Here is a 230686-nt window from a genome sequence, read left to right as displayed (position 1 = left end):
CAGTAGAGCTTGTCGAGCGTCACCGAGCGGCGGAAGTTGCCGCCTCCCGGGCTGCCCGCGTTGTGGTAGACCATGTACCACTGGCCCTTGAACTCGATGATCGCCGGGTGGTTGGTGGTCGAGGAGACCTGGTCGAGCACCACTCCCCGGTGTGTCCACGGTCCCAGCGGGTTGCTCGCGGTGGCGTAGCGGATGCACGCGTAGCCGGGCGCGGAGCAGGCCGAGTCGTTGGCGGAGTAGGCGAGGTAGTAGGTGCCGTTGCGCTTGAACATCCAGGGCGCCTCCCAGAAGTTCGACACGCCGCTCGGCGTGACCACGCCGCCGTCGAGGTTGATCATGTCGGGCTTGAGCTTGGCGGCGCGCAGGCCGTAGTAGGAGCCCCAGTAGATGTAGGCCTGGCCGTCGTCGTCGGTGAAGACGGTCGGGTCGATGTTGAGCGGCGAGGAGTTGGGGGTGCTGTCGCTGATCAGCGGGCCGCCCTTGGCGTCGTGGAAGGGGCCGAGCGGGCTGTCGCCGACCGCCACGCCGATGTCCATCCAGCCGGCGCCGTTGCCGTTGACGGGGGCGTACCAGTAGTACTTGCCGTTGCGCGGCTCGACCTCGCCCGCCCACGCGTCGGCGCCCGCCCAGGGGAAGTCTGAAAGTTTCAGCTTCGCGCCCTGGTCCGTCCACGTCGTCGCGTCGCCGGAAGTGAAGACGTGCCAGTCCCGCATGACGAAGTTCGTGCCGCCGGCGGGCGCCTCGTCGTGCCCCGTGTAGAGGTACATCGTGTCGCCGACCACCAGCGCGGCCGGATCGGCGGTATAGATGGAGGTGGTGATCGGCGCGGCGGCGGGCGCCGGGGCTGCGGAGATGATGACCAGACCGGCGGCGGCCGCCACGGCCATGGTCATGGATTTCAGACGTCTCATGTCAGGGCACTCCTCGTCTGAGCTAGCGATTGCTTGGTTAGCGCTAACATTTTCAATCCCGGATCTGTGCGGTCGTCGGGGCGTTGTCGAGTGTTAGCGATACCACCAAGGTCGTCAAGGCCCAATGTTTACCGCGATGGTCTTGCGGCTAATCGATAGGTTGCTATCGTTTCTTGTCAGGGTATTTCGTGAAGACCGGTCATCCTGGGGGATGTATGAGCGACATCTCAACACTGCCTCTTTACATGCGGCGGACGGAGTTCAATCCCGCCACCGAGCTGGCGGAGCTGCGGGAGAAGGAGGGGATCACCCGCGTCACCACGTCGTTCGGCATCGACGCCTGGCTGGTGACCCGCTACGCCGACACGCGTGCGGTGCTGGGCGACGCCGAGCGGTTCAGCAACGCCCGCCAGACCGTCTTCCAGCCGCCCGGCGCGACGGAGGAGGAGCTCAAGGTGCTCCGCGCCGGCAACCTGCTCTCCTTCGACCCGCCCGAGCACAGCCGGCTGCGCCGGTTCCTGACGCCGGAGTTCACCATCCGCCGGATGCGGCGGCTGGAGCCGCGGATCAAGGACATCGTCGAGGAGCACCTCGACGCCATGGAACAAGCCGGCTCACCTGTCGACCTGGTGTCATCGTTCGCCCTGCCGATCCCGTCACTGGTGATCTGCGAACTGCTCGGCGTGCCGTACGCCCACCGCGCCGACTTCCAGCGCAGGACCGGCCGGCTGCTCGACGTGTCGCTGCCCATGGACGAGCGCCTCAAGCTGCAGCAGGAGTCGCGCGCGTACATGACCGAGCTGGTCGAGGGCATCCAGGCCGACCCCGGCGAGGAACTGCTGGGCATGCTCGTACGCGAGCACGGCGACGACCTGACCACGAACGAGCTGATCGGCATCGGCAACCTCCTGCTGATCGCCGGGCACGAGACCACCTCCAACATGCTCGGCCTGGGCACGCTGGCCCTGCTCCGGCAGCCGGACCAGCTGGACCTGCTCAAGAAGGAGCCCGAGCGGATCGAGGCCACCGTGGAGGAGCTGATGCGCTGGCTCAGCATTCTCCATGCCAGCATCGGCAGGGTGTGCACCACGGAGACCGAGGTGGCCGGTCAGACGATCCAACCCGGCGACCTGGTGATGTGCTCGCTGCCCCTCGCCAACCGCGACCCCGCCTTCATGGACCAGGCCGACGAGCTGGACATCACCCGCGGCGCGCCCGGCCACCTCGCCTTCGGCCACGGCGTGCACCACTGCCTGGGCGCGCCGCTGGCCCGGATGGAGATGCGGATCGCCTTCCAGGCTCTCTTCCAGCGCTTCCCCGGACTGCGTACCGTCGCGCCCATCGCGGACTTCCGCTCCTTCCACGTCGTGTACGGGCTGGCCTCGCTCGAGGTGGCCTGGTAACGCTGCCGTGGAGTGACCGCGTGGATGCTGCTAGCGTTCGGCGTGTGCCAGAGCAGCGACGTCGTGCGGACGCACTGCGTAATTCCGACAGGATCGTCAGGGCGGCGATCACCGCCCTGCACGAGTCGGGCACGGCCGTCCCGCTGGAGGAGATCGCCCGCCGCGCCGGAGTCGGCATCGCCACCGTCTACCGGCGCTTCGGCGACCGCGACGGCGTGATCCTGGCCTGCTTCGAGACCTACTTCGCCGAGGAGATCGAGCCGGTCCTCCAGGCCGCCCGCGTGGCCGCCGATCCCCGGCAGGGGCTGGCCGACGCGCTGACGGCCGTGGTCGACACCCTGTCCGGCCACCGGGCGCTCCTGTCGGCCGCGAAGGAGGCCGGGGCGTTCACGATCGGCATCGCCGAGCGGTTCATGGGGCCGCTCGGCGACGTGCTGGCCGCCGCGCGGGAGCGCGGGCTGGTCCGTGACGACCTGCTGGTCCGCGACCTGGCGGCGATCGTGGTGATGGCGCTGGCGACGACCCTCCACTACGGGGCCGACTCCGACGACCGCGCCGACCGGCGGCGCTACCTGGCGCTCCTCCTCGACGGCACCCGCCCCTCGGCCGTGCCGCTCCCCCGGCCGTCCGCTGTCGACCTCTTCGCCCGCGAGGCGACGGACCACTGCCCGCGCCGCCACCACCGCTGACGCAAGGGCCTGGCTGTGCGGTCAGGTGCTCGCGCGGATCGTCAGGCGAGGGACCAGCAGGGTCGCCGGTGGCACCGGGCGGCCCGCGAGCTTGTCCATCAGCAGCCCGACGGCCTCCCTGCCGACCTCCTCTGCCGGGATCAGCACCGAGGTGAGCCGGGCGGGCTCGGCCACGTCGTCCGGGCAGATCGCCACCACCGCGAGATCCTGCGGCACCTTGCGGCCCAGCTGCCGCAGCGAGCTCAGCACGTGGTTGACGGCCGCCTCGTTGTGCACGACCAGTCCCGACAGACCGGGCCGAGCCGCAAGCAGCCCGCTCACGGTGGCGTGGACCTCCTCGAAGCTCTCCTCGCACGGCAGGGCCGTACCGTCGAGCCCGTGCTCGGCCAGGGCGGCGGTGAAGCCTTCGAGCGTACGGCGGGCGAAGCCGGTCCCCCGCTCGTAGACCACCGCCGGCGCGCCGAGCAGGACCACCTCGTGGTGCCCGCGCTCGGCCAGGTGCGCTACACACAGCGCCCCGGCGGCGGCGAAGTCGAGGTCGACGCAGGTCACCCCGGCGGCGTCGGCGGGGAAGCCGATCAGCACGCTGGGCTCGGCGAGCCGGCGCAGCAGCGGGACTCTGGGGTCGTCGAGCTCGACGTCCATCAGCACCAGGCCGTCGACCAGCGCGCTGGCCGCGGCCCGGCGCAGCCCGTCGAGGCCCTCGTCGGCGGTCATGAGCAGCACGTCGTGGTCGAAGTGGCGGGCGGCGGTGACCACCGAGGTGGCGAAGCGCATCAGCACCGGCACGTGCATGCCGGCTCGCAGGGGCAGCACCAGCGCGATCACGTTGGCCCGCTTGCTGGCCAGCGCCCTGGCGCCGGCGTTGGGGTGGTAGCCGAGCGTCCGCACGCTGTCGAGCACCCGCCGCCGGGTGTCGGCCGAGATCGCCCGCTTTCCGCTGAGCACATAGGAGACCGTGCTCACCGCCACACCCGCGTGCCGCGCCACCTCGACGATGGTGACCGCCCGGCCGGTCGCGTGCCCGTCCTCAGCGCGCGCGTCCGCCGCTCCCCCGTCCACCGGGTGGCCGTCCGTTATGTGGCGTTCCGTCATGTGGTGGTCCGTCCGGTGCCGGCGTGGTCTCGGTCCGGGCGGCTTCGGCCCGTTCGTCCTCGGTCGGCGTGTACGGCGCCGGGCGATCGGGGGGCGGCCCGACCCGTGCCGGTCAGTTCCAGCCTGCCCAGCGTGATGCCCACGTTCTCGAACACGACATAAAGATCGTGCACCCCCGAGGCTTCCGCAAGCTCGCCCGAGGACGCCGCCGGAGCGTAGCGCCCGGCCGGGGGCACGGGGATCGCGCCCAGTGTGGGGCCGTGGAGGAGGTCGTCCAGCCGGAGCGTGACGACCCCGCCTTCGGTGCTCGCCGCCTCGATCAGGCACGACGCGGCCCCGGTGAGCTCGACGTCGCGGAACAGGATCCACGCCCCCTCGGCCTCGGAGCGCACCGCGTCGCCCGAGACCTTGGCCGCGTCGACGAAGGCGACCGCGTCGTAGGCGTCGTGGTCCGCCGCGGCCAGGGCGCCGCGCCGGGGCGGGATGGTCTCGCCCTCGACGTGGAAGGCCGCGCTCAGCCGCAGGTCGGTCGCGCTGCGGCCGACCATGAGCTGGTGCGGCGCGTCCTCGACGGCGAAGGCGCCGCGCGTCACGTCCCAGAAGGCCAGATCCCGTACGGGGAAGGTGAGCGTGACGGCCCGGCTCTCACCGGGCGCCAGCCGTACCCGCTCGAAGCCCCGCAACCGGCGCAGCGGCTGCTTGACCCGGGAACGCCGCTGGTGGGTGTAGAACTGCACGACCTCGGTGCCGGCCCGCGAGCCGGTGTTGGTGACCGTGACCGTGGCGGCGATGGTCTCCCCGTCGACCGCGACGGTGAGGCCGGAGTAGTCGAACACGGTGTAGCTGAGGCCGTGGCCGAAGGGGTACAGCGGAGTGCTCCGGTAATAGAGATAGGTGGCATCCGTGGCGATGATGTCGTAGTCGAGCAGGTCGGGCAGCTCGCTGGCCGAGCGGTACCAGGTCTGGGTGAGCCGCCCTTGCGGGTCGGCGTCGCCGAACAGCACGTCGGCCAGCGCGTGGCCGTACTCCTGGCCGCCGTGCGAGGACCACAGCACCGCGGGCACGTCCGGGTCCGACCAGGTGACGGGGTAGCCGCTGGTGATCACCATGACCGTGCGCGGGTTGGCCGCCCGCACCGCCCGGACGACGGCGTCCTGGGCGGGGGCCAGGGCCAGGTCCGTGCGGTCCTCGGTCTCGCGGCCGTTGACCAGCGGATGGTCGCCCACCACCACGACCGCCACGTCCGCGGTGGCCGCCAGCGCGGCCGCCGCCGCGGCGCCGCTCTCGACGACCTCCACCGTCAGCCACGTGGCGGCGTCGGCGTCGTCCACCAGCCGGAAGACCCCGTCGGGGGACAGGCCGATGTAGCGGCCCGTGGAGATGTGGCGCAGGACGACGGCGCCGCGAGTGCGCTGTTCCAGCCGGAAGGTCTGGCGTACCTCCCAGCCGTTCGGGCCGGGCTGGTCGTTGACCAGGACGCCGTCGTCGTCCACGGACAGGAAGCGGCCGGTCGCGACCGCGCGGAAGGCGAAGGCCCCGCCACCCCAGTCGAACAGGTCGAACCGGCCCCCCGGCGTCCCGATGCCCAGGGCCCCGCCGTCGAGCCCGGCCACCACCGGGCCCGCGTCGGCGGTCAGCGTGACGCGGTCGACGGCCTCGCAGAAGACCGTCTCGCAGCGCTCGGCCAGACCGGCGCGGGCGGTCACCTCGTACGGCAGCGTGCCGCTGTACCAGTCCTCCAGCAGGGTGTCGCCGAGCTGGCCGAGCACCGCGATCCGGCGGCAGGCGGCCGGCGCCAGGGGCAGCAGGCCGTCGTTCTTCAGCAGCACGATCGAGCGGGCGGCCGCCTCGCGGGCCAGCGCCTGGTGCTCGGGGCAGTTGACGACCGCCTCGGTGATGTCGTCGTACGGCGTGGCGGGGTCGAACTCGCCGAGCCGGAAGCGGATCGACAGCGTGTGGCGTACGGCGGTGTCGAGGTCGGCCTCGGTCAGCAGGCCGCGCTCCAGCGCCTCGCGCAGGTGGCCGAGGGTCGCTTCGGCCCGGTCGTCGTCCTGGGTGAAGCTGTCGAGCCCGGCCCGTACGGCGTGCGCGTACGCCTCGGCGGGGTCGTCGTAGTAGCCCTGCAGCCCGGTGAGGTTGCCGGGGGCGTAGGCGTCGCTGACCACGAGCAGGTCGTCCGGCGCCCAGGCCCGCAGCACCTCCCCGATCAGCGGGCTGAGGTGCGCGGGGCGGCCGTTGACCAGGTTGTAGGAGGGCATGACCGCGACGGCGGCGCCGCTCTCCAGGGCGGGCCGGTAGGCGGGCAGCTCGTACTCGTGCAGGACCCGAGGCGGCAGGTTGCTGGAGGTGACGCAGCGGTAGGTCTCGTTGTTGTAGCCGAGGAAGTGCTTGAGGGTGGGCGCGGTCCGCATCACGGGAGCGCTCCCACGAAGCCCGCGCGCGTAGGCCGTGGCCATGACGCCGGTCAGCAACGGATCTTCGGAGTAGCCCTCCTCGTTGCGGCCCCAGCGCGGATCGCGCAGCAGGTTGACCACGGGGGCCCACACGTTGCGCCCGGCGCCCGAGGGGTCCTTGTGGTGGAAGGCCAGGACCTCCTCGCCCGCCGCCTCCCCCACTCTGCGGACCAGCTCCGGGTCCCAGGTCGAGGCCAGCCCCACGGCCTGCGGGAACACCGTCGCCGGACCCAGCCAGGCCAGGCCGTGCAGGGCCTCGGTGCCGGTACGGAAGGCGCCCACGCCGAGCCGCTCAACCGGCGCCTGATACTGGTGCAGCAGCGCGAGCTTCTCGGTCACGGTCAGCCGGGCCTGCAGATCGGCGATCCGCTCGGCGAGGGGAAGGTCCGGGTCGCGGAACGGTTCGTTCATGGGGCCACCTTCTGAAAGCGTCGAAACGCTTCGACTAGCGGGGGGAGCGCACTTCGGGTCTCTGTCGAAGCGCTTCGATAGCCGGTCCAGAAAAACCCCGCCCGTTACACGAGTGTTTCGAACGGAGTTCTTCTGAAGGGTGCACGCGTGTGCGAGCGGGGTCAAGAGATTCGCGGCAATCTTCCTGAATCGATGGAGTCGAGCACCCGGGCGGCTCCGCCGAGCGCGGCCGCGTCGTAGCCGAGGGACGAGATCACCACCTGGCAGCCGCCGGCCTCCGGCGCGATGGTGCGCTCGCGCACCTCGGCCTCCACGGCGGGCAGCAGCCAGGGCGCCAGCGGCACGTAGTAGCCCCCGAGGATCACCACCTGGGGGTTGAGCAGGTTGGCCAGGATGGCCACCCCGCGGCCGAGGTCGCGGCCCACGCCGCGGAGCAGGCCCAGAGTATGCGCGTCGCCCGCGCGGGCCCGCCGGACGACCTCCTCGATCTCCAGCTCCACCTCGACCGGCGAGGGCGAGACGTGCTCCAGGACCGCGCCGATGCCGGCCACCGCTTCCAGGCAGCCGGTCCGGCCGCACCGGCACTCCGGCCCCAGCGGGTCGATCTGGATGTGGCCGATCTCGCCGCTGTAGCCGCGCCCGCCCCGGCGCAGCCGCCCGTCAAGGATCACGCCGGCGCCCACGCCCATCTCACCGGTGAGGTAGACCAGGTCGGTGACCGCCCCGTGAGGGCCGAACCGGTGCTCGGCCAGGGCGCCGAGGTTGGCGTCGTTGTCGGCCTGGATGGGGAAGCCGGGGTCGCGCAGCGCCTTGGCGAGGTCGCCGCTGACGTCGGTGTCGAGCCAGCCCAGGTTGGGCGCGACCCGTACGACGCCCTGCCCGTCGACCAGGCCCGGCACGGCCACGGTCAGGCCGAGGATCTGCTTGTCCTCCTTGGCCATGCGGTTGACCACCCGCCTGACGATCGCGGCGACGGCGGCCACCGAGCCGGGGAAGGCGCGCCGCCAGGACAGCAGCCGCTCCCCCGCCAGGTCGACAGCGACGGCCGTCACGTAGTCGACGTTGATCTCCAGCCCGATCGCCGCGTACGGCGAGCCGTCCAGCACCAGCATCGTGGCCGGCCTCCCCACGCGGTTCTCGGTCAGGCCGGTCTCCCGGACGAGCCGCCTGTCGATCAGGTCGGCGACCAGGCTCGACACGGTCGCCTTGTTCAGGCCCGTGGAGGCCGCGATGTCGGCCCGCGAGCACGGCGCGTGCTCGCGGACGAAACGCAGCACGACGGCGAGGTTGGTGGCCCGCACGTCGGCGAAGTCGGCCGGCTGCGGGTCGGTCGATGAGGTGATCAAAGTCTGTCCCGTCCGTCAGGCCGTCGCGGGTGGTCATGCCGCCGTACCAGTGTGCGCCGTCCCCCGGTGTCCCCGTGCCGTCGCCGAGAGCCGTGCGGGCCCCCGGGAACGGCGGGCAGGGAGCCGTCAGCGAATCTCATCTCACTCCCGACATCAATCTGTGACCGGTGCCACACCTTGTGGTCAGCATCGCCTCGGGTTTAGTTTGTTTGGTCATTAGACGAACTAATTCTAGCCCGTAGACCTCCCCTTCCGACACCCCCTCACCCTGCTCCGACCAACGAAGGGAGCCGTCGTGACACCGTCGATGACTCGCCGTGGATTTCTCGGCCTGGCCGGTCTGACCACCCTCGCCGCCTGCTCCGCCCCGACCGGGACCCGGCCCGGCTCGAGCGGCGCGACCGCGGCCGCCGCGGACAAGCTGACCCAGCTCACGCCGGCGTACGTCGAGTTCGCCGGCGTCAAGCCCGACCTGGCCGGCACGGTCTCCAACCTGCCGGGCGTGCCGGGCATCGCCGGCGGCTTCACCACCTACCCGGCCACCCCCACCGCGGCCCTCACCCAGAAGGCCGGCAAGGGCGGCACCTACAAGGCGATGACCCCGCTGTGGGGCCCGCCGCCGCCCGGACTGCCGGGCAACACCTACTTCCAGGCGGTCAACGCCGACATTGGCGCGACGGTCGAGTTCCAGATCGCCGACGGCAACACCTACGCCGACAAGGCGATCGCCCGGCTGGCCTCCGGCGACCTGCCCGACATCTTCGCCCTCCCGAGCTGGGAGATCGACAAGATGGCGGACTTCAACACCGCCGTGGACAAGGCGTTCGAGGACCTCACGCCGTACCTGCAGGGCGACAAGGTGAAGCCGTACCCGCTGCTGGCCAACCTGCCGACCGCCGCGTGGGAGTGGTCGGTGTGGAACGGCAAGCTGATGGCGATCCCCTACCCCACCGAGCCCTTCCCGTTCTGCCTGCTCTACCGCAAGGACCTGTTCGACAAGAACGGCTGGAACCAGAAGCCCAAGACCGCCGACGAGCTCTACCAGCTCGGCAAGACGATCACCGACGCGAAGGCCAAGCGCTGGGCGTTCGGCGACATCCACGAGATGGCCTGGCCCATCTTCGGCGTCCCGCAGGAATGGCGCTACGCCGGCGGCAAGCTGACGCACAAGTACGAGACGCCGGAGTTCGAGGAGATGCTGGCGTGGATGCGCAGGCTCTTCACCGAGGGGCTCATCCATCCGAGCGTCGCCGGCAGCAAGGGCGCCAACGAGAAGGACCTGATCGGCGCGGGCCAGATCGCCATCTACCGGGACGGCATCGGCGCCTGGAAGGAACTGCTCCAGCAGCACACCGGCAAGAACCCCGACTTCGCGCTGGGTGTCTTCCCGCTGTTCGCACATGACGGCGGCACGCCGATCATGTATCACAACAACGCGGCGGGCATGTTCACCTTCATCAAGAAGGGGCTGCCGAAGGAGAAGATGGAGGAGATCCTGTCCATCCTCAACTGGTGCGCCGCCCCGTACGGGACCAAGGAGTACGAGCTCTCCAACTTCGGGGTCAAGGGCAAGCACTTCACCCTAGACGCCAAGGGCATCCCGCAGAGCACCGACCTGGGCCGCAAGGAGGTCGCCTACACCTACGGCTTCCTGGGCGGCCGGCCCCTCTACGTGGACTGGCCCTTCCCCGAGGCGGCCAAGGCCAACATCGACTGGCAGAACGCCTCCTTCAAGTACATCGAGAAGACGCCGTTCGACGGGATCAGGATCCAGCGGCCGTCGAAGTACTCGGGCCTGCAGGTGCCCACCGAGGACAAGTTCACCGACATCATGCGCGGCCGCCGCCCGGTCAGCGACGCCAAGCAGATCGCGGCGGAGTGGCGGCGCGACGGCGGCGACGAGGCACGCGAGTTCTACATGAAGGTCCTTCGGGACAATGGCCGCGCCTGACCACATCGCGGGCGAGCGGGCCACGGACGCCGGGCCGGCGGGAGACCTGCCCTCTCCCGCCGGCTCGGGCATCACCCAGACCCGGGTCCGGATCAAGCAGGGCTCGCTGCGGGCCCGGTTCCGGCGCGACTGGCAGCTGCTGCTCATGACCGTGCCGGCGATCGGGCTGCTGCTCCTGTTCCACTACGTACCGCTGCTCGGCAACGTGATCGCCTTCCAGGACTACTCCCCCTACGTCGGCGTCAAGGACAGCCCGTGGGTGGGGATGTCGAACTTCCAGTGGCTGATGTTCGACCAGAGCTTCTGGGACGCGACGCTCAACACGCTGTCGATCACCACGTTCCAGCTGATCTTCTACTTCCCGCTGCCGATCCTGCTGGCCATCCTGCTCGACAGCGTCGTACGGCCCCGCCTGCGGCTGTTCATCCAGGGCATCGTGTACATGCCGCACTTCTTCTCCTGGGTCCTGGTCGTCACCCTGTTCCAGCAGATGTTCGGCGGCGCGGGACTGCTCGCGCAGATCCTGCGCGACCACGGCTTCGCGGGCGTGGACATCATGACAAATCCGGACACGTTTATTCTGCTGGTCACCGCCGAGACGGTCTGGAAGGACGCCGGCTGGGGGACGATCATCTTCCTCGCGGCGCTGGCCGCCATCAACCCGCACCTCTACGAGGCCGCCGCCGTGGACGGCGCCTCCCGGTGGCGGCGGCTGTGGCACATCACGCTGCCCGGCCTGCGCCCGGTGTTCGTGCTGCTGCTGATCCTGCGGCTGGGCGACGCGCTCAACGTCGGCTTCGAGCAGTTCTTCCTGCAGCGCGACGCCGTCGGCCGTGACGCCGCCGAGGTGCTCGACACGTTCATGTACTGGCGCACGCTGCTGACCGGCGAGTGGAGCTACGGCGCCGCGGCGGGCCTGGTCAAGGGCGTGGCCGGGCTGATCCTGATCCTCATAGCCAACAAGGTCGCCCACCGTTTCGGCGAGCAGGGAATCTACAAACGATCATGACTATGCCTGTCTGGGCCGAGCGGCCCACCCGGTTCGGCGCGAGCGTCAAGGGGCTGGTGCTGGCCCTCATCGTGGCGGCCGTGCTGTTCCCGATCTACATGGTCGTGCTGACCAGCCTGTCCACGCAGGAGGCGGTGTCGAAGGCGGGTGGCCTGGTCACCGTGCCGGGCGAGCTGTCCTTCGCCGCCTACGAGCAGCTGTTCGCGGGCGGGGTGGTGATCCGGTCGATCGGGGTCAGCCTCGGGGTGACCGTGGTCGGGACCCTGCTCAGCCTCACGGTCACGGTCCTGGCGGCCTACGGGCTGTCGCGGCCCGGCTCGCTGCTGCACCGGCCGATGCTGTTCCTCGTGCTGCTGACCTTCCTGTTCGGGCCGGGCATGATCCCGAGCTACCTGCTGGTCAGCTCGCTGGGGCTGATCGACTCGTACTGGGCGCTGATCCTGCCGACCGCCGTCACCGCCTTCAACCTGGTCGTCATGCGGGCCTTCTTCATGAACATCCCGGAGGAGGTCACCGACAGCGCGCGGATCGACGGGGCGAGCGAGTTCCGCATCCTGTGGCGGATCGTGCTGCCCATGTCCAAGGGCGTCACGGCGGTGATCGGGCTGTTCTACGCGGTCGGCTACTGGAACGCCTTCTTCAACGCCACCCTCTATCTCAACGACAGCACCAAGTGGCCGCTGCAGGTGGTGCTGCGGCAGTTCGTGCTTCAGGGGCAGTCGATGTTCGTCGGGCAGACGGGCGACACCGCGGTCGGCGGGCACGCGCTGCCGCCGAGCCTGGCGATCCAGATGGCCATCGTGACGCTGGCGCTGATCCCGGTGCTGGTGATCTACCCGTTCGTGCAGAAGCACTTCACGAAGGGCGTCATCATCGGCGCCGTCAAGGGCTGACCGAGAGAGGGCCTCGTGCGGGCCCTCTCTCTCCGCGTTGTCAGGCGGGCGTGCAGGTGACCGTGGCGGGCGGGTCGTTGCTGCTCGTCCAGTTGCCCGTGAAGCCGAACGTGGTGCTCGCGCCCGGATCCAGCGCGCCGTTGTAGCTGACGTTGGTGACCTTGACGGCGGCGCCGGTCTGGGTGTGGGCGCCGTTCCAGAGCTGGGTGATGGTCTGGCCGTTGGGGAAGGTCCAGCCGACCGTCCACCCGGTGATGGCGACGGTGCCGGAGTTCTTCACCGTCACCCCGGCCTGGAAGCCGCCCTGCCACTGGCCGGTGGACGCGTAGGTCGCCGCGCACGCCTTGCCCGGCACCGGGGTGGGCGTGGGTGTGGGGGTCGGGGTCGGGGTGGGCGTCGGAGTCGGAGTCGGAGTCGGCGTGGGCGTGGGCGTCGGGTTGGGGCCGGTACGGTCGCCGTAGATGATGCCGCGGCCGTTGGTGCCGAGGTAGACGCGGCCGTACACGCGGGGGTCACCGGTGAGCGCCTCGCCCATGTTGGCGTACTGGTGCCGGTCGTCGTTGATCCGCACCCACGAGGCGCCCGCGTCGTCGGAGCGGAACAACCCGTGCACGCCGTCGATCTGGCCGACCAGGTAGATCGCCATGTACGAGCCGCCGGGGGCCGCCTTGCCGAAGCCGACGTTCTCGGCCGCGGTGACGTTGCCGAGCTTGGTGAAGGTGGCGCCGGAGTCGGTCGAGCGCCACAGGCCGTAGGTGCCAGCGGGGTCGTACTTGCCGGTCGACGGGGCGCCGCCGACGAGCCAGATGTGGCCCTCCTTGCCGGGTACGACCTTGAACCTGACGGTGGCGGTGCCGGTGGGCAGCCCGGTGGCGGCGGACTGGGTGAAGGTGGCGCCCGCGTTGGTGCTGACGTAGAACTTGCCGCCGGAGTAGCCGTAGAACTTGTTCGGATTGACCCGGTCGGAGCGTACCTGCGCCTGGGCCGGGATGCCCGAGGCGGCGGTCCACGAGCTGCCCGAGTCGGTCGAGCGGCTCACCGCCCCGCCGGTCGGCGACCACACCGTGGTGCCGGCGTTGGCCGAGATCGCGACGCTGCCGCCCTGGGTGACCCCGCCCGGCTCGCTGCTGGCCTGCCACCAGTTGGCGCCGCCGTTGGAGGAGAACCCGATGCGGGTCACCCCGGCCGTGTCGTTGTCGCCGGCGCGGACCATGTTCGACGGGCTGAGCTCGGCGTAGTCCATGCTCCTGGTGGTGACGAGGTTGGGCTGGGTGTACATCATCGGCGGCACGGCGTCGAGGTTGCTGTGCACGAAGCCGCCGATGTCGCCGACCGCCGAGAGCAGGGGCGCCCCGGTCGGCGGGCTGATCAGGTCGAGGACCGCGGTCTCCTCCAGCCCTTCGATGAACGGCTTGATGGTGATCTTGCCGCCGGCGGCGTCCCACTGCTTGAGGTTGGAGGTGCCGTAGATGGTGGCGCCGGTGCCGTACAGCAGCCGGTTGGAGTCGAACGGGTCGATCTCCATCGCCTCGGTCATCCAGCCGAGCTTGGGCGTGATCTCAGGGGGCTGCGGGTTGCCCATGGCCAGCCACGGATGGGAGGAGACGTCCTGGGTGTAGCGGAAGGTCCGGTCGGGGTAGCCGTTCCAGTCCCAGATCCGCGTCCAGGTGGCGCCGCTGTCGGTGCTGCGGAACATGATGTTGTCCGGCCACCACGACACCTGGCTGGCGACCATGATCGTGCTCGGGTTCTGGCGGTCGATGGTCATGCCGCTGAAGCCGTAGTAGCGGTCGGCGTCGGGCGTCGGGGTGATCTCGGTCCAGGTGCCGGTGGCGGTGGCGTAGCGCCACACCTCGCCGTCCTCGCCCACGTACGGCCCGCCGGTGTTGCCGGTGGCCAGGTAGAGGTAGCCGTTGACGGGGTCGAGCACGCCCTTGTGCGGGATGTAGCCGGTCGGCTGGCCGGCCACCCGGCTCCAGGTGGCGCCGCCGTCGGTGGAGCGGTAGACGTTGTTGTCCTTGTCCGCCACCCCGGCGTAGATCGTCTTGGTGGCGGTGCCGGCCGAGCCGGTGCGCGGGTCGAAGGTGATCCAGGGGATGCCCTGGGTCATCGTGTTGTAGTTGTTCTGGGTGTCGTTGGGGTCCTGGGCGAAGTTGCCGACGTTCGGGAAGCTCGTGACCTTGGCCCAGGTGACGCCGTAGTCGGTGCTCTTCCACAGGCCGTTCTTGTTGGCGGTGCCGTAGAAGAGGATGTTGTTCTTGTTCGGGTCGATGACCAGGCGCTCGCCCATGCCGCGGCCCGGCATGTTGCCGAAGCCCTTGAACGGCAGCTCGGTGGCGGCCCAGGTGTTGCCCCGGTCGGTGGAGCGCAGGATGGCGCCGTTGTTGGCGTCCCAGTCGTTGGTGTACATGCCGGTGGCGACGTAGACCCGGTTCGGGTCGACGGGGTCGGTGGCGACGCTGACGCCGCCGACCCAGCTCCACTTGTCCCAGCCGATGCCGTCGAGCAGCGGCGTCCACTTGGTCTTGTCCCAGCGGTAGACGCCGCCGATGTCGGTCCGGGCGTAGATGAGGTCCTTCTCCTTCTGGTTGAAGACGATGCCGGGGACGAAGCCGCCGCCGCCGATCTTCACTCCCTTGAAGGCGTACGGATCCGCGGCGACGGCGCCGACCGGCGCCATCCGCACCACCACCATCGCCACGACGACGACGGCCACCGCGAGCAGGCTGAACAACCTTCTTCGCATGAGCGGTTTCCCTCTCCGGGGCCAAGCGCCCCACAGCAGCAGATGACCGCCATGCACGACCGGGTACAGGACCCTGCCGTCGCCGCTCCAGCGCACATGGTCGCGAGGTCCCCGAACCCTCACTCAGAGGCTCACACAGCCTCCGAGTGAGGTCAATAGTTTGGTTATTAACCAAACTTACTTGGTGAGGGTCAGGTCCTTGATCCGCAGGTCGCCCTTGAAGACCAGGTAGAGGTCCCGGACCCCGCCGGCGGCGGACAGCGTCGCCGACGCGGGGGCGTACTGGTAGATCCCGCCGGTGGTCGGGACCGCGACGGTGGCCAGCAGCGCGCCCGACGGGGAGCCCGTGCGGACCTCGAAGGAGCCGCCCGCCACCGAGGACACGCCCGCGGTGATGCCGGTGAGCCCGCCGCGCAGATCCGCGTCGGCGAACTTCAGCCAGTCGCCCGTGGCCGCCCCGACCGCCTCACCGCTCGCCTTCGAGGTGTCGACCAGGTCCACGCCGGAGTAGTCGTCGAAGTCGATCGCCCGGGTGCTCCTGGTCAGGTCGCGGGGCGGGATCCGCTCGCCGCTCACCTGGAGGGTCGCGCGCTGCCTGATGGCCGAGGAGGAGCCGCCGACCAGGACGTCGTGGGTGGCCGTCTCCACGGTCCACTTGCCGCGGGTGACGTCCCACAGGGCCAGGTCGGCCTTCTTGACGGTCAGCTTCACCGTACGGCTCTCGCCGGGGCGCAGCGTGAGGCGGGTGAAGCCGCGCAGCTGCTTGACCGGCTGGGTGACGCGCGAGCTCCGCTGGTGGGTGTAGAGCTGGACGACCTCGTCACCGGCCCGCGACCCGGTGTTGGTGACCTTGACGGTGACGTCGTAGGAGTCGCCGCGCGGGGTCACCTTCAGGCCCTGGTAGCCGAAGGCGGTGTAGCTGAGGCCGTGGCCGAAGGCGTAGCGCGGGTCGCCCCGGTGATAGAGGTAGGTCATCCCGGTCTTGGTGAGGTCGTAGTCCAGGATGTCCGGCAGGTCGTCGGAGCGGTACCAGGTCTGGGTCAGCCGGCCCGCCGGGTTGCGGTCGCCGAAGAGCACGTCGGCCACGGCGTGCCCGGTCTCGGCGCCCGCGTGGGTGGTCCAGAGCAGGGCCGGGGTGTCCACGTTCATGGTGGTCGGGTAGCTGTCCTCCAGGACGACCACGGTGTTGGGGTTGGCCGCCCGCACGGCCTTGATCAGCTCCTGCTGGCCCTGGCCGAGCGCGAGACTGGAGCGGTCGTGGTTCTCGCGGCCGTAGACGAACGGGTTGCTGCCGACCACGACCACCGCCGCGTCGGCGCCCTTGGCCGCCGCCGCCGCGGTCTTGGCGCCGCTCTGGACGACCTCCCTGGCGAAGTGCGCCGCAGCGGCCTTCGTCCCGGTGCCGAGTGTGCCGTCCGCGCCGACGGTCACGTAGTGCTCGGGGAAGGGCCACCAGCCCTCGTTGACCTCGTAGCCGACGTACTGGATCAGGTACGTGCCGTCCGCCTGAGCCTCCAGCCGGAACTGCTGCTGGACGAACCAGCCGCCCGGGACGTCGGAGTTGGTGACGTACGGCCCGAAGTTGCCGGTGAGCAGCTTGCCGTTGCCCACGTTGCGCAGGGTCGAGACGTCGCCGGTCCAGTCGGTCTGGTCCCAGGTCGAGGCGCCGCCGGGCGCGGTGTCGGAGACGACGACGCTCTGGCCCGTGGTGCCGGTCGCGGTGACGTACTTGCCGCTGGCCAGGTCCTTGAGCGCGATCCGGTCCAGCGCGTCGGCGCCGGTCACGGCCGCCCGCGCGCCGAGCCGCTCCTTGATGCCGGCCAGCGGGGTCACCTTGTACGGCATCGTGCCGCCGTACCAGTCGCTGAAGAGGGTGTCCTGCAGCGGCCCGAGCACCGCGACCTTCTTCAGCCCTGGCGAGAGCGGCAGCGTCTTGCCGGAGTTCTCCAGCAGGACCATGGCCTCGCCCGCGGTCTGCCGGTTGAGCCGCTGGTTCGCCGCCGAGTTGATCACGTCCTTGGTGATCTTCGCGTACGGTCCGCCGTCGGGGTCGAGCTGGCCGAGCCGGATCCTGATCGACAGCACGTGCCGCACGGCCCGGTCGATGTCGGCCTCGGTGATCAGCCCTTGGGAGAGGGCGGACTTGATGTTCGCGGTCATGAGGGAGGGATCGTCGTTGTTGACCGTGAAGCTGTCCAGGCCCGCCTTGAGCGTCGCGGCGACGGCCTCGGGCTTGGTGTCGTAGTAGTGCTCGTACTCCTGCAGCGCGTCCGGCGCCCAGGCGTCGCTCACGTTGTAGAGGTCCTTGGTCGTCCACGAGCGGACGACCGTGTCGAGGTCGGGGTTGACGGTGTTCGGCCGTCCGTTCACCAGGTTGTAGGAGGCCATCACGCCGGTGGCGGCGTCGTTGGAGATGGCCGGCTTGAACGCGGCCTCGTCGTACTCGTGCTTGATCCTCGGCCGCAGGTTGGAGGAGGTCAGGCCGCGCAGGTACTCGTTGTTGTTGGCCAGGTAGTGCTTGAGCACCGGCGCGGTCTTGAGGTAGACGGGATCGTTGCCGGACAGGCCCTTGCCGTAGGCGGTGGAGATGGCGCCGGTCAGCAGCGGGTCCTCCGAGTAGCCCTCCTCGTTGCGGCCCCAGCGCGGGTCGCGCAGCAGGTTGACCACCGGCGCCCACACCTGGGTGCCCCACAGGACCGGGTCGATGGCGTTGTAGCCGCGCACTTCGTCGCCCACGGCCGAGCCGACCCGCTTGATCAGCTCCGGGTCCCAGGTGCTGGCCAGGCCGACGGCCTGCGGGAAGACGGTGCCGCTGGCCAGCTTCTGGGTCCAGGCGTCGTTGTGGTCGTTGGACCAGGCGACGCCGTGCAGCGCCTCGGTCCCGGCCTTGAAGTACGGCAGGCCGAGCCTGGGGATCGCCGGCTGCGACTGGTGCAGCAGCGAGATCTTCTCGTCGAGGGTGAGCCGGCCCAGGAGGTCGCCGACGCGCTGGTCGAGCGGCACGGCCGGGTCCTGGTACGGCAGGGTCGCCGCGGCATGGACGGGCACGGCGTTGACGGGCGCCACGCCCATGGTGACCGCCAATAAGGCGGCCGCTAGGAATCGCTTCATCGAAGCTCCTACTTGATGGCGCCGACCGTGATGCCCCTGGTCAGCGTCCGCTGGAAGATGAGGAAGAACGCGACGGCCGGGACGATGCCGAGCAGCGCCGAGGCACTGGACATGGTGGCGTCCATGTACTTCTCGCCCTGCAGCACGCCGAGCGCGACCGGCACCGTCTGGGTGTCGTTGGAGACCAGGAAGATGAGCGGAAGGAAGAACTCGTTCCAGGTCCAGATGAAGAAGAAGATCACCAGGACCGACAGCGTGGGCCTGCTGATCGGGACGACGATCCGCCACAGCGCCAGGAAGCGCCCCGCGCCGTCCATCCGCGCCGCCTCGAGGATCTCCTTCGGGAACTGGCCGAGCACGGCGCTGAGCAGGTAGGTGCCGAAGGCGGCCTGGATGACGGTGAACACGATGATCACCGACAGCTTGGAGTCGTACAGGCCGGCCGCCTTGGCCAGGTAGTAGAGCGGGTAGGCCAGCGCCTCCTGCGGCAGCGTGTTGGCCACCAGGAACAGCACGAGGATCCACAGCCGACCGCGTACCCGGCCGATGCCGAGGGCGTAGGCGTTGAGCACCGACAGCAGCACGGCGAGCACGGCGACGGAGCCGCTGATCACCAGGCTGTTGAGGAGCTTCTCGCCGAAGTCGACCCGGGTCCAGAACGCGATGATCCCGTCCAGGTTCAGGCCCTGCGGCGGGCTCAGCGGGCTGCCCGCCGAATACTCGGCGGGCGTCTTGAAGGCGTTGAAGGTGACGATGACGAACGGGAACAGCATGACGGCGGCGAGCACCGTCAGCGCGGCCAGGATCGGGTAGCGTCTCACGGCTTCCGCTCCTGGAGGAACAGGAAGGCCGAGGTCACCACGACGATGATCAGCGCCAGCACGGTGGCGATGGCCGAGCCGTAGCCGATGTTGGCCTTCTGGAAGAAGTTGAGGTAGGAGAAGTACGAGGGCACCATCGTGGCGTTGCCCGGCCCTCCCCTGGTGAGCACGAAGATCGGCCCGAACACCTTGAGCGCGGCGATCGTGCACGTCAGCAGCACGACGAAGATCTCGGGACGGATCTGCGGGATCGTGATGTGCCAGAACCTGCGCCACCACGAGGCCCCGTCGATCTCCGCCGCCTCGTGCAGGGCCGGGTCGGCCCGCTGCAGCCCGGCCATGAAGATGACGACCGGGTAGCCGAGCTGGAACCACACCATCACCGCCATCACGGTGGCCAGCGCGTAGTCGGGATCGCCGAGCCAGTTGACCTTCAGCCCGAAGATCTGGTTGACCGCGCCGTAGGTCGGGTGCAGCATCCAGCCCCACACCACCCCGGCCACCGCGACGGGCAGCACCTGCGGCAGGTAGTAGGCCGCCCGCAGGGCCGAGGCCGTGCGGGGGCCGAACCTCTTGCCGATGTAGTCGAACAGCGCGGCGGCCAGCACCAGCCCGATCACCGTCGGGATGATCGCCATCGCGACGATCAACCCGACGTTGTTGCGGAAGGACGTCCAGAAGCGCTCGTCCGCGAACAGCCGGACGTAGTTCTGCGTACCGATCCAGGTGGGTGTGCCCACCCCCGACCAGCGGGTGAAGCTCGTCGCGACATTCATCACGAACGGCACGACGATGACCGCGGTGAACAGCACCGCGCTGGGGATCAGGTACGGCCAGTACCCGCGTTCTCCTCTAGTTGCCAAGGTCGGCGAGGTTCTCGTTGTACGGCTGGGCGATCTCGTCGAGCACCTTCGCCGGGGGCTTGCTGCCGTTGATGAGGTTCTGGACGCCGGCCACGAGGACGTCGTAGTAGCCGGGAGCCGGCCAGTCGGGGTAGAAGGCCAGCTGGTCCTGCGAGGTGAGCTTGTTGAAGTTGTCGATGAGCTCCTTGCTCTTGGGGTCGGTGATGGCGGCCGGGTCGGCCGCGACGGGGACGCCGCCGGAGTTGCCGAGCAGGTTCTGGATCTCCTTGCTCATCGTGATGTCGATGAAGTCGTAGGCCAGGTCCTTGTTCTTGGACTTCTCGGGGACGACCCAGATGTTGCCGCTGGAGCCGGGGGCGAGCTGGTTGCCGGGCCACAGGAACGAGCCCCACTCGAACTTCTTGATCTCCGTCTGGAACCGGCCGTACCACCAGCTGCCGGACACCATGATCGGGAACTTGCCGCCGATGAACGCGGTGGCCATGTCCTCGGCCTTGATCCCGGCCGAGTCCTTGGCGATGTAGCCCTTCTTCACCCAGTCGGCCATCGTGTCGGCGGCGTAGGTGAGCTCGGGGCCGTGGAAGTCGACCTTGCCCTTGTAGAGCTCGTAGGAGTCGACCCACGCCCGGTTGGCCTTGCTCAGCGCGAGCAGGTAGAAGATCTGCTGGGCGGGGTATTCGGCCCCGGCGGTGGAGATGGGCGTGACGCCGGCCTTGGCGAACTTGTCCAGCGCCGCGGTGAACTCCTCGAACGTGGTCGGCACCGTGACGCCGTTCTTCTCGAACAGCTTCTTGTTGTAGTAGACCATCACGTACTCGCCGTAGTTCGGCACGCCGAACCACTTGCCCGAGCCCATGATGCCCCGGTCGTCATACTTGGCGGTGGTCTGCAGGCTGGCCGACAGCAGTTTGTCCCAGCCGCGCTTGGTCGCCTGCTCCGACAGGTCCGTCAGCAGGCCCTGCTTGGACAGCAGCCCGGCGGTGGCGTTGCCCTTGTTGTACTCCATGACGTCGGGCGCCTCGTCGGAGTTGAGCACCATGCTGGCCGTCTTCTGGATCTGCTCGAAGCCCTTCTCCTCGAACTTCACCGTCACGCCCGGGTGGGTCGACTCGAACTTCTTGATCGCCGCCGCCCAGGCCTTGCCCATCGCGCCTTCGGCGCTCTCGTAGTGCCACAGTTTGAGCACGCGCGGCTGGCCGCTCGCGGCGGGCTGCTGCCCGTCCGAGCCGGAGCCGCAGGCGGTCAGGGTCAATGCCGCGACGGCGAGCGCCGCCGCGGCACTTCTCAGCTTGATCATGGTGTCTCCTGGGAGGTGATGACCGCCCGGACCGGGGCGCCCGCCACCGGGGCGAACTCGACCCCGGCGACCCGCTTCGGACCGGTGACGGTGACGTGCAGGGTGTCGCCGTCGCGGGTGGCCTCGACGACGGTCTCGCCGTCGAGATCGTGGACCGTGCTACGGCTGTCGCCGCCCCCGAAGGCGACAAGGGTGATCTCCGAGGGGACGTCCACGGTGTCCCCGGGCGTGGTGACCGGGATGAGCGCGCCGTACCGGACGAACAGCGGGATCTGCTCCAGCGGCGCCGAGACGGCGCGGTAGCGCCCGCCCTCCAGCAACTCCCCCGTCCAGTAGTCGACCCACCGGCCCTCGGGCAGGTACACCTGCCGGGTGCCATCGGGCGTGATCATGGGCGCGACCAGCAGGTCGCGGCCGAGCAGATACTCCAGGTCGGCCCGCCAGGCGACGGGGTCGCCCGGATGGTCGACGCACAGCGCGCGCATCATCGGCGCGCCGGTCCGCGCGGCGTCCACGGCCGCCGAGTAGAGGTAGGGCATGAGCCGGTACCTCAGCCGCAGCGCGGCCACCGCCTCGGCCTCCACCTCGGGGAACTCCCACGGCTCGCGGCTGGTGGTGCCGTGCAGCCGCAGCAGCGGGGACAGCGCGCCGAACTGGGTCCAGCGGACGTAGAGGTCGTCGGCCGGGCGGCCGGTGAAGCCGCCCGCGTCGTGGCTCCAGAACGGCACGCCCGACAGGCCGTGGGCCAGGCCGCCGCGCAGCGTGCTGCCCATCGCCGGGTAGCTGGTGAAGGTGTCGCCGCTCCACTGGGCCGAGTGCCGCTGGCCGCCCAGGAACGACGAGCGGGCCCAGACCAGGCCGTGCCCGTTGACCTCGCGGGTCACCTCGGCGACGGCGTCGTTGAACAGCAGCGTGTAGACGTTGTGCAGGTCGGTGCCGGTCATGCCGTTGAAGGCCGTCGCGTCGTGCGGCACGCCTTCGGCGAAGTCGGTCTTGAACGCCTGCGCGCCCTGCTGGAGCAGGGGGCGGAGCAGGTTTTTGAACCATGAGACGGCGGCCGGGTTGGTGAAGTCGACGATGCCGCAGGCCGGGTAGGACCCGTGCCAGCAGTCGGCGACGTACGCCTCCCCATCCTGATTTTTCAGGAAATATCCGGCTTCGGCGGCTTGGGGGAAAGCTGGGCTCAGGTGGGAGATGTAGGGGTTCATCCAGAGGCAGACCTTGAAGCCCATCTCGTCGAGCTCGGCGAGCATCCCGGCCGGGTCGGGGAAGCGGGCCTCGTCCCAGCGCAGGTCCGACCAGTGGCCGTCGGTCTGCCAGTAGGTGTCCAGGTGCAGTACGTCGCACGGGATGCCGCGCTCGCGGATCGTCCGGGCCCGCGTCATGACCCGCTCCTGGCTGTCCACGAAGAAGCCCGAGGAGATCCAGGTGCCGAACGCCCACTTCGGCGGCAGCGCCGGACGGCAGGTCAGCCGGTCGTAGCGGTCGAGGATCTCCGGTGGCGTCGGCCCGGCGACCACGTAGTAGTCGATCAGGTCGTCGGGGACGACGATCTGCACGACGCTGTGCGTGGACTGGCAGACGTCGAACTCCGTCGGCGCCCCGCTGTCGACGACGATGCCGTATCCCCTGCTCGACTGGTAGAACGGCACGTTCTTGTAGGCGCGCTGCGACTCGGCGCCGAAGGCGTCGAAGTTCCACATGACGGGCCGCTGGCCGCGCTTGTCGAGCGGGGTGAACGACTCCCCGAACCCGGTGAACGCCTCGTCGGCGGGCGCGGCGAAGCTCTCGTGGTAGGCCACCGTGACGCCGTCGGCGTGGGAGCGCCCGAACGGCAGCGTACGCAGCCGCCCGCTGATGTCGGTGTGCCCCCGGTCCTGCTCCACCAGCATGGCGCCCGCCGCGTCGGTGAACCGCAGCCGCCACGGGTCCAGGGTGATCTCCGCGCGCAACGAGCCCGCGTCGATGGTCAGCCCGCCGGGCCGGGTCTCCACCCGGGCTCCCGCGTACGTGCCCGGTGTCACCAGGGAGGTCGCCCGGGCCGAGCGGGCGCGGGCGTCCACGTCCTGGCCGAGCCGGACCCGGATCACCCCTTCGCCCGCCACCCGCACCTGTACGACCAGGCTCTCCTCCGCCGAGGTGATGCCCTTCAGGGTCACTCCGGAGTCGTCCACGGCCACCGGCTCGGCGGCGGTCAACGCGGACAGGCCCTGTTCACCCCGTGTGCGGACCGGCAGCTCCGGCGGGTCGGCGACAAAGTACTCGTGCGCGACCAGGGGCGGGCGGTAGGGCATGAAGGCTCCTTCGGCTGACCGGCACGGGCTCGCGCGTTAGTTTTCCGTTCCAACGAACAAACGTCAACGGTCGCCGATTAGTTTAGATGCCAGCCAAACAAAAGAAGAGAGGACCCTGCGCGGAGCGGCAGGTGTTCTTGGCAGTGGCTCGCGACAAGCTCTTGGCAAGCCAACAGCGGCGACGCCGAAACGCGTCAGGCCGCTCTGGGATGGCCGACCGAGCAGACACCGGCCTGCAGCAACCGGGCCTCGATCTTCTCCTGCACCGAGACCGGACGATCGACCCGATGGCCCACCCGGCGCTTGGCCGCGCGGGGATCTCCGCCCGGACGCGAGCCGCCCGACGCCTGCATGGGCTCGATCTCCAGCGCCTTATCCCCGCGCTCGAACTGGCAGCGGTCTCCTCGGCCCATCGAGTCACCGCTGCCCGGAGCAGCGAGCTACAACGTGCTGATGATCTGGCGGAGAGTCGTCCGGGACTCGGCCGCGGACTGCGCGTGGACACCGAGCTGGTTCAGCAGATGCCGGTACGGGCGAACGTCGGATTCCTTGCTCAGATATTGCGCGCTAGCGAGTTGCTCAAGATAGACAACATCATCCAGTTCTGCCTGGGCGAACCGAAGGAGGGTGATGGGGCCGACACCTCCGACGCGGCTGCCAGAGCTGAAGGGAAGAACCTGAAGGGTGACGTGACGCAACACGGCCATCTCCAGGAGATGTTCGAGCTGGGCGCGCATCGTCGTGCTGCCGCCGACCTGACGGCGCAGCGCCGCCTCGTCCATCACCACCCAAAGCTTGCGCGACGTGGGTGACATCAGGATCTGCTGGCGGCGCATCCGTACCGCGACCCGGCGCTCGATCTGCTCGGCAGAGGCGTTCTCGTAGCCGTCTGCGATGACCGCGCGGGCGTAATCCTCGGTCTGCAGCAGGCCGGGGACGAACTGGACCCCGTAGGTGCGGATGATGGCCGCGTCCTGCTCCAGCCCAAGGTAAGCCTCGAACCAGTCGGGGAGTACATCTCGGTAGTCCTGCCACCAGCCGGGCGCGTTGGCCTGCTTGGCCATGATGAGTACGGTCTGGCGTTCGGCCTCGTCCACGCCGTACAGGGTGAGCAGGTCAGCCACATCACGCAACTTGAAACTGGTCCGCCCGCACTCCAAGCGGCTGATCTTGGAATGTGAACTCCGGATGACATATCCGGCGGCTTCGCGAGTGATCTCCCGTGACTCGCGCAACTGTCGCAGGTACGCGCCGACTAACATCCGTAACGCTGTCGGCCCAGACTGACGCAAATCCCCGTCGGAGATTCGCGGCAAGTCGCCTGTACCGCGAACAGTCGGCATGCATGCTCCCAAATCGGTGAATTTCCCCGGTCTGACCGTCGATCATCCTGCCACGGCAGCTGGCTCAAACACCATATTCCACTTGATCTCCCGCCGCCTCTTCCCTTCGAGCGCCGCGCCTGGCACTGGGCTATGGAAACTTCCCATGTGCGAGCGAGTCAACTCGTCTCGAAAGCTTCTGACCAGCGGAAATTCCCGGTATCGGGAATTCCCGCCGCATATGACGGCACGACTTCTGACCGTTCTGCCCCCAGGCTCCAGTTCACCAAGAAAATCACGCATGGTGACTAAGCCGATACGGCAATACTTTCGACGCGATACCCTTCACGCGCTACACCAAAGAACCTGACCTCAGTGATACTGATTTACCCTGTCCGCGGCGCATCCTCGCTGGACTCCCAAGATCGATGCAGATCTCCAGGGCGGCATCTGCGGTTTCAGGGCTTTCGGCCGACTCCGCAGTAGCCAGCCAGTTCGGCGGGTTCACCCCAGGGGGTGGCCTCGACCCGCCACCGTGACATCGAGACCAGGCCGGGTTCTACCATTTGCAGGCCGTCGAAGAAGCGGCTGATGTCGGCGCGGGTACGGGGGGTCATCGAGTCGGCCTTCTTGTTCCATTCCTGCTGGGCCTCGGCCTGGGCGGTCGTCTCGCCGTCGAAATCGAGGGTGGCGTGGGTGATCGCCAGGTAGCTGCCCGGGGGCACGGCGTCCAGCAGCCGCATCACGCTCTGGTGCACCTGGGCGAAGTCCGGGACGAGATGCAAGATGCCCAGCAGCATGATCGCGACTGGCTCGTCGAAGTTCAGCGTCTGCGCGGCCCGTTCCAAGATTTTGTCCGGGTCGCGCAGGTCGGCGTCGATGTAGTCGCAGACCCCCTCTTCGGAGCTTTTCAGCAACGCCTCGGCGTGCAGCAGGACCAGCGGATCGTTGTCGACGTAGACGATGCGGCACTCTGGGGCGACCCGCTGGGCGACCTCGTGGGTGTTGTCCATCGTTGGCAGGCCGGTTCCGATGTCCAGGAACTGGCGGACGCCTTCGCCGGTGAGGAACCGTACGGCCCGGCCGAGGAAGGCTCGGTCAGTGCGGGCGATGTCGACGATCCCGGGGAAGGTCTTCTTGTACTGGTCGGCGGCCTCGCGGTCGACGGGGTAGAAATCTTTGCCCCCGAGGAGATAGTTCCACACCCGCGCCGAATGCGGTCTCGTGGTGTCGATCTTGGCTAAGAGCTCCTGGCCCGAGGTGTCGGTCATGGAAATCTCCTGCGTCGTCTTGTCCGTATTTGTCAGGCCTTAACGTAGTCGCCCAAGGCGCTCCTGAACGTGACTGTGGCAGCGTGTCCCGCGCTTTTGACCATGGCGCTCCACGACCTGCGCGTCTCGGAGCCAGAGGAATACGGCCCCGCGTTTTATGTCGTGGTGGACCCGGCCATCAGGACCGACATTCTCCTGGCGCTCAACAGGTCACGCTCCGTACGCGCGGGTCAGAGTCTCCGGATGCAGGTGATCGCCGGGCAGGGGTCGGGGCCGGAGGCGAGCCCGTACAAAGTGGACGTCGAGCTCGTCACCGAGTAATCGGCGGGCCGCCGACACTCGAACTCGATGCTGACGTGCCCGACCACCTTCCCCCACGCCTTCTTGGCCTTGCAGGACACCTTCTTCAGTCCCCCGACGATGGAGTTCTCCGTGCCGAAGACCGTCTTGCGGCGCTTCGTCTTGGGAGCGGTCAGGCAGCTCGCGAGCGCGTACTGGGGACCGACCTCCTTGGCGTCCTCACCCGGCCCGACGCATAAGTAGGAGCCCTGCCACTTGTAGGCGTAGGACCAGATCTTGCGCGTACACGCCTTCTTCGTCCTGGTGAACTTCCTGATCCTGCCGGGGCCGTGGCCGTCGTAACAGGCCCGCTCCTCGACGGATACGACGGGCTCGTCCTCGATGAGCGTGCAGTCGCCGACGCGTAGGATCCCGCCACCCTTGCCGACGTCCCCCGGGTGCGGGGCGCGGCGGTTGCGCAGGCAGACCGTACGCGGCGGCTCCAGACCGGTCGGGGTGTCCAGCATCCCGTCGGTGTCCTTCGGGCACTCCACCGGCCCGTTGCCCTGGTAGACGAGCTTGGTGATCTGGGCCCCGGCCGTCGCGAGTGCGCAATCGGCCAGCGCGGGAACCTGGCTGTCCGGCTTGGGCATCTGGACATCAAGGCAGAGCCCGGCCGCCCAGGCAGTCGACTGGGTGGGAGAAGGGGGCGGATTCGGCGGGAGCGAGGTCGCGCAGCTCGCGGCGGAGGGCTGGGGCGTGTCCTTCGGCGGGGTGTCTGCGTCGCAAGACGAGACGGTCACCATGACCGCCACCAGGGCCGCCACCGTCCATAACTTGCTGCTCACGTCCTGCCACCCCCGCGAGATAGCCCCGTCGGAGAGACGGCCGCGCGGTCACCTGGTGGCGAGAGCTACCACCCCACCGACACGGCACGGCGCTGATGGTCGCGACGACGCTGCGCCGCCTTCACGGCCTCCCGCCACCGACCGAGTTCGACATCGGCCGATTGGATCCGTTCGTACGACTCGCAGAGCGGATCGATCGTGCGGCCACCCTTGACGAGTCGGACCTGGCCTGGATGCGCGCCCGCCTGGCCGATTTGAGGGCGCGCTACGCAGCGCTACCCGAGGGCCTGCCGGAGACCGTCGTGCATGGGGACGCATGGATCGGCAACGTGGTGAGCACGGACGACGGCGGCGTTGTGCTGCTCGACCTGGAACGCTGCTCGGTCGGCCCGCCCGAATGGGACCTGACCTCCACGGCTGTCAAGGCTTTCACCTTGGCCGGCATCACCGCCGAGGACTATGGCACCTTCGTCCGGGTATACGAGCACGACGTCACCTCGTGGGCCGGGTTCGAGACGCTGCGGGACGTCCGCGAGTTCCGTATGACCTGTATGGCGGCCCAGGTCGCCGCCGAGAATCCCGCTCGGCACGACGAAGTAATGCTGAGGTTGGCGTGTCTGCGTGGCGAGCATGGACCAAGGCTTTGGTCCTGGACAGCCGTACCGTAGCGTTGCATGGTTTCCACGATCGGCGCGGGCCCGAATGGCCAGGTATCTCTTTCACGCCTGTGATAGGACTTCGATCATCAGATCGTGCGCGAGGCAGCCATCAGCACGGAGGCCCGCCACGTGCCTGATTGGATACGGGACACCGGGGCTTCTCCAGTTACGATGCTCGGCCGCCCCGAAGGGCGACCGCCACCCCTTCTGGCCGCGACGCTTGATGTCGTCCCAGTTGTTGCGATGCTCGGCCGCCCCGAAGGACGACCGCCACCCGGTGACCACGCCGAACCCGTCGTTGCCGTCCGGTTGCGATGCTCGGCCGCCCCGAAGGACGACCGCCACCGGGCGAGCTACGCGTGTGCGCCCTCAACATCAAGTTGCGATGCTCGGCCACCCGGAAGGGTGACCGCCACTCCGAGGGTGATGACGCCGAGGTGCTGGGCACCTGGCAGTTGCGATGCTCGGCCGCCCCGAAGGGCGACCGACACTTACTGATTCCGCCGGTCGCGTACATTCTCGGGTGGTTGCGATGCTCGGCCACCCCAAAGGGCGACCGCCGCTCGTCGGTGGCGCGTTTACCGCGTTGTCCACTTGGTTGCGATGCTCGGCCGCCCCGAAGGGCGACCGCTACGGCCTCTGATCGGGCAATACGCCTCTCAAGACCAGAAACCACTCACGAACGATTCACCTATCAAGCAACATACAGGGCCATATCTCCCTCGGAACACCCGGCGCGTCGCATGAGCACTACAGGTTCCGAAGCACACAACCAGAAAAGCCCATCAGCAGTATCACCAACCCACATCCCCCTTGCACAGAGGACCTGGCCACAGTACGAGCCTGGAACGCATGATCGCCACCACCCCAAGGACGGAAAGCGCTCCAGACCCAGCAACATCACCCGGCCATCGTCAGCGCCGACCCGCGTATCGCCGCAAAGCACGCTTCAAAAACAAGTCCGGCTACCGAGCCCTCCGAGCGGCGAGATTCTCACACAACCGCCCCGGCCGGACCCGGCCAGGACGGTGGGTGTGGCCGACCGGTCAGCCGATGGCGTAGGCGCGGGTGATCGTCTGGGTCAGTCCGATGCCCGCCGTGTCGGTCACCACCGCGCGGAGTGAGACGAAGCCGGCCGTACCCGGGTTCGGCACCATGGCGGACCAGCCCGAGCCGGTGCGGACGACCGGGATCTTGCGCCAGTTCGCGCCGTCGTCGACGGACATCTCCAGCCCGACCGACTTCGCCTTCACCGGCGCGGACCCGGCGTTGCGCTCGATCCGAATGGGCAGGCGGGTCACGCTGCCTGGCTTGGCGCGGTTCGATGCGTCCAGGCCCTCGGGGTTGTACCGGACCGCGGTCAGAGGCAGCGGCTGCTCCGTGGCCGTGGTCGCGGACGGGAACGTCCACACGGACTCCACGCCGGTGGACAGCGCCGAGTGCGGGACCTGCCTGCGCATCGACGCGGTCAGCGTGTAGGAGCCGCGCCCCGAGGGAAGGTCGGCGCGCAACTGGCACTTTTCCTGCTCGTAGACCCAGCAGCCGGCGAGGTCGGCCTTGGCCAGCACCTGCCCGTCCTTGGCGAGGGTGGCGACGCCGGTGGCGGCGGTGTCCGACCCCGTCCTGCCCGCGCCCCCGTCGGAGAACAGCCCCACTCCGGAGAAGGTCAGCTTGTCGCCGGTACGGCTGCCGCCCGGCAGCAGGAACGCCGGCCCGGTGACCGCGCTGTTCCAGACCTCGCTGGTCTGACCGCGCTTCATGAGCTTGCCGCCGTCGAACACCAGCGAGGTGCCGACCTCAAGCCCGCTCTCGTAGGTCAGCCCGGGCGTGCGGTAGTGGATGAGCGTGCCGGGCAAGGCGATATCGTCGACCAGCGGCCTCAGGGCCGAGCCGGGGAAATCAGCCATGAGCAGTCCGGACATCGGCATGCCCGTGGCCGCCACTCCCGCGGCCCGGTAGGTCGCGGTGACCTTCGCCAGATCCTTCTGCCGGAAGTTGTGGACAGGATCCTCGGGGAGGCCGTCGGTGCGGTGGTCGACGATCTGGTAGACGTACGGGCTGGGAGACGCGTCCTTGCTGAGCCACATGGTCTCCACACCGTAGGTCAGACCTGCCTGGCGGCTGGGAACGACGAAGAGGTTGTCGTTGACGTCGCCATTTGTCGACCACCAGGAGTTCCATGCGCCGTGGGTCACCCCGAGGGCGTAACCGCGCTGACGTTCGGCGCTCGGATCGTCAAGCGTGATCTTGGCCGCCTTGCCCTGGCGCGCGTCCACCGTCAGCTTCTGGTCGCCGCCGTCGATCTTCAGCGCGGGGTCGGCGATCGTCATGACCCACTTCCCGTCGATCTTCTCCGTGATCTCGGTGTAGACGCTCCAGTCGCCCTCGGGCAGTCGTACCTTGGCCACACCGTCACGGAAGGCCGGCTGGTGGAGGGCTCCGGTCTTCGCGTCATAGATCTGGCTCTGCATGGGGTTGATGGGCTGGCCCTGCTTGCCGACGACGGTGAGCGTGACGTCGTAGGACTCGGGCTCGACGTAGGCGCCGGCCAGCGTGCGGATCACCGTCTCGCCCGACCTGGCGGTGACCGTTCCCGGGTAGTCGCCCGGCGCCTTGCCACCGGCGTCGATGGTGAGCGTGACCGAGGCCTCGCCCTTGGCCGGGACCGTGACCTGGTCGGCCGGCAGCTTCAGCACCTCGCCCTGAGCCGACAGGTCGAGGGCGACCGGAGCGTCACTCGCGTTGGCGTACGTGATCGTTTTGGTCGTCACTCGCTCGCCGGCGGCGTTCCAGGGGAAGGCCGCCCAGACGTTGCCCTGCGCGACCGTGACCTGCTGCTTCAGCGCGCGTTCCAGGTCGATCAGCCCGGCTCCCTGCTGATAGAGCGTCGCGCCTTGAGCGGGCGCGGCGCTGCCGATCAGCGCGGCCTTGAGCTGCGCGCCCGTCCACTCCGGGTGGCGCTGAGCCAGGATGGCCGCCGCTCCCGCCACGTGCGGGGTGGCCATCGAGGTGCCGCTGAGCGGCCGGTGGAGGCCGTCGGCGGTGCCCGCCGCGGCCGCGGCGACGATGTTCACGCCCGGCGCGGTCACGTCGGGTTTGATCGCGTGGTCGCTCACTCGCGGCCCCGGGCTGGAGAATTCGGCCAGGCGACTCTTTTTGTCCACCGCGCCCACGGTCAGCGCCGCTTCAGCGCTACCGGGGCTGATCACCCTGCCCCTGGCGCCGTCATTTCCCGCCGCCGCGACGAACAGCGTGCCGGTCCGCTCAGAAAGCGTGTTGACCGCCTGCTCCAGTGGGTCCAGATCGAGAGCGTCCACGTCGCCGAAGCTCATGTTGACGACTTTGGCCTTGATCTCGACGGCCGCCCACTCCATGCCAGCGAGGATGGCCGAATCGGTCGGGCCCGCGGGACCGCCCACCTTCCCGATGGCCAGCGTCGCCTCCGGCGCCACGCCCCGATACTTCTGATCCCTTCCCGCCACGATCGAGGCGACATGAGTGCCGTGGCCGAGGGAGTCGCGGATGTCGGGTTCGTCGCTGAAGTTGCGCTCCTGCTGTACCGCGTCCTTCAGGTCCGGATGGTCGGGGTCGTAGCCGGAGTCGAGGACCGCGACGGTGACGCCCTTGCCCGTCATGCCCTGCTGCCACGCCTGCGGGGCGCCGATCTGCTTGACGCTCTCGTCCAGCGAGAACGACCTGCGGCCGTCCAGCCACAGCTTGGTACGACCCGCCGTCAGGGCGCGGGCGCCACCGCCTGTCAGATCCTTCCAGGTCTGGGCGACGTTCGCCTTCGGCACGCGCGCCGCGCTCATCCCGAGGCTGGATAACTGCCGGACCCGCTGGGCGCCCTGCGGTGCGACGGCCTGCCCGGCGGTCCCTTGAGAGATCACGGGGATGTCGGGGGTGTCGGCGTCGCCGTACTTCCAGGCCAGGAGCTGGGTGACGTCGAACAGCCGCCGGTCCAGCACGCCCTGGGCGATCAGCGGCGTGGCGTCGGCGGGTATCACGTACAGGTGGCCTCCGAGCACCTGGCTCGTGAAGTCCGTCCGCCTGCCGGGACCGGGCTCCACACGGTGCCCCGGCCCGGTGACCACGACCCGGTCACCGGTGATCAGGGTCACCCCGTTCTCCTGCTGAGGCGGGGCCTGCCGGGCCCACGCCGGCGTGACGCCGATTGCTCCCGCCGCGAGAGCGGCGATGAGCGACTTGCCTAAATTCACGGTCTACCTCATAGACGTAGGTTGATGATCTTCTCCTCTACTATTCACCGAAAGGCGTATTCGTCTTCCCGATCACGAAATTCCGTGCCGTCTGGGGGGAAGCACAGCGAGACGCCCGGCAAGGGGCCTTCCCTGCCGAGCGTCTTTCTATGTCTGAGCGTTGAGCTCAGTGGCGATGGCGGCGGCGACGGCGCGCAAGCGCCGCTCCATTGCTACCGCTGGACAGATCCGGAGGCGCAGGAACCGGCGGGCGGATCATGCCGAAGAAGCACAGAATAGACATAATGTTCTCCGTGGGATTCTGGTGTCAGCGGGGACGGGTGCTGCCCCCGCTCTCCACGGTAGAACAACGCGCGCGCCCCCAGACTGCCCCGCCAGAGGGCTTGTGACCTGGATTTTCATCTCCCGCACCCATGCCGAGGCTCAGGTCGCGGTGCTGCCCCCCGCGCTTTACGCCGCGGATGGGTCGCTGTGGCGTTCCGACTCCGCTGGGAAAGACTACGCCGGGTCAGAGAGCGGTGCTCTCCCGGACGATGAGGCGGTGGGGGACGACGATCTCCGACGGCGTGGGCGCCGAGCCGTTGATCGAGTCGATGAGGACGCCCACCGCCAGCCGGGCGATCTCCGCCTTGTCCGGGGCGACCGTGGTGAGGCTGGGCGTGCTGTACTCGCCCTCTTCGATGTCGTCGATGCCGACCACCGCGACGTCCTCCGGAATGCGGCGCCCGGCCCTGTTCAGGGCACGCATCGCGCCGAGGGCGAGCAGGTCGTTGTAGCAGAACACGGCGTCGGGCGGGTCGGGCAGCGCGAGCAGACGCTCCATCGCCTCCAGGCCCAGACGCCGGTGGAAGCGCGGGGTGGGGACGATGAGCCGCTCGTCGACGTCCAGCCCCATCCGGGCGTGCGCCTGCCGGTAGCCGGAGGTGCGCAGCTGCGCGGTCTCGCCGGTCGCGTACGGCTGGTCGCCGATGGCGGCGACGCGGCGGCGGCCATGCTCCAGCAGGTGCCCGGTGGCCGTACGGGCGGCGGCGACGTTGTCGATGGCGACGTGGTGGAAGCTGCCGTTGAAGATGTGCTCGCCGAGCAGCACGATCGGGACCCGGTTGCCCCGGCCGCGCAGCTCCTCGGCGGAGATGGCCAGCGGGCTCAGCAGCAGGCCGTCGAACATGCTGGCCCTTGAGTCACGGGCCAGCAGCTCACGCTCCCGCTCGGCGTCGCCGTCGGTCTGGTCGACCATCACCACGTAGCCGTGCGCCCTGGCCGCGGTGATCACCTCGCGCACCAGCTCGGCGAAGTAGGGGACGTCCAGCTCGGGGACGACCAGGCCGATCATCCCGGTACGGCCCTGCTTGAGGTTGCGGGCGATCAGGTTGGGCCGGTAACCCACCTCGTCCAGCACGACCTGCACCCGGGCCCGCAGCTCGTCGGAGACCGGCGCGTAGCCGTTGACCACGTTGGACACCGTGCGGATCGAGACGTTCGCCCGCTTGGCGACGTCACGCAACGTTGGACGGGCCATGTTCCTCCTCTGCGGTTGCTGCGATCATAACTCACTCTTGCATCGTTGCAGAGGAGTATGCATGATGTCTGCATCGTTGCAGAGCGTTTCTCCGCAAGCCGCGCCGTACCCCGTCCGAGGAGTAGAGATGTCCACACCCGCCATGGCCCGCCGCGGCTTCCTCAAGGGAGCGCTCGGAATCGGCGCGCTGGCCGCGGCCGGCGCCTGCGCTCCCGGCGGCGGCACCAGCGCGGCGCCGAGCAAGCTGGCCAAGCCCACCGTCTCGGCGTCCACGTCCGCCAAGGGCGAGATCACGATCTGGAACCGGTCCGGTGACCTGTTCAAGGTGTTCGACGCGGCGATCGGCAAGTTCCGGGAGGCCCATCCCGGGGTCAAGGTGAACCACCTGGCCGTCGACATCGACGCCAAGCTGGCCAACACCCTGATCAGCGGCACCGACGTGCCGGACGGCAGCTTCTGGGACGACGCCAAGATCGGCGGCCAGTCCGAGCACCTGTACGACCTGACCGACCTGATCGCCCCCTACCGCGACAAGGTCGCCCCGTACAAGCTGTCCGTCAACACCGTCGGCGGCAAGATCTTCGGCGTGCCGTGGGATCTGGACCCCGGCCTGCTCTGGTACCGCGAGGACATCCTGCAGGACGCCGGCGTCGACCCGGCCGGGATCGGCACCTACGACGACCTGCTGACCGCGGCCCGGACGATCAAGGAGAAGGACCCGAAGACCAAGCCCATCCACCTGGACAAGAACCCCTTCCTCGGCCAGCTCTGGCTGGAGATGCTGGCCAACCAGCAGGGCACGAGCCTCGCCGACGCGCAGGGCAGGCTCCGGCTGGAGTCGGCCGAGTACCGGCGGACCCTGACCTGGATCCAGGACGCGGTCAAGGGCGACCTGGTCACCCACGCGCCCTACCTGGAAGCGGCCGACATCAACACCCTCGACAGCGGGCAGCAGGTGTTCGTCCCGTGGGCGATCTGGTGGTCGTTCGCGCCGCAGCAGCTGCTCAAGGCCACCAAGGGCAAGTGGCGGGCCGCGCCCCTGCCCGCGTGGACGCCCGGCGGCGCCCGCAGCGGCGCCATGGGCGGCAGCAGCTTCATCATCCCCGCCAAGGCGAAGAACCCGGAGCTGGCCTGGCTCCTGTATGAGTTCCTGTGCTTCACCGAGCCCGGCTGCACCGCCGTCTACGGCCCCAACAGCATCTACCCCGGTGGGCTGTCCACCTCCGTACCCTCCTTCACCCCGGCGCTGAAGCCGGACAAGCCGCTGTTCAAGCCGATCGACGCGCTCGGCGGCCAGGACCTGTGGAAGGTCGCCGTCGAGGCCGCCGCCACCATCCCGGCCGCCGCGCCGATCCCCGTGTGGTGGGCCCAGTCCGTGGACTATCTCGGTGACAACACCCAGCGCCTGATCGAGGGGAAGATGTCCCCCGACGACGTGATCGCCGAGTCGGCCAAGAAGATCCAGCGCAACCTGATCGACCGGGCCTGATGTCGAGTCTCACCGCCACGACGGCAGGGCGGGCCGCCACCGGCTCGCGGCGCCTGCCCCGGCTCTCGCCGTACCTGTTCATCGCGCCGTTCTTCGCGGTCTTCGCGGCCTTCGGCGTCTACCCGCTGGTCTACGCGCTGCGCCTCAGCTTCACCCGCTGGCGCGGCGCGGGCGAGGCCACCTGGGTCGGCGTGGGCAACTACGTCTACCTGCTGACCAACCCCGACTTCTGGGCCTCGCTCGGCAACAGCGCGGTGATGTGGCTGCTGATCGTGCCGGTCCAGGTCATCGCCGGACTGGGCGCGGCGGTACTGCTGGCCAACGCGCGGCTGCGGCTGCGCGGGCTGTTCAGGGTCGCCTTCATCGCGCCCTTCGTGACACCGCTGGTGGCCATGGCGCAGGTGTGGATCGTGGTGTTCGACGAGGACTACGGGCTGGTCAACCACGTGCTCGGGCTGGTGGGCCTGCCCGCCGTCAGCTGGCTGACCTCCACCGCGTGGGCCAAGCCGACGCTCGCGCTGCTGTTCCTGTGGAAGACCACCGGCTTCGCGATCATCATCCTGCTCGCCGGGCTGCAGGCCGTACCGGGTGCCGTGTACGAGGCCGCCTCGATCGACGGCGCCTCGCGATGGCGGCAGTTCTGGTCGCTGACCGTGCCGCTCGTCCGGCGCAGCATCGCCTTCCTGGTGGTCGTGCAGACGCTGGCGGTCTTCCAGATGTTCGCCGAGCCGTACGTGGTCACCGAGGGCGGCCCCTACGGCTCCACCACCACGGCCGGCCTCTACCTCTATGACCACATCTCGGCATCCGACCTGGGCACCGGTGCCGCCAACTCCTTCTTGCTGGTGCTGCTGGTGTTCGGCCTCTCGCTGGGCGCGGTCCGGCTGCTGCGCCCGAAAGACGAGGTGTCGTCAACTACCACCGGCTGAACCCGGTGGTTTGCTCTCACGGTCCCATCTGGCTGAAAGGAGGCCGGTAGCGTGTGGCTGGTTGACAGCAGCCCAGCCCGCAGCGCCGCGTGCGGCGATGTTGCGGGCCGCGATGTGGTCGGCGTGCCCAGCGAGGCCACACCTTTTGCAGACGAACCGGCCCCGCGCCGGCCGGTTCGCCCTGGCCACGCACCCGCACTCCGGACACGCCTGCGAGGTATGCGCGGGGTCGACCAGCAAAAACGCGACTCCGGCGCGGGCGGCCTTGTAGCGGGTGAAGGTGATCTGCTGGGCGAAGGCCCAGCTGTGCAGGGTGCGCCGCTGGAACCGATGAGCCCTTACCCGGCCGCGGATGCCCTGGAGGTCTTCCAGGGCGACACCACGGCCGGTGCGTTCGGCTTCACGCACCACAAACGTCGAGATTTGGTGGTTGAGGTCGGTCATCATCCGGTGCTCACGACCGGACAGACGGCGCAGCACCCGCCGCGCCGCAGCCGTGCCCTTCTTCTGCAGCCGCCGGCGTTGCCGGTGCCGCCGTTCCCGCAGGGTGCGGACATGGCCGTTGCCACCGACCGGCCCCGACAGGGCGGGGCCGGGCAGCACCGCGCCATCGGAGGTGACCGCCAGGTTCGCCACCCCTTGATCCACCCCGATGAAGCCATGGACGGGCTCGCGTATCGCCGGTTGGGGCAGGGTGAGGGTGACCTGCAGCAGCCAGACGCCACGGCGGCAGATCAGGTCGGCCTCCCCCACCGGCAGCGTGTCCACGGCTTTGAGGTCTTCTGGTCGGCCGGTGTAGGGGATGGTGACGCGGCCGGTAGGGGTCCACAGCGACACGGTGCGGGCGTCTCGGTTGAAGCTCATCAGCCGGGCGTCGTAGGGGACGGCGCCATGCGGGCGGAAGATGTGAGCGCGCTTCTTGCTGGCACGCCGGTTGGCGTAGGCGCCGGCGACCCGGGCGATCGCCCGCACGGCCGCTTGCGCGCCCAGCCCGGCCACCTGCCCGCGCACCTCGTAATAGGCCAGCCGATGCAACTCCACCACCGCGAAGACACGGTGCTGCCAAGCCAACCGGGAGACGACGGTGGCCGCCTGATTGCACAACAGCACCGCCGCCGCCAGCGCCTCGGCCTGGGCCGAAGCGGGAGTGAGCCGCAGCTGCACGACCGAGGGCAGGCCGTGCCGCTTGGCGACGGAGCGGCGGATCGCCATCGCACACCTCCTGTCACAGCTGCCTCACCCACCGCACATGTTGCCGAGCGTTACCGAGTCTTTCCATTCTATTTTCGAAAGGAGGAGTGGCGCTTCGGCCCCGAGGAACCGGGTCCCCGCGCCACCATTCAGATGAAGCAGGCCAGGCCCGGTCCGGTGCAGTACGTGGTGCTCGCGCTGCTCGCCGTCGCGTTCCTGTACCCGATCTGGTGGGCGCTCAGCTCCTCGCTCAAACCCGCCGCCGAGATCATCACCAGCCCGCTGTCGGTGGGCGGCCCGACGCTGGACAACTATCGGGCGATGTTCGCCGACGTGCCGATCGGCACCGGCTTCGTGAACACCGCGCTGGTCCTGGCGGTCAAGGGCGCGATGACGATGGTGTTCTGCCCGCTGGCCGGCTACGCCTTCGCCAAGTACACCTTCCCCGGCAAGAACGCGCTGTTCGGGGTGGTGATGCTCACGCTGATGCTGCCGACCCTGGTGCTGATCATCCCGCTGCTGCTGGAGATGAGCTCGCTGGGCTGGGTCAACACCTACCAGGCGCTGATCCTGCCGGGCAGCGTCGACGCCTTCAGCATCTTCTGGATGCGCCAGGTCATCGCCGCCATCCCGGACGAACTACTCGACGCCGGGCGGGTGGACGGCGCGAGCGAGTTCGGGGTCTTCGCCCGGGTCGTCATCCCGGTGATCCGGCCCGGCCTGGCCGCGCTGGCCGTGCTGACCACCATGAACATCTACAACGACTTCGTCTGGCCGGTCGTCGCCGTCAACGACACCGCGCACCAGACGGTCCAGGTGGTGCTGTCGACCCTGGCGCAGAACGTCACCGGCAACCGCGTCGGCGCCGACTTCGCCACCGTCTGGGGTGAGCTGCTCGCCGCCGGCAGCATCGCCATGCTGCCACTGCTGGTGATCTTCATCCTGCTGCAGCGCCACTTCATCAGCGGCATCCTCGCCGGCAGCGTCAAGGGCTGACCGGGCACACCTTCTCATGATCGGAGCACCCTTCCAATGACGCCGCGTGCGGAATACCCGCGCCCCCACTTCGACCGGTCGCACTCCTGGTCGAGCCTGAACGGCGACTGGGACTTCCGGGCCGACGCCGACCAAGGCTGGGACCGGACCATCACCGTGCCGTTCGCCTGGGAGACCCCGGCCTCCGGCATCGAGGCCCACTGGCTGCCGGTCGCCTGGTACCGCCGCCGGATCACCGTCCCCGCCGGCTGGGCGGGGCAGCGGATCGTCCTGCACTTCGGGGCCGTGCACCACGAGGCCACCGTCTGGGTCAACGACACCGAGGTGGCCCGCCACGTGGGCGGCTACACGCCGTTCGAGGCGGACATCACCGACGCGCTGCGCGAGGGCGAGCAGGAGATCCTGGTACGGGTCTTCTCCCCCGCCGACAAGCGGGAGATCGCGCACGGCAAGCAGCGCAGCATCCCGCGCGACGACTTCGACGGCGTGTGCTTCACCCCTTCGTCGGGCATCTGGCAGAGCGTCTGGCTGGAAGCGCGGCCCGCCACCCACGTGGCCGCGCTGAAGCTGCGGCCGACCGAGGGGCTGGACGGCATCGAGGTCGAGGCCCGCGTCGAGGGCCCGGCTCCGGCGACACTCCGGCTGACCGTGCGCGACCACGGAACGACGGTGGACGTGGCGATCTCCGATGGTGTCGCGCGGGGTGTGCTGCCGATCGCCGAGCCGCGCCTGTGGTCGCCCGAGGACCCGCATCTGTACCACGTGGACGCCGAACTGGTCTCGGCCGACGGCACCGACCGGGTCACCGGCTACACCGGGCTGCGCCGGATCGAGGTGTCCGGCGAGGACCTGTACCTCAACGGCCACCGCCTGTTCGTACGCGGCGTCCTCGACCAGGGCTACTGGCCGCGTACCGGCATCACCGCGCCCGACGACGCCGCGCTGCGCCGCGACCTCGAGCTGGCCGCCGCCGCGGGCTACAACCTGGTGCGCAAGCATCTCAAGCTGGAGGATCCGCGCTTCGTTCGCCATGCCGACACGCTCGGCATGCTGATCTGGGCGGAACCCGCCGCCACCGGCCGGTTCTCGGCGGAGTCGGTCGCCGCCTTCGAGGCGCAGATCGCCCCGATGGCCGAGCGCGACGGCAACTCCCCCGCGATCGTCATCTGGGGCCTGTACAACGAGGAGTGGGGCCTGGACTGGGACATTCCCGGCGACCCGGCCAAGCAGGAGGCCGCGGCCCGCGCGTACGACCTGCTCAAGGCCCTCGACCCGACCCGGCCCGCGGTCGACAACTCCGGCTGGGCGCACGTGAAGACGGACCTGCTCGACTGGCACTACTACGACGAATCGGCCGCCTCCTGGGGCAGGACGATCGCCGCGCTGCTGAACGGCGACCAGGACGACTTCCCCGTGCCGCTCGGCCCCGACTACGTGGTCCGCAAGAAGCTGGCCGGGACGCCGACGCAGCCGCTGCGCGGCCTGCCCAACCTGAACAGCGAGTACGGCACCGGCTTCACCAGCGTGCAGCGGGGCTGGCAGTTGCGCTGGCAGACCCAGGAGATGCGGCGCCACGACCGGCTGGCCGGCTACGTCTACACCGAGCTGTACGACATCGAGCACGAGTCGGCCGGGCTGCTGGACTTCGAGCGCCGCGCCAAGGACCTGGCCGGAGTGGACCCTGCGCACGTCAACGCCATGACGACGCTCGTCCTGGACGTGGTTCCCGTCGCCCCCGGCCGCGACCTGCTCAGCGAGACCGGGCGGGTCGCGGTCCCGGTCCGGATCTCCCATCACGGCACGGACTCCGTCAGCGGTCACCTGCACACCGCCTGGTCGGCCGTCTTCGGCCCCGCGCCCACGCGACCGGGGACGGCCGGGGAGCGCGCCGAGGCCAAACCGTTCCTGCTCGGCGCAGCCACCGAGGTCCACGCCGAGCTGCCCGACGGCTGGACCAGCGGCCGCCTGCACATCGCCCTGGTGTCCGACGGCACCGTTCTGGCCCGCTCCGCCGTGGACGTGGACACCCGCACCGCGCCGGTCATCGGCGACGACCCCCAGGCCCGCCCCTGAACGTCCCGCATGGCCGCCGCGTTGATCATCGCGGCGTGTGGGCCTCCGCGCAGGAGACCCGCGACCGGGCGAGCGAAGCGTACGAGCGCATCTCCCGCGTGGTCACCAACCTGCGGCGCGTGCACACGCTCTGGACCGTCACGTCCGGGCTTGTCCGGATGTCGGCGCTCGTCGTACGCGGCGCGCTCATCACCATGACGACCAGGCTGCTCACGCCGATGACCTCCCCCGCTGCGGCAAGGGAGGTCATCGTCATGCCTTCGTGGAGCGAGGATCCGCGCACATCAGCACGATCCGGACCGTCGCACCAGCGCCACGGCACGACCCTGCAGATCGCCGACAAGCTGCGCAAGAACCACGAGCAGCTCGGGTTCGGCCACATCACCCTCCTGGAGGGCGGTATGGACGCGACGGGCCAGGTCATGGAACTGCTCCGGTAGGCCTCGATCGGGAATGCCGGTATGACTGGCATAAGCCGACCAGTCAAATTGCTTATTTCACCCCGCAGCTGCCGTCATTAGCGTGATTCGTGACCAGCGAAAAACGGCAAGCTAGGGAGAAAGCGTGTCTGTGGCAAAGTTCATCCTGGTTCCGGCGGCGGCCGCTCTTGTCATCATGACAGCCGATGCGGCGACGGCCATCGCTCATCCGTCGAACGTCACCATGGCCGCCCAAGGCAAGGCCGAGAGCGCGGGGGTGAAACGCAAGTCGTTCAAGTGCGCCTCGCCCAAGGGCGAGAAGCTCAACATCTCCTGGGATCCGGGAAACGTCTCCGTCACCGTCTACTTCAATAATCACTGCAAGCAGAAGCGCAACCTCAAGCTCGACTTCAAGCAGGCCACCGATGTGTGCTTCACCGTCAATCCGAAGACCAAGGGAAAGAAGAAGGTCTACACCACTGGAGCGGTGCTCCGGTCAATAACCTCCCCGTCGGAGTGCTGACCCGGTTCGCTTGAGATGCTCGTCCGGCCCAACGGCTACCTCGCCTGGGCGAGTGACAAGCCCGGCAACGGCGACCTGGTCCGTGCCTGACCGAGTGGTGCGGCCCGGCCGGTATCGGCTTATAGAAGGCGGTTGAATGCCGGCCGGGCGGGTGGCGGTGCGCACCCGGTACCTCGATGATGCGCTGCTGAAGGCCACTGACGGATTCGCGACCAGACTTGGATCTATAGCGTGGGAACTCGCCATGACAGCGTCGAGCGGATGGGATCGGTCATGCTCATAGGGCGGGTGGAGGAGCAGGTGGCCATCGATCGGCTGCTCGTGGACGCCCGCTCCGGCAGGAGCGGGGTGCTGGTGGTGCGTGGCGAGGCCGGGATCGGCAAGTCGGCGCTGCTCGACTACGCCGCCGAGGCGGCCGATGACGAGATCCGCGTGCTGCGCGGAGCGGGTTTCGAGCCGGAGATGGAACTGCCCTTCGCCGGCTTGCACCTCCTCCTGCGTGGCGCGCTCGACGGCATCGGCCGGCTGCCCGACGGGCAGGCGGGGGCGCTGCGGGGCGCGCTCGGTATGGGGCGCGCATCGGGCGGGGATCGGTTTCTGGCCGGGCTGGCGGTGCTCACCCTGCTGGCCGATCTCGCGGAGCGGCGTCCGCTGCTGTGCCTGGTGGATGACGCGCAGTGGCTCGATCACGCGTCGGCGGAGGCGTTGCTGTTCGCCGCCCGTCGCCTGGAGGCGGAAGGCGTCGTGATCATCTTCGCCGCCCGCGAGGACGAGCAGGTGTTTCCCGCCGTCGGCGTGCCGGACTTGCACCTGTCGGGGCTCGACGCGGGGTGCGCCGCCGAACTGCTGACCAAGCACGCCGGCGACCTGGCCCCGCAGGCATGTGCGCACCTGCTCGAAGAGGCGCAGGGCAACCCTCTGGCCCTGCTGGAGCTCCCGACGCTCCTCACCCAGGCGCAACGCGCCGGCGAGTCACCCATCCGGGCCATCGGCATCGGATCCGGTCCCGCGCCCGGCCGCGTTCATCAGGCCTTCCGTGACCGCATCACGCGGCTGCCGGAGGGCGTTCAGACCGCGCTGCTGGTGGCCGCCGCGGACGACACCGGCGACCTCGACGTCGTGCTGGGAGCGGTAGGCAAACTCGGCGCCGGCCTGGCAGACGTCGACGCCGCCGAGGCCGCGGGCCTGATCCACGTCGGTGACGGCCGCATCCGCTTCCGGCATCCGCTCGTACGTGCCGCCGCCTACCACGTCGCTTCCTTGGTACCGCGGCTGGCGGTCCACCGCGCCCTGGCGCAGACCTTGGCCGGACGTACCGGCGACGTGGATCGCTGGGCCTGGCACCTGTCCGAGGCGGCGACAGGGCCCGACGAGGAGACCGCCGCGGCGCTGGAACGCAGCGCGGAGCATGCCCGTACCAGAGGAGGGCACGCGGCGGTGGCGGCGGCCTTCAGTCGCGCGGCCCAGCTGAGCCCCGACCCGCGCGACCGAGGCCGTCGTCTCTCCGCGGCCGCGGCGGCGGCCGCGGAGGCCGGGCTGTACGCACGTGCGGCCGACCTCGCCGACCGGGCGGCATCAGATGTGACCGACCCGATGATGCTGGCGTTTCTCGCCCGGACTCGCGCGATGGTCGCGATGGCGCACGGTCACGCGCAGACCGCCCACACGCTGCTCGCCCAGGCGGCTGAGACCGTCATCGAGCAGGCCGAGGACGTGGCCATCACGCTGTACTTCGAAGCACTCACCCCCGCCTGGATCGGCAGCGACTACACCGCTCTCACTCAGACGGCGGCACGCGTATCCCAATTGCGCCTCCCCACCGCGGGCCGGCTGCGGCCGTTGACGCGAGTGCTCGCGGGAATGGGCGGCCTGGCCGCCGAGGACCCACCGACGGGCCTGGCGTGGCTGCGTGACCTGATCGAAGGCTTACGCGACAGCTCCGAGCCGGTGGAACTCCAGGAACGCGCCCAGCTCGCCATCTGGGACCTGGTGATCGGCGACGACCTGGTCGCCTACGAAAGGGCCGCGAGCATCGAGCGGGAATGTCGCGCCCAGGGCGCGATCGGACTCCTGCCGCTGGCGCTCGTCCTCGTGGCCCGCTCCCAGATGTTCCTCGGGCTGCACCGTGACGCCCTGGCCAGCGCCAAGGAAGGACTGCGCATCGCGCGTGACACCGACCAGGGGCACTACGCGGCTCTGCTGACCGGAGTCATGACCTACCTGGCCGCGATCGAAGGCGACGAAGAACGCTGCCGGGCGCTGGCGGAAGAGATCGCCGGCGTTCGCGACGCCGCCACGGGAGGCATGCGATGCGTCTCACTCAACCTGCTCGATCTCGCCTTGGGGCGGCCGGAGGCGGCTCTGCACAGGGCCGAGGAGTTCGGCGCCTTCGGGCCCGCCGCCCGTACCGTGATGGTCATGCACCGTATGCCGGACCTGGTCGAGGCGGCGGTGCGGGCCGGTCGGAACGACTTCGCGAAGGTGGCCTCTGAACGGGTGCAGATGTGGGCCGCGCAGACCCCCGTGCCCTGGGCCGGCGCGGTGGCACTGCGCTGCCGGGCACTGCTGGCCCCGGACGAGGAGGCCGAGCGGCACTACGAACAGGCGCTTCGGCTGCACCTGCGGGGCGGCCGTTTGTTCGAGCGGGCCCGTACGGAACTGCTCTACGGCGAGTGGCTGCGGCGGCTGCGGCGGCGCGCGGACGCCTGCCATCAGTTGCGGTCCGCCATGGAGATCTTCGAACGGCTCGGCTCGCGTCCGTGGGCCGACCGCGCTCGCGCGGAGCTGCGCGCCGCAGGGGAACGCCAGATCATGGGGGGACATGTTCCCCCCGGAGCGCTGGACCGGCTCACGCCCCAGGAACTGCAGATCATCCGAATGGCGGCCAGGGGCATGAGTAACAGGGACATCGCCGCACAACTCTTCCTCAGTCCGCGGACCATCGGCTATCACCTGTACAAGGCGTACCCGAAGCTCGGAGTGGCGTCCCGGGCCGAGCTGGCCACGCTCGATCTCGGAGAAGGCGGACGACTTCTCGATTGAGCGCGCCTGCCGTACGCCGGGTTGGGGTGCCGTCCTGGCCTGCCCCTGATAGGCGTCACTTCACCGCGCCCCCGGTGATCCCGGAGATGATTTTGCGCTGCGCCACGGCGAAGACGACCAGCAGCGGCAGGCTCATCAGGATGATGTAGGCGAAGATCAGGTGCCAGTTGTTGAGGTAGAGCCCGGCGTTGGCCACCTGGAACAGGTTCAGGGGCAGCGTGTCCATCCGTCCGCCGATGACGAAGAACGCGTAGAAGACGTCGTTCCACACGTACAGGCAGATGAGGATCGTGGCGGTGGCCAGCACCGGGCGCAGCATCGGCAGGATGACCGAGACGAAGACCCGCACGGGGCCCGCGCCGTCCATGCGCGCGGCCTCCTCGATCGACAGCGGCACCGTACGGACGAAGCCGGTGACGAAGAAGACGACGGTCGACAGGTAGATGCCGACGTAGACGCCGATCATGCCGGTGAGGGTGCCGGCCAGGCCGAGCTGGCGCAGCAGCAGCACGATCGTCACCACGGCGGGCGGCAGCACGATGCCACTGATGGCCAGCGCGTACAGGACGGCGTTGAGCCGGGTGGCCCGGCGGGCCAGGATCCACGCCGCCATCGAGCCGAACGTCAGGACCAGGGCGACGGCCGGGACCACGATCAGTACGCTGCCGAGGAACGCGGCCGGGATGTCGCCCTGGGTCCACACCTGCGCGAGGTTGCCCCACAGGAGCCAGCGCGACGGGAGCGACAGGTCCGGCGAGAGCGCCTCGGACTGTGACTTGGCCGCCGTCGAGACGATCAGCCACAGCGGCACGCCCATCACGGTGACAACGAGCGCGACGACGGCGAAGGGACGCAGCCGCGCCGCGAGGCCGCTCGCGCGGGGCGGCCGGACCCGGCGGCCGCGGACGCCGTAAGCGGGGATGGTCATGGGCGGACACTCCCGCCCGTACGAACGGTCACAGGATCTCCTCCCGCTTGCGCAGAATCCGGATGACGGGGAAGGCCAGCAGCCCGACCAGCAGGAACAGCACCAGGCTCATGGTCGTGGCCTGCGCGAACAGGCCCTGGCCGAAGGTGCGGTAGATGAAGATGTTGAGGATCTCGGTGCTGCGCGCCGGCCCGCCCCCGGTGGTGGCCTGGACGATGTCGAAGCCGTTCATCGAGCCGAGCAGCGCGGTGGCGACGTTGAAGGTCACCGCCGGCGCCAGCAGCGGGAAGCGGATCGACCAGAACGCCTGCCAGGGCGAGGCGCCGTCCATCCTGGCGGCCTCGGTGACGTCCTCCGGCACGGTCTTCAGCCCGGCCAGGTAGATGAGCATGGAAAGCCCCATCCACTTCCAGGCGTGGATGACCGAGACCACGACCAGCGTCCAGGTGGTGTCGCCGAGCCAGGCGACGCTCACCGGGTGGCCGAGCAGGCCGCCGAGCAGGCCGTTCAGGCTGCCGTTGGGTTTCAGCAGCGCCTGGAAGACGTAGCCGACCGCCAGCGCCGACATCAGCACCGGGATGAGGAAGAACAGCCGGGCGACCCGGTTCAGCCAGGTGTCGCGCTCCAGCAGCACGGCCAGGCCGAACCCGAACAGGTTCTGGAACAGCGCCACCAGGACGGCGTAACTCACCGTGATGCGCAGCGCGCTGAACAGTGTGCCGTCCGACAGCAGGTCGGTGAGGTTGTCCAGCCCCACGGGGCGGATCTCGCTCTTGAAGCTGGACCAGTCGGTGAAGGCGTAGATGAAGTTGAACAGGGTCGGCAGGAAGAAGAAGACGAACAGGATCGCGAAGGCCGGGATCAGGAACCACATCGGATGCGTGTGGCGCGCGCTGGTAGCGGACATGTGGTCAGAACCCGGACGCGCCAGCCGCCTTCGCGAGCTGGGCGAACTGCTTCTGGGTCGCGGCGGCCACCTGCTCGGGCGTCAGGCTGCCGGTGATCATGTCGGCCAGGTTGAGGTACAGGTCGGGGTTGGCCACCGCGAGCGCCTGCATCGAGCCGACCGCGTCGCCGAGCGACTTGTGCACGTCGAGCAGCGCCTGCGGCACGCCCGCCGGGCTCGGCACGTCGGCGCGCAGCGAGACGGTCTTCCGGTCGGCGACGAAGCCCTGGTAGCCGGGGCCCATCCAGTACGACAGCAGCTGGCGGGCCGCCGCCTCGCGCTTGGCGTCGCCGGTCCTGAAGGCCACCAGCGCGTTGCTCTGGTCGGGGATGAAGGTGCCTATGTTGCCGGACGGCGAGATCGGGAAGAAGCCGATCTTCTTGTCCAGCGTCGCGGTGTCGGCCTTGGCCTGGAGCTGACCGAAGAAGGAGTTCACCTGGACGGCCATCGCCGCCTTGCCCGACAGCAGCGCCGCGCCCTGGTCCTCGAACTTCGCCGTCTTGATGTCGGAGTTGAACAGGCCCTCGCCGATCAGCGCCTTGTACTTCTTGATCGCGTCCAGGATGGTCTTGTCGGAGAAGGTCTCCTTGCCGGTGTTGACCCGGTCCCACAAGCCGTCGCGGGCGGCGTCGGCGAGCTGCACCTGTACCCACCACTGGGTGGCCCACTTGTCGCCGGCCATCTCGAAGAACGGGGTGACGCCCTTGGCCTTGAGCTTGCGGGCCGTCTCCACCATCTCGTCGAAGTTCTTGGGCGTCGCGGTGATGCCGTTGGCGGCGAAGACCTCCTTGTTGTAGTAGACGCCTTCGACGGCCGGGCTGGTGATGAGGGCGGCGTAGCGGGTCTTGTCCAGCAGGCCGGTGATGTCGCGTAGTTCGGGCGTCATCGAGGCGATCCAGGGGGCGCCGTCCAGCGGCTGGAGGTTGGTCCTGGCGTTCAGTGCGGTGAGCATGGAGGCGGTCGGCTGCCAGAAGGCCAGGTCGGGCTTGTCGCCGGTGGCCACCTTGGTCTGTACGCCCTGTTCGTACGGGTCCGGGATGGTGACCACGTCGACCTTGGCGCCGGTGGCCTGGGTGAAGGCGTCGGTCACGGCCTTGGGCACGGTGTTGCTGTTCTGGGCGGCCCAGATGGTGAGCGTGGTGCCGTCGAGCCGGCCGGTGGGCGCGGCCCAGGCGGCGGGCTGCCCGCTCCCGGCCGGGGTGGCGGCGGGTCCGGAGGCCGGGTCGCTGCACGCGGTGAGGGTCAGGAGCGCGGTGGCGGCCGCGGCCGTGATCGCGGTGAGTTTCACGGTGTGTTTCCTTTTGGTCCGTGGGGGGTCAGAGGGTGCGGAGCTTCAGGATTCGGGCGGTCGGTCCGGTAACGGTGCTGGTCACGGACAGCTCGGCGGTCTGCGGGTCCCACGAGTGGCCCCATCCTGCCTTATCGCCCGGGTAGACGGTCTCGATCTGGACGGCCCGCCCGGCCAGGTGGGGCAGCGACAGGACCGAGGTCTCGGCGGCGCCGGGGCGGCGCCACAGCCCGAGATGGGTGGTGTCCCCGGCGCGCAGGCCGAGGGCGAGCCAGTGATCGGCCCAGCCGGGCAGGCCGAGCGGCCAGCACGGGATCGCGCGCACCAGGTCGGCGCGCAGGTCGCGGTGCGCGCGTACGCCCACCCGCACCAGGTCCAGCTGGCCGGCGCTCATGGCGGGCAGGTTGCCCGACAGGTAGAGCCGCCCCAGCACGCCGGTGCACATGGCGAAGACGAGTTCCTCGTCGGTCATCTCCGGCTGCGGGTACGCCCAGTTGGCGGCCTGTTCCGGCAGCATGGACAGCGGCGCGGCCACGGCGATCGGCGGGTAGCGCAGGAAGTCCTGCTGATCGCTGGTCGACTGCAGGTTCAGCCGGGACAGCAGCGCGTAGTCCATGCGCATCGCGCCCGACGCGCAGTTCTCCAGGACGAGCCCGGGGTGCCGGTCCAGGACGCCGTCCAGCCAGGCGAGGTGGGCCCGGTTGCAGGCCAGCAGCCCGGCGCCGGCGCTGTCGGCGTCCAGGTCGGTGCCGGCGCCCGGGTTGATGTTGTAGTCGAGCTTGAAGTAGCCGACGCCGAGCTCTTCCACCAGCCGGTCCACCACCTGGTCCAGGTGCCCGGTGGCCGCGGGGTGGCGCAGGTCCAGGTGGTAGCGGCCGTGCTCGGCCACGCGCCGGCCGCCGCGCTGCAGGAACGCCTCGGGCGGCAGCTTGTCGGCCATCGGGCTGCGTACGCCGATCACCTCCGGCTCCAGCCACAGCCCCGGCGTCATCCCCCGGTCCCTGATGTGGCCGAGGACCTCCTGGATGCCGCCGGGGAAGCGGGTCCGGGAGGGCTCCCACGCGCCGACGCTGTCCCACCAGGCGCCGTCGTCGTCGTACCAGCCCGCGTCGACGCAGAAGATCTCCGCCCCGGCCGCGGCGGCGGCGTCCACCAGCGGCAGCAGCTTGGCCGTCGTCGGGTCGCCCATCAGGGTGTTCATGTAGTCGTTGAACACCACGGGCAGCGCGGACCTATCGGGGTGCGGGCGCAGCAGCGCGCGGCGGTGCGCGGTCAGCGCGGCCACCGCGCCCTCGAGCCCGTCGTCCGAGACGGCGACCGAGACCGGCACCGTGGTGAAGGACTCCCCCGCGGCCAGGGTCTGGCTCCACTGGTGGTCGGCGTCGGTGGGGCCGGTGGCCACCACGTACACGCCGTCCAGCCGCTCACCGGTCTCCCACCCCCAGGCGCCGTTGTGCTCGATCTGCCACAGCCAGGTCTGGCCGGTGCGCCGGTCGGCCAGCCCGCCCATCGGCACGTACCGCCCGCTGGACCAGGTGCCGGTGCTGCTCAGCGCGTACCGGCCGCGCCCGTGCTGGCCGTGCGCGGCCAGGCCGAGGTCGGCGATGTGCTCGCCGAGCGGCCGCCTGCTCCACCTGCTCTCGCCCAGCCACTCGCTGTCGGCGGACAGGACGTCCACCTCGCTCACCGGGCGGCCGAGGAACCCGCCGGCGAAGGAGGACACGGCGAGCAGGAGCACCGGGTCCGTGCCCTGGTTGGTCACCCGTACCTGGGCCTGGCAGGCGGCCACGCCGTCGAAGGAGCGCAGCGTCAGCTCGGCCGCCAGCCCGGACACCTCGTCGCGCAGCGCGACGCGCAGCGTGTGCCAGTCGCCGTCGCGGCTCTGCTCGGCGCCCGCGTACCGCAACCGGGAGCCGACCGCCGTCTCCGACAGCCGCTGCGAGGCCTTGGCCCGGCCCTCGCCGGGGATCAGGACCTCGACCAGCGGCTGCGACAGACGGGACGGCGCGGCGCCGGGCGGTCCCAGCCTCTGGAGGGCCACCGGCCGGTCCGGGTGGATCTCCACCACCGCCGCCAGGGCGCCATGCCCCCAGCGCAGGGTCTCGACCACGTCGGCAGGCTTCACGTAACTCTCCTTCGGTTGTGCGGTGGTTGTGAGACAGGCGTCAGCCGAGGGCGGCGGCGATCTGGATCCGGTCGACGTCGGGGCCGTACGCGGCGGCGTTGCCGAACTCGATCGTGTTGGCGCCGACCCTGAGGTCGGCGGTCATCACGGTGGTACGGAAGTTCGACCAGCCCAGCGTGTTGCGGAAGTAGACCCGGGTGGCCGCGCCGCCGTTGACGCGGATGTCGGCGTAGCGGTCCACGATGTTGGTGTTGTAGTTGGACGCGCCCTCACCCAGCTCGCCGTTGGCGTAGGTGATCACCACGCGGTAGCGGCCGGCGGCCGGGGCGTTGACGCCGGTGAAGCGCAGGATGTTGGCGGCGCCCTTGCCGATGTAGCCGACGTACGAGCCGCCAGATGCGGCGCCGTTGGCGCCGACCACGGCCGTGCCGCCCAGGACGTTGGCGCCGCTCTCGGCCTCATAGGCGGTGACGGTGCCGGTGGTGGCGGTCACGTCCAGGTAGTCGAGGTTGACGGCGTCGCGGTCGTCGGTGGTGAAGGCGTGCACGCCGACCCGGTTGACGCCGGCCTGGAGGAACACCTTGGTCGTCACGGTGTTCCAGGTGTTCCAGTCGGCGGTTCCCGGCAGCGTGAGGTCGGTTAACGCGGTGCCGTTGAGCACCAGGCGGGCGGCCCGGTTCTGCGGCGCGCCGGTGTACGGGCCCGCCGAGTAACGCAGGCCCAGGTTGTAGTAGCCGTCATTGGGCGCGCTCACCACGAACGTGGTCGCGGCCGTGTCGCTGGCGCCGTACCCCTCGGAGAAGGAGGTGCCGGAGTAGCCGGTGTTGGGGCCGTAGGTGACGCGGGCGGTGCCGCCGAGCGCCGCGTACTCGGCCTGGTAGCGGGTGGCCGGGCCCGCGGGCGTCAGGTCGGTGTTCGGGGTGACGATGACCTGGTACGCGGCGGCGCCGTTCAGTCCGGTGAGCGGGACGGTGATCTGGCCGCCCGAGACGGTGTAGTCGCCCTCGTGGATCAGGGCCGGGCCCGGGGAGGCGTTGAGGCCGGTGCTGTTCACCCCCCACACCGTCACGTGGACCGAGCTACCGAGGTACGGGGCCGAGGCGATGCCCTTGACCACGACGTCGGCGGCATAGGTGTCGCTGACGTTGAGCGAGCCGCCGAAGATCACCCGGGCCTGCTTCCTGGCCGGGTCCAGGGCGGCCAGCCCCTGCAGGGAGCCGTTCCTGGTGGGCGGGGTGACGGTGACCGTGTGGCCGGTCAGCTCGCCGTACCACTTGTAGAGCCACCACCCGCCGGTGGCCTGGCTGTTCCTGGTCACCAGGTCGTTGAGCGCGCCGGCCGTGGTCCAGAAAGCCAGGCAGGCGTCGACTTTGCTGTTCTCGAACCGGGTCACGTACTGGACCAGGTTGCCGGGCACGCCCAGGTCGCCGGAGTAGCGGGCGTACTCGTTGATCACGATGGGCCGGGGGCTGATGCCGAGGCTCGTCTCGATGGCCCGGTAGTCGGCGTGGTGGTCGTACCAGCTGGTAAAGAAGTCGTTGCCGAGCTCGTGCCAGGTGAAGACGTCGGGCAGCACGTTATTGGCCTTGGCGTAGGTGAGGAACGCGCGGTGGTCGGCCGAGCGGTAGGAGGCGAAGTTGGGGCCCGCGATCCGGGCGCCCGGGTCGATCGAGCGGATCTTCTGGTAGACGCGCTTCCAGGCGTCGAGCAGGCCGTTGAGGTTGCCCTGGTACCAGATCTGGTCGGGCTCGTTGAAGGGCACGTACACGTACGACGTCCGGTACGGGTCCGCGACGATCTTGCGGGTCATCGTGTCGACCTTGGCCAGGTAGTCGTCGATGCCGAGGTTCTCGTACGGCCATTGGCGGTAGACGTCCTGCATGTAGACCTGGATGTCACGGCCGCCGGTGCGCTTGAACATGGGGGCGATCTGGAGGGCGTCGCCGTTGGGATGCTGGCGGCCGTCGGGCGCCTTCTGCGCGGTGACCTGGGGCTTGAGGGCCGCCAGCATGGTGTCGGTGGGGATTCCGTCGTTGCCCAGGCCGTACAGGAAGCCGGTTGCGCCGTACTTCAGCGGGCCCGTGTCCGAGGCGAGGTCGACGACGAGGGCAGGGGACGCGGCCTGCGCGGGGGCGGCGGCGCAGAGCAGGGCCGAGACGAGCGCGGAGACGACGGTCGTGACACCCAGGAGCCGGAACGAAGTCAACGGGAGTACCTCCTGCCGGGAGAGGAGCGGCCATGTGACCGGTCACATGGAGTGTGAGCGGTCACACGGCAGGAGCGAAAGGGCCCTTTGCCGGATTGTTACGTGCTGATTTCAGCCGTGGCGCGGAGGGGCGGTCGACTCGCGCACGATGAGGCGGGGTGAGGTCAGCTCGGTCTCGGGCTGTGGCTGGCCGGTCAGCTCGGCCACCGCCGCCAGGAAGCACGCCCGCCCCAGCCCGACGAAGTCCATCCGTACGGTGGTCAGCGCGGGGATCCAGAAGGCCGAGCCGGGAATGTCGTCGAACCCGACGATGCTCACGTCACCGGGCACGTCCCTGCCCGCGTCGTAGAGGGCGCGGCGCACGCCCTGGGCGATGTCGTCGTTGCCGCACAGCACCGCCGTGACGTCCGGATCACCGGCCAGCCGCTGCCCGGCCAGATAGGCGGCCCGGATGTCCCAGCCGGAGCCGACCACCTCGGGGATCTCGGCCCCCGCCCGCGACAAGGCGTCGCGCCAACCGGCCTGCCTGCCGCTGGAGCGCCCCTCGGACGGGATCGCCACATGGTGCACGGTCCGGTGGCCCAGAGCCAGCAGGTGCTCGGTGGCATCGGCGGCGGCACCCCGCTCGTCCAGCGCGATCGTGACCCGGCCCGTGTCGGGCGCCACCGGCTCGGTCGCGGCGATCGCCGGTATGTCCGCCGGCAACGCCTCCAGCACCGCCGTACCCGCCGGGTCGAACGCGATGACGACCAGGCCGCCCGCGCTCGGGTCGCTCACGTAGTCGACGGTCTGCTTGATCTCGGCGGGCGAATCCGACTCCACGACCCTGACCCCCACGGCCAGGCCCTCGGTCCGCGCCGCCTCCTCGATACCCTGCAGTGTGGACGCGTAGCCGTACAGCATGGTGTTGGACGTCACCACGGTGATGCCCGGAGCGCGCCCCAGGCCAAGCGCCCGCGCGGCCCGGTTGGGCCGGAACCCCAGCGTCTCGATGGCCGCGCGCACCGCCGCCCTGGTGTCGGGGCGCACCCGCGGCGAGTCGTTGAGCACACGCGAGACGGTCTGGTAGGAGACGCCCGCCGCGGCCGCGACGTCGCGAATGCTGGGCACGGCCCCTCTGCGGGCGCCGGAGCGCGGCTCGCGCCGAGGGCTCGGACTCACGATCACATCGTAAGGCTCCGCCCCGGCTCGCCTGCCCGCTGGGAGCCGTCGTCGGGTGGTGTGGCGGCCGGACGGGTGATAAATACCCCTATGTACCGGACAATGTTGGGATGCGGCAGCGCCGACCGGCAGTCCGGAGCGCATCATGGGGGCAGACTCGCCGTGCTCGGCATCGGCAGAGGAAGGAACGCGCATGGAGGTGGTGTCGGTAGGCACCGTGACCGACGGCACGCTGGAAGTGGTGCTGCGCGGCGACATCGACTTCACGAACGCGGCCTGGGTGCGGAGCACGGTCTCCGCCGCCGTACTCGACCAGCGCCCTTCCGTGGTGTGGATCGAGATGGGCGAGGTGGCCTTCATCGACTCCTCCGGGATCGGCGTGCTCGTGGACGCGATGAAGGCGTCCGCCGAGGTCGAGGCGGCCTTCAGCGTGCGGCACCCCACGTCTCGAGTCTTCGACCAGCTGCGCATCACGGGGCTGCTGTCCGCGTTCGGTCTGGCCTGAGGAGGGCCGGGCTGAAGAGGGCTGGGCTGAAGAGGGCTGGGCTGAAGAGGGCAGGGCTGAAGAGGGCAGGGCTGAAGAGGGCAGGGCTGATGAGGGCTGGGCTCCGCCGTGGTCTCCGCTCCGCGGCCCCGCCCTGTCCTGCCCGCGCCGGTCGGGGCGGACGAGCCGATGAGTGAACCCGCCGAAACCCTGGAGACGCGGTACGACTTCGACTTCGGCACGCTCGTCCTGCTGCGCCGGTTGGTGGAGCGGTACGCCGCGCGGCACGGTCTCACCGGGCGAGACCTGTACCGGTTCGTGGTAGCGGTCAACGAGATCACCACCAACGCGGTGCGCCACGGCGGCGAGCGCGGGCGACTCAGCCTGTGGCAGACCGGCGGCCGACTCTACTGCCGGGTCACCGACAACGGCCCGGGACTGGCGCGGCCGGACTCACAGGGCCACCACGCCGTACCGGCCGACAGCAGCAGCGGCCGAGGCCTTTGGCTGGCCCGGCAGTGCGTCAGCCGGCTGACCATTGAGAGCGACGCCAACGGCACCATCGTCACTCTGGAGGCCGCCGCCTCGCAGCCGGACCGTCCCTGAGCTAGATCCTTTAGTCGCTCGGTTGCCGAAAGTGGCATTCCCTCCGGATGCCGAGACGGAACGGAAGGCGAACCTGGTGGTCGTCTGGCCCTGTCAGGCCCGGAGGGAGGATGCCGGTGTTCGAGCTCGCGGCCGAAATTGATCAGTTCAATGTCATAGCTTGACGCTACGATCTTCCACATGCTGGACCAAGAGTCGGGAAATGCCCACTCCTTTCAGGTTGACCTGCGAGGACTTGTTGATCTCCTGTCGCACCACCTTTATTCCAGTCCACGCGTCTACCTGAGAGAGCTGCTGCAGAACGCGGTCGACGCGGTGACAGCGCGGCAGCGGATGGACCCGACGGCATCCACCGCCATCCGGATCACTTTGAACGACGCGGGGCTGCGGATCGATGATCCGGGTATCGGTTTGACGGAGGCGGACGTCCATCGTTTCCTCGCGACCATCGGCCGGTCATCGAAGCGCGATGACCTGGAAGGGGCTCGCCGCGAGTTCCTTGGCCAGTTCGGTATCGGCCTCCTGGCCTGCTTCACCGTCGCCGAGCGGATCCAGGTGATCAGCCGTTCTGCCACCGTCCCGGATGCGCCGGGCATTGAGTGGCTGGCCGCGTCCGATGGGACGTACTCGGTCCGGCGGCTTGCGCCGCATGAGCACGCCGTTCCCGGAACGACCGTTTCCCTGACGCCACGAGCGGGAGCCGAACGGTGGTTCGCCCCGGACGTGGTCACCGACCTTGCCCGCGACTTCGGTTCGCTGCTGCCATACGAGGTGACGATCGACACGAGTGGGCGGACGATCCGCACCACGGACAGCCCGCCGGTGTGGGACCGCTCCTACGATTCGGCCGCCGCACGCCGGGTCGCGCTGATCGAGTACGGCGAGCGCGCGCTCGGCTTCACCGCGCTCGACGTCGTCGAGCTCGACGTGGAGCTGGCCGGGATCAGGGGCGCCGCCTACGTGTTGCCGCAGCCGGCGAATCCGGCCGACAGCGGCCGCCACCGCGTCTACCTGAAGGGCATGCTGCTCAACGACGCGACCACCGGCCTGCTCCCTGACTGGGCGTTCTTCGTCCGCTGCGTGATCGATACGGACACGCTGCGCCCGACCGCATCGCGTGAGGGTCTGTACGAGGACGAGACGCTGGTCGCGGTCCGCGAGGCGCTAGGTGTCCGGCTGCGGGACTGGCTCACCGGGCTGGCCGCGCAGGAGCCGCAGCGCCTGGCCGCCTTCCTCGCTGTGCACAGCCTCGGGGTGAAGGCGATGGCCAGGCATGACGCCGAGCTGTTCCGGATCATGCTGCCGTATCTCACGTTGGAGACGACCGACGGTCAAGTCACGTTTGCCGAGGTCGCCAGGAAACACCCCGTGGTTCGGATCACGCCCACCGTTGAGGAGTTCCGGCAGATCGCGCCGATCGCGGCCGCCCACGGCGTGGCGGTCGTCAACGGGGGTTACACCTACGACAGCGAGCTGGTCGCGCTGCTCCCTGATGTCATGCCGGGAGTGGTGGTCGAGGAGCTCGGTTCGGACGTGGTCACCGCCGCGCTCGACCCGGTTGACAGCGCGAATGAGCTGGCCATGGCCGGGTTCATGGCGATGGCGCGCTCCACGCTTGACCCGCTGGGCTGCGATGTGATCCTTCGCGCGTTCTTTCCGGCATCGGTGTCCGCTCTGCATCTGGACTCCCGCGAGGCACGCAACGAACGAACCCGCGCGGAGGTCGCCGCCGACGCGGATGACCTGTGGGCCGAGATCCTGGGGGCGCTCAAGTCCGCTGAGCCTCGCGCGCAACTCGTACTCAACCACCGCAGCCCGGTGGTCCGCCGGCTTGCGACGATCAGCGATCCCGCACTCCTCGTCACCGCCGTCGAGGCGCTGTACGGCCAGGCGCTGCTGATGACGCATCGGCCCCTGCGGTCGGTCGACACCGCACTGCTCAACCGCGCCTTCGACGAGCTGCTCGGCTGGGCCTCCCAGAACGTGACCGAATCCACTGAAGAGGATGGCAAAGCATGAACGTCGCCGAGATCCGCGACGCCCTGCGTCAGACCTACGCGCTGCCGAGCGGACGCCAGAAAGCCGAACGCCTGGAACTGCTCGCCACCGCGGCCAAGGCGGTCGAGGACCGGTCGCTGGAAGCCGAGGTGCTGCTCACTCTCATCCAGGCCTACGAAGACGGCGCCGAACGTGACCGCATGCCGGTCGCGTTCGGACGGCTCCTGCAGATTCACGACGACTTCCCAGCCGAGGTGGGCACGTTCAGCCATAACATCCACTGGGAGCTCAAGTGGATGAGCTACTACCTCGTCCTCAACCCGGCCGTGCCGCTGGCGACCATCCACCGCTGGCTCGACGAGCTGCAGAACCGCTATCGGCAGCGCGGATACAGCCCGCGCCCGGTGCTCAGCCTGCGTTCGCTGCTGGCGCAGCACCTCGGCGACGACGAGACGGCAGCGGCGGCGATGGAGTCGTCGATCTCCGCTCCACGCGACCAGATGGCCGACTGCGAAGCCTGCGAGGGCAACGACTGGGGCACGTGGCGCGTCATGGCGGGTGATGACGCGGGGGCGTTGGACCACTGGGCGCCGCTGATCGACGGCGAGTGGTCATGTGCGGAGGAGCCGCACAGGGTCCTGGCCAAGGCACTGCTTCCCCTGCTGCGCACCGGGCGAACCGAGGACGCTCGCAGCGCCTTCCTCAGGGGATACTCGCTGGTCCGCCACGATGTCAGCCTGCGCGAGTCGGTCGGCTACCACATCGAGTTCTGCGCCCTGACCGGCAACGAGGCGCGTGGCCTGGAGATCCTGAACGAGCACGCGTCCTGGCTCATGAATCAGCACGAGGACGTCTCGCAGCGGGTCGGCTTCGTGAGCGGTGTCGTCGTACTGCTCCGCCGCCTGGCCATGCTGGGCCACGGTGGCATCCGGATCGGCGAGCTGACTCTTGAGACGACTCTCGCCAGGTTGGAACAGGAGATCAGCGAGCTGTGCGCCCGCTATGACGCGCGCAACGGCAGCAGCGTCTTCAGCGAGCGCGTCGCCAAGCGCCTCGCCCAGGAGCCGTTGGCGGATCGGCTGCCGCTCGGCGTCCCGGCGACGCTGCCGCAGCCGGCCGGTCGTGCCGTACCGGTCCCGCCGAAGGGCACCGATTCGAGCCTCGACGGCCTGGTCGCAGAGGCGCGGCGCCTGTCGGAGACTCGCCATCCCCACGCCGACAGAGCGTGGGAACGCGTCGCGGCCAGTGAACTGCCGCTGCCCGAGATCGTTGTCGCGGAGGTCGAGTACGCCAAAGTGCTCTCCCTGCTGGACTCGGACCCCGGCGCGGCCTACGACGCGCTGCTGGCTGTCGCCGAGAGCTTCGACCGGCTCGCCGACACTGCCAAGGCTCTGGAGGCCCGCGCCGCCGCGGCCCTGGCGCGCTTCCAGACCAGGGATCAGACCGGAGGCGAGGCATTGGCGGAAAGCGTCATGGCGCAGGCGGAAAGCGCGTACGCGGCCGGAAAGCTCACCTCGCGCGAATACCTGAGCGTGCGAAGAGCCGGTCCCCTCATGGCAATGGCGGCGCTGGGGCAGCAGGAGAACCCGGCCGAGGCCGAGCTCAAGGCCACCCATGCGCTGCTGGAGGCCGAACTCGCCGTGGCGGTGAAACTCGCGGTGACCGAGCGCATGGCCATGTATCACGACCTGCTGGCCCGGATCTCCTTCCCGCTCGGTGATGAGGACGGCGCGCGTGCCCATCTGCAGGCCGCCGTGGCGGGTTATCTCGAAGCCGGGCAGCCGTGGCGCGCCGCGAATCCCGCCTCCCTGCTCAGCGAGCACGCCCTCGGGAGCGACGATCCGAAGGCGGCCGAGGAGTTCGCGTCGAAGGCGATCACGTACGGCGCCGATCTCGTCCCGCACGACCAGACCGCCCAGCTGAGCTCCCTGCTCGTCGAGGCCATCTCGAGACAGCCCGGCCGTGAACACGACCTGGTCGGAGCGGCACTGACCGCGGCCGCCCGCTGGAATGGCCTGTCCGAACCCGACACCCTGCACAACACGTTCACGGCGGCGCGCGCCTATCACCGTCTCGAGAGGCATGCCGAAGCAGTGGCACTGTTCGAGGACGTGATCCCGAGGGTGGAGATCCCTTACGACGCACCGGTCATCGCGATGACCCGCGGACAATACGCCGCATCACTGGGCGAGCTGGGCCGCCACCGCGAGGCTGCTGAGCAGTTTCTCCAAGGTGCGGAGCTGGTCCAGAATGATTCGGACCAACGAGCCATGCATGCCGAACTGGCCTGGTCCGCCGCCCAAGCTCTGCAGTATTCCGGACAGACCGCAGAAGCGCTGGCCGCCTATCAGCGGGCGGCCGCGCTCTGGACCGAACTCGGCGAACTCACCCCGCGCGTACGCTGTCTTCGGTCGGCGGCCTGGTTGCTGCGCTATATGGGCGAGCCTGATTCCGAGGAGCACCAGGATGCGGAGCGGCCCGGCGTCGCCGAGATGCGTGCGGTCCTCGCCGAACTGGTAGGGCTGGCCGAGCACAGCCCGTCCGAGGAGGTGCTGGCGGAGCTCGCAGAGACGCAGAGGCAACTCGAGCAGATGATCACGGACAGCTTCGACGAGTACGACGACGTCGACTAGCGCGCGGGCACTGGCACGCCCTCACCGACCGCCATGATGATGCCCCGACGCCGTCGCCCGGGATCATCGGCAGCTCCCGCTTGACCAGTACAGCTCGACCGCGACGTCGAACTGGTCGCCGTGCCGTTCTCCTTCGTCGACGCCATTCACCCCGGCATCCAGTGGGTCTACGCTGTACGCACGGGCAACGGGCAGCTGCTTGCTCATGGTTTTGGAAGATCTCGACCCCTGCCTGTTTCCGAAACCCGTTCCGCACCCGCTGACCGCGCACCACGGTGAGCACTCGCCGTAAGGGAAACCCAGATGCCCCTCACGCTCCCGCAGTTCACCATCAAACCGCATCCTCACCTGCGTCCTGATGCCGAGCGGCAGCAGATTCTGGCCGCGCCCGGCTTCGGCCGGTACATGACAGATCACATGGTCACCATCAAGTGGACCGGCGAGGCGGGCTGGCATGACGCCGCACTGGGCCCATACGCCCCGCTGACCATCGAACCGGCCGCCACAGGGCTGCACTACGGCCAGTCGATCTTCGAAGGGCTCAAGGCGTACCGGCAGCCGGACGGTACGGTCGCGCTGTTCCGGCCCGAGGCCAACGCGCACCGCTTCCAGGCGAGCGCCCGCCGGATGGCCATGCCGGAGTTACCCGTCGAGCTGTTCATGAAGGCATGTGAGCTGCTCGTGAGTCAGGATCGGTGCTGGGTTCCCGACGCCGATGACCATTCTCTGTATCTGCGGCCGCTGATGTTCGCCACCGAGAGCACGCTCAGCGTCCGGCCCTCGGCCGAGTACCTGTTCCTGCTCATCGCCTCCCCGGCCGGGTCGTTCTTCCCCGACGGCATCAGACCCCTGTCGGTGTGGATCGCCGAGGACTATGTACGGGCCGCCCCGGGTGGCACCGGCGCCGCCAAGTTCGCCGGGAACTACGCCGCCGCGTTCCTCGCCCAGAACGACGCCGCCGAGCACGGCTGCGACCAGGTGGTCTGGCTCGATGCGGTCGAGCGGCGCTGGATCGAGGAAGTGGGCGCCATGAACCTCTTCTTCGTACGCGGCCACGGCCCTGCCGCCGAGATCACCACCCCCGCCCTCACCGGCTCACTCCTGCCCGGGATCACCCGCGACTGCGTCCTCACCCTCGCCCGCGACCTCGGCCACCCCGTCAGCGAGAGCCGCATCAGCCTGGAGGAGTGGCAGACGGGCGCGGCGGACGGCTCGATCACCGAGGTCTTCGGCTGCGGCACCGCCGCTGTCATCACCCCCGTCGGCCGGGCCCGCACCCGCACCACCGCCTGGCAGATGGCAGACGGCCGGCCCGGACCCCTCACCCTCCGGTTGCGCGAGAAGCTCATGGCCGTACAGACCGGCCGTGCCCCCGACCCGCACGGCTGGGTGCACCATCCGCGCACGACAGCGCACTGACCTGCGCGAAGGACGCCATTCCCTGGGGTGGGCTCCCATGTGCACGGCTCTGTCGCCGTCGGAGAGTGCCGTCCGGAGACGCGGTACGGCTTCGACTTCGGCACGCTCGTGCTGCTGCGCCGGTTGGTGGAGCGGTACGCCGCGCGACACGGTCTCACCGGGCCGGACCTGTACCGGTTCGTGGTGGCGGTCAACGAGATCACCACCAACGCGGTGCGCCACGGCGGCGAGCGCGGGCGGCTCAGCCTGTGGCAGGCCCGGCAGTGGGTCAACCGGCTGACCATCGAGAGCGATGCCAACGGCACCACCGTCACCCTGGAGGCCACGCCCCCGCAGCCGGACCATCCCTGAGCAAGATCCTTAGCGATGCACAGCGTCATCTTCGATACGTTGAAAAATATCCGCGTCGGTCTCACGCTGCCACTCGGGAAGGTCCTCCCAATCGGCCACATAGGACGGCTTCGGAGTTTCAATGTGCTTATGGATTTGAGCGATCCAGCACAGGGCCACGAAGCGGCCTCTCTGTTCGCGGGTCAGCTTTGCGGTGCTGCCAGCACTAACCTCGACGAAGGTCCGCACTTGGATGTAGACAGCGGCAGCGGCTTGGCGTTCCCACTCGGGCGTCTCCTCCCACGGAGCGACGTAGGAAGACTTGGGCTCGCCTGGGTAGTGCTTGTTCACCCCAGCGATCCATGCTTCGCGGAAGGCGCGGCCCTGCTCGTCCGTCGCAGTCTGCATCATGGTCCTCTCAGTGTTGGGCGGGGGCCGACAGACGGGTGATGCGATCGTTCAACTGGACCACCCGCTTGTCGGCGAGAAGGGGTTGGAGCTGCTTTTGGATGCCGTGAAGCTTGCGGCCGACGTATCCGGCGGATTGCGTCTGCTCGGCCACGTCCACGGCGCGCCCCGCGTGATGCAGGAATTGATCCATGTTGCGGCGTTGAATGCCGAGGGCTGCCAGGTCGGTGAGGAGGCTGCCACGGCGCCGAAGCGAGGTGGCCTGGTTGAGTGCCGCGAGGAGTGATGCCTCGGCGAGGTCTGTCTGGCCGAGAGTGAGGTAGCAGGTACCGCGTTCCTCAGCCATGCGGGAGCCGTCGAAGCGGAGCCAACCTCCAGGGCTGACGGGACCTGCGAGGTCGATAACCTGGTCGGCGGTGTCGAGGGCGCGTTCACAGCCTGCTCGGTCGCCGTCTCTGGCAAATGCCTCGGCCTGTACGGCGGCGACCCAGTGCCGTGTGGACAGTTGGCTGTCGCCCTGCTCGGCGATGCGGGCAGCCGCCGAGAGCACCGCGGTGGCCTCGGGGTATTCATGGTCGTACATGTTGACGAACGCCTGGCGAGTGAGGGCGCAAGCCCAACGGTCGTAGCAGCGAGCTTCGCGGCCGGCGGTCACGGCCATGGTGTAGCAGTAGGTGGCGTCGGTGTAGCGGTTGCTGTCGAAGCAGATCTCTCCCGCAAGCTGGAAAAGGTCACAGGCCAAGACGCACAGTTGCCGGCGGGCTCGCGCTGAACGGGCCTGGTCCAGCTGCTTGATGAGAAGCTTGAGCTGGTCATGGACCAGCGGGTAGACCAGGCGCTTCGACTTGGACAAGGCGAAGACCTGCCAGAGGTGGCTGCTGAGCAACGCGTGCTGTTCTAGGTCATCGGCTTCGTCGGATTGGCCAGCCCAATCCTGGATGTCGGCGTTGGCCGGCGGGGGAAGCACCATGAGCGTGCCCGCGATGCTCAGCAGGCGGAGGAGTTCGCGACGGTACATGTCGTCAGCTTCACCCCTCTGTTGGGGTTCAGTCACGACCTGGCCGATGACGACCGGTGTCGAGGTGGAGGCGAGAGAGCGCTTCTCGGGTTCTTCACAAAGAACCAGGAGATGATCCAACTCGTCCGCGGTGACCTTCAGAAGATCGCAGATCTTGGGCCGGATGTACGGGCAGGGCTCGGTCTTCCCCAGCTCCCACCGTCCCGCGGTGGTCCGGTCGATCCCAAGCTGATCAGCGAAGTATTCCTGGCTGTAGCCGAGCGCCTTCCTTCGATCGGCGAGGCGTCTGCGTTTGCCCGCCACAGCGCACCTCCGCCCACGTGTGGTCCCGTCAAGGGCAGCGTACGGGACGTGCCCGCTCAGCGGCTGCGATGCCGCATAGGTGCCGCATGGATGCGTCACTGATGCCGTGGCCTGCGCCGTTGCCGCGCGGTTGGCTAAGAGCGCTCGCCGGGACTTCGATCGGAGGAGATCAAGTGCTCATCGCACACCCCGAAAGCAATCGCCTGCCCGCAGACCTGTTCCCGGGATCGCCAGGCATCATCGACGTGGAAGCGGCTGAACGAGCCGCCGCTGCCCCTCCTCGCGGCCATCGGCGTGAGCGGTGACAGCGAGGCCGCCGATCGGACACCGGCCCGGATGGCGGCAGGGCTGGCGGAACTGCTCGGCTGCCAGGCGTGGGAGTTCATTACTTTCCCCGATCGGGAAGGGCAGCACGAGCTGGTGCTGGCCCGTGATGCGCTGTTCACCTCGCTGTGTGCGCACCATCTGCTTCCGTTCTCGGGGGTAGCGCACGTGGGGGTGCTTCCCGCCACAGGGAACGCCGGATGAACGGGGGGGCGACGGTGATCCGGCCAGACGAGACGAGCAAGACGTCGCCCGCCCTGCTGGCCGGGGTCGCGGGATCACGCTGCGCAACTCGCGCCGTGCGCTCCTCATCGGCGGCGACGACGGAGATCAGAGCGCAGGTGGGGAGCGGGAGTGTCTCGACTGCCTCGGAAGCGGCCGGGCCGAAAGGAGCGGGAGATGAATCCGATCATGCTGGCGGCGGCATCTGGCTTTCCGCAGAGCCAGGAGGAGAGTGAGCTGCTCGTGCGGTTGCGCGACGCGCTCACGAGGCTCGGCGTCAATGCCGACCTGCGGGACAACAACAGCGCGCTTCTGGTGCGCAAGCCTGAGCCGGGGCTGCCGGTATGGGTGTTCATCGGGTACGGCGGCGCGTACTTCTCCTGGCAGAGCGCTGAGAAGCGGCATCCGGTCGATGACGTGGAGGGTGCGGCGAACGTCTTGGCGGAGTACATCGCCAAGTAACAGGCGGGCGCGGCGGAGCGGTGAGTCCCCGTTCGGAGGGGACAGGGCAGGTCCTTCCCCGTCTCGTCGCGCCTCATCGTCCGGCAGGTGGTCGAGCCCACACCCCTGGAAGGGTCGCCCCCGTCCCTCCGCGACTGCCTGCCGGGCCTTCTCCTGCTTGTCCGCGCGTGGCCGAGATGGACAAGGACGCCCGCGGCCACGACGCACGGTACGTTCCTCGGCGACCATCTGCCCGTACAATTTGGGGTGGCTTCCCGTCCCACCGCATAGTGCTGGACGCCGTCGATCTCGATGACTACCCGTCGCCGGCCCCGGAGCATGCCCAGGCGCAGGTTCAGGTAGAGACGATGTGCCTGTAGCAGATGTTCAATACCTCGAGACTCAGATAATCGTCGTTGTCCCGGCGTAGCCCGAGGCTCCGGGTGAGACTGGCCACTTGGGGGAAGGCATCCAGGGGGTCGGGACCCAGCGCAATAGTGGCGGCCGACAGCGCGTTGCGCTTGCGGTGCAGGTCATCTACCTGTGTCTGCGTACCAGCTATGCCGATCTGGCGGCCGTACTCGTCGGACAGGGCCCGCAGCCGGTGCACAAGGAGCTCGATCTCCGCTTCTGGTGGCCGGGCGTCGATGGCGGCCAAGGCGGCCTCTGTGAGGGGAGTGCGCAGGTCGGCGGTGGACAGGCCGATGGCGATGAACATCCGCAGCATCCTGGGCACCTGCTCTGGTCCGGGGTGGTGGACGATGTCGCGGATCTGCGGTGCCCGGGTGAGAAGTTCCCGCATGTCCGCGTACGGCAGTCGGACGGCGCCTTGACGCGCAGGACGGGACGGGCGGATCCGGATGGGCGTCCACACCGAGTCCATCCAGGCGTCGTCGGTCTCGATGCCGGTGACCGCCTCGGCTAGGGTGAAGGCCGCGGCCTTCCACGATGCGCGCCAGTCCCCGTCATCGATCCCCAGGGACCTGCTCCATCGGCGGGCGTCGTCGAGTCCCTCCTGGTCGTCATGCATGTCGGCGGGGTCGAAGGCCACGGTGATCGCCGAACCGGTGGTGTAGGAGAGGTTCGCGTCCGTGCCGGCGCACCAGGTCAGGTTGAGCCCCTCACCGGAGCCGCAGGCGTCGAGCAGGACGTCATCGTGTGCGCCGATGGTGCTGTCCGGTTCCAGCACGATGATCCATTCTCCTTGCCTGCGCAGCAGGACCACCGGTTCTGGCTGCCCGGCCAACCGGAGCGCCAGTTGGTCGGCGAGACTGGTGACCTGGCCTTGGGCTGCGTCGGTGGGCTCGCCGTTGAAGGCCCGAACGACGTCCTCGGGTTCGGCGCCGCGAACCCACGTAACGCAGATGTCCTCGTCCAGCAATTCCCACACGTCATCCGCAGCCACGGCGGCATCGATGTCCACCTCATCATCTCCCGCATGTGTGATGAGAAGGCCCGCGAGGCTCAGTAACCCGGCCGTCTCGGGAACGTGATCAGCCCGGCGGGCCCTCCCTGGGCTCCTCACCGTAGTACAGCGACCGGTAGGCGTCGGTGGAGTCCCACAGCGTGCTGATCGGCAGGACCAGCCGCGGTAGTCCCGGCCACTCGAAGATCGTCATGTGGAAGCGGCGGTTGGGCTCGGACATCTCCAGGACGTCACCCGCCGCCGCGGCCCGCTCGACCTCGGCCTGCTCGCGCTCGGCCGCCGCCGGCCCGGCGTCGGTGAGGCCATCCGTACCGAGATCAGGAATCTCGTGGTTCACGACGACGCCGAGGGTCTGGCGTCGCGGTTGCCGAAGCTCACCGACGCCGAGCGAGCCACCGTCGCCGCGGGATCCACATCGAACCGCACACCGGCGTCAGCCCTTGACAGCGCCGGCGCTCAACCCCTGGATGAGGAAGCGCTGGACGTACGCGAAGAGCACGACGACGGGCGCGACGGCGATCAGGCCCCCGGCGGCGAGAGCGCCGAAGTCGCTGCCGAACTCGCCCAGCAGGTAGCTCAGCCCAACGGGCACGGTGAACCGGTCCTGCGAGCTGATGAACATGATGGCGAACAGGAAGTTGTTCCACGCGCTGATGAACGCGAAGGATCCGACGGCGACGATCCCGGGCTTCAGCAGCGGCAGGACGACCGCGCAGAACGCGCGGATCCGGCCGCACCCGTCCACCTGAGCCGCCTCCTCCAGGGAGACCGGCACATTTCTGATGAAGCCCGCCATGAGAACGAGGGAGAGCGGCAGGTGGAAGACGGTGTCGGCGATGATCAGGCTCCACAGGCTGTTCGTCAGATAGAGCCCGTTGAAGATCTGGAAGAGCGGGATGAGCATCATGGCGCCCGGGATGAACTGCGTGCACAGCATGATGACCAGGAAGACGTTCTTGCCGCGGAAGGTGAGGCGGGCGAGCGCGTATCCGCCGAGCATGCCGATCACCGTCGACACGACGAGGCTGGCGACCGCGACGGCGATGCTGTTGCGGAAGTAGACGCCGAAGCCCGAGCCCTCCCAGACCCTGCTGAAGTTCTCCAGGGTGATGGGCCACGGTACGAGGGCCGTGGAACCCGCCGGCCGGAAGGCGAACAGCACCATCCAGTACAACGGGACGAGCGTGAAAAGCAGGAACAACGTCAGCGGCAGCCACAGCATCAGGCGGTCGCCCATCGAGCGCCGTCGCTTGCGGGCCGCGTGCGCGCCGGTCGCGTCCCGCCGGGTCGGTGGTTCCGCCGGGACTCGCCCGACGTCGTCGCGGGTGGCGAGGCTCACTTGCCCTCCTTGGGATCGCCGGAGCTGATGCGGAGGCTCACTTGCCCTCCTTGGAATCGCCGGAGCTGATGCGCAGGTAGACCATGGACGCGAAGGTCAGCAGCAGGAACGCCGTGACGGTGAGCGCGGAGCCGTAGCCGAAGTCCTGGTCGTGGATGGCGGTCTGGGCCACGTAGAGCGGCAGTGTGGTCGTCGAGCCCGCCGGGCCGCCGGCGGTCATCGTGTACAGCAGGTCGACGTTGTTGAACTCCCACACCGCCCGCAGCAGCGTGGCGATGACCACGGCCCTGCGGATGTGCGGCCAGGTCACCGCCGAGAAGCGGCGCAGCGGCCCGGCGCCGTCGACGTTCGCCGCCTCGTACAGCTCCAGCGGCACCGACTGCAGGTCGGCGAGGATGAGGATGGCGAAGAACGGGATGCCCTTCCACAGCTCGGCGATGACCAAGGCCCAGAAGGTCGTGCCGGGCTCCGACAGCAGGGAGGTCCCGTACTCGCCGATGCCCATGGACGCCAGGTAGTGCCCGATCCCGGTGGTGGGGTTGTAGAGCAGGATCCAGATCGTCGTGGTGAGGATGCCCGACACCGCCCACGGGCTGAAGGCCAGGGCGCGGGCCAGCCCGCGGCCCACGAAGGTGCGGTTCAGCACCAGCGCCAGCGCCAGGCCGAACACGAACTGCAGCCCCACCTCCACGAACACCCACTGGGCGGTGAAGCGCAGGCTCCGCCAGAACACCTCGTCGGCCAGCAGGGCCCGGTAGTTGTCCAGGCCGGCGAACCCGTCGTCGAGGGGCCGGGTGAGGTTGTGGTGGCGCAGGCTCTCCCAGAAGACGCTGAGCACGGGATAGAGCAGGAAGACCAGCACCAGCACGACGGCCGGCGCGATCAGCAGGTACGCGTGCCCGGCCCGGGACCCGGTGGGGCGGCGCGCCGCGGACGGGCGGCGCAGCGGTTCGGCGGTCGTGGAGCTCATCCGTGCTCCTTGTCGTACTTGCGCTTGGCCGTGGTCAGGGCCCCGGCCGCGGCGGTGAGGAAGTCACGGGGCGTCAGGCTGCCCTGCAGCACCTTCTGCCACTCCGGAAGCAGGTCCGTGACGGTGATGGAGGTGAATTCCGGCAGGTAGTAGGGCTGTTCCAGGGTCACGACGCCGGGCTTGGCGGCGGCCTCCAGCGCGGCCTTCATGGCGGCGTTCTCGGTCACCCACTTCTCTTTCGCGACCGTCTTGTTGCCCGGGAGGTATCCGGACTTCTGGGCCCAGAAGCTGTTGCCCTCGGGCTCCATCGTGTAGGCGAGGAACTTCCAGGCCTCCTCCTGGTGCTCGCTCTTCTGGAACATCGCGAACCCGGTCGTCATCCAGCCGGTCAGCACCTGGTTGTCCGGACCGGGGAAGGGCGCGACGGCGCCGACCTTCTCGGCTCCCAGGGCGGCGACGTGGTTGGGGTAGGAGCCGATGCTGTGGCTCAACATGGCCGCGCCGCCGTTGCCGAACTGGGCCACCATGGTCTTGAAGTCGGCGGTCAGGTCACTGCGCGCGGTCTGCTTGCCGAACAGGGCAACGTACTTCTCGCAGGCGGCGATGACCGCGGGGTCGTCCAGCGTGGAGGACCCGTCCGCGCGGAAGAACGTGCTCACGCCCGCGCGTGGATAGACCATCTGCACGAGCTGGCCGAAGAAGCCGTTGCCGCCGCGCAGCGTGTAGCCGAAGCGGCCGGAGGAGGCGTCGGTGAGGCGGCTCGCGGCCGCGTCGAAGTCCGCCCAGGTGGCCGGCGGCTTCAGCCCGGCCTCCTGGAACCAGTCGGCGCGATAGTAGATCACGTCGGCGAGGCTGGTCGTGGGCGTCAGGTAGAGCTTGCCGTCGGGGGCGGCGGCCCGGGAGGACTTGAGCATCTGCTCGGAGATCTGCTGTTCGAGGCCGGCCTTCTTCAGGCGATCGTCCAGGGGAGCGAGCGCGTTCTGGGCCACCAGGGCCGCGAGGTCGGACGCCTTCGGGGTGAGCAGGTCGGGTGTGGAGCGTGTGGCGATCGCGGTGTTGATCTTCTGCATGTACTGGTCAGTGGGCAGGCCCAGGTAGTTGATGCGGATGCCGGGGTTCTTGGCCTCGAACATCGAGATCAGCTTCTTGAGGTTGGCCGTGCGCTCCGGGCGGGTGTCGGTGTCCCACAACTGCAGCGTGACGGCGCCGCCACTGCCGCCGCCTGAGTCGCCGCAGGCGCTCACCGCGGATGCCAGGCCCATGGCGACGCCGGCCTGTGCCGCCGTCCGGATGAAGCCGCGCCGGGACAGGGCGTGCCGGCCGAGGACCTCGGCCGGATGCTGCTGACGAGTCATGGGTCTTTCCTCTCGTTCACCAAGAACTGCGCTCCGCTGTGCGGTTGCCATACGGTACATGAGATATGAGATTTAGGGTATGGTCGGTTCTATACAATGGGCCATGTGCCCCACGATCACCGGACGGCGAGACGGAGCGCCGGTTACGGTGGTCGACGACAAGTGAAGGAGTGCGGGTGAGTGAGACAGCGTTGGGCGCGATCAAAGCGTCTTCCAGGACGGCTCTCGTCCTCGAAGCGCTGCGTCGCGGCATTCTGAGCGGCGAGCTGCCGGCCGGGCGGGCCCTCGTGGAGGTGGAGCTCGCCAGCCGTTTCGGTGTCTCCAAGACTCCGGTACGCGAGGCGCTCAAGACGCTCAGCGGCGCCGGCCTGGTCACCATCAGCGAATACACCGGGGTGACGGTCCGCAAGGTCGACGAGCGCCTCACGCGCAGCGTGTTCGACGCCCGGTGCCTGATCGAGCCGGCCGCGGTGCGGCGAAGCGTCGAGGCGGGACTGCGCGACGGCGGCCGGCTCGCCCGCGAGGCCCTGCGCAAGTCGGACGAGGCCACGGACGAGGTGACCCGCAGCCTCGCCAATCGCGACTTCCACCGCGCCCTCTACGCCGACTGCGACAACGAGGTGCTGGTCGGCGTGCTCGACCAGCTGCGCGACCAGACGGCCCTCATCTCCGTCAACGTCTGGTCCCAGCGTCCCTCCTGGGAGGACGAGGCGCAGGAGCACCGGCAGATTCTCGAGGCGGCACTGAACGGGCAGGCCGACGAGGCGGCCCGGCTCGTGTTGCAGCACATCAGCGTGTTCCAGGAGCGGGCGCTCCAGCAGATCAAGGAGGCCGGCAATGAGGTTCGGTGAGCTCTCCCGGGCCCTGCGCGACGTCGTCGCGATCCCGGTCACGCCCTACGCCGACGGCGTCCCCGACCTCGCGCTGTACCGTTCGCTGCTGCGCCGCCTGGTCGACGCGGGCGTCAACGTGATCACCCCGAACGGCAACACCGGCGAGTTCTACGCCCTGAGCGCCGAGGAGCGGCTTCAGCTGATCACGGCCGCCGCGGAGGCCGTGCGGGGAGAGGCGCACCTCCTGGCCGGGATCGGCCTCGACGTCGCCACCGCCGTCGAGGAGGCCCGCCACGCGGCGGCGCACGGCATCCGGATGGTCATGGTGCACCAGCCGGTGCACCCGCACGTGTCGGCCCAGGGCTGGCTCGACTACCACAGGGAGATCGCCGACGCGGTGCCGGACCTGGCCCTTGTCCTCTACCTGCGCAACGCCTGGGTGGACGGCCGGCTGCTGGCGCGGCTGGGCGACCTGTGCCCCAACGTGATCGCCCTGAAGTACGCCGTCACGGACGTGAACCGCTTCGCGCAGCTACGCGCGGAGACAGGCCCCGACCGGTTCGTCTGGATCGCCGGGCTGGCCGAACCGTACGCGCTGTCCTACGCCGTCCACGGGGCCGAGGGCTTCACCTCCGGGCTGGTGAACGTCAACCCCGCCTTCTCACTCCGGCTCAGGGACGCCCTGCGCGAGGAGCGCTATCCGGCGGCGGAGCGGATGCTCCACGACATCTCGCGGTTCGAGCACCTGCGCGCGGTCGACGGCGGAGCCAACAACGTCAGCGTCGTCAAGGAGGCGATGCACCAGCTCGGCCTGTGCGACCGCGCGGTCCGGGCGCCGAGCACCGTCCTCGGCGAATCCGAACGGCAGGAGGTCGCGCGGATCCTCACCGAGTGGGCGAAGGCCGACGACCTCGGGCCCCTGCCCGTGGCGGCGTCATGAGGATCAGCGGTCTCCGCTCGTTCGTGCAGCGCGTCGGCGAGCGTCCCCGGGTGCTGGTGCGCGTCGACACCGATGAGGGCGTCAGCGGCTGGGGCGAGGCCTACAACCATGGTCCCGACCTGGCGCTCGGCCCCCTGCTCGACTACCTCGGGGGGCAGATCAAGGGTGCGGACCCGCGGCGCGTGGAATACGTGTCCCAGCTCCTCCTCCGCACCGCCAGGTTCCCGCAGGGGGCGCTCGGGCTGGCGGCGATCGCCGCCATCGACCACGCGCTGTGGGACATCACCGCCAAGGCGCTCGGCGTACCCGTCTACCAGGTGCTCGGTGGCGCCGTACGGGACCGGGTGCGCGTCTACTGCGGGCTCTACTCCGCGCCCGACCCCGACGAGTGCCGCCGCCAGGCCACCGAGCTGCATCGGCGCCACGGATTCACCGCCTTCAAGCTGAGCCCGTTCCGTACGGACCTGCACGCCAGACGCTGGGGCCTCGTCGTCGCCGAGACGGCGGAATGGGCTCAGGAGATCAGGCGGTGCTGCCCGGAGGAGTTCGACTTCGCCTTCGACGCGCACGCCAAGATCTTCGAGCCCTACCAGGCGGTTCAGCTCGGCAACGCCCTGGAGCCGATGGACCCGCTCTTCCTGGAGGAGCCGCTCCGCCCGGAGCACTTCGCCTCCTGGGGCTACCTGCGCCAGCAGTTGCGGGTGCCCCTGGCCACCGGGGAGAGCCTGTACTCCCCCCACGAGTTCCTGAACCTGCTCACCCACGGGGGCGCCGACATCGTCCAGCCGGACATCTGCGTGGTGGGCGGCATGTCCCAGATGCGGCGCATCGCGACCCTCGCCGAGACCTTCAACACCATGGTGGCGCCCCACAACCCGATGGGGCCGCTGGCCACCGCGCACAACGTGCACTTCGCCGCGGCCTGCAGCAACTTCTCGATCCTGGAGTACAAGCCGGAGACGACGAGGTGGTGCCCGGACCCGTACGTGCCGGTCGACGGGCACCTGGAGCTGCGGCCCGACCGGCCCGGCTGGGGCATCACCATCGACGAGGACGCCCTGGCGGAGGACGACTACGTGCACTGGGAACGCCGGGTTCCCGTCCGGCCGGACGGGTCCCTCGCGTTCTGCTGACACCGCGAGACCCTGGCAGGTGCGGGGGCGGCAAATCGCAGGGGCGTCTCCGAGCCCGGAGAAGTCGCAGGCCAAGATCCCGGACGCCTGTGCCTTTAGGAAACGCGCCCGTGTCTGGTCGCCGCGCCGAGGCGCGGGATCGATTCCGGCCCAGGCCCAGCCAGCTCGTCGCGGTGGCCGCCCGTCTGCGCAGCCGCCAGTGTTCGGGCACCTATCCTTGCTTGCATGGGTGATGTACTGAAGGGGCGAGGTTGCTCGTGGGAGTTCGAGGACGGGGGGCTGCGCATTACGCCTGAGCCGGGTAAGGCGTCGAAACTGAGCATGGAGCTCGGTGAGCGGTTCGTGCCGTACCACGCGTTGGCCGATGTCATGCTGGAGCCTGGTGCACGCGGCAGGGTGGTGTTGCGGGTGGTTCCCCGGGAGGGAGCCGATCCGGTCATGTCCGCGGCAATGGGGCAGCTCCAGGAGTCGCTCGATCCGTACCGGCTGGTGCTGCCCGCCGCCACGAAGACGCTGGCCGACCAGTATGCCGACGAGATGCGCGCGGCCCTGTCCGAGCGCGGTCCGTCTGAGCGGTTCCTGATCGCCGGTCCTTCGGTGCCGCGTAGTTTCAAGGCATGGGACGGTGAGGCCGCCTTCGACGGGCAGGCTGTCACCTTCACCTGGTTCTCGTCCGGAGCTTCCCCGGCCAAGTACACGGCAGGTGACCGGCGTTACCCGATCACCGAGATCGAGGGCGTCGAGTGGCATGCGCTGGAGGACGCTCGCGGGTCGTTGCGGCTGCGCATCCGTGGGCACCAGGCCCTCTCCAACCCCAACAACGATCCCGCCTCCGTGGTGTTCGGCATTGGCTGGGGAGCCACGCATCACTCCCTGCCATTCGCCGCCGCCGTGCTGGCCGCCGTACAAGCTCGCATGATCGAACAGGTCGCCGCGGAAGGCTGAGCTGCCGCAAGAACGGCCCGATCGGCCCAGTCCGGATTCGGCCATCCGACCTGCCGCCGCAGCACCGCCACCTCATGACGCAACACCATGATCTCTGCGTCCTTCGACGCCTGGCCGCGGCCCAGCAACATCAGCCAGCCGAACACTCGAAGCGTGATCAGCAGGCGAATAGGCGCAAGACGCCAGTGAAAGGGTCAGCACGCAGGCGCCGAGGAGGCGCTGGCGGGCCGGGCGCTTCTGGGTTCGAGTCGGTGTTATGCCACAAGCTTCAGCCGCACTCTTGGCAGCTCGGCAAACTTCTTTGCGAGATCGCAAAACCTAGCCCGCGCCGTCACCGTGACCCGATTCGCCGTGCGGAAGGCCGGCAGGCGACTCCTGGCCGAAACGGCGGATGACGGCCTCGGCGTCCCTTGGTGCGTGGGTGATGATGTGCAGGTCCCAGCGGCTCAGGGTGTCGGCGTCGATCTCCCGTTCGATCGCGCCCCACAACCGGTCCAGGCTCTGCGTCGGGTCCAGGCCACCGCGCCCAGCCCCGAAGATCGGCAGGGCGATGGAGCGCAGCGGTGGCCCGAAGAGTGCGCGTTCGTGCTCAGCCAGGCGGAAGATGTTGCGTACTGCCTGCGTCATGGCCTCGACCGAGAACTCGTACTGGTTCCCGTCGGCGCATGGCGTGGCCACCGCCGCGTGATAGACGCGGCGGACTCCCGACCGGCGCATGCGACCCGCCTCCGTCACGGCGACGCTGCCGGGTGCAACCGGGAGCCCGAGACGGCCGTTGACCCGCAGCCATTGGGTGAGCTCCCGTCGGATGACGTCGTCCACGATCTCACCGGCCTCGTTGACCTCGGCGCACGCCCGCCGCAACGCGGCCGACAGGGAGTTCCGGAAGATCTTGGACGCCTCCAGGTAGACGTTCTCCGAAGAGACGACGATGTCGACCCCGTTGATCAGCTCCACGGGCATGAAGTCCAGGGTGACCGGCCCCAGCGCCAGTGTCGCGGGGTGCTGGAGACGGGGCGAGCGCGGCGTGCCGGCGGTCGCGGCGGCCAGGCAGAGCCGCAGTATCGCCTCGGCGGTCTCGTTGATGATGAGCTGCTCGTGGTGCTTGCGGAATCGCTCGACGCTGACGCCGTAGACGGCAGCGGCGCTCTTCCTGCGCTCGCCGATCGGCCAGTCGCGGGTGCCGGATGCCAGCCCGAAGGTGTACTCGGCCGCGCCGGTGAGATTGCCACCGCCCAGCTCGGCGACCGCCCGGCCGACGAGCTCTTCTATGGCCGCGGGACGATAGGGCTCGGCCGACGTCTGTCCCTCTGGGGCCCCGCCCATGGTGCCACAGAGCATCGCCGCGGTGTCGAGGGCGTTCAGCCTGGTCTCCCGCAGTCGGGTGAGGCCTCTTTCCCGCAGTGACCTGAGGTCGGCGATGAGCTGATCGTGGGGCGGCGGCTGCATGGATCCAGTGTGGGCGCAATGTGGTCGCACATGGGCTGATTTCAGGTCGATGGTTCTGTTTCTCGCATGAGGACGGGAGCGCTGGTGTTCAATGTGAAACTCACCAGCGCGCTCCCATCTGCGCAACCGGCATGGGTGCCGCTTCATCACGTCATGACAGTGATCGCGACAGGGGAAGGTTTATGTCCGTCGAGATATCCGCGCTCGCAGTGGCGGTGCCGGAGACTGAGGCACCGCTCAGCCAGACGGCCCCCGACCGGGCGGCCGGTCTCGGATCAAGCGTGACACCGGCACCAGAGACCCCTTAACCCCACTTATGGCAATCTACGCATTTTTCCGGATATATCAATCAATGACCGATTACAGCTTCAACGCTGGCCGGATACGGCCAGAAACAGCGTCATTTCGCCTATCGTCGGCATTAGCGAATTGTGGCGTAGTAGCGTCTCCTTGTCCGCATGCGGTGAGGGCATAAGGGGGCGCCACGATGACGGCGGGCCCATGGGACGAGTTCGATCCCGAAGATGGAGCCGATGCCCACGCGCGCATCGATGAGCTCCGCGGACTGTCCGAGCACGGATGCCCCGAGGAGCGGCGCTTCGAGGTGTTCGCCGAGCTCGGGCTCCTGTTGGGGTGGCGGTACGGAGCGGTCGGCGACGAAGCCGACCTTGACGAGGCCATCGCGTCGCTGCGCACGGTCGGGGACGCCCCCGCCCCGCCGGACGCCGAACCTGCCTGGATCGACGTGGAGATCGCCCGGCTCCTCGTCGTCCGCGCGGATGCCGCCGGGAGCCTCGGCGACGTCGAGGCCGCGCTCGCGCATGCGGAAACCGCTCTGGCCGCACTCGTGCCACCGGCGGATGGCCCCGATCCGGACTTCGCGCTGCTGTTCCACGTCCTCGGTGCCGCTCACGCGCAGCGGGCGTGGCTGGCGCCCGGCGGCGCGGAGGAGGACTTGCGTCTGGCGGCCGGCGCGTTCCGCCGCTCGCTCGCCCTCCTGCCCTCCTCCCATCCCAGTGCGGGCGAGGTGACCGCCCGGCTCGGGGTCGTGCTCGCCGCCGCGCTCCGGCGCAAGATGGACCAACTCGTCGACGCCGTCTGGCGGCGCCAGGAGGGATGGACGGAGCTGGGCGGACGCGCGGCCGACGCCCTGCGCACGCTGGAGGCCGGGTGGTCGGCCCTGCCGGCCGACGCCCCCTATCGGCCGATCGTCCGGTACTGGCTGGGCATCATGCGCGCGATCTGCTTCACCACGTTCGGTGGCGGCGCCGAGGACCGGGAGATGGCTCTGGCCGACCTCGAGGCGTACCTCGAACTGCCCGGCCGCGACGACGACATGGCGGACACCTGCCACGTCTTCATCGCGTTCCTGCACCTGACCGGCCTGGCCCCCGACGTGTTCAGGACGAACGGGAAGGCGCCGTCCCTGGACAACTTCGCCCGACTCCTGGCGACGGGACGCACGGCCACGCCCGAGGCCGCGCAGCTCGCGCTCGATCACCTGGACCAGCTCGCCGGGTCGGCGTACGGCAGTCTGCTGCCCTCGCTGCGGTTGGCGGCAGAGGCGGGGTTGCAGGGTTCAGACCAGGCCGGGGACAGGCTGCGGTCGGTGCTCACCGATCTCGGGAAGCTCCCTGAGGAGGCCGCGGACGACGAGTTCCGTAGGTTCGCCGGCCTGCTCGGCGAGGTTCAGGCGCTGCGGGAGGGGCCCGCGGACCTCGGCAAGGTGGCCGAGTCGTTCACCCGGTTTGTCGAGGAACTCGGCGACGCCCACCCCATGCGACCCGTTTTCCAAGCCATGCTCGGCCAGTGGCTCGACATGACGGCCGGAAGGCCTGACGGGCCGAGACCGGCCTCGCGCGAAGAGCGCGACGCCGCTTTCGAGCTGTTGGAGCGCGTTCTGCGGGAGCTGCCCGACGACCACCCGGAGCGGGCGTCCAGTCTTGTCCGGTTGGCGAACACGCTGATGCGGGGCCTGGAGGACAGCTACTCCCCTGATCGCCTGGCGATCGTGCGCGGCCTGCTCGTCGACGCGATCACGCGTCCCGCCGCCGACCGGGAGACTGAGGCGATCCACCATTTCCTTCTCGTCCTCGTGGACTGTTGCCTGGGATTCGGCGGGATCGACGCCGTGCCCGGGCTGAAGGAGCTGATCGAAAGGCTCCAGCGGGCCATCGCGCTCGCCCCGCCGGACCACCGGATCCGGACCTTGAGCCCGGCGCTGCTGGCGATCGTCTTCGCGCAGCGGTTCAGGTTGGGAGGGGATCTGGAGCACCTGGACGCGGCGGCCTACTACGCCGGCACCGTGTCGCAGGCGATGGAGTCCGGCGACGTGCCCGGGGGTGAGGCGGCTGTCCTGATGGATTGGCTGCTCGCCGTCATGCCGCTGGTGAGAGACGACTCCCTTCATGACGCCGACCGGCTGGGCGAGATCACCGGGGGCATCCGGGAGCGGCTCGAGCGGATGCCGGAGGGGGATCGGCTGCGCCGCCTGATCGAAACGGATCTGCAGGCGCTGGAGCTCGCGCAGAACCTCACGGGCGCCGACGGTCCTAACCTGCGCGCGCTCCGATCCGATCCGCGACGCTTCACGGACACGGTCGACGCCCTGGTGGCGAAGGCCAGTAGGACGAGCCGGGACAGCTCCTACTACCCCGTCGAGATGGGCGTCGCCGGCCACGCGAAGGTGGGCAGCGGCTTCCTCCTGCGCGACGTGCGGATACTCGACGAAGGGCTCGCTATGGTGAGTGACGCCTATCGGGCCGCCCACCGGCTTCGTCCCCTCCAGCCCTGGCTGCTGACCATGCTCGGGGGCGGCCTGATGATGCGGTACGAGATCACCCGCGACCGCGCCGACCTGAGCAACGCCATCGGCAGGATGGAGGAGGCGCGACGGGCCGGCGAGGACGAGCCGCCCAGCAGGATCATGGCGCTGAACCTGAGCCAGCTCGCCGCCGCCTATCACTCCCGGAGCGACAGGCGCCTGGGCGACCAGCGCCGCGTCGGCGAGGCGGCCCTGGCCTCCCTGCGGACCAGCGCATGGGGCGTGATGCTGCAGACCAGCACCGAGCGGGCCTTCGACGCCGCCATCCGTGCCAGAGGAGAGGCCGCGGAGATGGCGTTGTGGTGCGTCGCCGCTGGGCTCGTCGAGACGGCGGTAGAGGCGCTCGAATGGGGCAGGGCCATGGTCCTCCATGCCGCGACCACGGAGATGGGGCTCCCCGATCTGCTGCGCGACGGCGAGCACGAGCTGCTGGCCGCGGAGTGGGAGGCGACGTCGCAGGACGACGGCCTCGCGCCCTGGGACGTCCCCGACGAGGCCGAGGGGATGCCTGGCCGGTACGCGCGGCTCTTGGAGGGCCTGCCCGACATCCGCCCGCCGAGCGACCTGCGGCAGCGCGTCATGGCGGCCATCGAGGGGACGGAGACGGAGCGCAGGGTGTTCAACGCCGCGAGCGTTGAGGAGATCGCCGCGGAACTGCGCGAAGCGGGAGCCGCGGCGCTGGTGTATCTGGTCTCCCATCCCGGCTGGCACGGCGGGGTCGCCCTCGTGGTCCACGCCGACGGGCACGTCAGCCGGGTCGAGCTGCCCAGGCTGGGTACCGCCGTGCAGACGAGCCGATTGAACGCCTTCGTCGAGGCACAACGCGATCGCGAGCGGGCGCAGGACGAGGAGGCGGCGAAGCGAGCCCACGACCGATGGGCGCACGCGCTCGGCGAGCTGTGCGACTGGGCGTGGACGGCGGTCATGGAAGTCCTGCTCGGGGCGGTCGCTGGCGGTTCGCCCGGGCACGGCCGGACGCCGCGGCTGATCCTGGTCCCCGTTGGCGAACTCGGCGCCATTCCCTGGCACGCCGCCCGGCGCACGGTCGGGAACGGTCTCAAGCGCTACGCCTGCCAGGACGCGGTGCTCTCCTATGCGGCCTCGGCCCGCCAGTTCGTCGACGCCCGCCGGCGTAAGCCCCGTCGCTGGGGTAAGGAGCCGGCGCTGGTAGTGGTCCGAGGCGGCGATCTGTACTGGGCCGCCAAGGAGATCGAGCACAACCATGCCCGCCACTATCCGAAGGGAGAGCTGCTCGGCGGCCGCCGCCGTGGCACGGACGGCCCCCCTGTCCGGCCCGCCACCGGAGAGAACGTGCTCAGCCTCCTGCCGGGCCCCCGATCAGGCGGTGCGACGCTGCTGCACCTGGGATGTCACGCTCAGGCGACGCCCCGCCCCGTCGACTCGTACCTCCTCCTAGCGGGCGACGAGCCCCTCGGTATGACAGGCATCCTGCGCCAGGCGCGTTCCCGGCCCGCCGACGTCCCCGGCGGCCTGGTCGTGCTGGCGGCCTGCGGCAGCGACCTGACCAGCCGCCACCATGACGAGGCGCTGACGTTGGCGACGGCCTTCCTGGCCGCGGGCGCGGCCGTGGTGATCGGCACCCGCTGGCCGGTGCACGACTTCCCGACCTCGGTGCTCATGATCATGTTCCACCACTATCTGAACTCCGGCTACGACGACCCCGTCATCGCGTTGCGCGCCGCCCAGTTGTGGATGCTCGACCCGCGGCGGCGCGTTCCCGACCACCTTCCGGCCGACATGATCGCCGGGCTGGAGAAGACACCGATCCACGAGCCCGATTCCTGGGCGGCATTCACCTACCAAGGCCGATGAGGGAGCTCCTTTGACTGCGTTCGGCATCGATCTCGGCACCACCAACTCCTGCATCGCCTGCGTCGACGAGAGCGGCCGCCCAGTGGTCCTGCCGAACGCGATCGGAGAGCTCACCACGCCCTCGGTCGTCTATTTCGACCAGCGGGAGAAGGTGTGGATCGGCCGCGCCGCCAAGGACGCGGCTCTGCTGGCCCCGGACCTGGCGGTGCAACTCGTGAAGCGGCAGATGGGGCACGAGGGGGTCGAGTTCACCTTCCACGGCACCACGTACACCCCGGAGTCGGTCTCGGCGCTGATCCTCAAGGAACTTGCGTCCGCCGCCCAGCGGCACCTGGACGAGCCGGTACGGGACGTGGTGATCACCGTTCCTGCATCCTTCGGAGTGGCCGAGCGAACGGCCACCCTCCTGGCGGGCGAGATCGCCGGTCTCAACGTGCTCGACATACTGGACGAGCCGAACGCGGCCGCCTTGTCCTATCGGGAGCGCACCCTCGTCCAAGGCACCCGCCACCTGCTCGTCTACGACCTGGGCGGGGGCACGTTCGACACCACGGTGGTCCGGGTGGACGGCGAACACGTCAAGGTGATCTGCACTGGGGGCGAGCCCGACCTCGGCGGTGCCGACTGGGACACCAGGGTCAGGGATTTCCTGCTCGACACGTTCACCCGGCAGCATCCCCGGCTCGACCCCACCGCCGACCCTCAGTTCATGAAGGAGCTGTCGATCAGGGCCGAGCAGCTCAAGGAGGAGCTGAGCACCATGACCACCCGGCGCCGGAGCCTGGCCTTCGCCGGGGCGGCGGTCCCGGTCGAGCTGAGCCGCCGGCGGTTGGAGGAGCTCACCGCCGATCTGCTGGATCGCACCCTGGACCGCACCAAGAAGACGATCGCCGAGGCGCGCCGCAAGGGCGTGCCGGACGTGGACGAGGTCATCCTGGTGGGCGGCATGACCCGGATGCCAGCGATCATGGACCGGCTCGAGAAACTCGTGGGTAAGGCGCTGCGGCGGCACGAGCCGGATCTCGCAGTGGCCCGCGGCGCGGCGATGTTCGCCCTGCTCAAGCATCTGGAGAAGGGCACAAGGCAGGACAGGGCGAGCCGGCCGGCCATACGCCTCGCCGCCCGGATGGGGCTCGGCGAGAAGCAGGCGGACAAGCTCGGCTCCCAGCGGGCGACCACGGTGCTCCCCCGCGGCTTCGGGACCAAGGTGCTCGACATCAACGATCCCCTTGCCACGACCAATCCGGCGCTGGCGCGTACCTATGTGGTGCGCCTGATCCCCGCGGGCACGGCCCTGCCCGCCGACACCGGCCCGGTGACCTTCCACACGGCGGTCGACAACCAGCCGGGCATTGAGGTCGAGGTGTGGGAGCAGGCGAGCGAGGAGAGCTCCGAGGAGCTCGCCGACAACAAGCTGATCGGGCGCGGCAAGCTGCGCGACCTGCCGCCCAAGCTTCCGAAGCACACGCCGGTCGAGATCACCTTCTTCCTGAGCGAAACCGGGCTGCTCACCGTGAACGCGGTAGAGCCGGCATCAGGGCGACAGGTCAGGTTTGACCTGCAGGTCGGCGGCCTCGACCGGAGCGCCGTCGACCAGGCCAGGACGTCCGTGGCGCGTCACGACACCAGTTCATGACGGTTTCGAGGAGGACATTCATGGGACTACGGGGAGCGCTGACGGTGCTGGCCGAGCAGTGGGACGACATCCACGACCGGCTGTCGGCCCAGGAGTTCGCGAAGCTGTCGAGCTTGGTCGACGAGTTCGTCAGGGAGGGCGACCGGGCGATCGCCGAGGAGATCGCCGAGGACCTCGCGGACCGGCTGCGTAAGCAACTGCCGCACGACCATCCGTTCGTCGAGGCGCTGAGCGGACCGGTGGAACGGTGGGCCCCCACCCCGGCGCGGCGTGCGAAGGACCTGGCCGCCTGGCTCCGGCTGGCCGATCCGCTGCGTGCCCGGCTGGTCGGTGGCCCGGTGACCACGGCCGACGAGGTGGATCGTGCCGCCGTGTCCGAGCTGCTGGCGGCTCCCGCGCTGCGCGCCGACGAGCTGACCGCCAACGGCCAGGATCCCGAGGACCCCGGCCTGATCCGGCTGGAGGATGCCGACGGCTCCCCCTGCTGGCCCGCCTTCCAGTTCGCCGGCGATGGCTCGCCCCTGCCGATCGTGCTGTCGATCAACCAGATCCTGGAGGCGGCGGACGACCCCTTCGGCGCGGCCGGCTGGTGGCTGGGCGACAACGGCCGACTCGGCGGCGCACCGGCCCGGCTCATCGGGCGGCTGCCCGACGAACGGCTCCTGGCGGCGGCACGTGCAGAGACGCGGGAGGCGTGAGATGCCCAACCGCAAGCCTCCGACCGGTTTCCGCGCGACCCCGCACCTGCTCGTGCTGCCCCTGAGGAGCCGGCTGTGGCGGGTGCACGGCCAGCAGTACAAGTCGACCGACTTCAACTCCCGGCCAGCCGACGACAACTTCGGTGGTGGCCGGTTCGACGGCACCGACCGCGACCCTTATCCGTATTTCTATGCCGGTCTGGAGGCCGGGACCGCGCTGGCCGAAACGCTGCTGCGGAGCATCCCCTACAACGAGAAGGGGAATCGGAAGATCCCGCGCGCGAGCGTGCGCGGCCGTCGCGCGAGCGTCGTCGAGACGACCCAGGCGCTGACCCTGGTGGACCTGTGCTCCGAAGAGGCCCTCGCGGCGGTGGCTCAGGACACCTGGCTCACCCAGGCGGATCCGGACGACTACCACGCCACCCGCCGCTGGGCGAGCTGGATCAGGTGCCAGGCGTCGGCGGCGCACGGCCTGATCTGGCCGTCCAGACGGCTGTCCGCCCGGCCCGCGCTCGTCCTGTTCGGGGACCGCTGCCCAGACGGCTGCCTCGTCGCGGACCCGGCCGCTGGAGGAGACCTCGACGACCTCGAAGGAGCCATTTGGGTCAACCGGTTCCTGGCCCCCTACAGGGCCTCCGTCGACAAACCCCGCCGGCGGACAACGACATGACAAGTGGATCAATCGCACACTTCAAGGTGAAACATATGGCAGACGCCCTTTCGGACGCGGATTCCGCTGAATCCCCGGCGAGCGAGAACAAGCCGCCCACGCTCGAGATGGTCATGGAGGCGCTGGCCGCGCTGCGGCAGGCTTTCGACTCCAAGATTCGATACGACAACGGGCGGGAGCGCCTCATCCAGACGATGAGCGAGGAGCTCGAACAACATCGCAACAACGTCCACCAAAGCCTGCTGCGCCCCGTTCTCATCGATCTCATCTCGCTGTACGACGACCTGACCCAGGTCCTCGGCTCCGCCGACGCCCAACCCGGGGCCACCGACCGGCTGGAATTCGTCCGCGACACCGTCGAGCAGATCCTGACCAGGAACGGCGTGCAGAAGTTCACCGTCGAGGGCAGCGCCGTAGACCGCTCCCGCCAGCGGGTCGTCAGCACGGTCGACACCCCCGACCCGGACCTGCGCAGGAAGGTCGCCCAGCGCCTTCGCCCGGGCTTCGCGTGGGACGAGACGGTGCTGCGCCCCGAATGGGTGAGCGCTTATCGCCATGTCGAAACACCATTGATCGAGCACACCGGAGAGGGAGCTGCCGAATGAGCGGCGAGCGGGTTTACGGAATCGACCTGGGGACCACTTACACGTGCATCTCGCATGTTGACGAGGCCAGCGGCAAACCGACCGTTGTGTCGAACTTCGAGGGCGAGAACATCACCCCTTCCGTGGTGCTGTTCGAGGACGCCGAGACGCGGGTCGTGGGGCGGGAGGCCAAGAACGCGGCCGTTCTCGACGCCGACCACGTCATCGAGATGATCAAGCGGGAGATGGGAACCCCCTGGCGCAGAGAGTTCTTCGGCAGGGAGGTCTCCCCCGAGGAGGTCTCCTCCTACATCTTGCGCAAGGTCGTCGACGACGCCGCGCAGTTCGATGGGACGAGACCGCGTGAGGTGGTCATCACGTGCCCGGCGTACTTCGACATGACTCAGCGCGAGGCGACCGCGACCGCGGGCCGGATCGCCGGTCTCGAGGTGCTGGAGATCATCAATGAGCCCACGGCCGCCGCGATCGCGTACGGCACTCGCGACAAGGGCGACCAGACCGTGCTCGTGTACGACCTCGGCGGCGGTACCTTCGACATCACCGTCATCGAGATCAAGGACCGTTCCATCACGGTGATCTCCACCGAGGGCGACGACCGGCTCGGCGGCCGGGACTGGGACGAGGAGATCGTCAGATACTGTGCCACACAGTGGCAGAAGGAGCACCCTGACGCCGCGGAGGACATCCTGACGTCACCCGACGCCCTGCAGGATCTCTGGGGCCGCGCCGAGAGCGGCAAGCGTGCCCTCAGCAACCTGGAGCAGACCAGGATCGCGGTCAGCCACGAGGGCAGGCAGGCCGCGGTGACGCTGACCCGACAGACGTTCGAGGAGCTCACCGCGCACCTGCTGGAGAACACCATCACGTTCACCAGGGCGGTACTCGAGAAGGCCGCACTGCGCGGGCACCCCACGGTGGACCGCGTGCTCCTGGTCGGCGGCTCTACGAAGATGCCGCAGGTCAAGACCAGGCTGCAGAGCGAGTTCGGGTTCGAGGTGGAGACCTTCGAGCCGGACTTCGCGGTGGCCAAGGGCGCCGCGATCTACGGGCAGAAACTCGCGATCAACGAGCGCATCAAGCACGAAATCGCGCTGCAGACCGACCAGCAGCCGGAGGACATCGACGTCATGGACACGGCGAAGGACGTGCGGAACGCCGCCGAGGAGGCCGTGGCCGAATCGATGAATCTGCGGCTCGACACGGTCAAGAAGTACAGCGAGATGAAGGTGACGAACGTCGCCAGCCACAGTTTCGGCGTGATCGCCTTCACCGACGACGACATCGAGGTCATCTCGAACCTCGTCCTGGCGCAGCAGAAGCTGCCAGCCGACGTCACCAAGCCCTTCTCCACGCGTGAGGCCGATGCGGCACTGATCGAACTCAAGATCGTCGAGAACACGTCAGGTGATCACATCGTCACTGATCTCGACATGGGCGAGGAGGTAGGCAACGCGACGCTGGAGATGCGGAAGGGGTTGCCGGCAGGCTCACCCATCGAGGTCACCTTCAAGCTCAACAACCAGGGGCGCCTGCACATCACCGGCCGCGACATGACCGAAGGCGGCAAGACCGTGACAGCGGTCATCGAGACGAATCGCGTGCTGTCCATCGAAGAGGTCGAGCAAGCGGTCGAGCACGGGCGGGGCATCCGCGTCGTCGGTTAGACGCTCCTGGGAAGGCGATCACATGGACATAGCCGTGGGCATCGATCTGGGAACCACGTACTCGGCCGTGGCCTGGATCAACCGGGACGGAGACCCCGAAATCATCCCCGACGCGCTCGGGGAGCCGCTGACGGCCTCGGTAGTCGGCCTCGACGCGGCTGGCCGTCCCGTCGTGGGCGGCGACGCCAAGGCGGGCATGACGGGCGGTGAGAGGGAGGTCGCCCATCTGTTCAAGCGTTTCATGGGCAACGCCGCGTACCGGCTGCCGCTCGGCGGCCGTGACTGGTCTCCGTCGGAGCTGTCGGCGCAGGTGCTCGCGCATCTGAAGGCCCAGGCCGAGGCCCGGCTGGGCCGGCCGGTCACCCGTGCGGTCGTGACCGTGCCGGAATACTTCACCCATCCGGAACGCGCGGCGACGCTCGCGGCCGGGGACCTCGCCGGGCTGGAGGTCCTGCGGCTGATGAGCGAGCCGACCGCGGCCGCCCTCGCCTACGGTTTACGGCCCGGCCCAGCCGTCCGGCGGCTGCTCGTGTACGACCTCGGCGGCGGCACCTTCGACATCTCCCTGGTCGAGGTCGGCCAGGACGAGATCAGGGTGATCGCGGCCGAGGGTGACAACGAGCTCGGCGGCCGGGACTGGGACGATCGCCTGATCGGCGAACTGCTGCGCGTCCTGCCGCCGGACGACGCCGACCTGCTCGCGGACAATCCCGGCGTTCTCCTGGTGGAGGCGGAGAAGCTCAAGCGCACGCTCTCGGCCCGCCGGGCGGTAGACCTTCGCCTCACGATCGGCGGGCGCACGATCCGGGCGGCGGTGACCCGGGAGGCGTTCGAGGCTTCTTGCCAGGATCTGCTGGACCTGACCGGGCAGCTCGCCTCCAAGCTGTTGGAAGAGACAGGGCTCACTTGGGCGGACATCCACGGAGTGCTACCCGTCGGCGGCTCCACCAGAATGCCGATGGTCACGCAGTGGATCGAGCGCACGTCCGGTAAGCCACCGATGGGCGGAATCCACCCCGACCATGCCGTGGCGCTCGGAGCCGCCGCCCAGGCGGCAATCCTGCTGGAGACGGAGACACGTCTGCGTCTGCCCAGCTCGGACGAGGGGGTAGCCACGCTCCTCCTGAGGCTGGGCGCGCCCCGCAAGATCAGCAACGTCGTGGCGCACAGCCTGGGCCTGATCGCAGAGAATCCCGAAGGAGACCGGTACATCAACAGTGTCCTGCTCCCCCGGAACCAACGCATCCCCTCGCAGGCCACCCGGCCCTATCAGTTCTGGCTCAAGGGCGACGCCAGCGACCTGATGGAGGTCTTCCTCACTCAGGGCGAAACCGACGACGTCCAGGACTGCGTCTACCTCGGGCGGTATGTCATCACCGGGTTCCCGGCCTCCGGTGGCATGCGTCAGGCCGTCGTCGACGTCACGTACGCCTACGACGACAGCGCCCTGGTCGAGGTGACAGCGACGGAGCGGACAACGGGCGACCGGCTGGACGTCAGCGTCGAGGAGCTGCCGTCCGACGTGCCCGACCGCTTCCTGGAGCCTCCCGCACGCGGCGGCTCACGGCCTCCCATTACGGTCTACCTGGCCTTCGACCTGTCGGGCAGCATGAGCGGCAGCCCCTTGGGCGAAGCGCAGGAGGCCGCCAAGGGTTTCGTGAGCCAGCTCGACCTCACCACGACCGCCGTCGGGCTCATCGGCTTCTCCGACCGGGTCGACGTGCCGCTGCACGCCACCAGCAACGCCGCGCGCATCGAACGAGCGATCCGCAAGCTCAGCGTCGGCGCCACCGGCTACGGCAACGCGACACATCCCTTCGACGACCTCCGACGGCTGCTGACCGACGATCGGCACAGGAGGTTCTGCGTCGTGCTCGCGGATGGAGTCTGGGAACGGCAGGACCACGCGACGAAGCGGGCACAACTGTGCCACCAGGAAGGAATCGAGATCATCGCCGTCGGGTTCGGGTACGCGGACGAGAAATTCCTGCGCGCCATTGCCTCCTCCACCGAGCAGGCTCTGTTCACTCAGCTCGGCTCGCTGAGCCAGGTCTTCAGCACGATCGCACGCGAGATCACAGAGGCGGGCCCGCGATGACCGAAAGCCTTTCGAACTTCTTCACCCTGCTGGAGCTCGACCCGAACGCTCCGTGGGATGAGATGGCCTACCAGCGCGCCCTGCGTGACGCCGAGCGGCGGTGGACCCGGCAGGTGTCGGGCCCTCAGTCGCTCCCTGCGACTGCCACGGCGCGGCGCCACCTGGAACTGATCAGATCCAGGACCATCCAGAAGGTCATGGAGGACGACGCCGCGCGTGAGGCGGAGTGCAAGCAGGCCAAGGACGAGAGGACCGCCCTGCTGGCGGCCCGGCGCAAGGAGTTCCAGGACAGGCTGGATCTCCTCGTACGGCGAGGCCACCTTCTCCCGCAGGAGGTGGACTCGCTCCGCGAGAGCTTTGCCGACGTCCTGGCCGATCACCCCAGCCTAGCCAAGCGGCTCGGCAAGGCCACGGTCGGCTCGGCCGGAAACGGCGAGACCGCGGCCCGGCTCGACTCCTCCATCACGGACCAGATCCGCGACCAGCTCAGGAACGCGCAGGCCCTTTCGCTCTACGACGTCCTCAAGACGGTGGACTCGAGAATCACTCCCCACAGCCCGCGCGAACTCCTCATCGAGGCCGCCGACGCGCTCTACCGGAGGGAGCAGTCCCGCAAGAACAAGAACGATCCGGCGATCAAGGCGCGTAAGGACCTCAGCGGTCTGGCCAAGAGGGTCTTCGCGACGGACGAACTGCGCAAACGTCACGACACGTCGATGCGCCTGGCCGGGCTGGAGGAGCTGATCGCGTGGCTGCTGGAGGTCCTCCGCGAGGCGAAGGCGGTCAGCGGAGGTCAGGTCCTGGCCTTCCTGGAGAAGGCGAGAACCCGGGGCTTTGACGACGTGGATCTCGCGCTGAGGCTTCTCCGGGAGAACCTCGGGCAGCGCGGCTGGGCCATCGAGCTGCCGGCCACGGAGGCGGAGGATCGGATGCGCCACCTGGTGCAGTGCCCTAGGTGCGCCCAGCTCAACGAGCCTTCGAGCGAGATCTGCCTGATGTGCGCATTCGACCTGCGCGAGCCCTGTCCCGCGTGCGGCGCCGTCAAGCCCTGCTACGGCGGCTGCCTGTGCGGCTTCCCGATCGGGCAGCGGGACACCGTGCTCGATCTAATTGTCCAGGCCATGGAGGCGCTGGACAGCAGCCGGTTACCGACCGCCGAAAGGCTGCTGGAGCAGGCGGAGCGCATCTGGCGGCTGCCGCGTGGCCGTGACGATCAGATCGCGGCCAAGCTGCGTTACATCCGGGCGCGGTTAGTTACCACCTCCCAGAGTATCGAGCAAACACAGGAAACGATCAAGGTCTTGATGGAGGCCGGGAAATACGTTGAAGTCCGTGACCGGCTGCGGGTGGCTCCTGGCGGTTTTCCTAACCGCGAAACGCATCTACAGCAGGCCGAGGCGAGAGTCAAGCAGGCGCGGAAGCTCTACGAGGCGGCCTTGCGGCCCGAAACCCCCCTGGAGCGACGCGTCGAGTTCCTCCACGAGGCGCTGCGGCGGTGCGAGGATTTCGAGGCGGCCAGGACCGAACTCACGCGTATCCCCCTGGAGACGCCCCGCGCGGTCCGCGCTGAGGTCCTGGCCTCGACAGCGGACGTGCTGGTCAGGTGGGAGCGTTCCACCGAGCCCGACATCTCGTACATCGTGGTCAGGCGGACCGGCCTGGACGCGCCGGAGTCCGTGGAGGAGCTTCCCGGCCAGCGACCTCTTTGCCAGGTCGGCGGCTTGTCCTGCCGCGACAGGGCTATAGGCGAGGACGCGGGGCTGCCGCTGACCTACGCGGTGTTCGCTGTGCGGTCCGGCGCGTACTCCGCGCCCGGTGTGGCCGTGCCCGTCGTGGTAACACCCGATCCCAAGCTGCGCTGCCAGCCGGGTGACGGCCAGGTGAAGCTCACGTGGGAACTGCCGGCCCACGCCGAAGGCGTCAAGATCTCCCGGCGGACGATGGGCGCGTCCGAAGCACCGGTCGAGCTGGCGACCACCGGCGAGTCCTTCTTGATCGACCCGGACGTCACCAACGGAGTGCGCTACGAGTACACGGCGCGGGCGTCATACGTCATCCAAGAGCTGGGGACGTTCTGGTCGGAGGGCGGCGTGGAGCAGGCGATACCGAGCAAGCCCCTCGCTCCGCCCGGTCCCCTGGTCCTTACCAGTTCCCCCCCGCAGTTCAAGCTTGCCGTGCACAGGGTGGGCATCCGCTTCCCCGAGCCGGAGCGGGGCGAAATGCGGATCTTCCGCCAGGACGGCGTGGGGACCTCGAACGAGGGGGATCAGGGGCCCGAGGCCATCCTGCGACCGGCCGGGGCAGAGCTGTCAGGACATCCGCCGCTGATCGACGCCTATTACGACGTCGCAAGCGGATTCTTCTCCTACGTGCCGGTCCTCCAGGCGGACGGCATGCGGTACGTCGGCAAGCTGCGGCGCTACGCGATCCGCGAGGAGGTGTCCGGGCTCCAAGGGGAATTCGGCGGTCCGGTGCTCCAGCTCGGCTGGATCTGGCCGGACGCCGGCGAGCGAGCGCTGGTCGGCCACCGCACTGGCGGGGAACTGATCGACGCGACCACCGCCGACCGGCCGCTGTCGGTGACGCGGGTGTCCGGGGAGCGCGTGGGCGGATGCCTGATCCCGGTCGGGCCGGGCGACACCGGGATGTACGTCGCCGTCGCTGTGGTCGTCGAGCGGGACGGGGTGGACTTCGTGACCGCGGGAGTGCGTGGCCACTTCGTACGGCCCAGGGTCCTGGTCAACTATCGCGTGGACGGAGCGAACGGGCGCCGACCCACGCTGGCGCTGACCGCCACCGAACCGGTCGGGCTTCCCGCTTTGGAGCTGCGCGGCCGGCCCGACCGCCCACCGCGAACTCGTGAGGACGGCACGCAGATCAAGGCCATCGATCCACTGATCGTCACTGGCACGAGCATGGTCCCGTTGCCGAAACTCGTTGATCGCCGCCTGCGGTACCGGCTGTTCACGGCCTCGCCCGGCGAAGCGTCCACCGTGGAGCTCGTGCCGCTGTGATCACTGCTTGAACATGTAGACGGACAGACTCACCGTACTCATCGACGCGTAGTAATCGACGTAAGGGACGAACACCGTCTCGTGGAACACGGAGAAGTCCTGCTTGCCGAGCTTTTTGAAGACCGCATTCGCCTTCCTCGCGATGTTCTCGGCGCGGCCCCGGTCCTGCGCCCCTCCGCCGCCGAAGGCCAGCACCACCCCGGCACGACGGTCTTTCAGCTGCTCTTTCGCCCGGACCTTCCGCTCGAGATCGGCCTGCGCGGCCTTGCTTCCCGCCAGCAGGCCGACCCAGTCGACCCTCTGCAGCGTCACCTTGACCGGGCGCTGCTCGATCCCCGGCTCGACCGTCGGAGTCGGGGTCGGCATGGGGGTCGCAGTCGGGGAGGGCTCGGGCGGCGATGCCTCCGGCTTCTTCACCCCCACCGTAGTCGCCACCAGGAAGGCCATGACGAGGGCGACCATGAGGTCGGCGAACAGCCAGCCGATGGTGCCGAACACCAGGTTGCCCGGCTCTCTCCTGCCGCCCCGGATCTCGGTGGTCCGGCGTACGCGTCTCATCAGCGCCCGCCGAACAGCCGCGCCCAGAAGCGGCGGCGGGGCGCCGGCGCGGAGCCAGCGCTCATCGTCCTGGCCGCCTTCTCCACCGCTGCCGCCGCGGCGGCGAGGTTGGCGGCCGTGGTTCCCATGGCCCGTGTCGCCGCTTCGAGTGATCGGACAGTCGCCGACAGGCTGCGCTCGGTGGCGGCCAGACTCGTACCGGCATTCACGACATTCTGCGCCAATGCCTCCATGTCGCTCTTCATGTTGCCGGTTACCAACTTGGCGACGTCGTGTAACTCGGCCGCAGCAGAGCGGATGCCGGTCGAGTGCTCATCGATCTTCCCGGCGAACGCGATCTGTGTGGCGTCGATCGACGCGAGCTTCTCGTCGATGGATCGGGCGACCATGGTGTACGCGTCGACCCCGCCGGCCAGCCCGGACGCCGCCGTCGCCAGATTCGCGGCACCTCCGGCCAGCTTGGCGGCGCTGTTGCGGTAGGTCCCCTGATCGAGCCGGTACTCCGCCAACGAGGTCTTGAATCCCTCGAACAGCGGGGCCATCTGCTGCTCGACCAGTTGCCGGTTGGCCTCGCCCGCCTGCTTGAGCACCTGGGTGGCCTCCTCGCCCACCCGCGTGGTGATCTGCTCGCTCTGCCGCTGGAGGGTGAGCATCACTTGCCGAGTCTCCTCGCCGACTCCCTTCAGCATCTCCTCTCCGTGCTGCTGTAACTGCGTCAACCGCTCACTCGCGGACTGGGCCATGTCGGCGTTGTTCTTGGCGAGCCGGGAGGTGTCACGCGCCGCCGTCTTGATCATCTGTTGCGTCTCGGCCAGGACCCGGCTCGCCGCCTCTGCCCAATCCTTTGCATTGTCGGGCGGCCGCGCCGTGCTGGCGTCGACCGCCAGGCCGAGGACGTTCAGCGCGTCGTCCGCCAGCTTGTCGACGACGGCGATCGTCCTGTTCGCCACGGCTTCCCTGCGGTGCGCCCAGATGGTGAGCGTCAGCACGACGAGCAGCAGGACGAATGACAGCACGGCCGTTTCCGCGAACGTGGGCAGGGCCATGCCGTTGAAGCGATCCTGCCACAACACCAGGAAGGGATCCGTCATCCGCCCGGGATCCGCCTGAACCTGTACGTGATAGGCCCAACTGGCCACCGCGAGTGCTAACCAGGTGAGCATAAGTGGCACCAGTGCGACGGCGTTGCGCCAGCCGGTAATTCGCCCGACCCGGCCGTGCTGACGCTCGTAGAACTCGTCCAGCGGAATGCCGGTGGCGAGAAATCGTTTCAGCCCTTCGAAATCCCGGAGCTGCGCGGCTTCGTCCGCGGTCCGGAGATGTTCCGCGTCGCCGGTCGCACCCTGCCTCAACAGCTCGTCATGCAGCTCAGTCAGTTTTTGCGCAGCCTGCTTCCCGTGAGGCTCCAGGACTGCGACGTGCGCGAACGAGCGACCTGGTGACCTGGTGACCATATAATCCCCACAAAGAGAGAAGAGGCTACATCACAGCCCATCTCCACAGATTTTAGTGAAAACTAACCTCCCATGTGCGCCGATAACCCGAAAATCATGATCCGATTTCGACGAGAGCCGACCTACGCCGGACCTGCGGTCCGGGCAATCGTCGCTTTCTGCACGCAAGGCCGAGCGACAGTCACGAGGACACAGGGCGAACCAGTTGTAATGACCTGGATACCCAGAGTATTCAGCCGCACAAAAGGCACCCGGAATGGCTTCCTTCCCGCATGAATTAATGATGCTGAGCCCGAATACGGCACGAAGTTTACTGAAAATCTCAGAATTGGTCAGCTATTGGCGTGGATATACCATCAAGAAAGGACCGAAATGACCGCCGGCACCAAGCGAAGCAGCGCGCATCAGATGCGCGCCGCCATACCGCCTGTCGATCTCCCCGTTCGTCAGGTTCTCCCGGACCACCACCGTCCGTGAACAGCAGCCGCAACCATCCTCAGGTGCGCAAGCGCAGCCGCAAGCACATCCCCCACGAAATCCGGCGCGCGCTCTTCGACGCGACCGACAGACGATGCAACATCTGCCACAGATCGCTGGACATAGCAGGCGGAACCCACCACATCGGCGAGATGGGCCACATCGCACCGCACTCCCCCGACGGCCCTCGCCAAGAGGCGGCCAGGCCAGCCAAGGCCAACGGATTCGACAACCTCGTGCTGCTGTGCCCGAGCTGCCACCGGACCGTCGACAAAGAGCCGGGCCGTGGCCGGAGCAGTATCTCCGCGCCATCAAGGCCGAGCACGAGGGGTGTGTGGTCGTCGAACGGACCCGGCTGGAGCCAGACAAGCCGCTCGGCGAAGATCCGGCGGGCATCGGCAAGACCGTGGAACTTGGAGCCGTCGTCTATCGGATCACGAGCGATCCCGAGGAGGAGAGGGTCCGCGGACGGCACTGCGATCGTTTCCCGGGCGTTCGCGTTGGCGCCGGACGGCCAGCACGTCTGGATCCGAAGGATCGCCACCAGCTGGCCCGGTTCCGAGGCTCTGGAACACCGCGGCGCCATGGCTGCCGAGGCCGGCCTGCTCGCGGAGGCGCTGCCCGGCCTGCCGACGCCCGTCGCGGCTCTGCGAGGGGCTGGCCTGCCTGCATGCCAGAGGGCTCACCCATGGCGCCCTCGCGGATGATTCGATCACGACCAGGGACGGGGCTCTCCTTCTGCGCGACGCCGGCGATGCGTTCCTGCGTCCCGCCGAGCCCGCCGAAGACGTCCACCGGCTGGCCGAGCTGATCCCCTTGACGGTGACGGGCGCCCGCCCGTACCGCTCGTCTCGGCCGCGGTCCTCAACCCCGTGCCGGAGCGCTTCGCCCCCGAGTTCGGCCGCGCGCTCTCACCGGACCCGGCCGAGTGCGGCGGCATCGCGGAGCTCGGCGCGGGGCTGCGGCTGAGGCGAAGGAGCGGATCGTGGAGAGAAGGGTCGTCGACCTCGGTGCCGAGGCGGATCTGATCTGGTCCAGGAACTTCCCTGGCAAGCTGGTCGGGCAGCGCGAGCGCCATCCGCTTCTGCCCGAGCTGGAAGGCATCTGCCACGACCTGTGGGCGGCCGGGCCGCAGAGTCTGGTCCCCGCTCGCCTGGAACGCGGCCGGGAGGGCCGGGACGACTTCCTCAAGATCTACATCGACGGCCGGTACGCGCTCATGCTGTTCTCCACTCAGGACTCGCGCGGCTCCTGGATCGGCGGGATCCATCCGATGCACTTCAGCGACCACAACCAGATCGTCCAGGGCGGCCTGCTGCTGCGCGCCGGGCAATAGCGGTTTCGACCGCCCCAGCGAGTTGCGATACTTCTCCGGCTGGCCAGCTATCCAGACCGCCTGGGCCGCCGTCGTCACAGCGTCGCCCGATCAGATCCCCCGGTACGGGCCTCCCACACTGCCTATCTCGACCAGCTCGCCACTCTGGTGGATCAGGGGCGGCGGATCGAGGCCTCGGCGGGTGACGTCGGCGCTCGTCCCGTACCACCGCGTCACCCCGGTGCCAGGACCGCCGCAGTTGCCGAAGCGTTCTTACGAGGGATCGAGGGATCAAGAGCGCCCCAGCGCACCGTGCCGGGGCGCTGCCTGGCGGATCGGCGCCGCGCGTATGGCCCTCCGGCCGGTCCCAGCCGCCGCCCACCAGGCCGCGCCTATCGATGTTCCCCCCGGGGCGTTCGCGAACTCTCGCGGACGCCCCGGGACGTGATCGGCTACGAGATCACCTCGTTCATGAAGGTGACCGCCCCCACGAAGGTGCAGGCGCCGAACAGGATCGCGGTAGGCCAGGACTTTCCCTCTTTCAGAACCAGTGCGCCGGCGAGGGCAGCCGCGCCGGCGGCCATGCCGAAGACGAGCGCGCCGCGGATGGTCAGCAGAGCCAATGCGTTCTCCTCAGTGCTCACGCGAAGACCCTCTTCGTCTTCGCTGCTGAGCGCCCCCCAACTCGTGCGGAAGGACGCCCAGATCCAGGCTCAGCCCTGCTCAGGGCGGTAGGACCTCAGGGATTAATCAGGTGAAAGACGGTCAGCCCAGCGCTCATGGCGGTTATCGAAACCACGGCGAGTCAGGAGTTGTCAAAAGTAGACTTCTCTTGCCACCAATGGTCATGGGAGGCAACGCGATGGCTAAGGGCAGAGGCATCCGGATGCCGTCCCTGGAGGAGATCCCCGACGGACCCCACCGGTTCTTGCTGGCGGAGCTCCACCACATGTACCGGCGAGCTAGCCGCCCGGTGCTGCGTGCCATCGTGGCGCAGGCCGATCGAATGGATCTTGAAGGGACCGCCAGCCAGGAGACGATACGGCGCGTCCTCAAAGGGCTGACAGTGCCCGAACGGTGGTCCACTTTGTGGGCGATCTACGCCCCGCTGTGCGCCCTGGCCGACATCGACCCCGACGACCTGTACGAGGAAGACCACGGCGGGTATGGCGGCCCGGACTACATCACACATCGCGAAGAGCTGCAGCGACGATGGAACGCCGCGATGGACGGCGACGACCTTCCCATCCCGTCTCGTACGAAGTACGTACCGCCCCACAACGTCCCGCAAAACGATCCATGGGCCTCCGCCACGCCAGCTCCCTCACAGGGCGGTTTCGGAGGGGGGATCAGCGATGACCCGCCGTTCTAGCGTCCCGCAGCGATCAAAGGAGCTTCTTGGGGTACGGCGTCCGCATGGCCGAGGGTTCCTCGCCGGCCAGTGCCCAGTCCGTAACCCAATGTCGAGAGACTTCCCTCGCGCTACCGGATGGGCCGCAGGTTCGTGCCGTCCCAATAGAGGTGCACGGCGTTGGTCCAGTCCGCAGAGTAGTGATGCAGTGGGATGGCTCCCGGGACCTGGCAGGGACCCGCCCGTTTGGCCGTTGACTCAGGTGGTGGCGCCGGCGTAGGCGTCCAGTTGGGATCGCCAACCAGGACAGCGGCGACGGCAGTGGATGGAAAGACGACCGCTCCGCCAGGCGCGAGGATTCGCCACTCTCGTTCCCATCTGAAGTCCATGACACCCTGGCCATCGGTGCGGATGGGGTTGCCCCAGACCTGGATCTCGGCGGGCCATTGCTGATGAACGGCTTTCGGCGGGTAGGCAATACCGCCACCTCCAGCGGTGAGGACATCGCTGCGCCGGAAGAGGACGCCCCCGGTGACGTTGCACCCGCCGATGATTTCATCCGCCCAGGTCATGCCGGTATGGTGCTTCGCGTCGCATGCGTGGACTCTGACCAGCACGAGGACGCGTGCGGCATGATGATCGGCCGTGCTCTTTCGCGGCCGGCCCACCTCGCTGGACGGGTAGGTAGTCGCCGACCGGGAAGGCACGCAGCTCTTCCAGGTGATGGCCATGGTAGTCCAGGGACAAATGGGAGATCATCGCAGCGACTTGGCTAGGGCGAGCGGCAGGTGCCCGAGTTCGGCGGCCGTGGGGTCGTGAAGGGTGTCAATACTCCCGTTCACGGTCGTGAGCTGCTGGTTTGTCTTGCCTTCCTGGTCGGAGCAGTGGCCTGGGTCGGGCATGCTCGAGGCTCGTGACACTCCGTCTCTTCTATCTGATCTTCTGCCGCATTCTGGCCTGGCTGACCCTGCTGGCTCGTAGCGACGCGACCAAGAATATGGAGATCCTTGTACTGCGACATGAGGTCGCAGTGCTCCGCCGTCAGGTTGGCCGTCCGAGGCTGTCGTGGACGGATCGAGCGGTGCTGTCCGCGCTGGCCCGAGAACTGCCGACGGCGCTGCGCACCCACCGACTGGTGACACCAGGGACGCTGCTGCGCTGGCACCGACGCCTGATCGCACGCCACTGGACCTACCCGCACCGGAGGATGGGACGGCCTGCGACTGATCCGGCGGTCGTGGCGTTGATCCAGCAGCTAGCACGGGAGAATCCGCGCTGGGGCTACGAGCGCATCCGTGGCGAACCACGGCCTCTGGGCCACCACGTCAGCGGTGCGACGATCCGCCGAGTCCTTAAACGAGCGCGCTTGGGTCCGGCGCCGCGACGTGCCGACGACCGCTGGCGAGATTTCTCCGTGCCCATGCCGGGAGCACGCTGGCCTGTGATTTCTTCGCGGTGGACACCGTCACGCTGCGCCGATTGTACGTCTTCTTCGTGGTGGAGGTCGGCACCCGGTTCGTGCACGTGCTCGGCGTGACCGCTCACCCTGATGGCGCATGGGTTGCCCAGCAAGCCCGGAACCTCCTCTCCGACCTGAAGGACCGGGTCGGCGCGTTCCGGTTCCTGGTACGGGATCGGGACACGAAGTTCACCAGCGGCTTCGATGAACTGTTCACAGGCGACGGTATCCAGGTGCTGAAGATCCCGCCGAGGTCGCCTCGCGCGAACGCGTTCGCCGAGCGATGGGTCAGGACCGCACGCACGGAATGCACCGACAGGCTGCTGATCTTCGGCGAGCGGCACCTTCGCACCGTGCTGAACGAGTATGCCGATCATTACAACCGGCACCGGCCGCACCGCTCCCTCGGCCTCGAGCTCCCACGGACGACTCCGGCGTGATCCCGCTGCTGACGGGCCGGATCGAGCGCCGCGAAATTCTCGGCGGGCTGATCAACGAGTACCAGCGAGCCAGCTGACCAACGAGGTGCAGTCATAAAGAGGCAGGTCACGGCCTTGGCTTAATTTTGACACCCTTCAAGGTATTTAGATAAGTGACAGGGATTGGTGGCCCGGATGATCGGGCCACACCAACGTGACACCCACGACAACAGCACAAACACGAGCAATCGAGTCATCCGTCCCGCACACGACTCTGCTTCGTCCAGCGGTTCCATCCCGGGCCGACGCCAACGATCGGCCGTCGCGGAGCCGTCTGTATCATTCCGCCTGCCGGCGTTCCTGCGCATCTGCACCAGGACCACCCCTGTGCCCGTCAGCTTCGTGAGGAGCCTGCACACGGTGCTCACTACGACGCCGTGCCGCAATGGCCTGCGTACCCGTAACGCGGTGACCGTCGGATTCGGCTTGACCATCGCCATCCAGGTGAGCGTCGATACCCCCTGTCCGACACGGCCATCCATGCGGCGGATTGATCACCACAGGCGTGCTCGCCCGATCACACCACCGCATCGGCCACGCCGGATGGCCACACCAGCCCCCATGCTTCGCCGCCCGCACAGCGGCGATGACGACCAGGGCCACTGCGGCCGCCCTATCCCAGCCATCGCTGACCGTGGCCGACAGGGCCGCGGCGGGATGGATGCCCGGGGCGGGACGTGACCTACGGCCTGCCTCGGTTACGCACCCGCACCATGCCGAACAGTGCTTCGCTCCGCCCTGCTCGCCACCACCTCAGCCCGACCGAACAGCACCGAAGAGAACAGGAACGAGACACACGATGGCCGAAGGACGCACCTTCAAACGCTGCTCCTGCCGCGACGGCGACGGCAAAACGCTCGGGCAGCAATGCCCCAACCTACGCCGCCCCGGCGGCGGATGGAGCTACCGACACGGCATCTAGAACTACCAGATCGAACTCCCGCCCGCCCCGGACGGCAAGCGGCGCAGGCCGCTACGCCGCGGCGGCTTCGACTCCCAGGACGCCGCCGAAGCCGAACTCGGCTAAGTCCGCGACCTGCTCGCGCTGGCCGACCCGCGCGAGCCCGCCACCCGCACCCAGATCGCCGACCTGATCAAACGCACCCTGGCCGAGACCGACACACTCCCGAACGCGGAGACGATCCGCCGGAAGATCAAGACCGGGCAGCATCTGACCCAGGAGATCACCGTCGAGCAGCGGCTGACCGAGTTCCTCAACCGCAAGCGGAAGATCGAGGAGACCACCCGCCGCTCCTACGAAGGCCACATCCGCCTCTACCTCACCCCCTATCTGGGGCGGCTACGGCTGGAGCAGCTCAAGGTCAGCGACCTCGCGTTGATGTTCGAACAGATCGAAGAGTTCAACGACACCATCGCCGAACGCCGCGCCGACCCCGACTCAGCGGTGCGGGAGAGCGTGAAGTATCGGCGGCCGACCAGCGTCACCACCATGCACAACATCCGCGCCACTCTCCGGTACGCGTTGAACATGGCGATGCGGCAGGACCGGCTGATCATTTCAACCGCGCTGCCGTGCTGGAGATGCCGGCCAAGACCCGTCCCTGACCGCTGGTCTGGACCGAGGACCGGGTCCGCGCCTGGCAGGAGGACTACCGCACCTATCGGGAGAGGGAGAAGCAGCGCCGGGGCGGGCGGCGGGTCGATCCGATCGACGCCTACACCAGCGTGCCGCGCCCCTCACCGGTCATGGTGTGGACGCCCGCGCACACCCGCCGGTTCCTCCAAGAAGCCAAAGCGCACCGCCTGTTCGCCCTCTACCAGCTCATCGCCCTCCGCGGGCTACGCCGGGGCGAGGCGTGCGGGCTGCGCTGGAAGGAAGTCGACCTCGACGGCCACACTCTGACCGTGAACTGGCAGCTCGTGCAGCTGGCCTGAGAGGTACATGAGGGCACCCCGAAGACCGACGCCTCGGTGCGGACGATCGCCCTGGACACCGACACCGCCCGGGTCCTGCGCGCCCACCGGCAACAGCAACGCCAGGAACGTCTTGCCATGGGCGAGGCCTGGACGCACACCGAGTTCGTGTTCACCCAGCCCGACGGCAACCGCCTACACCCGCAGCACGTCTCCGACCAGTTCCTCTGGCTGGCCTACCTGGCGGGCCTGCCGCCGATCCGGCTCCACGACCTGCGCCAGGGCGCGGCCTCGCTGATGCTGGCGGCCGGGGTGGAGATGAAGGTGGTGCAGGAAACGCTCGGACACACCTCGAGTGCGTTCACCGCCGACACCTACACCTCCGTCTACCCGCAGGTGGCCACGGCGGCGACTGAGAAGACCGCTGCCCTGCTGTTCAGTGAGGAAGGCCAGGCTGAACCGGCCCAACTCATCTCACTGAGGAGCTGAACAGTCGGATTAAGCATCCGGCCCCGCATTCGCCGCCTGCTCGCGGTGAGGCGGGGCCGCTGCTCTTCCCGCAGCAGCCGGAGATGCCGAATGGATCATGGAATGTGCAGGGTTGGTGCAACCGAGCAAAAAACGCATCCGATCCCGCATCACCGCAGGTCAGACCATGATCAAAGCGCGCCCTGCAGAATTCGAACCTCCGACCGTCGGATGAGAAGTCCGCCGCGCCGAACCCACTGGTCAGCCGACCGTACCAGGAGACAACCGCGCCTCTATGGCCGTCACCGCGTGGGCGCGGTGGGCGGCCAGGACGCGCACCACGGCCTCCGCGTCGCGGCGGCGCAGGAGGTCGAGGGTGGCGCGGTGCTCCTCGATGACCCGCTGCCTGTTGAGCTCCTCACCGTAGTACAGCGACCGGTAGGCGTCGGTGGAGTCCCACAGCGTCCTGATCAGCCGGACCAACCGCGGCAGCCCCGACCACTCGAAGATCGTCATGTGGAAGCGGCGGTTGGCCTCGGCCATCTCCAGCACATCACCCGCCGCCGCGGCCCGCTCGACCTCGGCCTGCGCATGCTCGGCCGCCGCCAGCCCGGCGTCGGTGAGGCGTTCGACCGCGCGGCGGACCGCCTCGGCCTCCAGCAGCTCGCGGATCAGGTAGACCTCGCGCAGGTCGTCGAGCGAGAGCCGCTGCACGCAGTAGCCGCGATGCGCCTTGTACGTGACCAGCCCCTCGCCCTCCAGGGTCTTGAGCGCCTCGCGCAGCGGGACCCGGCTGACGTCGAACTCCTCGGCCAGCGCCTCCTGCCTGATCGGGTCGCCTGGACGCAGCCGGCCGGTGGTGATCGCCCGCCTGAGCTCCTCCAGGACGAACTGCTGGGCCGTGGGCGGCCTGCGGTGCCCTTCTACCGAGGTCATTGCCCCAATATCTCACGGACCCAGTCCGCGTCCTGCCCGAGCGAGGGCGGCGGGAGGCGGTACTCCGGCGGCGTCGCGCCGAGCCCGATGGGGTTGGCCACCTGATCGCCGGCCAGGGGCTCCAGCCCGAGCTCGGCGGCGAAGGCGAACGCCGCGTCCAGGGTGTTGATCGGCCCGCACGGCACCCCGGCCGGGGTGAGCGCGGCGAACCACTCGTCGGCCGTACGCGTCCCGAGGGTCCGGTCGAGCTCGGCCACGAGCTCTTCCCGGCCGGCGACCCGGCCGGTGTTGGCGGCGAACCGGGGGTCGTCGGCCAGGTCGGCCCGGCCCAGCACCTCGCACAGGGCGCGGAACTGCCGGTCGTTGCCCGCCGCGATGACGATCGGCCGGTCGGCGGCCTGGAACACCTCGTACGGCACGATGCTGGGATGCCGGTTCCCCATGGCCTTCGGCACCACCCCGGCGGCGGCGTACCCGGAGGCGTGGTTGGTCAGGGCCGACAGCAGGGACGACAGGAGCGACACCGAGACCCGTTGCCCCCGCCCGGTGGCGTCGCGGTGACGCAGCGCGGCCAGCATGCCGAGCCCCGCGTGCAGCCCGGTGATCACGTCGACGAGGGCCACGCCCGCCTTCGTGCCGGGCCCGTCCGGCTCGCCCGTCACGCTCATCAACCCGCCGACGGCCTGCGCGATCAGGTCGTATCCGGGCAGTTCCGCGCCCTTGCCGTCACCGAACCCGGTGATCGAGCAGTAGACCAGCCCGGGGTTGGCGGCGCTCAGGGCGGCGTAGCCGAGGCCCAGCCGGTCCATGGTGCCCGGCTTGAAGTTCTCGACGAGCACGTCGGCGCGGGCGGCCAGCGCGCGGGCCACCTCCAGGTCGGCCGGGTCGCGCAGGTCGAGGGCGATCGAGCGCTTGTTCCGGTTGACGGCCAGGTAGTAGGTGGCCACTCCCCCGGCGTGCGGCGGCCCCCATGAGCGGGTGTCGTCGCCGGCGCCGGGGCGTTCCACCTTGACGACGTCGGCGCCGAGGTCGGCCAGCAGCATGGTCGCGTACGGCCCGGCCAGCACCCGGCTGAAGTCGGCGACCAGCAGCCCGGACAACGAGCCACTCACGCCGGGGCGCCGAGGTAGACGGTCACGGTCTGGGTGAAGAACTCGCGGGCCGCGCGCCCCTGCTCCCTGGGCCCGAAGCCGCTGAGCTTGCGCCCGCCGAACGGCACCCAGGGGAAGGTGCCCGCCGACTCGGAGTTGATGTGCAGCACGCCGACCTCGAGGTGTTCGACGGCCTGGAGGGCGGCGCCGAGGTCCCTGGTGAAGATCGCCGCCGACAGGCCGTGCTCGCTCCGGTTGGCCAGCCGCAGCGCCTCCTCCGGACCCGAGGCCCGCACGGCGCCCACGACCGGCCCGAACAGCTCCCTGCTCCACACGTCCACGTCCGTGCCCGGTAGCGCGAGCACGGTCGGCGGCGTGAACCAGCCGGCCGCGAGGTCGCCGTCGGTGTACGGCCGGGCGCCGGCCAGCACCGTGGCCCCCTGCCCGAGCGCGTCGCACACGCCCGCCGCCACCCGGTCCCTGGCCGCTGCGCTGACCAGTGGTCCCATGTCCACCCCGGCGCCGAGCGGGTCGCCGACGACCAGTTCTTCCGCCTTGGCGGCCACCTTGCGCAGCAGCTCGTCGGCGACGGACTCCTCGACCACCAGCCGGGAGGTCGCCGTGCACTTCTGCCCGGTGGACCGGAACGCGCCTATACATACCTGCTCGGCGGCGTGGTCGAGGTCGGCGTCGGCCAGGACGACGGCGGCGTTCTTGCCGCCCATCTCGGTCTGCACCGGTTTGGCCAGCTCACCGCAGCGCGCGATGACGGCCCGGCCGACCTCGGTGGAGCCGGTGAAGGAGACCACGTCCAGGCCGGGGTGGTCGATGACGGCCGCGCCTGCCTCCGCCTCGCCGTACACGAGGTTGAGGACGCCCGCGGGCAGGCCCGCCTCGGCCAGCGCGCCCGCCAGGCGGGCGGCGAGCAGCGGGACGAGCGAGGACGGCTTCCAGACGACCGTGTTGCCGTAGGTGAGCGCGGGCGCCAGCTTCCAGGCGGGGATCGCGATCGGGAAGTTGAACGGGGTGATCACTCCGGCGACGCCGACCGGTTTGCGCATGACGAGAAGGTTCTCGCCGCGGCGCGGGGAGGCGTAGATCTCGCCGCTCTCCCTGTCGGCCTCGGCGGCGTAGTACCGCAGGATCCTGGCCGCGCCGCGTACCTCCGCCACGCCCTCGGGCAGGGTCTTGCCCTCTTCGCGGCTCAGCTCCCGTCCCCACTCCTCGGCGGACTCCTCGATCAGGGCGGCGGCCGCGGTGAGGACGGCCGCGCGTTCGTGGTGCGGGGTGGCCCGCCAGCCGGGCGCGGCGTCGCGGGCCGCGCGGATCGCCCGCTCCACCTGCTCGGGCCCGGCGGCCCGGCCGCGGGCGACGATCTCGTCCGGGCGGGCGGGGTTGGTGTCGGCGAATTCCGCGCCGGATCCCTCGATCCAGCGACCGTCCACGAGGTTCAGGATGTCCATGGTCAACGCACCCTAACTGTGTCATATTGGATAATCAATATTGGATCCAAAATACGGAGCTGGGACATGCATCCTTCCGCCCTCTTCGCCATCGACGGCCTGCTCACCGACGAGGAGCGCGACATCCGCCAGACCGTCCGGCAGGTGTGCGACCGGGAGATCCGGCCGTACGTCGCCGACTGGTTCGAGGCGGGCGCGCTGCCCGCCCGCGAGCTGGCCCGCTCGCTCGGCTCCGTCGGCGCCCTCGGCATGCACCTGGACGGGTACGGCTGCGCGGGCCTCGGCGCCGTCGCCTACGGCCTGGCCTGCCTGGAGCTGGAAGCGGCCGACTCCGGTCTGCGCAGCCTGGTGTCTGTGCAGGGCTCGCTGGCCATGTACGCGATCTGGAAGTACGGCAGCGAGGAGCAGAAGCGGGAGTGGCTGCCCGCGATGGCCGCCGGGGAGCGCATCGGCTGCTTCGGCCTCACCGAGCCCGACTTCGGCTCCGACCCGGCGGGCATGCGGACCACGGCCAAGCGGGACGGCTCCGACTGGGTGCTGAACGGCACCAAGATGTGGATCACCAACGGCTCGGTGTCCGACGTGGCCGTGGTCTGGGCGCGGGCCGAGGAGGGCATCCGCGGCTTCCTGGTGCCCGCGGGCACGCCGGGCTTCGCCGTACACGATCTCAAGCGGAAGGTCTCCCTGCGCGCCAGCGTGACGAGCGAGCTGGTGCTGGATGGTGTACGCCTTCCGGAAGAGGCGATGCTGCCCGGCGCCCGCGGCCTGTCCGGGCCGCTCGGCTGCCTGAACGAGGCCCGGTTCGGCATCGTGTTCGGCGCGATGGGCGCGGCGCTCGACTGCCTGGAAACCGCGCTCTCCTACGCGGCCGAGCGGGAGATCTTCGCCCGGCCGCTCGCCTCCTTCCAGCTCACCCAGGAGAAGCTCGCCGACATGGCGCTGGAGCTGGGCAAGGGCCTGCTGCTGGCGGTGCATCTCGGACGGCTGAAGGAGCGCGGCGAGCTCACCCCCGAGCAGGTGAGCGCCGGCAAGCTGAACAACGTGCGCGAGGCCCTCGACATCGCCCGGACGTGCCGCACGCTGCTCGGCGCGAGCGGCATCACCCTGGAGTACCCGGTGATCAGGCACGCGGTCAACCTGGAGTCCGTGCTGACCTACGAGGGCACCTCGGAGATCCACACGCTGGTCCTGGGCAAGGCGCTGACCGGCGTGCCCGCGTTCCACTGACGGGGCTCAGAAGGTCTGCCAGGTCGAGGCGGTGACCTGGCAGAGCCTGCCCTTGTGCACCCGCATCTCGGCCGCGGCCACGTCCAGGCTGATCACCGCGAGCGTCTCCCAGCGCTGATCCAGCGGGAGCGCCGGGTCGGCGTGCGCGCACACGGGCGCCACAGGCGCGTGGCAGGTCATCGCCCGCGCCCTGGCCGTGGCGTCCGGGTCGCCCAGCTCGCCGGTCCGCTCCTCCAGATGTTCGAGCCTGGCGTACGTGCCCGGCCGCTCGGTGCCCAGCCGCTCCCCCGCGCTCAGCCCGCCGTCCAGGAAGTGGTTGGCGTGCAGCAGTACGCCGGCGGTGTCCGCCTCGACGACCGCGACGCCGTCCGGGCAGATCTCCAGCGACCTGGCCCCCTCCGCCGTGACCACGGTGATGACCGTGGACGCGGACGTCTTCGCCGATCTGGCGATCTCAGTGGCCTGCTCCAGGGTGGCGGCCTCGTCCAGGATCCGGCGCGCGACGACGTGCACGGGCACGCCGACGTTCGCGTGGTCCGACTCGTGGCGCAGGATGTTGAAGTGCGCGCCCAGGCCCGCGCTGTTCACGCCGATCTTGGCCAGCACCCCGAACTCGGTGAAGGTGCGTACCTTGTGCCCTTCGCGCGGCTCGTACGCCCACAGCACCGGCGCGTCGCGCAGGTGGTCGTGCCAGTCCCAGGTCTGTGTCGTGCGCGGGGGCAGCCCGCCGCCGAGCACGACGGCGGTGGAGCACTCGCCCTCGCCGTCGTGGCGCAGCGCGGCCAGGATCTCGGTCCGCGCGTTGACGACGGCGACCTGCCAGTCCGCCAGGCCGCAGCCCGCCGCGATGCCGCCGATCTCCTCGGCCAGCCCAGGCGCCCACGCGGCCGTGCTGTCGAGCGCCCGCTCGCCGAGCTCTCTGACCCGCCCGTGACTCGCGCCGCTCACCTCGAACAGCCGCAGATATCCGTCGAGGTTGGCGTGTACGGCCTCGCGCCAGCGGGCGCCGAACTGCCGTCCCCGTCCCGCCGCGTCGAGGCAGGTGGAGGTGTAGGAGGGAAACGTCGTCATCTGGGGGCTACCTCGTCCATCAGTGCCGCGACGGCGGCGTCCGCGTCGCGGCGGACCCGGTGTCGCTGCTCGTCGTCCTTGTCCTGGCTCAGCTTGAACACGCTCTGCTCGGCCGTGACCCGCACCCGGAAGGCCGCCACGCCGGGCACGAGCTTGGCGAAGCGCTCCTCTGAGGCCGGGCTGGGCCGCCAGCTGGGCGTCCGTGACGACTCCAGCTCCGCCACCGTGCGCCGTACCACGTCCAGGGGGTCGGGGTACGGCTCGATCAGGCCGGTCAGGTGGACGGCCGCGTAGTCCCACGTCGGTACGGCGGGATCGACCGCGTAGCTGGTCGGCGAGACGTAGCCATGCGCGGCGGAGAAGACCACGAGCACCTCAGGCGCTTCAGAGGAGGGCGGGTCCCAGGCGTGCCACTGCGGGTTGACCCTGGCCATGTGGCCGAGCAGCGTCGCGCCCACGAACGTGGACTCGCCGCCGCTCTCCACGATGACGGGCACGTGGCTGGCCACGGGCACGCCGCCGGTCGCGGTGATCACGAGCGCGAACGGGTTCGTCCGCACCAGCCGCGCCACGTGCGCGTGGTCCGGCGCCGCGAAACGCGGGAAGCTGTACATTCCTCCTACTCCACGCTGCTCAGGATGGCGTCCCAGGCGATCTCCGACGCCAGGGCGCCCAGCCCGGCGGGCTTGAGGCCGCCCAGGTCCACCTCGTCGGTGGTCAGCGCGAACAGCACGTCACCGTCGTTCTGGGTGTGGAACGGCTGGATGCCCCGGTGCATCGAGCCGTGCACCTGACGGCTCAGCTGGGTGAGCTCGACGTCGTGCAGCCGTACGTTCGTCACCAGGACCGTCAGCGTGGTGTTGCCCATGACGGCCGGCGCGTCCGACGCGATCGCGTAGTCCACGCTCGGGTGACGCCTGGCGTCCTCGTCGGCATGGTAGTTGCCGCGCAGGATCGTCCCGTCGCGGCCGACGACCACGCCCACGGAGTTGACCACCGTCGCCACCAGGACCTTGACCGCCCCGAAGGTGCCGAAGGCGGCGCCCTGCCCGGCGAACTCGGCCCTCGCGAAGTCGACCTTGCCCGCGCTGGCGCTGCGTCCGGCGCCGCACCGCCCCACCGGGAACTCGCCCTCGACGGCGGCGCGCAGCGCGGCGCGGCCCAGCGGCCCGTCGGGGTGCACGGCGTTGTCCCGCGGGGAGAAGTCGTAGATCACCGCACCCGAGACGAGCTGCAGCTCGTCCCACTTGGTCTGGTTGCTCCGCCGGGCCAGCAGTTCCTCGCTCACCCCGGCCACCGCCGACATCCCGTACACCGACCCGCCGGTCAGGCAGATGGCATGGTTGTAGTCGTAGCCACCGCTCAGGCCCACCGCGCCGCCGCGGGCGTCCACGGCGGTCCGCGCGCCCGCCGGGACGTGCACGACGGTGCAGCCGGTGGGCCCCTCGCCGTACTCCGCCGTGCCGACGAACACGCCGGGCAGGTCGAACGCGACCGAGCCGCGCCCTGGGCTGGGCTGCGGGGTCAGCGGGAGGTCGGAGTTACCGGGCACGCCGGCGGCGAAGGCCGACACGGGAGCGAGGGTCACAGGGACTCCAGGAGTTGTCGCGAGTACGGATGTTCGGGGGCGGAGTAGAAGGTGGCGGCGTCGGCGGTCTCGACGACCTCGCCGCCGCGCATGACGGCGATCCGGTCGGCCACGTAGCGGACGGCGCCCAGGTCATGGGAGATGAACAGCGCGGCGAAGCCGTACTCCGTCTGCAGGTCCTTGAGCAGGTTGAGGATCTGCACCTGGACGGAGACGTCCAGGGCGCTGACGGCCTCGTCGAAGACGATGAAGCTCGGCCGGGTGATCAGCGCGCGGGCGATCGACACCCGCTGCCGCTGGCCACCTGACAGCTCGTGCGGGTAGCGGTCGGCGAAGCCGGCCTCCAGGCCGACCTGTTCGAGCGCCTCGGGTACCAGGTCACCGGCGGCCTTCCCGAGTACGGCGAGTGGCTCGGCAACGCTCTGCCCGATGCGCATCCGGGGGTTCAGCGACCAGTGCGGGTGCTGGAGCACGGCCTGCATCCGCCCGGCCAGGTCCTTGCGCCGCCGGGGGAAGGGGCGGCCGTCGAACCTGACCGTGCCGGTGGTGGGCCGTTGCAAGCCGAGCGCGACCCGGCTGGTGGTCGTCTTGCCCGAGCCGGACTCGCCTACCAGGCCGAGCGTCTCGCCCTCGGCGACGGAGAGCGAGACGCCGCGCATGGCGTCCAGCCGGGTACGGCGCAGCGGCGGGCCGGTGGTGAAGGAGACCGTGACGTCGGTGAGATCGAGGATCACGCGATCACCTCCAGTTCGGCGGCCCGGTGGCAGAGCACGTCCTTGGCGCCGACGCGGACCGGTTCGGGGCGCTCGGTGGCGCAGCGGTCCTCGGCGAAGGGGCAGCGGGGCGCGAACGCGCAGCCGGGTGAGGGACCGGTCAGGACCGGCGGGCGGCCCGGCACCGGCTCCAGCCGTACCCCGGGAACGGCCACGGCGGGGGCCGATCTGGCCAGGGCGGCGGTGTAGGGGTGCACGGGATCGCCGAGAACGTCGGCCGCCGGGCCGCTCTCCACGACGCGCCCGGCGTACATGACCGCCACGCGGTCGCACCTGCGGGCGACGGCCGGCAGGTCGTGGCTGAGCCAGACGATGCTCGTGCCCGCCTGCCGGGCCAGCGCGAACACCACGTTCAGCACTTCTTCGCGTACCTGGCTGTCGAGCGAGGCGGTCGGCTCGTCGGCGACCAGCAACTCGGGCGAGGCGGCCATGGCCAGCGCGATGGCCACCCGCTGGGCCATGCCGCCGGACAGCTGGTGGGGGTAGGCGGTGGCCACGCGCGGGTCGTCGAGCTTGACCCGCTCCAGGTGAAAGGCCACCTGAGCCTGTAGCCCCGCACGCCCGTCGGGACCCTGGGGGCCTTGGCGGCCTTCACGCCCGTCCGGCCTCTCGGAGCCGTCGCGCCCGGAGCGCCCGTCGCGGCCGTGTGCGCGGAGGACGAGCCGGAGTTGGGCGCCGACCCGCATGGTCGGGTCGAGCGAGGCGATCGGGTCCTGGAAGACGAAGCCGAGCCGCTGCCTGCGCAGCCGCCGCAACGCGGCGGGCGGCAGGTCCAGCACCGGCTCACCGGCCACGCGTACCGAACCGGCGGCCACCACCGCCTGGCGGGGCAGCAGGCGGCCGATCGCCGCGCCGAGCGTGGACTTGCCCGACCCGCTCTCGCCCACCACCCCGACGGCCTCGCCCGCCGCCACGCGCAGGTCGGCGCCGTCGAGGGCGCGGGCCGTCCCGTAGTCGACCTCCAGGCCGTCCACTTCGAGCAGCGCGCTCATATCAGTGACCTCGTCTCCCTCGGCTCGAACCGGTCGCGCAGCCCGTCGCCCAGCACGTTGATGGACAGGATGGCGAGCACCAGCACGACGCCGGGCCCGATGATCAGCCAGGGGGCGGCCATCATGTACGTGCCACCCTGGCGGATCAGCACCCCGAGCGACGCCTGCGGCGGTTGCACGCCGAAGCCGAGGAAGCTCAGGCCGCCCTCGACCGAGATGCCGACCGACAGCGCGTAGGTGCCCTGGACCGCGATGGTGCCGGCCACGTTCGGGAGTACGTGACGGCCGAGGATGCGGGGCAGTCCCGCGCCGCTGATGGCCGCCGCGGTCACGTAGTCGCGTTCGGCCACGGCGACGGCGGCGGCGCGTACGAGCCGGGTCATCAGCGGGATCGTGACCAGCACGATGCTGGCCACGGCCGCTAGCTGACCGGGCCCGGCGACGGCCGCCACCAGGATCGCCAGGACGATGGCGGGGAAGGAGTAGAGCAGCTCCACCACCCGCATGATCAGCTCGTTCAGGTAGCCGCCCCGGTATCCGGCCAGGATGCCGAAGCCCGCGCTGAGGGCGGCGGTCACCAGGACGGCGGCCGAGGAGAGCAGCAGCGTGGTGCCGACGCCCTCCATAATGCGCGGCAGCATCGAGCGGCCCAGGTTGTCAGTGCCCAGCCACCAGCCGGGACCCGGCGGCCGCAGCCGCGGGCCCACGATCGCGTCGGGGTCTCCCCCGGCGTGTACGAGCGAGCCGAGCGCGACCAGGACGAGCAGCAGCAGGCAGCCCAGGCCGGTCAGCGACAACGGATCGAGCCGCCTGGACCTCTTCACCCGCGCGGTCCTGTTCACGCGCGCCTCCCGAGTCTCGGGTCGACCAGGCCGACGAGCAGGTCTATCAGGACGTTCATCACGATGAACACGGTGGCCGCCAGCAGCACGCCCGCCTGCACGACCGCGTAGTCCCTGCGCCCCACCGCCTGGACGACGTACGAGCCGATGCCCGGCAGGTTGAACAGGTACTCCACGATCAGCGCGCCGCCGAGGAGGTAGGCGGTGATCGTCGCGGTGAGCGTCAGCACGGGCCCGGCCGCGTTGCGCAGGATGTGGTGCCGGACGATGAACCACGGCGTCTCACCCCGGGCGACGGCGGCCGTGACGTGCGGCTCGACCAGCACGTTCAGCACGGCGTCGCGGGTGGTCCTGGCCGTCGCCGAGATGGCGAAGATCGACAGCACCGCGGCGGGCAGCAGGTAGCCGCTGGTCTGCAGGCCGTACCGGGAGACCACGAACACCACCAGGCTGCCCAGCGCGAACTCGGGGACGCTCACGCCCAGCCCGCTCAGCAGCCGTCCCGCCGCGCCGCCGCCTCCGGGGCGGGCGCGCAGCGCGGTCAGCACGCCGAGCGGCACCCCCGCCAGTACGGCGGCGGCGACGGCGAACAGCGTGAGCTGGGCCGTCACCGGAAGCCGGGCCCACAGCTCGGCCGCGACCGGCTGCCTGCTGATCATCGAGGTGCCGAAGTCCCCGGTGCCGACCGCGGCCAGCCAGTGCCCGTACTGGGCGAACACCGACTGGTCGAGCCCGTACCTGGCGGCCAGTTCGGCCTTCTGCGCGGGCGTGGCGAACGGGCCCAGGATCGTCTCGGCGAAGCCGCCCGGCATCAGCCGCAGCGCCGCGAAGATCAGGACGGAGATGCCGAGGAGGGTGACGGCCGAGCTCAGCGCCCGGCCCGCCCACCACAGCAGGAGCCGCATCGTCAGCCCTTCTTGACCCGGGCGTCGGCGACCAGCCGGAGCAGGTTGCCGTAGCCCTCGGTGGCGTACAGGCTCGGGCTGACCGCGTCGGCGCGATAGGCGATCGTGGCCGGGCGGGTGACCAGCGGGATCATCTGCGCGTCGGTGTCCACCTTGGCGCACACCGCGGCCAGCGCCTTGTCGCGCTCGGCGCCCGACGGGGTCTCCGTCGCGGCGGTGATCAGCGTGTTGAGGTCCTTGTCGGCCTGCATGAAGCCCGCGTTGAAGCCGGCGACGTCGGGGTTCCACCAGGTGGTGACCATGCCGGGGTCGGCGTATCCGGCGAACCACGACAGCGCGGCGTCGAACGTCGCGGGCACCTTGCCGTACACCTTGCCCGCCCAGCTCGCCTCGTCCATCTGCTCGATCTTGACGGTGACGCCGGCCTGCTGGAGGTTCTGCTGGATCACCTGGGCGACGGCGGGGGCCGGCTCGGTGGAGTAGATGCTGAGCGTGAACGACAGGTTCGCGACGCCCGCCTGGGCGAGCAGTTCCTTGGCCTTCGCGGCGCCGCCGGCGGTGGCCGAGGGGAGCGTGGCCGGGTCGCAGGCGCCGGGCAGGCCGGCGGGGGTGACGCCGGTGGGCTTGCCCTGGCCGCCGAGGGCCACTTCGGCCATCTGCTTGCGGTCCAGCGCCATGTTCAGCGCCTGGCGGACCCGGGGATCGGCGAACTTGGGGTTCTTGGAGTTGAGCATCAGGTAGTAGAAGTCGGTGGTGGCCTGGGTGGCGACCTTGACGTTCGCGGCGCCGGCCAGCATCGCGGCGGAGTCGACGTTGCCCAGGGCGGCCAGGGCGGAGCTGCCGTTCTGCACGGCGGCGACGCGGGCGGCCTCCTCGGGCGCGATCGTGACGGTCAGGCTGTCGGCGGCCGGCTTTCCCTTGTCCCAGTAATGCTCATTGCGGGCGAAATTCCAGGACACGTCCTGGCGGTGTGCCTGCACCTTGAACGGCCCGGTGCCCAGCATCTCCTTGGCCGGGTCGAGCGTCTTCGCCTCGATCTCCTTCATCGGCAGGATCGCGGCCGGCACGTTGGCGAGCGCCGCCAGGAACGGCGTGTACGGCTTGGCCAGCGTGACCTTGACCGTGGCCGCGTCGACCTTGGTCACCTTCTCGACCGGGCCGAGCTGCCCCCGCCACACCGACTTGGCGGCCAGCAGCCGCTTCAGGCTGCCCACCACGTCGTCGGCGGTCATCTGCCTGCCGTTGGAGAAGGCGACGCCCTTGCGCAGGTGGAACACGTACGTGGTCGGATCGGGGTTGTCCCAGCTCTCGGCGAGCCGCGGCTGCGGGCTGAAGTCGGGCCCCACGGTGACCAGCGTCTCGTAGACCAGCGACATCAGCTGCCAGGAGGTGGCCACGTCGGCGAGCTGCGGGTCGAGCCCGGTCGCCGCGCCGCTGTCGATGTGCACCGCGACGTTGAGCGCGCCGCCCGCGGGCAGCTTGCCGTCGGCCACGGCCAGGTAGCCGGGGGCGGCGGCCGAGCCGGTCGCCGCGGTGCCCGGCGGGGCCGCTTCCGTGCCGCCGCCGCAGGCGGAGGTGGCCAACACGACCGCCGCGACGCTACCGGCCAGTCTGTATCGCATGACGCCTCATCTCTAGTGACAGGAGCCCTGGCTGCTCGGCGGGACGTCGAGCGTGGGGTTGCGATCGAAGAACCCGACGGGCTTCAGGGTGAACCCGCACGTGTCGACGGGCATGATCGGCCAGTCTTCGGTACGGGGGAAATGGGTCAGCCCGAACGTGTGCCACAGCACGATGTCCTGGCCGTCGATGTCGCGGTCCGCGGCCGTGTACGCGGGCAGCCCGGCGCCACCCGGATGCTGATTGACCAGGTCACCAGCCGGATAGCGCTCCCGGGGATGGTACCTGGTGACCCAGAGATGGCTGGTGGCGAACTCCGCCCTGGCGCGAATCGAGGAGTTCTCGTGGGCGAGCAGGGTGGGCAGGCCCTCGGGGTACAGCGCGTAGCCGACGGGCTCGCCCAGGCGGTTGGTCACCTCCGGGTTGACCACGTGCCAGGTGCGGCCCGTGGCCAGGTCGGCGTCGCGCCGGCCCTCCGCTTCGGTGCGCAGCCGGGTGGCCTTGCGGCCGAAGGCGTTGCCGTACGGGTTGCGCTCGTCCATGGGCAGGCGTACGACCTCCACCTCGTCCACCGCGTTGGCCGGGCCGTCGACCATCATGTCCAGCCGCGCGGAGAACAGGTGCTGGTGGTAGGGCGCCGCCAGCCCCGGCGCCACCTGCGAGCCGTACGGCGCGGCCCGCTCGTCGTAGGCGCCGGTGAACACGATGCCGGTGGCTTTGACCTCCAGCTCGATGGTGCCGTCGAGGTAGAGGTACCAGTAGAAGCCGTAGTCGTAGTTGCCGACGGTGACGAAGAAGGAGATCACCAGCCGCCGCTGCCTGCGCGTCTCGCGGGAGTCGTTGGCCGGGTCGGTGTGCTTCCACAGCACGCCGTAGTCCTCTTCGTGCATGCAGATCGCGTTCGGCAGCACCTTGGGCGAGCCGTCGCCGCCGGTGACGGTGACGTCGAAGTAGGTGATCTCGCCCAGGCAGTCGCAGCCCAGCTCCAGCGCGTTGGCCAGCTTGCCGAGCTGGTATTCGCCGGTGTCGAAGTAGTTCTGCCAGAACCGGACCGGGCTCGGGTCCCCGTAGGGCACCAGCATCTCGGCCACCGACGCCCGGTAGACGATGGGCCGGCCGTCGAAGCCGATCTGGTGCAGGACCAGGCCCTCGCGCATGTCGTAGCCGAGGCGGACGTTCCACTTCTCCCAGGTGACGAGATTGCCGTCGATGCCGAAGCTGGGGCCCTCCGGCTGGGTGATGTGGATCGGGCGCTGACTGGTACGGTGCTCGCGCTCCAGGTGGTAGTCGCCCGCCTCGGCGGGGATGGGCAGCACGCCGGTGTCGACGATCTCGATCACCACGCCCTTGAGCAGGTCGACGAAGGCCACCAGGCCGTCGATCGGGTGCGCCCAGGGCAGGCTCTCCTCGGTCGGGCGCAGGTGGGCCAGCACGCGGGCGATCCGCCTGCCCTCCTCGCCCGGCAGGCCGTAGCTACCCGCCGACAGGGCGGCGAGCCACACCAGGGCCGTGTCGTCCAGGCCGCGCCGGGCCAGCGCCGCGGCCCAGCCGGCGTCGGCGCCGAGCACCCGCCTGACCAGCTCGTGCTCCTCGTCCAGCATGGGGACTTGGCCGTCGGTGATCGGGTCGATCGGTCGGCGCTCCACCACGTGCCCCTCGGTGAGCGAGACGACCACGTCCTGCGCCTGCTCGCTCGCCAGGTCGAGCACGAGGGCGCGGGCCCGCCGGGCAGCGGGCGCCTCGCCGAGCACGTCCTCCTTCGGGGGCTCCTCGATCCCGAGGTAGGCCACCCGGCCGGTGGCGGCCAGCACTCCGTCGTCCGCCATGATCCGCCTGGCGTCCTCGATCTCCTGCGCACTGAGCGGGTCGAGCGGATGCGACCGCTCCCCGACCCCGAGAACCCGCCGTCCAGCTGCCATCCGGCTTTCCGCCCCTTTCTTGCCGGAACGTTCCGGCATGCGGGCCAACATACTTCCGCCTCAGGACGAGGACAAGACCTTTCGCCAGGTCGATACATGGCGGAAACAGATCAACGGTGGCGCTAGCATCAGGGCGTGCGCGCAGACGAGCCGGCCACTATCCTCACGGTCGCCAAGACGGCAGGGGTCTCCAAGACGACCGCGTCCGACGCGCTCAGGGGCTCCGGCCGGGTGTCGGAGGAGACCAGGGCCAGGGTGATGGAGGCCGCCGACGCGCTCGGCTACGTACCCAACGGGTCGGCCAGGCACCTGCGCCGGGCGAGCACCGGCACCATCGGCCTGCACGTGCCGGAGGTGCTCACCCGCTCGTCCTACTACATGTCGTTCGTGTTCGGGGTCGTGCAGGGGGCGGCCGACAACGACTACGACGTCACGCTGATCACCTCGGGCCGCCGCACCCCGCGCGTCGACGGCCTCGTGCTCGGCGACCCCCTGGGCGACGACCCGATCGTGGCCAAGCTCATGGACACCGGCCTGCCCACGGTCACCTGCGAACGCTTCACCGGCACCGGCCGGGCCGACGGCGTGGTCCGCTCCGAACACGCCGAGATGCTGGGCCGCCTGATGGACCACCTGCGCGCCTCCGGCGCGACCCGTCCCGCGCTCATCGTGGCCGGCGACGTGAGTGACTGGGCCGCCTCCGTACACCGGGGGTTCCGCGACTGGTGCGTCCGGCACGACGTGGACCCGCTGGTCCGTACGGTCCCCTTCGACTGCTCGGCGGGCGAGGTCCACGAGACCGCCCGCGAGCTGCTGGCGCTGGAGCCGCGCATCGACGCGCTGGTGTGCGGGCCCGCCGGATCGGCCACGGACCTGCTGCCGCTCCTGCGCGAGGAGGGCCGCGACCTGCTCCGCCGTGAAGACGACGGCGACCCGCGTCGCGAGGGGGGTCGCCACCTGCTGCTCGCGTCGTGCGTCGACAGCCCCGCCATGCAACTGGCCGACCCGCCCATCACCGCCATCGACCTGCGTCCCAGAGAGGCGGGGGTACGATGCGCGGAGCTGCTCTTCGACCTGCTGTCGGGCACGGCTCCGGCGGGGACGGAGCGGATCCACCCCATCGAGCTCACCCTGCGAGCCTCCACGCGGGGTTCATGACGCGCCTTCGGCATCGTGGACGACCAGGGCGAGCTGGACCCGGTTGTCCAGAGCCGCCTTGGTGAGAATGCGCGAGATGTAGCCCTTGACCGTGCCGACGCTCATGTGCAGCTCGGCGGCGATGACCGCGTTGGGCTTGCCCTGCCCCACCGCCAGCGCGACCTCACGCTCCCGCTCGCTGAGCCGCGCCAGCACCGTCCGGGCGTCGGCCCGGCGACGGCTCTCCTCCTCAGGCACCAGGTGGGCGATCAGCCGCCGGGTGACGCTCGGGGACAGGATCGGCTCGCCGTCCACGACCCGGCGGATGGCATCGACGATCCCCTCCGGCGGGGTGTCCTTGAGCAGGAACCCGCCGGCCCCCGCCCGCAGCGCCTTGAACACGTGCTCGTCGGCGTCGAACGTGGTGAGCACGACCACCTCGGGCGCCTGGGGCCGGCTACGCAGCCGCCGGGTCGCCTCGATGCCGTCGAGGCCGGGCATCCGGATGTCCATCAGCACCACGTCGGGAGCGTGCGCGTCGACCGCGGCCACCACCTCCCCGCCATCGGCCACCGCCCCCACCACCTGGAGGTCGGCCGCGCCTTTGAGCATCAACGCCAGACCGGCGCGGACGAGCGCGTCGTCGTCGACGATCAGCACCCGGATCGACGGCCGGGACGGCGGCGATTGCCGCGTGGGTGGCTGCTGTGGCGGCGGCTCAGTCACACGGGCCATGGTAACCAGGCCACCAGCCGGAACCCCCCGCCCGCCACTGGCCCGCACGCCAACCGCCCACCCGCCAACTCCGCCCGCTCCGCCAACCCGGCCAGCCCCGCCCCCGCCCCGGTCGTCCCGAGATCCGCCCCTGACGCCAGCGCTTCGAGCGCACCGGTATCCCCGGGACCCGCATCGGCCCCCGGCCGCCCCACATCACCGGCTGACCCCGCGTCCGGGCCGAATGAAGTCGTTCCGCCGGGCGGCGCATTGTGTACCTCGACCCGCAGCTCGGCACCCGCCGTACCGGAGATGACGACCGTGACCGGCTGGCCGGGCGCGTGCTTGCGCGCGTTCGTGAGCCCCTCCTGGACGATGCGGTAAGCGGCGCGCCCGGTGACCTCCGGCAAGTCGGCCAGCCGGAGCCCGTGATCGCGCAGCTCGACCCGCATCCCGGCGCTCCGGGACTCCGCCACGAGCGACGCGAGATCCGGGCGGCCGGGCGACAGCGAACCGTCATCGGACGGGGGCGCCTCGCGAAGCACCGAGATCACCGCCCGCAGCTCCTCCAGCGCCAGCCGCGCGCTCGACCGGATCACCCCCGCCGCGTCGGCCACCTCCCCCGGCGTGGCGTCCGCGTTGAACTCCAGCGCCCCCGCGTGCACCGCCAGCAACGACAGCCGGTGGGCGAGCACGTCGTGCATCTCCCGTGCGATGCCGATCCGCTCGGCCCGGCGCGCCTCTTCGGCGCGCAGCCGCTGGTCGGCCTCGGCCCGGCGGGCCCGCTCGGCCAGCGACAGCACCAGCTCCCGCCGGGTGCGCGCCAGCATCCCCCAGCCGGTCAGCGCGCCGCCGAACAGCACCCCCACCAACGCCCACACCGGATAGGGCGCCAGCCCCGGCGGCCGCCAGGCGAACCTGCCCAGCGTCGCGGCCACCCCCGCCACCCCCACCGCGATCGCGGCGGGCGGCTTCCGGTGGAGGGCCACGATCAGCGTGGCGATCCCGGCCGCCACCGAGGCGGCCGCGGCGGGCACCGACAGCGCGATGACGGCCAGCCCCACGCTCACCGGCCACCTGCGGCACAACCACAGCCCCGCGCAGGCCAGAGCGCCGCCCGCCACATCGGCCACCAGATACCAGCCCGGCGTGCCGCCCGTCAGATCACCCCAGACGACCCCGACCGCGCCGGCGAGCGCGAGGATGAACCCACCCGCCCCGACCACCCAGTCGCGCCGCGACCGAATCCAGCCGGGCCGTACGTCTTCCGCACCGGCCACGAACATGACCGCTGATGCTAGCCCGCCACCGACCCGTGCGTAAGCAACCAAAGTCACTGCCGGAAGACGACCAAGGCTGCCATGGAGCGGTCTTCCGGCAGCAGCGGTGATCACCCGTCGCGCGGCACCGTGGCCGCATGACCACAACAGACTCCAGCGGACGCCGCCGGTGGGCCGCGCTGCTGCTCGCGGTGATCACCCCGCTCGTCGCCGAGCTCACCCTGGGCAACCCACCCCTGAGCCAGATCTGGTTGATGCTCCTGTGGGTGCCGATCTACGGCGCGGGCACCGTGCTGATCCGCGAGCTGGTACGCCGGCGCGGCGCGGGCTGGCTCTCGATCCTGCTGCTCGGGCTCGCGTACGGCATCGTCGAGGAGGGCCTGGCGTTGCAGGCGCTCAGCAGCCCCACCCTGTACGGCGTCGCCGGGTGGGCGCCCAGGATCCTCGGGCTGAACAGCGCGTACACCGAGCTCAACCTCCCCTACCACGCCGTGTTCAGTGTGGCGCTGCCGATCCTGCTGGTCGACCTGGTGTTCCCAGGTCTGCGGGACCGGCCGTATCTGAAGCGGACCGGCCTGGTGGTGACCGGGGTGGTGTTCGTGCTGGGCGGGGTGCTGCTGCGGGTGAGCGTGACGAGCTTCATCGACCCTGGCTACCAGGCGCCGGTCCCGGTGGTGGCAGGCTGCCTGGCGGCCGTGGCGCTGCTCGCGGTGCTGGCACTGCGCGTCGTCCCCCGCGCCTCGCACCCGCTTCCCGGCGTATCACAGACCGCCCGGCGCTCATCGGCTCCGGCTACCGGTACGGGCGCGGTGCCCGGTTCGTGGACCGTGGCGGTTTTCGGGGGGATCGTCGCGTTCGGCTATCTCGCGCTCCTGTTCCCCTTCGGCGGCGCCACGCAGCCCGCCTTCACCCGGGGCAACTGGGTGGTGGTGCCGATGCTGGCCGCCGCGGCCCTCGCGGTGCTCGCGTGGTGGCTGGTCCGCCGCTGGACGACGAGCGGCGCGTGGTCGGACCGGCACAGCCTCGCGCTGGCCGGCGGGGCGCTGGTGGCGCACACCGCTTTCGGAGTGCTGGCCAACGCCGCGACCCTCACCGAGCGAGCCGAACTGACGGCGCTCGGACTGGTCATGATCGGCCTGCTGGCACTGCTCGGCCGCGGGGGGCGACGATGCGCGACGACATGATCACGTAATGCGTGGCGAACATGGCCTCTTCGGCGGGGCCGCGTCAGGTGAAGCTGCCGAGAATGGTGCCGAAGTCCAGCATCTCCGGCACCGGCTCCTGCCCGGTGGCGGCCCGCACCTCGCCGTAGAGCGCGCCGATGTGGTGAACGACCGCCCGTCGCACCCCCGCCGGATCCCGTTTGGCCAGCGCGGCCAGCATCGCCCGGTGGTGCGGGTCGAACCGCTCGTCCGCCCGGCCCAGGGCGAGCGTGTGCGCGCGGAACTCGGCCATCTGCGGCACCAGCGCCAGGTACATCTGCAGCAGCAGGTCGTTGTGCGCGGCCCGGATCAGGCTCTCGTGCACCAGCTCGTCGGTGCCCACCAGCACGTCGAGGTCGCCCTTGCGGCGGGCCGCCTCGTGCTCGCGGCAGCGGGCGGCCATGGCGTCGATGTCGGCCTGGGTGGCGCGGACACAGGCCAGGCCCGCCGCGGCCAGCTCCAGCCCGATCCGCACCTCCAGCACCTCGGCGATGGCCGGCCCCTCGGTGGCGCTCCAGCGCGCGAACTGCGGGGTCGGCTCCGGCTCGGTGCGATGCCGGACGAAGGTGCCCCGGCCCCGCACGACCTCGACCACGCCGAGCGTGTGGAGCTTGCGGATGGCCTCGCGCAGCGAGCTGCGCCCGACCTGGAACTGGCGGGCCAGCTCCGGCTCCGAGGGCAGTTGGTCGCCCGGCCGCAGAGCACCGGAGTCGATCTCGGCCAGGAGCTGCTCGGCGATCACGTCGGGCAGCGGGGTGCGAGCCAGCGGCTCGTACCGGGCACTCTCACGGGTCTGCTCGGCGCTCACGCCGAGCATTCTGCCATAAACGTTGACTGATGTCAGACAACAGACTAGCTTGCCGAACTATCCCGAGGAGGAACCACCAGAGCAGAGGTGATCGCATGATCAAGGTGGGTGTGCGCTTCCCGCCGTGCGGACGAGCGGACCAGGTCGCCGAGGAGGTGCGGCGCGCCGAGCGCAACGGTTTCGACGTGGCCTGGATCGCCGACTCGCAGCTCCTCTGGCGCGACGTGTACGCGGTGATGGCTGTGGCCGCGACCCGCACCGACCGCATCGGCCTGGCCACCGCCGTGACGAACGTCGTCACCCGCCACCCGACCGTGGTGGCCTCCGGCATCAACACGGTCGCGGAGCTGGCGCCCGGCCGCGTCGTGCTGGGGCTGGGCACGGGTGACAGCTCGGTGAAGCCGCTGGGTATCCGCCCCACCACGCGGGCCGAGCTCCGCTCGGCGATCGGCGAGATCCGCACGCTGCTGAGCGGGCAGGAGCAGGTGTACGGCGAGCGGCGGCTACGGCTGCGTGACGCCGGGGGCGCGGTGCCCGTGCACATCGCGGCGAGCGGACCGCGCACGCTGGGGTTGGCCGGACAGATCGCCGACGGCGTGGTCACGCTGGCCGGCATCTCGCCGGAGACCCTCGGCCAGACGATGAAGGCGGCGCGGGCCGGCCTCGCCGGGTCCGGCAGGGCCTTCGAATTCACCGCCGGCGCCTTCTGCAAGGTCACCGACGACCTCGAACGCGACGCGGCCGTGCTGAAGCCGATCTGCCTGCACATGGCGACCATCGGCGGTCAGGACTTCCTGCGCGTCGCGGGCATCGAGCTGGCGCCGCCGCCGCACGTGCCCGAGGTCTATCCGGACATGGTGCACGCCGAGGACTGGAAGCTGGCGATCGAGCACGCCTCGAAGTGGGTGACCGACGAGATGGCGGTTCGGTTCGCGCGGACGTTCTGCCTGTTCGGCACCGTGGACGACATCGTGGAGCGGGCCAGGCGCGCGGTCGAGCTGGGCGTGACGGGCTTCTACCTGCGGCACGTCGGCAATTACTCACTGCCGAGCGAGCTGATCGAGAGTTTCGGCGGCGACGTGCTCCCCCGCCTGCGCGCTCTCGAAGGGACAGCTCGGTGACCGGCGAATACGTCGTGGACGCCCTGGCGGCGCTGGCCCGCGTGCCCTCCGCCGTGCCCCTGGGCGCCGAGACGCTCATCGCCCCCGACCACCCGACGCTCGTGCGTTACGTTCAGGACCACCTGCGGCCGGCGTTCCTGGAGGTGGGCGCCGACGACATCATCGACCTGCCGCTCAACCAGTTCGCCGTACGGCTGGGCGACGGCCGGGGTCCGACACTGGCCCTCATGGCGTACACGCCGACCCAGCACCACAACCTGATGGCCGATCCGTGGTCGGGCGACATCCGCACCCTCGACGGCGAGCCGTACCTGTTCGGCCAGGGGGTCACGCAGAACAAAGCGCATCAGGCGTGCCTGCTGGACCTGGCCCGCTGGATCGTGGCCGAGAACGTACCGCTCCACGGCACCCTGCTGCTCTGCGTCAACAACGAGGGACGCAGCAGCCACGACTGCTCGCGAGCCATCCTGGACGCGCTGCCGAAGACCCCTGACTTGGTCATCCAGCTCTTCTGCACCGGGTTCGAGGTGTCGATCGGCAATCGGGGCCGGGTCGACGTGCTCGTCGAGATCGAGGGCAGGACGGCGCACTCCTCGGCTCCGCCGGGCAGCGGCAGAGTGATCGACACGGCCGCCGACGTCGTCGTCAAGCTCCGCGAACTCGACGCGAAAGCCCAGAGCGAGAAACACCCCGAACTGGGGCACGAGCAGGTCGTGCCGTACCTGGTGAGCTACGAGCCGCTGGCCCCGCACACCCTGCCCGGCTCGGCGCGGATCACCGTGGACCGGCGGCTGCTGCCCGGCACCGATCCCGAAGACGCCGCCCTGGAGATCGCCCAGGCGTTGAAAGGGGTGGCGGGTGGCTGCGACATCGCCGTCCGGCCCGGCGTCACGATGCTGCCCGCCTACCTTCCGCCTGAGAGGCGAGCCGTGCTCGACGCGCTCGACGGCGCGATCCGTGCCCGCCTGGGCGAGCCCCGGCACACCGTCTACGGCGGCTCGTTCGACGCGGGCGGGCCGGCCGAGCGCGGCATCCCCACCGTCATGTTCGGCGTGCCCGAGGAGGGCGACCTGCTCGGCGACGACTACGTGCGACTGTCGGCCGTACGCGACGAAGCCGCCATCCTGCGTGACACCGTCACTCGCTTCCTGGAGGCGTGAACCATGGCAACAAGCTCCACCAGGGTCGTCCTGGCCAGCCTCGCCGGGACGACGATCGAGTGGTACGAGTTCTTCATCTACGGCACCGCCGCCGTCCTGGTCTTCGACAAGCTGTTCTTCCCCAGCTACGACGACCTGGTCGGGACGCTGCTGTCGCTGTCGACGTTCGCGCTGGCGTTCGTGGCAAGGCCGATCGGCGGCGCCCTGTTCGGGCACTTCGGCGACCGGCTCGGCCGCAAGTCCATGCTGGTCGTCACCCTCTGCCTGATGGGCGGAGCGACGCTCTGCATCGGCCTGCTGCCCACCTACGACTCCATCGGCGTGGCCGCCCCGATCCTGCTCGTGCTGCTGCGCGTGGTGCAGGGCCTGTCGCTGGGCGGCGAGTACGGCGGGGCCGTGCTGATGAGCGTCGAGCACGCGGCTCGCTCCCGGCGCGGCTTCTTCGGCGCCCTGGTGAACACCGGCGCGGCCTGGGGACTGCTGCTGGCCAACCTGGTCTTCCTGCTCACCTCGCGGCTGTCCGACGACGCCTTCCTCACCTGGGGCTGGCGGGTGCCGTTCCTGCTCAGCGCGGTCCTGGTCGGCTTCGGCCTGCTCATCCGGCTCAAACTGGCGGAGAGCCCGGACTTCCAGGAGGTCAAGCAGCGCGGCGAGGTCAGGAAGGCGCCGCTGGCCGAGGTGCTGTCCCAGCACTGGCGCCGGGTGATCCTCATGTGCCTGGCCTACATCCCGGCCGGCGCCACGTTCTACATCGCCACCGTCTACTCGCTCGGCTACGGCGAGAAGAAGCTCGGTCTGGACCGGGACATGATCCTTCAGCTGGTGCTGCTGGTCAACGTGTTCACCATCGCCGCCATTCCGTTCTTCGGCTGGCTGTCGGACCGGGTGGACCGCAAGAAGATCTTCTGGGTGAGCATCATCGGGATGGCGGCACTGCCGTACGTGTGGTTCTCCGCCTTCCAGAGCGGATCCTTCGGAGTGATGCTGCTCGGCTTCCTCGCGCTGTTCATCCCGTACGCCGCCAATTACGGCACGATGCCGACGTTCTTCGCGCACGTCTTCCCGCCCGAGGTGCGCTACACCGGCATGTCGGTCGGCTACACGCTGGGCACCGTGTTCGGCAGCGGCCTCGCCCCGATCATCGCCACCTGGCTGTACGACTCCACCGGCACCTCGACGTCGATCGCGCTCTACATGACCGCGGCCGGGCTGGTCGGGGCGGTGGCCACGCTGTTCCTGTCCGAGCGGGCCGCCGATCCCGAGCGGGCGGGCGAAGCGGGACGGGTGACGGCGTGACGGCGTTCCTCACGGCCGGCGACCTGCGGCACGCCTGCGAGCTGAAGGCCGCCCATCCGAACGCCACGCTGATCGCGGGCGGCACGGACGTCATGGTCGGGCTCAACTTCGGGCATACGGCTCCGTCCAAGCTGCTCGACGTCAGCCGCGTGCCCGAGCTTCAGGAGTGGTCCCGCGACGGCGACACGGTGCGGCTCGGCGCGGGTGTGCCGTACACACGGATCGTCGGCGAGCTGGGCGGCCCGCTGCCGGGACTGGCGCGGGCGGCGCGCACGATCGGCTCCGCGCAGATCCGCAACCGGGCCACCGTCGGCGGGAACCTCGGCACGGCCTCGCCCGCCGGTGACGCGCTGCCGCCGCTGCTGGCGGCGCGCGCCTCCATCGAACTCGCCTCGCCGCGCGGTGTCCGTCATGTTCCGGCCCGTGACTTCTTCCTCGGCCCCGGGCGTTCGGTGCTGGCCGAGGAAGAGATCGTGGCGGCGGTGCGGGTGCCGGCGGCGACGGGGCCCGAGCAGTTCGCCAAGCTCGGGCCGCGCAACGCCATGGTGATCGCGGTCGCGTCCGTGGCGCTCACGCTGGATCCGGTACGGCGCCGCGTCGGCTGCGCCGTCGGGTCGGCGGCTCCGACTCCGGTCGCCGCCCCGGCCGCCGAGGAGTTCGCCGCCGCCGAGCTCGACTGGGACGGCGGCCGCGAACCGCCTGCCCCGGTCGCCGCCCGGTTCGCCGCACTCGTGGCGGACGCGACCGCACCCATCGACGATGTCCGGGCCAGTGCCGATTACCGCCGGCACGCGGTCGCCGTACTCGCCCGCCGTACCCTCGCGTGGGCCTGGCAGGAATACCGGAGGAGCTGACCGATGCGGGTCGATCTGGAGGTGAACGGGGTTCACCAGAGCCTCGACGGAGTGACGCCGGGCGAGAGCCTGCTTTACCTGCTACGCGAACGGGTGGGGCTGCCCGGCTCCAAGAACGCCTGCGAGCAGGGGGAATGCGGCTCCTGCACGGTCTACCTCGACGGGACGGCCGTGTGCGCCTGCCTGGTGGCCGCCGGGCAGGCGCGCGGCTCGGCGGTGGTGACCGTCGAAGGGCTGGCCGACGGCGAGGAGCTGCACCCGGTGCAGCGGGCGTTCGTGGACGCGGGCGCCGTGCAGTGCGGGTTCTGCACGCCGGGGCTGGTGGTCGCCGTGCATGACCTGCTGGCCCGCTCCGCCGACCCCGGCGAGCCGGAGATCCGCGAGGCCCTCGCGGGCAACCTCTGCCGCTGCACGGGGTACGAGAAGATCTTCGACGCCGTACGGCTGGCGGCGGGGCGAGCGCGATGACCACGACACTGCACGCGACCGAGCGTCAGGGCGTGGGCGAGTCCGCACGCCGGCCCGACGCCGTCTCCAAGGTGCGCGGCGACTTCGCCTTCTCCTCCGACCTGTGGCACGACCGGATGGTGTGGGGCGCGACCGTCCGCAGCCCGCACCCGCACGCGCGCCTGCTGTCCATCGACCCGGCTGGAGCGCTCGAACTGCCCGGCGTGCACGCGGTGCTCACCGCCGCCGACGTGCCCGGCCGCAACCGCTACGGGCTCGAACGCCGCGACCAGCCCGTACTCGCCGAGGACCGGGTCCGCTACATCGGCGAGCCCGTCGCCGTCGTCGCCGCCGACACCCCCGAGCTGGCCCGCCGCGCCGCCGCCCTCATCCGGGTCTCCTACGCGGAGCTGCCCGCGCTGACCGACCCCGAGACGGCGATGACGGGCCCGGTCCTGCACGAGGGTGGGAACCTGGTCAAACACCTGCGCATCCGGCGCGGCACGGTGGCCGAGGCCGACGTGGTCGTGACGGGCGAGTATGAGGTGGGAATGCAGGACCAGGCATTCCTCGGGCCCGAGTCGTGCCTGGCCGTGCCCGGCGAGGACGCCGGGGTGGACTTGTACTGCTCGACGCAGTGGCTGCACGTCGACCAGGACCAGCTCGCGGAGTGCCTGGCCCTGCCGAAGGACCGGGTGCGGCTGACGCTGGCCGGGGTCGGCGGGGCGTTCGGCGGGCGCGAGGACCTCAGCGTGCAGGCCCACGCCTGCCTGCTGGCGCTGCGGCTCGGGCGGCCGGTGAAGATGAGCTACAGCCGCGAGGAGTCCTTCGCCGGCCACGTGCACCGCCACCCCGCCCGGATGCGCTACGAGCACGGCGCCACCCGCGACGGGAAGCTGCTGTACGTCAAGGCCGACATCCTGCTCGACGGCGGCGCCTACGCCTCCACCTCGGCCGCCGTGACCGGGAACGCGGGCTGCTTCGCCACCGGCCCCTACGAGGTCCCGGCCGTCGAGGTCGACTGCCGATCGGTCTACACGAACAACCCGCCCGCCGGGGCGATGCGCGGCTTCGGCGCCGTGCAGGTGTGCTTCGGCCACGAGTCGCAGATGGACCGGCTGGCGGCGGCGCTCGGCATGGACCCGGTGGAGCTGCGCTTGCGCAACGCGGTCGGCACCGGGTCCGTGATGGCGACCGGGCAGCGGGTCGAGGGGCCCGCGCCGGTGGCCGAGCTGCTGCGCCGAGTCGCCGCCAAGCCCCTCCCACCGCCTCCCGGCGAGCTGCTCCCCGGCGGGACCTCGAACTCCACGCGCGCCGAAGGGCTGCGGCGCGGCGTGGGGTACGGCGTGTCGGTGAAGAACATCTGCAAGTCCGCCGGGTACGACGACTTCGGCACGGCCAGGGTCCGGGTGTTCGCGCACGACGGAGAGGTGTTCGCCGAGGTGCACACGGCCGCGGCCGAGGTCGGCCAGGGGCTGGTGACGGTGCAGGCGCAGATCGCGCGGACCGAGCTGGCGCTCGAGCGGGTCACGGTCCTGCCCGCCGACACGGCCGTCGGCGACGCCGGGACCTCCTCGGCCTCGCGGCAGACATGGATGTCGGGCGGTGCCGTGCGGGCGGCCTGCGCGGCCGTACGGGCCAGGCTGCTGGAACGGGCGGCGGCGCTGCTCGGCGAGCCCGTCGAGGCGCTCGCGTACGGCGGCGAGGCGTCGGCGGCGGCCGCGGTGTCGGCGGCGTCAGGTCGTGCCGTCACCCTCGCGGACCTGCTGGCCGCGGCGGACGTCGACGAGACCGCGGTCTTCCGCCACCGCCGCACGCGAGCGCTGGACCCGGAGACCGGTCAGGGCGATGCCCACGTCGCGTACGCCTTCGCCGCGCACCGGGCCGTCGTCGACGTGGACCCCGAGCTCGGCTCCGTGCGCGTCGTGGAGATCGCCTGCGCCCAGGACGTCGGCAAAGCGATCAACCCGGCCGCCGTCGAAGGGCAGATGCACGGAGGCATCGCGCAGGGGCTCGGGCTGGCCCTGATGGAGGAGGTCCTGGTGCGTGACGGGCGGATTCTCAACCCGTCGTTCACCGACTACCTGATCCCGACCACCATGGACATGCCGCCCACCGTGCTCGACATCCTCGAACTCCCGCGCCCCGACTCACCGTACGGGCTCACCGGAGTGGGCGAGCCGCCGCTGCTGTCGGCGCCGGCGGCCATCGCGGCGGCGATCAGGGACGCGATCGGCGGCGCGCTCGACCGGATCCCGGCCACGCCGGAGGCCGTCGCGCGCGCGGCGAACCGGTTCCCCTGACCGCGCGACGCGGCGAGCGGCTGATCGGCCACCTCGAGGTTGTACCGAAGGTCGCGCGGGCGCTGGACGGCCACGGCCTGCGCCTGCGCGACGACCACGATGACGGCACCACGGTCAGCGGGGACGGCTCACCGAGATGGCGGGCGACGGCCGGCGGGGTCGTGAAGTCGTCGAGGAGGAGCCGATCTCCAGCTGGAAGGTGCCCGGCTCGACGGCCCAGCGGCCCGCCGCGACGTCCCAGTGCTCGAAAGCGCGCCGCCGGACGGTCACCGTCACCGCGACCTCCTCACCGGGGGCCGCGTCGACCGTGGCGAACCCGGCCAGCCAGCGCCGGGGGCGCTCGACGGCACTGTCGGGGCGGCTCGCGTACACCTGCACGACCTCACGCCCGGGCCTGTCACCGGCGTTCCGCACGCGAACGGTGACCTCGCCCGCCGCACCGTCATCGACGTTGCGGACCTCCGCGGCGCCGTACTCCCAGGTCGTGTAGCCGAGGCCGTGGCCGAAGGGGTACAGGGCCTCGATCTGGCCGCGGTAGCCGATCGCCGGGCCCTCGTCGTAGGCGAGCACGCCATCGACCGGCTGCGTGGCGGCGTGGTCGCCCTCGTGGAGAGGCCATGAGGTGGGCAGCCGCCCGCCGGGCTCCACCCGGCCGAGCAGTACGTCGGCCAGCGCGTTGCCGTACTCCTGCCCGGGGAACCACGTGAGCAGGACCGCGGCGACCTCCTCGTGCCAGGGCAGCAGGACGGGGGCGCCGGAGTTGACCACGACGATCGTGCGCGGGTTCGCGGCGGCGACGCGGCGGACGAGGTCGTCCTGCCGCCCAGGCAGCGCGAGGCTCGTCCGATCGAACCCCTCGCTCTCGACCTCCTCGTTGGTGCCCACGACCACCACGGCGACGTCGGCGGCGCGGGCCAGCGCGACGGCCCGCTCGATCTCCTCCTCATCCGTGCCGTGCGGCGTCTGCAGGTTGAGCTGGAGCGCGGGGCCGGGCAGCCCGCCTTCCGTGCGCTCGCGATCATGTACCAGCGTGACCTCGACGCTCTCACCCGCCGCGAGCCGGACGGGGTGGGTCCGCTGCGGCGGCGTCAGCATGGCCTCGACCATGTCGGCGCCCGGCGGCAGCGTGAGCACGGCGTCGTAAGCCTCCTCACCCGCGACGAGGAGGCGGTGCCGGCCGAGGCCGGAGGAGCCGATCAGGTACGTACCCGCCTCCGTAGCCCTGATCAGGGCACGGACCTCGATCGCGGCGAGCCGCTCCGGCACGACCCCCTCCGGGTAGGAGCCCATCACCCAGTTGAACGCGCCCCCGTCGCGCCGCTCCACCGCGAGCACGGAACCGTTCTCGTCGAGGTATCTCACCTCAGCGCCATGATCCGTACCGTCGGGCAGGCGGAGCCAGGGAGCCCGCGCGATCGGCGTGCGGGTGTGCGCGACGACGCCGATGGCGTGCGTCACCTCGACACCGTCGCCGACCGCCGCCCGCAGGCCGTCCAGCGGGGAGACCGTGTACGGCGGGAACACGGTGGCGCTCCCACCGCCCAGGGTCCTGGCGACCTCCGCGTTGGGTCCCAGGACGGCGATCCCGCGCAGCTCGGCGGGGGCGAGCGGCAGCGCCCCACCCTCGTTACGAACCAGTACGAACCCGGCGGCCGCCGTGGCACGCACTTCGGCCGCGACCCGCTCCTCCGTGTACGCCGCGCCGGCAGCGGCGCCGGCGGTGTCGGCGGTTTCGTTGTCCAGGGCGCCGACCCGGGCGGCCAGGCGGAGGATGCGCAGCACCTTCTCGTCGACGGCCGACTCCGGAACCGTGCCCGCCCGTACCGCCGCCACCAGCGCCTCGCCCCACGGACCCGACGGCCCGGGCATCACCAGGTCGAGCGCCGCGTTGCCGGCCGCCGCCGTCGAACGGGTGGCGAACCAGTCGGACATCACGACCCCGTCGAACCCCCACTCGTCCCGCAGGACGTCCTGCAGCAGCGGGTGCTCGGTCATGGTCGCGCCGTTCACACCGTTGTAGGCGGCCATCACCGCCCACACCTCGCCCTCCCGGACGATGGCCTCGAAGGGCGCCAGGTAGAGCTCGCGCAGCGTCCGCTCGTCCACCCGGGCGTCGAGGGTCATCCGCTGGGTCTCGGAGTCGTTGGCGACGAAGTGCTTGACCGTCGCGCCCACTCCCCCGCCCTGCACGCCCCGTACGTACGCGACGCCGATCCTGGCCGTCAGCAGCGGGTCCTCGCTGAAGCACTCGAAGTGGCGCCCGCCGTACGGGGACCTGTGCAGGTTGACCGTGGGGGCGAGCAGGACGTCCACCCCCTTGCGCCGCGACTCGGCGGCCAGCAGGCGGCCGATCGCCTCGACGCGGGTCTCGTCCCAGGTGGCGGCGAGGGCGGTGGGCGAGGGCACGTTCACGGAGGTGTCGCGCTCGTCCCAGATCTCGCCGCGGACACCGGCCGGGCCGTCCGAGACGACCAGCCGGCGCAGGCCGACGGCGGGTTCCGGGTGGAGCGACCAGAAGTCGGCACCGGTGAGCAGCCTCACCTTCCGCTCCAGGGGAAGGGCGGCGACAAGGCTTTCCAGCTTCATGAGGGGTCCCTGAGCTCGGGGGTAACGGCCGTCAGCACGTCTTTCACTCCCACTACTGATACGTAGAAGTGAGACGTATCCGTAAACGTAGCCGCAGCCCCGAGAGGAGCACAAGAGTCCGACATTTGGTTACATGGGTATAATTGTTATATGCCAGCAACTAACGAGCCCGTCGCCACCCTCCAGGAGACCGGGCCACCCGGCCCGGATCGCCGGCGGCGGTTGCTCATTCTCGCGATCTGCTGCCTGAGCCTGTTCATCGTGGGCCTGGACAACACGATCGTGAACGTCGCGCTGCCCGCCATCCAGCGCGACCTGCACGCCTCCGTCTCCGGTCTGCAGTGGATCATCGTCGCCTACACGGTCGTGCTGGCCAGCCTGCTCATGCTCTCCGGCTCGACCGCGGACCGGTTCGGGCGGCGGCGCACCTTCCAGACGGGCCTGGCGCTGTTCACGCTGGGCTCCCTGCTGTGCTCGCTCGCGCCGAGCCTCGGCTGGCTGGTCGCCGCACGAGCGCTGCAGGCCGTCGGCGGCTCCATGCTCAACCCGGTCGCCATGTCGATCATCACGAACACGTTCACCGATCCGAGGGAGCGGGCGCGCGCCATCGGCGTGTGGGGTGGCGTGGTCGGGATCAGCATGGCCCTGGGGCCCGTGATCGGCGGGGCGCTGGTGGACTGGGGCACCTGGCAGACGATCTTCTGGATCAACATTCCCGTGGGGCTGGCCGCGTTCGTCCTGTGCGCCTTGTTCGTGCCCGAGTCGCGAGCCCCCCGGGCCCGCCCGATGGATCCCGTCGGGCAGCTCCTGGTCATCGTGCTGCTGGCCGGGCTGACGTACGGAGTCATCGAGGCGCCGTCCGCCGGGTGGGGCTCGGGGCAGACCATCGCCTGCTGCGGGGCGGCCGCGCTGGCACTGGCGCTGCTCATCCCGTACGAGCTGCGCCGGGCGGAACCACTGATCAACCCGAGGTTCTTCCGCAGCGTCCCCTTCGCGGGGGCGACGGTCATCGCGATCTGCGCGTTCGCCTCGCTCGGCGGGTTCCTGTTCCTCAACACCCTCTACCTGCAGGACGTCCTCGGCTACTCGGCGCTGCACGCGGGGCTGCTGACCCTGCCGATGGCCGGGCTGACGGTGGTGTGCGCGCCGCTGTCCGGGCGGATCGTCGGCGGCGCCGGGCCGCGCGTGCCGCTGGTCGTCGCCGGTGGCGCCATGTCCGTGAGCGCGCTGATCCTGACCGGGCTCACCGCCGACACCCCGACGTGGCAGCTCATAGCCTCGTACGTGGTCTTCGGGCTCGGCTTCGGCATGGTCAACGCCCCGATCACCAACACCGCCGTCTCCGGCATGCCGAGCGCCCAGGCCGGGGTCGCCGCCGCCGTGGCCTCCACCAGCCGCCAGATCGGCCAGGCACTCGGCGTCGCGGTGCTCGGATCATTGGTCGCCGCCGCCGTTCAGGGACCATGGCGTACGGGCTTCCCGCAGGCCAGCCACATCGGCTGGTGGATCTGCACGGCATCCGGCGCGGTCGTGCTGGTGCTCGGTATCCTCACCACAAGCCGCTGGGCCAGGCGCACCGCCGAGCACACGACGGAGCGGCTCGTCCACAGGATGGCGGGCACCGTATGAGCGACGCGACGAACGACAGCGTAGGCGGCGAGGCCACGCAGGACGCCGTCGCCCGTTCCTGGGCGGCCATGTGCTTCCTCGTCCTGAAGCAGGAAAACCGCCGCAAGGAGGTCGCCGACACGCTCGGCATGAGCTTCTTCCGGGCCAAGGCGCTACGCCGCCTGCTGGGCGGCCCGCTCACCATGCGCGAGCTGACCGCCCGCCTGGCCACGGAGAAGCCGTACACCACGCTGGTCGTGGACAACCTGGAGCGGGCGGGCTACGTCGAGCGCAGCGTGCATCCCGACGATCGCCGCTCCAAGCTCGTCACCCTCACCCCGGCCGGCGTCGCCGCCGCCCAGCAGGCCGAACGCATCCTGGCCCGGCCACCGCGCGCCCTGCTGGAGCTGGAGCCGGCGGAACTGGCCGCCCTTGACCGGATCATGGCCAAGCTTCAGTCACCCGCAGAGATCACGAGCGAACAAGCGCCCTAAGACGGCCGGAAGCGCCCTGCCCAGGCGGATTGCGGACAATCCACGCTGAACAGGGCGCCATCGTGCTCAGGGACAGGTCGGCTCGCCGCTCTGCGCGGGTACGTTCACCCCGCTCCAGGCCGCCTTGACGACGTTGAACTCGACACAGCCGGTGAACAGCGTCTTGGCCGCCCGCAGCGTGGCCACGCGGGCCTTGGCGTGCGTCCACGGGGCCGTCTTCATGTTCAGGCCGGTCTGGAAGATCTGGCCCGCCTTGCGGATGCCGACGCCGGTGATGGCCGCGCCGCCGTCGCACCGGGTGCTGGCCGGCTTACCGCTCGGGTTCGTGCCCTCGGCCAGCAGGTAGAACCAGTGGTTCTGCGGTCCGGCCGCCGCGTGCACCTCGGTGCTCGGGATGGAGGAGCTGTAGCAGTTCGGGTCACCCAGCGCCGACGGGTTGTACATGTTCCTGATCGGGCCGCTGCCCACCAGGTCGACCTCCTCGCCGACCAGGTAGTCGGGCGGGTCGAAGCTGGCCGGCTCGTTGGCGTACGCCTCGGTCAGCGCGCCGAAGATGTCACCCGTCGACTCGTTCAGGCCGCCGGCCTCGTTGCCGCTGCCGCTGCTGCCGCCGGAGAACTGGAAGACGCCGTGGCCGAACTCGTGCCCGACGACGTCCATCGACGTGGCCTGCCTGCTGCCCGCGGAGTTGCGGCCGAAGGAGGCGTACGACCCGTTCCAGAAGGCGTTGGCGTCGTTCAGCCCGACCCTCGCGGGGTAGCCGCGGCCCGAGCCGTTGATGCCGTTACGACCGAGCCACTCGCTGAGCATGCTCCATTCGTGCTGGACCGCGAAGAGCGCGTCGACGCAGGCCGTCTCCAGGTTCGTGCCGCTGCCGTTGCCCCAGCTGTCGGTCGACTTGGTGTACGCGGAGCCGTTCTGGCCGCCGCACTGGACGCCGGTGCGCGTGGGGTCGACCATCCGGTACGACGGGGACGTGGCGATGGTGACCGGGTTGCCGTTGTAGTAGCTGTTGCCGGTGCCGTCGACCACTTGGTCCCACTTGTCGATGACCTGGCCGTCACGCGCGTCCACGTACACGTGCATGATGCTCGACTGGTCGGCGGTGGCGGCCACGACCTCCCACGCCAGGCGTGGCGTGGTCGTGGCGGCGTGCACCACGAGAGTCGGCGTGCTGATCGAGGTGGCCTTGGGCGCCACGTTACGGACCGTGTCCGCCGCCGCCTGCGCGGCGATCTGCGGCTTGGTGTCCAGGGCGATCTTCGCCTGCTGGCCGGTGTCGATCGTGCTGACGGCCTTGCCGGACTTGTCGGTCGTGACGACTACCTCGCCACCGTAGACGGGCAGGCCGGCGTAGGTACGCGTGTACGTGAGGTGCTGTATGCCGTTGACGCCGGCGATGGTCGACGACAGGGAGAAGGCGTCCTGGTCGGCGGCCAGGAGCTGCGTCCGGTTGGACGCGATGACGCTCTGCGCGGTCGCCACCGCGGTGCCGCGTTCCGAGGGTGAGGGTGGGTCGGCCGCCTGGGCGTTCGCGCTTGTGACGCCCGCCGGTGCGGTGATGGTCAGGGCTAACGCGAGTATGGCGGCAGCGCCCAACCTGAGCTTGGGGTTCACGCTCGTTGCTCCTCAGGGGGGTGGAGTGGACGAGCCCCGGCCGGCTGGGGTCGCACTCAGACTCGCATCGCGAGTGACCTAAGAGATACCTCCCAATTTGCCCATAACGCCGTGGTATGGACCTCGTCAGGTGGCGTTATCCAACTGTTCGGCCACCCGCTCCAGGCCATCCCTGATGAGCTGACCGTACTCGTCGTCACCAAGCGCGCCGATCCCGGCTCGGGCCTGCTGGAGGTGCTCGCGGGCGCGGCCGAGATCGCCCAGCTTGCGATAGCACTCACTCAAGTTCAGGTGCAACGACGGATACAGGCCCGCCACCGAAAGCGGCACCCCGGCTTGCGCCACCTGCTCGTCGGTGACCTGATCAGCGGCGGCGAGCGCTCGCAGATCCCACATCAGCTCCTGGTGCACGTCGTCCTGCACATCGGCCATCGAGTGGGCGAGAACGCAGACATGCAGCGGATCGCCTTGCTCGCCGCCGATGTCATCCCAGATCTGCGCGAACAGCTCGCGAGCGGCGTCACGCTGACCTCGGTGGTGATGTAACTCCACCCCCTGGCCGATCCGGGCCATCGTCGCGTCGGCGGTCATCAGCGGCTCCTTCACTGGTCGGGCGGCAGCGGCCAGCCTACTCAGTCGTCGTGGGCGATGTGCATGAGCTGCCGCCACAGCAGCACGACGAACACCGCGGAGCCGGCGAAGGCGAACCAGAAGGGCGCCACGACACCGAAGCGGGTGGCCAGGACACCGCCGATCAAGGTGCCGACCACCAGACCGGCGTAGACGCAGATGGTGTAGACGCTGCCCACCCTGCCCTGGAGTTCGTGTGGGACCGCGCGCTGGCGGACGGTGGTCGAGGTCGTGCCCCAGATGAAGGCGTGCGCGCCGAAGGCCAGGAAGATGGCTCCGGCTACCCACGGTGAATGGGTCAGGGCCAGGCCCAGGTGGGTGAACGTCTCGATGATGAGTCCGATCCGCATCAGGGCGCCGAGACTCACGCTACGGGTGATGGTCCCGTACAGGCCGGTGCCGATCAGGCCGCCGATCGCGCCGACTGTGGTCATCAGGCCGAATCCCATGGCGCCCAGGCCGAGCTGTTCCTGGGTGTAGAGGACGAGAACCGACCAGGCCGCGCCGAACGTGAAGTTGAAGATCAGGATGGTGAGCGCCAGTGTGCGGACCGGCGCGTGCCGGATGGTCCAGGTGAACCCGGCGATGAGTTCCCGTACGGTGTCGGGCTTGGGGCCGTCGGCCTGTCGGCCGTGCGGCGGCAGCGTGATCCGGGAGACCAGGACGATCCCCGCCGTCACCAGGAGCAGCTGGCTCGCGAACGGCCAGGTGAAGCCCAGGCCGAACAGCGCCGCGCCGATCGGCGGCCCGGCGAGCTGATTGAGCGTGATGAACCCCGTGCCCAGGCGGGCGTTGGCGATGACGAGATCGTCCTTGCCGACCATCATAGGCGTCAGCGTGGCCGTCGCGTTGTCGGCGAACACCTCGGCGATGGAGCGGAGCGTGAGCGCCGCCAGCGCCGTCGCCACGGTCACGGTGCCGGTCACCATGAGCGCGACGAGCGCCGCCAGCACCATGACCCGTACCGCGTTCGCGACGAGCACGATCCTGCGCCGGTCGCGCCGATCCGACAGCACGCCCGCGTACAGGCCGAACAGCAGCGGCGGCGCCCAGCCCACCAGGGCCGACAGCGAAATCAGCAGCGGGTCACGGGTCAACGACGCGATCAGCAGCGGGCCCGCGGCGGCCGCGACCCCGTCACCGAGATTCGTCAGCCAGCTCGAGGCCAGCAACCACCGAAACCCTGTCCCCAGCCGCGCAGGCAGGACCCTCTCCACCACAGTGACCACGAGCGCAAAACCATACGTTTCGCGGGGATCAACGGCAACGCGTTTTCGCGTCTACGCGCTACGTCGCGAGGAGCCGGCCGCTCTCCTCGGCCCCCGATTCAGGCGGACTCGCGGATCACCAGGCTCGCGGTCTCCGACCGAGAGGACTGCGGCGAGCGCGTGCCGTCAGCCCGCAGGATCATCTCCGTCAGGTGCTCGGCCACCGTCTGGGTGTGCTGGTCAACCGTGGTCAGAGGCGGTACGGCGAACGGCGCGAGCGGGATGTCGTCCACGCCGATCACCGCGAGGTCGCCGGGGGCGGCCAGACCCGCCGCCCGCATCCCGGCCAGCAGCGCGAACGCGGTCTCGTCGTTGTAGGCGCAGACGCCGTCGACACCTGCGGCGTGCCAGCCGCGCGCCACCTCGGCGGCCGTGGCCGTGTCGAGCGGCACATCGCGTACGTCCGGCGGCTCCAGCCCCAGCTCGGCGCAGGCTTGGCGGACGCCGCCGAGACGCAGGTGGTAGAAGTCGCGTACGCGTGGATCGTCCGGCGCCGCGTAGCCGATGCGGCGGCGGCCGGTGGCGGCAAGATGCCCGGCCTGAAGGCGGCCGATCTCGGTCTGCGGCAGCGTCAGGACGTTCTCGCCGCCGCCGTCGAGCCGGGCGCTGACCACCTTGATGCCGGCCGCCCGCAGGCTCGCCCGGTCTTCGGGGGAGATGGCGGTGAACGCGACGATGGCGGTCGGCTCCAGCTCGCGGGCGAGCGCCGTCACGGGCAGGCGGCGTTCGCGCCGGGTGATCGCGGTCAGGCCGTGTCGTTCGAGGTCGTCGGTGAGATTCTCGACGAGCTGGGCGAGCGTGGCGCCGAGCGGCACGCCGGACAGCACGATCAGCACGAGGTCACTGCGACCCCGGCGCAGGGTGCGCGCGGCGGCGGAGGGGGCGTAGCCGAGCTTGTCGACCGCCGCGAAGATCCGGCTCCGGGTCTCCTCGGAGATCTTCTGGTGCGGCACGTTGTTGAGCACATAGCTGACCGTGGTCTGCGAGACCCCGGCTTCCCTGGCCACATCGATCGAGGTGATCCGGCGCTGCCTGGCTGCCATCCATCCCCCCAGTACGGCTCCGGGCTGAATCGTAACAGTGGTGCCGCCGGGGCCCCGCCGGGAGATTTCTGAGTCAGTCATCCAACTAACTGTGGACAAGCACCGCGCGGACACACTACTGTTCTTCTCAGTCAGCCAACTAACTAAGAATCTGATCGGGAGTAACATCATGATCGTTGTCACGGGCGCCACGGGTAACGTCGGACGCGAGCTCGTCAGCATCCTCGCCGCGGCAGGCGAGCAGGTCACGGCCGTGTCCCGCCAGTCCGCCCAGTTCGCCGAGGGTGTACGGCACATCCCGGCCGACCTGAACGACCCCACGAGCCTCCGCTCCGCGCTGGAAGGCGCCGACGCGCTCTTCCTCCTCGTGGCCGGAGACGACCCGCACGGGATCCTGAAGGAGGCCGCGGACGTCAAGCGGGTCGTCCTGCTCTCCTCGCAAGGAGCGGGCACCCGTCCCGAGGTCTACCGGCACCCGGCCCTGTTCGAGCAGGCGGTGCGCGAGTCGGGGCTGGACTTCACGATCCTGCGGCCCGGCGGCTTCGACTCCAACGCCTACGCCTGGGCCGAATCCGTCCGGACGCGGCGCACCGCCGCCGCGCCCTTCGGGGACGTCGGGCTGCCGACCATCGACCCGGCCGACATCGCCGCGGTCGCGGCCGCGGTCCTGCGTGAGTCCGGGCACTCCGGCCGTACCTATGAGCTGACCGGACCCGCGCTGGTCACCCCGCGCGAGCGGGCGGCGGCGCTCGGCGCGGCGCTCGGCGAGCCGGTGCGGTTCGTGGAGCAGACCCGCGAGGAGGCACGCGCGCAGATGCTCCAGGTGATGCCCGAGCCCGTCGTCGAGGGCACACTCGCCATCCTGGGCGAGCCGACCGCGGCCGAGCAGACCGTCAGTCCCGACGTCCAGCGCGTGCTCGGCCGCGCGCCGCGCACCTTCGCCGACTGGGCCGCGCGCAACCTCCCCGCCTTCCGATGAGCACGACTCGCCGCCTTCCGAGCCTTCCGGCGGGCACGACTCGCCGCCTTCCGAGCCTTCCGGCGGGCACGACTCGCCGCCTTCCGGTGGGCGCGGCGGCGGGTGTCGCGGGTTTCCTCGCCGAGCCGCACGTCGCCACCCTGACCACCCTGCGTCCCGACGGCTCGCCGCATGTGGTCGCGGTGCGCTTCACCTGGGACGAGGCGGCGGGGCTGGCCCGTGTCCTGACCGTCGGCGGCACGCGGAAGGCCAGAAACCTCGCCGGGCAGGGCGGCCGTGTGGCGCTCTGCCAGGCGGTGGGGTTCCGGTGGGTGACGCTCGAGGGCGTCGCCACTGTGCACGACGTACCCGATCGGGTGTCCGAGGGCGTCAGGCGCTATGCCGAGCGCTACGGATCACCGCCACCCCATCCGCCCGGCCGCGTGGTCATCGAGATCGCGGTCGATCGCATCACTCAGCTCAACCTTGACTAAGGACTGGATCATGGCTTTTCTCGACATTCTCGACTCGACCCTGCACTACCGCGAGTCCGGCACCGGGGCGCCGATCGTCTTCCTGCACGGCAACCCGACCTCGTCCCATCTGTGGCGAGAGGTCATGCCGGCCGTGGGACCCGGACGGCTCCTGGCCCCCGACCTGATCGGCATGGGCGAGTCGGGCAAACCTGATATCGACTACACCTTCGCCGATCACGCCCGTTACCTGGACGCCTGGTTCGACGCGCTGGACCTCCAGGACGTGGTGCTGGTCGGGCATGACTGGGGCGGCGCCCTGGCCTTCGACTGGGCCACGCGGCACCCGGGCCGGGTGCGCGGCATCGCGTTCACCGAGACCATCGTCAAGCCGATGACCTGGGAGGAGTTCCCCGAGGGCGGCCGCGAGCTGTTCCGGGCGATCAAGACCGAGGGCGTCGGCGAGGCGATGATCCTGGACGACAACGCCTTCCTCGAGCAGGGGCTGCCGGGCACCGTCGCCACCCCGATCTCCCAGGGGGACCTCGACGTCTACGGCAAGCCGTACCCGACGCGCGAGAGCAGGCGGCCGCTCTTGCAGTGGCCGCGCGCGATGCCGCTGGGCGGCGAGCCCGCCGACGTCGTGGCCAGGGTCGAGGCGTACGACCGGTGGCTGGCGGCCAGTACGGACGTGCCCAAGCTGCTGCTCACGTTCGCACCCGGGCCGGGGGCGATGATGCACGAGGACATGATCGCGTGGTGCGCGGCCAGCATGGCCGCCCTGGAGATCGAACACTCCGAGGAGGTCGCCGGCCACCACACCCCCGAGGACCATCCCGTCCTGATCGCCACGGCCATCTCGGCCTGGGCGGACCGGCACGGCCTCCGCTGACCAGAGCCACGGTCACCCGCTTGCCCCTTCGCCGTCGGCAGGCGAGGGGGATGGGGCGTTTCTCTCATGAGAGAGCTTCTCGTGTCGAGATTCATCACCTGAAGTCGGGTGACTGGGGTACGGGGCCAGGTGGTGTGCAGTCTCGGCTCATGACAGACATTGACCGGATCGATCACTCCGTCCTGTACACCACGGACATGGACACCACCGCCGCCACCTATGAGGCATTGGGCTTCACTCTGAGCCCGCTGTCGATGCACCTGGGATCCACACGTCCCGGCGGCGAGCGCGAGCCCATGGGCGCCGGTAACCGGTGCGCCCTGTTCGGCGGCAACTACCTGGAGCTGCTCGGCCTGTTCGGCGACGGAAGCGTCGATCCGTGGCACATTCGCCCGCTGATCGCTCAGTACGAGGGCCTGCACGGCAACTCGTTCGGCTGCGCCGACGCGGCCGTGACCGAGGAGCGGCTGCGCGCGGCCGGGCTGTCCTCCTCGGGCGTCCTGCCCCTGCAGCGCGAGGTGGAGACCCCGGACGGCACCGCGACGGCACGATTCCAGGCGATCCACCTGGAGAGGGCGCTCACGCCCGAGGGGCTGGTCCACGCCGCCTGCCACCTGACGCCCGAACTCATCCACCAGCCCCGCTACCTACGCCACGCCAACGGAGCCACCCATCTGGAGAGCGTCCTGCTGGTGGTGGACGACAGTGACCTGGCCGCCACCGTGCAACGGTATGCCCGCATCCTGGATGTGACGCCGGTCGCCGATGGGCCGCGCCAGGTGCTGCGGCTCGCGCTTGGGCAGATGGAGATCGTCCCGGTCTCCGGCTTCGCCGAGGTGCTGCCCGGCGAGGACGTTCCGGCGCTGCCGTACATGGCCGGACAGACGGTGGCGGTTGCCGATCTCGCCGCCGCCCGCACACTGGTGGAGGGCAACGGCTTCGCCACGCGGAACCTGCCGGGCGGCGGGTTCTTCGTCGGCGCGGCCCAGGCACGCGGCGCCACGCTCGCCTTCCGCGAGGTGCGGCCATGATCCTCACCGGCGCGTTCGCCGGCATCCGGTACGGCAGGGGCGACCGGCTGTCGGCGCCGCAGGCCGCACCGGACCTCGGTGACGTGCCTGAGGCTCTGCTGCCCGGGCGGGCCGCGCCGCAGCCGGCCTCCCGCCTGGCGCACGTCATGGGCCCCGGCAGCGGGCTCGAGCAGGACGAGGACTGCCTGTCGTTGAACGTCTGGGCTCCGGGCGGCAGCGGGCTTCCCGTCCTGGTGTGGCTGCATGGCGGCGGGTTCACCAGCGGCTCGGGCGGCGAGGCGTGGTACGACGGTGCGCTGCTGGCCCGGCGCGGCGAGATGGTGGTGATCACGGTCACCTATCGGCTGGGCGCTCTGGGATACCTGTACCGGCCCGGCGGTCAGGCCAACCTCGGCCTGCTCGACCAGATGCTGGCGCTGCGGTGGGTGCGGCGGAACGTCGCTCGCTTCGGCGGAGATCCGGACCGCTTGACGCTGGCCGGCCAGTCCGCCGGTGCGATGTCGGCGCTTGCCATGCTGCGCCATCCGGACTGCGGCGAGCTGTTTCAGCGGGTCATCCTGCAGAGTCTGCCCGCGGGTGTACGCCCCTACGACCTCGAACCGGCCACGTCCATCGCCGATCTCTTCCTCGAGGTGCTGGACGCCGATGTCATGACGGCGCCGACCGCGTCGATCCTGGCCGCCCAGAGCGAGGTCGCCCGGCGCACCGCCAGGCCAGGCGAGGTCACTCCGCCCTTCCAACTGGTCGAGGACCCGGCGCTGACCGATGCTCCTCGGGACATCCCCACGCTGATCGGAACCACCCGGGATGAGGCCCGCGCGTTCTTCCCCGGCGCGGCGGAGGAGGAGACCGACCGGCTGTTCCGCCACGGCAGCCTGGAACTGGCGGCGGCCATGACCACCGCCCACGCCTACCAGTTCGACTGGTCTCCCGCCGGTAGCGCGCTCGGGGCCTGCCATTGCGTCGAGTTGCCGTTCGTGTTCGGCGGCCTGCGGGCGTGGCGACACGCCCCGATGCTGGCCGGGGCCGACCCGGCCGATCTGGAACGCCTGGTCGAGCAGGTCCAGCGGCCCTGGATCGCCTTCATCCACGGCGAGTCACCCGGCTGGCGTCGCTACGACCAGGGCTCGTTCGTGCATCACTTCGCATAGTCGCACCGACCCGTTTGCTGCTGCGGATGATCGGCGCGCTCTCCAACTGCCGGACGCCCGGCAGGGTGCCGATCCCGGTCTCCAGGTACTCGTAGAGAGCGGGCACATCCCGGCAGGCCGCGAATACCAGCAGGTTCGTCGTGCCGGTGGTCGCCGCCACGAAGGCGACCTCGGGGTGCCCGGCCACCGCCTCGGCCGTCTGCCGTAGCGCGGATGGCTCAACGGTCAGCCACAGCATCGCGATCGTGTCGTATCCCAGGAGCAACGGGTCGATGTCCACGTCGAAGAAGACCGCCCCGGCCCGGCGCAGGTACTCCAGCCTGCGCCGGGCAGTCATCTCCGAGGCCCCGATCGCTTTGGCCAGCTCGGCATATCCCGCCCGTCCGTCCTGGGCGAGCACCGCAAGCAGCTGCTCGTCCTCCTCGCCCGACACGACGGCCTTCCCGGACAAGTCGCCTGGTCCGGGTACCAGCGCCGCGATCTGCCCGGAGGTAAGCGCGTCGGCCCGTCCGTGCCACCCGGTCGGACCGCCGGCGAACACCCGCAACACGCAATGGGCACTGACCCCGGTGACCTGCGGCGTACGTGGCAGCTGTCCGAGGAGCAGAGCGTCTCGTCGCCGCCGATCCCGCGCCTGGACGACACAGACGATCTGCGTGCCGCCCGAGGTCAGGCTCACCCATGAGGTGTCGTCCCTGCGCGCCAGCGCATCGGCGATCGCCGTGGCCGCCTCCGGCAGGGCCTGGATACGTAATACCCACTCCACCCAGCCCAGCCGCTGCGCCACCGGCTGCCCCACCACCCGCAACGCACCGGCCGAACGAAGCCGCCGATAACGTCGGGCCACCGTCTGATCCGACACCTCCAGCACGGCCGCCATCTGCCTGAACGCCGCACGTCCATCGACGTGCAGCGCGTGAACGATCGCTCGATCAAGCTCATCCAGGACAACTGGTTCCACCCAGCAAGGCTAAATGTCCAGGCGATGCCACTGCGTCCGCCTCAAGGGGCAGCCGCCAGAGCTACGCGTGGTTCACGGTACGGCGTATTGGTCGTGCGCGGCATAAAGCTCAGTCCATTCCTCGTCGGTCAGCTGCCGGCCGGCAGCGACGATTTCGGCGAGCTCCTGGAAGTACGCCTCCCGGGGCGCCCCCGGCGTGAACAGCACCAGCATGGAGGCAGGCGCATCGGAATTGTTACTGAATGCGTGGACTCCGCCTGGCGGCACGTACAGGAAATCGCCCGGTGTCGCGTCCAGCCAGCGCTCTCCGTCGTACAGCGAGACAGTCCCCTCCAGGACGAAGAACGACTCGGAAAAGGTCCGGTGAAAGTGGGCGCCGGGGCCGTTCGGGATCGCGGCCATGTCCCAGCGGTAGAGACCGAATTGGCCATCGGTGCTCGCGCCGGTCGCCAGATAACCGACCCGGGACTTGACTCCGATCGTCAGGTCCGGCGGTGCGTCGGCCGACCGGAAGGCCGCGCTGGCAGTTCCGTGTTCCGTCAAGTATCGGGGCGGCGGATAGGACATCGTTACTCGCTCCAAGCGGTGGATCATTCCGGGCGGCCCGACCCTACGCGATGAAGTGGCTCCGTCGGGAGAGCCAATTCCCGCCTGTTCGATTGAGCCAACATGCTCCGGTGCAGACGCGTCACCTCACATTGCGCAGGGCTACGTCGTCCTATCCATGAACTGTCCTACCGATGAACCGAACCCGAAGGAGTGAACCGATCATGGAACCCGTCAAGGTCGCGATCATTTACTACAGCGCCACAGGCACCGTGCATGCTCTGGCGCAAGCCGTCGCCGAGGGCGCGGAGAAGGCCGGCGCACACGTACGCCTGCGCAGGGTCGCCGAAACGGCCCCACCGGAGGCGATCAGCGCCAACCCGGCCTGGGTGCAGTACCGCCAGGACACCGCCGACGTCACCGAGGCCGGCCACGACGATCTGGAGTGGGCCGACGCGGTAATGTTCGGCACCCCCAGCCGCTTCGGCAACCCGGCCAACCAGCTCAGGCAGTTCATCGACACCACTGGTCCGCTGTGGTTTCAGGGCAAGCTCGTGGACAAGGTGTACTCGGCTTTCACCGCCTCCAACACCGCCCACGGCGGTCAGGAATCCACCCTCCTGGCGCTGGGGAACACCTTCTACCACTGGGGCGGCATCATCGTGCCCCCCGGCTACGCCGACCCCATCCAGTTCCAGTCGGGCAATCCCTATGGCACCTCCCACGTGGGCGGCGATGGCCCGCCCAGTGAGGTGATCTTGCAGGCGGCTCGCTTCCAGGCCCGCCGCGTCGTCGACACCGCGGCCTCACTCAAGGCCGGCCGCGCCGCCTGATCCAGCACGGGATTGATGAACGGAGAATGCGATGACTTCGAACGAGTCCGAGGTTAGGGCGCTCTTGGAGAGCCGAGTCGATGCCTGCCGGGCAAAGGACATTGACCGCCTCATGTCACATTACTCTTCTGACATTGTTTATTACGATGTCGTGCCGCCGCTCCAGTTCGCGGGATCGGATCAAGTCCGCGGCAACTTTGTGCGGTGGTTCGACGAATACGATGGCCCTATCGGCCTGGAAACGCACGACCTTACCATTGCGGCGAGCACCGATATCGCGTTCGAGCCGGCCTGATCGTTTGGCCGGAAGGGGCGCCGCACTGGCTGCGGCGCCCCGGGACTTACCGGCAAGAGTCAGCCTGTCGTCCAGGGCCGGAGCTTGTCAGGGTTCCGCACTCCCCACATGTGCTTGATCCGGTCACCCGTGACCTCGAACGCCATCACCGCCACGGTGACGTCGTCCAGCTGAAGCACCAGACCGGGCTGACCGTTGACCGTACGCTCCAGAAGCATCAGATCGGGTGCCAGGTCGGCGATTTCGACGCAGTAGCGCGCGACCTGCTCGCTGCCTTCGATCGGGTGGAGCCTGGCGCTGACCAGGCCGCCGCCGTCGGCGATCGCCGTGGCGTCGGGGTCGAGCAGGCCGATGAGGGCGTCGATGTCCTTGGCTTCCCACGCCTGCTTGAAGTCCCTGACGATCCCGGCCTGCTGGGCCGCCGGAGTCGCGGGAGCCTGCGCGGCGCCGATGCGGCGGCGGGCCGAGGAGGCCAGCTGGCGACATGCCGCCGGCGTACGGCCGACGATCTCGCCCACCTCGGCGAAGGAGTAGCGGAAGACGTCGTGCAGGACGAGCGCGACGCGCTCGGCCGGAGTCATCGACTCCAGCACGACGAGGAAGGCCATGGTGATCGACTCGTCGAGGGTGACGCGGTCGACCGGGTCGGCCGACCGGCCGGTGATCCACTCCGTGGGGTCGGGCAGCGGCTCGGGGATCCATTCGCCGACGTAGCGTTCGCGCCTCGCGCGTGCCGAGCGGAGCAGGTCCAGGCAGATGCGACTGGCGACCGTGGTCAGCCAGCCGCTGGGGGATTCGATGGCGTCCTGCTGCCGCTGGGTCATGGCGTACCAGCGGGCGTAGGTCTCTTGTACGGCATCCTCGGCATCGGCCAAGGAGCCCAGGAGGCGGTAGGCGAGATTGATCAGCTTGCGCCGCTCGCTCATGATCGCGCTCAGGCCCGGATCGAGCCGGCCGCCTCCTGGCTCGAGTGGGGTGGTCATGGTGTCGCCGACTTTCCGTTGTCCCAGGTGTTCTCCCCAGTACGACGAGACGACACCACGGAATGTGAGGCGGCGCGCTAGCCGGCGATCTCGACGTTGTGCCGCCGGTCGCGCAGGCGCTGGACGGCCTCGGCCGGCGCCCCCGCGTCCACCACGATGACATCGAACTTCTCCAGCGGCGCCACCCGGTGCAGCGCCACCCGGTCGAGCTTGGTGTGGTCCACCGCCAGCACGCAGCGCGTCCCCGCGGCCACCATGGCCCGCTTCACCAGCACGATCTCCTGCTCCTGGTGGAAGGCGTGCCGGTCGGAGATGGCCGAGGTGGAGACGATCACCATGTCGGTGTTCATGGCCTGGACGGAGTCGACGCAGCCGACGCCCAGGAACGAGTCGTGCGTCGGATGGTATTCGCCGCCCAGCGCCATGAGCCGGATGCCGGGCACGGGGGCGAGCAGCTTGATGGCCTCGAGGAAGTTCGTCACCACGGTCAGCGGGGCCACCTCGTTGAGATGGCGGGCGACGGCCAGCGCGGTCGTGGAGTCGTCGATCATGACCGAGCTGCCCGGCTCGATCAGCCCCACCACGTGGCGGGCGATCGCCTCCTTCTCCTCGGTCTGGGCCGTCAGCCGGTAGGCGATGTTGCTCTCGAAGACGCTCGACGCCTGCGCGCTCGCGCCGCCGCGGTATTTGCGCACCATGCCATGGAACTCGAGCTCGTCGAGGTCGCGGTGGACGGTCATCACGCTCACGCGGAACACCTCCGCGAGCTCGCTCACCGAGGCGGAGCCGTGCCGCATGAGATGCTCCGCCATCGCCTGGCGCCTGACGACTCCCCTGTCCGAGTGCTGACGTGATTTCACCCGCGCCCTCCCGGTCTCGATGACAGAACGATGACAGCGCGATGGCAGCTGTGATGACAGCGCATCGTAGCGTGGCGCGCACCCTTGACACCCCTGCGGAACGGCTCGTAGTCTCCTCGCACCTTCACAACTTCACACGTTTTAACGTTAGATGTAACTAATTAAAACGTTCGCATCCCTCGGGAGCCCCCCAATCCCGTCAGACCGAGGAGACAGTGCCATGACCGAACTACGCGACGCCAGGCTGAGCCGCGTTCAGTTCTTCCGCATGATGGGCGGTCTCGCGGTCGCCGCCGCGGCGACCGCGTGTTCGACCAAGCCACAGACCACCGGCTCCACCGGTCAGGGGCAGACCTCCGCCGTCGAGCTGAGGTTCGTCGGCGTGGCCGACCAGAAGGCGCCGATGGACGAGCTGGTGGCGGCCTACAAGCAGGCCAAGCCGGGCGTCACGCTGGCCACCTCGTTCGCGCCGACCGACCAGGTGCAGACCTCGCTGCGTACGCAGCTCGGCGCGGGCAACGCGCCCGACGTGCACGTGGTCTACCCGGGCAGCGGCAGCGCTATGTCGATGGACCAGATCGCCGGGGCCGGGCTGCTGGCCGACCTGTCCGACCAGTCGTGGACGCAGACGATCCCGACCGGTTTCAAGCCCGCCTTCCAGAAGGACGGCAAGACCTACATCTACTCGGCCGGTTCCTCGGTCATCGGCGCGATCTACAACAAGAAGGTGTTCCAGGAGGCGGGCGTGGACGCGCCGCCGACCACCTGGACGGAGTTCCTGGCGGTCTGCGACAAGCTGAAGAAGGCCGGCAAGACGCCGATCGCCCTGGGCGCGCAGACGCCGTGGGTCACCCAGCTCATCACGTACGCCCTCGTCCCGTCGACCGTGTACGCCAAGGACCCCACCTTCGACGACAAGCAGGCGGCGGGGCAGACCAGCTTCGCCAAGTCCGGCTGGCGCGACGCGATGGAGATGTACCTGGAGCTGCAGAAGCGCGGCTTCTTCAACGACAAGCCGAACGGCACCACCTTCGAGCAGCAGATCTCGATGGTGGCCACCGGCAAGGCGGGCATGGCCATCCAGGTGTCGGCGGTGCTGCCGGACTTCCGCAAGTCGGCGGGCAGTCCCGACGACCTGTCGATGTTCCCGGTCCCCGGCGCGGACGTGGCGGACCAGGTGTGGATCCCGGCCGGCGTGGTGGTCGGCCTCGGCGCCGCCGCCAAGGGCAAGAACCTGGCCGAGGCCAAGGCGTTCATCGACTTCCTCGGCAAGCAGGAGAACATCAACCGCTGGGCCAAGGCCATCGCGGCCATCCCGCTCACCCAGGACGCCTCCTCCACCATCGACCCCGCCGTGCAGTCGTTCCTGCCGTTCACCAAGGACCGGGCCGTGCCGTTCATGGACCAGCGCTGGCCCAACGCCGAGGTGCAGCCGGTCCACTTCGCCGTGATCCAGGACCTGCTCGCCGGCAAGATCAAGATTGACGACGCGCTACGGAAGATGGACGAGGCCTACGCCAAATGACCATGACAGCGACGCCCGTCGGACGATCCACCGCCGCGGCCGGCAAGCCGCGGCGGCGGTTCGCCGCGCTCTCGCCCTCGTGGCTGTTCGCGGCGCCCGCCCTGGTGGTGTACGCCGTCGTCGTGCTCTATCCCAGCCTGGCGGGCATGCTGTACGCCTTCACCGACTGGAGCGGCATCGGCGCGGACAAGTCCTTCGTCGGGCTGGCGAACTTCCAGACGCTCCTGCACGACGACCAGGCGATGGACTCGATCGGCAACACGCTGTTGCTGACCGTGGCGATCGTCGTCGTGCAGAACGCGGTGGGGCTGCTGCTCGCGCTCGGCGTGCACGCGAAGCTGAAGAGCCGGGCACTGCTGCGGGTGATCTTCTTCGCGCCGGTCGTCGTCAGCCCGGTCATGGTGGCCTTCCTGTGGAAGTACATCTACAACCCCGACCCGTCCGCCGGGCTCAACGGGCTGCTCGGCCTCAAGATCGACTGGCTGGGCGACCCGTCGCTCGCGCTGTGGTCGATCGCGGCCACGGTCGTGTGGCAGTACGCCGGCTACTCGATGGTCATCTTCCTGGCCGGGCTGGAGGGCGTGCCGAAGGAGCTGCACGAGGCGGCGATGATCGACGGCGCGAGCACCCTGCAGCGCTTCCGGTACGTCACCTGGCCGCTGCTCGCCCCGGCTCTGACGATCAATCTGATGCTCTCCACGATCGGCGGTCTCAAGCTGTTCGACCAGGTCTTCGCGGCGACCAACGGCGGCCCCGGCTACGCCACCGAGACGCTGTCGACCGTGCTTTACAAGCAGGCGTTCGTGTTCGGCAAGTTCGGCTACAGCACCGCGATCGCCCTGGTGCTCGCGCTGTTCGTGGCCGCGGTGTCGCTCGTGCAGGTCTACTACCTGCGCGGCCGGGAGGTGGCCCAGTGAGGCGGACGTTCCTGCTGGAGATCGTCATGATCGTGGTGGCGGTGGCGTTCCTCTTCCCGGTGTACGCGCTGATCACGCTGTCGCTGAAGGACCCGGCGCAGATCTCGCAGACGCCGCTGGCGCTGCCCGCCCCGCCCACGACGGACAACTTCGCCAAGGCGTGGTCGGCGGCCGCGCTCGGCCCGTCCCTGATGAACAGCACCGTGATCACCGCGGTCAGCCTGGTCGCGCTGATCGCCCTCGGCTCCTTCGCCGCCTACTACCTGGCCAGGGCCAAGAGCCATCTGGGCTACGGGCTGTACGTGCTGTTCCTGCTGGGCATCGTGCTGCCCTTCCAGCTCGGGATGATCCCGCTCTACCAGCTGGTGACCGACCTGGGGCTGATCGGCACGCACGCCGGGATGATCCTGTTCTACACGGGGATCCAGTTGCCGTTCACGGTGTTCCTCTACACCGGGTTCATCCGCGCGCTGCCCCGCGAGTACGCCAGCGCCGCCCAGATCGACGGCGCCTCGCATCTGACCGCGTTCACCAGGGTCGTCTTCCCGCTGCTGCGGCCGATCACCGGCACGGTGCTGATCCTCAACGCCGTCTTCATCTGGAACGACTTCTTCACCCCCCTGCTCTACCTGGGCGGCTCGGGGTTCGAGACGGTGCCGGTGAGCGTCTTCGCCTTCGTCGGCCAGTACGTCTCCGACCACGGTCTCGTCTTCGCCGGGCTGGTGCTCGGGGCGCTGCCGATCGTGGTGATCTTCCTCCTCCTGCAGCGCTACGTGATCAAGGGCTTCTCCAGCGGACTCAAGGGCTGAGGCAAGCTCACCCGGAGACCACCTGGCCGCCCTGCACGACGTGGCGGATGTGCTTGGGCTCGGCGAGCACCCCGAGGTCCCGCAGGGGGTCGCCGTCGAGCACGAGCACATCCGCCCGCGCGCCCACCGCGAGCGTGCCAATCTCGCCGGCCAGTCCGACGAGGTCGGCCGCGTTGACCGTGGCGGCCCGCAGCACGTCGATCGGCTGCTGCACCTCGCCACGCAGCCGGAACTCGTGGTTCTGGTGCCGGTGCATGCCGCCCAGCAGGTCGCTGCCGTAGGCCAGCCGTACGCCCGCGCGGGCGGCGCGCTCCAGCGCCCGGAGCCCGGCGCCGAGCACCTCGTCGACCTTGCGCCAGCTCGACTCCGGCAGGCCGAAGGCCATGCCCTCCTCCTTGAGCGCCCAGTACGTCACGAGCGTGGGCACCAGGTAGGCGTCGTGCCGCAGGAACAGCTCCACGCTGCGGTCGTCGAGCAGGTTGCCGTGCTCGATCGAGCGCACCCCCGCCTCCAGGGCGCGGTTGACCGCGCGGGCCGTGTAGGCGTGCGCGGCGACGTAGCGGTTGGCGGCTTCGGCCTCCTCGACGATCGCGCGCAGCTCGTCCATGGAGTACTGGGTCGAGTCGATGCGGTCGGTGGGCGAGGCGACACCGCCGGAGGCCATGACCTTGATGTGGTGGGCGCCCTTGCGCAACTCATCGCGCGCGGCGGTGCGCACGGCGTCCACGCCGTCGGCGACCCGGCCGAGACCGGCGCAGCAGGACTGGTCGGCGCTCCCGTTCTGGCCCCGGCCGCGCTGGTCGCCGTGGCCGCCGGTCTGGCTCAGCCCCTTGCCGCAGAACAGCAGCCGCGGCCCGCGGATCAGGCCCTCCTCCTGGGCGTCGCACAGCCCGTAGTCGGCTCCCGAGGCGTCCCGGACCGTGGTGAAACCGCGGTCGAGCATCTGCCCCATCAGGCGGGCGCTGTGCGCGGCGACGTAGGAAGGCGACATGGCGGGCAGGCCGCCCAGGTCGGCGGTCGCGGCGGTGACGTGCACGTGCGCGTCGATCAGCCCGGGTACGACCACACCGCCGGCCACGTCGATCACCCGCGTGCCCGCGGTGCCGACCAGTCCCGGGCCCGCCTCGACGATGCGGCCCTCCTCCAAGCGCAGGTCACCTTCGGCGTAGTCACCGGTGACCACGTCGAGCACGAGGGCGTTACGCAGCAGCAGACTCACTTGATACCTCTCAGGTTCTCTCGGCGGTTCCGTGTACGGCGGCACGCAGGGCGGGCACCGCGAGCGGCGCCAGGGACGCGGCGACGGCGACCGACTCCTCGTCGTAACTGCCCTCGGCGTCCAGGATGTTCAGCACGCCGAGCACCTCGCCCGCGTCCATCACGGGCACGTTGACGATGGCCCCGCAGCCCAGGCTCTCGATCAGCTCGTGGTCGGCGAACACCTCCCGCACGGCGGCCCGGTCCGGGCCGAAGTACGGCTCGCCCGCCTCGATGCAGCGGGTCAGCCAGCCCTTGGCCACCTCCACGGTCTTCTCCCCGCCCACGGGATAGCGCTCGGGGTCGCTGCTGTGGACGCGCCGCAGCGCCTGCCGTTCGGGAATCCAGGCCAGGACCGTGAACAGCCGTACCCCCAGTGACTCCCGGACCTTGTCCTCCACGTCTTTCAGGTCGGTCATTTCGCCATCTCCCCCGCTGTGTCGGCGGGATCGCCCCGCTCGGTCAGGTCTTCCAGCGACCGTCCGGCCGTGGCCAGGCCGAAGACGATCACGCAGATCACCCCGGCCACCAGCACGGCCGTGGTGAGGCCGAACACTCCGGCGAAGCCCAGGCTCGCGGCCGACAGGCCGATGATCGTGGGCGCGAGAATGCTGCCGACGCGGCCGAACGCGCTGGACAGGCCGGTGCCGGTGGCCCGAATCCAGGTCGGGAACACCTCGGGCGTGTAGGAGTAGACGCCCGCGTACGTTCCGTTGAGGAAGAAGGACAGCACCGCGCCCGCGATCGTGATGGCGACCGGCGAGTCCATCTGGGACAGCCAGAACGCGCTGATCGCCGAGCCCGCGAGGTAGAGCGCGATGGTGTTCTTGCGGTCCAGCCGCTCCGAGAGCCAGGCGGCGGAGAAGTAGCCGGGGATCTGCGCCAGATAGATGATGATCGAGAACTCGAAGCTCTTGGTCACCGTGATGCCGCGCCCCACGAGCAGGGTCGGGATCCAGGAGAAGAACCCGTAGTAGGAGAACGTGATCACGAACCAGATCAGCCAGATGACGGCGGTCCGCTTGGCCATGGCCGGGCTCCACAGGAACCGCAGCGCGCTGATCAGGTTCACCTTCGGCGTGGCCGTCGCGACCTGCGCGGTGGCGGCGGGCACGGGCGGGAGAGCCTGCCCGGTGGCCCGCTCGACGCGGCGTTCGATGTCCACGACCACCGCCTCGGCCTCCGCGTGGCGGCCCTGCTGGAGCAGGAAGCGCGGCGATTCGGGCAGCGAGCGCCGCCACCACAGCAGCATCACGATCGGCACCGCGGTGATCAGCTGCGCGACGCGCCAGCCGTCGTCCATCGTGGGGACCACGAACCGCCCGATCAGCGCGGCCATGACGAAGCCGAAGGAGAAGAACCCGGCCAGCGCGCCGATGAACCAGCCGCGCCGCTTGGCCGGGACGAACTCCGACAGGAACGGCGCGATGATCGCGCTCTCCGCGCCGGCTCCCGCCCCGGCGAGGATCCTGGAGCCCAGGAACGCCTCGTAGTTGGGGGCGAAGGCGGCGACCACGGAGAAGACCGCGTAGAAGGCCAGCGCGTACATCATGACCTTCTTGCGGCCGATGCGGTCGCCGAGCAGGCCCGCGATGGCCGCCCCGAACAGGAACCCGAACGGGCTCGCGGACCCGATCAGCCCGAGCTGGCCGTCGTCGAGGCCCCATTCCGCGCGGGCGCTGGGCAGTAGGAAGGCGACCACGGCGGAGTCCATGCCGTCGAAGGTGTAGCCGAGTCCGCCTATGAGCAGAAGGAGATAGTGCGGACGGCTCAGTGGGAGCCGGTCCAGACGGGCCAACAAGGTCATGCCAACGCACCTTCCCAAGGTCACAGCCCTGTAGAACGATTGCCTGGCAACGTATAGTGCAAATCCCATAGATTGCAATGTTCTTTGCACAGTATCCATGTTGCGAACGCGTAGCATGGCTCCTCACCCCATGGGAGAGGATCAGGTGGCAGAGCAGGTCACGGACAACTTTCAGGACTGGCTGCGCGACCGGGTGCCCGAGCGCGGGCTGCGCCCCAAGGCGGCGGCGCTGCTGGAGGTGCTGCTCTCGCAGCCGCGCCGGGCCTCGTTCGGCGCGGCCGCCGAGCTGGCCCAGCTCGCGGGCGTGAACGTGGCGACCGTGACCCGCACCGCGCAGGCGCTCGGGTTCGCCGGATGGCCCGCGCTCCAGCAGGAGCTGCGCGCCCGCTACCTGTCCTCACTCAGCGCGCCCCAGGTGGCGGCCGAGCACAGCGGCGCCGGCTCGCCCAGCTCCCGCTCGCTCCGGCGCGACCTGGACAGCCTCGCGCTGCTCAACAGGCGCCTGGACGAGGGCGTGCTGCGTACCATCGCCGAGGCCGTCGCCGCCGCGGGCCGCACGGTGATCGTCGCGGACGGCAGCTATGCGGCGGTCGGCATGGCGCTCGCGCACAACGCCCGGCTGGCCGGCTACCCGGTCGCGGCCGTGACGAGCGGGGACGCCGAGCTGGCCAACTCCGTCGCGGCGATCGGCCCGGGTGACGTGCTGATCGCCATCAGCTTCTGGCGGCTGTACGAGAGCACCGTGCTGGCCGCCAATGAGGCGCGCGCCCGTGGCGTCCGCGTCTTCGCCTTGACGGACGCGGCCAGCCCCGCCCTGGCCAACGCCGCCGAGGAGGTGGTGATGGTCCCAGCCGAGGGGGTGGCGTTCTTCCCGTCGCTGACCGCGGGCATGGCCGTCGCGCAGGCGCTGGTCACGCAGCTGGCCACCGTGGACCCGGCCCGGACGGCCGCCTCGATCGAGACGGCCGAGGGCATGTGGTCGAAGTTCGGCCTCCTGCACCGACGCCCCACACCACCCGCCCCCGTCGACCAGCACGACGACGAACCCGGCGCGGGCCCGTAGCGGCCCTGAGCCGGTCCGTAGCGGCCCTGAGCCGGTCCGTAGCGCGGCCGGCCCCGTACTACGAGGCCGCCACCGACTTGCGCGGCAGCAGGACGAAGGCGCCCAGGTAGAGGACGGCGGCCACGATGAGCAGGCCCTTGTAGCCGATCACCAGCGCCAGGTATTCCAGGCAGCCGCCCACCATGGCCCCCAGGAGGTTCGCGCCGAAGGATGTCGTGGCGTCCGCCGAGTCGGAGAAGCGTTTGGCGAAGACCACGTTCGCCGCGAAGATCGGCAGGAACGCCACCGTCACCGCCGCGACCGCCCGCAGGGGCAGTGGCAGCGACAGCAGCCACGTGTTCGGCACCAGCCAGGCCAGCAGCAGGCCGCCGAACAGCACCCCGTACATGACCGGCAGTGGCGGCGTGCGGAAGCGGCGGGTGATCTCGACGGCGGCGAGCACGGCGACGAGCACCCCGGCGAACACGATCGCGTTGACCACCCACGTCGTGCCGAACAGCAGCGCGAAGCCCGTCACGCTCTTGGTCTCCAGCAGCAGGAACGCCACCCCGAGCAGGAACAGGTCGGCGTAGGGGCGCATCCGCCGGTAGGGCCCGGCGACGACGCGGACGGCGATCAGGCTGACCGCGAGGATCAGGCCGAGCGTGATGAGGTAGAGGGACGGGATGTCGCCGTCCTTCAGGTAGAGGAACGGCCGGTCGTCACCGGTCGGCGGCGGGGTGCCCGCGGCGGCGCCCGCCCACTCCCCCGCGCACCGCTGCGCCGACGCCGTCGCGCCCGCCGTGATCACGGCCTGCTGGCCCGCCGTGCTGACCACGTCGACGCACGGCTTGTGGCCGAAGGCGTTCTGCACGGTCGAGGCGAGCCGGTCGACGAGCCAGCTCTCGCGGTAGTAGTTGTACATCGAGAAGGTCCCGGTGGGCTTGAGGTGCGCCCGGGCGGCCCGCATGGCCTCCTCGGTGAACAGGTAGCTCTCCAGCCGCAGCGAACTGGCCCCCGACACGAGCGTGAGCGAGTCGGGCAGGGCGAACAGGATCAGGTCGTACTTGTCGCCGGTCCGTTCCAGGAAGGCGCGGCCGTCGGTGACGTGGGTGGTCACCCGGGGATCGTCGTAGGGCTTGTCCGGGTGCAGGGAGCCGCCGAGTTCGCGGAGTTTGGGGTCGATCTCGACGGCGTCGACGTGGGCGGCGCCCTTGGACAGGGCGATCGCCACGTCCGTGCCGCTGCCCGCGCCGACGATGAGCACGTTCTTGGGCGGGGTGCTCGCCCGCTCGTACGGCAGGCCGTACTGGCGCTCCCACTGCAGCCGGGCGGCGGCGGGCACGGCCTGCTGGTGCGGGATGCCGTTCACGGAGATGTCGGTGACGGGCACGCCGAGCTGCTGGAACTGCTTGTAGGTGACCTTGTAGTACGGCGACCAGAACGCCCCGGCGGTCAGCGTCTCGGCCAGCAGCAGCCCCACGACCGCCAGCGACGGCACGGTGACGAGCCCGAGATAGATGATCCGCGGCCGGGGCACCAGCAGCACACCGTAGGCGGCGGCCGCGATCAGCCCCCAGAACACCGGCGGCGCGCTCAGGAACGACAGCGCGGTGAAGAGCGCGATCCCCGAGAGGCTGCCGATCAGGTCGTAGCGGTAGGCCTCCAGCCGGGGCAGCTCGGGGAAGCAGCGCCCGACCAGCTCGGCCGGGCCCATCAGCACGAGCGCCGCCGCGCAGAAGATCACCGGCAGGATCAGCCACGCGGGCGGTCCCGTGGTCTGCAGGCTGGTCCAGTAGAGGACGCCCTCGGTGTTGCGGTCGACGGTCACCGGAAAGGTCAGCACGACGAAGACCAGGCCGAACAGGATGACCGGCGAATAGTACGGCTGCCGCCGCGCCCGCCCCACGCGCAGGAACCCCAGCCCGATGCCGAGGAACGACCCGAGAAGCACGAAATTGGTGAAATAGCTGAGATGCACGATGTTCGATCCGGTCCACCGGATCAGCGCCAGCTCCAGGAAGAGCATGAACGCACTGGCGAGAATGAGCCTCGGCCGCACCGCCAGCCAGTGATCGCCGTCCTCGCCCGCTACCGTCTTTTGTGCCTGGAGCGTCATGCCGCCTCACGCTAGTGAACGGACCGGGAACAAGGAAGCCTGACAGCGGGAATGAATATCGTCCCCTTGGCGGCTTTTACGGCATTTCAGCAGGTCAAAGCCCATGAGATGCGCTGGACACGCCCGGACAGATGAAGGAATCTTGGGAGGTTCATTTCCCTCCGAACATTCCGGTGGTGCCCCATGCGCGTTCTGATCCAGCTGCGCCCCTCCCCCGATCTGGTCGCGGCAGTCGCCGATCCCGGCCAGACCGCCACCACGGCCGACGTCGCGGACGGCCTGCCCGGAGTCGAGCTCGACCACGCCTTCACGCCCGTGCCCCTCCCCCGGCCCGTCCCGCCGCCCGGCGGCGACCCGCTGTCACTCAACCAGCCGCTGGACTTCTCCCTGGCGGCCGAGGACGCCTCGGTGCTGGTTCGCGGCACGATCTCCGACGACGAGCTCCTGACCCGCGTGACCCTCCTGCCCACCCTCCGGCCCGACGTCGTCGGCGTCTACGCCGATCCGGTCGTCGAGTCCTCGCTCACCTGCGGCGGCGACGCGCCGTTCGGCGACTGGCACGACGTCGAACGGCTGCTCAACGTCCCCGGACTGCACGCCGAGGGACTGGACGGCTCCGGGGTGACCCTGGCCGTGCTCGACACCGGCATCAACGCCGCCCATGTCGCCAGGCAGCTCGGCCGGGGCGTCACGCTCGACGCCCAGCGGAGCTGGAACCCCACGGGCGTCGAGGGCCGGGCGGGCGAGTTCGAGGTCGCCCATGGCACGATGTGCGCCTTCGACACGCTCATCGGCGCGCCGCAAGCGTCGCTGATCGACATCCCGGTGCTGCGCTCCACCCGTCCTGGCGGCTCGGCGCTCGACGGGCTGCTGTCGGACGCCGTGGCCGCGTTCGCGCACCTGCGCATGGTGCTCGAGGCGCAGCCCGAGGAGTCGAGGGCGCTGGTGATCAGCAACTCGTGGGGGTCGTTCTCCCCCGAGTGGGATCTCCCCGTCGGCCATCCGGGCAACTACTCGGACAACGCGGCGCACCCGTTCAACCTGATGATCTCCAGCCTCGACAGCGCGGGCGCCGACGTGCTGTTCGCGGCCGGCAACTGCGGGCGCGAGTGCCGCGACGGCCGGTGCGCCTACCCGAACCGGCCGATCACCGGCGCGAACTCGCATCCCAGGGCCCTGTCGATCGGCGGCGTCGACGTGAGCGGCACCCGGGTCGGCTACTCCTCGCAGGGGCCGGGGCGGCTGACCGCCCGCAAGCCCGACATCTGCGCTTACACCCATTTCTCCGGGTCCAAGGCGTTCGGCGATGCCGAGCCCGACTCGGGCACCTCGGCCGCGACTCCGGTCGCGGCCGGGCTGGTCGCGGCGATCCGTACGCTCTGGCCCACCTCGCGGCTGCGGCCCGCGCAGTTGCGCGCGCTGCTCCGCCGAACAGGCGAGGACCGCAGCGAGGTGGGCTTCGACTACGACTACGGCTACGGGATCGTCGACACCACCGGGATCATCGCCGCGCTCCAGCGCCGGGCCAGAAGCATGTCCTGACGGAGTGCCGTAGTGGCGGTGACCGCCTCAGGCGTTCTCCTGGTTGAACACCCGCGTCCCGACCGTGACGCTGACCAGGGCGAAGGCCACGGTCACCGCCACCCCGACGCCGACCGTGCCGGTGGCGTAATGTCCGGCGAACAGATCACGCAGCGCCTCCAGGACATACCGGAACGGGCTGATGTGCGAGAGCGCGTCCAGCCAGCCGGGCGCCATCGACATGGGCAGGAACGCGCCCGACAGCAGGACCAGCGGCAGCACCGCGGTGCTCATCACCGGCGCGAAGAGCTGGTCATCGAGCGTCAGCGCGACCGCGTACGACAGCGCGGCCAGGCTGAGCCCGAGCACGACCACCAGCACGAGCCCGGCCGCCACCCCCGTGGCCGGGGCGCGCAGGCCGAACGCGTAGCCGACCGCGACCAGCAGCACGGCCTGGATGATGAGCGTGACCGCGTTGTTGAGCACCCGGCCGAGCAGCAGGGCCAGGCGGCTGGCCGGGGTGACGCGCATGCGCTCCAGCACGCCCGAGCGTTTCTCGAAGACCACGCCGAACCCGGCCATGCCGGTGCTCATCAGGCCGAGCTGGATGATCAGGCCCGGCACCAGCGTCTCCCAGGTGCCGATCGTGGCGAAGATGGGCCCGAACAGCACGAGGAAGACCAGCGGCTGGATGACTCCGAAGATGATGGCGATCTTCTGCCGCAGCGTGCTTCGCAGGTTGTGACGGAACAGCAGATAGGTCTCGCGCAGCATCAGACGCCCGCCTCCTCGCGCAGGGACCTGCCGGTGATGTCCAGGAACACGTCGTCGAGCGTGCGCCCACCGGTCTTGAGCTCGGCCGGGGCGCCCTCGGCCACGATGCGGCCGTGGTCGATGATCAGCAGCCGGTCGCACAGGGCGTCGGCCTCGTCGAGGTAGTGCGTGGTCAGGAAGACCGTCACGCCCTGCTCGGCGCGCAGCGCCCGGATGTGCTCCCACAGGTTGGCCCGGCTCTGCGGGTCGAGCCCGGTCGTCGGCTCGTCCAGGAACAGCAGCACGGGCCGGTGCAGCAGGGCGAACGCGATGTCGAAGCGGCGCCGCTGGCCGCCGGACAGGGCGCCTCCGGGTCTGGACTCCAGGCCGGTCAGGTCGAGCCGGGCCAGCACCTCGCGTACCCGCGGCCCGGCTTCGTCGCGGGAGAGGCCGTACAGCATGGCCTGGAGTTCGAGCTCCTCCCCGAGCGGGGCGGCCGGGTTGATCCCTCCGCCCTGCGACACGTAGCCGATGCGGCGGCGCACCTCGCGGGCGTCGCCCAGCAGGTCGTGGCCCGCCACCGTGGCGGTGCCCGACGTGGGCTGGAGCAGCGTGGTCAGCATGCGCATGGTCGTGGTCTTTCCGGCGCCGTTGGGGCCGAGGAAGCCGACGATCTCGCCGGGCTCCACCGATATGTCCACACCCTTGACGGCTTCGACGCCGCCTTTGAAGGTCTTGCGCAGACCCACAGTCTTGATCATTTTCATCGCCTCCAAAAATAGAGTAGCCACAATTTTGGTGCGACTGCAATATTGGTAGCATGGAGGCATGGACGAGGGGCTGCGCGAGCGGAAGAAGCGGGAGACCAGGCAGCGCATCGCCGACATGGCGATGGGGCTGTTCATGATCCACGGATTCGACAACGTTACCGTCGCGCAGGTGGCGCGGGCCGCCGACGTGTCGGTCAACACGGTGTTCAACTACTTCGGCACCAAAGAGGACCTGTTCGCCGACCGGCAGGACGAGGTGGTGGACCTGTCGAGCAAGGTGGTGCGCGAGCGGCGGCCCGGCGAGAGCATCGTGGCCGCCTTCCGGCGCGACTACTTCGACGCGCTCGACACCCGCGAGTGGCGATACGGGATGGGCGAGGGCGCCGAGGTGTTCGGCCGGATGGTCGAGGAGAGCGCGGCGCTGATCGCCAAAATGCGCGAGGTGGAGCACATCTCCACCACCAACCTGGCGGCCATCATCGCCGAGGAGACCGGCGCCGGGCCCGACGACCTCACTCCGCAGCTCGTGGCGGACCAGATCCTGAGCACGACGCGACTGCTGACACGGCACGCGCTACGGCGCAAGATGGCGGGCGAGCAGTGGCAGGAGATCTGGGCGGACGTGCGCACGCAGGCGGCGAGGGCGTTCGACCTGCTGGAGTCGGGGATCGGCGGCTATGGCCGCCGATCGCTAGTCGTCGAGGCCGCCGAGGATGGCGGCGCCACCGAAGACCACCAACATGATCGCGTAGAGGCCGATCACCGCTAGCATCAGGCAGGTGCTGACGATGCCGCAGACGCGGCCGGCCGACACCATGCCCCGGTTCTCATAGATGTAGCCGCTCTGGTCGATCTCCCGGAGCGCCTTGGTGCCCATCGACCAGGCGAAGGGGCCGATGAACGTACAGACGACCAGGCTCAGGATGCCCAGAACCAGGATCGTGGTGCCGTTGGGGTGCGTCTGAGGCGGTGGCCCGTAGTAGGAGGGGCCGTAGTTGGGATAGGACATCTGCACTCGCCCCCGTTGTCGATTAGGCGGTTTTTTATACCACAGGCGCTCTGCCGTCCGCAGTTGACCAAACGCTTGCTACACTCGCCGCATGCTCCGGGTTCTGAGGCTCTTCCTCCATCGGCTGGCGGCGGCCAAGTGGTTCATGAGGGCCGGTCCCAAGTTCATGCCGCAGCTCGACCGGACCGTGCACCGGCTGACCCGGGGACGGCTGCTCAGCAACAATCCGGTCATCCCGACGCTGATCCTGGTCACCACGGGCGCCAAGTCCGGTCTGCCGCGCAGCTCGCCGCTCGCCTGCCTGCCCGAACCAGAGGGCACCCTCCTCGTGGTGGGCAGCAACTTCGGCCAGGACCACCACCCGGCGTGGAGCGGCAACCTGCTGAAGACGCCCAGGGCCACGGCCAGCTTCCGGGGGAAGGACTTCCCCGTCACCGCCACGCTGCTGACCGGCGCCGACCGCGAGGCGGCGTGGCCGTGGCTGATCGAGCGGTGGCCGCTGTTCGACCGCTACACCGAGGTGTCCGGGCGGGAGCTGCGGGTCTTCCGCCTGACACCGACACAGTGATCTCCTGCGTCATCATGGTGGGGCAACTTTTCCCTCTCTAGGAGCCCCTTCCCGTGCGTGAACGCACCCGAGCCTTCGTCGAGCACCAGCGTTTCCAGCGGTTCATCGTCGGCGTCATCCTGCTCAACGCGGCCACCCTCGGCCTCGAAACCGTGCCCGCCGTGGTCGAGAACTACGGTCACCTGCTGACCGTGGTCGATCATGCGGCGCTCTACATCTTCGTGGCCGAACTGCTCGCGAAGATCTACGTCGAACGCTCGCGCTTCCCGCGTGATCCGTGGAACATCTTCGACACCGTGATCGTGGCGATCGCCCTGGCCCCCTTCACGAGCGGCCTGTCGGTGCTGCGCTCCCTGCGCATCCTGCGGGCGCTGCGCCTGCTGTCGGTGGTGCCCAGCCTGCGCCGGGTCGTCTCGGCCCTGCTGCGCGCCATGCCCGGCATGAGCTCGATCGTGCTGCTGCTCTCCCTGGTCCTGTACGTGGCCGCCGTCATGGCCACCAAGTTGTACGGCGACACGGCGCCGAACCGCTTCGGCAGCCTGCCCACCTCGCTGTTCACCCTCTACCAGACGATGACGGGCGACGACTGGGGCAACATCGCCAGAGAGGTGATGAACACCCACCCCACGGCCTGGATCTTCTTCACGATCTTCATCCTGGTCTGCACGTTCGTCGTGCTCAACCTGTTCATGGCCGTCGTGGTGAGCGCCATGGAGGAGGAGTCGGCCGCCGAGCGCGCGGAGCAGGACGTCGACACCGCGGCCTCGCTCCAGCTGATCCTGGCCGAGCTGACGGCGCTCCGCAAAGAGGTCACCGAGCTGCGCGAAGAGCGGAACATGCTCGAACAGGCGGGGGCCGCGGCGGCCGCTCGATCAAACGGAAACGGGGGCGGAGGCGGCGGCCGCTCGGTCAAGCGGGGACGGCGGTAGGCGCGGCGGGCTTGTAGACCACCCGCCAGAGGGCGACCGCCAACAGCAGAGCCACCACGCTCCACGCCGGCACCAGGCCCGCGATCGCGGCGACCAGCAGCGGCACCACGATCGAGGGCACGGCCCAGCCCCAGATCCACCGGCGCCCGGCGCGGCTGGCCACACCGAGCACTGTGGAGGCGGCGAAGTAGACGGCGAGGCCACCGCACAGCACCCACGAGATCCCGCCGTGCAGATGCTCGGCGGGCGCGGACGCCACCACGCCGAGCCCCGCCGCGGTCGCGGTGATGCCCGCCGTCATCGCGTAGTGCGCGGGCAGCGCGATGTACGGCTTGAGCCCCCGCTCGTGGATCTCGGGCACGGCGCTCAGGCCGTACTGGAGGGTGAGCCACCACAGCGACACGATCAGCCCGAACCCGGCCACGGCGGCCAGGCCGAGCGGCCAGTCCCAGCTGAGCCCGGAGGAGGCGATCACGACCTGCATGACCGCCTCGCCCAGCACGATGATGACGAACAGCCCGAGCCGCTCGCCCAGGTGCGCGGGGTCGAGCACGGCGACCTTCGGCGCCTCCAGGTAGCGCGCCTCCAAGATCTTCCCGCCCCTGGCCGCCCTGCGCAGCTCGCGCGCCCTGAGCCGATCGGCCTGTGCCGTCATCTCCTTGACCAACCGCTCCGGCCGGCGGCTCTGCAGGATGGAGAAGGTGACGTCCAGTGCGATGCCGAGGCCCCACAGGTAGTAGCGCCACTCGCCCTCCACCCCGAGCGAGGCGAACCACGGTGTGAGGCCCGCGCCGAGCTGGGCCGCGGGCCAGGCGGTCATCACCGTGCTGGCCGCCTGGAGCGAGCGGGAGGCGCTGACCCGGCAGGTGATGTAGGCGGCGATGAACCACTTGTCGTGCGTGCCCACGCCGGGGATGGCGTGGGCGACGTCGGGGGCCGCCGCCGCCATGACCGCGATGCCGAACATCCCGATCAGCATGCTGCGCAGGTGCGTCTTCTCGGCGCGGACGTTCGAGTAGAGAGTCAGGGACGTCCAGATGCTCCACACCGCGTAGTAGAGGATGACGAACAGCGCCACATCGCCCCAGGTCGGGTGCTGCAGGCGGTGCGCCAGCTGGGCGACCGCCACCACCACGACGAGGTCGAAGAATAATTCCAGCCAGCTGGCATGCCGCTCACCCATGCCACTCGCGGCGCCGTCACTCACGGCTTCCGCGCTACTCGCGGCTCCTGCATCACTCACGGCTAACGAGAATAGAACTCCACGACCAGCTGCTCGTCCACCGGGACGCTGATCTGCTCGCGCTCGGGCCTGTTGACCAGCGTGAACCGCAGGTCGGAATGATCGACGGACAGGTAGGCCGCGATCCGCTCGTCGGCGTACACGCCCTCGGCGGCGGCCACGAACGGCTGCATCCTGCGTGAGCGCTCCCGCACGGTGATGACCTGGCCGGGCTTGACCAGGTAGCTGGGGATGTCCACCTTGCGGCCGTCGACGGCGATGTGGCCGTGGTTGACGTACTGCCTGGCCGCGTAGATCGACGGGGCCAGGCCGGCCCGCAGCACCAGCGAGGCCAGACGGGTCTCCAGCAGCGTGACCAGCTCGGCACCCGACGCGCTCGGCTTGCGCACGGCGAGGTCCCAGTAGCGGCGCAGCTGCCGCTCCGACACGTCGTAGTACCAGCGCAGCTTCTGCTTCTCCAGCAGCCGCAGCCCGTAGTCGCCGGAGTTGCGGCGGTTGGTCTTGCGGCCGTGCTCGCCCGGCGGGTAGGGGCGCTGCTCGAAGTAGCGGACGGCCTTCTTGGTCAGCGGGACGCCCGCGCGACGTGACAGTCGCACCTTCGGACCGGTGTAGCGCACGTTCACCTCATGTGGTTAGGTAGTCCTTACTTAGGTAAGGCTAACCTATAGCTAAGTGAGATCTCAAGGAGGCGCCATGCTCACGATCCCCGAGCGGATCCGCACTCTTGCCGCGTCGGCGAGCGTCGCCCGGCTGTCCGTCGACGGCGCCCCCGTGCCCGCCCGCGGCGGGGTCGACGAGCGGGGCCGCCCGGTGCTGCTGGTGCGGCCGGGCGAGGCGCTGCACGGCCTGCGCGACGACGCCGTCGTGGCGGTGAACCTGACCGCCATGCGCGTGCTCGGCCAGGTCTCGCATCCCCGTGGGCTGCTCGAGGTGCAGGGATGGGCGCAGGCGGTGCCCGAGAGCGAGGCGCGCGGGGCCGCCGTCGCGGTCGCGGCGCACACCGCCGACGAGGCCCTGTTCGAGGCGCTGGAGAGGTACGGGCGGCCGGACGCGCCCCGGCTGCTGCGGCTCGATGTCGGCCAGGTGGTGTACCTGACCGGGCACGACTCCGGAGTGCTGGACGCCGACGACTACCTCGACGCCATCCCCGATCCACTGGCCACCACCGCCGAGCGCGTGCTGGCCCACATCAACGAATCGCACCGGGCCCAGCTCGCGGGTGGGGTGGCCAAGCACCTGGGCGGGGACGCCGGGAACGTGTGGCTGTGGGAGCTGGACCGCTACGGCGCGACGGTCCGGGCGGACGAGCAGCTCGTACGCTTCGCGTGGCCGGCCCCCGCGCACACCGCGCTCTGCCTGGAGACCGCGCTGCGCGGCCTGCTGTGCGCGTGTTGACTGCCCTGCCGACCGTGAGGGGTTCGCGGCGCTGAGCGTCAGGGGGACGTGCCGGGGAACTTGATCACGATTCGCCGGGAGTCGCCCGAGATGGGGTGCCGAGTTACTATCATCGGCGCCTGTGGATCACACAGAGCGGCGCAGGCGGATTCTGATGGTCGCCGGACTGATGGCCGGTTGCCTGATGCTGGCCACCGCGGCGATCCTCGTCGGCGGCGTCTTCCCCGGGACACAGCTCACTATGGCCGGCCTGCCCGACCGTGGCCACCACCCGGGCCCGGCACGGCGCGAGCCGGGAGCGATCGAGTCGAAGCTCGCCCGCTATCGCGTCCCGGTCACGCGTCCGGTCCAGTCCACGCCGCCCCCCGCGGACCCCGCGCCCACCCGCCGGGCCAGGAGGACCGCCCCGCCCACCCCTGCCGCCACCCGGGCGACCGGCAGCCCGCACCCCCAGGCCAGCCCCACCCGGAGCGCGTCACCGACCCCGCGGCCCAACGGCACGGCCATCGCCACGCTGCAGCCCGCGCTGCCCGAGGCGGCCATGGGCCACACGCAACCACCGAGGAGCATCCCCTCGGACCGGATCACGCCACCGCGCAAGACGAAGAAGCCCTGGCCGAGCCGGCACCCCCACCGGTGAGAGCCTGACCGAACCGCATCCCCAGCGGTGCGGGCCTGACCGCCGCCGACCGCCAGGAAGCGGCCTTGAAGCCGACCGTCAGGAAGTGACCTTGAGGCGGGCGATCATGCTCTCGTCGACGGCGTCCGGCGAGAGCACGTGGTCGAGGACCATGACCGCGCACCCGCTGATGCCCGCCCCGGCGCCCAGCCTGCTGGGCTCGATGCGCAGCCGGCGGGTGGCCAGCGCGGTGCCGCGGCGGTAGACGACCTCGCGGATGCTCGACACCAGCGGCCCGAACGCCTCGGCCACGTCGCCACCGAGTACCACGACCGACGGGTTGAGGATGTTGACGGCGATGGCCAGGACCTCGCCGATCCGGCGGCCCGCCTCGCGGACGATCGCCATCGTCTCGGCGTCCCCGGCGCGCACCAGCGCGGTCACGTCGGCGATGGTCTTGACGTCCTTGCCCGCGGCCCGCAGGTCGCGCAGCAGCGCGGTGCCACTGGCGACCGAGTCGACGCAGTCGATGTTGCCGCAGCGGCACAGCACGCCGCCGCCGTCGCGTACGGGGATGTGGCCGATCTCGCCCGCCGCGCCGAGCGCGCCGCGCAGGATCTCGCCGCCCGCGATGACGCCCGCGCCGATCCGGGTGGACACCTTGACGAACATCAGGTCGTCCAGGTCGGGATAGGCGCCCCGGTGCTCGCCGATGGCCAGCAGGTTGACGTCGTTGTCGATGAGTACGGGCACCGGGAAGCGTTCGCGGACCACCGGCGGGATCACCACGCCCGTCCACGAGGCCATCACCCTGGCGCTCTCGGTGCGGCCCTGCGCGAACTCGACCGTGGCGGGCATGCCCATGCCCACGCCCCGCAGCATCGAGCGCGGCCGGTCGCCGAGGAGTTCGTCCCAGGTGTCCATGACGAGCGGCAGCACCACGTCGGGGCCCTGCTCGACGTCGATGGCGAAGTCGCGCCCCTCGAGCTCGCGGCCGGCCAGGTCGCAGACCGCCACCCGCGTACGGGTGGCGCCGAGGGCGGCCACCAGCACCACGCCGCCGACGGCGTTGAACTCCAGCCGGACCGGGGGCCGGCCGCCGGTGGACGGCGCGTCGGCCCGCTCCACGACCAGACCGCGGTCGAGCAGCTCGCCGACTCGCAGTTGCACCGCGGGGCGGGACAGACCGGTCACCCGGCCCAGATCCGCTCGCGTCACGGCCTCACCGGTGCGAATGAGGCGGAGCACCTCGCCACTCGTGGCGAGCGTCGCGGCGGTACGTCGAGGCATCCGCCAAGTGAATCACAGGAGGTTAGGTAATGAAAAGTCTCGACTTTTTTATCTCAAATAGCAAAACTCTGCTTGTGTAGTTACCCAACTCTGGCTAGTGTCCGTTCTGTCCCTGCTTGGTAGATCATCGGAGTTCCCAGCCGTGTCCCCCTCTCCCACCCCCGCCACCGCGCACGCCGCTGACCTTGTCGTCTTCGGCGGCACCGGCGACCTGTCCATGCGCAAGCTGCTCCCGGCGCTCTACCACAGCGACGTGGAGGGCCGGCTCTCGCCCGAGACGCGGATCATCGCCATGTCCCGGGGCGGGCTGACCGACGAGGACTTCCGCGGCAAGGTGGACGCCGAGGTACGGGACCAGGTCCCGGCCGACCTCGGCGCGTGGCAGCGCTTCCTGGGCCGCCTGCACCACGTGTCCGTCGACGTGGGCGGCACGAACCGGTCCGGCTGGCGCGCGCTGGCCGCCCTGCTGGGCGGGCACGAGCAGCGCGACCGGGTGTTCTACCTGGCCAGCCCGCCGATGACGTTCGGGCCGTTCTGCCGCGAACTGGACCAGGCGGGCCTGGTGACGCCCCGCTCGCGGGTGGTGCTGGAGAAGCCGCTCGGCCGCGACCTGGCCAGCGCCCAGCGGATCAACGAGGAGGTCGGCGCCATCTTCGACGAGGCGCAGATCTTCCGCATCGACCACTACCTGGGCAAGGAGACCGTGCAGAACCTGCTCGTGCTCCGCTTCGCCAACGCCTTCCTGGAGCCGATCTGGAACTCCCTCTGGATCGACCACGTGCAGATCACCGCCGCCGAGACCGTGGGCACGCCCGGCCGGCGCGGCTACTACGACCAGGCCGGCGCGCTGCGCGACATGGTGCAGAACCACCTGCTCCAGCTGCTCTGCATGACCGCCATGGAGCCGCCGGCCCGCAACGACCGCGAGGCGATCCGCGACGAGAAGGTGAAGGTGCTCCAGGCGCTGCGGCCCATCACCGGCACCGAGGTCGACCGCTTCACCGTGCGCGGCCAGTACACCGAGGCCGACGGCATGCCCGGCTACCTGGACGAGCCCGCCTCCACCCCGCCCACCGAGGCCTCGCGCCGGGTGGAGACGTTCACCGCGATCCGCGCCGAGGTCAAGAACTGGCGGTGGGCCGGGGTGCCGTTCTACCTGCGTACCGGCAAGCGCCTGCCGCGCCGGGCATCGGAGATCGTGGTGCAGTTCAAGGACGTGCCGCACTCCATCTACCCCGGCGGCTCGCCGAACCGGCTCGTCCTGCGGCTGCAGCCGGAAGAGGGCATCGAGCTGCACATCATGGCCAAGGAGCCGGGAGCGGGCGAGGTGGCGCTCAAGCCGGTGCCGCTGAGCCTCAGCTTCGGCAAGACGTTCACCGCGCGCGTACCGGAGGCGTACGAGCGGCTGCTCATGGACGTGCTGGCGGGCAACCCGACGCTGTTCATGCGCCGTGACGAGGTGGCCGCGGCCTGGCAGTGGATCGACCCGATCCTGGCCGCCTGGGAGTCGTCCGCCGAACTGCCCGAGCCCTACCCCGCCGGGTCCACCGGACCGGCGGGCGCCCACGAGCTGCTCGCCCGCAGCGGTCGCGAGTGGCACGAAGAGGACCAAGCGTGAACAAGCCGACTTGGGGTCGAGGACCCACTGAAGGAGGGTCTATGCACCCCGTCGTCCAGGAGATCACCGACAGGATCACCGAACGCAGCCGAGCCAGCCGCACCGTCTACCTGGAGCGGATCCGGCGCGAAGGTGAAGCCGCCCGCGCCAAGGGCCCGGCCCGCGCGCACCTCGGCTGCGCCAACCTGGCACATGGCTTCGCCGCCGCGCCGGCCGCCGACAAGCCCCTCCTGATGGGTACGGCCAAGCCCGGCGTGGCGATCGTGACCAGCTACAACGACATGCTCTCCGCGCACCAGCCGTACGAGACGTACCCGGCCGAATTGAAGGCGGCGGTGCGCGCGGCCGGTGGCGTGGCGCAGGTGGCGGGCGGCGTGCCCGCGATGTGCGACGGCATCACCCAGGGCCGCGCCGGTATGGAGCTGTCGCTCTACAGCCGGGACGTGATCGCCATGTCGGCCGCGATCGCGCTGTCGCACGACATGTTCGACGCGTCGCTGCTGCTGGGCGTCTGCGACAAGATCGTGCCGGGCCTGCTGATCGGGGCGCTGCACTTCGGGCACCTGCCCGCGATCTTCGTGCCGGCCGGCCCGATGACCTCGGGGCTGCCGAACAAGGTCAAGGCCCGCACCCGGCAGCTGTTCGCCGAGGGCAAGGTGGGCCGGGACGAGCTGCTCGACGCCGAGGCCAAGTCGTACCACTCCCCCGGCACCTGCACCTTCTACGGCACCGCCAACTCCAACCAGGCGCTGATGGAGGTCATGGGCCTGCACCTGCCGGGCTCGACGTTCGTCAACCCGCACACCGAGCTGCGGCACGCGCTGACCGAGGCGGCCGGGCGCCGGGCGGTGGAGATCACCGCGCACGGCCCCGAGTACACCCCGGTCGGCGAGCTGGTCGACGAGAAGTCGATCGTGAACGCCTGCGTGGCGCTGCTGGCCACCGGCGGCTCCACCAACCACACGCTGCACCTGGTCGCCATGGCCGCCGCCGCGGGCATCGTCCTGACCTGGGACGACCTGGCCTGCCTGTCGGCCGTCGTGCCCTCGCTGACCAAGATCTACCCGAACGGCCAGGCGGACGTGAACCACTTCCGCGACGCCGGCGGCATGCAGGTGCTCATCGGCGACCTGCTGGACGAGGGCCTGCTGCACGCCGACGTGCTGACCGTGGCCGGGCGTGGGCTGGACCACTACCGGTCGGCTCCGACACTGTCCGACGGGAAGCTGACCTGGTCGGAGGTGACCGGCGGCAGCGCCGACCTCGACGTGCTGCGGCCGGTGGCCGCGCCGTTCTCCGCCGACGGCGGCATCCACATGGTCGAGGGCAACCTGGGCCGGGCCGTCAGCAAGGTGTCGGCGGTCAAGGCCGAGCACCTGGTGATCGAGGCGCCGGCCAAGGTGTTCGACGACCAGCTCGAACTGCTGCGCGCCTTCGAGGCGGGCGAGCTGGACGGGCAGGACTTCGTCGCGGTCATCCGCTACCAGGGGCCGAGCGCGAACGGCATGCCCGAGCTGCACAAGCTCACGCCGCCGCTGGCCGTACTGCTCGATCGGGGGCAGCGGGTGGCGATCGTGACCGACGGCCGCATGTCGGGCGCCTCCGGCAAGGTGCCCGCGGCCATCCACCTGTCGCCCGAGGCGGCGGACGGCGGGCCGATCGCGCTGGTCCGCGAGGGCGACGTGATCAGGCTCGACTCGGCGGCGGGGACGCTGGAGGTGCTGGTCCCGGCCGAGGAGCTGGCCCGGCGCACGCCCGGCGGACGGCCGCTGAGCGACGCGCAGTGGGTGGGGACCGGGCGCGAGCTGTTCGCGACGTTCCGCCGCATGGCGGGGCACGCGGAGCAGGGGGCGGGGATCTTCGGGATCAGCGGCGCCGAGTCGCCGGACCACGGCCCCGGACTGGGCTTCCCCGCCGAGGCGGGCGCCTCGCACCTGGAGTCGGGCGCCCCTCGCGGGCGGCACGCGAGCATCGCCAGGTGAACATCGTGCTCTTCAGTTCTCCGCGGCGCGTCGGCGAGCCGTCGTGAGCGCGTTCGATCTGCCGTGGCTGGTCGCCGACATCGGCGGCACCAACGCCCGGTTCGGGCTGGTCACCTCGCCGGGAGCGCGGCCGTCGCACGTCGCGGTCCTGGCGGGGGCCGACTACGCCACTCTCCCGGAAGCCGTAGCCGCCTACCTCGCGCAGCACGCGGGCGGAGTGCGGCCGGGAGCGGCGTGCCTGGCCGTGGCCGGACCCGTCGAGGGCGAGCGCTACGCGCTGACGAACTCGGCCTGGAGCGGCTCGGCGAGCGACCTCGGCCTGCCGTACACGATGATGCTGAACGACTTCGAGGCGCTGGCCGTCTCGCTGCCCCGTCTGGAGGCCAGCGACCTGGCGTCCCTGGGCGGCCCGGAACCCGCCCACGGCGTCAAGGCCGTGCTCGGGCCCGGCACCGGGCTCGGTGTCGCCGGGCTGGTGCCCACCGACGGCGGCTGGACGCCGGTCTCCGGCGAGGGCGGGCACGTCACGATACCGGTGCGCGACGACCGGGAGCGGGAGATCGTCCGGGTGCTCCGCGCCGGGGGCCTGGACCACGTGGTGGCCGAGCATGTGCTGTCGGGCCCCGGCCTGGTGGTGCTGCACCGGGCCCTCGCCGAGGTCAACGGCGTCGACGCGCCTCGCCTGTCGTCGGCGGACATCGTGGCGCGGCTGGACGACTCGCTGTGCGCGGAGACGGTCGAGGTGTTCTGCGGGATGCTGGGGAGTTTCGCCGGGAACGTGGCGCTGACCCTCGGCGCCCGGGGTGGCGTCTATCTCGGCGGCGGAGTGCTGCCCCGTATCGTGGAGCGCGTGCGTACCAGCGACTTCCGAGCCAGGTTCGCCGACAACCCGGACATGGCCGGCTACCTGTCGGCCATCGCGACCACGCTCATCGTCGCCCCGCAACCGGCGCTGACGGGCGCCGCCGCCTGGCTGGCGCAGCGCGCCGCAGGAGAGCGGCTGCCCTCGGGCGGCCGAGTAAATGAGCTGTACCCATTGAGGAGAGAACTTTCATGAGCCTGCTCGATCTCGCCCCCGTCATCCCCGTCGTGGTGATCGACGACGTGGAGACGGCCGTGCCGCTGACGCGGGCGCTCGTCGCGGGCGGCCTGCCGGTCATCGAGGTGACCCTGCGTACGGCGGGCGCGCTGGAGGCCATCGCCAGGATCGCCGCCGAGGTGCCGGAGGCCACGGTCGGTGCCGGAACAATCCGGACTTCTGATGATATTGCGGCGTCTTTGGCGGCTGGGGCGAAGTTCCTGGTCTCGCCCGGGACGACGCTGACCCTGGCCGACGCGCTGGACGCGAGCGGGCTGCCGTACCTGCCGGGCGCGGCGACCGCCTCCGAGGCGATGGCGCTGGCCGAGCGGGGGCTGAAGGAGCTGAAGTTCTTCCCCGCGGAGCCCGCGGGCGGCGTGGCGTACCTGAAGGCGCTGTCGGCGCCGCTGCCGGATGTGCGATTCTGCCCCACGGGCGGCATCAGGCCGGCCACCGCGCCCGACTACCTCGCGCTGCCGAACGTCGGCTGCGTCGGCGGCACCTGGCTGACCCCGGCCGACGCCCTGGCCGCGGGCGACTGGGGCCGGGTGGAGAAGCTGGCCTCCGAGGCCGCCGCCCTCCGCTGAGGCACCCGCCCCCAACGCGTTCTATACGGCACCTATACGGCCGCTGAGCAGCCTGAGCCTGACTGGCTTTTCGCGTCGCAGCGGAGGTGGACGGTGTTCAAGAAGCCTTGGGGGCCACCGCTCTCCGTCGCCCCGCCACTGACGCCCGGTGCCTACTCGGAGAGCATAGTGATCACTCCTCGCTACACCTACGACCCCTTCAGCAGCCGCAGCTGATTTCCGGAAGGGAACCCGCGACTCCATCGCCCTGAACTTCTTCCTCGCCGTGCCCGCCGCCTTCGGCTGACAATCGGGCTTGACATCGGCGGGAGCCGTCATAAAGGCTTCCGTCGATGTTGGCGTTGCATGGGTTGACGGGAAAAGAACCATCGTGCACATTTAAGCGACTTTGATCTTCTTTGTGCACTTTAGCCTTGTCCGGGGGCGCGATGGAGTTCGCCGTTCTGGGGCCGCTTGACATCTCGGCCGATGCCCAGTCCTTACCACTCGGCGCCGGAAAACAGCGTGCCCTGCTCGCCGAACTCCTCTGCCGTCCGGGGCGCCCCGTCTCCCCCGCCACGCTCATCCAGGCGCTCTGGGGCCAGAGCCAGCCCCGCACCGCGCCGGACAACCTCCGGCTCTACGTGCACCAGCTCCGCAGGACGCTGGGCCACGACCGGATCACCCGCACCGCCGCAGGCTACGTACTCACCCTCCATCCGGGCGAGCTCGACGCGGACAGGTTCGAGGAGCTGGCCGAACAGGGCAGGAGCGCCCTGTCCGCCGGCGAGCACGAACGGGCCGCCGAACTGCTCAAGCAGGCGCTGGACCTGTGGCGCGGTCCGGCGTACGCGGAGCTGAACCTGACCGTCGGGCTCAGCGACCACGCGCACCGCCTGGAGGAGGAGCGGCTGATCGCGCTGGAGAACCGGATCGAGGCGGACCTGGCCCGCGGGATGCACGCCGCGCTCGTCGCCGAGCTGACCGGGCTGGTCGGCGAGCATCCCCTGCGGGAACGGCCGCGCTGGCAGCTCATGCTCGCCCTGGCCAGGTCGGGCCGCCAGGCGGAGGCGCTGGCCACCTACCGCGACGCCCGCCGGGTCTTCGCCGCCGAGCTCGGCCTCGATCCCGGCGCCGAGCTCCGGCGCCTGCACCAGGCCATCCTCACGGGCACCCTGCCCGTCGAGTCCGCGACCGTACCGCCGGACGACCCCTCCCTTCGCTCCCCCGCCCAGTTGCCGGCCGACATCTCCGACTTCACCGGACGGAGCGAGCAGCTCGCCGAACTGACGGACCTCCTCGGCGACGGCCCACCCCCGGGACCGGGGCCCATGCGCGTGTACGTCATCGCGGGGATGGGCGGGGTCGGCAAGACGACGCTGGCCGTACACGCGGCCCATCTGATCGCCCAGCACTACCCCGACGGGCAGCTGCACACCAACCTGCACGGCGCCGAGTCCTCCCCCGCCGATCCCGCGCAGGTGCTCGCGGCCTTCCTCACCGCACTCGGCGTGCCGCGGCCCACCCTGCCGGAGACCCTTGAGGAGCGGGCCGCCGTCTTCAGGAGCCGGCTGGCGGAGCGCCGGATGCTCATCGTGCTCGACAACGCCGCCTCGGAGCAGCAGGTTCGCCCGCTGTTCCCCGGTACGTCCGGCTGCGCCGTCATCATCACCAGCAGGACCCGGCTGACCGGCCTGTCCGGCGCGGCGGTGGTCGAGCTCTCGGTGCTCCACCCCGAGCAGGGCGTGCAACTGCTCTCCAGGATCGTCGGAGCCGACCGGGTGGCCGCCGAGCCGGAGGCGGCGGCCGAGCTCGTCCGGCTGTCGGACGGCATACCCCTGGCCGTCCGGGTGGCGGGCGCCCGCCTCGTAGCCCGGCCGCACTGGCCGCTGACCCGCCTGGCCGGCCAGCTCACCGACGAGCGGCGGCGGCTGGACCAGTTCACCACCGGCGACCTGGCCGTCCGGGCCAGCCTGGCGCTCAGCTATGTGGGGCTGGATCCCGACGCGCGCCGGGCGTTCCGGCTGCTCGGCTCGCTGGACGTGCCCGACTTCGCGGGCTGGGTGGCCGGGGCGCTGCTCGACCTTCCCGTGGCGGCCGGCGAGGAGCTGGTCGAGACGCTGGTGGACACGCAGCTGGTGCTGTTCAGCGGGATGGACGCGGCGGGCCAGCCGCGCTACCGCTTCCACGACCTCGTCCGCCTCTACGCCCGCGAGCGCGGTGAGCTCGAGGACGAGCCGGAGGCCGTGGCCGCGGCCCTGAGCAGGGCCTTCGGCGCCTGGCTCGCGCTGGCCGAACGCGCCACCGAGCGCGTGCCGGGCACCTCCTCGGCCATCATCCACGGCACCGCCCCGCGCTGGAACTCCCCCGACGGCGCCCCCTGGGACGGTCCGGCCGTACAGGATCCGATGGCCTGGTTCGACACCGAGCGGACGGCGCTGATCGCGGCGATCCGCCAGGCGTGCTCGCTGGGCCTGGCCGAGGTCGCCTGGGATACCGCCTGCTGCGTGGAGCGCTACTTCGACGTGTGCGGGCAGTTCGACGACTGGCGCGGGCTGCACGAACGCGTCCTGGAGGTCTGCCTCGCGACAGGCAACCGGCTCGGGGAGGCGGTGATCCGGCGCGGGCTCATGCACGCCACGACGTGGATGGAGACGGGCGGCGAGGCCATGGCCGCGCAGTACGAGGGGGCCGAGCGGCTGATCACCCTGTTCTCCGAACTGGGTGAGGAGCGCGGGCTGTCCGACGCGTACGTGCTGCGGGCCTGGGGCGAGGCGGCCAGAGGCGACATGGCGGAGGGCCTGCGGTCCGGGCAGATCGCCTTGAGCCTGGCCGAGAGCAGCGGCCACCAGAGCGGGCAGGCCAGGGCGCTGGTGTGCATGGCGGTGGCGTACGGGACGCGCGACATCAAGATGGCCATCGTGCACCTGCTGCGGGGCCTGGAGCTGGCCGAGAAGCTCGGCAATCCGCGCTTCGAGGCGACGACACTGCAGTTCCTGGGCCTGGCGCACGCCCATGCGCAGGAGTTCGACGCCGGGCTGGAGTACCTGGTCAGGGCCCTGGCCATCTACCGCCAGATCCGCGATCCGCTGCTGGAGGCGATGGGCCTGGTCGCCCTGGCCCGGCTGTACGCCGGGCACCACGATCCAAGGGCGCGGCCCGCGGCCGAGGCGGCCGAGATGCTGAGCCGCTCACACCGTCTGGCCCACCACCAGGCCGACGCGCTCTGGGTGCTCGGCGGCGTGGACCTGGCGGAGGGCAGGATCGACGAGGCGGTCGCCCATCTGGAGGAGTCGGTCAGGCTCTGGCGTACTCGGGGGTGGCAGGAGTTCCTGGCGGGCGCGCTGGCCGACCTCGCGGAGGCCTACACCGCCGCCGGCGACCTCACGGCGGCCGCCGCCGCCCGTAGTGAGGCGACCGCGCTCACGGGATCTACCTAGGCCGGATGAGTATCACGGCGGATGGTGGGAAGGTCCGTCGCCGATCAGGGTGGCCTTCACACCTCGTCTTGGGGAGTCTCATGACCCGTTCCGTCCTTGTGTGGGCCCTGGTCCTCGTCGTCGTGGGAGCCGTCGCCGTGGCGCTCTGCGTCGCCACCGCACCCGTGGTGTCCGCCGAGGCCCCGCGTGAGTTCTTCGACTCGCCCTTCCTGCTGCCTGCCTTCCTCGTCCTGGCGGTCCTGGCCGGTCTGGCCGGGTGGTTCGCCCCTCAGGTGGGCCTCCTGTGGGGCCTGCTCGCCGCCGCTCCGTTCTACGTCTACTTCGCGTCGGGCGTGGTCAGGGAACTGCGGGAAGGTGGCCAGGGTCTCTGGCTGGTCGGCCTGCTGTACCTGGTCGGCCTCACGCTCATCCCGCTGATCGCGGCCCTGGCGACCTCGCTGGTCGCCAGGGCGCGGGGGTGAGTCACCCCTTGTAGTTGAAGATCTGGCGGAGGGTGTGCTGAACCGCCACCAGATCCTTCTGGTCCGCCATCACCTGGTCGATGGACTTGTAGGCCTCGGGATGCTCGTCGACCAGCGCGGCGGCCCGGTCCGCGTTCCAGGTCCGGCCGCTCATCGCCGCGGTCAGGGAGGCCGCGGACAGCTCCCGCTTCGCCTTCGTACGGGACATGCGGCGGCCCGCCCCGTGCGAGCAGGAGTTGTACGACTCGGGATTCCCCCGGCCGCGCACGATGTACGAGCGGGTGCCCATCGAACCGGGGATCACGCCTTCGTCACCGGTGTCGGCCTTGATGGCTCCCTTACGGGTGATCCACAGGGACTTGCCGTAGTGGGTCTCCTGCTGGGTGAAGTTGTGGTGACAGTTGATCGTACGAACCCGCTCACCCTGGCCCGCGACCCGGAACAGGGCGTTGACCAGGACCTTGTCCATCCGGGCCCGGGAGGCCATGGCGTAGCGCTGGGCCCACAGCATGTCCTCGATGTACGCGGTGAACTCCGGCGTGCTCTGCACGAGGTAGGCCAGATCCGGGTCCTCCAGGCCGATCTCCTGCTTCTTCATCAGCTTCTTCGCGCCCGTGATGTGCGTCTGGGCGAGCTGGTTGCCGATGCCGCGCGAACCCGAGTGCAGCACCGTCCAGACCCGATCGCGCTCGTCCAGGCAGACCTCGACGAAGTGGTTGCCGGAGCCGAGGGTGCCGAACTGGTCGGACACCTTCTTGGTCTGCTTCGGGTTGAGATCGGTGTGCGGCAGGCCGAGATCGCTGAGGGCACGGTCCATCGACGGGTCGTCATGGCCCTTTCCGACGCCGGCCGGGATGCGGTGCTCCACCATCGGCATCAGGGCGGCGAGGGTGTCGGGCAGGTCCGCGGCCGTCAGCGTCGTCTCGGTGGCGACCATGCCGCAGCCGATGTCCACGCCGACGGCGGCGGGGATGATCGCGTTCTCGGTGGGAATGACCGAGCCGACCGTGGCGCCGATGCCGACATGAGCGTCGGGCATGAGCGCGACGTGCCCGGAGACGAATGGCAGGCGGGCAGCACGAGCGGCCTGCGTGATCGCGCCTTCATCGATCTCGCTGGCCCACGACAACAGGTTCGGTGCGGGCTGGTTCGGCATGGGATAGGTCTCCTCGCTGGTTCGTGATCAGTTTGGCGAGACCAGGAGGCATTTCCCACTCATTTTACCGAATTCCGGATTTGTGGAGTGGCGTGCGCTTCGCGTGGTGCCGGTTCAGGCGGGCATCGCCTTGTAACGTGGTGCCGGTTCAGGCGGGCATCGCCTTGTAGCGTGGTGCCGGTTCAGGCGTCCACGCTGGGAGCAGCCGCATGCGCTGGCAGGTCCACTCCGAAGAGCCCCTCTACACCGACCGCTGGCTCGATGTCCGCGTGGCCGACGTGGAGCTTCCGGACGGCAGGCATCTCGACCATCGCCTCATCCGTACGGCGTCGGGAGCCGGAGCCGTCGTCACCGACGATCAGGGCCGCGTACTGCTGATCTGGCGGCATCGCTTCATCACCGACACGTGGGGCTGGGAGATCCCGACCGGCCGGATCGAGGAGGGCGAGGAGCCGATCGTGGCCGCCGCCCGCGAGGTCGAGGAGGAGACCGGCTGGCGCCCCGGCCCCTTGCGACCGCTGCTCTACACCCAGCCGTCCAACGGCATCTCCGACTCCGCGCAGCACGTCTTCCGCGCCGACGGCGCCCGGCACATCGGGCCGCCCGCGGAACCCTGGGAGGCCGAGCGCATCGAGTGGGTCCCGCTCACCGACGTCCGCCGCCTGATCGACAAGCGCGGCATCGTCTGCGGCACCACCATGAACGCGCTGCTCTACCTCCTCATCGAGGGGTGAATGGTGCCTCTCGCGCGGCCGGGCGGCCACGTGCCGTGCGGACTGGGAGGCGAGCCCCAAACCCGTCCAAACTCAGTGGCCACCGGGTGACCCGTTCCTCCGTTAGAGTCTTGGGGAACGGGCATGCCGGGCGGAGGATCTGGTCGGTTGAGGCAACACGGCAACGAAGGCGAGAGGAAAGCGACGTTGGGGCAGCAGGGGCGCTCCGCAGGCACTCCGCTGACGCCGGAAGACCCGTCGGCGATCGGCCCCTATGAGCTGATCAGCCGCCTCGGCTCGGGCGGCATGGGCACCGTCTACCTGGCCAAGGCCGCCGACGGCGTACAGGTCGCGCTCAAGGCGATCCGCCGCGATTACACCATGGACCCGGTCTACCGGGCGCGCTTCCACGAAGAGGTGTCCAACGCCCGCAAGGTCGCCTCGTTCTGCACGGCCCGCGTCCTCGACCACGGCGAGCACGACGGGGTCCTCTACCTCGTCACCGAGTACATCGAGGGCATCTCCCTCGAGAACCACCTGATCGAGCACGGCCCGCTGACACCGTCCGTGCTGCACTCGGCGGCCGTGGGCGTGGCGGCGGCGCTGACCGCGATCCACGCCGTCGGCCTGGTGCACCGGGACCTCAAGCCCGCCAACGTGATGCTGACGCTGGGCGGCCCGCGAGTGATCGACTTCGGGCTGGCCCGCTCGTCCCACGTCTCCACCCGCCACACCAACGCGGGCATGGTGATGGGCACGCCCGGCTGGATCGCTCCCGAGCAGGTCTTCGAGGGCCGCACCAGCCCGGCGGGCGACGTGTTCGCCTGGGGATCGCTGATCGCCTACGCCGGGCTCGGCGGCCATCCGTTCGGCGAGGGCGACGCCTACGTCATGGCGGCGCGCGCCCGCACCGCCCCGCCGGACCTGCGCGGCCTGCCCGCGCCGCTCGACCGGCTGGTGGCCGCGGCCATCCACCCCGACCCCGCGCGCCGACCGGCGGCCAAGCAGCTCCTGCTCGAACTCGTGGGCGCGGCCGACGAGCCGGCCGCCCAGCTCGCCGCGACCCGCCATCTCACCAGCTCGTGGAACCCGTCGGAGTTCCCGCCGCTGGCCGAGTTCCCGAACAATCCGCAGGTACGCCAGGCGCCGCCGGGCTGGACCCCGCCGCCGCAGGGCCACCAGCCGTCGGCCCACCAGCCGTCGTCTCACCAGCCTCAGCCTCAGGCGCACCAGCAGACCGGTATGGGGCCGCTGCCGGGACGCGGGCCGGCACCACACCCGCCCGCCCAGGCGCCGCCCCCGCCGCCGCCCCGCCAGTCACCTCCTCGCCAGGCGCCACCCCATCAGGCATCGCCCCGCCAGGCATCGCCGCCTCCTGGTCCGGCGAGCCAGGGACCGCCATCCCTCCAGACGGGACAGGTGCCACTCTCCGCTCATCAGACGGGACAAGTGCCGCTTTCCGCCCATCAGACAGGGCAAGCGCCACTGCCGCCTGGGCCGAGGGGCCCGGTGGCGTTCCCGGTCAAGCGGAAGAGGAGCGTGTTCACCGGCTGCGTGACCGCCATCGTGGTGGCCATCGTGCTGTTGGTGCTGCTGCTGGCCGTACTGGCGTGGGCGCTCAGGTCCCCCGACCCGGTCGGCGCGGACAGCCCGGCGCAGGACGGGAAGCTGAAGTTCGCGGTGACGGGCACCAAGTGCCCCAAACCGGCCAAGGGCGCGAAGCAGCGCACCTGCCAGGTGAGCCTCAAGGTCAACAACATCGGCCAGGAGGCCAGGGTCCTCTACCCCGGCCAGCAGAAACTGCTGGACGAGGACGACGCGTTACACGGCGGCACCAAGCTGCTCGACAAGGCGGGCGCCGAGGTCACGCCGGTCCGCATCGGGCCGGGCCAGTCCTTCAGCGGCGCGCTGCTGTTCGAGCTGCCGAAGGAGGCCCAGCCCGCGGGACTGGAGCTGCATGACTCCGGCCTGAGCACCGGAGTGCGGGTCAGGCTCGATTAGTGCTGTACGAGGCGGGGTCGGAGATATCGACCTTCGACCGATCGGGCAGCGCGTACGTCGCGACCAAGCCGATCACCGCACCGATGATCATGAACACGGAGATGGCCTGCCAGCCGTAGTCGTGCAGCAGCCAGGTGGCGATCAGCGGTGCCGGTCCACCCGCGATGACGGAGGCCAGCTGATATCCCAGCCCGGCACCCCCGTACCGCAGACTGGTCGGGAAGCTCTCCGCGATGAGCGCCGCCTGCGGACCGTACTCCATGGAGTGCTGGAGCTGCGTGACCATCATCGTGACCAGGATGACGACGGCGATGCCGGTGTTGAGCAGCGCGTAGTAGGGGAAGGCGATCACCGCCAGCAGCGCGGCCCCGATGAGGTAGAGCCTGCGGCGGCCTATTCGATCGCTGAGATGCCCGAAGTACGGGATCGCGAAGAGCTCGACGGCCGCCGCGGCGCTGACGGCGGCGAAGGCGAACGTTCGCGACATCCCGATGGTCGGGGACGTGATGTAGGTGATCACGAATGTCGTGTAGAGGTAGAACGGCATCTGCTCCGGGATGCGCAGGAGCGCGCTGAGCAGGACCTCCTTCGGGTGCTTCTTGAGTACCTCGACCACCGGCAGCTTGGCCACCTGCCTGGTCTCGAGGAGCTTGGCGAACAGCGGCGTCTCCATGACCCGCAACCGCACCCAGAGACCCACGGCGACCAGCACCAGGCTGGCCAGGAACGGAATCCGCCAGCCCCAGTCCTTGAACGAGTCGCCGGCCGCGAGAGCCACCAGCGACATCGCGCCGGTGCCCAGTATGAGGCCGATGGGCACACCGACCTGCGGCCAGCTGGCCATCAGGCCGCGCCTGCGCTGGTCGCCCCACTCCATCGACAGCAGCACCGAGCCGCTCCACTCGCCGCCGACCGCGATCCCTTGCAGGATGCGCAGGACGACGAGCAGGATCGGCGCGATCACGCCGATGGTGGCGGTGCCGGGCAGCACGCCGATGAGCGCGCTGGAGACGCCCATCATGACAAGGGTGATGATGAGCGTGGCCTTGCGCCCGATGCGGTCGCCCCAGTGCCCGAAGATCGCCGCGCCGACCGGCCGGGCGGCGAACCCGACCGCGTACGTGGCGAAGGACGCCAGAACGCCCGCATAAGGGGTGGACTTGGGAAAGAAGACGTCGGCGAACACGGTCGCCGCGGCCGTGCCATAGAGAAAGAAGTCATACCACTCGATGGCCGTACCGACGACACTCGCCGTCGCCGCTCTCCTCACCTGGGATTGGTGCTCCGCGGCTGGTAACCCGTGATCGTGCGTCACCTGCGCCTCCTCAGCCCGGACCGGGACTCCCAGTGTGATCCGGCTCACACGTCACCCGGTTTGCGCCATGCGTACCCGGCTGGCGGGGGGCGAACACTGGATTTGTCAGATCGTTAGCGACAAATGGTGCCTTTCTGGTGTCGGACGACATCTGTTGCGGCCTCGTCGCCGAAGGCATAACCGCTTTCACGTACCCCACTCGACGCGGTACGGCCCAGCACCCCTCCTCGGGAGCTCATCGCCATGGGCTGCGACGAGCTGCTCCTCCACACGTACGACGTCTCCCGCGGCCTGGAGACGGAGTTCGTCCCTTCGGAGGAAATCGCCCTGGCGACGCTGCGCCGCCTGTTCCCGTGGGCTCCCGAGAGAGCCGGGGCCGGGGAGGGCCTGCTGTGAGCCAACGGCGGAGCCGACCTACCAGGTCAGGACCGCCTTTCCCGTGTCGCTCGCCTTCTGGCTCAGGTGGTAACCCGGGCCAGCACTATGCCGCCGATGATCAGGGCGAGCGCCGCCATCCTGCCCACCGACACCGGGTCGTCGTTGACGACGATGCCCAAGGTGATCGCGCCGACGGCGCCGATGCCGGTGAAGACGGCGTACGCGGTGCCGACCGGCAGCGCGTTCATGGCCTGGGACAGCAGCCAGACGGCGGCGACCATCAGGACCAGGCAGATCAGCGTGGGCAGCGGCCGGGTGAAGTTGTGCGTCGGCTTGATGCTCTGGGACCACGCCACCTCGATCAGCCCGGCCAGCAACAGGATCAGCCAGTTCATCGGGCCGCCTCCTTGAGCGCCGCGGCCAGTGACTCCTCGTGCCGCTCGCGCAGGTGCGCCAGCGCCGGGTCGAGGCGGGCGTTGACCAGCTCCGCGTGAATGAACGTCACGTCCTCGACCCGGAAGTGGCCCTTGAAGAAGTCGCGCAGGTAGCGCTCCTGGTGGTCGTACGGCTCGCGCGGCGTGCCCGGACCGTACGCGCCGCCGCGCGCGCTGGTCACCACGAACGACCGTCCTTCGAGCGACATCTTGGGGAAGGTGATCTGGTCGAGCCAGGCTTTCAGCGCCGAGGGGATGGAGTAGTTGTACATCGGCGTACCGATGAGGATCACCTCGGCCGCGACCACCTCGTCGAGCAGCGGCTCCACAACGGCCCACGCCCGGCGCTGAGCAGGGGTGCGAACCGCCTCCCGATAGCGCGAGATGTCGGTGATCTCGTGCCGCAGGATGTGGTCGCACAGCTCGGTCCATGCCTCGCCGATGTGCGGCACGGGTTGCGCGGCCAGGTCGCGGTAGACGTAGCCGGCCTGCGGGTGGGCGGCCCGCCAGGTCTCGGCGTACACGTCGGACAGCCTCCGCGAGAACGACGCCCGGCGGGCGCTGGCGTCCAGGTGCAGCAGCATGCTCTCTCCTCATCCCAGATATGTGGACACACTGTCCACTTAACTATAACCGGACGTCATGTCCACATACAATGGGGCGCATGGAGAGAGCCGACGCCGCGCGCAACCGGGCACGGATCCTCGAGGCGGCCGCGTTGCTGTTCACGGAGCGGTCTCCGCAGGACGTGACGATGGAGGACATCGCCAAGGCGGCCGGGGTGGGCCGGGGCACGCTTTACCGCCGCTATCCGGACCGGGCCTCGATCGCCGTCGCGCTGCTCGATGAGCACGAGCGGGACCTGCAAGAACGCCTGCTGCGCGGCGAGCCCCCCCTGGGCCCGGGCGCGCCACCCGCCGAGCGGCTGGCCGCCTTCTACGCCGCCATGGTGCGCCTGCTGGAGGACCACTCTCACCTGGTGCTCGGCTCGGAGGTGGGCCGCTCCCGCTTCGAAACCGGCGCGTACGGCTTCTGGCGCGCCCACGTGCACGCACTCCTGGTCGCCGCGGGCACGCCGAGCCGGGACGGGCTGGTCGACCTCCTGCTCGCCCCCCTGGCCCCCGAGGTGTACGGCTACCAGCGCGCGGTGCTCGGCCTCACCCCGGAGCAGATCACCCAGGCGCTGGCCAGACTCACCAGGATCCTGACCCCAGGGCCCCCGTAAGCCGTGGCCTTCCACGGACGCGCGAGCCGGCTCGGGCGGCCCCAGGGAGACCTCCTTGGAGCCTTCTCGCACGGGGCCTCGTCACCGGGGGCGCCGGACCGGCTCCTGTTCTGGCGCGGTGGCCACGGTCATATAGCCGCGACCAGTCGTGGACGCATAGGCGGCATAACCCAGGGTTCCGCTCTGGTTCGTTCCCCGGACGATGTTGTTGACGTTGACCCGGCCGACGATCGCTCCGGTGTCCCGCGAACAGATCACCAAGCCTTCATGGACCGGCCGGGCATCCAGGGGCGGTGCAGCTCGGCGCTCTCCCGAACCAGGGCCGTATATTGCTCGTAGTCCTGGAGGGAGAGGTGACGAATGGCCACGCGTGGCCCCTGGGCAAGGTAGGTCGCAGAAGACATCCGTGAGATCTTACGCAGCCTCAGGCGATCCCCGAGTTCCACGCCCAGGCCGCGATCCCGACCCGATTGGCCGCTCCCACCTTGCGCTGGATGTTGGCCACATGCGTCTTCGCCGTGCCGGCGCTGATGAACAGCTCGGCGGCGATCTCACCATTCGTACGCCCATGCGCGACCAGCCGCGCGATCTCCATCTCTCGCTCCGTGAGCGGCTCCCCCGGCGGCTCCGGCCGGGCGGCACGGAGGTGGCGCAACAGCCGTACGGTGACCTGCGGGCTGATGAGCGTGTCCCCGGCCATGGCGGCACGGATGGCCTCGACGAGCAGCGTCGGTCCCGACCGCTTCAGCAGAAACCCGCAAGCACCGTTGCGTAGTGCCGTGTGCACATAGTCATCGAGGTCGAACGTGGTCACCACGATCACCCGCGTCTCCGGCGCGAGCACCCTGGTGACCTCAAGTCCGTCGAGCTTGGGCATGCGGATGTCGGCCAGTACGACGTCGGGCTTGAGATGCCGGGCGAGCCCGACTGCCGCCTGCCCGTCAGCCGCCTCCCCCACGACCGTCATGTCGGGCTGCGAGTCGAGAATGAGCCGGAAGCCGATCCGTACGTCATCTTGATCGTCCGCGATCAGAACCCGAGTCGTCACGTCACCGCCCCCACCAACCGGATACCACCGACACCGCCCGGACACATGTCCTTGCCCCCTTCCAGCCGCGTGTACGTCATATAACCCTCCCACTCCGACCCGCGGCTCCGGACTCAGACGGGGACGGCCGCGGTGACGCGCCAGCCCGCACCGTGGGGACCCGCGGAAAGGGAGCCGCCGACCGTCCCGAGCACCTCGGCGAGTCCCGCCAGGCCGAAGCCGCCGTTGCGACGGTGTTCAGCGAAACGACTCCCGCCACCGCGATCGTTGCCCTCCGGCAGGCCAGCGCTGCCATCGTCGTCCACCCGGATGCGGACCATGTCGCCGTCTCTCGTCACCGCGATGTCGACAGTGGTCGCCCGCGGCGCGTGCCTGCGTACGTTGGTCAGCGCCTCCGTCACCACCCGGTAGACGGTTGCCGACGCCTCGCGGGAGATCTGCTCCGCCTCGACGGCGAGATTCACTCGGACGGTCGGCGAGAACCCGTCGGCCAGTTCCCGCAGGCCGTCGATGCCGGGGAAGGGGCCTCTGGCAGGTTCGTTGAGCATGTGGACCGTACGGTCGAGCGAGGTCAAAGCCCGCTGGCCACCCTCCTCGATGCGCCGCAGGGCGTCCTCGATCCGCGGCGGCAGCTCTGGTGCGAGCCGGGCGGCCTGGGCCTGTACGAGCATGCCGCTGACATCGTGCGCCACGAAATCGTGCAGGTCACGCGCCAGAGCGAGCCGCTGATCCCGTACGGCCTGCGCCACCGCCCGACGCCGGTTGCCATCGAGCGAACGCAGATAGAGCCCGGCCGCGGCGACCCCGACCGCCCCCAGCGACCAGCCCGCGCAACCGGCCAGTATCAGCGAGGGCGGGCCGGGCCAGACCATTCTCAGCAGGATGGTCGAAACCGCGAGACCGGGGACGAGAGCTGCGAGAGGCGCGCGGCGGCCCGCGAGCATCGTCAGGGCGAGCAGCGCCGGCACCTCGATCAGCAGCCAGAAGGTGGTGTCTCCACGGGTGCCGGTCAGCGGATGGTAGGCGGTGATCGCCAGGGAGACCGCTCCCCCGCCCACGGCCGAGTACGCGGGAGGGACGCGCGGCCGGAACGCCACCACCAGCGCGCACAGCTGCAGCACCGCACCGATGAGGTTCACGATGTCGACCCTAGAACGCCTCGGCCGTACGGACAGCAGGAGCTACCTCACGGCCTGATGCTTTCGGGGAACCCGGTCCAGCGCAGGCCGGTCGGAAGGTGACTCATGTCGTTGACCATCACGATCGTGGGCGGCAGGCCGTCGCGGTACTCGATGACCGTCAGTGCGGTGTTGGCGCTGTTCAGGCCGAGCCATCGGGCTGGCGGCGCGTCCAGCGCGTGCCGCACCAGCCACGCGATCGGATAGGCGTGCGTCACCAGGACCTCGTGCGTGTCACGCCGAGCCCCTTGTGCGGTCGTCTCGGGAACCTTCGCGAACCGGGCGACCAGGGCCTCGGCGAGCTTCTGGCCCGAGGCCGCCTCCGCGTCGTCGTAGCCGTCGAAGAAGCCGGCCCAGGACGGGGGCGTTTCGGCCGTACTGGGAACGTAGGGCACGTGGTCGATGAGTTCGGCGGCCTCGGCCACGGGCACGTTCGGTAGATGCCGGGCGAGTTCGTGCGCGCTCGCTTCGGCGCGTGGCAGCGGAGAGTGCCACACGGCGTCGACCGGTACGCCGGCGAGCCGTTCGCCCAGCAGGCCCGCCTGCTGGTGCCCGATGTCGGTGAGCTCCCCGAACGCGTTGGCCGCGCCGTGGCGTGCCAGGTAGAGGTGTCGCGTTGCCATGAGTGGTCAGGGGCGCGGTGCCCGTGCGGGCCCGCTTCCCATCTCCTTCGATGTGGATCCGTAGGTGTGGATTCGGTGGCGGGATGCCTGGGTGGGCTCGGCTCTTGGCCTGACATAGACCGGCCAGGGACGGAAGTGATCAGTCACGCGCGTGCCGCCGTGACGGTGCCGTTGGTGCCGTCGAGGGTGATGACGGTGTCGTCGTGGAGCGTGCTCGTCGCGTTCGGGATGCCGAGGACGGCGGGGATGGCGTGCTCACGAGCGACGATCGCGGCGTGGGAGAGCACGCCTCCGGTCTCGGTGATGACACCGGCGGCGACGCGCAGCAGCGGCGTCCAAGCGGGGTCGGTGAAGGGGCAGACGAGGATGTCGCCCGGGCGCACGCGCGCGAAGTCGCCGGGGCCGCGGACGATTCTCGCGGTGCCGGTTACGATCCCGTGGCTGCCTGGCGTTCCGGTGAGCGTGCCGGTTACGGTCCCGTGGTGGCCCAGGGTTCCGGGGGGCGTGGCGGCTGGGGTGTGCGAGGCGCTGGAAGGCGAGGTCGCCGGTGGGGGTGCGGCGGTGACCGGCCGTGCTTGCAGAATCCAGACGCGGCCGTCGACGATCGCCCACTCGATGTCCTGCGGTTCACCGCGTACGGCCGCGATGTCTTTGCCCAGCTCGGCCAGCCGCGTGGCCGTCGCGTCGTCGATCGCCGGCTGGTCCCGGGTACCAGTAGGCACGTCGCTGATGACGAGCCGCGTGCCGTGCCGGTCAAGGCGGGTCTGTTTGTCCGCGACGCTACGGGTGACCGACCCGTCCTCGGCGACGCGGTAGGCGTCTGGGGTTACCGTGCCTCCGACGACGCTGGGGCCGAGCCCCCAGGACGCCTCGATCTGCGTCGCGTCGCCCGGGCCCGCGGGTGTGAACATGACCCCGGACACCTCGGCATCCACATGGCGTTGGACGAGGACGGCCATCACGAGATCGTCGGACGGCTGGCCGTGGCGCCGGTAGCCGATGGCACGTGCGGAGAACAACGAGGCCCAGCAGGCACGTACGGCATCGGCGACCTCACCGGCTCCGCGCACGGCGAGAAAGCTCTCGTACTGACCGGCCGCCGATGCCTGGCCGGTGTCCTCGTCCGCCGCCGACGATCTGACCGCCACGGGCGGATCGCCGAGCTCGTCGAGTGCGCGGCGTAGCGCATCGACCACGGTGGCGTGGACCGGGTGGGATTCGATCATCTGCCGCGCCACGTCCGGCTCGCCGGCGAACCGCCCGAGGTCCAGGTCGCGGACGGCGGCGAGGTAGGCGGCGTACGAGACGACGAAGCCGTCAGGAACCGGCAGGCCCGCGCGGAGCAACGTGCCGAGCGCGCCGGCCTTACCTCCGCAGGTATCGGCGGCAGCCTCCATGAGGGGTACGATCATCCACCCTTACCTTTCAACAAATGATTGACAACGTTTTGTTGATTGTGCAGGGTAAGTGCATGCCACGCAAGCAGGACATCGCTCACAACATGCAGACCGATCACGTACAGGCCCGCCGCGAGCAGGACGCGCGTGAGCGTCTCCTGGATCTGGGCGCGGATGAGCTCGACGCCCGTCCATGGCGACCCTCGCCCGCCCCGCTGTCGGCGGTCGACCTCGTGCAGTTCGCCGTCTGGCGCAACGCCGACCTGGACCCGGAGGACGTCCTGAGCGCGCTCGCCCTCCTGCCCGCCGCACGCGCCGAGGTCGAAGGACTCGAAACCGGCCTGCTGTTCACGGCCCGGAGCGCGGGGCTGACCTGGGCACAGATGGCGCAGGCGATGGGGTTCAACTCCCCGCAGGCATGCCAGCAGCATTACACCCGCCTGGCAGGACGATCGGACGCCGGCTCATGACACGGGACTCCGCGACCGATCTCCTGGTCCTGCACTCCGTACGCATCACCGGGTTCGCGGACACCCCGGTGATCGCTTATCGGTACGGGCTCGACGCGGCCGAGACGAAAGAGGTGCTGCACGACGCCGAGGCACGTGGGTGGGTCGAGCACACCGCCTTCGCCGGTAGCGGAGGTTGGTCGTTGACCGAAACAGGCCGAGCCGAGAACGAGCGCCTGCTCGCGGCCGAGCTCGCCCGCGTCGGCGGTGCCGACGAGGTCCGTGACGCCTACCGCGAGTTCCTCCCGCTGAACGCCCTCCTGCTACGAGCCTGCACCGACTGGCAGCTCCGGCCCACCGCCGGTGACCGGCTCGCCGCCAACGACCACTCCGATCCCGTCTGGGATGCCCGGATCCTCGACGAGCTCGCCGGCATCGACCGTGCGCTCCTGCCACTCGCGGACCGGCTCCGGGGCGTACTCACCCGGTTCCGCGGATACGACGCACGATTCGGCGCGGCCCTGGCGCGCGCCCGAGCCGGGCAGGGCGCCTGGGTCGACCGCACCGATGTCGACTCCTGCCATCGTGTCTGGTTCGAGCTCCACGAAGACCTCATCGCCACGCTCGGCATCGACCGCCACGCCGAACCCTGACCCCGCGCTCCGCCGCCCCGCATCCGCGATGACCCTCGGGGCGCCGGTCAGGCGCATCACCGGCTTAGGACATGCTGTGGAGCCCAGCGCTACGCGATGGCCTCACGCGCCCGGATGGCCTGCCGACGGTCTGGTTGAGGTGTTACCCGCGGAGTCCGTCCGCGGAGCACTCACCATGGGACGTATGGATCGAGCCTTGGCCATGGACAAGAGGGGGAACGCGCTGACGGCGTTCCTGCCAGCCACACGAGTCCCCGGCATGCCGGACGACGCGCCGATGCCGGCAGCTCTGGTCGTGGTCTGGTACGGCCGGCACCTGCTGCTGGTCTTCGACCGCTTCCGTCAGCAGTGGGAACTACCAGGCGGCCGGATCGACCCTGGCGAGACTCCCCTCCAAGCAGCCGTACGGGAACTGCGCGAGGAGAGCAGCCTGCACCTGCCCACCCTCACCCTCGCGGGATACGCACGCTTCTGGCTGACCACCCCGCCGCACAACGAATACGCCGCCGTCTACACCACCCATGCCGCCACCCGCCACCACGACTTCATCCCCAACCAAGAGATCAGCGCCATCTGCTGGTGGGACACGACCAACCCTCCCCCCAGCAACACCCAGATCATCGACACGACCCTGGCCCAACACACCAAACGACTGAACTCATAAGACGCACACGAAGACGGCCGCACCCCGGCGCCCGCTCGGGTCGCTCTCGAAAAATTCGTGGCTGCGCCTTTCCCCGGGTTCGGGTCACGACCGTCAGGCCTGTCCAGGTGATCGCGGAGGTGGCGAGCGCCGGTGAAGGTCGCCGCACACTGCTCAGAGGCTGCGAAGGACCGAGACCACGATGCCCAGCACCACGGCGCCGTCGCCGTCGATGATGTCGTAGACGGGATTGCGCGGTTCGAGATAGACGTGCCCGTCGCGGCGGCGGTACACCTTGACGGTGGCCTCGCCGTCGATCATCGCGGCGACGATCTGGCCCGAATGCGCCTCGGGCTGCTGCCGTACGACGACGATGTCGCCGTCGCAGATCGCGGCGTCGATCATCGAATCGCCCCGCACCCGCAGGCCGAACACGTTGCCACGTCCGGTGAGGTCACGGGGCAGGGTCAGTGTGTCGTCCATGTACTCGTCGGCCGGGATGGGAGTGCCCGCGGCGATGTCCCCGACCACAGGCACGGTCACCAGGTCCCCTGCCGGTTCCGGCGCCGAGGCCCCCAGGAACAGGCGTACGTCGATCGGCCGGGTCATCGTCGTGCCCCGGTGGAGGAACCCTTTCTCCTCCAAGCTCCTCAAGTGCTTGGACACCGACGAGGACGACCGCAGCCCGACGGCGTGGCCGATCTCGCGGGTGCTCGGAGGGTATCCGTATCTGACCACCCAGTCCCGGATCGTGGCCAGGATCCGTTGCTGGCGCTGCGGCAGCGCCGAAGCGCCCAGGTGCTCGAACGTGTCATGGCCGTCGTAGGTGGTCACGTGCGAAATGTTAAGGGTTTCTCCGCCCCGCAGGCGTGGGCGGCCATCCGCGCGACGATCGGATCGATGGTGGACGAAGTCGCCGTCCGCTCGCCGGAGATGCCGCTGCTTCAATGTGGCTCCCGTTCCTGACCGGTCGCCGGTGCCTCGCGGTAGTGTGAACGCCACTCCTTTTGGCCCGTGCCCACGGAGATCACCCAAGACGGACGCGCACAGGAGGCATGGTGGGCCTGCGACTGGCGGCCGTCACCCTGGTGATGGTGGCATTGACCGGATGTTCGGTCGTCTCGGCTACCGGCCGCGAGCCCGGCCCGACTGATCGCGTCACCTCCCGGCCCAGCCCGAGTGACAGTACCCCGGTGGCGACGCACCCCAAGGGCCGCTGGCGGGTGGTCTACCGGCAGAAGGGGCTGGACTACGGTGCCGACTTCCTGGACATCGCGGCCACGGGCGCGGCCGACGCGTGGGCGGTCGGTGAGCGGACGTTCGGCACCGACGGCCACGAGGCGTTACTGGTCCACTGGGATGGCAAGCATTGGCGACGGCTGACGAAGGAACTGCCGAAGCAGGCCCGGTACGTCACGCTCACCAAGGTAGACGCATCGGATCCCGGCAACGTGTGGGTGATCGCCGAGGACAAGGAGGGCGGTGAGTCCGGGCTGCTGCGCTTCGACGGGCGGCGCTGGTCGTTCATCCCCGATCCGGTGATCACGTCCGAGGGGGATACCGCGAGTCCGTCAGAGGTGGTCGCGCTGGGTGGGGGGAAGGTGTGGGCGCTCGGTGACGGGTGGGCGCGGCACTTCGACGGGCAGCGCTGGACCAGTCAGGCGATCCCCATCGCGACGTACGCGGCCGTCGCCGTGTCGCCGCAGGACATCTGGGCGGTCGGCGAGGTGGACCCGCTGCCGGACGACGGCTACGTGCAGTCGGAGCCCGCCGTCGCGCGCTTCGACGGCCGCGCCTGGCGACGCGTACCGCTGCCCGCGCCGTCGCTGCCCTCGCCGTCGGAGCCCACGCCGTCGGAGCCCACGTCGTCGCTGCCCTCGCCGTCGCCGTCCGGCTCGGTCGACTCGCGGGTCTTGGCGGTGCTGGCCGTGGCCGCCGACGACGTGTGGGCCGTGGGCGGCTACGAGACGTCGGACGGCGCGTTCCGCCCTCTGTCCTACCGGTGGAACGGCACGGCCTGGCGGGCGGTCGCCATCGACGGCGGGCAGTTGACCGGGATCGCCCGCGACAGTGATGGCGTGGTGTGGGTCGCCTCCCGGAAGTCCGTCTCCGAGGACGCGAAAGACGCCTACCGGCTGCTGGCCGAAGCGGGCGGAAGGTGGTCGCGGGTCACACCTCCCGCCCCCGTGACCGCGATGACCGCGCTCCCCGGCGGGAAGCCGTTGTGGGCGATCGGCCGGGACGCGATCACGGAGTATCGCTAGCGCTCGGCTCCTTCGCGCGGCTCAGCGGGGCGGGTCCGGTGAATGGCGTCATGGCCGAGCGCGCGGGTCAGCACGGGTGGGGTCGGTGACCCCATCCTGGCCGAGCGCGCGGCTCAGCAGCGTGGGCTCGGTGATCGGGGACTCGTGGGTGCCGAGGACGGTGCAGGCGTGGGCTCCGGCGGTGGCGCCGAGCCCTACGCGCTGCTCCAGGGGTAGTCCGCGCAGAGTGCCGTACAGGAAGCCAGAGACGAACGCGTCGCCCGCGCCGTTGCTGTCGGCGACCGGACCGGGCAGGGGCGCGGCCGGGAAGGCGCGCAGGGGCGCGTCGCGGGTGAGGACCAGGCAGCCGTCGGCGCCGCGCGTGCAGACGACCGTGTGGGCGCGGCCGCGTTCGATGATGGCGGCCATGGTGGCGGCCGGGTCGGCGAGCGCGGCGGCCGAGAGGAAGACGAGGTCGGAGCGGTAGGCGAAGTCCTGGTGGTAGTCGTCGACGCCGTTCCAGTCGTGCAGGTCCGTGGAGACGGGCATGTCCAGGTCCGGGTACACATGGCGGCAGAAGTCGGTGATCGACACGTGCGCGTGCCGCGCGCGCACGCCCTTGTAGAGGTGGCTCGGGAGCCGCTCGCCGGGCGTGGCCCTGGGGTCGAACAGCGAGGTGCGGCGGCCGTCCGGATCGACCAGCAAGACGCTGCGCCGGGTGCCCGCCCGCGCCGGCGCCCAGATGAAGTCGAGGCCGCGCAGCGCGTGGCGGATCAGCGCGCCCTGCGGGTCGTCACCGATCAGGTCGGCGAACGTGACGTCGAGCCCGAGCGCCGCACAGCCGAGCGCGACACCGGCGCCGGTGTTGCCGATCCGGTCGATCACGGGCGGTACGGAGTAGGTGTCCTCGTACGGGAGGGGCAGCGCGGGCACGTACACGGTGGTGTCGACCCCGGCGCCGCCGAGGACCAGGACATCGCGCATCATCGGCGCTGGAGCGAGTAGAGCGGGCGTGCCCCGGTCATCGGTTCACCAGCGGGCCGGAGCCCGTGGAGCCGCGGACCACCAGCTCGGGCTGGAAGACGAGCTCGACGTGCTTGGCGGGCGCCCCGTTGACCTCTTCGAGCAGGGTCTGCACCGCGGCCGTGGCCATCGCGCCGATCGGCTTGCGTACGGTGGTCAGCGGCGGATCCGTGAACGCGATCAGCGGCGAGTCGTCGAAGCCGACCACCGACACCTCGCCCGGCACGGCCAGCCCCTTCTCGCGGCAGGCGCGGATCGCGCCCAGCGCCATCAGGTCGCTGGCGCACACGATGCCGGTGCAGCCGCGCGACAGGAGCTGCATGGCCGCCGCCTGCCCGCCCTCGACGGAGAACAGCGAGTGCGCGATCAGCTCGTCGACGGCGTTCGTGCCGAGCAGCTGGGCCATGGCCTGCCGGTAACCCTCGATCTTCCTGATCACGGGTACGAACCTGCGCGGCCCCAGCGCCAGCCCGATCCGCTCGTGTCCGAGGTCCACGAGATGCTGTACGGCCAGCCGCGCGGCGAGCCGGTCGTCGGGCGAGATGAACGGCGCGTCGATGTGCTCGCTGTAGCCGTCGACCAGCACGATCGGCAGCCCGCGGTCGGTGAGCCTGGTGTAACGGTCCATCCGCGCGGTGGTGTCGGCGTGCAGCCCCGACACGAACACGATGCCGCTCACCCCGCGGTCGACCAGCAGTTCGGTGAACTCGTCCTCGGGCGCGCCGCCCGGCAGCTGCGTGCAGAGCACGGGCGTGTAGCCGTGCTGGGTCAGCGCCTTCTCGATGGACTGGGCGAACGCCGGGAAGATCGGATTGTCCAGCTCGGGGGTGACCAGGCCGACGAGCCCGTTGCTGCGCTGCCGCAGCCGGGGTGGCCGTTCGTAGCCCATGAGGTCGAGCGCGGTCATCACGGCCTGGCGGGTGGCGACGGAGACGCCGGGCTTGCCGTTGAGCACCCGGCTGACCGTGGCCTCGCTCACCCCGGCCTGGGCGGCGATGTCGGCGAGGCGCGCGTGACCGGTCATGCGCGCCACTGTACTTTCCACCGGGCCGCCGGATGTGACGCGCGCGGGACGTCGGGGGCGGCGAAGCCGCGCCTGTACACGGAGTACGTCACAGCCTCGCGCCACCCCTGATCATGCTCCGCAGCCCCTAAGACGGTCCCGACAATGAAAGCTCTTGCCGCAATTTCCCGCAAGCCCTTCCAAGTCACGATTTTTCCGGATGTTTCCGCCATCGGATGCCCAAAACCCCTAGCCGAAACCCGATTGGGCAGAGATCTTTTATGACAAGGGTGGACATGTGGCGTTAAGGCGCGATGTACTACCCCTTCAATCAGCCCCGTCACAGGTGACACGTGCGCAAGGTGTTGGGCCCATGAGCTCGGTCGTTCTCGACAAAGTGACCAAGGTGTACCCGGGTAGCTACCTGGCGGTAGACCGACTGAGCCTGAAGGCCGAAAATGGCGAGTTCCTCGTTCTGCTCGGCCCCTCCGGCTGTGGCAAGTCCACGCTGCTGCGGATGATCGCGGGCCTCGAGGAGATCACCGAGGGGGATCTCTGGCTGGACGGCCAGCTGGCCAACAACCTGGCGCCGCGTGACCGCGACGTCGCCATGGTGTTCCAGAACGGCGCCCTCTACCCGCACAGGACCGTACGCGGCAACATCGCCTTCCCCCTGGAGATCGCCAAGTCGGACCCGGCACAGGTACGCGAGCGCGTCACCGAGTTGTCCAAGGCGCTGCACATCGACGACACGCTGGAACGCCGTCCGGGCACCTTATCCGGCGGCCAGCGTCAGCGCGTCGCGATGGGACGGGCGATCGTCCGCCAGCCCAAGCTGTTCCTCATGGACGAGCCGCTGTCCAACCTCGACGCCGGCATGCGCACCGAGCTGCGCATGGAGATCTCCGCCCTGGTCAGATCGCTGAACGTCACCACCATCTACGTGACACACGACCAGGTCGAGGCGCTCACGCTGGCCGACCGGATCGCCATACTCAACCGCGGCGTCCTGCAGGACGTCGGCACTCCGGCGCAGATCTACAACGACCCGGCGACGGCGTTCGTGGCGGCCTTTCTCAACTCCCAGCAGCTGAACCTCCTGGCCGCGACCGTGCGCACGCCGCAGAACCAGTACGTCATGCTCGACTTCGGCCCGCACCGGCTGACGCTCCCGTGGAGCGATCCCCGTGCCTACGCCATTTCCCAGCACACCGGCGGCCAGGTGCTGGTCGGCCTGCGCCCCGACGGCCTGGCGCCCGTGCCCGAGTCGTACGAGGGGCCGTCGTTCTTCGGCCGGGTGCGGGCGCTGGAGTACCACGGCCACGAGTGGCTGGCCTACATCGAGTGCGGCGTCCCGGCCGTACCGGTGCCCGAGCCGCCGGACCGGCGTGCCCAGGTCAACGGTCGCAAGGACCGCTCCGCCGGACTCGGCGGGCTGGTCCGCCGGATGTTCTCCAACCGCGAGGAGCGGGAGGAACAAGAACAGGTCGGTCAGAACGTCGGCAGCGGCATCCACCGCCGCTCCGACATCATCGTCCGCCTGGGCGGCCGCCCGGTCTGGCGCGCCGGTGAACCGGCCAAGGTGGCCATCGACCAGAGCCGCCTGATGATCTTCACCCCGGACGGCGCCCGCATCGACCCACCCCGCCGCTGACCGCGTCGGCGCGATCTTCGGCGGCCACTGCGCCATCTGGGCGGCCAATGAAGGTCGTCTGCCGGTACCCCTTCTCGGCGAACAGCTCCGCCGCCGCGTCGAGGATCAACTCGCGACTCTCGTTGCTGGTCTGCTCTCGTCGTGTTGTCACTGAGTTTCCCGCACCCGGCGGCCCGGCGCCCTGGAACGGCTGGTGCGGCATGGTCACCGGTGAGGGCCGCGATCGGGCCCTTCCGCCACCTGATCGTGGACCCGGCATTGATTCGACCGATCGGACGCAGCCGGCGAAGGAGCGCATCGTGAAGGTCGGAATGATCGCAAGCCACCATCCGCACGCCTCCCACCGAGAGGAGTTCATCGCACGTGTGCACCAGGTCTCCGTGAGATCGTCCGGGTCGTGGCCGCCTGATCGGGAGGAGCGAACACGGAGGGCCGGCCCATGGGCCGGCCCTCCGTGTTCGAGCCCTTGGCTCCCTAGCAGGCGCCCCGCACGTTAGGCAAGAGGCACCCGGTGTCGAACGTGCCCGGGATCGACGCCGTGACGCCATTCGTGTCATCGGTGATCTTAACGCTCGTGTAGGTCACCTGCGCGATCTCCAGGCTCTGTCCAGGCGGACAGGAGAAGGTCCCCGCCGATGGCGGGAGGATCGCGAGCGAGGCCGTCACCTGGCCGTTCCTGCCGGAGCTGAACGTGCCGGTCGCGGTCACCTCGCCGGAGTTGACTTGCTTGTTCTGGGCACTGGGATTCTTCCCGCCCCGGTTGACGCAGACGTACGTCGCCGTCGAGGTCGCACTCGCGACGTAGTCGATGTTCTCGTTGGTGCCGAGTCCGGCTTCCTTGAACGAGACGATCAAGTTCGTACCACCCAGCTGGGCGCTGGCTGAAACGAAGTGCGGGCTTACAGCCTGCGCGGGTAGTGCCGCCGCGACAAGCAGGGCCAGCGGCGTAGAAACGAGGATCGAGAGTCGCTTCATGGGAACTCCTCAGGCGTTGCTCTACACTGAATTCGGGATTTTGGCATTTGCCGACATGAGGTGCAGGGAAGAGTCACTGTTCGGCAGAAGTGCGAATTACCTGCCGATCAGACCGAAACGCCAACAATGTCATTCGACCTGAGCAAGTTCTGTTTCCTTTCAGGGATACCAATTCCGATGTGTTGGAAATTGTCCGCTTCGATCAGAAACGCTCGTTCCAGGTCGCCCATTGCCTGGCGTTCGACATCGCCTTGATTTCCTCGCCATCAGGACCCCAAACGGAGATGATGCACACTTGCCACTCCGCTTGTCATTTAATTGAAATGCTCACCCAGCCGCCCTACTTCGGCCGCTAATATACTCTCTGCGCCGCTAGGTATAATAATGTAAGCCATATTGCCCTATATAGTCGGCGTGTCCGCTGCGCGATAGTTGTCCGCTATCAAACAGCGGAGGACCGGCCCACAGGCCGGTCCTCCGCGCTCGAGCCCTTGGCTCCCTAGCAGGCACCCTTCACTTCAGGCAACAGGCACCCAGTGCCGAACGTGCCCGGGATCGACGCCGTGACACCATTCGTGTCATCGGCGATCTCCACCTCCTTATAGGTCACCTGCGCGATCTCCAGGCTCTGTCCAGGCGGACAGGAGAAGCCCTCCGGCGACGGCGGGAGGATCGCGAGCGAGGCCGTCACCTGGCCGTTCCTGCCGGAGCTGAACGTGCCGGTCGCGGTCACCTCGCCGGAATTGACTTGCTTGTTCTGGGCACTGGGATTCCTCCCGCCCCGGTTGACGCAGACGTACGTGGCCGCCGCGCTCGCCCTCGCGGCATAGTCGATGCTCTCGTTGGTGCCGAGTCCGGCTTCCTTGAACGAGACGATCAAGTTCGTACCACCCAGCTGGGCGGCGGCTGAAACGAAGTGCGGGCTTACAGCCTGCGCGGGTAGTGCCGCCGCGACAAGCAGGGCCAGCGGCGTAGAAACGAGGATCGAGAGTCGCTTCATGAGAACTCCTCAGGAGGGCCGGTAGGGCTATGGACGCTGCAGAGGGCGCGCTGCGTACGCGCCGGTCAGGAAATGCCACGAACGGGCGGCAAGAGAGGAGCGCGGGTTCCGAAAGTGCGACGGCTCAGGCGCGAATGAGCGCCGCTGTGTACGCGCTCGGGACATGTGCAACCCCCGCCGTTGTCGCGTTTATTGGCGCTCAGCATCGCGCTGGTTTCCGAATTGCCCACTTCGATCGGGAACGCCCACTCCGGCCACCCATTGCCAATGCGCGGCATCGCCTTGATTTCCTCGCCATCAGGACGGCAAACGGAGATGATCCACTCTTGCCATTCCACTTATCACTTAATTGAAATGCCCAGCGCGCCGGGCTCATTCCGCCGCGCGATGACCGGGAAAGCCGACGACGGTTGCCGAACCGTTTCGGAGCCGACCTCATGGGGGTCCCTCCAAGATCTACAGCTCAGGGAGGCCACCCCTGAGCCCACACGGGACCGGACGCCCGTACGACCCGTAGTTGACCAACCGGACCGTGGTCCGTATTGTCTTTCCCACAAGCGGACCGCAGTCCGGAAGGGGACAATCATGAGCCGTTTGCTGCACATCTCCGCCTCCCCCAGAGGAGCGGAGTCGATCTCGATCGCCATCGCCTCGACCTTTGCCGAGGAGTACCTCGCCACGCATCCCGGGGGGCGGGTCGACCACTTCGATCTGTGGGACGGGAGCCTGCCGGAGTTCGGGCCCGCTGCGGCGAAGGCCAAGATGACCGTGTTCGGAGGGGGTACGCCCGTAGGAGAGGAGGCGGTGGCCTGGGAGGCGGCTGTGCGGATGTTCGAGCGCTTCGATGCCTATGATCGGTATCTGTTCAGCGTGCCCATGTGGAACATGGGCGTGCCGTACAAGCTCAAACAGTTCATCGACGTGGTCAGCCAGCCGGGCATGGTGTTCGGGGTGGACCCGGAGACCGGGTACCAGCACCTGCTGAGCGGGAAGCGGGCAGCTGTCGTCTACACCAGCTCGGTCTGGGGGCCGGGGATCGGGGCCGAGTTCGGGAGTGACTTCCAGTCGACGTTCTTCGACGGGTGGTTGCGCTGGGCCGGGATCGACGATGTCCAGGAGATCCGCCACCATCCGACGTTGACCGGGTCGTACGAGGACGAGCGGAAGCAGGCCGACGAGCGGGCCCGCGAGGTCGCCAGGCGCTTCTAGCGAATCCGCTGATGTTCCTGGATCCTTTTTTGACAGCCTGAGGGCGGTAGGAGCCGGTGGAGTAGGCCGCGTCGGCGAAGCGGAGCTGTCCTCGCCTGCCAGCAGGGCACTGGCAACGACACCCTCATAATGGACGGCATCGGAGCTGGGCCGCAGGGTCGCCGTGGTGAACAAGCCGATCTGGCTAGGGGCCTTGACGCCGTCTGGCGATAAGTGCGGATCTTGTGCACATGTCGCAACTCGGGCGGCCACAGCCGCATCTAGCCAGTAAAATCGCCCACTAATGTCAGTCTTTTCTCCATTTTGGCGACGGCCAGGGATCACCATCGCCCTAGCCCTGGCTGCCGTCCTCGGTCTGGGCGCTGCCGTCTACCTGTCGATGCGCACCGAAGGCTCACCCCAGCAGACGGCGACCGCGTTCCTGACGGCCTGGCAACGCGGCGACCTGCCCGCCATGAAAGCCCAGGTACTGGAACCGCCTCGCGACTTCGACGGCATCTATGACGCCTTCACCAGAGGCTCCCAGGCCAAGAAGATCACCATCCGGGAGACCCGCGTCCGTCCCGAGTCCAACCGGAATTTCGGGCAGGCCGCCGCCTATGACGCCATGTTCTCTGTCACTCTCGACGGGCCGGTCCCCTACTCCTACGAGGGGCACTTCGAGGTCATCGATTTCGACCGCGCGTGGAAAGTTCACTGGACCCCGACGGCGATCCACCCCTGCCTGCAGGAGGTCGGCTCCAGCGAGATACGGCAGATCCGCGTCGTCCCCCAACCCGATGGTTCCTCCCGCCTGGTCCTGCTAGAAACGCGGGCCGAGGGAGAGCAGGCAGGATCCCTCTTCGCCGACGAAGGCCTCAAACTGGTCGCAACCCTGGCCGACTCGGCCCAACCAGGGGTCACCGGCTAGACCACTGAGATCAGGCGATTCGGCTCCGTTGCTTGCGCGGTGGGGTCGGTGGCGCGCTTGGGTCTGGGGCAGGCGGTAGGAGTCGGTGCCGGTCTCGATGGTGTTGCCACTACGGGCAAGCCCACTCCGATCAGCCGGCCCGGCGAATGAAGTTGTGCGTCGTCAAGGCAGAGATAGCGCTCGCGCGGTGCCGTCTGGATCTCGCCCTTCCACCAGTAGGTGGAGACGATCTGACCGCTGATCTGGGCGCCGGCCGCCACCCGGCTCTCGACCGCCGCGTTGACGATGCGTTCGGCCTCTTCGCGGCTGTCGGCGGTCACGCGAACTTCGACATGGCGGGTCATGGCTCCGAGCGTACGTCCCATGAACGATCACCTTCTCTGTGGGTCACGATCGCCTCCGTCGTCGAAGGACACGGCGAGATGACGGCCGTACCCGAGTTGCTGCGCAGTGTGCCTACGCTTCGAGCATCTGGGAAGTGAACATCCAAGAAAGGAACGTGTGCGTCGCGGTTCGCTGATTGCGCCCGGCGGGATCGAGGCAGCGGGTAGATGACCTACGACAGGACGGGAAGCCGCGCGCAGGTGACAACCGCCGCGATCGGCACGCTTCTGTCCGGTCTGCTGTGCGCCTTTGCTGCGAAGATCGCTCACGGCTAACCGGCCGGGTCCGTTCTGGGGTCGTGCCGGGATGGGCTTGGACAGCAGGCCCGAGACGGTCAACGATGGGAGCGATACACATGGCCGACTCCGTTCTCACGATCGGGTGCTTCCAGTACGACACGACACAGCCGCTGTTCGACGGGAGCGTAAGCGTCGACGGCGTCGACGTCAGGATGAAAACCGGGGTCACCTTGCCGGAGATCTTTGATCGGCTGATCCGCGGAAACGAGTTCGACGTCGCCGAGCTCGGCCTCACGTTCTACCTGCGGCTACTGGGCACCGGTCTGCCGTTCGTAGCGCTGCCGATCTTCCCGAACCGCGTATTCCGGCACTCGTGCATCTTCATCAACACCCACAGCGGGATCGTTGAACCAGGTGATCTCGCGGACAAGACCATCGGTGAATTCGGCACCTACGGTCAGGACTCCGGCGTGTGGGCCAAGGGAATCCTGATGGACGAGTACGGATTCAAACCCGAACAGAGCCGTTGGGTGATCGGCGGCCTGGAGCACCCTGCGACTCCCTTCGACTTCATCCCCCATCCACATCCGGCCGACGTCGACGTGACCGTCGCGCCTGAGGGGAAGACACTTGGTGCGATGCTCGACGCGGGCGAGATCGACGCCCTGTTCTCGGCGAACGTCCCGCAGTGCGTGCTCGATGGATCCCCGAACGTCGCCCGTCTGTTCCCCGACTTCGAGCCGCTGGAGCGCGACTACCACCGGCGAACCGGGATCTTCCCGATCATGCACACGATCGTCATCCGGCGAGAGCTCCTCCGCCACCGTCCTGACCTCGCGCACAAGGTCTACCGCGCATTCGCCGAGGCGAAGGACGCCGCCGCCGACCGCTACCGCCGCAACCGCAGGCTCTACCAGGTCCCGACCATGGTGCCGTGGATGAATGCCCTGGTCGAGCGCAACGGCGAGCAATTCTCCGAGGACTGGTGGCCGTACGGCATCTCGTCCAACCGCTCCGCTCTTGACACCTATCTGCGCTACCACCACGAGCAGGGCCTGTCCTCCGGGCAATGGAAGCTCGAAGATGTCTTCGCTCCGGAACTGCTCGACACATAGGCCTCCGGACTCGCAGGCGCTCTGGGATGCGAATCCCCCACGAACTTTCCGATGGCACCGATCGTCGAACACCCATGATCAGCACCATCGGGATTCGGGGGCACCATGCGTGCATTGCGCATGATCGTAATGTCGGCCACCGCGCTGGAGTTCCCCTCCGCGGTACGCGGGTTTGGGCCAGGCGGTAGGAGTCGATGCCGGTCTCGATGATGTTGCCGTGACGGTCAAACCCGCTCCAACCAGCCGACCCGGCGAAGCGTGTTCGGGAAGGCGGTCCGAGCGCAGCGAGGCCCTTCAGGGGGCGGGCGTCAGCCCGCCTGAGAGGACGTCCGGAGCGTAGCGGAGGCCCTTTTTGGGCGGGTGGGCATCAGACGGCCAACCACCGAATCGGGTAACGGGCGGGGAGGAAGAACGCCCGGAGCGAAGCGAAGGCCCGTTGTGGTCGGGTCAGTGGTGGCCAAGCTCGGCAGACAGGCGGTCGGTGGTCCGCAGGAGGGCGGCGGCGCAGGCGTCGGCTTCGGCCATGAAGCGGTCGGCCGGGCCGCACACGCTGATGACCGCCGCCGGCCGGCCATGGTGGTCGAGGATGGGGGCCGCCACGGAGGCCGCGCCGCTCTGCCGTTCGGCGATCGACATCGCGTAGCCGCGGCGGCGGATGAGGGTCAGGTCGGTGTGCAGGCGGCCGGGGTCCGTGACGGTGGCGGGCGTCATGGCTTCCAGTGATCGGCTGAGATAGCGGGTGATCTCCTCTTCCGAGAGGTACGCCAGGAACGCCTTCGATGATCCGCCCGCGTGCAGCGGATACGGCACGCCCAGCGAGACCGACATGATCACCTCCCGCTCGGGTGTCGCCTGGTCGATGTAGACGCGGGTGTCGCCGGTCCTGATCGACAAAGTGGCGGTCTCGCCGGTCAGCCTCGACAGGGCGGGCAGTTCGGGCGCGGCCAGCCGCCGTACGTCGATGCGGTCGAGGTAGGCCAGGCCGAGCCGCATCGCCGTCAGCCCCAGCGAATAGCGCCTGCTCTCCTCGTCGAGCACGACCAGCCCCCGGCTCCTGAACGAGGCCAGCACCCGATGCACCGCCGCCTTCGACATGCCCAGGCTCTCGGCGAGCTCGGTGACGCCGAGTGTGTCCGTGCCCGCCTCGGCGAACCGGACGAGGATGTCGGCGGCCCGTTCGACGGTGGCGGCGGTCTGGCTGGGCATGGTGGGCCTTCCCCGGTGAATCATGTGTACTGTCGGGAACAGCATTCCTACTATTGGAACACAAGGAGCCACCGGATATGTCGTCGTTGTGGAAGGCCCTGGAGGGCTCGCGCGTGCTGGACCTGGCGCAGCCGATGCGCAAGGGCATGCCGCAGTCCCCCAACCACCCGCCGTTCCGGATGGCGCTGGAACGCCGGCACGGCGACCTGGTCAGGACCGACGGCGGCTCGGCCGCCAACGAGATCATCGTCACGGGCGGCCACGTCGGCACGCACGTCGACGCGCTGGCGCACGTCTCCCAGGAGGGCCTGCTGTACGGCGGGCGGCCGGCGGGCGAGGTGATGTCGCACGAGGGGTTCAGCGCCATGGGCATCGACGGGTTCGAGCCGTACGTGGGCCGGTGCGTGCTGCTCGACGTGGCCGCCGTGCACGGGGTGACCACGCTGCCCGCCGGCTACGAGGTCACCGCCGACGATCTGGAGCGGGCCGCCGGAGGCCTGGAGATCCGCGCGGGCGACGCCGTACTGGTCGGGACCGGCTGGTCACGGCTGTGGGAGTCGGGGGACGACTTCGTCGGTCAGCGGAACGGCGTTCCGGGTCCGGGCGCCGATGCCGGCCGCTGGCTGGCCGCGCGGCGACCGCGCGTGGTGGGCGGCGAGACCATCGCCTTCGAGCACATCGCGGCGGGCCGCGGGCATGCCACGCTCCCCGTGCACCGGATCATGCTGGTGGAGTCGGGCATCAACATCGTGGAGACGATGCGGCTGGCCGAACTGCTCGACTCTGGAGTCCGCGAGTTCCTGCTGGTGCTGAACCCGCTGCCGATCGTCGGCGCCACGGGAGCCCCGGTCCGCCCGCTCGCCGTCATCGCCTGATCGGGGAGCGGAAGTGACCACTCATGTTCAGCGGCTCGCGGAATTCGCCGTGGATTGCCGGGATCGCGGCGTCCCGGCCGAGGTGCGCGACGACGTGACGGGCCGGGTGCTCGACGTGCTCGGCAACTGCCTGGCCGCCTACGCGGAGCCGGCGGGTGACGCGGCCCCGGCCGTGCTGCGGGCCGTACGACGGTGGCAGGGGGCCGGGGAGTCGACCGCGATCGGGAGCGGCGACCGGCTGCCCGCGCCGTCGGCGGCGCTGGTCAACGGCACGCTGGCGCACGCGCTCGACTACGACGACACGCACCTGCCGTCCGTACTGCACCCGAGCGCTCCCGTGGTGCCCGCCGCGCTGGCCGCCGCCGAGGCCACGGGCGCGTCCGGCGAGCGGCTGATCGCGGCCGTCGCGGCCGGCGTCGAGGTGTGCAACCGGCTCGGCATGGCCTCCTACCTGCCGGAGGCCGGCAACTCGCTGTTCTTCGAGAAGGGCCAGCACGCCACCTCGATCTGCGGCACGCTCGGCGCGGCGGTCGCGGCCGGGCTGCTGTACGACCTGGACGCCGCCGGCATCGCCCACGCCGTCGGGGTGGCGGCCAGCATGGGCGCCGGCGTCCTCGAGGCCAACCGCACGGGCGGCACGATCAAGCGGGTGCACTGCGGCTGGGCGGCCCACTCGGGGGTTACGGCGGCCGTGCTCGCGCTGGAGGGGCTGACGGGGCCGCCCACGGTGCTGGAGGGCCGGTTCGGCTTCTTCCAGGCGTGGCTGGACGGCCGGTTCGACGCCGAGGCGCTGCTGTCGGGGCTGGGCGAGCGGTGGGAACTCCTGCGTACGGTCTACAAGCCGTATCCGACGAACCACTTCACCCATCCGGCCATCGACTGCGCCCTCGCCCTGCGCGCCGGCGGCCTGTCCCCCGCCGACATCGAGGAGGTCGAACTGGGGGTCGCGGCTCCGGTGCTGCGTACCATCGCCGAGCCCCGGGCCGACAAGGTCAGGCCGGAGTCGCCGTACCACGCGAAGTTCTCGGGACCGTACACGGTCGCGGCGGCGCTGCACGGCGGCGGCGGGCTGGGGTTGTCACTGGACGACTTCGCCGCCCTCGATCCCGCACGGCTGGCGCTGGCCGAGCGGGTGCGCTGCGTGGCGGACGAGCGGGCGACGGAGATCTTCCCGCACGCGTTCGCGGCCGTGCTGCGGGTACGGCTGCGTGACGGCTCGCTGCTGGAGCATCGGGTCGACTCCTCCCGTGGCGGTCCGGAACATCCGCTGACGGCGGAGGAGCTCGCGGTGAAGTTCCGCACGAACGCGGGGCGGGCGCTCGACCCGGACCGCGTGGCGGCTCTCGTCGCGGCGGGCCGCGACCTGCCCGAGGCCCCTACTGTGGCACCGCTCCTCCGGCTGACGACCGCCTGAGCCACCGCGCCGGCTCGACGAACCGCTAGGGAGCCGCTCGGGCGGCTACATCGACCGTGCGCCGGGAGTCCGCTCCGCCGCCTCCGAGCGCTCCGCTGTCTCCACCCGGTCGGCCATCTCAGAGCTGTCCACCGCCTCCGGAAGGCCTGTCTCCAGGCGGCCCGCCTCTGAGCGGTCGGCCTCTGAGCGGTCCGCCTCTGAGCGGTCCGCCTCTGAGCGGTCCGCCTCTGAGCGGTCCGCCTCTGAGCGGTCCGCCGTGGCAGCGAACGCCGCCTCCGGGATCTCCGCCTCCGGGGACGGCGGCGGCATGACCTTGCGGACCTCGTCGAGCGGCGGCAGCTGGGCGGGAACCTCCCGCCGGAGCGACTCCAGCGGAGCCGTCTCCTCGCGAGTGGGCGTCTCGCGAATGGCTTCCTCCCGGGAGGTCGCGGCCGCGGCAGATGCGTCCGCCGACGCGTCGACCGGCGCGGGGTCGCGCCCCATGCGGTCGAAGAAGCGCAGCAGCTCGACCGGCAGCGGCATGATCAGCGTGGTCGTCTTCTCCGCCGCCACCTCGACCACCGTCTGCAGCAGGCGCAGCTGCAACGCCGCCGGCGTCTCGGACATGATGGCGGAGGCGTCGGCCAGCTTCTGGGCGGCCTGGAACTCCCCGTCGGCGGTGATGACCCGGGCCCGGCGCTCGCGTTCGGCCTCCGCCTGCCGCGACATCGAGCGCTTCATCGACTCGGGCAGCTGCACGTCCTTGATCTCGACCCGGTCGATGTGGATGCCCCAGCCGAGCGCCGGGCTGTCGATCATGAGGGCGAGGCCCCTGTGCAGCTCTTCGCGGTTGGACAGCAGGTCGTCGAGCTCACTCTTGCCGATGATCGAGCGCAGGGAGGTCTGCGCCACCTGTTCGACCGCGAACAGGTAGTCCTGGACCTCGATGGCCGCGCGCAGCGGGTCCTGGACCCGGAAATAGACGACCGCGTCGACCCGGACCGAGACGTTGTCGCGGGTGATGCCCTCCTGGGTGGGGATCGGCATGGTGACGATCTGCACGTTGATCTTCTTCATCTTGTCCACAAAGGGGATGAGGAAGCTCAGCCCCGGCTGCCGCACCTGTTTCTGAGCCCGGCCGAAGCGGAAGACGATGCCCCGTTCGACCTGGTTGACGACCCTGATGAAGCTGAAGGCGGACCAGAGCAGGATGACGGCGAGGACGGAGAAGAGAATGCTGGTGACCATGGTGGTGTCCCTTCCGCTCCGAGAGTAGGCCGGTTACCGCGAGGTGGTCCACCGCGGTCCGTCAGGGGTGTCCTCGACGAGCACGCCGCCGCTGAGCATCGCCGCCCGCAGCGCGTCGGCGACCTCGTAGCGGCCCTGCCTGCGCAGGTCGTTGCGGAACGCCAGGAGGGCCTCGACGAGGGCACGCAGATCGGCGGTGGTGGCCACCTCGGCGAGCCGAGCGATCAGCAGCCGCATGAGCTCTCTTGCCTCGTCGACGCCGCCCGCGTCCTCCTCGGTGTCGGCCGCCCACTTGACCAGCTCGGCCTCCATGTCGAGGACGGCGCGGGCCGCGGCGACCAGGTCGGGCGCCGCCGCCGCGAGCTGGAAGCGCCGCTCGCAGGAGCGTACGGTCTCCTCCAGCGTGATCTGGGCCGGCGCCGAGACGGCGGCGGGCCGGGGCGATGGCGCGGCGGCGACGCGACCGCCTTCGGCCAGGCGGCGGACCTCCTCCAGACCGATGTGGGTGCCCGCGGGCAGGACCGCCTGCGAGCCGGGACGACGTACGGTCAGCCCGCCACGGCCCGCCACCTCGACGGTCTCGGCGTCGAGGTCGACGACGACCGCGGTGTGCTCGTCGATGCCGAGAACGGCCGTGCCCGGCGGCAGCTCCCGCTCCATCCGGGACAGCCGCCGCTCCCCCAGGTAGCAGTAGCGGGTGTCGTGGGTGCCGCCTTCGGCGTTGTCGAAGTGCGGGATCAGGACCGCCCGCAGGTCGAGCGCCGCCAGCAGGTCGAGGCCCTCGCGCCAGTGCGGCTCGGCGCCCACCTTGTAGATCTCATAGACCGGCACCGTCGCGAGCCCGGCCGTGCAGGCGGCGGCCGAGGCCAGCACGGTCACACCCTGGCGGGCCCGGACGCGGGCCCGCAGGTCGCCCGCCGTGGGCGCGGCCGTCCACTGATCGAGGGCGTAGGTCGGGCTGCCGGGCCCGGAGAACACCCAGTCGGCTCCGGCCGCCCCGGTCGCCACCTCGACCTCAAGGCCGACACTCCGGGCGAAGTAGCGGCGGGCACGGGCGGAAATATCGGCCGCGTTCTCCTGGAAGGCGTAAGGGGTGTCGAGCAGCACGGCCCGCGCGCCCGGCCGCAGCCGCCGCGCGGCGGAGCGGTGGACCTCCACCATGGTCGGGCTCGTCTCGCCCGACCCCATGAGCACCAGCAACCCGGGCATGGCTGTCCGCCTCTCTCTTCGCGCCTCCCCACCTACGGCCTTCTGCGAATAGATCGCTTCTGCATACAGCTGGCAGTAGATTGTCGGGGGTGACGGGAAGACACGTCGTCTCGGTCGAGACGCTCATGCTACGGGCGAGCACTGACAGTGAGTGGGCGTACCGGCACGCCACCGCCGTGCCCGCCCCCGGAGAGACGCCCGACCAGACCGCGCGCCGGGTCAGCGGGATCCCGGCCGACGCGCCGTCCACCGTCGTGCACTCCACGAGCTGGCGCTGCCGTCCCGAGGGCGAGATCGTGCTCACGTACGCCGTCTGCCCGGACCCGGAGCCGTGGCTGCCCGCGATCGACCTGCCCGTGCTGGAGATCGTCGCCGGTGACGCACCCGCCACGCCCGCGCCCGGCCGCGTCGAGGTGGCCAATGTGGTGGCCCACGCCATCCGGCACCTGGCGTTCCTGACAGCCGAGGATCCCGTCGTACGGCAGGCATTGGCCCACCACCCGGAGATCGTCTCAGCCCTGGACCAGTCCCGGCGGTGCGTCCCGACTCTCTAAGCACCAGCCGGTCGTCGCCGTCCGCCCCCGACGAGGTTGTCCCTCCACGGGACCCCAGCCACCACGGACCATCACACGGATTGAGGCGGTCGCGTGACGAACCACCCAGGAAACCCTTGGCCCTAGGCGGCGCGACGGGACACCCGACGGCCTAACGACTGCATCGGCTTCTCGACGAAGCGGTAAGCCAGGGCGCTGGCCAGCAGGACCAGCACGATGGCCAAGGTAGCCATCCCGAGCTGCAGCGGCAGCGGCGACCGCCGCAGATCCCCGCTCACCTCCACGAAGAACTTCAGCAGCGGATGATGCACCAAATACAGCGAGTAGCTGATCAGCCCGAGCCAGGTCAGCACCCTCGGCACCCGCCGCCCCCGCAGCGCCATCCCGCCCGCGAAGGTGGCCGCCGCCAGCGCGATCGTGGTGATCCACACGTCCGGCTCGACCCACCACCATCCCGCCTCGATCGCCCAGATCGGGGCCAGCGCGACCAGTCCGGCAGTCGCCGCCACCGGCCACAGCCCGCCCGTGCCGCGTTCCCAGCGGTGGATCGCGGTCCCGGCGAACATGACGCCCAGCACGGCCACGCCCATCCACGGCACCCGGCTGCCGAGGACCAGCAGCGCCACCGCCATCAGGCCCAGCGCGCACGCCGCCGCCGTACGGAATCTGCCCGAGATCACGCACGCCAGCCCGGCGAAGAACGCGGCCCCGGAGGCGTACGCGACCCAGCCGCCCTTCAGCAGCGCCCCACCGACCAGCAGCCCGACGACCACCGAACCGGCCGCGAACAGCACCGCGAACAGCCCGCTCCGCTCGTGCAGCCGGGTCACGAACAGCGCGGTGACGAGCAGGTAGAACACCATCTCGTACGAGAGCGTCCACATGGTGTCGGCCACGCCCCCGACGCCCACCACGTCGAGCAGCATCGTCGCGTGCGCCGCCACAGCCGTGCCGTCGCGGGGCACCTCCGCGCGTACCGGCACCCACCAGGCCGCCGCCAGCACCAGGGCCGCCACGGCGAGGTAGAGCGGGTAGAGACGGAAGGCGCGGCTTACCCAGAACGTCCGCACATCGCCGTGCCGCTCCAGCGACGTCGGGATGATGTAGCCGCTGACCAGGAAGAACACCAGAATGCCGTAGACGCCGAGACTGAACCAAAAGGGCCGGAGCGCCGGCAGGAACCAGGGCAGCAGGTGCTCGGCGACCACGGCGAGCGCCCCGATGCCGCGCAGGGCGTCGAGCCAGGCGAGGCGCGCGGGGGCGGGGGTCGTGGTGGGTGTGGTCGTGGCGGGGGCGATCGACACCCGCCCAAACCTACCGTCTGAGATTTCTTGTACCTACCCAGGCGCGTGTGAGTTGGGTATTCCGGGTGGCGTAGCGGGGCGCGAGCCAGTTCCGTACTCGGTAAGGGGGAGGACGGGGCTGACTTTCACTTTGTGGAAGCCGGTCCGGTGGTGGAAATCCCGTACAAGACCTGTACGCGCTGGCGTGTGCCGGTTCGTCTGGGGTGCTTGGCCCGCCGGACGGTTTCCCACCGCGGGGGTGGGGGCGGGCAGCGGACGCCGGTCGGGCATCTGGCTGGAGGTCATCTTCTTGACGCGGGTCTGGCGTTTGCGGGTGGGGCCGGTCTTGGCTCTGCTGCTCCGGCTGTCGGGCCTGGGGTGCAGGTCGGTGCCCGACCTGCGGGCGCGGCGGATGGCGCGGGTCGCCTTCTTGGCCCGGCGGACACGGGCGACGTTGCCCTCCGCGCTGGTACGAATGGCCCGCTTGCCGCTCTTGCGGTCGGTGAACGTGCTCTTCTGCCCGAGCAGGCCCCGGGAGACGATGCGTTCGGCGGCGGCCCAGTCCCGGTCACAGGAGAAGCGGCACCTCGGTCTCGAACGGCAGATCCACCCGCACCCGGTTGTTGCTCACCCGCAACGTGGGGACACAGATCTTCAGCGCGTCACCGGGCACATTGCGAGGCAAGTTGACCGGCAGGACATACCAAGCCCAGTCTCTCCTCGAGACCGGCCGCTCGAGGAGGGGAAGCTGGATGCGCAATCCTCATCCGCACAACACCTCACCCGGTCCGAGACATACACATCCGGCTCAGAGACACAGCCCCAACCCAACCGGCGCAGCGCCTTATAACCCTTGATCGGAAGCTCGCGCCCATCCGGGCCGAGACCGCCCGCGAGCTCATCGAGCGCCTCCTCCGTCCAGCATTCCGCGATCACAGCCGCGGCCAAAGCCCGGGTGAGCGCGCACAGCCAGCCCACCCGCGCCACCACCACCTCCGCCGGCACGACAACGCCGCTTTTCTCCACAACGGCCCGGAAGGCAGTACACGTCGCCGTCGCGGTCTGCCTACCCACCAGCACCCCCGCAGGTGTTCGCCGACGCCGCGCCCAGCAGCCGCTTCCCCGCTTGCTGCGACCGGGTCCCACACATCCACCCCGTGAACGCGTCCCGGTCTCGCTCATCGAAGCGGCCCTCCGGCCGTTCGCCGCCCACCGTCCGACACCGAACACTCAACAAACCCACACAGAGATCATAACACTAGGTAATGGTTTGATTACGAATACCAATCAACGGTTTTAACTCGACCCGAATGAGTAATACCCGGGCGTCAGCGATGGCTGGTCAGCGGGGCGTGATGGTCGGCGCCCGCCGGGCCGTGCGGGTCGGTGTGTACGGTGGCGGCGCGCAGTCTGGGCAGGCCGTGGATGAGGCGGTGTTCGGCGGCCACCGCCACGGCGTGCGCGTCCACGAGCGAGAGTTCGTGGCCCACCAGGATCTCCACCTCGGCGTGCAGCGCGTGGCCGATCCAGCGCAATCGTACGGAGCCGACGCGTTCCACTCCCTCGACTCCGCCCAGGATGGCTTCGGCCTCGTCGACGATGGCCGGGTCGACGGCGTCCATGAGCCGGTGATAGATCTCGCGGGCGGCGTCGCGCAGCACGAAGCAGATGGCGACGGTGATGAGCAGGCCGACGATCGGGTCGGCGAGGGGGAAGCCCAGCGCGGCGCCGCCCGCGCCGATGAGCACGGCGAGCGAGGTGAAGCCGTCGGTCCTGGCGTGCAGCCCGTCGGCGACCAGCGCGGCGGAGCCGATCTCCCTGCCGACCCCGATCCGATAGCGCGCCACCCACTCGTTGCCGAGGAACCCGACCACGGCCGCCGCGGCCACCCACCCGACGGCCCGCATGTCCTGGGGGTGGAGCAACCGCGTGACCGCCTCGTACCCGGCAAGGACGGCGGAGGCGGCGATGATCAGCACGATGGCGATGCCGGCCAGGTCCTCGGCTCTGCCGTACCCGTAGGTGAAGCGGCGGGTGGCGGCCCGGCGGCCGAGCGAGAAGGCGATCGCGAGCGGTACGGCCGTGAGCGCGTCGGCGACGTTGTGCAGGGTGTCGCCGAGCAGCGCGACGGAGCCGGACATGACGACGATCACGGCCTGGACTGCGGCGGTGACCAGCAGCACACCGAACGAGACGGCCAGTACACGCAGCCCGCGACTGCTGCCTTCCAGGGCGGCGTCGGTCTTGTCGGCGCTGTCGTGACTGTGCGGCGTGAGGGCATGCCCGGCCTTCGCCAGCAGCCCTCTGATCCCACCGCGCCCGCGCTCGCCCTCATGCCCATGACCGTGCCCGTGTCCATGCGCAGGTTCGGGTGAAAGGCCTGAAGAGGTGGAATCGTGCTGACCGGTCATAGCACCTCATTTGCCCAACAAGTCGCGTGCTCTACCGCGCCCCCCGAGTCATCACCACCCGACGTGGTTCTTGCCGGAGACGAGCGAGCGGGCGATCACCAGCCGCTGGACGTCGTTGGTGCCCTCGCCGATGGCCATCAGCGGCGCGTCCCGGTAGAGCCGCTCGACCACGAACTCCTGCGAATAGCCATATCCGCCATGAATGCGCATCGACTCCAGCGACGCCTTCAACGCCACCTCGGAGGCGAAGTATTTGGCCATCCCCGCCTCCATGTCGACCCGCTTCCCGCTGTCGGCCTGGGAGGCCGCCCAGTAGGTCAGCAGCCGGGCCGCCTGGATCTCGGTCGCCATGTCGGCCAGCTTGAGCTGTACGGCCTGGAAGTCCGCGATGGGCTGGCCGAAGGCGTTGCGTTCACGGGCGTAGCCGAGCGCGGCGTCGTAGGCGGCCTGGGCGACGCCGACCGCGCGGGCGGCGATGTTGATCCGCCCGATCTCCAGCCCGCCGAGCACCTGCTGCATGCCGCGCCCCTCGACCCCGCCGAGCAGCGCGTCCACGGGCACGCGCACACCGTCGAGCACGACCTCGCACGTCTCGGTCCCCTTGTAGCCGAGCTTGGGCAGATCCCGGCTGACCCCGAACCCCTCGGCCGCCGGATCGACGAGCAGCACCGACATCCCCTTGTGCGCGGGCTCGGTGACGGACGTCTTCACCAGCACGGGCAACGGATCGGCGTGGCGGGCGTTGGTGATCCACGTCTTGGTGCCGGTCACGACATAGTGGTCGCCGTCACGTACGGCCCTGGTCTGAATGCCCTGCAGATCCGTCCCGGCCCCGGGCTCGGTGAGCGCGATGCCGGTACGGCGGGCTCCGGTGGCCAGATCCGGGAGATGGCGCGACTTCTGCTCCTCGGTGCCATGCCGGGCGATCATCCAGCAGGCCAGCGAGTGAGACCCGATGGTGCCGGCGACCCCCATCCAGCCCCGGGCGATCTCCTCGAAGACCAGGGCGAACGACACCATGTCCGCCCCGAGCCCGCCGTACTCCTCGGGCACGCTGAGGCCGAAGAGCCCCATCGCTTTCATCTTGTCGACGATCTCCGTGGGGTATCGCCCGGAGTGCTCCCACTCGATGGCGACGGGCATGATCTCTTTGTCGACGAAGGCCCGCAGGGTCTCCCGGAAGGCCCTCTGCTCGTCGCTCAGCTCGAAATCCACCGGCTCCTCCTCAGTGCTACCACGGCCGGGGCCAACGATACGCGCGCCGGAGGATCATCCCCTCGGACGGACCGTCACCGGTAGACGGCCGGCTCCTTCCGCTTGCCGGGGAACACCATGATCAGCAACTCCACGGCGCCGTCCGGAGGGTAGGGGACCTGGTAGACGCGTTCACGGCCGCGCAGGTGGACCCGGACCCGGTAGGACCCGGGGCCGCTGGTCGTCAGCTTGGGCGACGTGTTCCCCAAGCCGTCGCCGAGGGTCAGCGAGCCGGTCGGGCTCTCGTAGGCGACCTCGACCACCTCCTTCCACCCCTTGGTCTCCAGCGGCGGCCGCCGGGTATAGGACTCGGTGGTCACGCAGGCGTACCCGACCTCGTCGGCCGCCCAGATGGCCAGCGCGCCCCGTTCGCTGCCGATCAGCTCCTTGACCAGGTCAGGAGAGGCGTCTTCATATCCGTCCTCCCAGCCGTTGATGGTCCAGAACTCGGTCCACGTGGTGGCGCGGTGCTGCCGGACCGGTTTGATCTTCGGGCGGTGCGCGGGGTGCGCGGCGCAGGCCTTCTCCTCCTTGGCGACGTACGCGTCCTCTTCCTCCTGTTGCCGCCGGCCGGCCAGCTCCTGGGCCCGGGCCACCGCAGGGCACAACGATCCCAGCGCGCCGGCCAGCGCCGCGTGGGGTGCCGCGCGCACGGCGGGAGCGTTGATCTCGCCGCCGTGCTGTCCGGCCAGACGGCACAGGTCGCGGCCCTGAGTCAGGACCACCCGGTCGGGAGCCTTGTCCCAGATCTCAATGCCGTTGTTCATGAAGGGGGCGTAGCCGCGGACCTGGCACAGGAAGTCCTTTTCCGCCTTGGTCAGGTCGTGGACGGTGCCGCCCCCGAAACCGGCGCAGTCGAGCTCGCCTTCACTGCTCACTTTGCCGGGTGGGGCCGCCCGGTCCACGACCAGGAGGGTCGTCATCAGCGTCAGGGCCGCGACCGCCGTACGGGCGAAGCGCCCTCTGCGGACGTAGCCGCGGCGGGCTGGGCGCACCGCGAGCAGAACCAGGATCGGCGGCGCCAGGAAGTAGAGGTCCATGCCCGCGTTCCAGCTAAGAATCGCGGACGGACCCCACGCCTCCAGGCATCGCGGGCCCAGCGCCCCGTCGAGCGTGAACAGCAAAAGCTCTGGGAGGCGGAAGAAGAGCAACGTCACGGCGCCTGAGCGGGCGATGATCCGGCCGAGCCGGGCACGCCCGGTCCGGACGCTCAGGTAACAGCAGGCGCAGGCCACGACGATCATCGGCGCGCCGCCGAACCAGAAAAGGGGGAGAACCCTGATCAGGCGTTCCGGATATCCGATCAGGTCGTTGATCTGGTTACCCAGGCACGAACCCACCCACATCCACGCGTAGCTCCGGCCGCCGTCATCTCCGACCAGAAGCGAGCGGATCCAGAAGAAGACGTCGGGAATCAGCGTTAGTAATAACGCCGTACTCCACAGAATCCATGATCGTCGAGGCACGACACCGACATTAAGGCACCGCGAAGGAAAGTCAGTTGGGGGCGGGCAGCACAGAGGACAGCTTGGAGACCACGGCCACGATGCGCGCGGCGCGTTCGAGTTCGGCGCGGTGGAAGTGCGGTCCCGCCGCGCGGGCGACGACCACGTGCAGCCCGTGGGTGGCGACCGGCAGCAGCATCAGCCGTAGATCGTCGGCCGCGCGTGTGGCGGCCCTGAGCGGCGGCTCCAGCAGTTCGAACACCTCCGGCGCGCCCAGACTGGCATGCCGTACGACGTCACCCGCCAGCGCAATCGACCACTCGGCGCCGCACAGCCCCGGCAGCGCGTCCACCAGCGTCGCGATCCCCCGCGACGGTTCCGACGCGACGTGCATGAGCAGGTCGTAGTCGGGCGCCGAGCCCGGGAGGTCCTTGGTCGGCCAGACCCCCTCGACGCGTACGCCCGGGACGGCCGAGAGCCGGTCGCGCACCTCGTCCGGGGTCACCTTCCCCGGCCATGACACCGTGAAGTCGTCCACCGCCCGGCCCGTCTCCCGTTCCAGCACGGTGACCTGCAGAATGTCGGCACCCAACGCACCGAGTGACCGCGCGACCTGGCCCAGCCCCCCGGGCCGGTCCGGCAACGACACCCTCAGTCTGAGCAGCATGACCCGCCCCCTTTCCAGAGGCTTTCACAGTGCCCGTGGAAGGTTTCCAGCATGTTCCACGGATATGTCACGCATGCTGCACTTATATCCAAGGATGGTCCGCTAATCCGGGTTTTGGGATAAAGGTTCGCCCAGCGCCACCTGCGGAAAGCCGCAGGTGGCGCCCAAGAACGCGGAGATCAGGCGAAGACGTCCTGCTGGTAACGACCCTGCTCTTCGAGCGCGGCCAGCCACGCCTCTCCGTCCGTCCCGGTCTTGTCCCGGTGGATGGCGAGCAAGGCACGCCGTACGGCGGGCGCCATGCGCAGCCCGTCACCGCAGACGTACACATGCGCCCCGGCCTCCAGCAGCTCCCACACCGCCTCGCCCCGCGCGGCGATCGCGTCCTGCACGAACCGGTACGGATGCCCGGCCACCGCCGAGTAGGCCACGGTCACGTGCACCCCGTCAGCCGACGCCCAGCCCTCCACCTCGTCCCGGTAGAGCCAGTCATGCGAAGGATGGCGGCACCCGGCGAACACCTCGGCCCGCCCGGTGGCCCCGGTCAGCGCCCGCTCCTCCAGGAACCCCCGCAGCGGCGCGAACCCGGTGCCGGGACCCACGAGGATCACCGGCGTGGCAGGGTCCTCGGGCAGCCGGAACGGCGGCGCGGGCACCCGGATGTAGCCGTAGAAGCTCTCCCCCGGAGCCAGCCCGGCCAGGTAGGCCGAGCACATCCCGCGGTATTCGCCGCTGCCCGACCAGGCGGGCCCCTCCACCAGCCCGACCGTGATCCTCACCAGGCCGGGGTCGGCCAGCGGCGAGGAGGAGACGGAGTAGTAGCGCGGCCGGATCGGCCCGGCCATCTCCAGGAAGACCGGCAGCGGCAGCTCGATCGCCGGGAAGCGGTCGAGCAGCGCCAGCGGGGATACCCGCTTGGCCAGGATCTCGTCGGCGTAGTCCGTGGTCAGCGCGTCGAGCTGGCTCCGCGTCCACGGGCACGAGGTGTGCGCGGCCAGGGCCGCCAGGTCCGACCGGGTGGCCACCTCCTGCAGTTCGGCGAACTCGGTCAGCAGCAGCCCGGCCGTCACCGGCGTGTCCACGGGCAGGTGCGTGGCCCCGCCGGTGCGCAGGCGTACGACCTGCTCACGCGGGACGCGCAGGCAGCGCAGCGCCCACTCCACCAGCTCCGGGTCGTTCTTGGCGAAGGCGGCCACGTGGTCGCCCGCCGAGTAGGTCACACCCTCGGGCAGCCGCGCCACGATCGAGCGCACGCCGGGCCGCGGCGCCTCCAGCGAGAAGTCCCACAGCCCGACCGGGTCGCCGGTCAGCTCCTCGTTGGAGACCACGGTCAGCGGGAACGCCCGCGCGGACACCACCGCGGGCCGTACCTCCGCCTCGCTGAGCACCTCCATCTGGTAGCGGGGGCCCGCGTCGGCGGCTGAGGCGCTGTACTCCTCGGCCGTCGCCGCCCACAGCTTGGCGGTCCACGCCGACACGTCGCCGTCGAAGTCGCCGTCGGCGTCGGCCTCGCCCCGCTCGATCAGGGGTACGGCACCGGCCGCCGTCAGCTTGGCGAAGGCGCGGCGGGGAAAGTCCTGGTACGTGGGCCACTGGGTGTTGCCGCAGCCCAGCAGCGCCAGCCGTACTCCCGACAGGTCGGGCAGGTCTTCCAGCGCGTCGAAGCGCTGGGCGTTGTCGGGCGCCTTTCCGTTGTAGGAGGAGGCGACCACCAGGAGCAGCCCCTCGCTCGGCGGGACCAGCTCGTCGAGGGTGGTCAGCGTGGTGGCGAAGCCGGCCCGCCCGGCGCGTTCGGCCAGCCGCTCGGCGATGTCGGCGCAGGTGCCCAGGTTGGAGCCGTAGGCGACGGTGAGCGCGACGCCGGTGACGGCGATGTCCTGCTGCTCCTCCACCTCGATCGGCTGCCCGAGCACGGTGACGCGCTCGTGGGGACGGCGCTCGCGCACCCGGACGGTGAACCCGTCGGGCTTCAGGGTGAGCGTCTGCTTGATCTTCATCTTGTAGACGGCGGGGTCGGAGACGGCGAAGCGCCGCAGGATCATCGCCAGCGCCAGCCTGGCCTCGGTGAGCGCGAACTGGCGGCCGATGCAGGCCCGTTCGCCGTTGCCGAACGGCTTGTAGGCGGCCGGGTGATGGTCACGCTTGTTCTCGGGCAGCCAGCGGTCGATGTCGAACTCGTCGGGCCGCTCCCACGCCTTCGGGTTGCGGTGCAGCGACGGCAGCAGGATGATGACCGGCGTCCCCGCCGCCAGCGCGTACTCACCGCCGAGCGTGGTGTCCGCGATGGCGTTCACGGAGAAGGCCGGGATCGGGGACCAGACCCGCAGCGTCTCCTCCAGGATCCGGGAGATCACGTCCAGCTTCATGACCGTCTCGTAGGCCGGCGGCTCGTCGCCCGGCAGCAGCCGGTCGACCTCGTCGTAGGCCCTGGCCAGGGTGTGGGGGTCGCGCAGCAGGTTGTACAGCGCGAAGGAGAGCAGGCCGCTGGTGGTCTCATGCCCGGCGATCAGGAAGGTGAGGACCTGGTCGCGGATGTTCGCGTCGGAGAGCCGGGCGCCGGTCTTGGGGTCGGACGCCTCCAGCATCAGGCCGAGTAGGTCCTTGGTGGCGGCGCCGTCCTCCGCGCGGCGCCGCCTGATCACGTCGTCGACCAGCTCGCGCATCAGCTCGATGTCGGCCCGGTAGGCGACCTCCTGCTTGCGCTTGAGCTTGGTGACGAACGGGAGCTGCTGGTTGCGCAGCATCGCCTCGGTCAGCGCGCCGCCCATCGCCGTCAGGAACGGGTGCAGCTCAGGCGAGTCGAAGGAGTCGAACCGGTAGCCGAACCCGGTCAGCGAGATCGTGTCGAGGGTGAGCCTGGTCATGTCGTCGGCCACCGGCAGATCCTGCCCCGGGCGCGCCGCCCAGGACTCCACGAGCCGGTCGGCGACCTCCAGCATCTGCGGGTAGTACGCCTTCATCGACCGCTGGCTGAAGGCCGGCATGAGGATCCGGTGCGCGTGACCCCAGACGGGCTCGTCCGGCCTGGCCGTGAACAGTCCGTCGCCGGCGAAGTCGCGGACGATCGACAAGGGCGGGTTGATCTCCTTGCGGAACCGCGTCTCGTCGCACGCCTCGGCCACCAGGTCCGGATCGTGGATCACCACGACATGACGACCGAGCAGGTCGAGCTGATAGATGCCCTCCGGGTGCGCCCGCGCGACCTCCTCGAAGTAGGTCATGGGCGAGTGCGCGGGCATCTGGAACGCGTTTCCCACGATCGGCAGCCCCCTGGGGGCGGGGATCTCTCTCATGAGCACTCCTGGTCCTGGTAGCCATACACCGTATGGCTCACGCTACCATACGGTGTATGGCAGTGAGCGCGCGCAGGGGAACCCCGCTGACCCTGGAGGAGATCTACACCACGGCATTGCGCATGGTGGACGAGGTGGGCGTGGAAGGGCTGTCGATGCGCAAGCTGGCCGCCGAGCTCGACGTCAATCCGATGTCGCTCTATCACCACGTGGACAACAAGATGGCGCTGCTCACGCAGATCTGCGACACCAACGTCCAGCGCCTCGACCTCCCGCCGGACGAGACACTGCCCTGGCAGGAGCGGCTGCGCATCCTCGGGCGCGCCTATCGCCGGCTCACCACCGACCACCCGGCGATGTGGCGCTACGTGTACGCCCACCCGGAGATCACCGCCGACCGGGAGGGCGGCCTGTGGGGCGTGCTGTTCCCGATCCTGGAGGCGGCGGGCGTGCCGCAGGAGGAGCAGCGGCGCACGGCGGACGTGCTGTACGGGTTCGTGGCGGGCCTGGTGTTCGCCGAGACGGCCGGGCACATCGGCCAGGGCCAGGACACCGAGGAGGCCGACCGCACCTTCGAGGCGGCGGTCGACCTCATCATCCGCGGCCTGGGCGGCTGACCAACCGCTAGGGGCCTGGCTGATCAGCCACCGGGGGGCGTCCCACCACCGCGAGCCGGGGCCATATCACCGTGATAGGGGTCGTTTGCCATCTATGCCAATCCCTAGCAACCGCTAGCTTGACAGGCACCCCCACAAAGGAGTGCACATGCGGAGTAAGCGCTGGCCTCTCTTAGGCGCCACCATCGTGGCCGCCTGCCTGGCCACCACCCCCCTCACCCCCGCCGCGGCGTCCTCCCCGTCTCCCGTCCCCTCGGAGTCGACCCCGCCGTCCGTGATCGACTCCCTCGAGCGCGACCTCGGCCTGTCCGAGCAGCAGGTCATCACCCGGCTGGCCAACGAGCAGCGCGCGGCGGCCACGGAGGCCGCACTGACGTCCTCGCTCGGCGCCTCCTACGGCGGATCCTGGCTGACCGCCGACGCCGCCAAGCTCATGGTCGCGACGACGGACCCGGCCACCACCGGCGCCATCGAGGCGAAGGGCGCGCAACCCGTGCTCGTCTCGCGGACGCTGGCCCAGCTCACCGCGGTCAAGGATCAGATCGACCGGGCGTCGGACCAGGCCAAGGCCGGCGCGTCCCTGTGGTACATCGACGTGACCACCAACAGCGTGGTCATCGTCGCCGGGCAGCAGGCGGCCGGTGACGCCCTCGCCGCGGCCGCCGGCGTCGACCGGAACGCGATCCGCGTGACCGTCTCCGGCGAGCAGCCGCGGACCTTGATCAACATCGTCGGCGGCGCCCCCTACTACATCGGCGGCGCCCGGTGCAGCATCGGCTTCGCCGTCACCAAGGGCAGCACCCCCGGCTTCGTCTCCGCCGGGCACTGCCGGGTAGCCAACAACACCACCAACCCGACGGGCACCTTCCAGGGCGCCTCGTTCCCGGGCAACGACTACTCCTGGGTCTCGGCTCCCGGTAACACCGCTACGCCGTACGTACGCGGCGCGGGCGGCGCGAACGTCACCGTCCGCGGCTCCACCGTGGCCGGCGTCGGCTCCTCCATCTGCCGCTCCGGTTCGACCACCGGCTGGCACTGCGGGACCGTCCAGCAGCTCAACGCCACCGTGAGGTACGCGGAGGGCACCGTCACCGGCCTCACCCGCACCAACGTGTGCGCCGAGCCCGGCGACTCCGGCGGATCGTTCATCTCCGGCAGCCAGGCCCAGGGCGTCACCTCCGGCGGCTCCGGAAACTGCAGCAGCGGCGGGACGACCTACTTCCAGCCGGTCAACGAGATCCTCAGCGTGTACGGGCTGACGCTCCGTACCGGCTGATTCCCACACCCTCGCGTGCCCGGTGCCCTCGGCGCCGGGCACGCTTCACGTGTGCCCGGTCACGGCCGGTACGTGACATTCCGGCCGCAGGGGATCACACTGCGCTGGTGCTGAGCCGTCCCCCCCACCGAGAGGAGTCATGGTGCGAGTCGTCGTCATCGGTGCGGGGGTGGTCGGATCCGCCGTCGCGGCCGGGCTCACCCGGCGCGGCGCGCAGGTCACAGTCCTGGAGGCACGTACGCCGGGATCCGGTACGACGTCCACCTCCATGGCGTGGGTCAACGCCAACAACAAGACGCCCAAGGCGTACTTCGCCCTGAACCACGCCGCCGTGTGGGCGCACCACCAGCTCGCGGGCGACTGGTTCTTCCCCACGGGCATGCTCGAGTACGCGGTGAGCGCCGAGCACAAGGAGCTGCTGGCGGCCCGGGTGGAGCGGCTGGTCGGCCTGGGCTACCCGGTGGAGCGGGTGACCGCCCGCCGGGCTCTGGCCCTGGAACCCGACCTGGTGCCGCCGCCCACCGGCACCGAGTACGCGTTCTTCCCCGGCGAGGGATACGTCGACGCGCTGCGGCTGCTCGGGCGGCTGCTCGGCGAGGCGCGGGACCGGGGCGCCACGGTCGAGTGCGGGGCCGAGGTCACCGCCATCGACACGACGGCGGCGGGCGCGAAAGTGACGCTGGCCGACGGGCGTACGTTCGTCTGCGACGTGGTCGTCACCTGCGCCGGGCGCTGGACGCAAGGGGTCGCGGCGCTGGCCGGGTTGACCGTCCCGATGCTGGATCCGGCGGTGTCCGGTCGGGTCACCAACGGATTCCTGGTCACCACCTCGCCGGTGCCGGCGCGGCTGTCCCGGTTCCTCACCACCACCGGGCTCAACCTGCGGCCCGACGGCGGCGGGCGGCTGCTGCTGCACTCCCTGCACCTGGACGACCGGGCGAACGACCCGGCGGCCGACGTGCCGGGCGCGGTCCTGGACGAGATCATGGGGCTGCTGCCGAACGTGCTGCGGGGCACCGAGGGCGCGACGGTGGAGCGCGCCGTCGTGGGCCGCCGGGCGATGCCCGGCGACGGGCTGACCGTGGCCGGGTTCGCGGACGCGGGGCGGCGGGTGTACACGGTGGCCACGCACAGCGGAATCACGCTGGCGCCGCTGCTGATGGAGGAGGTGGCGGGCGAGCTGTTCGGGGAGGAGTCGGCGCTGCTGGCGACGTTCCGGCCGGGCCGCTTCACGGACGGCACGGCCGGGCCCGCCCCGACCCCGGCCCGCCGGCCCGGCCAGCAGTAACCCGGCCCGGAAACGGCGCTCACTCCCCGGGCCCGCGCTTCCCTTGCCCGCGCTCCCGGGCGGGTGCTCCCCAGGCGGGTGCGCCCCAGCTAGCGCTTCTCGGGTCCGGCTTCTTACCAGTGGCGGCTTGCTTACCAGCGGTCGTGGACCTGCGGGCGGATCAGCTCGTCGTAGACGGCGGTGACCGCCGCCCGGGTCTCCTCCGTGAGCGCGGGGAGCCCGGCCGCGGCGGCGTTGGCGCCGGCCTGCCGCGCGTCGCGGGCTCCGGGGATGACCACGCTGACGCCGGGCTGGTCGATGATCCACCGCAGCGCGAACTGGGCGGTCGTCATCCCCTCCGGCACCAGCGGCTTGAGCCTCGCCACGGCCCGCAGCCCGGTGTCGTAGTCGACGCCCGAGAACGTCTCACCGACGTCGAACGCCTCCCCGTGCCGGTTGTAGGCGCGGTGGTCGTCGTCGGAGAAGCGGGTGTGCTCGTCGTACCGGCCTGACAGCAGACCGCTGGCCAGCGGGACCCGGGCGATGATCCCGACCCCGGCCGCGGCGGCCGCCGGCAGCACCTCCTCCAGCGGCTTCAGCCGGAAGGCGTTGAGAATGATCTGCACGGTGGCGACGTTCGGCCGCGCGATCGCGGTCAGCGCCTCGGCGCAGGTCTCGACGCTCACGCCGTAGGCGGCGATCCTGCCCTCCTCGACCATGGTGTCGAGCGCGTCGTAGACCGCCTGGTCCGAATAGACCGGAGTCGGCGGGCAGTGGAGCTGCACCAGGTCGAGGGTGTCCACGCCGAGGTTCTTCCGGGATCGGTCGTTCCAGGCCCGGAAGTTGTCCAGGGTGTAGGCCGACACCTCCTGCGGCACCCGGCGCCCCATCTTGGTGGCCACCGTCAGGCCGGGGCGTTCCTTGATCAACTGCCCGACGATCCGCTCGCTGCGCCCGTCGCCGTACACGTCGGCGGTGTCGATGAACGTCACCCCGGCGTCGACGGCGCCGTGCAGCGTCGCCAGCGCGTCATCCTCTCCGACCGCGCCCCAGTCGGCGCCCAGCTGCCATGCCCCGAGGCCGACCACGCCGACCTGTCTGCCCGTCCTGCCCAGCTCACGCTTCTCCACATTCCCGATCGTAAGGGCACACACCTTCCCGATAGACAAGACGCAACGGTGAGTCTAATCTACGGGCCATGGCAAACACTCTGCACTCTCCGCTGGTCCGTACCGTGCTCGACCGGCTGTTCGCCGCCGCGGCGCTCGACGACGACGCGCCTCACGGGCCGCTCCCCGGCGGTTCCCTGGAGACGGCCACCGCGCAGGAGCGCGCCGACGCCTTGGCGGCCGTGTACATGCCGGTCTCCGCTCGGGGCGGCGACCTCCTCTACACGCTGGTGCGGGCCGCCCGCCCGGAGACCGTCGTGGAGTTCGGCACCTCGTTCGGGATCTCCACGGTGTACCTCGCCGCCGCGGTCACCGACAACGGGACGGGCCGGGTGTACGGCACCGAGATGAGCGCGACCAAGGTCGCCACCGCCCGCGCGAACCTGGACGAGGCCGGTCTCGGCGACGTGGTGACGATCCTGCCCGGCAACGCCCTGGACACCCTCGCCGACGTGCCAGGACCGATCGGCCTGGTGCTGCTGGACGGGTGGAAGGAGCTGAGCGTGCCGGTGCTCCGGCTACTGGAGCCCCGGTTGGCGCCGGGCGCGCTGGTGGTGGCCGACGACGTCACCTTCGCCTCCATGGCCGACTATCTGGACTATGTGCGCGATCCGGCCAACGGATACGTCAGCGTCGCCTTCCCGGTGGAGGACGGCATGGAGATCAGCTGCCACACCGGCGGCGCCACGACGTACAGCTGACCCGACGTACAGCCGGACGGATCGGCCGACGCTCAGGCCGGAGCATCGGCGCCTCCCGGGGCCGAGGCGCCAGCGCCCCCCGAGGCCGGAGCGCCAACGCCTCCCGAGACCGGGGCGTCGGCGCCTCCCGAGGCCGGGCGGAGAAGGGCCCCTTCGATACCGGCAGTCAGCATGACCACCACCGACTCGAACAGCACGTCCGGCGGCTCCACCACGGCCTCCTCGCCGATCCGCCCCAGGTGTGGCCGGCCCTCGGCGGGCGGTGCCGTCGCCACGGCGGCGGGGAGCAGCCCAGCGGGTGGGCGGTCGTGCCAGGTGTCCCAGATCTCGGCGAACCCGGCCACCTGGAGCACGGTGATCGTCCAGGCTCGGTAGGCGTTCTGCGAGCTCAGCCCGAGCGCAAGGAAGAAGCCCACCAGCGCGTCGTCGGCGTCGAGCAGGCCGGGGGTGGCCAGGTGGGTGAGGTTCTCGGCGTGGGCGAGCGCCAGCAGGCCGGGGTGGGCCCGATACCAGGACCGCAGGTCGAGGCAGTAGTCGCGCAGGCTCTCGCGCCACCGCCCGGGATCCAGGCGCGGTTCGGGGCGGTCGGCGTGGCAGATCGCCAGCACCTCGCGCAGCAGGTCGTCACGGTCGCTCACGTAGTTGTACAGGGCGCGCGGCGAGACCTGGAGCTCGGCGGCGACGTTGCGCATGGTCAGCTCCGTGGGACCGCCCCGGCCGAGAACGCGCAGCGCGGCGCGGGCGATCCGTTCCTTGGTCAGGGTGGGCCTGCCCATACGGACTTCGGGGCGTCGGCGGCGGGCGGGCACCGAGCCATGCTAGCCGGATCCCTTGAACTTCACACACCGTTGACTTTAAGCCGCCTCCCCCGCCACACTTAGGCGACCCTTACCAAGGAGGAAACGGCATGCGGTGGTCCCTGGTCGTCGAATACGGAGTGGGATTCGGGCTGGTGATGAGCGTGCTCTTCACCGTGGCGATCTTCGCCGGGGCGTTCGTCAGCCGGGACTTCCTGCTGGACGACTACCCGCCGGCCATCCAGGAGCGTTACGCCAAACCCAAGAGCGCGCGCGGCCGCCGGGTGGCGGTCTGGGTGGGAGTGCTCTTCTGGGGAGTTTGCTGCGTGCCCCTCACGGTCGCGGCGATGCTCCGCCTGCGCGCGGACCTCGGCACGGACCTGGGCTTCGGCCCGGCCGCCGTGGCGGGGGCGCTCATGTTCCTCACCCTGTCGGTGTACGACCTGGTGGTGCTCGACTGGATCGTCTTCGCCGGACTACGCCCCCGCCTGATGGTGCTACCGGGCACCGAGGGCATGCGGGAGTACAGGGACCTGCGCTTCCACGCCGTGGCGGCGCTCAAAGGCAGCCCATTGATCCTGGTCGTCGGCTTGCTGAGCGGAGGTGTTGTCGCAGGGCTGGAGGCGATCGTCTGATTGTCGTCAGATGGGCTGAGGCGTGGATGCGCGTGTGAAACGTGATCAGGACGCGGCGACGGATTCCCCTCCCCGGCTGTGGATATCATCGCTTGAAAGGGTTTTCTCGGCGGCATTCCCGAGCCACCTCCAGCGAGTCACACAAAGGACGGCGCATGGCCAGGGGCGCGAGCGGCAGGCCGGCGACCATCACCGCCGTCGCCAAGCAGGCCGGGGTCTCCATCTCCACGGTGTCCCGGGTGATGAACGGCAACGCGCACGTGGATCCGGCGATCGCCGAGCGGGTTCGCGCCGTGGCGAGCGAGTTGCACTACTCGGCCAGCCCGCTGGCCCGTTCGCTCGTACTGGGCCGCACGCAGCGCGTCGCCATCCTGGTGCCGGACCTGGAGAATCCGACGTTCCAGAGCGTGCTGCGCGGCCTGACCCGCGCCGCCGCCAGGGACGGCTACCACGTACTGGTGGCGGACTCCCTCGAAACGGCCGATGAGGAGGGCATCCTGGCGCTGGAGACGCGCCGCTGCTGCGACGCGATCGTGCTCTGCGCGCCCAGGATGCCGGAGGACAAGCTCAGGGTCCTGCTGCCCGAGCTGGCGCCGGTCGTCCTGATCAACCGCGAGAGCCCGTACGTCCCGGCGCCGACCCTCACCGCCGACTACGAGGCGGGCATCCAGCCGCTCGCCCGGCACCTCTATCAGCTCGGGCACCGCCGGATCGCCTACCTGGAGGGCAATCCCGACAGCGTCTCCAACACCCAGCGGCGGACCGGGCTCGCCCGGTTCCGAGCCGAGCATCCCGACGCCGACGTGCTCGGCATTCCGTGCGGGGTCACGTTCGAGCGCGGGCACGACGTGGCGGACGCGGTGCTCGCGTCGGGGGCGACCGGCGTGCTCGGGTTCAACGACCTGGTGGCGATGGGGCTGCTCAGCGCGCTGAACGAGCGGGGCGTACGGGTGCCGGAGCAGTTGTCGCTGACCGGGTTCGACGACATCCCGTTCGCGAAGTACACGACGCCGCCGCTGACCACGGCGTCGGTGCCGGTCGTCGAGCTGGGCGAGGAGGCGTGGAAGCGGCTGCACGCGCTGCTCAACGGTGACACGCCGGATCACGATCTCAGCTTCCGTCCCCGCATCGAAGTGCGTGGCAGCACGGGTCCCGTCCCCGGCCTTTGATGCGCCGTGCCGACGGGCGTGTCCGGCCGTCAAGCGGATTGCTCAGCGGAGCCGTTCAGCTCGTTGAGGTAGTTTTGATGTGCTCCTCCACATAAATAGATGTGGAGGGTTCCTGTGCTGCTTACGCAGCAGCTCGCAGCGCGGGTGCGGGCGAGACTGTGGGACAGGATGCTTGACGCTTCACAGGCCCCGCTATCGCGGAGTCTCCACGTCCTGTGACCGCCCGTCCGGCGGCAGAGTTGTACCGATGAAGCAGGTTTCGGGCGGCGTTGGTGTCGGCGTTGCCGATCCATCCGCACGCCGGGTTCTTGCACGCGAACCGCGACTGCGTCTCGCGTGATCCTTTCGTGGTGGTGTGGCAGCGGTGGCACTCTTGGCTGGTGCCGCGCGGGTCGACCGTGGCGACCAGACCGCCACGGTCGGCGGCCTTGTAGGTCAGCAACTCCACCGTCCGGCCCCACGCCTCACCCGCGATCGAGCGGTTCAGGCCCCGCTTCTGGGCGACGCCCCGCCCCGGCTGCCGCACCGTCCCGGACGCCGAGGCCATCATGGCGGTGATGTTCAGGTCTTCGACCACGATCCCACTGAACCGCCGCGCGAGGTCGGTCGTGCTCTGATGCTGCCAGTCGACGGCTCGGCGCTTGGCTGTCGCGCGAAGCCGGGCGATCTGGTCATAGGTCCGGCGTTCCCGATTGGAGACCGGGGCACCTTTCCTGCGGCTGGCACGCTGACGGGCGCTTTTGCGCTCCAGACGCAACAGCCGCTCACGCTGCCCGCTACTGAGCCACGGACCATGCCGAAGATGCTCCCCGTTGGACAGAGCCAGGGCGACCGCGATGCCCCGGTCCATGCCGACCTTCGGCCCGGTGTGCGGCACGGGAGCGGCAACGAGCAGCTCGATGCGGAAGACGATGTTCCACCCGTAGGCTTGTTTCACCAGGCGAGCCCCGGTGATCCTCCCGCAGGGTGCGCCCTTGGTGACGCCGGGCAGGTCTTTCGTCCACCGGAACCTCACCCGCCCGAGTTTGGGCAGGTTCACCGCACCCCACCTGCGGTTGATCCGGGTGATCCGCAAGTCGCGGGCCTGGGGGATATCCACGGCCATCCGGCACCCGAACCGGGCCTTGAACGTCGGCCGCTCGGCCGGGTGGTCGGGGTTGAAGAAGTTCGCCCACGCCTGCCAGTAGGTCTTCAGCACGGCTTGCGCGGCCTGAGCGGGCAGCTGCCCCATCCACGCGATCTCGTGGCGGGCCTGCCGAATCGCCGCGTCGCACTCCTTCAAGGAGGCGAGGCGGGCCTGGCGGAAGGTGGTGAACTCATGGAGCAGGTTCCACACGGCACGCGCGGTGTGGGCTTGACCGTCCAAAGCGGCCTCCTGGGCTGGGCTGAGGTCGAGTCGCGCCACGTGCGCACGAGTCCGCTTCACCTGCTCCACGCACTGATCATATCGTTTGGTTTATGTCACCACGATGGAATCCGAACCCCGACGTGAGAAGGGGACGATATGTCGTCCACAACCTTCATGCCCATTTGGTGTTCGTGACAAAGTACCGGCGTGGGGTGTTCACCGACGAGATGCTGATTCGCTGCGAGGAACTCATGCGCGAGGTATGCGCCGACTTCGAGGTCGAACTGCGCGAGTTCAACGGCGAGCACGACCACGTCCACCTGCTGGTCCACTACCCGCCCAAGGTCGCCCTGTCCAAACTCGTCAACTCGCTGAAAGGGGTCTCGGCCCGGATCCTTCGTAAGGAATACAGCGCACACGTCCGCACATACCTCTGGGGCGGACATTTCTGGTCTGGTTCCTACTTCGCCGGGTCGGTCGGCGGGGCGCCGCTCACCGTGCTCAAGCAGTACATCGAGCAGCAGAAACGACCGGTGTGAGCGAAACTGCCGACAAAACCTGAAAGGTCAGGGCACGCTCGCGCCCTAGCGGGCACTCCCGCGTGGGCCTTCACCCCCGGTGTAAACGCCGGAGCACTGGCCCACATTCTGGTAAATGGTGAAGCGGCTGACTCCGAGTGCGGCGGCCGCCGTTTCGGGTGCCTGCTTGACCAGGAAGAACCCGCGGCGTTCCAGCTCGGCGAAGCCGGAGCTGCTGTCAACGCGCGCGGGGATGGATGGTCACCGGGCCGAAGACGGCCGTGCCCTCGCCGGGCGAACCGGGCGGGGCGGCCGCGAACAGGCCGAGTTCCGCCGAGATCCACCGTCCCTGCTCCGCCTGGAACCCCTCGAATCCGGTGACCCAGCCGTCACCAGCGCCACTCTCATCAGCGCCGCCGTTGCCACCGCGGTGGCGGAAGCGCAGCACGCAGACCCCCGCGCCGTCGGAGTCGATCCGTAGCCCGACGATCGCGGTCTCGTCGGGCAGCCGTGCGCTGAACCGTGTCACCTCGCCCTCATCACCGTCCTGGTACGTCCGGACCTCGACGCTGAGCCCGTCACGGTCGCGCGCCAATCCCACGTACGCGTAAGAGGCGCCTAGCACGACCACTCCGGCCCTGGTCCCCGGCTCATCCGCCGCCAGCTGGAGTGTGGTGGTGAACCGCGCGGCCACACCGGGCACCTGCTGGCCGAGCACCTGTGGCAGGTTCCGCAGGTTGCCCTCGTCGTTGGGCACCGCGCGCAGTCTCGCGTGACCGTCGCCGTCCAGACGCAGCAGGCCGGGAGCCGGATTCGCCTGCCAGTGCCACTGCGGCCCCAGCTCCCCCGCCCGGAAGTCGTCGTCCCGCCCCGGCTCCACCTGCCCGGAACCGGCCGGGCGAGGGTCCAGCGCCGAAGCACGAGCCGGAGCCGGGCGAGGGTCCAGCGCCGAAGCACGAGCCGAGGCCGGGCGAAGGTCCAGCGCCGAAGCACGGGCCGGAGCCGGGTGCGGTCCCAGCGCGGGTGCCGAGTGAAGGACCGCCGCCGAGGCGCGCGCCGGGGCCGGGTGTTCCAGGACGGGATGTCCGTCCACTCCCATCACCGGCCACCCGTCGTCCCCCCACCGCATCGGCTGCAGGTGGACCACCCTGCCGAACACGCCACGGTCCTGGAAGTGCAGGAACCAGTCCTCGCCCTCCGGTGTGGTGACCCAGGCCCCCTGGTGCGGCCCGTTGACCGGCGTGTCGCCCTGCTCCAGGACGACGCGGTCCTCGTACGGGCCCGCCAGCGACCGTGACCGGAACACCGACTGCCAGCCGGTCGCGACACCCCCGGCCGGGGCGAAGATCCAGTACCAGCCGTCGCGCTTGTAGACCTTGGGCCCCTCCAGCGTCGAGTAGCCGGGCAGGGCGTCCCCGTCGATGACGGTGACGGGTGTGCCGATGATCTCGCGGGCGTCCGGCGTCATCTCCACCAGCGACAGCCGGTTGCTGATGCCGCTGCGGCTCTTCGCCCACCCGAACACCAGCCAGGCGCGCCCGTCGTCGTCCCAAAGGGGGCAGGGGTCGATCACCCCAGGGCCGGGGAGCAGGAGGTGGGGCGCCGACCACGGCCCAGCCGGATCCGTCGCCGTCAGCACATGAACCCCGTGATCGGGGTCGGGGTAGAAGATCCAGAACAGGCCGTCGTGATGCCTGATGGAGGGCGCCCACGCCCCGCCGCCGTGCCGGGGCACCGTGAAGTGCTCCGCCGGTGGCACGGCGGGCAGCGCGCGGCCGATCAGCTCCCAGCGCAACAGGTCGGGCGAGCGCAGGACAGGCAGGCCGGGGGCGCGGTTGAAGCTCGACGTGACCAGGTAGTAGGTCTCACCGACGCGGATGACGTCCGGATCGGGCCAGTCGGCGTTGAGCACGGGGTTGCGGTACGTGAGCCGCCCGGCCGGTTCGTCTGCCATGTGTCCAAGCTCCCGCAGCCAGCTGAGAAAACGTTTCCCCGCTATTCTGGCACGCCCTCCGTCGCCGCTCCGATCCAGATCCGATTCAACGGTTCGGCCCCTCGGCCCGTCTATGCCGTGACGGACCAAGGAAAGGCATAGGCCATTGGATGAAATTTCGCGCTTCGGGGACTTCGTCGCGGAACGGGCCGATGCCCTGCTGCGCTACGGATACCTGCTCAGCGGCAACCCGCACGACGCGGCCGACCTCACCCAGGAGGCGCTGATCCGGCTGCACCGGGCCTGGCCACGGGTGCGCCAGAAGCAGGCTCCCGAGAGCTACACCAGGATGATCATGGCCAGGTTGCACATCAGCGTCTGGCGGCTGCGCAGGCGCGAGCGGCTCGACTGGGCGCTGCCCGAGACCGCCCAGCTCGACGTGCTGCCCTCCGGCATCGAGCAGGACCTGTGGCAGGCGCTCGCCGGCCTGCCGCGCAAGCAGCGGGCCGTACTGGTCCTGCGCTACTACGAGGACCTCGCCGACGAGGAGATCGCCGGCGTCCTCGGCATCTCCCGGGGGACCGTGCGCAGTCACGCGTCGCTCGGCCTGGCCAAGCTCCGTTCCACCGTGCCCCACCCCTCAGCGATCGACGGGAGCCCCGCATGACCGACCAGTTGGAATCCCACCTGCGTTCGACCCTCGGCCACGCCGCCGAGCATGCGCCGAAGGCGCCTTTCGGGCTGCGTGCGGAGGTCGTGTCGCGGTCGCGGCGGCGCAGGACGCGCCGGCAGGCCCTCGTCGTGGCACTGGCCGTCACCGCCGTGGCCCTGCCGGTCACGCTGACGGCCACCGGCGGGCAGCAGGGTGGCGACGTCGCCACCGGCACCATCGACCCACGCCGCAGCTGGGACGTCATGGAGGGCAAGACTCCGATGGGCGACCGTCTGCTGATCGACAACCCGTCCGAGGAGCGGCCCCTGACTCTCTGGTACGCCAAGGGTAAGACGGGCACGTTCCTCTGCCAGTCCTACGAGAGCAGGACCGGCGTCACGACGCAAGGGTGCGGCAAGCCGCTCGACGACCGGAAGGCCACCAAGCAGAGTTCGACCGACTCGTTCCCCTATCCGTCCACGGGCGTGGTGATGTTCTTCGGCACCGCGCGGCCCGAGGTCGCCCGCGTGACCGCCCTGATCGAGGGCGGCGACCGGGTGACCGGGACGATCCACCGGCCGAAGGGCGCTCCCCAGGGCATCTGGACCGTGTCCGCGCCCACGAGCGAGACGGTGACGGCGTTCGAGTTCACGGATGCCAAGGGCCAGATCGTGGCACGGATCAAGAACGAGCCCGCCATCTTCCCCGAGGAAAAGGCCCAGCCGGTCGGCCCGGCCGTGCGGATGCCGGGAGGTCTGTCCGTAGGTCTCTACAAGGTGCCCGGCGAGACGCTGCTCTGGAAGCTGAACGGACAGACCGTCGTCATGAATCTCGTCGATCCCGACCGCCTGATGACCGACATGGGCGGCAAGAAGTACCCCGTGGAGCTGGCCGAGCACGACAAGCGCTGGCTGGGCATCGCCAGCGCGAAGACCGCCCGGGTCACCCTGCTCTTCGGCGACGGCCGTTCCCTGTCGGCCGTCACCCGGCCGGACCCGTGGAACCTCGGCATCCGCTTGTTCGCCGGGACGCACGATCGCGCCCGCAGCATCATCTACGAACGCTTCCAGATCATCGGCTACGACGACGCGGGCGTGGAGATCTGGCAGCAGACCCAAGAAAAGCGCTGAACAGGGTTTCAGCGCTGAAAGGCGCCGGCGTTCGGGGCGGCGGGCAGGCCCGCGATGTCCGTGCCGCCCGACGCCCGGCCGAACCACGCGGCACCGAGCCGGACGCCCCGGCCCAGCGCCGGCGAACCGGGCCGTAGGTGCAGGTCAGTACGGGAGACGAAGCGGGGGTCCGCCTTCACCGACTTGGGCCCCAGTTTGAAGGCGTACGTCCGCCCCTTGTACACGCCGCCCGCGTCGTCGGCGCCCTTCCCGTCCTCGTACCCGGCCTCACCGCCGACCGAGATCGCGTTGTTGCGCAGCTTGAGTATCGACGGCGAGCACCCGCCGTGGCAGGACCAGCCGATCGTCTCGCGCGCGGGCAGGTAGACCGAGTTGTGCACCGCGATGGTCCCCGTCACCGGGCCGACGATGTGCTGGGGGCCACGGGTGATCAGGAACGATCCATGCTTGCGCGAGGAGGTGACCACGTTGAAGGCGAACACGTTCCCGGCGGCCGTCTTCCCCTTGCGGGCGCCGAGCTCGGTGAACGTCTCGTTGTCGCGGGCGGTGTTGTGCGTGATCAGGTTGCGGTCGCCGTCGAAGATCTCGATCGCCGCCCCGTCGAAGCCATAGTCGTTACTCGGCGCGTAGCTGCCGGTGATGGTGCTGCCCGTCACCGTGTTGTCGTCGCCGTTCAGCAGGATGCCGAACGCCCCGGAGTCGTTGTCGGGCTCGGAGTCGTTCACGCTCATCCGGGCGTTGGAGGTCAGCGTGCTGTCCCTGATGACGTTGCGGGAGCCGCTGGGGGTGACCAGCACTCCGGCGATGTTGCGGTCGGCCCGTACGCCGACGAGCTCGTTGCCGTCGCCGCTCAGCTCGAACCCCGCCCATTGGCAGCCGGAGGCGCGCAGGCCGCTGATGCGCCAGTGGTTGCCGGTCACGACGACGCAGTTGCCGTCCATGCCGGAGATCTTCGCCATGGGGCCGGTCCCGTACGGCTGGATGACGATGGGTTTGGCCGCCGTGCCCTTGGCGCTCAGGGTGAGGGTGCCCGTCCACTTGCTGCCGCGTTTGACGCTGACCGCGTCGCCGGGTTTGAGGTCGGCGGCGCCGATCTTCTCGAGGGATTTCCAGGGTTTGGTGGCGCTGGTCCCGGCAGCCGAGTCGTCGCCCGTCCGCGAATCGACGTAGTAGGTGGTGCCCGCGCGGGCCAGGGCCGAGGCCGGGAGGGCGGGCGCGAGCGAGGCGATGACGGCCACGGAGAGCAACCTCATGCGAACACACCACTATCTAGTTTAAATCTGAACGATGGGGGGCCGCCCACGCTAGCGCGTCACCGCGCGAGGCGCCAGACACGCAGCGAAGGGCCATCACCCGGCAACACATCGGTGTCAGAAGCGTTATAAACCCCTGCCGCCCGCATGGGAAGGGGAATGGCCTGGCCCGGCGCCCTGCGCGCGCACACCAGCAGCGACTCCTCGGCGCTCTCCCGGAGAAAGACCAGGCAGTCGGCGTCGGCGTGCAGCCACCGCAGCCCGCCGTGGCGCAGCGCGGGCTCGGCCCGGCGCAGACCGAGCAGCTCCCGGTAGGCGGCCAGCGTCGCGAGGTCCTGATCGGCGGGCCGGTCCCAGGGCATGGGGGTACGCGCGTGCTCGCCGTTGACCCCCGTCAGCCCGAACTCGCTGCCCGCGAACACCATCGGCGTGCCCGGCAGCGTGGCCTGCAGCCCGAGCGCGACGAGGTGGCGCTCCGCCGAGCCGGTCACGGTGCGGATGCGCGGCGAGTCGTGCGAGTCGAGCAGTTGCCATGAGTGCGCCTGCGAGCGCCACGACAGGTGGGAGGCGAAGGCGCGGAACGTCGCGTACGTCTGGAGCCCGTCACGCGACGGCACCCCGCCGGGCACGCCGAGGAAGTTCGCCAGCTCCAGGTCGGGCGAGCGCAGCCAGGCCCACACCGGCCGGGTGAAGCCGCCGTAGTTCATTGTGCCGTGCCAGCCGTCGCGGTCCAGGTCGGGCGAGGCGTCATGGCAGTGCTCGGCGATGAGCGCCGCGCCGGGCCCGATCGCGCGCCGCAGCAGGGCGGCGATCTCGTGGTTGTGGTCGTCGCGGCCGTGCCTGCCGGTCATGTTCGCGACGTCGACGCGCCAGCCGTCGAGCGGGCCCAGCCACTTCTTCAGTACGGCCGGTATCCGCGCCCGCACCAGGTCGCCGCCCCAGTTGAGCTTGGGCAGCGACTTGACGCCGTACCAGGACTCGTAGTCGCCGGTGGCGGGGTCGAAGTAGAACATCTCCCGCTCCGGCGCGCCCGCGTCGGACATCGCGGCGGTGAACCAGGGGTGCGTCCGGCCGCAGTGGTTCGTGGTGATGTCGCCGATCAGCCGCATGCCGCGCGCGTGCAGCGCGTCGGCGAGCCGGTGCAGCGCCTCGTCGCCGCCGAGCAGCGGGTCGACGCGGTCGAAGTCGGCGGCGTCGTAGCGGTGGTTGGAGCGGGCCGGGAAGATCGGTGTCAGGTAGACGGTGTCCGCGCCGAGCGCCTGGACGTGGTCAAGACGCTGGACGATGCCGTCGAGGTCGCCGCCGTAGAACTGCTGGGACGTGCCGGGGCCCGAGGGGATGACCGGGTCGCGGTCCCAGTCGCGCGGCAGCGCCCAGTCCGGCAGCTCCCGCATCGGCCTGGACCTGGCGAAACGGTCAGGGAAGATCTGGTAGACGATCGCGTCGGCCAGCCACGGGGGCGGCGTCTCGTGGCAGACCAGCCGGAAGTCGGTGGCGTCGGTGACATCGTGCGTGACGAGCCCGGCCGCGGTCAGCCACGCCTGGCCGCCCTCGGTGTGCAGGAGGAAGCGGTAGGGGGTGACCGGGTTGGCGGCGACGAGGTCCGCGCGCCACCAGATGTCCGTCTCGCCGTACCCGCCAACGGAGCCGGGGGTGTCGGGTGAGGCGGCGGTGAAGCGGGGTTCGCCGTCGCGGACCGTACGGACGTGCACACCGGTGATCCCGGCCGACAGCGGCGCCCGCAGCCGGACCGTCACCGTCGAGCCGGGCGCCGGCGCCTGGGTGGAGACGTACAGAGCGGAGCCGTCGTGATGCGGCTCGCCGAGGAAGCGCAATGAGACCTATCCCTTGACGGCCCCGGCCGTGAGCCCGGAGACGATGTACTTCTGCAACCACAGGAACACGCCGACCGTGGGGACGGCGGTGAGCAGCGTGGCCGCGGCGAACATGCCGAAGTTGGCGTTGCGCTGGTCCCCCGCGATCATCCCGTACATGCCCACGGCCAGCGTCTTGCTCTCCGGATCGCGCAGGAAGACGTTGGCCATGATGAACTCGCTCATCGTGCCGATGAAGGCCAGCAGCGCGGTGACCGCGAGGATCGGCGTGACCAGCGGCATGATGAGCCGCCAGAAGATCTGCGCGTGCGTGGCGCCGTCGACCGTGGCCGCCTCGTCGAGCTCCTTGGGGACGGTGTCGAGAAAGCCCTTCATCAGCCACGTGTTCACGCCCAGCGCGCCGCCCAGGTAGAGCAGCATGAGCCCCCACACGGTGTTGAAGCCGAACGCGGGATAGAGCTCGGTCACCTTGGTGAAGATCATGAAGATCGTCACGATGGCCAGGAACTGCGGGAACATCTGGATGAGCAGCAGCGCCAGCAGCCCGACCCGGCGCCCCCGGAAGCGCATCCGGCTGAAGGCGTAGGCGGCGAACATCGACAGCAGCAGACTGGCGAACGACGACGTCAGCGCGACGAACACCGAGTTGATGAACCACCTGGCGAACGGATACCGGTCGGAGGTGAACAGGTCGGCGAAGTTCCCGAGGCTGGCCCCGGTCGGCAGCAGGTCGGTGGAGGCCAGCGTGCCCAGCGGGTTGATCGCGGCGGAGACCACGAACAGGATCGGAAAGACCGCGAACGCGCACACCACCAGCACGAACACGTGCCGCAACGCGAGTCTCATGCGTAGACCTCCTCCTGTCTGCGGGTCCGGCGGAAGGCCACCGCGGAGATGATCGCCACGATCGCGAAGATGAACACCGAGATCGAGGCGGCGAAGCCGAACTGGGCGCCGTAGGTGCCGAACGCCAGCCGGAAGGTGTAGGTGATCAGCAGGTCGGTGGCCCCCACCTGCGGGCTCTCCGCCGGGAACGGGCCGCCCTCGCTGGTGAGGGCGATCGCGTTGAAGTTGTTGAAGTTGTAGGCGAACGACGAGATCAG

At 69.8% G+C, this 230686-nt stretch carries 200 protein-coding genes and 1 pseudogene (2 of these 201 cut by a window edge); 96 read left to right on the top strand and 105 right to left on the bottom strand.

Translation table 11 applies throughout. From position 1 onward, the window contains the following. On the bottom strand, positions 1-911 hold the 5' portion of the coding sequence (locus AB0C30_RS36790) for a glycoside hydrolase family 43 protein (RefSeq protein WP_357952777.1). It extends 481 nt beyond the left edge of the window; only the first 911 of its 1392 coding nucleotides appear in the window; the start codon lies at positions 909-911; its stop codon lies beyond the left edge, outside the window. Between the two features lie 215 nt (positions 912-1126). On the opposite strand from AB0C30_RS36790, the gene AB0C30_RS36785 reads away from it, so the two are divergent. Further along, complete coding sequence (locus AB0C30_RS36785; protein WP_357952776.1) at positions 1127-2314, top strand: cytochrome P450; 1188 nt, start codon at positions 1127-1129, stop codon at positions 2312-2314. A gap of 44 nt (positions 2315-2358) precedes the next feature. After that, positions 2359-3003: a helix-turn-helix domain-containing protein gene (locus AB0C30_RS36780; protein WP_357952775.1), complete on the top strand. Its 645-nt coding sequence runs from the start codon at positions 2359-2361 to the stop codon at positions 3001-3003. 21 nt (positions 3004-3024) lie between these two features. On the opposite strand, the gene AB0C30_RS36775 is transcribed toward AB0C30_RS36780, so the two are convergent. The 3 genes from AB0C30_RS36775 to AB0C30_RS36765 all read right to left on the bottom strand — a co-directional run bounded on the left by AB0C30_RS36775 (position 3025) and on the right by AB0C30_RS36765 (position 8308). Further along, complete coding sequence (locus AB0C30_RS36775) at positions 3025-4098, bottom strand: LacI family DNA-binding transcriptional regulator (protein ID WP_357952774.1); 1074 nt, start codon at positions 4096-4098, stop codon at positions 3025-3027. Beyond that, positions 4095-6962, bottom strand: a complete 2868-nt coding sequence (locus tag AB0C30_RS36770; protein WP_357952773.1) for a glycoside hydrolase family 3 C-terminal domain-containing protein — start codon at positions 6960-6962, stop codon at positions 4095-4097. The genes AB0C30_RS36775 and AB0C30_RS36770 overlap by 4 nt, the downstream gene beginning before the upstream one ends. A gap of 161 nt (positions 6963-7123) precedes the next feature. Continuing rightward, complete coding sequence (locus AB0C30_RS36765) at positions 7124-8308, bottom strand: ROK family transcriptional regulator (RefSeq protein ID WP_357952772.1); 1185 nt, start codon at positions 8306-8308, stop codon at positions 7124-7126. A gap of 295 nt (positions 8309-8603) precedes the next feature. On the opposite strand from AB0C30_RS36765, the gene AB0C30_RS36760 reads away from it, so the two are divergent. The 3 genes from AB0C30_RS36760 to AB0C30_RS36750 are packed head-to-tail and all read left to right on the top strand — an operon-like array spanning position 8604 to position 12161. After that, the gene (locus AB0C30_RS36760; protein WP_357952771.1) at positions 8604-10259 is read left to right on the top strand and encodes an extracellular solute-binding protein; all 1656 of its coding nucleotides are present in this window, start codon (positions 8604-8606) and stop codon (positions 10257-10259) included. Then, positions 10246-11268 carry an ABC transporter permease subunit gene (locus AB0C30_RS36755; RefSeq protein ID WP_357952770.1) on the top strand — a complete coding sequence of 341 codons (1023 nt, stop codon included), beginning with the start codon at positions 10246-10248 and terminating at the stop codon, positions 11266-11268. The genes AB0C30_RS36760 and AB0C30_RS36755 overlap by 14 nt, the downstream gene beginning before the upstream one ends. Then, complete coding sequence (locus AB0C30_RS36750; RefSeq protein ID WP_357952769.1) at positions 11265-12161, top strand: carbohydrate ABC transporter permease; 897 nt, start codon at positions 11265-11267, stop codon at positions 12159-12161. Before AB0C30_RS36755 ends, AB0C30_RS36750 begins: the two co-directional genes overlap by 4 nt. A gap of 40 nt (positions 12162-12201) precedes the next feature. Here the strand turns inward: AB0C30_RS36750 and AB0C30_RS36745 are convergent, their stop codons facing one another. The 10 genes from AB0C30_RS36745 to AB0C30_RS36700 all read right to left on the bottom strand — a co-directional run bounded on the left by AB0C30_RS36745 (position 12202) and on the right by AB0C30_RS36700 (position 27013). Then, positions 12202-14907: a cellulose binding domain-containing protein gene (locus AB0C30_RS36745; RefSeq protein ID WP_357952768.1), complete on the bottom strand. Its 2706-nt coding sequence runs from the start codon at positions 14905-14907 to the stop codon at positions 12202-12204. Positions 14908-15084: 177 nt separating this feature from the next. After that, positions 15085-18018: a glycoside hydrolase family 3 C-terminal domain-containing protein gene (locus tag AB0C30_RS36740; RefSeq protein ID WP_357952767.1), complete on the bottom strand. Its 2934-nt coding sequence runs from the start codon at positions 18016-18018 to the stop codon at positions 15085-15087. Between the two features lie 8 nt (positions 18019-18026). Further along, positions 18027-18839, bottom strand: coding sequence for a carbohydrate ABC transporter permease (locus AB0C30_RS36735; RefSeq protein ID WP_357952766.1), 813 nt, complete (start codon positions 18837-18839; stop codon positions 18027-18029). Further along, positions 18836-19702, bottom strand: coding sequence for a sugar ABC transporter permease (locus AB0C30_RS36730; RefSeq protein ID WP_357952765.1), 867 nt, complete (start codon positions 19700-19702; stop codon positions 18836-18838). The genes AB0C30_RS36735 and AB0C30_RS36730 overlap by 4 nt, the downstream gene beginning before the upstream one ends. Then, complete coding sequence (locus AB0C30_RS36725; protein ID WP_357952764.1) at positions 19692-20999, bottom strand: extracellular solute-binding protein; 1308 nt, start codon at positions 20997-20999, stop codon at positions 19692-19694. Before AB0C30_RS36725 ends, AB0C30_RS36730 begins: the two co-directional genes overlap by 11 nt. After that, a complete protein-coding gene (locus AB0C30_RS36720; protein ID WP_357952763.1) occupies positions 20996-23293 on the bottom strand; it encodes a TIM-barrel domain-containing protein in 2298 nt (765 codons plus the stop codon). The genes AB0C30_RS36725 and AB0C30_RS36720 overlap by 4 nt, the downstream gene beginning before the upstream one ends. A gap of 194 nt (positions 23294-23487) precedes the next feature. Continuing rightward, positions 23488-23706 carry a hypothetical protein gene (locus AB0C30_RS36715; RefSeq protein WP_357952762.1) on the bottom strand — a complete coding sequence of 73 codons (219 nt, stop codon included), beginning with the start codon at positions 23704-23706 and terminating at the stop codon, positions 23488-23490. A 27-nt stretch (positions 23707-23733) separates the two neighbouring features. Next, complete coding sequence (locus AB0C30_RS36710) at positions 23734-24636, bottom strand: helix-turn-helix transcriptional regulator (protein ID WP_357952761.1); 903 nt, start codon at positions 24634-24636, stop codon at positions 23734-23736. A 437-nt stretch (positions 24637-25073) separates the two neighbouring features. Further along, on the bottom strand, positions 25074-25886 hold the full coding sequence (locus AB0C30_RS36705; RefSeq protein ID WP_357952760.1) for an SAM-dependent methyltransferase: 813 nt from the start codon (positions 25884-25886) through the stop codon (positions 25074-25076). A 230-nt stretch (positions 25887-26116) separates the two neighbouring features. Then, positions 26117-27013: a hypothetical protein gene (locus AB0C30_RS36700; RefSeq protein WP_357952759.1), complete on the bottom strand. Its 897-nt coding sequence runs from the start codon at positions 27011-27013 to the stop codon at positions 26117-26119. A 74-nt stretch (positions 27014-27087) separates the two neighbouring features. Between AB0C30_RS36700 and AB0C30_RS36695 the strand changes: the two are divergent. After that, positions 27088-27681: pseudogene (locus tag AB0C30_RS36695) on the top strand (aminoglycoside phosphotransferase family protein); the annotation flags it as partial. A gap of 1037 nt (positions 27682-28718) precedes the next feature. Here AB0C30_RS36695 and AB0C30_RS36690 read toward each other — a convergent pair. Together AB0C30_RS36690 and AB0C30_RS36685 are read right to left on the bottom strand one after the other, a co-directional pair. Next, on the bottom strand, positions 28719-31892 hold the full coding sequence (locus AB0C30_RS36690; RefSeq protein ID WP_357952758.1) for a S8 family serine peptidase: 3174 nt from the start codon (positions 31890-31892) through the stop codon (positions 28719-28721). A gap of 508 nt (positions 31893-32400) precedes the next feature. Continuing rightward, positions 32401-33411 carry a LacI family DNA-binding transcriptional regulator gene (locus tag AB0C30_RS36685; RefSeq protein ID WP_357952757.1) on the bottom strand — a complete coding sequence of 337 codons (1011 nt, stop codon included), beginning with the start codon at positions 33409-33411 and terminating at the stop codon, positions 32401-32403. A gap of 127 nt (positions 33412-33538) precedes the next feature. On the opposite strand from AB0C30_RS36685, the gene AB0C30_RS36680 reads away from it, so the two are divergent. Further along, positions 33539-34900: an extracellular solute-binding protein gene (locus AB0C30_RS36680; RefSeq protein WP_357952756.1), complete on the top strand. Its 1362-nt coding sequence runs from the start codon at positions 33539-33541 to the stop codon at positions 34898-34900. Continuing rightward, positions 34900-35829 (top strand): sugar ABC transporter permease, encoded by a 930-nt coding sequence (locus AB0C30_RS36675; protein ID WP_357952755.1) that lies wholly within the window; start codon positions 34900-34902, stop codon positions 35827-35829. The genes AB0C30_RS36680 and AB0C30_RS36675 overlap by 1 nt, the downstream gene beginning before the upstream one ends. Here AB0C30_RS36675 and AB0C30_RS36670 read toward each other — a convergent pair. After that, positions 35812-37041 (bottom strand): transposase, encoded by a 1230-nt coding sequence (locus AB0C30_RS36670; protein ID WP_357952754.1) that lies wholly within the window; start codon positions 37039-37041, stop codon positions 35812-35814. The two genes, AB0C30_RS36675 and AB0C30_RS36670, sit on opposite strands and share 18 nt — an antisense overlap. Before the next feature lie 132 nt (positions 37042-37173). Between AB0C30_RS36670 and AB0C30_RS36665 the strand changes: the two genes are divergently transcribed. The 5 genes from AB0C30_RS36665 to AB0C30_RS36645 all read left to right on the top strand — a co-directional run bounded on the left by AB0C30_RS36665 (position 37174) and on the right by AB0C30_RS36645 (position 44073). Next, positions 37174-38016 carry a carbohydrate ABC transporter permease gene (locus AB0C30_RS36665; protein WP_357952753.1) on the top strand — a complete coding sequence of 281 codons (843 nt, stop codon included), beginning with the start codon at positions 37174-37176 and terminating at the stop codon, positions 38014-38016. A gap of 36 nt (positions 38017-38052) precedes the next feature. Continuing rightward, the gene (locus AB0C30_RS36660; RefSeq protein WP_357952752.1) at positions 38053-40089 is read left to right on the top strand and encodes a sugar-binding domain-containing protein; all 2037 of its coding nucleotides are present in this window, start codon (positions 38053-38055) and stop codon (positions 40087-40089) included. Between the two features lie 35 nt (positions 40090-40124). After that, positions 40125-40529 carry a hypothetical protein gene (locus tag AB0C30_RS36655; RefSeq protein WP_357952750.1) on the top strand — a complete coding sequence of 135 codons (405 nt, stop codon included), beginning with the start codon at positions 40125-40127 and terminating at the stop codon, positions 40527-40529. Between the two features lie 124 nt (positions 40530-40653). Then, entirely contained in the window at positions 40654-41031 is a 378-nt protein-coding gene (locus AB0C30_RS36650; protein ID WP_357952749.1) for a hypothetical protein, read from the top strand. Between the two features lie 231 nt (positions 41032-41262). Continuing rightward, on the top strand, positions 41263-44073 hold the full coding sequence (locus AB0C30_RS36645; RefSeq protein WP_357952748.1) for an AAA family ATPase: 2811 nt from the start codon (positions 41263-41265) through the stop codon (positions 44071-44073). Between the two features lie 55 nt (positions 44074-44128). Here AB0C30_RS36645 and AB0C30_RS36640 read toward each other — a convergent pair whose 3' ends face one another. The 6 genes from AB0C30_RS36640 to AB0C30_RS36615 form a co-directional block, all read right to left on the bottom strand. After that, the gene (locus AB0C30_RS36640) at positions 44129-45001 is read right to left on the bottom strand and encodes a carbohydrate ABC transporter permease (RefSeq protein WP_357952747.1); all 873 of its coding nucleotides are present in this window, start codon (positions 44999-45001) and stop codon (positions 44129-44131) included. 28 nt (positions 45002-45029) lie between these two features. Beyond that, positions 45030-45908 carry a sugar ABC transporter permease gene (locus AB0C30_RS36635; protein WP_357952746.1) on the bottom strand — a complete coding sequence of 293 codons (879 nt, stop codon included), beginning with the start codon at positions 45906-45908 and terminating at the stop codon, positions 45030-45032. Between the two features lie 4 nt (positions 45909-45912). Then, positions 45913-47235, bottom strand: a complete 1323-nt coding sequence (locus tag AB0C30_RS36630) for an ABC transporter substrate-binding protein (protein ID WP_357952745.1) — start codon at positions 47233-47235, stop codon at positions 45913-45915. A 28-nt stretch (positions 47236-47263) separates the two neighbouring features. Then, the gene (locus AB0C30_RS36625; protein ID WP_357952744.1) at positions 47264-49360 is read right to left on the bottom strand and encodes an alpha-galactosidase; all 2097 of its coding nucleotides are present in this window, start codon (positions 49358-49360) and stop codon (positions 47264-47266) included. A 40-nt stretch (positions 49361-49400) separates the two neighbouring features. Next, positions 49401-51566: a CBM35 domain-containing protein gene (locus tag AB0C30_RS36620; protein ID WP_357952743.1), complete on the bottom strand. Its 2166-nt coding sequence runs from the start codon at positions 51564-51566 to the stop codon at positions 49401-49403. A gap of 111 nt (positions 51567-51677) precedes the next feature. Then, positions 51678-52727: a LacI family DNA-binding transcriptional regulator gene (locus AB0C30_RS36615; RefSeq protein WP_357952742.1), complete on the bottom strand. Its 1050-nt coding sequence runs from the start codon at positions 52725-52727 to the stop codon at positions 51678-51680. A 193-nt stretch (positions 52728-52920) separates the two neighbouring features. On the opposite strand from AB0C30_RS36615, the gene AB0C30_RS36610 reads away from it, so the two are divergent. The 4 genes from AB0C30_RS36610 (at position 52921) to AB0C30_RS36595 (ending at position 58448) form a co-directional block, all read left to right on the top strand. Then, entirely contained in the window at positions 52921-53232 is a 312-nt protein-coding gene (locus tag AB0C30_RS36610; protein ID WP_357952741.1) for an STAS domain-containing protein, read from the top strand. A gap of 168 nt (positions 53233-53400) precedes the next feature. Further along, positions 53401-53817, top strand: coding sequence for an ATP-binding protein (locus tag AB0C30_RS36605; RefSeq protein ID WP_357952740.1), 417 nt, complete (start codon positions 53401-53403; stop codon positions 53815-53817). A gap of 180 nt (positions 53818-53997) precedes the next feature. Continuing rightward, the gene (locus tag AB0C30_RS36600; protein ID WP_357952739.1) at positions 53998-55836 is read left to right on the top strand and encodes an HSP90 family protein; all 1839 of its coding nucleotides are present in this window, start codon (positions 53998-54000) and stop codon (positions 55834-55836) included. After that, positions 55833-58448, top strand: coding sequence for a hypothetical protein (locus tag AB0C30_RS36595; RefSeq protein ID WP_357952738.1), 2616 nt, complete (start codon positions 55833-55835; stop codon positions 58446-58448). The genes AB0C30_RS36600 and AB0C30_RS36595 overlap by 4 nt, the downstream gene beginning before the upstream one ends. 63 nt (positions 58449-58511) lie before the next feature. Here AB0C30_RS36595 and AB0C30_RS36590 read toward each other — a convergent pair whose 3' ends face one another. Next, positions 58512-58655: a hypothetical protein gene (locus AB0C30_RS36590; protein ID WP_357952737.1), complete on the bottom strand. Its 144-nt coding sequence runs from the start codon at positions 58653-58655 to the stop codon at positions 58512-58514. 96 nt (positions 58656-58751) lie between these two features. Here AB0C30_RS36590 and AB0C30_RS36585 point away from each other — a divergent pair, with 96 nt between their 5' ends. Both AB0C30_RS36585 and AB0C30_RS36580 read left to right on the top strand, forming a co-directional pair. Continuing rightward, entirely contained in the window at positions 58752-59867 is a 1116-nt protein-coding gene (locus AB0C30_RS36585; RefSeq protein WP_357952736.1) for a branched-chain amino acid aminotransferase, read from the top strand. Positions 59868-59906: 39 nt separating this feature from the next. Beyond that, positions 59907-60218 (top strand): ATP-binding protein, encoded by a 312-nt coding sequence (locus tag AB0C30_RS36580; RefSeq protein ID WP_357952735.1) that lies wholly within the window; start codon positions 59907-59909, stop codon positions 60216-60218. A gap of 9 nt (positions 60219-60227) precedes the next feature. Here the strand turns inward: AB0C30_RS36580 and AB0C30_RS36575 are convergent, their stop codons facing one another. Both AB0C30_RS36575 and AB0C30_RS36570 read right to left on the bottom strand, forming a co-directional pair. Next, complete coding sequence (locus tag AB0C30_RS36575) at positions 60228-60608, bottom strand: hypothetical protein (RefSeq protein ID WP_357952734.1); 381 nt, start codon at positions 60606-60608, stop codon at positions 60228-60230. Positions 60609-60615: 7 nt separating this feature from the next. Beyond that, on the bottom strand, positions 60616-61926 hold the full coding sequence (locus AB0C30_RS36570; RefSeq protein WP_357952733.1) for a helix-turn-helix transcriptional regulator: 1311 nt from the start codon (positions 61924-61926) through the stop codon (positions 60616-60618). 168 nt (positions 61927-62094) lie between these two features. Between AB0C30_RS36570 and AB0C30_RS36565 the strand changes: the two genes are divergently transcribed. Both AB0C30_RS36565 and AB0C30_RS36560 read left to right on the top strand, forming a co-directional pair. Then, complete coding sequence (locus tag AB0C30_RS36565) at positions 62095-62454, top strand: GTP cyclohydrolase I (RefSeq protein ID WP_357952871.1); 360 nt, start codon at positions 62095-62097, stop codon at positions 62452-62454. Between the two features lie 195 nt (positions 62455-62649). Then, the gene (locus AB0C30_RS36560; protein ID WP_357952732.1) at positions 62650-62934 is read left to right on the top strand and encodes a hypothetical protein; all 285 of its coding nucleotides are present in this window, start codon (positions 62650-62652) and stop codon (positions 62932-62934) included. Positions 62935-63268: 334 nt separating this feature from the next. On the opposite strand, the gene AB0C30_RS36555 is transcribed toward AB0C30_RS36560, so the two are convergent. The 5 genes from AB0C30_RS36555 to AB0C30_RS36535 all read right to left on the bottom strand — a co-directional run bounded on the left by AB0C30_RS36555 (position 63269) and on the right by AB0C30_RS36535 (position 68003). Then, positions 63269-64336, bottom strand: coding sequence for a DUF6461 domain-containing protein (locus AB0C30_RS36555; protein WP_357952731.1), 1068 nt, complete (start codon positions 64334-64336; stop codon positions 63269-63271). Between the two features lie 70 nt (positions 64337-64406). Continuing rightward, positions 64407-64676 carry an FCD domain-containing protein gene (locus AB0C30_RS36550; protein ID WP_357952730.1) on the bottom strand — a complete coding sequence of 90 codons (270 nt, stop codon included), beginning with the start codon at positions 64674-64676 and terminating at the stop codon, positions 64407-64409. 96 nt (positions 64677-64772) lie between these two features. Further along, positions 64773-65678: a carbohydrate ABC transporter permease gene (locus AB0C30_RS36545; protein WP_357952729.1), complete on the bottom strand. Its 906-nt coding sequence runs from the start codon at positions 65676-65678 to the stop codon at positions 64773-64775. 37 nt (positions 65679-65715) lie between these two features. After that, positions 65716-66648, bottom strand: a complete 933-nt coding sequence (locus AB0C30_RS36540; protein ID WP_357952728.1) for a sugar ABC transporter permease — start codon at positions 66646-66648, stop codon at positions 65716-65718. Next, on the bottom strand, positions 66645-68003 hold the full coding sequence (locus AB0C30_RS36535) for a sugar ABC transporter substrate-binding protein (protein WP_357952727.1): 1359 nt from the start codon (positions 68001-68003) through the stop codon (positions 66645-66647). Before AB0C30_RS36535 ends, AB0C30_RS36540 begins: the two co-directional genes overlap by 4 nt. Positions 68004-68179: 176 nt before the next feature. On the opposite strand from AB0C30_RS36535, the gene AB0C30_RS36530 reads away from it, so the two are divergent. The 4 genes from AB0C30_RS36530 to AB0C30_RS36515 all read left to right on the top strand — a co-directional run bounded on the left by AB0C30_RS36530 (position 68180) and on the right by AB0C30_RS36515 (position 71854). Continuing rightward, entirely contained in the window at positions 68180-68854 is a 675-nt protein-coding gene (locus tag AB0C30_RS36530; RefSeq protein ID WP_357952726.1) for a GntR family transcriptional regulator, read from the top strand. Further along, entirely contained in the window at positions 68841-69776 is a 936-nt protein-coding gene (locus AB0C30_RS36525) for a dihydrodipicolinate synthase family protein (protein WP_357952725.1), read from the top strand. The genes AB0C30_RS36530 and AB0C30_RS36525 overlap by 14 nt, the downstream gene beginning before the upstream one ends. Beyond that, on the top strand, positions 69773-70909 hold the full coding sequence (locus AB0C30_RS36520) for a mandelate racemase/muconate lactonizing enzyme family protein (protein WP_357952724.1): 1137 nt from the start codon (positions 69773-69775) through the stop codon (positions 70907-70909). Before AB0C30_RS36525 ends, AB0C30_RS36520 begins: the two co-directional genes overlap by 4 nt. 225 nt (positions 70910-71134) lie before the next feature. Continuing rightward, complete coding sequence (locus AB0C30_RS36515) at positions 71135-71854, top strand: DUF4429 domain-containing protein (protein WP_357952723.1); 720 nt, start codon at positions 71135-71137, stop codon at positions 71852-71854. Between the two features lie 318 nt (positions 71855-72172). Here the strand turns inward: AB0C30_RS36515 and AB0C30_RS36510 are convergent, their stop codons facing one another. Then, positions 72173-73303, bottom strand: a complete 1131-nt coding sequence (locus AB0C30_RS36510; RefSeq protein WP_357952722.1) for a macro domain-containing protein — start codon at positions 73301-73303, stop codon at positions 72173-72175. 487 nt (positions 73304-73790) lie between these two features. On the opposite strand from AB0C30_RS36510, the gene AB0C30_RS36505 reads away from it, so the two are divergent. The 8 genes from AB0C30_RS36505 to AB0C30_RS36470 are packed head-to-tail and all read left to right on the top strand — an operon-like array spanning position 73791 to position 88345. Then, the gene (locus tag AB0C30_RS36505) at positions 73791-77960 is read left to right on the top strand and encodes a CHAT domain-containing protein (RefSeq protein WP_357952721.1); all 4170 of its coding nucleotides are present in this window, start codon (positions 73791-73793) and stop codon (positions 77958-77960) included. Between the two features lie 10 nt (positions 77961-77970). Continuing rightward, positions 77971-79596 (top strand): Hsp70 family protein, encoded by a 1626-nt coding sequence (locus AB0C30_RS36500; protein WP_357952720.1) that lies wholly within the window; start codon positions 77971-77973, stop codon positions 79594-79596. A gap of 20 nt (positions 79597-79616) precedes the next feature. Beyond that, positions 79617-80294, top strand: a complete 678-nt coding sequence (locus tag AB0C30_RS36495; protein ID WP_357952719.1) for a hypothetical protein — start codon at positions 79617-79619, stop codon at positions 80292-80294. A gap of 1 nt (position 80295) precedes the next feature. Next, positions 80296-80964 carry an RES family NAD+ phosphorylase gene (locus AB0C30_RS36490; RefSeq protein WP_357952718.1) on the top strand — a complete coding sequence of 223 codons (669 nt, stop codon included), beginning with the start codon at positions 80296-80298 and terminating at the stop codon, positions 80962-80964. 35 nt (positions 80965-80999) lie between these two features. Beyond that, complete coding sequence (gene grpE, locus AB0C30_RS36485; RefSeq protein WP_357952717.1) at positions 81000-81569, top strand: nucleotide exchange factor GrpE; 570 nt, start codon at positions 81000-81002, stop codon at positions 81567-81569. Beyond that, entirely contained in the window at positions 81566-83233 is a 1668-nt protein-coding gene (locus AB0C30_RS36480; RefSeq protein ID WP_357952716.1) for an Hsp70 family protein, read from the top strand. The genes grpE and AB0C30_RS36480 overlap by 4 nt, the downstream gene beginning before the upstream one ends. A gap of 22 nt (positions 83234-83255) precedes the next feature. Then, complete coding sequence (locus AB0C30_RS36475; RefSeq protein ID WP_357952715.1) at positions 83256-85331, top strand: Hsp70 family protein; 2076 nt, start codon at positions 83256-83258, stop codon at positions 85329-85331. Beyond that, complete coding sequence (locus tag AB0C30_RS36470; RefSeq protein WP_357952714.1) at positions 85328-88345, top strand: hypothetical protein; 3018 nt, start codon at positions 85328-85330, stop codon at positions 88343-88345. Before AB0C30_RS36475 ends, AB0C30_RS36470 begins: the two co-directional genes overlap by 4 nt. Here AB0C30_RS36470 and AB0C30_RS36465 read toward each other — a convergent pair whose 3' ends face one another. Together AB0C30_RS36465 and AB0C30_RS36460 are read right to left on the bottom strand one after the other, a co-directional pair. Continuing rightward, entirely contained in the window at positions 88346-88903 is a 558-nt protein-coding gene (locus tag AB0C30_RS36465) for a hypothetical protein (protein WP_357952713.1), read from the bottom strand. It abuts the gene before it with no gap. Then, positions 88903-90357 carry a hypothetical protein gene (locus AB0C30_RS36460; protein WP_357952712.1) on the bottom strand — a complete coding sequence of 485 codons (1455 nt, stop codon included), beginning with the start codon at positions 90355-90357 and terminating at the stop codon, positions 88903-88905. Before AB0C30_RS36460 ends, AB0C30_RS36465 begins: the two co-directional genes overlap by 1 nt. Positions 90358-91819: 1462 nt before the next feature. Between AB0C30_RS36460 and AB0C30_RS36455 the strand changes: the two genes are divergently transcribed. Further along, entirely contained in the window at positions 91820-92170 is a 351-nt protein-coding gene (locus AB0C30_RS36455) for a hypothetical protein (protein ID WP_357952711.1), read from the top strand. A gap of 431 nt (positions 92171-92601) precedes the next feature. Here AB0C30_RS36455 and AB0C30_RS36450 read toward each other — a convergent pair whose 3' ends face one another. Beyond that, positions 92602-92793 (bottom strand): hypothetical protein, encoded by a 192-nt coding sequence (locus tag AB0C30_RS36450; RefSeq protein ID WP_357952709.1) that lies wholly within the window; start codon positions 92791-92793, stop codon positions 92602-92604. 218 nt (positions 92794-93011) lie between these two features. Here AB0C30_RS36450 and AB0C30_RS36445 point away from each other — a divergent pair, with 218 nt between their 5' ends. Further along, complete coding sequence (locus tag AB0C30_RS36445; RefSeq protein ID WP_357952708.1) at positions 93012-93521, top strand: hypothetical protein; 510 nt, start codon at positions 93012-93014, stop codon at positions 93519-93521. A gap of 110 nt (positions 93522-93631) precedes the next feature. Here the strand turns inward: AB0C30_RS36445 and AB0C30_RS36440 are convergent, their stop codons facing one another. Next, a complete protein-coding gene (locus tag AB0C30_RS36440) occupies positions 93632-94231 on the bottom strand; it encodes a hypothetical protein (protein ID WP_357952707.1) in 600 nt (199 codons plus the stop codon). Between the two features lie 724 nt (positions 94232-94955). On the opposite strand from AB0C30_RS36440, the gene AB0C30_RS36435 reads away from it, so the two are divergent. Continuing rightward, positions 94956-95399, top strand: coding sequence for an integrase core domain-containing protein (locus AB0C30_RS36435; protein WP_357952706.1), 444 nt, complete (start codon positions 94956-94958; stop codon positions 95397-95399). A gap of 1012 nt (positions 95400-96411) precedes the next feature. Here AB0C30_RS36435 and AB0C30_RS36430 read toward each other — a convergent pair. Then, on the bottom strand, positions 96412-96705 hold the full coding sequence (locus tag AB0C30_RS36430; RefSeq protein ID WP_357952704.1) for a hypothetical protein: 294 nt from the start codon (positions 96703-96705) through the stop codon (positions 96412-96414). Between AB0C30_RS36430 and AB0C30_RS36425 the strand changes: the two genes are divergently transcribed. Together AB0C30_RS36425 and AB0C30_RS36420 are read left to right on the top strand one after the other, a co-directional pair. Then, positions 96592-97302 (top strand): hypothetical protein, encoded by a 711-nt coding sequence (locus tag AB0C30_RS36425; RefSeq protein WP_357952870.1) that lies wholly within the window; start codon positions 96592-96594, stop codon positions 97300-97302. The two genes, AB0C30_RS36430 and AB0C30_RS36425, sit on opposite strands and share 114 nt — an antisense overlap. A 68-nt stretch (positions 97303-97370) precedes the next feature. After that, positions 97371-97802 (top strand): tyrosine-type recombinase/integrase, encoded by a 432-nt coding sequence (locus tag AB0C30_RS36420; RefSeq protein WP_357952703.1) that lies wholly within the window; start codon positions 97371-97373, stop codon positions 97800-97802. A gap of 240 nt (positions 97803-98042) precedes the next feature. On the opposite strand, the gene AB0C30_RS36415 is transcribed toward AB0C30_RS36420, so the two are convergent. Genes AB0C30_RS36415 through AB0C30_RS36405 form a run of 3 tightly spaced genes read right to left on the bottom strand, consistent with a single transcriptional unit; the run spans position 98043 to position 101271 of the window. Next, complete coding sequence (locus AB0C30_RS36415) at positions 98043-98717, bottom strand: GntR family transcriptional regulator (RefSeq protein ID WP_357952702.1); 675 nt, start codon at positions 98715-98717, stop codon at positions 98043-98045. Further along, positions 98714-99829: a CoA transferase gene (locus tag AB0C30_RS36410; RefSeq protein WP_357952701.1), complete on the bottom strand. Its 1116-nt coding sequence runs from the start codon at positions 99827-99829 to the stop codon at positions 98714-98716. The genes AB0C30_RS36415 and AB0C30_RS36410 overlap by 4 nt, the downstream gene beginning before the upstream one ends. Then, positions 99826-101271 (bottom strand): aldehyde dehydrogenase family protein, encoded by a 1446-nt coding sequence (locus AB0C30_RS36405; RefSeq protein ID WP_357952700.1) that lies wholly within the window; start codon positions 101269-101271, stop codon positions 99826-99828. The genes AB0C30_RS36410 and AB0C30_RS36405 overlap by 4 nt, the downstream gene beginning before the upstream one ends. A gap of 66 nt (positions 101272-101337) precedes the next feature. Between AB0C30_RS36405 and AB0C30_RS36400 the strand changes: the two genes are divergently transcribed. Beyond that, positions 101338-102498, top strand: a complete 1161-nt coding sequence (locus AB0C30_RS36400) for an acyl-CoA dehydrogenase family protein (protein ID WP_357952699.1) — start codon at positions 101338-101340, stop codon at positions 102496-102498. Positions 102499-102504: 6 nt separating this feature from the next. Here the strand turns inward: AB0C30_RS36400 and AB0C30_RS36395 are convergent, their stop codons facing one another. From AB0C30_RS36395 to AB0C30_RS36355, 9 genes are read right to left on the bottom strand one after another with little or no spacing between them, the layout of a single operon-like run. Then, positions 102505-103569, bottom strand: coding sequence for a C45 family peptidase (locus AB0C30_RS36395; protein WP_357952698.1), 1065 nt, complete (start codon positions 103567-103569; stop codon positions 102505-102507). After that, positions 103566-104183 carry an FMN-binding negative transcriptional regulator gene (locus AB0C30_RS36390; RefSeq protein WP_357952697.1) on the bottom strand — a complete coding sequence of 206 codons (618 nt, stop codon included), beginning with the start codon at positions 104181-104183 and terminating at the stop codon, positions 103566-103568. Before AB0C30_RS36390 ends, AB0C30_RS36395 begins: the two co-directional genes overlap by 4 nt. Before the next feature lie 5 nt (positions 104184-104188). Continuing rightward, a complete protein-coding gene (locus AB0C30_RS36385) occupies positions 104189-105157 on the bottom strand; it encodes a P1 family peptidase (RefSeq protein WP_357952696.1) in 969 nt (322 codons plus the stop codon). After that, entirely contained in the window at positions 105154-105891 is a 738-nt protein-coding gene (locus AB0C30_RS36380) for an ABC transporter ATP-binding protein (protein ID WP_357952695.1), read from the bottom strand. Before AB0C30_RS36380 ends, AB0C30_RS36385 begins: the two co-directional genes overlap by 4 nt. Beyond that, entirely contained in the window at positions 105888-106922 is a 1035-nt protein-coding gene (locus tag AB0C30_RS36375; protein ID WP_357952694.1) for an ABC transporter ATP-binding protein, read from the bottom strand. Before AB0C30_RS36375 ends, AB0C30_RS36380 begins: the two co-directional genes overlap by 4 nt. Next, a complete protein-coding gene (locus AB0C30_RS36370; RefSeq protein WP_357952693.1) occupies positions 106919-107764 on the bottom strand; it encodes an ABC transporter permease in 846 nt (281 codons plus the stop codon). The genes AB0C30_RS36375 and AB0C30_RS36370 overlap by 4 nt, the downstream gene beginning before the upstream one ends. After that, on the bottom strand, positions 107761-108669 hold the full coding sequence (locus tag AB0C30_RS36365) for an ABC transporter permease (protein WP_357952692.1): 909 nt from the start codon (positions 108667-108669) through the stop codon (positions 107761-107763). The genes AB0C30_RS36370 and AB0C30_RS36365 overlap by 4 nt, the downstream gene beginning before the upstream one ends. Before the next feature lie 2 nt (positions 108670-108671). Next, positions 108672-110291 carry an ABC transporter substrate-binding protein gene (locus AB0C30_RS36360; protein ID WP_357952691.1) on the bottom strand — a complete coding sequence of 540 codons (1620 nt, stop codon included), beginning with the start codon at positions 110289-110291 and terminating at the stop codon, positions 108672-108674. A gap of 12 nt (positions 110292-110303) precedes the next feature. Beyond that, positions 110304-112247 (bottom strand): primary-amine oxidase, encoded by a 1944-nt coding sequence (locus AB0C30_RS36355; protein WP_357952690.1) that lies wholly within the window; start codon positions 112245-112247, stop codon positions 110304-110306. 96 nt (positions 112248-112343) lie between these two features. Here AB0C30_RS36355 and AB0C30_RS36350 point away from each other — a divergent pair, with 96 nt between their 5' ends. Next, positions 112344-113366 carry a LacI family DNA-binding transcriptional regulator gene (locus AB0C30_RS36350; protein ID WP_357952689.1) on the top strand — a complete coding sequence of 341 codons (1023 nt, stop codon included), beginning with the start codon at positions 112344-112346 and terminating at the stop codon, positions 113364-113366. Here the strand turns inward: AB0C30_RS36350 and AB0C30_RS36345 are convergent. Then, positions 113361-114071, bottom strand: a complete 711-nt coding sequence (locus AB0C30_RS36345) for a response regulator transcription factor (protein WP_357952688.1) — start codon at positions 114069-114071, stop codon at positions 113361-113363. The two genes, AB0C30_RS36350 and AB0C30_RS36345, sit on opposite strands and share 6 nt — an antisense overlap. After that, entirely contained in the window at positions 114068-115345 is a 1278-nt protein-coding gene (locus tag AB0C30_RS36340; RefSeq protein ID WP_357952687.1) for a histidine kinase, read from the bottom strand. Before AB0C30_RS36340 ends, AB0C30_RS36345 begins: the two co-directional genes overlap by 4 nt. Before the next feature lie 131 nt (positions 115346-115476). Here AB0C30_RS36340 and AB0C30_RS36335 point away from each other — a divergent pair, with 131 nt between their 5' ends. Then, on the top strand, positions 115477-116523 hold the full coding sequence (locus tag AB0C30_RS36335) for a hypothetical protein (protein ID WP_357952686.1): 1047 nt from the start codon (positions 115477-115479) through the stop codon (positions 116521-116523). A gap of 43 nt (positions 116524-116566) precedes the next feature. Here AB0C30_RS36335 and AB0C30_RS36330 read toward each other — a convergent pair whose 3' ends face one another. Next, positions 116567-117349: a FadR/GntR family transcriptional regulator gene (locus AB0C30_RS36330; protein WP_357952685.1), complete on the bottom strand. Its 783-nt coding sequence runs from the start codon at positions 117347-117349 to the stop codon at positions 116567-116569. 95 nt (positions 117350-117444) lie between these two features. Between AB0C30_RS36330 and AB0C30_RS36325 the strand changes: the two genes are divergently transcribed. Genes AB0C30_RS36325 through pucD form a run of 6 tightly spaced genes read left to right on the top strand, consistent with a single transcriptional unit; the run spans position 117445 to position 124530 of the window. Then, on the top strand, positions 117445-118470 hold the full coding sequence (locus AB0C30_RS36325; RefSeq protein ID WP_357952684.1) for an LLM class flavin-dependent oxidoreductase: 1026 nt from the start codon (positions 117445-117447) through the stop codon (positions 118468-118470). Next, positions 118467-119630, top strand: coding sequence for a peptidase dimerization domain-containing protein (locus AB0C30_RS36320; RefSeq protein ID WP_357952683.1), 1164 nt, complete (start codon positions 118467-118469; stop codon positions 119628-119630). The genes AB0C30_RS36325 and AB0C30_RS36320 overlap by 4 nt, the downstream gene beginning before the upstream one ends. A 3-nt stretch (positions 119631-119633) precedes the next feature. Then, on the top strand, positions 119634-120926 hold the full coding sequence (locus AB0C30_RS36315) for an MFS transporter (protein ID WP_357952682.1): 1293 nt from the start codon (positions 119634-119636) through the stop codon (positions 120924-120926). Then, entirely contained in the window at positions 120923-121780 is an 858-nt protein-coding gene (locus AB0C30_RS36310) for an FAD binding domain-containing protein (protein WP_357952681.1), read from the top strand. The genes AB0C30_RS36315 and AB0C30_RS36310 overlap by 4 nt, the downstream gene beginning before the upstream one ends. A gap of 3 nt (positions 121781-121783) precedes the next feature. Beyond that, positions 121784-122248: a (2Fe-2S)-binding protein gene (locus tag AB0C30_RS36305; RefSeq protein ID WP_357952680.1), complete on the top strand. Its 465-nt coding sequence runs from the start codon at positions 121784-121786 to the stop codon at positions 122246-122248. Beyond that, positions 122245-124530, top strand: a complete 2286-nt coding sequence (gene pucD / locus AB0C30_RS36300) for a xanthine dehydrogenase subunit D (protein WP_357952679.1) — start codon at positions 122245-122247, stop codon at positions 124528-124530. The genes AB0C30_RS36305 and pucD overlap by 4 nt, the downstream gene beginning before the upstream one ends. Before the next feature lie 114 nt (positions 124531-124644). Here the strand turns inward: pucD and AB0C30_RS36295 are convergent, their stop codons facing one another. Continuing rightward, positions 124645-127116: a glycoside hydrolase family 3 C-terminal domain-containing protein gene (locus AB0C30_RS36295; RefSeq protein WP_357952677.1), complete on the bottom strand. Its 2472-nt coding sequence runs from the start codon at positions 127114-127116 to the stop codon at positions 124645-124647. A 150-nt stretch (positions 127117-127266) separates the two neighbouring features. Between AB0C30_RS36295 and AB0C30_RS36290 the strand changes: the two genes are divergently transcribed. Together AB0C30_RS36290 and AB0C30_RS36285 are read left to right on the top strand one after the other, a co-directional pair. Next, positions 127267-128745 carry an MFS transporter gene (locus AB0C30_RS36290; RefSeq protein WP_357952676.1) on the top strand — a complete coding sequence of 493 codons (1479 nt, stop codon included), beginning with the start codon at positions 127267-127269 and terminating at the stop codon, positions 128743-128745. Next, positions 128742-129218, top strand: coding sequence for a MarR family transcriptional regulator (locus tag AB0C30_RS36285; RefSeq protein WP_357952675.1), 477 nt, complete (start codon positions 128742-128744; stop codon positions 129216-129218). Before AB0C30_RS36290 ends, AB0C30_RS36285 begins: the two co-directional genes overlap by 4 nt. Positions 129219-129284: 66 nt before the next feature. Here the strand turns inward: AB0C30_RS36285 and AB0C30_RS36280 are convergent, their stop codons facing one another. The 4 genes from AB0C30_RS36280 to AB0C30_RS36265 form a co-directional block, all read right to left on the bottom strand. Next, positions 129285-130835, bottom strand: a complete 1551-nt coding sequence (locus AB0C30_RS36280) for a M4 family metallopeptidase (protein WP_357952674.1) — start codon at positions 130833-130835, stop codon at positions 129285-129287. A 126-nt stretch (positions 130836-130961) separates the two neighbouring features. Next, positions 130962-131426, bottom strand: coding sequence for a hypothetical protein (locus tag AB0C30_RS36275; protein ID WP_357952673.1), 465 nt, complete (start codon positions 131424-131426; stop codon positions 130962-130964). A gap of 41 nt (positions 131427-131467) precedes the next feature. Then, a complete protein-coding gene (locus tag AB0C30_RS36270) occupies positions 131468-132637 on the bottom strand; it encodes an MFS transporter (RefSeq protein ID WP_357952672.1) in 1170 nt (389 codons plus the stop codon). Positions 132638-132792: 155 nt separating this feature from the next. After that, positions 132793-133776: a LacI family DNA-binding transcriptional regulator gene (locus AB0C30_RS36265; protein ID WP_357952671.1), complete on the bottom strand. Its 984-nt coding sequence runs from the start codon at positions 133774-133776 to the stop codon at positions 132793-132795. A 169-nt stretch (positions 133777-133945) separates the two neighbouring features. Here AB0C30_RS36265 and AB0C30_RS36260 point away from each other — a divergent pair, with 169 nt between their 5' ends. The 5 genes from AB0C30_RS36260 (at position 133946) to AB0C30_RS36240 (ending at position 138281) form a co-directional block, all read left to right on the top strand. Further along, positions 133946-134755 carry an NAD(P)H-binding protein gene (locus AB0C30_RS36260; protein ID WP_357952670.1) on the top strand — a complete coding sequence of 270 codons (810 nt, stop codon included), beginning with the start codon at positions 133946-133948 and terminating at the stop codon, positions 134753-134755. Next, positions 134752-135228 carry a TIGR03618 family F420-dependent PPOX class oxidoreductase gene (locus AB0C30_RS36255; RefSeq protein WP_357952669.1) on the top strand — a complete coding sequence of 159 codons (477 nt, stop codon included), beginning with the start codon at positions 134752-134754 and terminating at the stop codon, positions 135226-135228. Before AB0C30_RS36260 ends, AB0C30_RS36255 begins: the two co-directional genes overlap by 4 nt. Positions 135229-135238: 10 nt before the next feature. Continuing rightward, positions 135239-136099, top strand: coding sequence for a haloalkane dehalogenase (locus AB0C30_RS36250; RefSeq protein ID WP_357952668.1), 861 nt, complete (start codon positions 135239-135241; stop codon positions 136097-136099). Between the two features lie 149 nt (positions 136100-136248). Further along, positions 136249-137130, top strand: coding sequence for a VOC family protein (locus AB0C30_RS36245; protein ID WP_357952667.1), 882 nt, complete (start codon positions 136249-136251; stop codon positions 137128-137130). Further along, complete coding sequence (locus AB0C30_RS36240) at positions 137127-138281, top strand: carboxylesterase family protein (RefSeq protein ID WP_357952666.1); 1155 nt, start codon at positions 137127-137129, stop codon at positions 138279-138281. Before AB0C30_RS36245 ends, AB0C30_RS36240 begins: the two co-directional genes overlap by 4 nt. Here AB0C30_RS36240 and AB0C30_RS36235 read toward each other — a convergent pair. Continuing rightward, positions 138214-139242, bottom strand: coding sequence for an AsnC family transcriptional regulator (locus AB0C30_RS36235; protein ID WP_357952665.1), 1029 nt, complete (start codon positions 139240-139242; stop codon positions 138214-138216). The genes AB0C30_RS36240 and AB0C30_RS36235 overlap by 68 nt on opposite strands. A 72-nt stretch (positions 139243-139314) precedes the next feature. Further along, complete coding sequence (locus AB0C30_RS36230; RefSeq protein ID WP_357952664.1) at positions 139315-139809, bottom strand: cupin domain-containing protein; 495 nt, start codon at positions 139807-139809, stop codon at positions 139315-139317. Between the two features lie 203 nt (positions 139810-140012). On the opposite strand from AB0C30_RS36230, the gene wrbA reads away from it, so the two are divergent. Both wrbA and AB0C30_RS36220 read left to right on the top strand, forming a co-directional pair. Then, positions 140013-140621, top strand: a complete 609-nt coding sequence (gene wrbA / locus AB0C30_RS36225) for an NAD(P)H:quinone oxidoreductase (protein ID WP_357952663.1) — start codon at positions 140013-140015, stop codon at positions 140619-140621. A gap of 31 nt (positions 140622-140652) precedes the next feature. Continuing rightward, a complete protein-coding gene (locus AB0C30_RS36220; RefSeq protein WP_357952662.1) occupies positions 140653-140916 on the top strand; it encodes a nuclear transport factor 2 family protein in 264 nt (87 codons plus the stop codon). A 59-nt stretch (positions 140917-140975) separates the two neighbouring features. On the opposite strand, the gene sigJ is transcribed toward AB0C30_RS36220, so the two are convergent. Beyond that, on the bottom strand, positions 140976-141899 hold the full coding sequence (gene sigJ / locus AB0C30_RS36215) for an RNA polymerase sigma factor SigJ (protein WP_357952661.1): 924 nt from the start codon (positions 141897-141899) through the stop codon (positions 140976-140978). A 77-nt stretch (positions 141900-141976) separates the two neighbouring features. Beyond that, positions 141977-142711, bottom strand: coding sequence for a DeoR/GlpR family DNA-binding transcription regulator (locus AB0C30_RS36210; RefSeq protein ID WP_357952660.1), 735 nt, complete (start codon positions 142709-142711; stop codon positions 141977-141979). Positions 142712-142979: 268 nt separating this feature from the next. Here AB0C30_RS36210 and AB0C30_RS36205 point away from each other — a divergent pair, with 268 nt between their 5' ends. Genes AB0C30_RS36205 through AB0C30_RS36195 form a run of 3 tightly spaced genes read left to right on the top strand, consistent with a single transcriptional unit; the run spans position 142980 to position 146010 of the window. Next, on the top strand, positions 142980-144284 hold the full coding sequence (locus AB0C30_RS36205) for an extracellular solute-binding protein (RefSeq protein WP_357952659.1): 1305 nt from the start codon (positions 142980-142982) through the stop codon (positions 144282-144284). Positions 144285-144286: 2 nt separating this feature from the next. Then, a complete protein-coding gene (locus AB0C30_RS36200) occupies positions 144287-145201 on the top strand; it encodes a sugar ABC transporter permease (RefSeq protein ID WP_357952658.1) in 915 nt (304 codons plus the stop codon). Next, positions 145198-146010: a carbohydrate ABC transporter permease gene (locus AB0C30_RS36195; RefSeq protein ID WP_357952657.1), complete on the top strand. Its 813-nt coding sequence runs from the start codon at positions 145198-145200 to the stop codon at positions 146008-146010. The genes AB0C30_RS36200 and AB0C30_RS36195 overlap by 4 nt, the downstream gene beginning before the upstream one ends. A gap of 7 nt (positions 146011-146017) precedes the next feature. Here AB0C30_RS36195 and AB0C30_RS36190 read toward each other — a convergent pair whose 3' ends face one another. Genes AB0C30_RS36190 through AB0C30_RS36180 form a run of 3 tightly spaced genes read right to left on the bottom strand, consistent with a single transcriptional unit; the run spans position 146018 to position 149074 of the window. Beyond that, positions 146018-147229, bottom strand: a complete 1212-nt coding sequence (locus AB0C30_RS36190) for an amidohydrolase family protein (RefSeq protein ID WP_357952656.1) — start codon at positions 147227-147229, stop codon at positions 146018-146020. A 10-nt stretch (positions 147230-147239) separates the two neighbouring features. Next, positions 147240-147686, bottom strand: coding sequence for a GAF domain-containing protein (locus tag AB0C30_RS36185; protein WP_357952655.1), 447 nt, complete (start codon positions 147684-147686; stop codon positions 147240-147242). Then, positions 147683-149074, bottom strand: coding sequence for an MFS transporter (locus tag AB0C30_RS36180; RefSeq protein WP_357952654.1), 1392 nt, complete (start codon positions 149072-149074; stop codon positions 147683-147685). Before AB0C30_RS36180 ends, AB0C30_RS36185 begins: the two co-directional genes overlap by 4 nt. 145 nt (positions 149075-149219) lie before the next feature. Between AB0C30_RS36180 and AB0C30_RS36175 the strand changes: the two genes are divergently transcribed. Beyond that, positions 149220-150137 carry a MurR/RpiR family transcriptional regulator gene (locus tag AB0C30_RS36175; protein ID WP_357952653.1) on the top strand — a complete coding sequence of 306 codons (918 nt, stop codon included), beginning with the start codon at positions 149220-149222 and terminating at the stop codon, positions 150135-150137. A 58-nt stretch (positions 150138-150195) separates the two neighbouring features. Here AB0C30_RS36175 and AB0C30_RS36170 read toward each other — a convergent pair whose 3' ends face one another. Continuing rightward, a complete protein-coding gene (locus AB0C30_RS36170) occupies positions 150196-152235 on the bottom strand; it encodes a spermidine synthase (RefSeq protein WP_357952652.1) in 2040 nt (679 codons plus the stop codon). Between the two features lie 183 nt (positions 152236-152418). Between AB0C30_RS36170 and AB0C30_RS36165 the strand changes: the two genes are divergently transcribed. After that, entirely contained in the window at positions 152419-153777 is a 1359-nt protein-coding gene (locus AB0C30_RS36165; protein WP_357952651.1) for a S8 family serine peptidase, read from the top strand. Between the two features lie 27 nt (positions 153778-153804). Here the strand turns inward: AB0C30_RS36165 and AB0C30_RS36160 are convergent, their stop codons facing one another. Next, a complete protein-coding gene (locus AB0C30_RS36160; protein WP_357952650.1) occupies positions 153805-154530 on the bottom strand; it encodes an ABC transporter permease in 726 nt (241 codons plus the stop codon). Beyond that, positions 154530-155270 (bottom strand): ATP-binding cassette domain-containing protein, encoded by a 741-nt coding sequence (locus AB0C30_RS36155; protein WP_357952649.1) that lies wholly within the window; start codon positions 155268-155270, stop codon positions 154530-154532. The genes AB0C30_RS36160 and AB0C30_RS36155 overlap by 1 nt, the downstream gene beginning before the upstream one ends. 67 nt (positions 155271-155337) lie before the next feature. On the opposite strand from AB0C30_RS36155, the gene AB0C30_RS36150 reads away from it, so the two are divergent. Then, a complete protein-coding gene (locus tag AB0C30_RS36150) occupies positions 155338-156048 on the top strand; it encodes a TetR/AcrR family transcriptional regulator (RefSeq protein ID WP_357952648.1) in 711 nt (236 codons plus the stop codon). Here AB0C30_RS36150 and AB0C30_RS36145 read toward each other — a convergent pair. Beyond that, positions 155971-156288 carry a DUF4190 domain-containing protein gene (locus tag AB0C30_RS36145; protein ID WP_357952647.1) on the bottom strand — a complete coding sequence of 106 codons (318 nt, stop codon included), beginning with the start codon at positions 156286-156288 and terminating at the stop codon, positions 155971-155973. The two genes, AB0C30_RS36150 and AB0C30_RS36145, sit on opposite strands and share 78 nt — an antisense overlap. A 91-nt stretch (positions 156289-156379) precedes the next feature. Here AB0C30_RS36145 and AB0C30_RS36140 point away from each other — a divergent pair, with 91 nt between their 5' ends. Both AB0C30_RS36140 and AB0C30_RS36135 read left to right on the top strand, forming a co-directional pair. Next, the gene (locus tag AB0C30_RS36140) at positions 156380-156856 is read left to right on the top strand and encodes a nitroreductase family deazaflavin-dependent oxidoreductase (protein WP_357952646.1); all 477 of its coding nucleotides are present in this window, start codon (positions 156380-156382) and stop codon (positions 156854-156856) included. A gap of 53 nt (positions 156857-156909) precedes the next feature. Continuing rightward, positions 156910-157785 (top strand): ion transporter, encoded by an 876-nt coding sequence (locus AB0C30_RS36135; protein WP_357952645.1) that lies wholly within the window; start codon positions 156910-156912, stop codon positions 157783-157785. Here the strand turns inward: AB0C30_RS36135 and AB0C30_RS36130 are convergent. Both AB0C30_RS36130 and rpsD read right to left on the bottom strand, forming a co-directional pair. Beyond that, the gene (locus AB0C30_RS36130; protein ID WP_357952644.1) at positions 157766-159028 is read right to left on the bottom strand and encodes a low temperature requirement protein A; all 1263 of its coding nucleotides are present in this window, start codon (positions 159026-159028) and stop codon (positions 157766-157768) included. The genes AB0C30_RS36135 and AB0C30_RS36130 overlap by 20 nt on opposite strands. 2 nt (positions 159029-159030) lie before the next feature. Continuing rightward, a complete protein-coding gene (rpsD, locus tag AB0C30_RS36125) occupies positions 159031-159645 on the bottom strand; it encodes a 30S ribosomal protein S4 (protein WP_357952868.1) in 615 nt (204 codons plus the stop codon). A 76-nt stretch (positions 159646-159721) separates the two neighbouring features. Between rpsD and AB0C30_RS36120 the strand changes: the two genes are divergently transcribed. Further along, positions 159722-160423 carry a DUF2470 domain-containing protein gene (locus AB0C30_RS36120; protein WP_357952643.1) on the top strand — a complete coding sequence of 234 codons (702 nt, stop codon included), beginning with the start codon at positions 159722-159724 and terminating at the stop codon, positions 160421-160423. A 121-nt stretch (positions 160424-160544) separates the two neighbouring features. Then, positions 160545-161063 (top strand): hypothetical protein, encoded by a 519-nt coding sequence (locus AB0C30_RS36115; RefSeq protein ID WP_357952642.1) that lies wholly within the window; start codon positions 160545-160547, stop codon positions 161061-161063. 78 nt (positions 161064-161141) lie between these two features. Here AB0C30_RS36115 and AB0C30_RS36110 read toward each other — a convergent pair whose 3' ends face one another. Beyond that, positions 161142-162332 carry an ROK family transcriptional regulator gene (locus tag AB0C30_RS36110; RefSeq protein ID WP_357952641.1) on the bottom strand — a complete coding sequence of 397 codons (1191 nt, stop codon included), beginning with the start codon at positions 162330-162332 and terminating at the stop codon, positions 161142-161144. Positions 162333-162474: 142 nt separating this feature from the next. On the opposite strand from AB0C30_RS36110, the gene zwf reads away from it, so the two are divergent. The 6 genes from zwf to AB0C30_RS36080 all read left to right on the top strand — a co-directional run bounded on the left by zwf (position 162475) and on the right by AB0C30_RS36080 (position 171477). Continuing rightward, positions 162475-163950, top strand: a complete 1476-nt coding sequence (gene zwf / locus AB0C30_RS36105; protein WP_357952640.1) for a glucose-6-phosphate dehydrogenase — start codon at positions 162475-162477, stop codon at positions 163948-163950. 41 nt (positions 163951-163991) lie between these two features. Next, entirely contained in the window at positions 163992-165932 is a 1941-nt protein-coding gene (gene edd / locus AB0C30_RS36100; RefSeq protein WP_357952639.1) for a phosphogluconate dehydratase, read from the top strand. A 43-nt stretch (positions 165933-165975) separates the two neighbouring features. Then, complete coding sequence (glk, locus tag AB0C30_RS36095; RefSeq protein WP_357952638.1) at positions 165976-166989, top strand: glucokinase; 1014 nt, start codon at positions 165976-165978, stop codon at positions 166987-166989. Continuing rightward, positions 166986-167597, top strand: a complete 612-nt coding sequence (gene eda / locus AB0C30_RS36090; protein WP_357952637.1) for a bifunctional 4-hydroxy-2-oxoglutarate aldolase/2-dehydro-3-deoxy-phosphogluconate aldolase — start codon at positions 166986-166988, stop codon at positions 167595-167597. The genes glk and eda overlap by 4 nt, the downstream gene beginning before the upstream one ends. Positions 167598-168025: 428 nt before the next feature. Continuing rightward, positions 168026-171016: a BTAD domain-containing putative transcriptional regulator gene (locus AB0C30_RS36085; RefSeq protein WP_357952636.1), complete on the top strand. Its 2991-nt coding sequence runs from the start codon at positions 168026-168028 to the stop codon at positions 171014-171016. Positions 171017-171096: 80 nt separating this feature from the next. Further along, entirely contained in the window at positions 171097-171477 is a 381-nt protein-coding gene (locus AB0C30_RS36080) for a hypothetical protein (protein WP_357952635.1), read from the top strand. 1 nt (position 171478) lies between these two features. On the opposite strand, the gene AB0C30_RS36075 is transcribed toward AB0C30_RS36080, so the two are convergent. Continuing rightward, positions 171479-172633: an RtcB family protein gene (locus tag AB0C30_RS36075; RefSeq protein ID WP_357952634.1), complete on the bottom strand. Its 1155-nt coding sequence runs from the start codon at positions 172631-172633 to the stop codon at positions 171479-171481. 209 nt (positions 172634-172842) lie between these two features. On the opposite strand from AB0C30_RS36075, the gene AB0C30_RS36070 reads away from it, so the two are divergent. Continuing rightward, positions 172843-173367 carry an NUDIX hydrolase gene (locus AB0C30_RS36070; protein WP_357952633.1) on the top strand — a complete coding sequence of 175 codons (525 nt, stop codon included), beginning with the start codon at positions 172843-172845 and terminating at the stop codon, positions 173365-173367. Positions 173368-173553: 186 nt separating this feature from the next. Continuing rightward, complete coding sequence (locus AB0C30_RS36065; RefSeq protein WP_357952632.1) at positions 173554-175347, top strand: protein kinase; 1794 nt, start codon at positions 173554-173556, stop codon at positions 175345-175347. Here the strand turns inward: AB0C30_RS36065 and AB0C30_RS36060 are convergent. Further along, a complete protein-coding gene (locus AB0C30_RS36060; RefSeq protein WP_357952631.1) occupies positions 175334-176662 on the bottom strand; it encodes an MFS transporter in 1329 nt (442 codons plus the stop codon). The two genes, AB0C30_RS36065 and AB0C30_RS36060, sit on opposite strands and share 14 nt — an antisense overlap. Positions 176663-176905: 243 nt before the next feature. On the opposite strand from AB0C30_RS36060, the gene AB0C30_RS36055 reads away from it, so the two are divergent. Next, the gene (locus tag AB0C30_RS36055) at positions 176906-177058 is read left to right on the top strand and encodes a hypothetical protein (RefSeq protein WP_357952630.1); all 153 of its coding nucleotides are present in this window, start codon (positions 176906-176908) and stop codon (positions 177056-177058) included. 62 nt (positions 177059-177120) lie between these two features. On the opposite strand, the gene AB0C30_RS36050 is transcribed toward AB0C30_RS36055, so the two are convergent. Continuing rightward, the gene (locus tag AB0C30_RS36050) at positions 177121-177435 is read right to left on the bottom strand and encodes a multidrug efflux SMR transporter (RefSeq protein ID WP_357952629.1); all 315 of its coding nucleotides are present in this window, start codon (positions 177433-177435) and stop codon (positions 177121-177123) included. Then, the gene (locus tag AB0C30_RS36045; RefSeq protein WP_357952628.1) at positions 177432-178058 is read right to left on the bottom strand and encodes an NAD(P)H-dependent oxidoreductase; all 627 of its coding nucleotides are present in this window, start codon (positions 178056-178058) and stop codon (positions 177432-177434) included. Before AB0C30_RS36045 ends, AB0C30_RS36050 begins: the two co-directional genes overlap by 4 nt. Before the next feature lie 80 nt (positions 178059-178138). Here AB0C30_RS36045 and AB0C30_RS36040 point away from each other — a divergent pair, with 80 nt between their 5' ends. Further along, positions 178139-178699, top strand: coding sequence for a helix-turn-helix domain-containing protein (locus AB0C30_RS36040; RefSeq protein WP_357952627.1), 561 nt, complete (start codon positions 178139-178141; stop codon positions 178697-178699). Between the two features lie 81 nt (positions 178700-178780). On the opposite strand, the gene AB0C30_RS36035 is transcribed toward AB0C30_RS36040, so the two are convergent. The 5 genes from AB0C30_RS36035 to AB0C30_RS36015 form a co-directional block, all read right to left on the bottom strand. After that, complete coding sequence (locus AB0C30_RS36035) at positions 178781-178957, bottom strand: hypothetical protein (RefSeq protein ID WP_357952626.1); 177 nt, start codon at positions 178955-178957, stop codon at positions 178781-178783. Positions 178958-179123: 166 nt separating this feature from the next. Further along, positions 179124-179747, bottom strand: a complete 624-nt coding sequence (locus tag AB0C30_RS36030) for a response regulator transcription factor (protein ID WP_357952625.1) — start codon at positions 179745-179747, stop codon at positions 179124-179126. Between the two features lie 113 nt (positions 179748-179860). Continuing rightward, on the bottom strand, positions 179861-180886 hold the full coding sequence (locus AB0C30_RS36025) for a histidine kinase (protein ID WP_357952624.1): 1026 nt from the start codon (positions 180884-180886) through the stop codon (positions 179861-179863). A 47-nt stretch (positions 180887-180933) separates the two neighbouring features. Then, positions 180934-181548: a histidine phosphatase family protein gene (locus tag AB0C30_RS36020; protein WP_357952623.1), complete on the bottom strand. Its 615-nt coding sequence runs from the start codon at positions 181546-181548 to the stop codon at positions 180934-180936. Positions 181549-181691: 143 nt separating this feature from the next. Continuing rightward, the gene (locus AB0C30_RS36015; protein ID WP_357952622.1) at positions 181692-182960 is read right to left on the bottom strand and encodes a PEP/pyruvate-binding domain-containing protein; all 1269 of its coding nucleotides are present in this window, start codon (positions 182958-182960) and stop codon (positions 181692-181694) included. A gap of 59 nt (positions 182961-183019) precedes the next feature. On the opposite strand from AB0C30_RS36015, the gene AB0C30_RS36010 reads away from it, so the two are divergent. From AB0C30_RS36010 to AB0C30_RS36000, 3 genes are all read left to right on the top strand, one after another. Continuing rightward, positions 183020-183415: a DNA-binding protein gene (locus AB0C30_RS36010; RefSeq protein WP_357952621.1), complete on the top strand. Its 396-nt coding sequence runs from the start codon at positions 183020-183022 to the stop codon at positions 183413-183415. Continuing rightward, complete coding sequence (locus AB0C30_RS36005; protein WP_357952620.1) at positions 183412-184047, top strand: transcriptional regulator; 636 nt, start codon at positions 183412-183414, stop codon at positions 184045-184047. Before AB0C30_RS36010 ends, AB0C30_RS36005 begins: the two co-directional genes overlap by 4 nt. Before the next feature lie 184 nt (positions 184048-184231). After that, a complete protein-coding gene (locus AB0C30_RS36000) occupies positions 184232-184711 on the top strand; it encodes an NUDIX hydrolase (protein WP_357952619.1) in 480 nt (159 codons plus the stop codon). A 153-nt stretch (positions 184712-184864) separates the two neighbouring features. Here the strand turns inward: AB0C30_RS36000 and lexA are convergent, their stop codons facing one another. Beyond that, a complete protein-coding gene (gene lexA / locus AB0C30_RS35995) occupies positions 184865-185524 on the bottom strand; it encodes a transcriptional repressor LexA (RefSeq protein WP_357952618.1) in 660 nt (219 codons plus the stop codon). Between the two features lie 221 nt (positions 185525-185745). Between lexA and AB0C30_RS35990 the strand changes: the two genes are divergently transcribed. Beyond that, positions 185746-186954, top strand: a complete 1209-nt coding sequence (locus tag AB0C30_RS35990) for a hypothetical protein (protein WP_357952617.1) — start codon at positions 185746-185748, stop codon at positions 186952-186954. Between the two features lie 48 nt (positions 186955-187002). Here the strand turns inward: AB0C30_RS35990 and AB0C30_RS35985 are convergent, their stop codons facing one another. Continuing rightward, positions 187003-187920: a PfkB family carbohydrate kinase gene (locus tag AB0C30_RS35985; protein ID WP_357952616.1), complete on the bottom strand. Its 918-nt coding sequence runs from the start codon at positions 187918-187920 to the stop codon at positions 187003-187005. Between the two features lie 34 nt (positions 187921-187954). Then, complete coding sequence (locus AB0C30_RS35980) at positions 187955-188980, bottom strand: LacI family DNA-binding transcriptional regulator (RefSeq protein ID WP_357952615.1); 1026 nt, start codon at positions 188978-188980, stop codon at positions 187955-187957. A 352-nt stretch (positions 188981-189332) separates the two neighbouring features. Here AB0C30_RS35980 and AB0C30_RS35975 point away from each other — a divergent pair, with 352 nt between their 5' ends. Further along, a complete protein-coding gene (locus AB0C30_RS35975; RefSeq protein ID WP_357952614.1) occupies positions 189333-190613 on the top strand; it encodes an ATP-binding cassette domain-containing protein in 1281 nt (426 codons plus the stop codon). A gap of 474 nt (positions 190614-191087) precedes the next feature. Here the strand turns inward: AB0C30_RS35975 and AB0C30_RS35970 are convergent, their stop codons facing one another. The 3 genes from AB0C30_RS35970 to AB0C30_RS35960 form a co-directional block, all read right to left on the bottom strand. Continuing rightward, positions 191088-191588 carry a hypothetical protein gene (locus tag AB0C30_RS35970; RefSeq protein WP_357952613.1) on the bottom strand — a complete coding sequence of 167 codons (501 nt, stop codon included), beginning with the start codon at positions 191586-191588 and terminating at the stop codon, positions 191088-191090. Positions 191589-192087: 499 nt separating this feature from the next. Beyond that, positions 192088-192588 (bottom strand): hypothetical protein, encoded by a 501-nt coding sequence (locus AB0C30_RS35965; protein WP_357952612.1) that lies wholly within the window; start codon positions 192586-192588, stop codon positions 192088-192090. Between the two features lie 65 nt (positions 192589-192653). Continuing rightward, entirely contained in the window at positions 192654-192926 is a 273-nt protein-coding gene (locus tag AB0C30_RS35960) for a hypothetical protein (protein WP_357952611.1), read from the bottom strand. Positions 192927-193173: 247 nt separating this feature from the next. Between AB0C30_RS35960 and AB0C30_RS35955 the strand changes: the two genes are divergently transcribed. Then, positions 193174-193797, top strand: a complete 624-nt coding sequence (locus AB0C30_RS35955; protein ID WP_357952610.1) for an NAD(P)H-dependent oxidoreductase — start codon at positions 193174-193176, stop codon at positions 193795-193797. Positions 193798-194080: 283 nt separating this feature from the next. Continuing rightward, positions 194081-194707, top strand: coding sequence for an NTF2-like N-terminal transpeptidase domain-containing protein (locus AB0C30_RS35950; protein WP_357952609.1), 627 nt, complete (start codon positions 194081-194083; stop codon positions 194705-194707). On the opposite strand, the gene cutA is transcribed toward AB0C30_RS35950, so the two are convergent. Beyond that, positions 194704-195051, bottom strand: coding sequence for a divalent cation tolerance protein CutA (gene cutA / locus AB0C30_RS35945; RefSeq protein WP_357952608.1), 348 nt, complete (start codon positions 195049-195051; stop codon positions 194704-194706). The genes AB0C30_RS35950 and cutA overlap by 4 nt on opposite strands. 395 nt (positions 195052-195446) lie before the next feature. Between cutA and AB0C30_RS35940 the strand changes: the two genes are divergently transcribed. After that, positions 195447-196445 (top strand): hypothetical protein, encoded by a 999-nt coding sequence (locus AB0C30_RS35940; RefSeq protein ID WP_357952607.1) that lies wholly within the window; start codon positions 195447-195449, stop codon positions 196443-196445. Between the two features lie 447 nt (positions 196446-196892). Here AB0C30_RS35940 and AB0C30_RS35935 read toward each other — a convergent pair whose 3' ends face one another. Then, positions 196893-197651: an IclR family transcriptional regulator gene (locus AB0C30_RS35935; protein ID WP_357952606.1), complete on the bottom strand. Its 759-nt coding sequence runs from the start codon at positions 197649-197651 to the stop codon at positions 196893-196895. A 77-nt stretch (positions 197652-197728) separates the two neighbouring features. Between AB0C30_RS35935 and AB0C30_RS35930 the strand changes: the two genes are divergently transcribed. Then, positions 197729-198526, top strand: coding sequence for a cyclase family protein (locus AB0C30_RS35930; protein ID WP_357952605.1), 798 nt, complete (start codon positions 197729-197731; stop codon positions 198524-198526). A 13-nt stretch (positions 198527-198539) separates the two neighbouring features. After that, positions 198540-199940 carry an MmgE/PrpD family protein gene (locus tag AB0C30_RS35925; RefSeq protein WP_357952604.1) on the top strand — a complete coding sequence of 467 codons (1401 nt, stop codon included), beginning with the start codon at positions 198540-198542 and terminating at the stop codon, positions 199938-199940. A gap of 45 nt (positions 199941-199985) precedes the next feature. On the opposite strand, the gene AB0C30_RS35920 is transcribed toward AB0C30_RS35925, so the two are convergent. Then, the gene (locus AB0C30_RS35920; RefSeq protein ID WP_357952603.1) at positions 199986-201167 is read right to left on the bottom strand and encodes an SPFH domain-containing protein; all 1182 of its coding nucleotides are present in this window, start codon (positions 201165-201167) and stop codon (positions 199986-199988) included. Between the two features lie 33 nt (positions 201168-201200). Beyond that, positions 201201-202376, bottom strand: a complete 1176-nt coding sequence (locus AB0C30_RS35915) for a hypothetical protein (RefSeq protein WP_357952602.1) — start codon at positions 202374-202376, stop codon at positions 201201-201203. Between the two features lie 89 nt (positions 202377-202465). Here AB0C30_RS35915 and AB0C30_RS35910 point away from each other — a divergent pair, with 89 nt between their 5' ends. Then, complete coding sequence (locus AB0C30_RS35910; protein ID WP_357952601.1) at positions 202466-202930, top strand: hypothetical protein; 465 nt, start codon at positions 202466-202468, stop codon at positions 202928-202930. A gap of 122 nt (positions 202931-203052) precedes the next feature. Here AB0C30_RS35910 and AB0C30_RS35905 read toward each other — a convergent pair whose 3' ends face one another. From AB0C30_RS35905 to AB0C30_RS35880, 6 genes are all read right to left on the bottom strand, one after another. Further along, positions 203053-204234: an acyltransferase gene (locus AB0C30_RS35905; RefSeq protein WP_357952600.1), complete on the bottom strand. Its 1182-nt coding sequence runs from the start codon at positions 204232-204234 to the stop codon at positions 203053-203055. A gap of 1307 nt (positions 204235-205541) precedes the next feature. After that, positions 205542-206624, bottom strand: a complete 1083-nt coding sequence (locus AB0C30_RS35900; RefSeq protein ID WP_357952599.1) for a cation diffusion facilitator family transporter — start codon at positions 206622-206624, stop codon at positions 205542-205544. A gap of 51 nt (positions 206625-206675) precedes the next feature. Beyond that, on the bottom strand, positions 206676-207839 hold the full coding sequence (locus AB0C30_RS35895; protein ID WP_225294962.1) for an acyl-CoA dehydrogenase family protein: 1164 nt from the start codon (positions 207837-207839) through the stop codon (positions 206676-206678). 74 nt (positions 207840-207913) lie between these two features. After that, positions 207914-209344: a hypothetical protein gene (locus AB0C30_RS35890; protein ID WP_357952598.1), complete on the bottom strand. Its 1431-nt coding sequence runs from the start codon at positions 209342-209344 to the stop codon at positions 207914-207916. A 31-nt stretch (positions 209345-209375) separates the two neighbouring features. Next, the gene (locus tag AB0C30_RS35885) at positions 209376-209990 is read right to left on the bottom strand and encodes an amino acid-binding protein (RefSeq protein ID WP_357952597.1); all 615 of its coding nucleotides are present in this window, start codon (positions 209988-209990) and stop codon (positions 209376-209378) included. 179 nt (positions 209991-210169) lie between these two features. Beyond that, positions 210170-213283 carry a cytochrome P450 gene (locus AB0C30_RS35880; RefSeq protein WP_357952596.1) on the bottom strand — a complete coding sequence of 1038 codons (3114 nt, stop codon included), beginning with the start codon at positions 213281-213283 and terminating at the stop codon, positions 210170-210172. 56 nt (positions 213284-213339) lie between these two features. Between AB0C30_RS35880 and AB0C30_RS35875 the strand changes: the two genes are divergently transcribed. The 3 genes from AB0C30_RS35875 (at position 213340) to AB0C30_RS35865 (ending at position 216464) form a co-directional block, all read left to right on the top strand. Beyond that, positions 213340-213900 (top strand): WHG domain-containing protein, encoded by a 561-nt coding sequence (locus AB0C30_RS35875; RefSeq protein ID WP_357952595.1) that lies wholly within the window; start codon positions 213340-213342, stop codon positions 213898-213900. 148 nt (positions 213901-214048) lie between these two features. Continuing rightward, entirely contained in the window at positions 214049-215176 is a 1128-nt protein-coding gene (locus AB0C30_RS35870; RefSeq protein WP_357952594.1) for a S1 family peptidase, read from the top strand. 139 nt (positions 215177-215315) lie between these two features. Beyond that, a complete protein-coding gene (locus AB0C30_RS35865) occupies positions 215316-216464 on the top strand; it encodes an FAD-dependent oxidoreductase (protein ID WP_357952593.1) in 1149 nt (382 codons plus the stop codon). A 131-nt stretch (positions 216465-216595) separates the two neighbouring features. Here AB0C30_RS35865 and AB0C30_RS35860 read toward each other — a convergent pair whose 3' ends face one another. Next, entirely contained in the window at positions 216596-217573 is a 978-nt protein-coding gene (locus AB0C30_RS35860; RefSeq protein WP_357952592.1) for an aldo/keto reductase, read from the bottom strand. 68 nt (positions 217574-217641) lie between these two features. On the opposite strand from AB0C30_RS35860, the gene AB0C30_RS35855 reads away from it, so the two are divergent. Further along, on the top strand, positions 217642-218313 hold the full coding sequence (locus AB0C30_RS35855; RefSeq protein ID WP_357952591.1) for a class I SAM-dependent methyltransferase: 672 nt from the start codon (positions 217642-217644) through the stop codon (positions 218311-218313). Between the two features lie 32 nt (positions 218314-218345). Here the strand turns inward: AB0C30_RS35855 and AB0C30_RS35850 are convergent, their stop codons facing one another. After that, on the bottom strand, positions 218346-219122 hold the full coding sequence (locus AB0C30_RS35850) for a TetR/AcrR family transcriptional regulator (RefSeq protein WP_357952590.1): 777 nt from the start codon (positions 219120-219122) through the stop codon (positions 218346-218348). A gap of 98 nt (positions 219123-219220) precedes the next feature. On the opposite strand from AB0C30_RS35850, the gene AB0C30_RS35845 reads away from it, so the two are divergent. Together AB0C30_RS35845 and AB0C30_RS35840 are read left to right on the top strand one after the other, a co-directional pair. Continuing rightward, on the top strand, positions 219221-219745 hold the full coding sequence (locus AB0C30_RS35845; RefSeq protein ID WP_357952589.1) for a hypothetical protein: 525 nt from the start codon (positions 219221-219223) through the stop codon (positions 219743-219745). Positions 219746-219900: 155 nt separating this feature from the next. Beyond that, positions 219901-220914 carry a LacI family DNA-binding transcriptional regulator gene (locus AB0C30_RS35840; protein WP_357952588.1) on the top strand — a complete coding sequence of 338 codons (1014 nt, stop codon included), beginning with the start codon at positions 219901-219903 and terminating at the stop codon, positions 220912-220914. A gap of 121 nt (positions 220915-221035) precedes the next feature. Here AB0C30_RS35840 and AB0C30_RS35835 read toward each other — a convergent pair whose 3' ends face one another. Beyond that, positions 221036-222349 (bottom strand): transposase, encoded by a 1314-nt coding sequence (locus tag AB0C30_RS35835; protein ID WP_357952587.1) that lies wholly within the window; start codon positions 222347-222349, stop codon positions 221036-221038. 23 nt (positions 222350-222372) lie between these two features. On the opposite strand from AB0C30_RS35835, the gene tnpA reads away from it, so the two are divergent. Next, positions 222373-222801 carry an IS200/IS605 family transposase gene (tnpA, locus tag AB0C30_RS35830; protein WP_357952586.1) on the top strand — a complete coding sequence of 143 codons (429 nt, stop codon included), beginning with the start codon at positions 222373-222375 and terminating at the stop codon, positions 222799-222801. A 45-nt stretch (positions 222802-222846) separates the two neighbouring features. On the opposite strand, the gene AB0C30_RS35825 is transcribed toward tnpA, so the two are convergent. Both AB0C30_RS35825 and AB0C30_RS35820 read right to left on the bottom strand, forming a co-directional pair. Next, the gene (locus tag AB0C30_RS35825; RefSeq protein WP_357952867.1) at positions 222847-222996 is read right to left on the bottom strand and encodes a helix-turn-helix domain-containing protein; all 150 of its coding nucleotides are present in this window, start codon (positions 222994-222996) and stop codon (positions 222847-222849) included. A gap of 22 nt (positions 222997-223018) precedes the next feature. After that, entirely contained in the window at positions 223019-224734 is a 1716-nt protein-coding gene (locus AB0C30_RS35820) for a family 43 glycosylhydrolase (RefSeq protein ID WP_357952585.1), read from the bottom strand. Positions 224735-224879: 145 nt separating this feature from the next. Here AB0C30_RS35820 and AB0C30_RS35815 point away from each other — a divergent pair, with 145 nt between their 5' ends. Next, a complete protein-coding gene (locus AB0C30_RS35815) occupies positions 224880-225380 on the top strand; it encodes a SigE family RNA polymerase sigma factor (RefSeq protein WP_357952584.1) in 501 nt (166 codons plus the stop codon). Beyond that, complete coding sequence (locus tag AB0C30_RS35810) at positions 225377-226495, top strand: hypothetical protein (protein WP_357952583.1); 1119 nt, start codon at positions 225377-225379, stop codon at positions 226493-226495. Before AB0C30_RS35815 ends, AB0C30_RS35810 begins: the two co-directional genes overlap by 4 nt. 8 nt (positions 226496-226503) lie before the next feature. On the opposite strand, the gene AB0C30_RS35805 is transcribed toward AB0C30_RS35810, so the two are convergent. The 4 genes in view from AB0C30_RS35805 to AB0C30_RS35790 are tightly spaced (at most 59 nt apart) and all read right to left on the bottom strand, a layout consistent with a single transcriptional unit that may run on beyond the window. After that, entirely contained in the window at positions 226504-227748 is a 1245-nt protein-coding gene (locus tag AB0C30_RS35805) for a right-handed parallel beta-helix repeat-containing protein (protein ID WP_357952582.1), read from the bottom strand. A 59-nt stretch (positions 227749-227807) separates the two neighbouring features. Beyond that, positions 227808-229583: a glycoside hydrolase family 13 protein gene (locus AB0C30_RS35800; protein WP_357952581.1), complete on the bottom strand. Its 1776-nt coding sequence runs from the start codon at positions 229581-229583 to the stop codon at positions 227808-227810. Between the two features lie 6 nt (positions 229584-229589). Next, complete coding sequence (locus tag AB0C30_RS35795) at positions 229590-230429, bottom strand: sugar ABC transporter permease (protein ID WP_357952580.1); 840 nt, start codon at positions 230427-230429, stop codon at positions 229590-229592. Beyond that, positions 230426-230686 carry the final stretch of an ABC transporter permease subunit gene (locus AB0C30_RS35790; protein ID WP_357952579.1) on the bottom strand. It continues 1308 nt past the right edge of the window, so the window shows 261 of its 1569 coding nt (coding positions 1309-1569); its start codon lies beyond the right edge, outside the window; its stop codon occupies positions 230426-230428. The genes AB0C30_RS35795 and AB0C30_RS35790 overlap by 4 nt, the downstream gene beginning before the upstream one ends.

It is taken from the genome of Nonomuraea sp. NPDC048901, from assembly GCF_040649695.1.
In the GTDB taxonomy this organism is placed as follows: domain Bacteria; phylum Actinomycetota; class Actinomycetes; order Streptosporangiales; family Streptosporangiaceae; genus Nonomuraea.
The sequence above is the reverse complement of the archived record's forward strand: the minus strand, read 5'-3'. Positions and strand labels throughout refer to the sequence as shown.

Coding starts and splice junctions, on each gene's coding strand:
- AB0C30_RS36785 (WP_357952776.1), top strand. CDS start 1,127: ATGAGCGACATCTCAACACTGCCTCTTTACATGCGGCGGACGGAGTTC.
- AB0C30_RS36775 (WP_357952774.1), bottom strand. CDS start 4,098: ATGACGGAACGCCACATAACGGACGGCCACCCGGTGGACGGGGGAGCG.
- AB0C30_RS36770 (WP_357952773.1), bottom strand. CDS start 6,962: ATGAACGAACCGTTCCGCGACCCGGACCTTCCCCTCGCCGAGCGGATC.
- AB0C30_RS36755 (WP_357952770.1), top strand. CDS start 10,246: ATGGCCGCGCCTGACCACATCGCGGGCGAGCGGGCCACGGACGCCGGG.
- AB0C30_RS36750 (WP_357952769.1), top strand. CDS start 11,265: ATGACTATGCCTGTCTGGGCCGAGCGGCCCACCCGGTTCGGCGCGAGC.
- AB0C30_RS36745 (WP_357952768.1), bottom strand. CDS start 14,907: ATGCGAAGAAGGTTGTTCAGCCTGCTCGCGGTGGCCGTCGTCGTCGTG.
- AB0C30_RS36740 (WP_357952767.1), bottom strand. CDS start 18,018: ATGAAGCGATTCCTAGCGGCCGCCTTATTGGCGGTCACCATGGGCGTG.
- AB0C30_RS36725 (WP_357952764.1), bottom strand. CDS start 20,999: ATGATCAAGCTGAGAAGTGCCGCGGCGGCGCTCGCCGTCGCGGCATTG.
- AB0C30_RS36720 (WP_357952763.1), bottom strand. CDS start 23,293: ATGCCCTACCGCCCGCCCCTGGTCGCGCACGAGTACTTTGTCGCCGAC.
- AB0C30_RS36715 (WP_357952762.1), bottom strand. CDS start 23,706: ATGGGCCGAGGAGACCGCTGCCAGTTCGAGCGCGGGGATAAGGCGCTG.
- AB0C30_RS36710 (WP_357952761.1), bottom strand. CDS start 24,636: ATGCCGACTGTTCGCGGTACAGGCGACTTGCCGCGAATCTCCGACGGG.
- AB0C30_RS36705 (WP_357952760.1), bottom strand. CDS start 25,886: ATGACCGACACCTCGGGCCAGGAGCTCTTAGCCAAGATCGACACCACG.
- AB0C30_RS36685 (WP_357952757.1), bottom strand. CDS start 33,411: ATGGCCCGTCCAACGTTGCGTGACGTCGCCAAGCGGGCGAACGTCTCG.
- AB0C30_RS36680 (WP_357952756.1), top strand. CDS start 33,539: ATGTCCACACCCGCCATGGCCCGCCGCGGCTTCCTCAAGGGAGCGCTC.
- AB0C30_RS36675 (WP_357952755.1), top strand. CDS start 34,900: ATGTCGAGTCTCACCGCCACGACGGCAGGGCGGGCCGCCACCGGCTCG.
- AB0C30_RS36670 (WP_357952754.1), bottom strand. CDS start 37,041: ATGGCGATCCGCCGCTCCGTCGCCAAGCGGCACGGCCTGCCCTCGGTC.
- AB0C30_RS36665 (WP_357952753.1), top strand. CDS start 37,174: ATGAAGCAGGCCAGGCCCGGTCCGGTGCAGTACGTGGTGCTCGCGCTG.
- AB0C30_RS36660 (WP_357952752.1), top strand. CDS start 38,053: ATGACGCCGCGTGCGGAATACCCGCGCCCCCACTTCGACCGGTCGCAC.
- AB0C30_RS36640 (WP_357952747.1), bottom strand. CDS start 45,001: ATGACCATCCCCGCTTACGGCGTCCGCGGCCGCCGGGTCCGGCCGCCC.
- AB0C30_RS36635 (WP_357952746.1), bottom strand. CDS start 45,908: ATGTCCGCTACCAGCGCGCGCCACACGCATCCGATGTGGTTCCTGATC.
- AB0C30_RS36610 (WP_357952741.1), top strand. CDS start 52,921: ATGGAGGTGGTGTCGGTAGGCACCGTGACCGACGGCACGCTGGAAGTG.
- AB0C30_RS36605 (WP_357952740.1), top strand. CDS start 53,401: ATGAGTGAACCCGCCGAAACCCTGGAGACGCGGTACGACTTCGACTTC.
- AB0C30_RS36600 (WP_357952739.1), top strand. CDS start 53,998: ATGCTGGACCAAGAGTCGGGAAATGCCCACTCCTTTCAGGTTGACCTG.
- AB0C30_RS36595 (WP_357952738.1), top strand. CDS start 55,833: ATGAACGTCGCCGAGATCCGCGACGCCCTGCGTCAGACCTACGCGCTG.
- AB0C30_RS36590 (WP_357952737.1), bottom strand. CDS start 58,655: ATGAGCAAGCAGCTGCCCGTTGCCCGTGCGTACAGCGTAGACCCACTG.
- AB0C30_RS36585 (WP_357952736.1), top strand. CDS start 58,752: ATGCCCCTCACGCTCCCGCAGTTCACCATCAAACCGCATCCTCACCTG.
- AB0C30_RS36575 (WP_357952734.1), bottom strand. CDS start 60,608: ATGATGCAGACTGCGACGGACGAGCAGGGCCGCGCCTTCCGCGAAGCA.
- AB0C30_RS36560 (WP_357952732.1), top strand. CDS start 62,650: ATGAATCCGATCATGCTGGCGGCGGCATCTGGCTTTCCGCAGAGCCAG.
- AB0C30_RS36540 (WP_357952728.1), bottom strand. CDS start 66,648: ATGAGCTCCACGACCGCCGAACCGCTGCGCCGCCCGTCCGCGGCGCGC.
- AB0C30_RS36535 (WP_357952727.1), bottom strand. CDS start 68,003: ATGACTCGTCAGCAGCATCCGGCCGAGGTCCTCGGCCGGCACGCCCTG.
- AB0C30_RS36525 (WP_357952725.1), top strand. CDS start 68,841: ATGAGGTTCGGTGAGCTCTCCCGGGCCCTGCGCGACGTCGTCGCGATC.
- AB0C30_RS36520 (WP_357952724.1), top strand. CDS start 69,773: ATGAGGATCAGCGGTCTCCGCTCGTTCGTGCAGCGCGTCGGCGAGCGT.
- AB0C30_RS36515 (WP_357952723.1), top strand. CDS start 71,135: ATGGGTGATGTACTGAAGGGGCGAGGTTGCTCGTGGGAGTTCGAGGAC.
- AB0C30_RS36510 (WP_357952722.1), bottom strand. CDS start 73,303: ATGCAGCCGCCGCCCCACGATCAGCTCATCGCCGACCTCAGGTCACTG.
- AB0C30_RS36505 (WP_357952721.1), top strand. CDS start 73,791: ATGACGGCGGGCCCATGGGACGAGTTCGATCCCGAAGATGGAGCCGAT.
- AB0C30_RS36495 (WP_357952719.1), top strand. CDS start 79,617: ATGGGACTACGGGGAGCGCTGACGGTGCTGGCCGAGCAGTGGGACGAC.
- AB0C30_RS36490 (WP_357952718.1), top strand. CDS start 80,296: ATGCCCAACCGCAAGCCTCCGACCGGTTTCCGCGCGACCCCGCACCTG.
- grpE (WP_357952717.1), top strand. CDS start 81,000: ATGGCAGACGCCCTTTCGGACGCGGATTCCGCTGAATCCCCGGCGAGC.
- AB0C30_RS36480 (WP_357952716.1), top strand. CDS start 81,566: ATGAGCGGCGAGCGGGTTTACGGAATCGACCTGGGGACCACTTACACG.
- AB0C30_RS36475 (WP_357952715.1), top strand. CDS start 83,256: ATGGACATAGCCGTGGGCATCGATCTGGGAACCACGTACTCGGCCGTG.
- AB0C30_RS36470 (WP_357952714.1), top strand. CDS start 85,328: ATGACCGAAAGCCTTTCGAACTTCTTCACCCTGCTGGAGCTCGACCCG.
- AB0C30_RS36465 (WP_357952713.1), bottom strand. CDS start 88,903: ATGAGACGCGTACGCCGGACCACCGAGATCCGGGGCGGCAGGAGAGAG.
- AB0C30_RS36460 (WP_357952712.1), bottom strand. CDS start 90,357: ATGGTCACCAGGTCACCAGGTCGCTCGTTCGCGCACGTCGCAGTCCTG.
- AB0C30_RS36445 (WP_357952708.1), top strand. CDS start 93,012: ATGGCTAAGGGCAGAGGCATCCGGATGCCGTCCCTGGAGGAGATCCCC.
- AB0C30_RS36440 (WP_357952707.1), bottom strand. CDS start 94,231: ATGGCCATCACCTGGAAGAGCTGCGTGCCTTCCCGGTCGGCGACTACC.
- AB0C30_RS36415 (WP_357952702.1), bottom strand. CDS start 98,717: ATGACCTCGGTAGAAGGGCACCGCAGGCCGCCCACGGCCCAGCAGTTC.
- AB0C30_RS36405 (WP_357952700.1), bottom strand. CDS start 101,271: ATGGACATCCTGAACCTCGTGGACGGTCGCTGGATCGAGGGATCCGGC.
- AB0C30_RS36400 (WP_357952699.1), top strand. CDS start 101,338: ATGCATCCTTCCGCCCTCTTCGCCATCGACGGCCTGCTCACCGACGAG.
- AB0C30_RS36395 (WP_357952698.1), bottom strand. CDS start 103,569: ATGACGACGTTTCCCTCCTACACCTCCACCTGCCTCGACGCGGCGGGA.
- AB0C30_RS36390 (WP_357952697.1), bottom strand. CDS start 104,183: ATGTACAGCTTCCCGCGTTTCGCGGCGCCGGACCACGCGCACGTGGCG.
- AB0C30_RS36375 (WP_357952694.1), bottom strand. CDS start 106,922: ATGAGCGCGCTGCTCGAAGTGGACGGCCTGGAGGTCGACTACGGGACG.
- AB0C30_RS36365 (WP_357952692.1), bottom strand. CDS start 108,669: ATGCGGCTCCTGCTGTGGTGGGCGGGCCGGGCGCTGAGCTCGGCCGTC.
- AB0C30_RS36360 (WP_357952691.1), bottom strand. CDS start 110,291: ATGCGATACAGACTGGCCGGTAGCGTCGCGGCGGTCGTGTTGGCCACC.
- AB0C30_RS36355 (WP_357952690.1), bottom strand. CDS start 112,247: ATGCCGGAACGTTCCGGCAAGAAAGGGGCGGAAAGCCGGATGGCAGCT.
- AB0C30_RS36340 (WP_357952687.1), bottom strand. CDS start 115,345: ATGTTCGTGGCCGGTGCGGAAGACGTACGGCCCGGCTGGATTCGGTCG.
- AB0C30_RS36335 (WP_357952686.1), top strand. CDS start 115,477: ATGACCACAACAGACTCCAGCGGACGCCGCCGGTGGGCCGCGCTGCTG.
- AB0C30_RS36325 (WP_357952684.1), top strand. CDS start 117,445: ATGATCAAGGTGGGTGTGCGCTTCCCGCCGTGCGGACGAGCGGACCAG.
- AB0C30_RS36315 (WP_357952682.1), top strand. CDS start 119,634: ATGGCAACAAGCTCCACCAGGGTCGTCCTGGCCAGCCTCGCCGGGACG.
- AB0C30_RS36305 (WP_357952680.1), top strand. CDS start 121,784: ATGCGGGTCGATCTGGAGGTGAACGGGGTTCACCAGAGCCTCGACGGA.
- pucD (WP_357952679.1), top strand. CDS start 122,245: ATGACCACGACACTGCACGCGACCGAGCGTCAGGGCGTGGGCGAGTCC.
- AB0C30_RS36295 (WP_357952677.1), bottom strand. CDS start 127,116: ATGAAGCTGGAAAGCCTTGTCGCCGCCCTTCCCCTGGAGCGGAAGGTG.
- AB0C30_RS36290 (WP_357952676.1), top strand. CDS start 127,267: ATGCCAGCAACTAACGAGCCCGTCGCCACCCTCCAGGAGACCGGGCCA.
- AB0C30_RS36285 (WP_357952675.1), top strand. CDS start 128,742: ATGAGCGACGCGACGAACGACAGCGTAGGCGGCGAGGCCACGCAGGAC.
- AB0C30_RS36275 (WP_357952673.1), bottom strand. CDS start 131,426: ATGACCGCCGACGCGACGATGGCCCGGATCGGCCAGGGGGTGGAGTTA.
- AB0C30_RS36265 (WP_357952671.1), bottom strand. CDS start 133,776: ATGGCAGCCAGGCAGCGCCGGATCACCTCGATCGATGTGGCCAGGGAA.
- AB0C30_RS36260 (WP_357952670.1), top strand. CDS start 133,946: ATGATCGTTGTCACGGGCGCCACGGGTAACGTCGGACGCGAGCTCGTC.
- AB0C30_RS36255 (WP_357952669.1), top strand. CDS start 134,752: ATGAGCACGACTCGCCGCCTTCCGAGCCTTCCGGCGGGCACGACTCGC.
- AB0C30_RS36250 (WP_357952668.1), top strand. CDS start 135,239: ATGGCTTTTCTCGACATTCTCGACTCGACCCTGCACTACCGCGAGTCC.
- AB0C30_RS36245 (WP_357952667.1), top strand. CDS start 136,249: ATGACAGACATTGACCGGATCGATCACTCCGTCCTGTACACCACGGAC.
- AB0C30_RS36240 (WP_357952666.1), top strand. CDS start 137,127: ATGATCCTCACCGGCGCGTTCGCCGGCATCCGGTACGGCAGGGGCGAC.
- AB0C30_RS36230 (WP_357952664.1), bottom strand. CDS start 139,809: ATGTCCTATCCGCCGCCCCGATACTTGACGGAACACGGAACTGCCAGC.
- wrbA (WP_357952663.1), top strand. CDS start 140,013: ATGGAACCCGTCAAGGTCGCGATCATTTACTACAGCGCCACAGGCACC.
- AB0C30_RS36220 (WP_357952662.1), top strand. CDS start 140,653: ATGACTTCGAACGAGTCCGAGGTTAGGGCGCTCTTGGAGAGCCGAGTC.
- sigJ (WP_357952661.1), bottom strand. CDS start 141,899: ATGACCACCCCACTCGAGCCAGGAGGCGGCCGGCTCGATCCGGGCCTG.
- AB0C30_RS36210 (WP_357952660.1), bottom strand. CDS start 142,711: ATGGCGGAGCATCTCATGCGGCACGGCTCCGCCTCGGTGAGCGAGCTC.
- AB0C30_RS36205 (WP_357952659.1), top strand. CDS start 142,980: ATGACCGAACTACGCGACGCCAGGCTGAGCCGCGTTCAGTTCTTCCGC.
- AB0C30_RS36200 (WP_357952658.1), top strand. CDS start 144,287: ATGACAGCGACGCCCGTCGGACGATCCACCGCCGCGGCCGGCAAGCCG.
- AB0C30_RS36185 (WP_357952655.1), bottom strand. CDS start 147,686: ATGACCGACCTGAAAGACGTGGAGGACAAGGTCCGGGAGTCACTGGGG.
- AB0C30_RS36180 (WP_357952654.1), bottom strand. CDS start 149,074: ATGACCTTGTTGGCCCGTCTGGACCGGCTCCCACTGAGCCGTCCGCAC.
- AB0C30_RS36170 (WP_357952652.1), bottom strand. CDS start 152,235: ATGACGCTCCAGGCACAAAAGACGGTAGCGGGCGAGGACGGCGATCAC.
- AB0C30_RS36165 (WP_357952651.1), top strand. CDS start 152,419: ATGCGCGTTCTGATCCAGCTGCGCCCCTCCCCCGATCTGGTCGCGGCA.
- AB0C30_RS36160 (WP_357952650.1), bottom strand. CDS start 154,530: ATGCTGCGCGAGACCTATCTGCTGTTCCGTCACAACCTGCGAAGCACG.
- AB0C30_RS36155 (WP_357952649.1), bottom strand. CDS start 155,270: ATGATCAAGACTGTGGGTCTGCGCAAGACCTTCAAAGGCGGCGTCGAA.
- AB0C30_RS36150 (WP_357952648.1), top strand. CDS start 155,338: ATGGACGAGGGGCTGCGCGAGCGGAAGAAGCGGGAGACCAGGCAGCGC.
- AB0C30_RS36145 (WP_357952647.1), bottom strand. CDS start 156,288: ATGTCCTATCCCAACTACGGCCCCTCCTACTACGGGCCACCGCCTCAG.
- AB0C30_RS36140 (WP_357952646.1), top strand. CDS start 156,380: ATGCTCCGGGTTCTGAGGCTCTTCCTCCATCGGCTGGCGGCGGCCAAG.
- AB0C30_RS36120 (WP_357952643.1), top strand. CDS start 159,722: ATGCTCACGATCCCCGAGCGGATCCGCACTCTTGCCGCGTCGGCGAGC.
- AB0C30_RS36110 (WP_357952641.1), bottom strand. CDS start 162,332: ATGCCTCGACGTACCGCCGCGACGCTCGCCACGAGTGGCGAGGTGCTC.
- edd (WP_357952639.1), top strand. CDS start 163,992: ATGCACCCCGTCGTCCAGGAGATCACCGACAGGATCACCGAACGCAGC.
- eda (WP_357952637.1), top strand. CDS start 166,986: ATGAGCCTGCTCGATCTCGCCCCCGTCATCCCCGTCGTGGTGATCGAC.
- AB0C30_RS36085 (WP_357952636.1), top strand. CDS start 168,026: ATGGAGTTCGCCGTTCTGGGGCCGCTTGACATCTCGGCCGATGCCCAG.
- AB0C30_RS36080 (WP_357952635.1), top strand. CDS start 171,097: ATGACCCGTTCCGTCCTTGTGTGGGCCCTGGTCCTCGTCGTCGTGGGA.
- AB0C30_RS36075 (WP_357952634.1), bottom strand. CDS start 172,633: ATGCCGAACCAGCCCGCACCGAACCTGTTGTCGTGGGCCAGCGAGATC.
- AB0C30_RS36070 (WP_357952633.1), top strand. CDS start 172,843: ATGCGCTGGCAGGTCCACTCCGAAGAGCCCCTCTACACCGACCGCTGG.
- AB0C30_RS36055 (WP_357952630.1), top strand. CDS start 176,906: ATGGGCTGCGACGAGCTGCTCCTCCACACGTACGACGTCTCCCGCGGC.
- AB0C30_RS36050 (WP_357952629.1), bottom strand. CDS start 177,435: ATGAACTGGCTGATCCTGTTGCTGGCCGGGCTGATCGAGGTGGCGTGG.
- AB0C30_RS36045 (WP_357952628.1), bottom strand. CDS start 178,058: ATGCTGCTGCACCTGGACGCCAGCGCCCGCCGGGCGTCGTTCTCGCGG.
- AB0C30_RS36040 (WP_357952627.1), top strand. CDS start 178,139: ATGGAGAGAGCCGACGCCGCGCGCAACCGGGCACGGATCCTCGAGGCG.
- AB0C30_RS36020 (WP_357952623.1), bottom strand. CDS start 181,548: ATGGCAACGCGACACCTCTACCTGGCACGCCACGGCGCGGCCAACGCG.
- AB0C30_RS36015 (WP_357952622.1), bottom strand. CDS start 182,960: ATGATCGTACCCCTCATGGAGGCTGCCGCCGATACCTGCGGAGGTAAG.
- AB0C30_RS36010 (WP_357952621.1), top strand. CDS start 183,020: ATGCCACGCAAGCAGGACATCGCTCACAACATGCAGACCGATCACGTA.
- AB0C30_RS36005 (WP_357952620.1), top strand. CDS start 183,412: ATGACACGGGACTCCGCGACCGATCTCCTGGTCCTGCACTCCGTACGC.
- AB0C30_RS36000 (WP_357952619.1), top strand. CDS start 184,232: ATGGATCGAGCCTTGGCCATGGACAAGAGGGGGAACGCGCTGACGGCG.
- AB0C30_RS35990 (WP_357952617.1), top strand. CDS start 185,746: ATGGTGGGCCTGCGACTGGCGGCCGTCACCCTGGTGATGGTGGCATTG.
- AB0C30_RS35985 (WP_357952616.1), bottom strand. CDS start 187,920: ATGATGCGCGATGTCCTGGTCCTCGGCGGCGCCGGGGTCGACACCACC.
- AB0C30_RS35980 (WP_357952615.1), bottom strand. CDS start 188,980: ATGACCGGTCACGCGCGCCTCGCCGACATCGCCGCCCAGGCCGGGGTG.
- AB0C30_RS35975 (WP_357952614.1), top strand. CDS start 189,333: ATGAGCTCGGTCGTTCTCGACAAAGTGACCAAGGTGTACCCGGGTAGC.
- AB0C30_RS35970 (WP_357952613.1), bottom strand. CDS start 191,588: ATGAAGCGACTCTCGATCCTCGTTTCTACGCCGCTGGCCCTGCTTGTC.
- AB0C30_RS35965 (WP_357952612.1), bottom strand. CDS start 192,588: ATGAAGCGACTCTCGATCCTCGTTTCTACGCCGCTGGCCCTGCTTGTC.
- AB0C30_RS35955 (WP_357952610.1), top strand. CDS start 193,174: ATGAGCCGTTTGCTGCACATCTCCGCCTCCCCCAGAGGAGCGGAGTCG.
- AB0C30_RS35950 (WP_357952609.1), top strand. CDS start 194,081: ATGTCAGTCTTTTCTCCATTTTGGCGACGGCCAGGGATCACCATCGCC.
- cutA (WP_357952608.1), bottom strand. CDS start 195,051: ATGACCCGCCATGTCGAAGTTCGCGTGACCGCCGACAGCCGCGAAGAG.
- AB0C30_RS35940 (WP_357952607.1), top strand. CDS start 195,447: ATGGCCGACTCCGTTCTCACGATCGGGTGCTTCCAGTACGACACGACA.
- AB0C30_RS35935 (WP_357952606.1), bottom strand. CDS start 197,651: ATGCCCAGCCAGACCGCCGCCACCGTCGAACGGGCCGCCGACATCCTC.
- AB0C30_RS35930 (WP_357952605.1), top strand. CDS start 197,729: ATGTCGTCGTTGTGGAAGGCCCTGGAGGGCTCGCGCGTGCTGGACCTG.
- AB0C30_RS35920 (WP_357952603.1), bottom strand. CDS start 201,167: ATGGTCACCAGCATTCTCTTCTCCGTCCTCGCCGTCATCCTGCTCTGG.
- AB0C30_RS35915 (WP_357952602.1), bottom strand. CDS start 202,376: ATGCCCGGGTTGCTGGTGCTCATGGGGTCGGGCGAGACGAGCCCGACC.
- AB0C30_RS35900 (WP_357952599.1), bottom strand. CDS start 206,624: ATGACCGGTCAGCACGATTCCACCTCTTCAGGCCTTTCACCCGAACCT.
- AB0C30_RS35885 (WP_357952597.1), bottom strand. CDS start 209,990: ATGCTGCTCAGACTGAGGGTGTCGTTGCCGGACCGGCCCGGGGGGCTG.
- AB0C30_RS35880 (WP_357952596.1), bottom strand. CDS start 213,283: ATGAGAGAGATCCCCGCCCCCAGGGGGCTGCCGATCGTGGGAAACGCG.
- AB0C30_RS35875 (WP_357952595.1), top strand. CDS start 213,340: ATGGCAGTGAGCGCGCGCAGGGGAACCCCGCTGACCCTGGAGGAGATC.
- AB0C30_RS35870 (WP_357952594.1), top strand. CDS start 214,049: ATGCGGAGTAAGCGCTGGCCTCTCTTAGGCGCCACCATCGTGGCCGCC.
- AB0C30_RS35865 (WP_357952593.1), top strand. CDS start 215,316: ATGGTGCGAGTCGTCGTCATCGGTGCGGGGGTGGTCGGATCCGCCGTC.
- AB0C30_RS35855 (WP_357952591.1), top strand. CDS start 217,642: ATGGCAAACACTCTGCACTCTCCGCTGGTCCGTACCGTGCTCGACCGG.
- AB0C30_RS35845 (WP_357952589.1), top strand. CDS start 219,221: ATGCGGTGGTCCCTGGTCGTCGAATACGGAGTGGGATTCGGGCTGGTG.
- AB0C30_RS35840 (WP_357952588.1), top strand. CDS start 219,901: ATGGCCAGGGGCGCGAGCGGCAGGCCGGCGACCATCACCGCCGTCGCC.
- tnpA (WP_357952586.1), top strand. CDS start 222,373: ATGTCACCACGATGGAATCCGAACCCCGACGTGAGAAGGGGACGATAT.
- AB0C30_RS35820 (WP_357952585.1), bottom strand. CDS start 224,734: ATGGCAGACGAACCGGCCGGGCGGCTCACGTACCGCAACCCCGTGCTC.
- AB0C30_RS35810 (WP_357952583.1), top strand. CDS start 225,377: ATGACCGACCAGTTGGAATCCCACCTGCGTTCGACCCTCGGCCACGCC.
- AB0C30_RS35805 (WP_357952582.1), bottom strand. CDS start 227,748: ATGAGGTTGCTCTCCGTGGCCGTCATCGCCTCGCTCGCGCCCGCCCTC.
- AB0C30_RS35795 (WP_357952580.1), bottom strand. CDS start 230,429: ATGAGACTCGCGTTGCGGCACGTGTTCGTGCTGGTGGTGTGCGCGTTC.